202 protein-coding genes, 2 tRNA genes, 1 other RNA gene and 2 other annotated features (1 of these 207 running past the window's edge) are annotated in these 230,686 nt (G+C 52.7%); of the genes, 27 read left to right on the top strand and 178 right to left on the bottom strand.

What is annotated here, in order from left to right; all coding sequences use genetic code 11:
- The 3 genes in view from CBW46_RS02120 to CBW46_RS02130 are tightly spaced (each overlapping or abutting the next) and all read right to left on the bottom strand, a layout consistent with a single transcriptional unit that may run on beyond the window.
- Positions 1-138, bottom strand: partial view of a YhjD family protein gene (locus tag CBW46_RS02120; protein ID WP_089198363.1) — the 5' end (the start) only. It extends 345 nt beyond the left edge of the window; only the first 138 of its 483 coding nucleotides appear in the window; it begins with the start codon at positions 136-138; its stop codon lies off the left edge, out of view.
- Positions 135-1,391, bottom strand: coding sequence for a DNA polymerase IV (locus tag CBW46_RS02125; RefSeq protein WP_089198364.1), 1,257 nt, complete (start codon positions 1,389-1,391; stop codon positions 135-137). Before CBW46_RS02125 ends, CBW46_RS02120 begins: the two co-directional genes overlap by 4 nt.
- Positions 1,388-1,597, bottom strand: a complete 210-nt coding sequence (locus CBW46_RS02130; RefSeq protein ID WP_089198365.1) for a hypothetical protein — start codon at positions 1,595-1,597, stop codon at positions 1,388-1,390. Before CBW46_RS02130 ends, CBW46_RS02125 begins: the two co-directional genes overlap by 4 nt.
- A gap of 173 nt (positions 1,598-1,770) precedes the next feature.
- On the opposite strand from CBW46_RS02130, the gene CBW46_RS02135 reads away from it, so the two are divergent.
- Positions 1,771-2,067 carry a hypothetical protein gene (locus tag CBW46_RS02135; RefSeq protein ID WP_089198366.1) on the top strand — a complete coding sequence of 99 codons (297 nt, stop codon included), beginning with the start codon at positions 1,771-1,773 and terminating at the stop codon, positions 2,065-2,067.
- Positions 2,068-2,305: 238 nt separating this feature from the next.
- Here CBW46_RS02135 and CBW46_RS21595 read toward each other — a convergent pair whose 3' ends face one another.
- Positions 2,306-2,392 (bottom strand): putative holin-like toxin, encoded by an 87-nt coding sequence (locus CBW46_RS21595; protein WP_279386451.1) that lies wholly within the window; start codon positions 2,390-2,392, stop codon positions 2,306-2,308.
- A 297-nt stretch (positions 2,393-2,689) separates the two neighbouring features.
- Positions 2,690-2,899 (bottom strand): hypothetical protein, encoded by a 210-nt coding sequence (locus CBW46_RS02140; RefSeq protein WP_089198367.1) that lies wholly within the window; start codon positions 2,897-2,899, stop codon positions 2,690-2,692.
- Between the two features lie 218 nt (positions 2,900-3,117).
- Here CBW46_RS02140 and CBW46_RS02145 point away from each other — a divergent pair, with 218 nt between their 5' ends.
- A complete protein-coding gene (locus CBW46_RS02145) occupies positions 3,118-3,627 on the top strand; it encodes a hypothetical protein (RefSeq protein ID WP_089198368.1) in 510 nt (169 codons plus the stop codon).
- Between the two features lie 80 nt (positions 3,628-3,707).
- On the opposite strand, the gene CBW46_RS02150 is transcribed toward CBW46_RS02145, so the two are convergent.
- Positions 3,708-3,914, bottom strand: a complete 207-nt coding sequence (locus CBW46_RS02150) for a DUF1657 domain-containing protein (protein ID WP_089198657.1) — start codon at positions 3,912-3,914, stop codon at positions 3,708-3,710.
- 266 nt (positions 3,915-4,180) lie between these two features.
- Here CBW46_RS02150 and CBW46_RS02155 point away from each other — a divergent pair, with 266 nt between their 5' ends.
- Positions 4,181-4,759: a YitT family protein gene (locus tag CBW46_RS02155; protein ID WP_089198369.1), complete on the top strand. Its 579-nt coding sequence runs from the start codon at positions 4,181-4,183 to the stop codon at positions 4,757-4,759.
- Positions 4,760-4,780: 21 nt separating this feature from the next.
- Here CBW46_RS02155 and CBW46_RS21150 read toward each other — a convergent pair whose 3' ends face one another.
- The 6 genes from CBW46_RS21150 to CBW46_RS02180 all read right to left on the bottom strand — a co-directional run bounded on the left by CBW46_RS21150 (position 4,781) and on the right by CBW46_RS02180 (position 7,893).
- Positions 4,781-4,942 (bottom strand): hypothetical protein, encoded by a 162-nt coding sequence (locus tag CBW46_RS21150; RefSeq protein ID WP_165842173.1) that lies wholly within the window; start codon positions 4,940-4,942, stop codon positions 4,781-4,783.
- Between the two features lie 53 nt (positions 4,943-4,995).
- The gene (locus tag CBW46_RS02160; RefSeq protein WP_341538159.1) at positions 4,996-5,784 is read right to left on the bottom strand and encodes a nucleotidyltransferase domain-containing protein; all 789 of its coding nucleotides are present in this window, start codon (positions 5,782-5,784) and stop codon (positions 4,996-4,998) included.
- Between the two features lie 55 nt (positions 5,785-5,839).
- Positions 5,840-6,100 carry a hypothetical protein gene (locus tag CBW46_RS02165; RefSeq protein WP_089198370.1) on the bottom strand — a complete coding sequence of 87 codons (261 nt, stop codon included), beginning with the start codon at positions 6,098-6,100 and terminating at the stop codon, positions 5,840-5,842.
- Between the two features lie 40 nt (positions 6,101-6,140).
- Positions 6,141-6,335, bottom strand: a complete 195-nt coding sequence (locus CBW46_RS02170; RefSeq protein ID WP_089198371.1) for a hypothetical protein — start codon at positions 6,333-6,335, stop codon at positions 6,141-6,143.
- 125 nt (positions 6,336-6,460) lie between these two features.
- Complete coding sequence (locus CBW46_RS21600) at positions 6,461-6,664, bottom strand: hypothetical protein (protein WP_089198372.1); 204 nt, start codon at positions 6,662-6,664, stop codon at positions 6,461-6,463.
- Between the two features lie 80 nt (positions 6,665-6,744).
- Positions 6,745-7,893, bottom strand: coding sequence for an acyltransferase (locus tag CBW46_RS02180; protein WP_089198373.1), 1,149 nt, complete (start codon positions 7,891-7,893; stop codon positions 6,745-6,747).
- Positions 7,894-8,212: 319 nt separating this feature from the next.
- Here CBW46_RS02180 and CBW46_RS02185 point away from each other — a divergent pair, with 319 nt between their 5' ends.
- Together CBW46_RS02185 and CBW46_RS02190 are read left to right on the top strand one after the other, a co-directional pair.
- On the top strand, positions 8,213-8,911 hold the full coding sequence (locus CBW46_RS02185) for a pirin family protein (protein WP_089198374.1): 699 nt from the start codon (positions 8,213-8,215) through the stop codon (positions 8,909-8,911).
- Between the two features lie 35 nt (positions 8,912-8,946).
- On the top strand, positions 8,947-9,279 hold the full coding sequence (locus CBW46_RS02190; protein WP_089198375.1) for a hypothetical protein: 333 nt from the start codon (positions 8,947-8,949) through the stop codon (positions 9,277-9,279).
- 707 nt (positions 9,280-9,986) lie between these two features.
- On the opposite strand, the gene CBW46_RS02195 is transcribed toward CBW46_RS02190, so the two are convergent.
- From CBW46_RS02195 to leuC, 14 genes are all read right to left on the bottom strand, one after another.
- Positions 9,987-10,060 (bottom strand) — tRNA-Ile (locus CBW46_RS02195).
- Between the two features lie 10 nt (positions 10,061-10,070).
- Positions 10,071-10,147 (bottom strand) — tRNA-Met (locus CBW46_RS02200).
- Between the two features lie 356 nt (positions 10,148-10,503).
- Complete coding sequence (locus tag CBW46_RS02205) at positions 10,504-11,778, bottom strand: efflux RND transporter periplasmic adaptor subunit (RefSeq protein WP_089198376.1); 1,275 nt, start codon at positions 11,776-11,778, stop codon at positions 10,504-10,506.
- A 35-nt stretch (positions 11,779-11,813) separates the two neighbouring features.
- Positions 11,814-14,933, bottom strand: coding sequence for an efflux RND transporter permease subunit (locus tag CBW46_RS02210; RefSeq protein ID WP_089198659.1), 3,120 nt, complete (start codon positions 14,931-14,933; stop codon positions 11,814-11,816).
- 408 nt (positions 14,934-15,341) lie between these two features.
- A complete protein-coding gene (locus tag CBW46_RS02215) occupies positions 15,342-17,570 on the bottom strand; it encodes a hypothetical protein (RefSeq protein ID WP_089198377.1) in 2,229 nt (742 codons plus the stop codon).
- A gap of 101 nt (positions 17,571-17,671) precedes the next feature.
- Positions 17,672-19,150: an extracellular solute-binding protein gene (locus CBW46_RS02220; RefSeq protein WP_089198378.1), complete on the bottom strand. Its 1,479-nt coding sequence runs from the start codon at positions 19,148-19,150 to the stop codon at positions 17,672-17,674.
- Positions 19,151-19,213: 63 nt separating this feature from the next.
- Entirely contained in the window at positions 19,214-20,089 is an 876-nt protein-coding gene (locus tag CBW46_RS02225) for an ABC transporter ATP-binding protein (protein WP_089198379.1), read from the bottom strand.
- Positions 20,090-20,092: 3 nt separating this feature from the next.
- Positions 20,093-23,056 (bottom strand): ABC transporter permease, encoded by a 2,964-nt coding sequence (locus tag CBW46_RS02230; protein ID WP_207802221.1) that lies wholly within the window; start codon positions 23,054-23,056, stop codon positions 20,093-20,095.
- Complete coding sequence (locus CBW46_RS02235) at positions 23,056-24,156, bottom strand: efflux RND transporter periplasmic adaptor subunit (protein ID WP_165842174.1); 1,101 nt, start codon at positions 24,154-24,156, stop codon at positions 23,056-23,058. The genes CBW46_RS02230 and CBW46_RS02235 overlap by 1 nt, the downstream gene beginning before the upstream one ends.
- Positions 24,116-25,048 (bottom strand): ABC transporter ATP-binding protein, encoded by a 933-nt coding sequence (locus CBW46_RS02240; RefSeq protein WP_243633134.1) that lies wholly within the window; start codon positions 25,046-25,048, stop codon positions 24,116-24,118. Before CBW46_RS02240 ends, CBW46_RS02235 begins: the two co-directional genes overlap by 41 nt.
- Positions 25,049-25,309: 261 nt before the next feature.
- Positions 25,310-25,987, bottom strand: a complete 678-nt coding sequence (locus tag CBW46_RS02245; protein WP_089198380.1) for a DnaD domain protein — start codon at positions 25,985-25,987, stop codon at positions 25,310-25,312.
- A 144-nt stretch (positions 25,988-26,131) separates the two neighbouring features.
- Positions 26,132-26,863 (bottom strand): ZIP family metal transporter, encoded by a 732-nt coding sequence (locus CBW46_RS02250; protein WP_089198381.1) that lies wholly within the window; start codon positions 26,861-26,863, stop codon positions 26,132-26,134.
- A gap of 385 nt (positions 26,864-27,248) precedes the next feature.
- Positions 27,249-27,848 (bottom strand): 3-isopropylmalate dehydratase small subunit, encoded by a 600-nt coding sequence (leuD, locus tag CBW46_RS02255; RefSeq protein WP_089198382.1) that lies wholly within the window; start codon positions 27,846-27,848, stop codon positions 27,249-27,251.
- A gap of 32 nt (positions 27,849-27,880) precedes the next feature.
- On the bottom strand, positions 27,881-29,299 hold the full coding sequence (gene leuC / locus CBW46_RS02260) for a 3-isopropylmalate dehydratase large subunit (RefSeq protein WP_089198383.1): 1,419 nt from the start codon (positions 29,297-29,299) through the stop codon (positions 27,881-27,883).
- A gap of 209 nt (positions 29,300-29,508) precedes the next feature.
- On the opposite strand from leuC, the gene CBW46_RS02265 reads away from it, so the two are divergent.
- Positions 29,509-30,423: a LysR family transcriptional regulator gene (locus CBW46_RS02265; protein WP_089198384.1), complete on the top strand. Its 915-nt coding sequence runs from the start codon at positions 29,509-29,511 to the stop codon at positions 30,421-30,423.
- A 185-nt stretch (positions 30,424-30,608) separates the two neighbouring features.
- Here CBW46_RS02265 and CBW46_RS02270 read toward each other — a convergent pair whose 3' ends face one another.
- Positions 30,609-31,406 carry a carbon-nitrogen family hydrolase gene (locus tag CBW46_RS02270; RefSeq protein WP_089198663.1) on the bottom strand — a complete coding sequence of 266 codons (798 nt, stop codon included), beginning with the start codon at positions 31,404-31,406 and terminating at the stop codon, positions 30,609-30,611.
- A 65-nt stretch (positions 31,407-31,471) separates the two neighbouring features.
- Positions 31,472-32,275, bottom strand: coding sequence for a class I SAM-dependent methyltransferase (locus CBW46_RS02275; protein WP_243633135.1), 804 nt, complete (start codon positions 32,273-32,275; stop codon positions 31,472-31,474).
- Between the two features lie 200 nt (positions 32,276-32,475).
- Between CBW46_RS02275 and CBW46_RS02280 the strand changes: the two genes are divergently transcribed.
- From CBW46_RS02280 to mtnB, 7 genes are all read left to right on the top strand, one after another.
- The gene (locus CBW46_RS02280; protein WP_089198385.1) at positions 32,476-33,678 is read left to right on the top strand and encodes a pyridoxal phosphate-dependent aminotransferase; all 1,203 of its coding nucleotides are present in this window, start codon (positions 32,476-32,478) and stop codon (positions 33,676-33,678) included.
- A 461-nt stretch (positions 33,679-34,139) separates the two neighbouring features.
- Positions 34,140-35,255, top strand: coding sequence for a glutamate 5-kinase (gene proB / locus CBW46_RS02285; RefSeq protein ID WP_089198386.1), 1,116 nt, complete (start codon positions 34,140-34,142; stop codon positions 35,253-35,255).
- A 162-nt stretch (positions 35,256-35,417) separates the two neighbouring features.
- Positions 35,418-36,695 (top strand): glutamate-5-semialdehyde dehydrogenase, encoded by a 1,278-nt coding sequence (locus CBW46_RS02290; RefSeq protein ID WP_089198387.1) that lies wholly within the window; start codon positions 35,418-35,420, stop codon positions 36,693-36,695.
- Between the two features lie 25 nt (positions 36,696-36,720).
- On the top strand, positions 36,721-37,587 hold the full coding sequence (gene proC, locus CBW46_RS02295; RefSeq protein WP_089198388.1) for a pyrroline-5-carboxylate reductase: 867 nt from the start codon (positions 36,721-36,723) through the stop codon (positions 37,585-37,587).
- Between the two features lie 44 nt (positions 37,588-37,631).
- The gene (locus CBW46_RS02300) at positions 37,632-38,963 is read left to right on the top strand and encodes a 2,3-diketo-5-methylthiopentyl-1-phosphate enolase (protein WP_089198389.1); all 1,332 of its coding nucleotides are present in this window, start codon (positions 37,632-37,634) and stop codon (positions 38,961-38,963) included.
- Positions 38,960-39,622 carry a 2-hydroxy-3-keto-5-methylthiopentenyl-1-phosphate phosphatase gene (locus tag CBW46_RS02305; protein WP_089198390.1) on the top strand — a complete coding sequence of 221 codons (663 nt, stop codon included), beginning with the start codon at positions 38,960-38,962 and terminating at the stop codon, positions 39,620-39,622. The genes CBW46_RS02300 and CBW46_RS02305 overlap by 4 nt, the downstream gene beginning before the upstream one ends.
- Positions 39,619-40,260: a methylthioribulose 1-phosphate dehydratase gene (gene mtnB, locus CBW46_RS02310; RefSeq protein ID WP_165842175.1), complete on the top strand. Its 642-nt coding sequence runs from the start codon at positions 39,619-39,621 to the stop codon at positions 40,258-40,260. The genes CBW46_RS02305 and mtnB overlap by 4 nt, the downstream gene beginning before the upstream one ends.
- Positions 40,261-40,478: 218 nt before the next feature.
- Here mtnB and helD read toward each other — a convergent pair whose 3' ends face one another.
- The 8 genes from helD to pyrR form a co-directional block, all read right to left on the bottom strand.
- Positions 40,479-42,833, bottom strand: coding sequence for an RNA polymerase recycling motor HelD (helD, locus tag CBW46_RS02315; RefSeq protein WP_089198392.1), 2,355 nt, complete (start codon positions 42,831-42,833; stop codon positions 40,479-40,481).
- Positions 42,834-43,160: 327 nt separating this feature from the next.
- Positions 43,161-43,817 carry an orotate phosphoribosyltransferase gene (pyrE, locus tag CBW46_RS02320; RefSeq protein WP_089198393.1) on the bottom strand — a complete coding sequence of 219 codons (657 nt, stop codon included), beginning with the start codon at positions 43,815-43,817 and terminating at the stop codon, positions 43,161-43,163.
- Positions 43,818-43,892: 75 nt separating this feature from the next.
- Positions 43,893-44,630, bottom strand: coding sequence for an orotidine-5'-phosphate decarboxylase (gene pyrF / locus CBW46_RS02325; RefSeq protein ID WP_089198394.1), 738 nt, complete (start codon positions 44,628-44,630; stop codon positions 43,893-43,895).
- 119 nt (positions 44,631-44,749) lie between these two features.
- The gene (gene carB / locus CBW46_RS02330; RefSeq protein ID WP_089198395.1) at positions 44,750-47,965 is read right to left on the bottom strand and encodes a carbamoyl-phosphate synthase large subunit; all 3,216 of its coding nucleotides are present in this window, start codon (positions 47,963-47,965) and stop codon (positions 44,750-44,752) included.
- Positions 47,952-49,136 (bottom strand): glutamine-hydrolyzing carbamoyl-phosphate synthase small subunit, encoded by a 1,185-nt coding sequence (gene carA, locus CBW46_RS02335; protein WP_089198396.1) that lies wholly within the window; start codon positions 49,134-49,136, stop codon positions 47,952-47,954. Before carA ends, carB begins: the two co-directional genes overlap by 14 nt.
- Positions 49,137-49,338: 202 nt before the next feature.
- Positions 49,339-50,646: a dihydroorotase gene (locus CBW46_RS02340; protein ID WP_089198397.1), complete on the bottom strand. Its 1,308-nt coding sequence runs from the start codon at positions 50,644-50,646 to the stop codon at positions 49,339-49,341.
- A 39-nt stretch (positions 50,647-50,685) separates the two neighbouring features.
- On the bottom strand, positions 50,686-51,594 hold the full coding sequence (locus CBW46_RS02345; RefSeq protein ID WP_089198398.1) for an aspartate carbamoyltransferase catalytic subunit: 909 nt from the start codon (positions 51,592-51,594) through the stop codon (positions 50,686-50,688).
- Entirely contained in the window at positions 51,591-52,130 is a 540-nt protein-coding gene (pyrR, locus tag CBW46_RS02350; RefSeq protein WP_089198664.1) for a bifunctional pyr operon transcriptional regulator/uracil phosphoribosyltransferase PyrR, read from the bottom strand. The genes CBW46_RS02345 and pyrR overlap by 4 nt, the downstream gene beginning before the upstream one ends.
- Before the next feature lie 398 nt (positions 52,131-52,528).
- Here pyrR and dapD point away from each other — a divergent pair, with 398 nt between their 5' ends.
- On the top strand, positions 52,529-53,239 hold the full coding sequence (gene dapD, locus CBW46_RS02355) for a 2,3,4,5-tetrahydropyridine-2,6-dicarboxylate N-acetyltransferase (RefSeq protein WP_089198399.1): 711 nt from the start codon (positions 52,529-52,531) through the stop codon (positions 53,237-53,239).
- A 96-nt stretch (positions 53,240-53,335) separates the two neighbouring features.
- Positions 53,336-54,490, top strand: coding sequence for an N-acetyldiaminopimelate deacetylase (locus CBW46_RS02360; RefSeq protein WP_089198400.1), 1,155 nt, complete (start codon positions 53,336-53,338; stop codon positions 54,488-54,490).
- Positions 54,491-54,797: 307 nt separating this feature from the next.
- Here CBW46_RS02360 and CBW46_RS02365 read toward each other — a convergent pair whose 3' ends face one another.
- From CBW46_RS02365 to lspA, 3 genes are read right to left on the bottom strand one after another with little or no spacing between them, the layout of a single operon-like run.
- Positions 54,798-55,952, bottom strand: a complete 1,155-nt coding sequence (locus CBW46_RS02365; protein WP_089198401.1) for an aminotransferase A — start codon at positions 55,950-55,952, stop codon at positions 54,798-54,800.
- 13 nt (positions 55,953-55,965) lie between these two features.
- Entirely contained in the window at positions 55,966-56,910 is a 945-nt protein-coding gene (locus CBW46_RS02370) for an RluA family pseudouridine synthase (RefSeq protein ID WP_089198402.1), read from the bottom strand.
- Positions 56,903-57,403, bottom strand: a complete 501-nt coding sequence (gene lspA, locus CBW46_RS02375; RefSeq protein WP_089198403.1) for a signal peptidase II — start codon at positions 57,401-57,403, stop codon at positions 56,903-56,905. The genes CBW46_RS02370 and lspA overlap by 8 nt, the downstream gene beginning before the upstream one ends.
- 152 nt (positions 57,404-57,555) lie before the next feature.
- Between lspA and CBW46_RS02380 the strand changes: the two genes are divergently transcribed.
- Positions 57,556-58,314, top strand: a complete 759-nt coding sequence (locus CBW46_RS02380; protein ID WP_089198404.1) for a TraR/DksA C4-type zinc finger protein — start codon at positions 57,556-57,558, stop codon at positions 58,312-58,314.
- Positions 58,315-58,613: 299 nt separating this feature from the next.
- On the opposite strand, the gene ileS is transcribed toward CBW46_RS02380, so the two are convergent.
- From ileS to CBW46_RS02545, 33 genes are all read right to left on the bottom strand, one after another.
- Entirely contained in the window at positions 58,614-61,388 is a 2,775-nt protein-coding gene (gene ileS, locus CBW46_RS02385) for an isoleucine--tRNA ligase (protein ID WP_089198405.1), read from the bottom strand.
- A 52-nt stretch (positions 61,389-61,440) separates the two neighbouring features.
- Positions 61,441-61,695, bottom strand: a binding site (T-box leader).
- Between the two features lie 80 nt (positions 61,696-61,775).
- On the bottom strand, positions 61,776-62,255 hold the full coding sequence (locus tag CBW46_RS02390; protein WP_089198406.1) for a DivIVA domain-containing protein: 480 nt from the start codon (positions 62,253-62,255) through the stop codon (positions 61,776-61,778).
- Between the two features lie 115 nt (positions 62,256-62,370).
- A complete protein-coding gene (locus CBW46_RS02395; protein ID WP_089198407.1) occupies positions 62,371-63,153 on the bottom strand; it encodes a YlmH family RNA-binding protein in 783 nt (260 codons plus the stop codon).
- 5 nt (positions 63,154-63,158) lie between these two features.
- A complete protein-coding gene (locus CBW46_RS02400; RefSeq protein WP_424445774.1) occupies positions 63,159-63,428 on the bottom strand; it encodes a YggT family protein in 270 nt (89 codons plus the stop codon).
- Positions 63,429-63,464: 36 nt separating this feature from the next.
- The gene (locus CBW46_RS02405) at positions 63,465-63,887 is read right to left on the bottom strand and encodes a cell division protein SepF (protein WP_089198409.1); all 423 of its coding nucleotides are present in this window, start codon (positions 63,885-63,887) and stop codon (positions 63,465-63,467) included.
- Between the two features lie 33 nt (positions 63,888-63,920).
- Positions 63,921-64,604 carry a YggS family pyridoxal phosphate-dependent enzyme gene (locus CBW46_RS02410; protein WP_089198410.1) on the bottom strand — a complete coding sequence of 228 codons (684 nt, stop codon included), beginning with the start codon at positions 64,602-64,604 and terminating at the stop codon, positions 63,921-63,923.
- Between the two features lie 15 nt (positions 64,605-64,619).
- Positions 64,620-65,474: a peptidoglycan editing factor PgeF gene (gene pgeF / locus CBW46_RS02415; protein ID WP_089198411.1), complete on the bottom strand. Its 855-nt coding sequence runs from the start codon at positions 65,472-65,474 to the stop codon at positions 64,620-64,622.
- A gap of 147 nt (positions 65,475-65,621) precedes the next feature.
- Positions 65,622-65,921, bottom strand: coding sequence for a YlmC/YmxH family sporulation protein (locus CBW46_RS02420; RefSeq protein ID WP_089198412.1), 300 nt, complete (start codon positions 65,919-65,921; stop codon positions 65,622-65,624).
- A 189-nt stretch (positions 65,922-66,110) separates the two neighbouring features.
- Positions 66,111-66,893 carry an RNA polymerase sporulation sigma factor SigG gene (gene sigG, locus CBW46_RS02425; RefSeq protein WP_089198413.1) on the bottom strand — a complete coding sequence of 261 codons (783 nt, stop codon included), beginning with the start codon at positions 66,891-66,893 and terminating at the stop codon, positions 66,111-66,113.
- Positions 66,894-67,060: 167 nt separating this feature from the next.
- Positions 67,061-67,783: an RNA polymerase sporulation sigma factor SigE gene (sigE, locus tag CBW46_RS02430; RefSeq protein WP_089198414.1), complete on the bottom strand. Its 723-nt coding sequence runs from the start codon at positions 67,781-67,783 to the stop codon at positions 67,061-67,063.
- Positions 67,784-67,848: 65 nt separating this feature from the next.
- Entirely contained in the window at positions 67,849-68,766 is a 918-nt protein-coding gene (spoIIGA, locus tag CBW46_RS02435) for a sigma-E processing peptidase SpoIIGA (protein WP_089198415.1), read from the bottom strand.
- A gap of 227 nt (positions 68,767-68,993) precedes the next feature.
- The gene (ftsZ, locus tag CBW46_RS02440; protein ID WP_089198416.1) at positions 68,994-70,115 is read right to left on the bottom strand and encodes a cell division protein FtsZ; all 1,122 of its coding nucleotides are present in this window, start codon (positions 70,113-70,115) and stop codon (positions 68,994-68,996) included.
- Positions 70,116-70,155: 40 nt separating this feature from the next.
- Positions 70,156-71,409: a cell division protein FtsA gene (gene ftsA, locus CBW46_RS02445; RefSeq protein WP_089198417.1), complete on the bottom strand. Its 1,254-nt coding sequence runs from the start codon at positions 71,407-71,409 to the stop codon at positions 70,156-70,158.
- A 186-nt stretch (positions 71,410-71,595) separates the two neighbouring features.
- Positions 71,596-72,543, bottom strand: coding sequence for a cell division protein FtsQ/DivIB (locus CBW46_RS02450; protein ID WP_089198418.1), 948 nt, complete (start codon positions 72,541-72,543; stop codon positions 71,596-71,598).
- Between the two features lie 225 nt (positions 72,544-72,768).
- The gene (gene murA, locus CBW46_RS02455; RefSeq protein WP_089198419.1) at positions 72,769-74,037 is read right to left on the bottom strand and encodes a UDP-N-acetylglucosamine 1-carboxyvinyltransferase; all 1,269 of its coding nucleotides are present in this window, start codon (positions 74,035-74,037) and stop codon (positions 72,769-72,771) included.
- A gap of 15 nt (positions 74,038-74,052) precedes the next feature.
- Positions 74,053-74,958, bottom strand: coding sequence for a UDP-N-acetylmuramate dehydrogenase (gene murB / locus CBW46_RS02460; RefSeq protein ID WP_089198420.1), 906 nt, complete (start codon positions 74,956-74,958; stop codon positions 74,053-74,055).
- Positions 74,959-75,187: 229 nt separating this feature from the next.
- Positions 75,188-76,252, bottom strand: a complete 1,065-nt coding sequence (locus CBW46_RS02465; RefSeq protein WP_089198421.1) for an undecaprenyldiphospho-muramoylpentapeptide beta-N-acetylglucosaminyltransferase — start codon at positions 76,250-76,252, stop codon at positions 75,188-75,190.
- A gap of 38 nt (positions 76,253-76,290) precedes the next feature.
- Positions 76,291-77,388 carry a stage V sporulation protein E gene (gene spoVE / locus CBW46_RS02470; RefSeq protein ID WP_089198422.1) on the bottom strand — a complete coding sequence of 366 codons (1,098 nt, stop codon included), beginning with the start codon at positions 77,386-77,388 and terminating at the stop codon, positions 76,291-76,293.
- Positions 77,389-77,442: 54 nt separating this feature from the next.
- Positions 77,443-78,867 (bottom strand): UDP-N-acetylmuramoyl-L-alanine--D-glutamate ligase, encoded by a 1,425-nt coding sequence (gene murD / locus CBW46_RS02475; RefSeq protein ID WP_089198423.1) that lies wholly within the window; start codon positions 78,865-78,867, stop codon positions 77,443-77,445.
- 3 nt (positions 78,868-78,870) lie between these two features.
- On the bottom strand, positions 78,871-79,833 hold the full coding sequence (gene mraY, locus CBW46_RS02480) for a phospho-N-acetylmuramoyl-pentapeptide-transferase (RefSeq protein WP_089198424.1): 963 nt from the start codon (positions 79,831-79,833) through the stop codon (positions 78,871-78,873).
- A gap of 149 nt (positions 79,834-79,982) precedes the next feature.
- Positions 79,983-81,386 (bottom strand): UDP-N-acetylmuramoyl-tripeptide--D-alanyl-D-alanine ligase, encoded by a 1,404-nt coding sequence (locus tag CBW46_RS02485; protein ID WP_089198425.1) that lies wholly within the window; start codon positions 81,384-81,386, stop codon positions 79,983-79,985.
- A complete protein-coding gene (locus tag CBW46_RS02490) occupies positions 81,379-82,872 on the bottom strand; it encodes a UDP-N-acetylmuramoyl-L-alanyl-D-glutamate--2,6-diaminopimelate ligase (RefSeq protein WP_089198426.1) in 1,494 nt (497 codons plus the stop codon). The genes CBW46_RS02485 and CBW46_RS02490 overlap by 8 nt, the downstream gene beginning before the upstream one ends.
- Before the next feature lie 83 nt (positions 82,873-82,955).
- A complete protein-coding gene (locus CBW46_RS02495) occupies positions 82,956-84,911 on the bottom strand; it encodes a stage V sporulation protein D (protein WP_089198427.1) in 1,956 nt (651 codons plus the stop codon).
- 125 nt (positions 84,912-85,036) lie between these two features.
- Positions 85,037-87,373, bottom strand: coding sequence for a peptidoglycan D,D-transpeptidase FtsI family protein (locus tag CBW46_RS02500; protein ID WP_089198428.1), 2,337 nt, complete (start codon positions 87,371-87,373; stop codon positions 85,037-85,039).
- A 33-nt stretch (positions 87,374-87,406) separates the two neighbouring features.
- Positions 87,407-87,826: a cell division protein FtsL gene (ftsL, locus tag CBW46_RS02505; RefSeq protein WP_089198429.1), complete on the bottom strand. Its 420-nt coding sequence runs from the start codon at positions 87,824-87,826 to the stop codon at positions 87,407-87,409.
- 72 nt (positions 87,827-87,898) lie between these two features.
- Positions 87,899-88,849 carry a 16S rRNA (cytosine(1402)-N(4))-methyltransferase RsmH gene (rsmH, locus tag CBW46_RS02510; RefSeq protein ID WP_089198430.1) on the bottom strand — a complete coding sequence of 317 codons (951 nt, stop codon included), beginning with the start codon at positions 88,847-88,849 and terminating at the stop codon, positions 87,899-87,901.
- Positions 88,850-88,879: 30 nt separating this feature from the next.
- Positions 88,880-89,317, bottom strand: coding sequence for a division/cell wall cluster transcriptional repressor MraZ (mraZ, locus tag CBW46_RS02515; RefSeq protein ID WP_089198431.1), 438 nt, complete (start codon positions 89,315-89,317; stop codon positions 88,880-88,882).
- Between the two features lie 134 nt (positions 89,318-89,451).
- Positions 89,452-90,507 carry a DUF4349 domain-containing protein gene (locus tag CBW46_RS02520; protein WP_165842176.1) on the bottom strand — a complete coding sequence of 352 codons (1,056 nt, stop codon included), beginning with the start codon at positions 90,505-90,507 and terminating at the stop codon, positions 89,452-89,454.
- 248 nt (positions 90,508-90,755) lie between these two features.
- The gene (locus CBW46_RS02525; RefSeq protein WP_089198433.1) at positions 90,756-92,018 is read right to left on the bottom strand and encodes an adenosylhomocysteinase; all 1,263 of its coding nucleotides are present in this window, start codon (positions 92,016-92,018) and stop codon (positions 90,756-90,758) included.
- Positions 92,019-92,065: 47 nt separating this feature from the next.
- The gene (gene bshC, locus CBW46_RS02530; RefSeq protein ID WP_243633136.1) at positions 92,066-93,847 is read right to left on the bottom strand and encodes a bacillithiol biosynthesis cysteine-adding enzyme BshC; all 1,782 of its coding nucleotides are present in this window, start codon (positions 93,845-93,847) and stop codon (positions 92,066-92,068) included.
- 47 nt (positions 93,848-93,894) lie between these two features.
- The gene (locus tag CBW46_RS02535) at positions 93,895-94,290 is read right to left on the bottom strand and encodes a DUF3397 domain-containing protein (RefSeq protein WP_089198434.1); all 396 of its coding nucleotides are present in this window, start codon (positions 94,288-94,290) and stop codon (positions 93,895-93,897) included.
- Between the two features lie 15 nt (positions 94,291-94,305).
- Positions 94,306-95,319 (bottom strand): ketopantoate reductase family protein, encoded by a 1,014-nt coding sequence (locus CBW46_RS02540; protein WP_089198435.1) that lies wholly within the window; start codon positions 95,317-95,319, stop codon positions 94,306-94,308.
- Between the two features lie 126 nt (positions 95,320-95,445).
- Positions 95,446-96,093 carry an RsfA family transcriptional regulator gene (locus CBW46_RS02545; protein WP_089198436.1) on the bottom strand — a complete coding sequence of 216 codons (648 nt, stop codon included), beginning with the start codon at positions 96,091-96,093 and terminating at the stop codon, positions 95,446-95,448.
- 365 nt (positions 96,094-96,458) lie between these two features.
- Here CBW46_RS02545 and CBW46_RS02550 point away from each other — a divergent pair, with 365 nt between their 5' ends.
- A complete protein-coding gene (locus CBW46_RS02550; protein WP_089198437.1) occupies positions 96,459-96,689 on the top strand; it encodes a DUF2626 domain-containing protein in 231 nt (76 codons plus the stop codon).
- A 38-nt stretch (positions 96,690-96,727) separates the two neighbouring features.
- Here the strand turns inward: CBW46_RS02550 and CBW46_RS02555 are convergent, their stop codons facing one another.
- On the bottom strand, positions 96,728-97,837 hold the full coding sequence (locus CBW46_RS02555; protein ID WP_243633137.1) for a class I SAM-dependent methyltransferase: 1,110 nt from the start codon (positions 97,835-97,837) through the stop codon (positions 96,728-96,730).
- Positions 97,838-98,000: 163 nt separating this feature from the next.
- On the opposite strand from CBW46_RS02555, the gene CBW46_RS02560 reads away from it, so the two are divergent.
- The 3 genes from CBW46_RS02560 to CBW46_RS02570 all read left to right on the top strand — a co-directional run bounded on the left by CBW46_RS02560 (position 98,001) and on the right by CBW46_RS02570 (position 100,814).
- A complete protein-coding gene (locus tag CBW46_RS02560; RefSeq protein ID WP_089198438.1) occupies positions 98,001-98,975 on the top strand; it encodes a hypothetical protein in 975 nt (324 codons plus the stop codon).
- Between the two features lie 153 nt (positions 98,976-99,128).
- Positions 99,129-100,232 carry a hypothetical protein gene (locus CBW46_RS02565; protein WP_133253920.1) on the top strand — a complete coding sequence of 368 codons (1,104 nt, stop codon included), beginning with the start codon at positions 99,129-99,131 and terminating at the stop codon, positions 100,230-100,232.
- 84 nt (positions 100,233-100,316) lie between these two features.
- On the top strand, positions 100,317-100,814 hold the full coding sequence (locus tag CBW46_RS02570) for a hypothetical protein (protein ID WP_089198440.1): 498 nt from the start codon (positions 100,317-100,319) through the stop codon (positions 100,812-100,814).
- A gap of 177 nt (positions 100,815-100,991) precedes the next feature.
- Here CBW46_RS02570 and CBW46_RS02575 read toward each other — a convergent pair whose 3' ends face one another.
- On the bottom strand, positions 100,992-102,323 hold the full coding sequence (locus CBW46_RS02575) for a PhoH family protein (RefSeq protein ID WP_089198441.1): 1,332 nt from the start codon (positions 102,321-102,323) through the stop codon (positions 100,992-100,994).
- 100 nt (positions 102,324-102,423) lie between these two features.
- Here CBW46_RS02575 and CBW46_RS02580 point away from each other — a divergent pair, with 100 nt between their 5' ends.
- The gene (locus CBW46_RS02580) at positions 102,424-102,975 is read left to right on the top strand and encodes a YhcN/YlaJ family sporulation lipoprotein (RefSeq protein WP_089198442.1); all 552 of its coding nucleotides are present in this window, start codon (positions 102,424-102,426) and stop codon (positions 102,973-102,975) included.
- A gap of 41 nt (positions 102,976-103,016) precedes the next feature.
- Here the strand turns inward: CBW46_RS02580 and CBW46_RS02585 are convergent, their stop codons facing one another.
- The 13 genes from CBW46_RS02585 to CBW46_RS02645 form a co-directional block, all read right to left on the bottom strand.
- Positions 103,017-103,469 (bottom strand): pyridoxamine 5'-phosphate oxidase family protein, encoded by a 453-nt coding sequence (locus CBW46_RS02585; protein ID WP_089198443.1) that lies wholly within the window; start codon positions 103,467-103,469, stop codon positions 103,017-103,019.
- A 198-nt stretch (positions 103,470-103,667) separates the two neighbouring features.
- A complete protein-coding gene (locus CBW46_RS02590; protein ID WP_089198444.1) occupies positions 103,668-103,943 on the bottom strand; it encodes a hypothetical protein in 276 nt (91 codons plus the stop codon).
- A 1-nt stretch (position 103,944) separates the two neighbouring features.
- Entirely contained in the window at positions 103,945-104,403 is a 459-nt protein-coding gene (locus CBW46_RS02595; RefSeq protein WP_089198445.1) for a hypothetical protein, read from the bottom strand.
- Positions 104,404-104,422: 19 nt separating this feature from the next.
- Positions 104,423-104,695: a YlaH-like family protein gene (locus CBW46_RS02600; protein WP_089198446.1), complete on the bottom strand. Its 273-nt coding sequence runs from the start codon at positions 104,693-104,695 to the stop codon at positions 104,423-104,425.
- A gap of 111 nt (positions 104,696-104,806) precedes the next feature.
- Entirely contained in the window at positions 104,807-106,651 is a 1,845-nt protein-coding gene (gene typA, locus CBW46_RS02605; protein ID WP_089198667.1) for a translational GTPase TypA, read from the bottom strand.
- 196 nt (positions 106,652-106,847) lie between these two features.
- A complete protein-coding gene (locus CBW46_RS02610; protein WP_089198447.1) occupies positions 106,848-107,516 on the bottom strand; it encodes a TerC family protein in 669 nt (222 codons plus the stop codon).
- A 111-nt stretch (positions 107,517-107,627) separates the two neighbouring features.
- Positions 107,628-108,830: a tRNA uracil 4-sulfurtransferase ThiI gene (thiI, locus tag CBW46_RS02615; protein ID WP_207802222.1), complete on the bottom strand. Its 1,203-nt coding sequence runs from the start codon at positions 108,828-108,830 to the stop codon at positions 107,628-107,630.
- 26 nt (positions 108,831-108,856) lie between these two features.
- Positions 108,857-110,026 (bottom strand): cysteine desulfurase family protein, encoded by a 1,170-nt coding sequence (locus CBW46_RS02620; protein ID WP_089198448.1) that lies wholly within the window; start codon positions 110,024-110,026, stop codon positions 108,857-108,859.
- A gap of 81 nt (positions 110,027-110,107) precedes the next feature.
- Entirely contained in the window at positions 110,108-110,815 is a 708-nt protein-coding gene (locus CBW46_RS02625; protein ID WP_089198449.1) for a lytic transglycosylase domain-containing protein, read from the bottom strand.
- 194 nt (positions 110,816-111,009) lie between these two features.
- On the bottom strand, positions 111,010-111,417 hold the full coding sequence (locus tag CBW46_RS02630) for a DUF308 domain-containing protein (RefSeq protein WP_089198450.1): 408 nt from the start codon (positions 111,415-111,417) through the stop codon (positions 111,010-111,012).
- A 25-nt stretch (positions 111,418-111,442) separates the two neighbouring features.
- Positions 111,443-111,652 (bottom strand): DUF1540 domain-containing protein, encoded by a 210-nt coding sequence (locus CBW46_RS02635; RefSeq protein WP_089198451.1) that lies wholly within the window; start codon positions 111,650-111,652, stop codon positions 111,443-111,445.
- 46 nt (positions 111,653-111,698) lie between these two features.
- Positions 111,699-112,835, bottom strand: a complete 1,137-nt coding sequence (locus CBW46_RS02640; RefSeq protein ID WP_089198452.1) for a glycoside hydrolase family 15 protein — start codon at positions 112,833-112,835, stop codon at positions 111,699-111,701.
- Between the two features lie 83 nt (positions 112,836-112,918).
- On the bottom strand, positions 112,919-113,419 hold the full coding sequence (locus CBW46_RS02645; protein ID WP_089198453.1) for a YpuI family protein: 501 nt from the start codon (positions 113,417-113,419) through the stop codon (positions 112,919-112,921).
- A gap of 191 nt (positions 113,420-113,610) precedes the next feature.
- On the opposite strand from CBW46_RS02645, the gene CBW46_RS02650 reads away from it, so the two are divergent.
- Positions 113,611-115,503 (top strand): S8 family peptidase, encoded by a 1,893-nt coding sequence (locus tag CBW46_RS02650; RefSeq protein ID WP_089198454.1) that lies wholly within the window; start codon positions 113,611-113,613, stop codon positions 115,501-115,503.
- 195 nt (positions 115,504-115,698) lie between these two features.
- Here CBW46_RS02650 and rnpB read toward each other — a convergent pair.
- The 23 genes from rnpB to CBW46_RS02770 all read right to left on the bottom strand — a co-directional run bounded on the left by rnpB (position 115,699) and on the right by CBW46_RS02770 (position 135,965).
- Positions 115,699-116,109: RNase P RNA component class A (gene rnpB / locus CBW46_RS02655), an RNA gene on the bottom strand.
- A 176-nt stretch (positions 116,110-116,285) separates the two neighbouring features.
- Positions 116,286-117,401, bottom strand: coding sequence for a Nif3-like dinuclear metal center hexameric protein (locus tag CBW46_RS02660; protein ID WP_089198455.1), 1,116 nt, complete (start codon positions 117,399-117,401; stop codon positions 116,286-116,288).
- On the bottom strand, positions 117,368-118,138 hold the full coding sequence (locus CBW46_RS02665; protein WP_089198669.1) for a tRNA (adenine(22)-N(1))-methyltransferase: 771 nt from the start codon (positions 118,136-118,138) through the stop codon (positions 117,368-117,370). Before CBW46_RS02665 ends, CBW46_RS02660 begins: the two co-directional genes overlap by 34 nt.
- A gap of 644 nt (positions 118,139-118,782) precedes the next feature.
- Positions 118,783-119,904 (bottom strand): RNA polymerase sigma factor RpoD, encoded by a 1,122-nt coding sequence (rpoD, locus tag CBW46_RS02675; RefSeq protein WP_089198456.1) that lies wholly within the window; start codon positions 119,902-119,904, stop codon positions 118,783-118,785.
- 46 nt (positions 119,905-119,950) lie between these two features.
- The gene (gene dnaG, locus CBW46_RS02680; RefSeq protein WP_089198457.1) at positions 119,951-121,783 is read right to left on the bottom strand and encodes a DNA primase; all 1,833 of its coding nucleotides are present in this window, start codon (positions 121,781-121,783) and stop codon (positions 119,951-119,953) included.
- 40 nt (positions 121,784-121,823) lie between these two features.
- Positions 121,824-122,285, bottom strand: a complete 462-nt coding sequence (locus CBW46_RS02685; RefSeq protein ID WP_089198458.1) for a YaiI/YqxD family protein — start codon at positions 122,283-122,285, stop codon at positions 121,824-121,826.
- 91 nt (positions 122,286-122,376) lie between these two features.
- A complete protein-coding gene (locus CBW46_RS02690; protein WP_089198459.1) occupies positions 122,377-123,189 on the bottom strand; it encodes a pyruvate, water dikinase regulatory protein in 813 nt (270 codons plus the stop codon).
- 248 nt (positions 123,190-123,437) lie between these two features.
- Positions 123,438-124,184: a DNA repair protein RecO gene (gene recO, locus CBW46_RS02695; protein WP_089198460.1), complete on the bottom strand. Its 747-nt coding sequence runs from the start codon at positions 124,182-124,184 to the stop codon at positions 123,438-123,440.
- A gap of 29 nt (positions 124,185-124,213) precedes the next feature.
- Positions 124,214-124,351 (bottom strand): YqzL family protein, encoded by a 138-nt coding sequence (locus CBW46_RS02700; protein ID WP_089198461.1) that lies wholly within the window; start codon positions 124,349-124,351, stop codon positions 124,214-124,216.
- Positions 124,352-124,468: 117 nt separating this feature from the next.
- On the bottom strand, positions 124,469-125,380 hold the full coding sequence (gene era, locus CBW46_RS02705; protein ID WP_089198462.1) for a GTPase Era: 912 nt from the start codon (positions 125,378-125,380) through the stop codon (positions 124,469-124,471).
- Between the two features lies 1 nt (position 125,381).
- On the bottom strand, positions 125,382-125,795 hold the full coding sequence (locus tag CBW46_RS02710; RefSeq protein WP_089198463.1) for a cytidine deaminase: 414 nt from the start codon (positions 125,793-125,795) through the stop codon (positions 125,382-125,384).
- A 20-nt stretch (positions 125,796-125,815) separates the two neighbouring features.
- Positions 125,816-126,517: a diacylglycerol kinase family protein gene (locus tag CBW46_RS02715; RefSeq protein WP_089198464.1), complete on the bottom strand. Its 702-nt coding sequence runs from the start codon at positions 126,515-126,517 to the stop codon at positions 125,816-125,818.
- On the bottom strand, positions 126,514-127,086 hold the full coding sequence (gene ybeY, locus CBW46_RS02720) for an rRNA maturation RNase YbeY (protein WP_089198465.1): 573 nt from the start codon (positions 127,084-127,086) through the stop codon (positions 126,514-126,516). The genes CBW46_RS02715 and ybeY overlap by 4 nt, the downstream gene beginning before the upstream one ends.
- A complete protein-coding gene (locus CBW46_RS02725; protein ID WP_089198466.1) occupies positions 127,083-129,341 on the bottom strand; it encodes an HD family phosphohydrolase in 2,259 nt (752 codons plus the stop codon). The genes ybeY and CBW46_RS02725 overlap by 4 nt, the downstream gene beginning before the upstream one ends.
- Before the next feature lie 26 nt (positions 129,342-129,367).
- Complete coding sequence (locus CBW46_RS02730; protein ID WP_089198467.1) at positions 129,368-130,333, bottom strand: PhoH family protein; 966 nt, start codon at positions 130,331-130,333, stop codon at positions 129,368-129,370.
- Between the two features lie 27 nt (positions 130,334-130,360).
- Positions 130,361-131,569, bottom strand: coding sequence for a sporulation protein YqfD (yqfD, locus tag CBW46_RS02735; RefSeq protein ID WP_089198468.1), 1,209 nt, complete (start codon positions 131,567-131,569; stop codon positions 130,361-130,363).
- Positions 131,570-131,585: 16 nt separating this feature from the next.
- Complete coding sequence (yqfC, locus tag CBW46_RS02740) at positions 131,586-131,864, bottom strand: sporulation protein YqfC (RefSeq protein ID WP_089198469.1); 279 nt, start codon at positions 131,862-131,864, stop codon at positions 131,586-131,588.
- Between the two features lie 278 nt (positions 131,865-132,142).
- The gene (locus tag CBW46_RS02745; RefSeq protein WP_089198470.1) at positions 132,143-132,703 is read right to left on the bottom strand and encodes a hypothetical protein; all 561 of its coding nucleotides are present in this window, start codon (positions 132,701-132,703) and stop codon (positions 132,143-132,145) included.
- A 39-nt stretch (positions 132,704-132,742) separates the two neighbouring features.
- On the bottom strand, positions 132,743-133,735 hold the full coding sequence (gene floA, locus CBW46_RS02750; RefSeq protein ID WP_089198471.1) for a flotillin-like protein FloA: 993 nt from the start codon (positions 133,733-133,735) through the stop codon (positions 132,743-132,745).
- Between the two features lie 132 nt (positions 133,736-133,867).
- On the bottom strand, positions 133,868-134,710 hold the full coding sequence (locus tag CBW46_RS02755) for an NfeD family protein (protein ID WP_089198472.1): 843 nt from the start codon (positions 134,708-134,710) through the stop codon (positions 133,868-133,870).
- A gap of 172 nt (positions 134,711-134,882) precedes the next feature.
- Complete coding sequence (locus CBW46_RS02760; protein WP_089198473.1) at positions 134,883-135,326, bottom strand: GatB/YqeY domain-containing protein; 444 nt, start codon at positions 135,324-135,326, stop codon at positions 134,883-134,885.
- Between the two features lie 12 nt (positions 135,327-135,338).
- Entirely contained in the window at positions 135,339-135,512 is a 174-nt protein-coding gene (gene rpsU, locus CBW46_RS02765; protein ID WP_010491812.1) for a 30S ribosomal protein S21, read from the bottom strand.
- A 108-nt stretch (positions 135,513-135,620) separates the two neighbouring features.
- Complete coding sequence (locus CBW46_RS02770) at positions 135,621-135,965, bottom strand: histidine triad nucleotide-binding protein (protein ID WP_089198474.1); 345 nt, start codon at positions 135,963-135,965, stop codon at positions 135,621-135,623.
- A 262-nt stretch (positions 135,966-136,227) separates the two neighbouring features.
- Between CBW46_RS02770 and CBW46_RS02775 the strand changes: the two genes are divergently transcribed.
- On the top strand, positions 136,228-137,547 hold the full coding sequence (locus CBW46_RS02775) for an FAD-dependent oxidoreductase (protein WP_089198475.1): 1,320 nt from the start codon (positions 136,228-136,230) through the stop codon (positions 137,545-137,547).
- On the opposite strand, the gene CBW46_RS02780 is transcribed toward CBW46_RS02775, so the two are convergent.
- The 27 genes from CBW46_RS02780 to gpr all read right to left on the bottom strand — a co-directional run bounded on the left by CBW46_RS02780 (position 137,527) and on the right by gpr (position 176,444).
- Positions 137,527-139,728, bottom strand: coding sequence for a stalk domain-containing protein (locus tag CBW46_RS02780; RefSeq protein ID WP_089198476.1), 2,202 nt, complete (start codon positions 139,726-139,728; stop codon positions 137,527-137,529). The genes CBW46_RS02775 and CBW46_RS02780 overlap by 21 nt on opposite strands.
- A 441-nt stretch (positions 139,729-140,169) precedes the next feature.
- Complete coding sequence (locus CBW46_RS02785) at positions 140,170-143,688, bottom strand: AAA family ATPase (RefSeq protein WP_165842177.1); 3,519 nt, start codon at positions 143,686-143,688, stop codon at positions 140,170-140,172.
- 276 nt (positions 143,689-143,964) lie between these two features.
- Positions 143,965-145,134 carry a metallophosphoesterase family protein gene (locus CBW46_RS02790; RefSeq protein ID WP_089198478.1) on the bottom strand — a complete coding sequence of 390 codons (1,170 nt, stop codon included), beginning with the start codon at positions 145,132-145,134 and terminating at the stop codon, positions 143,965-143,967.
- Positions 145,135-145,172: 38 nt separating this feature from the next.
- Complete coding sequence (gene addA / locus CBW46_RS02795) at positions 145,173-149,288, bottom strand: helicase-exonuclease AddAB subunit AddA (protein ID WP_089198479.1); 4,116 nt, start codon at positions 149,286-149,288, stop codon at positions 145,173-145,175.
- A complete protein-coding gene (gene addB, locus CBW46_RS02800; protein ID WP_089198480.1) occupies positions 149,269-153,171 on the bottom strand; it encodes a helicase-exonuclease AddAB subunit AddB in 3,903 nt (1,300 codons plus the stop codon). The genes addA and addB overlap by 20 nt, the downstream gene beginning before the upstream one ends.
- A gap of 287 nt (positions 153,172-153,458) precedes the next feature.
- A complete protein-coding gene (locus CBW46_RS02805) occupies positions 153,459-154,052 on the bottom strand; it encodes a nitroreductase family protein (RefSeq protein WP_089198481.1) in 594 nt (197 codons plus the stop codon).
- A gap of 321 nt (positions 154,053-154,373) precedes the next feature.
- A complete protein-coding gene (locus CBW46_RS02810; protein WP_089198482.1) occupies positions 154,374-155,804 on the bottom strand; it encodes a class I SAM-dependent rRNA methyltransferase in 1,431 nt (476 codons plus the stop codon).
- 71 nt (positions 155,805-155,875) lie between these two features.
- Positions 155,876-156,577 carry a deoxyribose-phosphate aldolase gene (gene deoC / locus CBW46_RS02815; protein WP_089198483.1) on the bottom strand — a complete coding sequence of 234 codons (702 nt, stop codon included), beginning with the start codon at positions 156,575-156,577 and terminating at the stop codon, positions 155,876-155,878.
- Complete coding sequence (locus CBW46_RS02820) at positions 156,578-157,006, bottom strand: NUDIX hydrolase (RefSeq protein ID WP_089198484.1); 429 nt, start codon at positions 157,004-157,006, stop codon at positions 156,578-156,580.
- A gap of 118 nt (positions 157,007-157,124) precedes the next feature.
- Entirely contained in the window at positions 157,125-158,471 is a 1,347-nt protein-coding gene (gene mtaB / locus CBW46_RS02825; RefSeq protein WP_089198485.1) for a tRNA (N(6)-L-threonylcarbamoyladenosine(37)-C(2))-methylthiotransferase MtaB, read from the bottom strand.
- Positions 158,472-158,477: 6 nt separating this feature from the next.
- Positions 158,478-159,290: a 16S rRNA (uracil(1498)-N(3))-methyltransferase gene (locus tag CBW46_RS02830; protein WP_089198486.1), complete on the bottom strand. Its 813-nt coding sequence runs from the start codon at positions 159,288-159,290 to the stop codon at positions 158,478-158,480.
- Between the two features lie 123 nt (positions 159,291-159,413).
- Complete coding sequence (locus CBW46_RS02835) at positions 159,414-160,091, bottom strand: site-2 protease family protein (protein WP_089198487.1); 678 nt, start codon at positions 160,089-160,091, stop codon at positions 159,414-159,416.
- Positions 160,092-160,097: 6 nt separating this feature from the next.
- Positions 160,098-161,087 carry a 50S ribosomal protein L11 methyltransferase gene (gene prmA, locus CBW46_RS02840; RefSeq protein WP_089198488.1) on the bottom strand — a complete coding sequence of 330 codons (990 nt, stop codon included), beginning with the start codon at positions 161,085-161,087 and terminating at the stop codon, positions 160,098-160,100.
- A gap of 643 nt (positions 161,088-161,730) precedes the next feature.
- Complete coding sequence (locus CBW46_RS21155; protein ID WP_165842178.1) at positions 161,731-161,874, bottom strand: hypothetical protein; 144 nt, start codon at positions 161,872-161,874, stop codon at positions 161,731-161,733.
- Positions 161,874-162,266 carry a hypothetical protein gene (locus CBW46_RS02850; RefSeq protein ID WP_207802223.1) on the bottom strand — a complete coding sequence of 131 codons (393 nt, stop codon included), beginning with the start codon at positions 162,264-162,266 and terminating at the stop codon, positions 161,874-161,876. The genes CBW46_RS21155 and CBW46_RS02850 overlap by 1 nt, the downstream gene beginning before the upstream one ends.
- Before the next feature lie 37 nt (positions 162,267-162,303).
- Complete coding sequence (locus CBW46_RS02855; protein WP_111361053.1) at positions 162,304-162,462, bottom strand: YfhD family protein; 159 nt, start codon at positions 162,460-162,462, stop codon at positions 162,304-162,306.
- Between the two features lie 156 nt (positions 162,463-162,618).
- A complete protein-coding gene (gene dnaJ, locus CBW46_RS02860) occupies positions 162,619-163,743 on the bottom strand; it encodes a molecular chaperone DnaJ (protein ID WP_089198490.1) in 1,125 nt (374 codons plus the stop codon).
- A gap of 95 nt (positions 163,744-163,838) precedes the next feature.
- Positions 163,839-165,680 carry a molecular chaperone DnaK gene (gene dnaK / locus CBW46_RS02865; protein ID WP_089198491.1) on the bottom strand — a complete coding sequence of 614 codons (1,842 nt, stop codon included), beginning with the start codon at positions 165,678-165,680 and terminating at the stop codon, positions 163,839-163,841.
- A 142-nt stretch (positions 165,681-165,822) separates the two neighbouring features.
- Positions 165,823-166,395, bottom strand: coding sequence for a nucleotide exchange factor GrpE (gene grpE / locus CBW46_RS02870; protein WP_089198492.1), 573 nt, complete (start codon positions 166,393-166,395; stop codon positions 165,823-165,825).
- 155 nt (positions 166,396-166,550) lie between these two features.
- On the bottom strand, positions 166,551-168,092 hold the full coding sequence (locus CBW46_RS02875) for a TCP-1/cpn60 chaperonin family protein (protein ID WP_089198493.1): 1,542 nt from the start codon (positions 168,090-168,092) through the stop codon (positions 166,551-166,553).
- Positions 168,089-169,114, bottom strand: a complete 1,026-nt coding sequence (hrcA, locus tag CBW46_RS02880) for a heat-inducible transcriptional repressor HrcA (RefSeq protein WP_089198494.1) — start codon at positions 169,112-169,114, stop codon at positions 168,089-168,091. Before hrcA ends, CBW46_RS02875 begins: the two co-directional genes overlap by 4 nt.
- 352 nt (positions 169,115-169,466) lie before the next feature.
- Positions 169,467-169,928 (bottom strand): N-acetyltransferase, encoded by a 462-nt coding sequence (locus CBW46_RS02885; protein ID WP_089198495.1) that lies wholly within the window; start codon positions 169,926-169,928, stop codon positions 169,467-169,469.
- Positions 169,929-170,013: 85 nt separating this feature from the next.
- Complete coding sequence (hemW, locus tag CBW46_RS02890) at positions 170,014-171,177, bottom strand: radical SAM family heme chaperone HemW (protein ID WP_089198671.1); 1,164 nt, start codon at positions 171,175-171,177, stop codon at positions 170,014-170,016.
- A 92-nt stretch (positions 171,178-171,269) separates the two neighbouring features.
- Complete coding sequence (gene lepA / locus CBW46_RS02895; RefSeq protein WP_089198496.1) at positions 171,270-173,081, bottom strand: translation elongation factor 4; 1,812 nt, start codon at positions 173,079-173,081, stop codon at positions 171,270-171,272.
- A 261-nt stretch (positions 173,082-173,342) separates the two neighbouring features.
- Entirely contained in the window at positions 173,343-173,735 is a 393-nt protein-coding gene (locus CBW46_RS02900) for a DUF3679 domain-containing protein (protein ID WP_089198497.1), read from the bottom strand.
- Between the two features lie 29 nt (positions 173,736-173,764).
- Entirely contained in the window at positions 173,765-175,174 is a 1,410-nt protein-coding gene (gene spoIIP / locus CBW46_RS02905; RefSeq protein ID WP_089198498.1) for a stage II sporulation protein P, read from the bottom strand.
- Positions 175,175-175,451: 277 nt separating this feature from the next.
- On the bottom strand, positions 175,452-176,444 hold the full coding sequence (gene gpr, locus CBW46_RS02910) for a GPR endopeptidase (RefSeq protein ID WP_089198499.1): 993 nt from the start codon (positions 176,442-176,444) through the stop codon (positions 175,452-175,454).
- A 192-nt stretch (positions 176,445-176,636) separates the two neighbouring features.
- Between gpr and rpsT the strand changes: the two genes are divergently transcribed.
- A complete protein-coding gene (gene rpsT, locus CBW46_RS02915; protein WP_089198500.1) occupies positions 176,637-176,909 on the top strand; it encodes a 30S ribosomal protein S20 in 273 nt (90 codons plus the stop codon).
- 79 nt (positions 176,910-176,988) lie between these two features.
- Here the strand turns inward: rpsT and holA are convergent, their stop codons facing one another.
- The 4 genes from holA to CBW46_RS02935 form a co-directional block, all read right to left on the bottom strand.
- Positions 176,989-178,008 carry a DNA polymerase III subunit delta gene (gene holA, locus CBW46_RS02920; RefSeq protein ID WP_089198501.1) on the bottom strand — a complete coding sequence of 340 codons (1,020 nt, stop codon included), beginning with the start codon at positions 178,006-178,008 and terminating at the stop codon, positions 176,989-176,991.
- Positions 178,009-178,264: 256 nt separating this feature from the next.
- Positions 178,265-179,608 carry a zf-HC2 domain-containing protein gene (locus CBW46_RS02925; protein WP_089198502.1) on the bottom strand — a complete coding sequence of 448 codons (1,344 nt, stop codon included), beginning with the start codon at positions 179,606-179,608 and terminating at the stop codon, positions 178,265-178,267.
- Between the two features lie 99 nt (positions 179,609-179,707).
- On the bottom strand, positions 179,708-180,265 hold the full coding sequence (locus CBW46_RS02930; RefSeq protein WP_089198503.1) for an RNA polymerase sigma factor: 558 nt from the start codon (positions 180,263-180,265) through the stop codon (positions 179,708-179,710).
- A 219-nt stretch (positions 180,266-180,484) separates the two neighbouring features.
- Positions 180,485-181,387, bottom strand: coding sequence for an EamA family transporter (locus CBW46_RS02935; RefSeq protein WP_089198504.1), 903 nt, complete (start codon positions 181,385-181,387; stop codon positions 180,485-180,487).
- Positions 181,388-181,715: 328 nt separating this feature from the next.
- Here CBW46_RS02935 and CBW46_RS02940 point away from each other — a divergent pair, with 328 nt between their 5' ends.
- Positions 181,716-183,245: an extracellular solute-binding protein gene (locus CBW46_RS02940; RefSeq protein WP_089198505.1), complete on the top strand. Its 1,530-nt coding sequence runs from the start codon at positions 181,716-181,718 to the stop codon at positions 183,243-183,245.
- Between the two features lie 246 nt (positions 183,246-183,491).
- Here the strand turns inward: CBW46_RS02940 and CBW46_RS02945 are convergent, their stop codons facing one another.
- The 13 genes from CBW46_RS02945 to CBW46_RS03005 form a co-directional block, all read right to left on the bottom strand.
- Positions 183,492-184,535 (bottom strand): phosphotransferase, encoded by a 1,044-nt coding sequence (locus tag CBW46_RS02945; protein WP_089198506.1) that lies wholly within the window; start codon positions 184,533-184,535, stop codon positions 183,492-183,494.
- A gap of 48 nt (positions 184,536-184,583) precedes the next feature.
- Positions 184,584-185,744 (bottom strand): iron-containing alcohol dehydrogenase, encoded by a 1,161-nt coding sequence (locus CBW46_RS02950; protein ID WP_089198507.1) that lies wholly within the window; start codon positions 185,742-185,744, stop codon positions 184,584-184,586.
- A complete protein-coding gene (locus CBW46_RS02955) occupies positions 185,744-186,997 on the bottom strand; it encodes a nickel pincer cofactor-dependent isomerase, group 22 (RefSeq protein WP_089198508.1) in 1,254 nt (417 codons plus the stop codon). The genes CBW46_RS02950 and CBW46_RS02955 overlap by 1 nt, the downstream gene beginning before the upstream one ends.
- Entirely contained in the window at positions 186,984-187,937 is a 954-nt protein-coding gene (locus CBW46_RS02960; RefSeq protein ID WP_089198509.1) for a 3-hydroxyacyl-CoA dehydrogenase family protein, read from the bottom strand. Before CBW46_RS02960 ends, CBW46_RS02955 begins: the two co-directional genes overlap by 14 nt.
- Before the next feature lie 69 nt (positions 187,938-188,006).
- Positions 188,007-188,765 carry an SDR family NAD(P)-dependent oxidoreductase gene (locus CBW46_RS02965; protein ID WP_089198510.1) on the bottom strand — a complete coding sequence of 253 codons (759 nt, stop codon included), beginning with the start codon at positions 188,763-188,765 and terminating at the stop codon, positions 188,007-188,009.
- A 207-nt stretch (positions 188,766-188,972) separates the two neighbouring features.
- Positions 188,973-190,154, bottom strand: coding sequence for an iron-containing alcohol dehydrogenase (locus tag CBW46_RS02970; protein ID WP_089198511.1), 1,182 nt, complete (start codon positions 190,152-190,154; stop codon positions 188,973-188,975).
- Between the two features lie 11 nt (positions 190,155-190,165).
- Positions 190,166-191,596: an aldehyde dehydrogenase family protein gene (locus tag CBW46_RS02975; protein WP_207802224.1), complete on the bottom strand. Its 1,431-nt coding sequence runs from the start codon at positions 191,594-191,596 to the stop codon at positions 190,166-190,168.
- Between the two features lie 15 nt (positions 191,597-191,611).
- Entirely contained in the window at positions 191,612-192,316 is a 705-nt protein-coding gene (locus CBW46_RS02980; RefSeq protein WP_089198513.1) for an ABC transporter ATP-binding protein, read from the bottom strand.
- Entirely contained in the window at positions 192,309-193,031 is a 723-nt protein-coding gene (locus tag CBW46_RS02985) for an ABC transporter ATP-binding protein (RefSeq protein ID WP_089198514.1), read from the bottom strand. Before CBW46_RS02985 ends, CBW46_RS02980 begins: the two co-directional genes overlap by 8 nt.
- Positions 193,009-194,058 (bottom strand): branched-chain amino acid ABC transporter permease, encoded by a 1,050-nt coding sequence (locus CBW46_RS02990; protein WP_089198515.1) that lies wholly within the window; start codon positions 194,056-194,058, stop codon positions 193,009-193,011. The genes CBW46_RS02985 and CBW46_RS02990 overlap by 23 nt, the downstream gene beginning before the upstream one ends.
- Positions 194,059-194,072: 14 nt before the next feature.
- A complete protein-coding gene (locus tag CBW46_RS02995) occupies positions 194,073-194,948 on the bottom strand; it encodes a branched-chain amino acid ABC transporter permease (protein ID WP_089198516.1) in 876 nt (291 codons plus the stop codon).
- 94 nt (positions 194,949-195,042) lie between these two features.
- On the bottom strand, positions 195,043-196,338 hold the full coding sequence (locus CBW46_RS03000) for an ABC transporter substrate-binding protein (RefSeq protein WP_089198517.1): 1,296 nt from the start codon (positions 196,336-196,338) through the stop codon (positions 195,043-195,045).
- Positions 196,339-196,735: 397 nt separating this feature from the next.
- On the bottom strand, positions 196,736-197,734 hold the full coding sequence (locus tag CBW46_RS03005) for a LacI family DNA-binding transcriptional regulator (protein ID WP_089198518.1): 999 nt from the start codon (positions 197,732-197,734) through the stop codon (positions 196,736-196,738).
- A 170-nt stretch (positions 197,735-197,904) separates the two neighbouring features.
- Between CBW46_RS03005 and CBW46_RS22000 the strand changes: the two genes are divergently transcribed.
- Positions 197,905-198,030 carry a hypothetical protein gene (locus CBW46_RS22000; RefSeq protein WP_279386448.1) on the top strand — a complete coding sequence of 42 codons (126 nt, stop codon included), beginning with the start codon at positions 197,905-197,907 and terminating at the stop codon, positions 198,028-198,030.
- Between the two features lie 461 nt (positions 198,031-198,491).
- Here the strand turns inward: CBW46_RS22000 and CBW46_RS03010 are convergent, their stop codons facing one another.
- The 4 genes from CBW46_RS03010 to CBW46_RS21605 all read right to left on the bottom strand — a co-directional run bounded on the left by CBW46_RS03010 (position 198,492) and on the right by CBW46_RS21605 (position 204,011).
- Positions 198,492-201,116, bottom strand: a complete 2,625-nt coding sequence (locus CBW46_RS03010) for a DNA internalization-related competence protein ComEC/Rec2 (protein WP_424445809.1) — start codon at positions 201,114-201,116, stop codon at positions 198,492-198,494.
- Positions 201,117-201,263: 147 nt separating this feature from the next.
- Positions 201,264-201,776 (bottom strand): deoxycytidylate deaminase, encoded by a 513-nt coding sequence (locus tag CBW46_RS03015; RefSeq protein ID WP_089198520.1) that lies wholly within the window; start codon positions 201,774-201,776, stop codon positions 201,264-201,266.
- Positions 201,777-201,787: 11 nt separating this feature from the next.
- Entirely contained in the window at positions 201,788-203,080 is a 1,293-nt protein-coding gene (locus CBW46_RS03020; RefSeq protein ID WP_089198521.1) for a homocysteine synthase, read from the bottom strand.
- A gap of 91 nt (positions 203,081-203,171) precedes the next feature.
- Complete coding sequence (locus CBW46_RS21605; protein ID WP_243633138.1) at positions 203,172-204,011, bottom strand: ComEA family DNA-binding protein; 840 nt, start codon at positions 204,009-204,011, stop codon at positions 203,172-203,174.
- Between the two features lie 124 nt (positions 204,012-204,135).
- Between CBW46_RS21605 and comER the strand changes: the two genes are divergently transcribed.
- The gene (gene comER / locus CBW46_RS03030) at positions 204,136-204,975 is read left to right on the top strand and encodes a late competence protein ComER (RefSeq protein ID WP_089198522.1); all 840 of its coding nucleotides are present in this window, start codon (positions 204,136-204,138) and stop codon (positions 204,973-204,975) included.
- Positions 204,976-205,142: 167 nt separating this feature from the next.
- Here the strand turns inward: comER and leuS are convergent, their stop codons facing one another.
- From leuS to CBW46_RS03130, 20 genes are all read right to left on the bottom strand, one after another.
- Positions 205,143-207,593 (bottom strand): leucine--tRNA ligase, encoded by a 2,451-nt coding sequence (leuS, locus tag CBW46_RS03035; RefSeq protein ID WP_089198523.1) that lies wholly within the window; start codon positions 207,591-207,593, stop codon positions 205,143-205,145.
- A 79-nt stretch (positions 207,594-207,672) separates the two neighbouring features.
- Positions 207,673-207,922 (bottom strand) — a binding site (T-box leader).
- Positions 207,923-208,160: 238 nt separating this feature from the next.
- The gene (locus tag CBW46_RS03040) at positions 208,161-208,952 is read right to left on the bottom strand and encodes a class I SAM-dependent DNA methyltransferase (protein WP_089198673.1); all 792 of its coding nucleotides are present in this window, start codon (positions 208,950-208,952) and stop codon (positions 208,161-208,163) included.
- Positions 208,953-209,066: 114 nt separating this feature from the next.
- The gene (locus tag CBW46_RS03045; protein WP_089198524.1) at positions 209,067-209,960 is read right to left on the bottom strand and encodes a CvfB family protein; all 894 of its coding nucleotides are present in this window, start codon (positions 209,958-209,960) and stop codon (positions 209,067-209,069) included.
- The gene (rsfS, locus tag CBW46_RS03050; protein ID WP_089198525.1) at positions 209,957-210,304 is read right to left on the bottom strand and encodes a ribosome silencing factor; all 348 of its coding nucleotides are present in this window, start codon (positions 210,302-210,304) and stop codon (positions 209,957-209,959) included. The genes CBW46_RS03045 and rsfS overlap by 4 nt, the downstream gene beginning before the upstream one ends.
- Positions 210,305-210,335: 31 nt before the next feature.
- Entirely contained in the window at positions 210,336-210,914 is a 579-nt protein-coding gene (gene yqeK, locus CBW46_RS03055; protein WP_089198526.1) for a bis(5'-nucleosyl)-tetraphosphatase (symmetrical) YqeK, read from the bottom strand.
- Positions 210,904-211,491: a nicotinate-nucleotide adenylyltransferase gene (locus tag CBW46_RS03060; RefSeq protein ID WP_089198674.1), complete on the bottom strand. Its 588-nt coding sequence runs from the start codon at positions 211,489-211,491 to the stop codon at positions 210,904-210,906. Before CBW46_RS03060 ends, yqeK begins: the two co-directional genes overlap by 11 nt.
- A gap of 34 nt (positions 211,492-211,525) precedes the next feature.
- A complete protein-coding gene (gene yhbY / locus CBW46_RS03065; protein ID WP_089198527.1) occupies positions 211,526-211,816 on the bottom strand; it encodes a ribosome assembly RNA-binding protein YhbY in 291 nt (96 codons plus the stop codon).
- A 131-nt stretch (positions 211,817-211,947) separates the two neighbouring features.
- Complete coding sequence (locus CBW46_RS03070; protein ID WP_089198528.1) at positions 211,948-212,805, bottom strand: shikimate dehydrogenase; 858 nt, start codon at positions 212,803-212,805, stop codon at positions 211,948-211,950.
- Positions 212,806-212,831: 26 nt separating this feature from the next.
- Positions 212,832-213,953, bottom strand: coding sequence for a ribosome biogenesis GTPase YqeH (yqeH, locus tag CBW46_RS03075; protein ID WP_089198529.1), 1,122 nt, complete (start codon positions 213,951-213,953; stop codon positions 212,832-212,834).
- 7 nt (positions 213,954-213,960) lie between these two features.
- Entirely contained in the window at positions 213,961-214,458 is a 498-nt protein-coding gene (locus CBW46_RS03080; protein WP_089198675.1) for a YqeG family HAD IIIA-type phosphatase, read from the bottom strand.
- A 104-nt stretch (positions 214,459-214,562) separates the two neighbouring features.
- Positions 214,563-216,797, bottom strand: a complete 2,235-nt coding sequence (locus tag CBW46_RS03085; RefSeq protein WP_089198530.1) for a transglutaminase TgpA family protein — start codon at positions 216,795-216,797, stop codon at positions 214,563-214,565.
- A complete protein-coding gene (locus CBW46_RS03090) occupies positions 216,794-218,041 on the bottom strand; it encodes a DUF58 domain-containing protein (protein WP_089198531.1) in 1,248 nt (415 codons plus the stop codon). Before CBW46_RS03090 ends, CBW46_RS03085 begins: the two co-directional genes overlap by 4 nt.
- A gap of 2 nt (positions 218,042-218,043) precedes the next feature.
- On the bottom strand, positions 218,044-219,003 hold the full coding sequence (locus CBW46_RS03095; RefSeq protein ID WP_089198532.1) for an AAA family ATPase: 960 nt from the start codon (positions 219,001-219,003) through the stop codon (positions 218,044-218,046).
- Positions 219,004-219,232: 229 nt separating this feature from the next.
- Positions 219,233-219,583, bottom strand: coding sequence for a stage V sporulation protein AE (gene spoVAE, locus CBW46_RS03100; RefSeq protein WP_089198676.1), 351 nt, complete (start codon positions 219,581-219,583; stop codon positions 219,233-219,235).
- Between the two features lie 15 nt (positions 219,584-219,598).
- Positions 219,599-220,612, bottom strand: a complete 1,014-nt coding sequence (spoVAD, locus tag CBW46_RS03105) for a stage V sporulation protein AD (RefSeq protein WP_089198533.1) — start codon at positions 220,610-220,612, stop codon at positions 219,599-219,601.
- A gap of 4 nt (positions 220,613-220,616) precedes the next feature.
- The gene (gene spoVAC, locus CBW46_RS03110; RefSeq protein ID WP_089198534.1) at positions 220,617-221,096 is read right to left on the bottom strand and encodes a stage V sporulation protein AC; all 480 of its coding nucleotides are present in this window, start codon (positions 221,094-221,096) and stop codon (positions 220,617-220,619) included.
- Positions 221,097-221,115: 19 nt separating this feature from the next.
- Entirely contained in the window at positions 221,116-221,973 is an 858-nt protein-coding gene (locus tag CBW46_RS03115; RefSeq protein ID WP_341538160.1) for a DUF421 domain-containing protein, read from the bottom strand.
- 753 nt (positions 221,974-222,726) lie between these two features.
- Complete coding sequence (locus tag CBW46_RS03120) at positions 222,727-225,174, bottom strand: RCC1 domain-containing protein (RefSeq protein ID WP_089198535.1); 2,448 nt, start codon at positions 225,172-225,174, stop codon at positions 222,727-222,729.
- Positions 225,175-225,195: 21 nt separating this feature from the next.
- A complete protein-coding gene (locus CBW46_RS03125) occupies positions 225,196-228,360 on the bottom strand; it encodes an efflux RND transporter permease subunit (protein WP_089198536.1) in 3,165 nt (1,054 codons plus the stop codon).
- Positions 228,357-230,384, bottom strand: a complete 2,028-nt coding sequence (locus CBW46_RS03130; protein ID WP_089198537.1) for an efflux RND transporter periplasmic adaptor subunit — start codon at positions 230,382-230,384, stop codon at positions 228,357-228,359. Before CBW46_RS03130 ends, CBW46_RS03125 begins: the two co-directional genes overlap by 4 nt.
- Between the last annotated feature and the right edge of the window lie 302 nt (positions 230,385-230,686).

Genomic DNA, 230,686 nt, shown 5'->3' on the forward strand with positions numbered 1-230,686 from the left:
CAGTTCCTCTTTCGTGGGCACCTCGGCTCTCTTAATCTCTGTCGGCGCATTTCTGCGCTCCAGCAGCGCCTCGCGATGCTCGGGAAGCATCATCCTGCTCGACTCCCAACGCCCGTTGCCGGCCAATTTCTTGCTCATTTGTAATGACCCCCAATCTTCGCTGTTCTGTCTCGTGCTTGCCCTGAGTCCATTAGTGATGATGCCCGCAAGATGGCGGCTCCGCCGAAGCGGTTCTTGATCTGATCGGTGGCCCGCTCTAGGCCGCGGATTTTTTCCCTGTTGTTGAAAAAGGTCAACTGATATTGCTTGTGGCTCGTGAGCCCGGACAGCGTCACACTCAGCCGGCGGACCGGCAGGCCATCCCAATGGCGCCGGAACAATGTTCTCACCGCCGAGTGAACTTCCTGCGTGATGTTGGTCGGATCGGGCAGCGTCATCTGTCTGTGAAAGCCCGTCGGCCGGTCAAAATCGGCCCCGCCTACCCCCACCGAAATAACCCGCCCCATGTAGCCTTTCGCCCGGCTGCGCCGGCACACTTCCTCACACAGCTCCAACAGGACGACCTCAATGTCGGTCTGCTTGCCGAAGTCATAAGGGAGCGTCATGCCGTGCCCGATAGCCTTTTGTGTATCGTGTGTTCCCGGTGTGACCGGCGACGGATCAATCCCGTTGGCAGTCTGCCAGAACAGTTCCGCCTGAATGTCGCTGTTCTTGCCCATCCGTGCACGCATCATGGCTTTCAGCTTAGGCAGCGGCGTTTGCGCAAGCTCCCCGATGGTATGAATGCCCATACGCAAAAAATGGTTGGTCATCCGTCCAGCCACCCCGTACATTTTGCTGATCGGCAGGGGCCACAGATGTTCCGCCACCTCCGACTGGGGCAGTGTAAAAATACCGTCGGGCTGTTTTTTAGCGAAGTTGTCACAAGCCGTCTTGGCCAGGATTTTGGTGTCGGCGATACCGACCCGGGACCATACGCCGGTCGCCAGCATGATTTTGGCTTGGATCTGCTGCGCAATTTGTACCGGTGATCCGAAATAGGATACAGACTTCGTCACGTCCAGAAATTGTTCGTCGATGCTGAACGGTTCGACTAAATCGGTGAACGATTCATAGATTTCTGTGATCATGAGTGACACTCGGATGTAGGTTTGCATGCGTGGGCGTACCACGACAAGCTCGGGGCACTTGCCCAGCGCCTCGCCGAGCGTTTCCGCCGTAGTGACGCCGCGTTGTTTGGCGATGGGACACGCCGCGAGGATGATGCCCGATCGCCGCGCCGGATCACCGGCCACTGCAACCGGCTGATCGGCGTACTCCGGGTGAGCGGCTTTTTCCACGCTGGCGTAAAACGATTGGCAATCTGCCAGCATAATGACACGGTCGTTCATACCGACGACTTCTTCTCAGCGAGCGAGACTGCCAGAATGTTGGCAATCGAAAAAATCCGCGGCTTGCCCTGAGAAAAACAATGCGCCCGAATATAATTTCCTTTGACTGAATGAATCTGTATAAAACGGTGCGTTATTGTGCCATGGCGGTCTATATACATGATCTCCACGGTGTGACCGATGTAACGCTCCAGCTTATGTGCCATTCTGAACACCCCACCCATTGATTTTTTATCGCAGGCGTCTTATGTTCCGTGCCTCTCGCTGTGAATAGCCTAGCAGGCGGGTATTTGCTTTTCAAAAACAAGAACACCTGTTCTGTTAATTATACTCAGAATACCGAACATATATTCGTTAATCAAGTGGTTTTTTTTGCAAAATGGGAAAGAAAATAAATCACCTGCATATACTTCAGGGGGAACAGAAAGCGGAGGAGATTCCGGTGGCACCGGCTGATACATACTGTGAAAGGGCGACAAAAACATCCTGCTGCGAATGGCACGCGGGCGTCCTGTCCTCGCGCGCACGGCATAGCGCCACGGCACAGCGCTACGGCAACGGCACGGCGGCGGCAGAGCGCCCGCACGGCGGCACGGCACGGCGGCACGGCGCAACAGCACGGGCAGAGCAGCATGGCACAGCGCAGGGCGCAGCGTACGGCGCTAGTCGCAGGTGAGCTGCGAGCGTTGAGCTGTGTGATGTTCACTTGGGGCCGTCGCTTCACCGCTGTGCAGTACGCCTGTGCGCATTGCGGCCGGTGCGCAGCCAGCGGGTGTAATGCCCAGCGAACGAAGGCCCGTCCTTCCAGCGCACAGAAAAAAGAGCCAGATCACAATTTCGACCTGACCCGTACGGCGGCTTGTATGGCGGGTTTTGCTTAGTATGGTTTCAAACCAAAACTAATGCGAAACAGACTATTTCCTCTTATCAATGTAAGTTAACAATGTGAGTATAAACAACCCAAATGCAAACATGATTGAAAGAGCTTGAAATACATCCATGGTATAGCCTCCACCTTTCCAGTGAGGTCACCGCCATGTACAAGTCGTTAATGTTACGATAATATAAATTGGATAAATATGGAAGTGCATATTGCACTATATAGACATCAGTGTGCATCCTACAAATTGTGATACGGGAGCGGCGTGATTCGTCCTGTTTCGCGATTTTCTTCCAGACAGATTGCGATTCGCCTGCCCATATGGTATGTGAACACAAAATAGAACCACGCCGGCGTAGTGCCAATAGCCCATTTTTCACGGAATCACCGCGCAAATGAGCAGAAATTTTGCCTACAATTAATTGAAATGTTCCTGGGCAAATTGCCCGATCAGTTCGAGCAGAACTCGCCGTGACACCTGATTTTCCATGACCTCGCGATTTTGTTCCACCTGCCGGATGAATTTCTGCAATTGTTCCCTTGTTAAAACTTCAGCGAGGTTGATGTCGTGGTCTGATTTTAACAGATGGGTTAACGCGATAAAGGTGATCAGCTGCTTTTGATCCATAGGTGTGCTCCTTACCATCATAAAAATTGTATAACTGCGACAGCCAACGCATACCCTGCTCGCAGCATATGCTCGACCGCAACGCAAGCGGTAGCACTGCGGATAACGGTGTGACAAACGCACGGCGGCTCATGCAGGCGAGCTCATCATGCCGGATAAAACCTATTTATATGGCCATCATAAACATAAAATGAATCCGCACGCAAGGGAGAATTTGTATGATAAGCAACAGGGAAATCAAAGGACAAATTGACGAACTAACGGAACAAAATCAACAGTTGACTCAGCAGCTGCAGCAAATTCAAGAGTTGCTCCAACAAAAAAACGGCCAGAGCCAAAATCAACGCAGCCAACCGGCGCAGAGCCCTCTAACCGAAAGCGACACACCGCAAAGCCAGAGCGCGCAGCCAGTCCACAGTGGTCAAAGCCAAAGCACCCAAGCCCAGACTGCCCAAGCCCAGAAGCAGAGCCAAACCGGCAAGCAGCAGCAAAGCGTTAAGAGCGACAAGCAAATCGCCGATATCGCCAATGAGTTTTTGCAGCTCAGAGGCTTGACAAGCAGTCTGGAGCAGAAGATGCAGCAATACACCTCACGCCATACCAAACACACAAACTTATCCGAGGAAGATGTGGTTAACCTGGTTCTAAGCATGATGAACGGTATGATTGACTGGACGATCGAGCTTGTATCCCGGCAGAGCGGTCAAAGCCGTCAGGGACAACTGTAGTAGTGCACGGTTCAGCTCACCGCGCCCTCACAACAGCCATGGTCAACGATTGACGTGTCATGGCTGTGTTTCTGTTTTTGCTAATAGCTCTTATACTCGGGCTCTTCGTTCTCCAACTGCCGTACACGGCCTTCCACCTGCTGCACGATTTGCTCGGTCGTACGCGCCGCATCTTCAAACAGCTTCTTCGCCTCTTCATCCTCCGTGTTCAGCGCAAACTGTTCCAAGCTCGCCTGTGCGCTCTTCAAAGAAGCTACACACATTTTCACTTCAGTTGCAACCGTCATGCTTCTCACCCCTTTTTTTTGCATTTTTAACCGTTTGAAAAGAGCGCCACAGTGAATAATCTTTAATGTGGAGATCGTCGGTTGCATTGGAGGATTTTCACCATGCGAACCCCCTGGTAGTTGGGAGTGTGCTCATCAGAAGAGTGTGCCGCCAGACTAGTCACCGTAATACACAGCGTCAAGCCGCTGTTCACCCGCTAGACAGATGGGATTGTTTCGTTGGCACACGCATATAATCAGACATGCCTGTGTAGGAGCTGATTTGTATGCTGTCGGTACGAAAAATAGCGGCGATTATATTTGGAAGCTTGATGATATCCATAGGCATCAACTTTTTCCTGATGCCGTTCAAGGTCTTGGACGGCGGAGTCATTGGCCTCGCATTGATCATCAACTACTTATTCGGCGTGCAGGTGGGACTCGTTATGTTCCTGTGCAGCATTCCGATCTTTGTGGTGGCATGGCTCTATGACCCCACCATACTATATAACAGCCTGGTAGGGTTGATGGTATCGTCCCTGTTCATCGATTTAATGGTACCGTTTCACTTTTATTTTATGTACTATATCGAACTATCACCGTTCAGCAGCGCCGCGCTGGGGGGATTTATCGTTGGTACTGGAATCGGCGTGATGCTGCGGTATGAGACTAGCACCGGGGGCACGGACCTGCTTGCTCAGCATTTATCAAAGACAGTGTCAGTCAATGTCGGCATAGTCATTTTTATCATCGATGGCATCATTATTTCGCTTGGCGGACTACTGATCTCAGCAGAAACGTTCCTGCTCTCCATTATCACAATTACCGCAGGTGGGATGGCAACCAGTCTTTGCACGCTGAAGTAAACCACCACCTGCTTAGCACATCTATTCGTTGTTAGGCGTAATCTCTCTATTATCAGTGATTTTGGTTTGCTGTTCTTGTTCTGAAAACCGCGTGTCATGGGCGGTCGAGGCGCCTTCAATTACATCGTCTACCTCTGCGGTGTAATCCAGATTTCTCATGCCTTCCTGTGTTTCCTTGTCCATAAATCATGCTCCTTTCGCTGAGATATGGATATTTTCCACAGCTGGTTTCGAATTTATACCTCTTTTCCCCAAGCCAGTACCAGATGCTTTCTGTAAAGGCGGTCCAACTCGTCTGTGTGGTCTTGCTGCTCCACTGCAACAGAATTGGCATACTCCGTCAGTTCAACCAGCTGTTCGGTGACAAAGGCATGGATAGCATCGTTTCGGCTGTTGAGCTCCGTCTCCACTCCGCTTTTTTTGCTGTTAATGAGCTCGTACACTTCACGCCGAACATCGGACGATGACGGCAGGAGATGGTCAACCAATACCTCAAACACGATTGGCGGGCTAACATGTTGCTTCTGTATCCACAAACAGGAGAGCAGCGGCCGCAGCACGTTAAAGTACTTTTTAAGGTTCGCCTGTTCTCCATGGCGGAGACTGTCAAAGTTCCTTTTCGCCATACTTAGATAATGGTGCATGCAAGCTTTCGGTGAGAATATGTCGGGCTTCAAAGCGAGCATTTCGGCTCTAAAGCCATGATTATCATGATAGATGATACCGGACTCCAACCATTCCAAGAGAGGCGGATTGGACTTTCTGAACAGTTTGAGAGCCTTCCGGATATCCCATCCATACATATCGAGCAGGCCGTCGATCGGAACTTCAATAACATCCCTTTTGTCATCGATAGACAAGTACCATTCCGGCGGGTGGATGTACACAAACCTAACATCATAGTCGCTATGCTCGGACGCAACGCCCCAAGCCCGGCTGCCCGATTCCACGGCGAACAATATTTTGACATGGTGTCCGGCTTCAACTTCCTCTAACCTTTGCAAAATCAATGTTTCCATCTGCATTGTGGATGAGCCCCTTCTCCCTCTTGCCTCCGACTGTTCCATTGCGATCGGCCGTTCATTCCCGCAGGGCATCCCGCAGCTTGCTCGACATGCTGTGCTCGTCCTTTGCGTAATACAAATTGCGCAGCCGTGTGATCTCTTGCTTTAGCCTCGCATTCTCCGTCTGCAGCGTGCTGAGCTGCTCACGCTCCTCCGTCGCCCGCTCAGCTATGTCAATGCAATTCAGCAGCTCCGGCCGCGCATAGCCTGCAGCCTGAAACAGCCGGTGCAGCTCACTGCGCAGAGATTCATAGTCAGGTATTGTTGTATCTGGCATTACTATCCTCCTATTCTGAAGCCGTTGTCTGGAACGCCCATCATTTCTCTTTTCTGGAGCTCCAGTCGATCGAGTTGTCGCGCGTTCTGGGAGCATTGATGCCTTCGTTTCGCAGCATTTGCTGCAAATCCGCAATCGTCTGGTCGAGCAGCTGTCCCCTATGCTTTGAAAACAAACGCCGACGCTCTCTCATTAAGACGTCTAAAATTAATTGTTTTTGTTTGTGGTTAAACATGCTTGATCCCCGTCCTTTGGTGGGTAGCTATGCAAATTTTACCACATCGCCTCCCATCCCTCCACCCGTACGCAAAAGGTCCGGCACGCGGCCGGACCTAGTAGCTGCACTGCTGCGCAGGCGGCTTATGTGTAAGCTTTCCCCCGCGTTAGTATACAAGGAACACCGTTGCCAACAGCGCCAGGTTGTGACATTTTTGCCAAATATCGCATCCCGCGCTCGCATTTGCGGCACCGGGCACACACATCCGAGGTGACCACCTTCATGATAAAACGATGTCTATCCCCAGCTGCCGCCGGAGTATTCTTCTTCACTTTTTTGCCGCTCATCCCGTTCACCTCAAGCCTCATTGGTTACTGCATACTATGTTGCTTGAAGTGATTTGGCTACAGCGGCTCATCGCCGCGTGCTAGACAGCCCGCTTCAGCGGTGCGGGGGCGGCGGCCAGCAGCCGGCCTATCGGCACACGTCCGAGCAGGACGGTCAACACAACAGACAGTAGGGCGCAGATTGCAAATGCTGTGATAGTTCTATACGAAACGTTCCACCCAGCCAGAGCAATATCTGTGATATCGGTGGCGACGTCCAGTATCAGTGCATGTGCGAGATAGGCTCCGTAGGAATAATGGCCCAGCAATGTAAGCCATCGCTTGAAGCGGGCGCCTGCGTTGCGATGTATCGCGATCGCCGCGATGCTCATCCCTATCACCGACAACATCAGGAACACGGCCATGAAAGGCTGCAGCAGCAGCGTACGGTTGAATTGTATGTGTAGTCCTGTGTCCGTGCGGAAGCTCATGATCACGGTATAAAGCAGGCAGCAGCCAAATGCAGCATACAAGCTGATCCAGAGTCCCCGCCAGTTCATTATCCTCTCTCGCCATTCCTGTACATAAGATCCCGCGGCCGCACCCATAATAAAATAAATATAGAAATAAAAAGCGTTCCGATCCGCATACTCTGTGAAAAGCGGCGTCAGCACAGGAACGTCCAGCTTAGCGGCGGCGTCTGCAATCGTCCCGACTTGTTGGGTCAGCAGTACATAGCACACGGCAAACAGCATAAAGACGGCGGTCAACTGCCGCGGCGTGAGAGTACGTCGAATATACAGAACCAGTCTCTGTATCCAAGGGAACAGCAAATACAGCTGAATCACCATCGCGACATACCACAGATGGTAAGACGCCGTACCGGTCACCCAATACTTTACAATTTCTTTCGTTTCCGACCACAGTGTGGCGTTGGACTGTACAGCGATGAGCGCATACACCAAAGACCATACCAGATACGGCAGTACAATGTCCTTGCACCGCTTCCATAGAAAAGTCTTGTAAGGTACCGTATCCCGATAATTATAAAAAAGAACAAGTCCGGTGATGAATATAAACACAGGCACCGCAAATTTGGCTGCAATCAGGAAAACCGCAAGCAGTACGCCGTCCTCCAGCCGGGCCTCCGGCAAATACGCATAATGTCCGATCGCATGCTGCAGGACCACCGCCGCAAAGGCGAGCCCTCTTAAATATTGTATCTCCTCAATCCTGGCCTTTTTGGCCATACCCCCTGCTCCTCTCTCTCTAACCCCACCTTAAAAACAGCGCGCCCTCCCCATAGTTTTGTATTTCATCTTATCGGATATCGACTGTGCATACAACTACAGAACGATGATACACAGGCCGATGTCACATTCAGACCACTGCTGTATGCCGGCGCATAATCACGGCGAGCGCCACTATCACCGCACCGTCACCCGCAATTAATTCAGCAGCGAGACCACGATGGGCCTCCGCATCTCGCCCGTCCGTTCATTGATATCGCAGCACTGCTCCGCTATATTAAAGGTAGCAAGATTTTGGATACTGAGGAGTGAGCTTGTTATGATTCGCATTTATCCCGCTTCTTCCCGGTTTTCGGCTGATCACGGTTGGCTTAAGAGCAACTTCAGCTTTTCATTCGGCGAATATTATGATCCGGACAACACCCAATTCGGACCTCTGCGCGTGTTTAACGACGATGTAATCGCAGGAAACCGCGGCTTTGGCGCGCACCCACACCGTGAGATGGAGATTGTATCCATTGTTTTAGCGGGCGAGTTGAAGCATCAGGATAGCATCGGACGCACTGCCGTCACAGGCTTCGGCGGCGTTCAGCGCATGTCAGCCGGCACAGGCATAATTCATTCAGAAGTGAATCCAGGCGAAGACGAAGTTGCGCTGCTACAAATCTGGTTTGAGCCCAATGAGCGCCAACTGGAGCCGTCATACGAAACTACCTCGTACGATCCGCAGCAGATGGTCAACCGGTTGCTGCCCATTGTGTCCAATCAATCCGGACCGAACGTCGCCCATATTCACCAGGACTTGACGATTTACTTGTCCCGGCTGGACGCAGGGCGATCGCTGGCGTTCACGCAGGAGCCTGGCCGGAGAATCTATCTGTTCGTAATTGACGGAGAGATCGCGGTGCAGGGCCAGCATCGTCTGACGTGCCGTGACAGCGCCCGCATCACAGAAACACCTATGATTGACATCGAAAGCATTAAGGACACAATGTGCCTGCTGATTGATTTACCCTGAAGTGTGTTGGAGTATGTGCGAAAGGAGAGCGGAGTATGACACCGGACTTAGAAGTGCACTTATACATTAAACATGCTGTGGGCAGCCGGATGCTGTTCGATGTCTCCGGTGCGAACAAGCCGTTCAAATTGGAGCAAACGGGCGGCGGCTGGACGCTTACCATCCACGATGTGGATCCGACCACAGTGGAACTGCTGCGGCACAACCTGCGGGAACTGAACATCTTCTACTTCGAAGAGCAGGCCGGGCATGCTGCTGTTAAGAGCTGGCTGTATGACAAGGATTGTCCGGCAATCGAGTATGATGACGCACGTCGTTGCGTCATTCGTGGTGATACCAAGATGGATTATACCAACGACAGCGTGTAACGGCAGCGCCTGCTGCTGTACAGCGTAACAGGGGGCGTGCCCGTTCAGGCGAGGGGCTGTCCTAAGCCTTAATTCTGAACGGATTCAACTAAAAAGCTCCCTCCCCGTCCGTAGTAATATGCTTCACCGGCCATCGAGCAGCAGTGACAAGCGTGTATCTCTGCCTATGCCAGCTGACTCAGGCGCCACCATTATCTCGGTGCACCTGGACCTCTGGCTGCGCGAACGCGGTGCAGTGGCGGTCGCCCACTGCTGCGTGAAGCAGCCGCCGCGCCAGCATGCCGAGGTAAAAAATAAAGCAGTTGCCCGGTCGTTCCCGGCAACTGCTTGTACATGCTAGCCTATTCTTTCTAACCGCTAATTCTGTGTATCCGCTAAAAAAAGCGATCTCCGATTTGCAGCTTAATCGCACCTTCACCCCAAAGAAACATTAGCAATGAAATGTTCAACAAAACGCACCACAGTAACTCAAGATAACTCAACTCAGGAATCAACATATCGGTCCACTCCACACAATTTAATTACCACCTTAAACATAGTGTGTGCTCATGTTGGCTGCAGTCTAAGTTGAATACCCCTGGCTCACGAGGGGAATAATTAGTCTGACGCATATGACATATAATACGATAATTGGGAAAATTTGTCGAGTGTTATTTCCATTTTTGATAAACAAAAAAAACCTTGAAAATAATCAAGGTTTCCTCATATGGGCCCTGAGGGACTCGAACCCCCGACCAATCGGTTATGAGCCGACCGCTCTAACCAACTGAGCTAAGGGCCCATGAAAGACTTGGTTGCGGGGGCAGGATTTGAACCTGCGGCCTTCGGGTTATGAGCCCGACGAGCTACCGGGCTGCTCCACCCCGCGTTGTTGACCTCTCATAGCGACGTTCTTCATTGTACAACATACGAAAAAGAAAAGTCAAGAAAAAATTTTACTGAAAATTAGACTAGGTAACGCACGCCAAAACGCCCCTTTTTTGATCGGAACACCTGCACCTCTTGCGGACATTCGTAGCCGTATATCCACCAATCTTCCTCCATACGCTTAGCGAGGCAGCCTGCCTGAAATTTGCTTTCATATAGCTTCACCCAATAGATCCAGCGCACTGCAATGGTCACCCCCGTTCCAAGAGCACTTGTAAATATTATTGCTATATTTTTTACAATGCATAGCATAACCAAAAATGGGCCGGCTTATTTGAAATGCAGGAAGCCGGCCCGTTACGGACGGACCGGCTTGCCATTTCTATGCGCTAGCTGCACTTTTTCTTTGTCTGTCAGCTGGTTCTGCCCGGAGACGATGAGCTGCTCTCCCTCACTGATGCCCGACCGTACTTCCTGGACCGTTTCGTTCAGACGACCCAGTTCCACTTTACGTTTTTCCGCAGTATCTCCCGCCAGAATGAAGACGAAGGTGTCGCCGGCTTCGCGAACCACGCTAAGCGTGGGGACAGTGAGCACTATCTCATCCTGTTCCTCAGTGAGCAGCACCTGCACCTTGGTACCCGGTTTAAGCTTTGTGTCCGGATTAGGCACTGACAGCTCCAGCGAGTAGGACTTGGTTTGCGCGCTCATTACGTCGGCCAAGTAGCTCACGGCGCCGTTCATTTTCTCCGGGCTGCCAGGCACATAGAAGCTCAGCTCGTTCTTGCCTCGGATCAGCGCTGCGGCAGCCTCCGTCAACTCAGCTTTGATTTTAATCGGATCTAACTGCTGCACTTGCCCGGCTCTGAAGCCGGCGGACAAACTCATCCCGACTTCCACGGGCAACTCAGTCAGCACCCCGCTGACAGGAGCCTTGAGCTCCATATTTTCCAATGAGCGATTCGCTTCTCGAACACTTAGATTCGAGGATTCCAACTGGGTCTCCAGTTGGGATAGAGAATTCGTCGTTTCTACCGTGTTCAGCTTGTTTTTGGCACTGTCGAGATCCAATTGGAGATTGTTGAATTGCGTTTCCGCCTGGTCCAGCTGCGCTTTCGTGATCAGGCCCAAGTCGTAATCATTACGCGCCTTGCTGTAGCTTTTCTCTGCATCCCTGAGCGCTGTCTCCGCTTTGGTCGCGGCATGCTGCAAATCAGTTTTGGTATTGGCCAAGTCTTCCTTCGCCTTGGTCAGCTGCTGCTGGGCGCTGCGCACACTAAGCACGCCTTTTTGTTTCTGCAGCTCCACGTCGGTAGGGTCCAACTTGACAATGGTCTCGCCCTGTTGCACCATGTCGCCGCGCTTTTTATAAATTTGCTGAACATCGCCGCTTGTTTTCGTCACAATATCCATTTGAATGGAGGAAGCGACATCGGCGACCTGCTCTAGAGGTTCAGCGATCTTCTGCTTTTGGACGGCGGCGACTTTCACCTGCTTCAATGGCGCCTCTGCCGCAGCCGTCTCGGGCGGTGCGGCAGGCTGGGTGCAGCCCGCCGCCAGAATAGCGCTAAGCATGGCGATGCCTACGATTTTCGTGCTCTGTTTAACGGTGCGTATGATGGGAAGTTTCATTTGCCGATTCTCCTTTGTCCATGTGGTTCGATCCATCAATGAATAATTGGCGACGCAGGCGCCGGCGGATCAGCGGCCGTTTGCGGCTTTTTCCTTCTGAATACACGCGCCAATCTGTTTTTCATTTTATCGATCAATTCATATACAATCGGCACGATGACGAGCGTAAGCAACGTAGACGTAGTAAGGCCGCCTATAACAACTACCGCCAAGCCTTTGGAAATGAGCGTCCCTTTGGACAGTCCCAATCCGAGTGGCAAAAGCGCGAGAATGGTTGCACCTGCTGTCATGATGATCGGCCGCAGACGGGTTAAGCTCGCCTCCACCAGAGCGTCCCGAACGCCGTATCCGCCCTCGCGCAGCTGCTGCACGCGATCGACCAGCACGATCGCGTTGGTCACGACAACCCCAATCAGCATTAGGAAGCCTATCAATGACGTGATGTTGACTGATTCGTTCGTTATAAGCAATCCAAGTAAACCGCCTATAGCAGCAAGCGGCAGAGAAAACAGGATCGCAAACGGTGCGCTTCCGTTGCCAAACGCTAACACCATGACGAGGTAGACGATAAAAATGGACGCGCCCATAGCAACAAACATTTGTGAGAAGCTCTCCTGCATGTCATCGGCGACCCCTTTCACCTCCGTACGAACATCGCTGGGAAGAGAGACGGTTCTGAGTGCCGCCGTTACTTTGGCTGTAACGCCCCCTTTATCCGGACTATCGATTTTGGCATTCACTTTCACAATTTGCTCTTGTGATTCGCGGCTGATCGCAACCGGTGCGTCAACCTGGATGACCTTGGCCACCTCGTTCAAGTTGACAGTCAAGCCCGTACTTGTCTCGATCGGCAGACGGCCGAGCTGGTCGAGTGAATCTTTAAAAGAGTCGTCAAGCATGATTTTGGTCTTAAAAGTGGTGTTGTCAAACTTCAAGTCTCCAATGCTCTCTTCAGCGAGCCAGTTGCGTACCGTGTCGGCGATCTGCGCCGAAGATAAGCCGTACAAGCGGGCCTTATTTTGATCCACATTAATTTCAACTTCGTTCTTTGACTCGCTCAGCGTATCTTTAATCTCCGTTAACTCAGGAAATTCCTGCATTTTGTTTTTGATTAATTCGGCAGCTGCTTTCAGGCTGTTGAGATCATCCCCTGTTAAAGCATAAGAGAAGTCCGTGCCCGAAGAAGGCGGCCCGCCGCCGGCAAGCACCATGCCGTTCACTTCGGAGCCTTTAGGCAGCGTGTACAGAATCTTTTCCTTGAAATCCTTCACCACCTGCTTCGCATCCGATGCTTGGGACGCTGCAGCGAAAAAGATACTGCGATAAGGAATGCGGTCGTCTCCATTGTTATAGCCTATTAACGATTCAACGTAGTCAAACGTAGGCTGACCGGCAGCGTCCTTCGACTCAGCCATGACACCTTCTATTTCGCGCACCTTGGCATTCATAGCCTCGATGGTCGTTTCGCGCGGCATTTTGATAGTGAATTGCATTTGCTTATCCGCGGAGCTTTCCGGCATAAAGGAGGTGGACAGGAACGGCACGGTACCGACAATCGCCGCTATAAATAAGATAAAAGCGAGCAGCAGCGTTTTTTTACCGTTATTCAGTGCCCAAATCAAAACCTTTTTATATGCGAGAGAAAACTTGCCTAATGCATTGGCCTCGTCATGCGTCGTAACTTTTCCTTTCATCACCATCATCTTGGCGAGCATGGGAATGACGGTTAAAGCCACAAGCAGGGAGGACAGCAGCGCTACCGACAGTGTGACCGCGAACGGGCGGAATACTTCTCCCAACACGCCGCTGACAAAGGCAATCGGGCCGAATACGCCGACGGTTGTAATGGTCGAAGAGGTGATGGCCGAAGCGACCTGTGCCGTAGCCATCCGTATCACCGACTCGTTGCGTTCCTGCGCCTTTTCCAATTGACTGCAGATGTTTTCGATGACCACGATACTGTCATCCACCACACGTCCGACGGCAATCGCCATGCCCCCGAGTGTCATAATGTTTAATGAAATCCCCAGCGGGCCCATAAACAGCAGTGTAACTAAGATGGATAATGGAATTGAGACCAAAACGATCACGGTCATACGAACATTTCTTAAGAACAATAAAATCATAACGGATGCCAAAATTGCACCGAGTGCACCTTCCTGCACCATACCATGAATAGAATTTTTGATATCTACCGCGCTGTTATAAATGGTGTGGAACACGATATTCGGATACTCCGCCTTCCACGACGCCATCATCCGATCGGCCTCGTCTGCAAATTCAACCGCGTTGGCGCTCTTGGTTTTGAACAAATGTACTCCGATCGCCGGCTGTCCGTTCAAACGGGAGAAGAACGTGGCCTCCGTGATCGCTTCGACCTTAGCAATCTGCTTTAGCAGCAGTGTGTCTCCCGTGTTGGTCGTTATTTTCATATTTTCGAGATTGTACACAGTGTTCAAATCGCTTTTCACTCGAACCATTTGGGAGTTGCCGTTAAAATCAACGGTGCCTGCGGGGCTAGTTAGAAGAGCGGATTTGATTGCATTTGATACTTGGGATGGGGACAAGCCGTAGTTACCCAGCGCGTTGGCGTCCAGCTTCATTGTGAGTGCTGCTTCCTGGTTGCCGATGGAGTCGACATGATCCATTCCGTTGATGGACTCAAACCCGGGGAGAATGACATCCTTGTACACTTTATCCAGATCCTGTTGACTCATGCCGTTAGTGCCGTATACGGACAAATAGTACACCGGTTCGGACGCGAAGCCGAAAGTTTGCACCTTTGGCTTTTCAGCGCTCTGCGGCAGGCGCACATTGGAGATCAAGCTTTCAATGTCCTGTTTTACATCCTCAGGCTCTTTATCCTGCTCCAGCTCGATGACGATGGTAGAAAAATTATCGCTGGAGGTTGATGTCAGGTTTTTTATCCCGTCCATGCTGGCGACAGCCTTTTCCAATGGTTCAGTTATGTCGTCTAGCACATCCTTGGGCGGTGCCGTGTACTGCGTGTTGATGACTACTACCGGGAATGTAATGTCAGGGAAGCTTTCCACTTTAAGCGTAGTTGCCGTATACAGGCCTCCGCCCAGCAGTAGCATTATGCTAATGATAACCGCAGTGATATTTTTCATTGAGAATTCCGTCAACTTATTCATCTCTTTTTTCTGCTCCCTCCGCAGCATTCGCTGGCTCATATCTTAGACGAAATTTTCGCATTTCTCCCTTCACCCATTTCATTCGTATCCAACAGCAATTGCTGCTCTCCGCTGAGCCCATGCAACAGCAGATAAGTAAGGAATTCTTCGCACCAACGGGCTGAAACCATCGGTCGCTCACGCCCTGTTTCAGGCAGGCAAATGAAGCTTGAGATGATCTCATAGAGCTCGCCTTGTTGTGTTAGTTCTCATCGTTAAGATTGTTGTTAACGCTAATAACATAGTGTTTTTTGAAAAATGTGTCAACTCTACCATAGCAAATTTAACCAAAGTTTTAGAATACATCAACAAAAAGCCATCCTGCGGCATGCTTGCATGATCGGCAGGACGGCTCGGCACAATGTACAATTAGTCGGTCGTGCTAAACCAATCGATCTTTTTCGACGCCAGCAATTTCTTCTGGCCTTGGAACGAATCGTAGATGCTCACTTTGTACGTCTTTAGGGTTTCCATGTTGAAGATAAGATCCTGATCGCTTTCGATGAGCTTGACCGCGACGTGTTTGCCTAACCTCAGCTTATTTATATTCTCATCGGACTGCACATCCGATTCCGTTGCATCCGGAGCCTCAAAATCTTTGAAGTCAAACTCGCGGGTGAATGATTTGTTGCCCATCTCATCCTCAAACCCTATCACCAGTTTACGCCCCTCCATGTTCGCTTCCGAGAAGAGCTGCTTCTTCAACTCATAGTCGAACGTAAGCTTAAGCTGGTCCTTGCTCAACCAAGTATTGATACGATTGATGGAAATTGAGTATGGCAGCAGGTCAACGTCAAGCAAATTATCCTTCACCGTAGTATCCTCGGCAGGCAGCCAGAAAGCCGCAGCATTGACGTAAGCGTCCGGTTTGTCCTCGGCACCCGTATATCTATCCTCCGTTACGGCCTCGCCAATCATGACATTCATGTTGGTCGTCGGCAGTCCCTTGGGCAACGTGGTTGACAGGAACAGCAGGGCGGTAGCATCCGGGCTGACCTTATTTTTGATTTCCGCGATTGTGGCAGGATACACCGTGCCGTCAGGAGCTTTCAACTGAGCCACCAGCTTCGACACGTCGCTGAAACGTTGCTCCAAATTCGTGGCATCCATTTGCACCGTGAAAATATCCACCGTGTCACCCGGATAGGTAGTCACACTGCGGACGCTGTAGCTCGCATTGCGGCCCAGGCTGGATACCTTGTAAATTTCGCCGACATTCATGTAAGGAATACCCAGCAGTTCGGAGCTTTGTGCAAATTCCAGCAGCTCCTCCGTTTCATCTTCGCCTGTCTTCTCCTCCAGCACGAGTTTAACGGTAGAAAATTGATAAGTGTACGGCATTTTTCCGACGAACTGGAAGCTGGCCTCGGCTCCCTTAGCCAGCCCTATCGTCTTATCGGTTTTGATCAGCTGCGCTTCCACTTTCACCGCGTCATCCAGCATATAGTATCCGGTTAATTCCGGGATAGGCAGCGCCTCGGAGCCTTTGTTAATCAAGGTGATATTGGCGTTCAGTATGTCCTGATCTTCGAAGGGTACGCGTTGGAACGAGTTCAGGCGGGCTGTGTAAGTGCCGTCCTCGTTGGAGAAGTTGTGCTCCACACCGGTAGCAACTTCCCCCAAATCTGATAACGCCGGAAGCTGAAAATATGCGATCGGTATATTGATCTTGGGCTCAGCAGCTTCCTGTACGATAATGAGCTGCCAGCCTTCCGTACTGACGGTGACGGGCACCGAACCGGACAGTTCAATCTCTTCGTTAACCTGCGGATTAATGACCAACTCCTTATCCTTTTTGGCGTCCAACGGATACATATAACCTTCATTTGTACGAAGCAGGTATTGATAGGCGGGCACAGCCGCAGCACGGTTACCAACGTTCTCCATGTTCAGCACCACGGTCGGTGAATAGTTTTCGTCATTTTTGGTCGTGAACACCTTCTTCACCGACGTTTTCACCTCGGTGCCGACCATATCAATGACATGGGAATCATTCGCCGGCGTCACAATCGTATAGTCAGCCGGTACGGCGACCTCGCCGATCTTGCGTTCAAAATTAGGTTGGCTGAAATCCCATTCGATGAATTCAAACACCAGATCAGTTAGCTCTGTCGTTCCATTGACCGATGCGTAGAAGTTAATATCTTCTACCGATTTCGCCGTGATTTTGTTCTTTTCCTGGTCCTGAGGCATCAGTCTGACCGTGATTTCATTGCCCGATTTCGTTCGCAAACGAACCCAGTAGTCAATGAATAGCAAGTCAGTGCTGCTTTCGTTACGGACGCTCACGGTGAATGTGACGGTTTTCCCTTTTTGCTCTGCCAGCATCGTTACATTTTTCAATTCAAAGTAGCTGTCGCCATTTACCTTCACCTGTCCCAGAGCCGGTCCGGTGCCAATGGTCAACGCATCCGATGGTCGAGCGCCGTCATCCGGCGGCTCCGTAGTCGGCGGAGGGGTGACGGGCGTCGACGGTGTCGGAGGGCTTGCAGGCGGGGTGGCGGGCACACTGCCGGCAGCAAAGGCCGGTACTACACTGCTCCACGTCAACGCGGCGGCCAACAGCACAACGCAGGGTGCATTCTTTTTCATGTTCATTGGTATCGTTCTCCTCCTAGAGTTTCGCCGTATATCGCACAATTTACGTTTAACCATTCGATGTGGGCGCCTTGCCGGTGCCGCATGTATTTAACACCGCATTAGTTCACAGGCATTGTGCTTGCGCCGCCCATCGGCCCATTTGGATTGTCCTTCATCTGCTGCAGCATCGCATCGCCATCGGTCTGCCATTTCTTCAGAGCCTCGCGCACTCCAATCTTACCCTGGGCGGCTTCGTTAAACAGATTGCGGCCGATATCATGAACCATGTGAATGTTGTGATTCTGACGGTATACTTTGCTGTCCGGCTGCGGTGCAGGCATGAGCGTAGTGAAAGCCTCCATGTGGAATTCCGCGCCATCTTTCGGTTTCATATACTTTTTGCGCGTAACGATATTATAAGAGCTGCTTGACTTTAACCGAGCCCAATCCTCGCCGTTGATGAATTGAATAAACTTCCACGCATCCTCCACATTTTGCGCTTTCGAATTGATGCCCATTATTCCGTTCATGTAGAGGGAGCCGCCGACGTCCGGAGCTTCCGGATGCACAGGTACAGTGACTACGTCCCAGTCGATGGGCGTAAAGTTATTGTAGCTTGCGGCATTCTTGTTCGCATTGATGATTTGGCTGATTTCACCGTAATTGATAATGGCCATAGCTACACGGCTTGATAAAAAGTCATTATCCGGGAAAGGCTCGGCATTCGCTCCGTCCTGATTCATGAAACGCTGTTTCATGCTCGCAGGGTCCTGCTGTTCGGGCGTCACCTTGTCTTGCTTGAGCTGCAGCATCGTTTGCCACACTTTTTCCCACTGCTCCGAGTCTACGGTGAGCTTATCTGCGGTGTCGTTAAACATACGGAGCTCCAAAGGAGCCGAGTACATTTGAGTGGCGTAAAACAGGTCTCCCATTGCGTGGGTAGAGAACGAGAACCCGTATTGGCGGTCCGCCCCTTCTCCTTTGGATAAGCGTCTCGCGAGATCAAATGTTTCTTCCCAGGTCATTTTATCCTTCGGATACGGTACGCCGGCCTCATCAAACATTTTTTTATTATAGATAAGGGCCGAAGAGTTAAAAGTCGGCGATAGCGCATACAGGCTTCCGTTTCCAAGCTTCTTCAGACCCTCCATAACGGCAGGCGCCATATCGGAGGTGTCGAATTTGTCCTTAGTAATCATCGGATCCAATTGGGTGAGCATATTTCCCTCGATCAATTCGCCGAGCTGTTCATAGTTCGCCATCACGACGTCGGGCGGATTCGCACCCTGCATCACTTCCTTCAGCTTTTCCATTGGGTCGATCGGCTTGGCGTCCGGGCTCGGACGACCATAGCGGAAGCTGTCATCGCCCGTGGGAATCATTTCCAGTTTGATCTTGGGATTAGCATACTCGAACACTTCGGTAAACTGCTGGCGAAAATACTCGAAGTCATCGCCATAGCCGAAGCTGGTTGCGATGCGCAGCACCCTTTGCGTGTCACCGTCCCCGCTATCCGTCTTGGTGCAGGCTGCAAGCAAAGGCACCGTCAAGCTCGCGCAAACGGACAACATCATCGTTCTCTTTACCCAAGTTTTCATGCGTCATTCCTCCAAAATTGTTTTTTTGATTTCACTTTTTGTTTCGGTGAACAAATAACTGTATTAAGCAAGCGACTTGGGCGAACGGATGATAATTTTCTCCCCATCGAACTCCATCGACGCCTTACTGTCAATTTTCAGCGCCTGTAAATAGGCTTTTGGAATTTGCAGCCGGCCAGCTCTGTCCAGCACAACATACTCCTCATGTGCATCATGCATCGTAGAGCCGGCCATTCCGGGACCGGTTTCATCCAAATTCGGATTGCGCTTAATAAATTCTGTGCTGGTCATGCCGTCGCGAATGGCGACGACACGGTCGACCTTGCTGGCAAGGGTCATGTCATGTGTGACGATCACGATCGTGACCCCCAGCTCACGGTTCAGTCTGCGGAAGATATCCATTATCATATCTGACGTCTTCGTATCGACCGAACCTGTCGGCTCGTCAGCGAGCAGCAGCGAAGGCCGGTTAGCCAAAGATATCGCGATAGCGACACGCTGCTGCTCACCGCCTGAGAGCTGCTGCAGCTTGTTCCCCATCCGTTCCTTCAGGCCGACCCATTCGAGCAGCTGCTTCGCGTAGGCCCGGTCATACTGCCCGCTCAGCATCATCGGCATTTCCACATTTTCAACAGCGGTCAGATAAGGAACCAAATTGCGCGCGTTATTCTGCCAAATGAAACCGACAGTGTTCCGCTTATACTTCACCAGCTCCTCGTCGGTAATTTTAAGCAAATTCCATTCGCCCACCTGCACCTGCCCGGCGGACGGCCGGTCGAGCCCGCCCAGTATGTTCAGAAGTGTCGACTTACCGCTCCCGCTGTTACCGATAATAGCCATCATTTCCCCGCTCTCCACCGAAATGTTGAGCCCTTTTAACGCCACCACTTCGATATCGTCGGTCTTGTAAATTTTCACGAGCTCCTCGCATGATATCATCGCCTACTTCTCCTCCCCGAGCTTGACCGCCTGATGCACCCGCAGTCTTCGAATGTGAAGGAACAACAAGCCCGCACCGGTAATCATCATGAAGGCAACCACGATATAGAGCTGATCAGTATCCCTTGCATGAAATATCACCCGGAACGGCGGCACCTGTGTCTTAACGTTCTCTGCCGTCTGCAGGAACGGCAAGAATAAATAGCTGGTCAGCTTGCCGATACCGATGCCAAGCGCGATGGATAGCCCAGCGGTGAACCCTTGTTCAAGCAGGAGCATCCCTGTCAGCTGTTTGCGGGAGAGTCCCATGGCACGAAGCACACCGAACTGTACGACGCGGCTCGAAAGATTGAAGAACCAGTACAGAATGTACCCGATGAGCGAGACCAGGACCGACACCAGAAATCCGAGACTTAAAATACCGAACACACCGCCCCGTGCCGGGTGCTTCTTCTGGATGATCAGCTCGTTGCGTACGTCTTTCACACCGGCGATTTCAATCTGCCTGTCGGCCAGCGCCTCCATGATAGGCGCCACCTTCGCTCCGGCCTCCATCTTCAGCCACACCTCGTAAGGCGTGACCGGCGCTTGATCATAAACGTATTCGAGATTGGCGATGAAAAACGGGATCTCATCCGGATACTGGCTGGGCCAATACGGTACAGTAGCGACGACGACAAATTCAACCATCTGCTGCTGCACGGCAATGCTTATCAGATCCCCCTCTTTCACGTGGTTCTTCTCAGCGAACGAGGAAGGCACGATAACCGCCTGCTCATACGTCCCCAGCAGATTCAGATATTGATAGGGATGAACCTTGAATAAATCATTGCGGAACCAGGCGACTTTCGCAAAATCCACATTATCTATCCCCATGAGCATGCCTTGACCGACCGACTTACCGGACACAACCACATTTGCCTTTGTCCGAAGTACGCGGGCAGCGTGATCCACGCCCTGCAATTCGCGGTACAGCTCAAAAGGGGGTTCGATATACCGCAGCTTCGGCGGCGGATCGTCCATGCCCGCTCCGGGTGCACCCGGTGTGCCTCCCTGCTGGCCGGCACCGGAGCCGCCGTTATTGTTCGTGCCGGTAGACTGACCGCCTTGGGCGCCGCCTTGTGGTTCACCGCCGGCGCCCGCTGTCCCACCGTTCTGCCCACCGCTCTGTCCGCCGGCTTGATCCTGCGGCAATGCGTCGGATACGCCCTCCCATACGGTCTGCAGCACTACGTCCGTCCCGTAGGCATAAAGCGTCCGGTCAGTAGAGTTCAAATCGATCGTGCGTGCGGCGGAGGAATTGTACACCCCTAGACCCAGCGTTAAGATAAGCAGCAGCATAAGCGGATAATAAGATTGCGCAGAGCGTGACAGCTGTGTCAGAGTTAGATACACCGGCACCGGTAGAAAACGTTTGCCCAACCAGTTCCACAAACGCAACAGCCACGGAAAAATCCGCAAAAAGAACAATCCCAGAGAGATGATCGACAACGCCGGAACGAAAAACAGCAGCGGATGAACCTGCAACTGGTCCGTAGTCAAGCCGGTTTGCGCCGACAACAACTGGCGTTGGTCAAATAAATAGTAGCCGTAAGCGACGACTCCGATCAGCACGACATCCAAAAACCATTTTTGCCAAAATGGTGAGCGGTCCGAGCGGGCCAGCTTTTGCTTGTAACTCACGATCGACGCACGGGCAAACACGATCGCCGGGATAACACTGGCCAGCGTGGCGATGAGCACGGCGGCAACGCCGTACGTGAGAGCTTCCATCGACACACCAACGGGGACGGATTGCCGGTCCACAAAGGTGAGAAACCCGCTGGACGAGCCGATGCTCTTAGCCATAAACCAGCCCAGCATCGGGCCAACGATCAAGGCGGTACATCCTAGAATCAGACCTTCCAACAGATAGATCCCAATAATCTGCTTCGTGCTTGCTCCACGGCTGCGCAGTACCGCAATGACGCTGCGCTGCCGGTCCAGCGACTGGCGGGCATTCATCACAATATAGTAGAACACCATTGCAATCATGGGAGCCGCCAACGTAAACAGCAATATCTGCAGCTGCAGACTTTGCGTTCTGAACTCTTGCAAAATCGGAATGAATGACACGTCAACACGCGTGTTTTTCAACTGTTGAAATAAAGTAATGTCAAGCCGTTCCAGCTTGTTTTCAAGCGGCGACAGTTGGCTGGTTTGAATGTTGCGCAGATCGAAAGCATAGTACCAGTTGCCCAAATTCAGCGGGATTCTCTTCTCGTTCAAAATATAAGTGTTGAAGCCGCGCTCGCTCATGAACAGCGCGTTAACTAAGCCTTCCATACCCTGAAACCAGTAGGGATCCCCGTCATTCTTGGGTGCCACAGTGCCTGTGATCTTGATCTTCAGTGGAGCAATACCAAAGCCTCCGCTGATTGGATAATTGAACACATCGCCAACATGAATATCATTTCGGTACATGGCTTCTTCCAAAATGACTGCCTCAACGATGCCATTTTGCACCTGATCGGAATACCAATCACCCTGTTTAAGCTCCACCTGATCTTTGAGTCCGCTTTCCGACATCAACGCCATTTGTCTCTTTTTGCTCGGATCGACTTTCACCGTATCGTCGGGAATGAGCTGGCTCGCACGAATCGAGTAGCTTCTCACAAACGCCTGATATGGAAACGCTATGTCCTTAGGCAGTTCGTCTGTTATGTATTGATCGACGTCTGTGAGGGCACTCAAATCGGCTCTGTCGCTGCCTGCAGCCTGATAACGGATCAGCACCGAGCCGGCCGGCAGCCCGCCAGTTTTCTCTTGCAGCGATTTGGTCACTACCCGCTTGAGTGACCCATCCGCATACATCGGGATGCTGGTTGTAAATGCGACAGCCATAATCAAGCCGAGCAAGGAGCTTAAGGTGAGCCAGCGGGTATTCCACATTTTGCGAAATAAAAAACGAAGCATCGGCACAGACATCAGCGGCCCACTACTTTCTGTCCCGGCGTAAGCCCTGCGATGATTTCCACATCCGTAGCGGTCTGCTGGCCTATTTCGACGTCGATCTCTTTCTTATTTCCCTGCTCATCTACTACTTGAACGTAGTTCCGGCCCGCATACGAGCGCAACGCTGCCAAAGGAATAGTAACCGCATTCTCTTTGCGCTGAGTGATGACGGACACGCTCAGCGGTGTTCCACGATTCAATCCCTGCGGGAACTCATCGAGTGCTACCACCAAATAATTCTCGATGGTGTCGATCGGTTTCGACCCGCTGCCATTGTCGCCATCCGGCATGCCGCTGTTGTCCTCTTCTTTCGGCATAGGGAGCTGTACCACTTTCCCCTTATGCTGTCCCGCAGCATTGATATCCACCATGGCCTCCATGCCGACCGCGACCTTTTTCACATCATCCGCATTAAGACTCGCTACTACGGTCAGCTGCGACAAATCGGCAATCGTCGCCACAGCTTCATAAGCTTCCGCGGTGTCTCCTTTTTTAAGATAGACCGACACGATCGTGCCGGCATAAGGCGCGGTTAGCTTCGCTTTGGCAATCGTATTTTCGAGCTTGTTGAACTCTTCACGCTTCAGCTCGAAATCGATCTTTGCTTTCTCCAACGCCTCCACGCTCATTTCGTCGGCCTTTCGCAGCGTTTCGATCATCGTCAGTTCCTCACTGCGCGCCTGGAGCCGCTTGGACCTCAGTTCGCTCTCCTGCTCGGACACGTCGAGTTCGGCGATGACCTGGCCCTGCTCTACTTGGTCTCCGCTCTTGACATGTAAGCTCTTAATTCGGCGGTTGGCCTCGTCCGTAAAATACAAATCCTCTTCCTTCGTCGCCATGAGCTTGCCGGAGCCGCGGACCCTGGTTTCCAATGTTTGCGTCTTCACCTCATACTCGGGCTTCTTGGATAGTTTCGGCGGTGTGATCGCGGGCAGGATTTCTTCCTCCTCCTCTTTCGGCAGCAAGGAACACCCGGCGCTCACAGCCAGAGTTGCAGCCATGCATATAAGCAGCAGAGGCTTAGCCATCCGTTTATGTATTGATAAATTTCCCATCCACCATTTCAAACACATGGTCGGCTACCTCCATAATTGTCGGATCATGCGTGGTCATACAAATTGTCACCTGCTCGGTTTGAATGATATCCCTGAACACCGCCATTACCTGTGCGCCCATTTGCGAATCAAGCTCCGCCGTGGGTTCGTCAGCGAGCAGCAAGTGCGGTCTGTGAGCAATCGCCTTTGCGATAGCAACACGCTGCTGCTCTCCCCCTGACAGCTCGAACGGGCGATGATGCATCCGCTTTGCGAGCCCCACCAGATCCAGGCAGTGTGTCGCCCGCCGCTTCCATTCGGAGCGCGGCACGTTTGCCATTCGCAGTGCCAGTTCGACATTTTCCCATGCAGACAGCAGCGGCATTAAAGCGAATGACTGAAAAATAAAACCGAGTTGCCTACGTCTTATTTGTGTGCGCTGGTCGTCGCTGCATCGGTGAAAAGGATGACCCATGAAAGAGATCTCTCCTTGATCAGGCTGGTCGAGCCCTCCTATCAAATTAAGCAGCGTTGTTTTGCCCGAGCCCGATCGCCCCTTGAGCATTACCAGCTGCATCGGATACAGCGACATATCAATTCCCTTCAGTACATGCAGCTGCTCGCCTCCCACGGCGAACGAGCGCTGTACGCCGGTCACCGTGAGCAGCGGCTGCGTGTCGTCGATGACACGCGGTGCGAACACAGATGCGCTCGAGGTCACGTTTCCGCTGATGTCAGAGACCTCTGCATCCGCCGGTTGAACCGGCTCGTCTTGCGGCGATTGAGTTTGCTCCGCCACTGTCCCGTCTATGTTGCCGCCCCCAGCGGATGAGACAGGCTGTTCATTTGATGCTGACATGTCCTGCCCACCATTTGTCGATTGTATGTCGGCAGCCTTCGTTCTCGAGCTTGGACGAAGCCAACCTAGCATTTCTAAAGCCTCCTGTCATGTTTGTGATTAGTTCTGCATCGCTACCAACTACGATAATTGCAATATACAGACGATACAAAGGTGGTAAAAGTTACAAAAAATACTAAGGAATTTAAAATGTTTTCCATGTTTCACAAATAAGCCTACTGGGTAGGGGGGTATGACGCTATTTGCCCAGAGCAAACCGCACAGTGCATCGACAGAAAAAAGGACCGGTCTCCTCGGGAGATCCGGTCCGTATGAACTTTTCGTTTATTGAAATTAACGCATGGAGCGGAACTTTTGCGAATGTTCCTTAGCTTGCTCCACCGTTGTAATTCGATTGCGGCTCCACTCGAGCAAAATCCGGTCTATGTATCGGAAATGGACTTTTCCCGCAAACACCGCTTCCTTCAATCCGGCTAGAATGAGCTCCTCCGGGTACTTGTCTTTGTCCAGCCATCCTGTAATAGATTCGAGCTCCATCGGCGTAAGCGGGCGGCCAAACTCTTTTTCGAAAATACTGAAAATATCCTTGCGTACGGCAGGGGGCTCTAGCGTGCGCTGCTCCCTGGTTGAATCACTCTGCTCATCATACCAGCAGCCCGCCAACCGTTCCATCAGCGGATCGAAGTTATATTTCTCATACTGAATTCCGCTGTTGGCGTCCACCGCCTCATCTATCGAGATGAGTCCTGCCTTGAGCAGCTTTTGCAGTGCAGTAATCACCTGCTCGGGCGGGACGGACATGCGTCTTTGCAATTGCTCCAATGTCGGAAAATCGGTTCGCTCCTTGTCGATCCAAGCCATTACGTGAATCAGCAACATGACTTCGACTTCAGTGAGCTTAAGCTGACGGTAATATTTCAGCAAGAGATACGGAATTTCTATGCTGCCTGTCTTCCATCCGGCCAGGAAGGCTGCCTGCGCGCTGGCCCGTTGATCATCAGTTCGTTTCATGCTAACACCTCTTTTGCGCCAAAATTCATAATACACACTGCTAGCGCGCAATATCATATTATACAACAAGGCACGGATGAATAAGAAATCAACACTAGGGTAAATACTGTTCGTTTATCCAGTCTATTCTGGCCGAAACCGGCATTATTCGAAAATACAGCTGATATAGACCATCACCAGTAATCCGACAATGAACGAATAGGTAGAAGATCTTTCAAAACCATGCCCGTGGCTTTCAGGAATCAGTTCCTTATACACGATAAACATCATTGCACCTGCAGCAAATGCCAACCCATAACCGACCAGCGGTTGAATATAACTGGCAGCAAAAAATCCAGCCGCCGCCGATATCACTTCCATCAGCCCGGTTAGGGTAACAATGAGAAATGACTTTAATTTGCTTACTTGTGAATTAAGAAGAAACACGGCCAGCACAAGCCCTTCAGGCATATTCTGAGCGCCGATCGAAATAGCGACCATGGGGCCGAGGCCTTCATTTTGGCTGGCATAACTGAATCCTGTGCTCAAACCCTCGGGAATGTTATGAATAAACAAGGCGATGATCACAAGCAAGGATTGGGAATCAAAATGAGTTACCGCAGCATCATCTTCTACATGAAGATGTGAAATGTTTTTTTCCAGCAGGTCTAAAGTTACAATGCCGAGCAGCAGTCCGATAGTTAAAGCAATGATGCCTGACTCTTCAATTGCTTGAGGCATCAAGCCAAAGGTGGATGCGGAAATCATAATGCCCGCCGTGAAAGCGATGAGCACGTCCTTCCACTTCTCGGACAGTCTTCTGACAAACAAAAGTGGGACGGCACCCAACACGGTTGCCATTGCAGAAATAAAGCTCCCAATTAACGCTGTCTCCATATGTACCCCCTGCCGTTTCTTCATCTCATTATATCAAAACCGATGGTGCAGTGTTAGGAGCTCCCAGACAGCCGGCTGCTTCCTCCCGTGCGCCTTACAATTCTATGCGCCAGCCCAGAAAAGGTTCGAACAAAATGGGGCAGACGTTCGGACGGTACACTTATGTGGACATGCTACTTCAAATTTATCACACACGTATGCTGGCACACTACATCTTATTTTTGCCGCGCTGCAGCCTCTGCGGAGGAACTCACTATTCCCGTATAACCCCAAAACTGCCGGGCTCAAACCGCCAGTGGTTTTCAATCACGGCAGGACGGCTCGATGCGCACAAAAAAAACCGCCGGGAGCACTCCCAGCGGTTTGTGCAGTATCGTAGTTATTGTTACGCCAGCCGAGCAGCGTGCGCAGCTTCGTATGCGGCGATTTTGTCTTCGTGCTGCAGTGTCAGCCCGATATCGTCCAAACCTTGCAACAGGAATTGGCGGCGGTGTTCATCCAGATCAAAGTCAATGCTCACACCCTGCTCATCAGTGATCTTCTTGTTTTCCAAGTCGACGGTCAGCTTGTAGCCCTCCTGCTTGGCGGTGCGCTGGAACAGTTCTTCAACCTGCTCTTCGCTCAGCTTGATCGGCAGAATGCCGTTTTTGAAACAGTTGTTATAGAAGATATCAGCGTAGGAAGGTGCAATAATGACTCTGAAGCCATAGTCCTGAATCGCCCAAGGTGCATGTTCGCGGGAGGAGCCGCAGCCAAAGTTCGCACGGGAAATCAGTACCGACGCCCCTTGGTAGCGCGCCTGATTCAAAGAAAAATCTGGAATCACACTGCCTTGGTTGTCAAACCGCCATTCAAAGAACAGGAATTGGCCGAATCCGGTCCGTTCGATCCGTTTCAAAAATTGCTTAGGAATGATTGCATCTGTATCTACGTTAACGCGGTCCACCGGACCCACCAGGCCGGTATGCTTTTTAAAAGCTTCCATTGTCGTTCGTCTCCTCACACAAGTAAAATAATTTACGCTTCCTGCTTCACTTTGAATTTCCAGTCACGCACGTCAACGAAGCGTCCTTCGATGGCAGCTGCAGCCGCCATAGCCGGGGATACCAAATGGGTGCGGCCATCACGTCCCTGACGTCCTTCAAAGTTACGGTTGGACGTCGATGCGCAGCGTTGTCCGGGCTTCAGTACGTCCGGATTCATCGCTAAGCACATGCTGCATCCGGCATCGCGCCACTCAAAGCCGGCTTCGATAAAGATTTTATCCAAGCCCTCTTTCTCCGCTTGCATTTTAACTCGTCCTGAGCCTGGTACAACGATAGCGGTCAAACTTGGGGAAACCTTGTAGCCTTGAGCTACTGCAGCAGCAGCACGCAGGTCTTCGATCCGACCGTTGGTACAGGAACCGATAAACACATAATCCACGGTCAGGTCCGTCATTGGAGTGCCTGGTGTTAAGCCCATGTATTCCAGCGCCTTCTCGGCGGCTTTTCTTTCGTTCTCCGTTGCGAAGCTCTTGGGATCCGGTACGGCAGACGATACATCGGTACCCATGCCAGGACTTGTTCCCCAGGTGACTTGCGGGATCAGGCTGTCGGCGTCAAATTCAACCACTCGATCGTACTGTGCGCCGGGATCGGTAGTGAGCTGTCTCCACTCGGCCACCGCTTGATCAAACGCTGCACCCTGCGGCACATATTGGCGTCCGCGCAGATACTCGAACGTTGTTTCATCCGGAGCGATCAGTCCTGCTCTTGCACCGGCTTCAATGGACATGTTACACACGGTCATGCGCTCTTCCATAGACAAGCCGCGGATGGCTTCACCGGTGTATTCGATAACGTAGCCTGTTGCAAAATCAGTGCCATATTTCGCAATCACACCCAGAATCAAATCCTTTGCTGTTACTCCCGGCTTGAGCTTGCCGTTGATGCGCACTTCCAATGTTTTTGCTTTGGATTGCTGCAAGCATTGAGTTGCCAGTACATGCTCAACCTCGCTTGTTCCGATACCAAACGCCAACGCGCCGAAAGCTCCATGCGTCGAAGTATGGCTGTCCCCGCAAACAATGGTTTTGCCCGGATGAGTCAAACCGAGTTCAGGTCCCATAACGTGCACAACGCCTTGATCGATGTTGTCGAGATCGAACAATGCCACGCCGAAATCCTTACAGTTTTGGGATAGAGTATCGATTTGCTGCTTAGAGATTGGGTCCGAAATGTTAAAACGATCCTTCGTCGGAACGTTATGGTCCATTGTGGCAAACGTGAGATCCGCACGGCGCACCCTGCGGCCGCTCAAACGCAAACCTTCAAACGCCTGCGGTGACGTTACTTCGTGCACCAGATGCAGGTCGATGTAAATGATGCTCGGCTTACCTTCCTCCTGATTAATAACATGATTCTCCCAGATCTTTTCAAACATAGTTTTTGCCATCAGTTTCACCTCATCATCATGAATACGAATCAATCCAATTGACTTATGGGACTATACTAGCATTTCTTTATTCATTGATCCAAGATATAATATCTATAAGCTTCATAGGTAATTGTTATAATCATTCTTCAAAACTAAATTTTATCGGTAGACGCGCAAGCAATCATATTCGCACCCGATTACCCTTTTATTACAAGGAGAATACTCCCATGGAATTGAGACAACTTCAGTACGCTTTACAGATCGCAGCAGATAAAAATTTTTCAAGAGCAGCGGAAAAACTGCACATCGCTCAACCATCCCTCAGTCAACAGCTGTCCAAGCTTGAAAAAGAGATCGGCGTGCTGCTGTTCCAGCGGACGACCAATTCGGTGGAAGTCACGCATGCCGGCGCACTGTTTGTCGAGAAAGCGCAAGCGATTCTTGACATGGTGGAGCAGCTGAAACGCGAAATGGACGATATTTCTCAGATGCGCAAAGGTAAATTGGTCGTCGGCAGTCTGCCGATCACCGGCTCCCATGTGCTGCCGATGGTGCTGCCGATCTTTCAGGAGCGGTATCCGGAGATTGAGATTATGCTCGTCGAGGAAACATCCGCCAATCTGGAGCACATGACGGCCAACGGGCAGGTGGACATTTCACTGTTGTCGCTGCCGCTGCAGGATGAATCATTAACCTATACGCCGCTTATCGAGGAGGAGATCATCCTAGCCGTCCCGCCCCAGCACCGGTTAGCCCACAAAGCACTGGGCGCCGGAGACCAACCGCTCAACTCGGTTGAGCTGGCAGAGCTTCGGAGCGAGCCCTTCATCACGTTGAAAAAGGGGCAGGGCTTCCGGCAAATCACCATTCAGCTCTGCCAAACCGCCGGCTTCACCCCAACTATAGTGTTTGAAAGCAGCAATATCGAAACTGTACAATCGCTTGTCGCCGCAGGCATGGGCATCGCTTTGATCCCCAATATGATATCGCGCGGCGGCTGCAGCCATATGGCTCCACGTTATTTATCCCTAGTGCACAGGCCGACACGCACCTTGGTCATAGCCTACCGGAAGGGGCGTTACCTGTCCAAGGCCGCTGAGGCATTCATGACCTCGTTCCGTGAGGTTGTACAGAAGCAATAAACCAACACGGCAGCCGCTCCGCGTGGAGGACTGCCGCTAAGTTCATTCGTCGTATGTGCCGTATCGCTCAGTCATATGTGTGACACTGCGGCCGGGGTACAGCGTTCATCCGGTGGGACCGCGCTAACACGGTGGTATCGTTTGATGTTCACGCAGATGTGTGCTACGATGCCGCTGCCGCTAGCCTAATACAACGCTGGACGGCGGTCCTCAAAAATCGTAATCCGGCTGCGCACCTCACTCACGAGCCCCAAGTCAATCTCCGCCCGAACGATTTGTTCGGTCTCCCCAGCTTCGGCAAGCACTTCTCCCCACGGATCGATAACCATGGAATGACCGAAAAACTCGGTAGTGCCGCTCACGCCAACCCGATTACAAGACACAACGAACATCTGATTCTCGATCGCCCGGGCCATCAGCAATGTCCGCCAATGATGCAGCCTTGGGTTAGGCCATTCCGCAGGCACGAACATAATTTGCGCGCCGCCCAGCGCCAGCTTCCGCGACAGCTCGGGAAAACGGATGTCGTAGCAGATCATCATGCCTGCCTCCACTCCGTCGAGCTCAAGCTGCCCCAATCGGTCGCCTTCCTTCAAATATTTCTCCTCGTCCATGAGCCGAAATAAGTGGATTTTAGAATAGTCCGCCGTGCGCTTGCCTTCCCGGTCATAGGCGTAGATCGTGTTGTACACGTCCTGCCCTTTCTTCTCCGCGATGGAACCTCCAATCAGATTTACCCTGTGCTCTCGGCTAAAGGAAGAAAGCAGCGCATGCGTCCGACCGCCTTCCACATCGGCCAGCTCCTGTATACGGTCCAGGGAATAGCCGGTATTCCACATCTCCGGCAACAGGATGACGTCGGGCTTCTTCTCCTGGCTCACGGCCTCACCCAACAATGTCTGCAGTTTGGCAAAATTGCGCTCCGGCTCTCCTATAGCAATATCCATCTGTATAAGTGCCACGTTCCATTTCGTTTCCGCCAAGCGATCCACCCGACCTTTTTCCCTGAATTGTTTTTCTACCATCATAGTCGAAGCCGGTTCGCAGTTCAATGCTTTTTGGCTATCCACACGGTCCAGCGGTCCTGCTCGTATAGCGGCTCATCGTCCGCGCAACCGGTTCTCTGCTGAATGTAGCCCGCTAGCTCTTCCATCTCCGTATCGCACAGTTCATGCAGTAAAGAGCGCCCTGTCCGCGCCAGCAAATCTATACGGAAATCTGCAAAGGATGTGTACCGTTTACGTGTCTCCCACAGATAGAAACGCTGCACATGGTTGAAGCCCGCTTCCCTTAATGCAGCTTCCACCGATTCAGCGCTATGTCTGCGCCGTATCTCTATGTCTGTTAATTGAGGAAACTTTTCGAAAAAGTGCCCCCGCAAGTGCTCCTTGCCGCCTGGCAGTAGACAGTCATCCGGTGTCCGGTCCTGAACGATCAGCGTGCCGTCCTGCTTGAGCACCCGGCGGGCTTCCCGAAAACAATCAGCCAACTCGGTTGCTGAAAGATGATGGATCAGCGCTCGTTCCAATATCACGTCAGCAGTTTCGCCGGAAAGTTCTGTAGCTACTGCACTGCCCAGCGCGAACGAAATAGTCGGTACGCCTGCACAGTGCTGCGCAGCTGCATTCAACATGGCTCGAGAGAAATCGACCCCTTTCACCTGCCCGGCTTGCAGTTGAGCCAGCGCTTTCGTGTAGATGCCCCCTCCACAGCCAATATCGGCGACTGTCGCCCCTTTGATGCGAACTTGTGCGGTGATGAAGTTTTCCCAACGACGATCTGCTTCCCGGCCTGCATACGTACTTGTGATTCGCTTCAGCGTGAAAATCAAATGCCATATGGTAACAGCCACCTTTCACACAGAGATTTCACTTGGTAAAACTGTTTTTTATAGAATAAAACTCAGCACCACCATTTTACCATATTCATGCAAAATAGAAAGTGGTAATTCCCATCTTGTATACAGTAATTATCGTTTCGTGTTACCATTATTTTTAGTTTCTTTGGGGGTACAACCCCCTTTTGCATCTTAACATGGAGTGTGACTTATAGATGAGTTCTGCTTTTCCCCGAATTTCCAAGTTTCCGATTGAACCTGCCGAGCGTATGCAGGAGCTGCCTACACAATTTTTTGCGACGCTGGTTCGTAAAGCAAACGAGCAAATCGCAGCAGGTTACGATGTGATCAACTTGGGACAGGGTAATCCGGATCAGCCGACACCGCCCCACGTCGTGAGAACACTGCAGGAGGCGGCGGCAAATCCGCTGTACCATCGTTATCCGCCATTTAACGGCTTCATGTTTCTCAAACAAGCAATCGCCGAACGCTATAAGCAAGACTATAATGTAGATTTGGACCCGGAGAGTGAAGTCGCGATTCTTTTCGGCGGAAAAACCGGGCTCGTCGAGATCAGCCAATGTCTGTTGAACCCCGGCGACGTATGTTTGGTGCCCGATCCGGGCTATCCGGACTATTGGTCCGGTGTTGCCTTGTCCGGTGCGCGGATGGCGATGATGCCGTTGCGTGAAGACAATGCCTTTTTGCCTGATTACAGTGCTCTGTCAGCCGACGATTTGAGCAAGGCCAAGCTGATGTTTATCAACTATCCGAATAATCCGACCGGTGCGGCGGCCCCCGCTTCATTTTATGAAGAAACGGTACGTTTCGCCGAAAAACACGGTGTTGTCGTTGCGAGCGATTTTGCGTACGGTGCGCTCGGCTTTGACGGCGAGAAGCCGGTGAGCTTCCTGCAGCAGCCGGGTGCGAAGGAAGTGGGCGTGGAGTTTTATACATTGTCCAAGACATATAACATGGCGGGATGGCGTGTAGGCTTCGCCTTAGGCAACTCCGAAGTGATCCGGCTCATCAATCTGATCCAGGACCACTACTACTGCAGCTTGTTCGGTGGCATTCAGGCAGCAGCCGCCGTTGCGCTCACGGGACCGCAAGACTCGGTTGCAGAGCTGCTCGCCATGTATCAGAGCCGCAGAGATACGTTGTATACCGCTCTTGATCACATCGGCTGGCAGGCGAAGCGTTCACAAGGCTCATTCTTCACTTGGCTGCCGGTGCCCAAAGGTTACACTTCGGCGTCGCTCGCTGATCTGCTGTTGGAGCAGGCCAAAATAGTCGTCGCTCCAGGTATAGGGTTCGGCGAACACGGCGAAGGCTATGTCCGCCTGGGATTGCTAACACCGGAAGAGCGGCTGCTGAAAGCAGTCGACCGGATAGCCAAATTGAACTTATTCAATTGACGCGAGGCTCACGCATAGCAAATACACGGCTCGACTGTATCAGGCGAGCCGGGCTGCAGAGACTGCTCTCAAAGCGGACAAGCCCTTCAGCCGCATGGAGATGCGGCGGCTTTATTCTGTTCTGTTTGGCCCCGCTCAAGCCTTTACAAGCGAGCCGGCTGCATGCTATGCTAATGAAAAACACAAACGTTATGATGGGACTAGTAAGAAACCCCTCCGCGTTCAGAGAGTAAATTCCATGGCTGCAAGAATTTACCGCGAAAGATTTCCGAACCCGCCCCGGAACGGCCAGTGCAGAGCTGGACGGCTGCCTTGCTGTTACCAAAGGCCATTTAAGTTGGATGATTTGTTCATCAATTAAGGTGGTACCGCGGAAGTTAAAGCTTTCGTCCTTAGAGGACGCGGGCTTTTTTTGCTTTATGCACAAATGACTCGCTGGAAAAGAAAGAAGTGAAACTACGATGCAGCAGACGATTGTTGTCAAAATAGGAAGCAGTTCGCTCACCTCCGACGAGGGAGGGCTAAACCGCGGTAAAATACTCTTTTTCGCCTCGGAGCTCGCCAGACTCCACCGTCACGGTTGGCATGTGCTGTTGGTGACATCCGGTGCTGTAGCAGCCGGATTTAGGGAGATGGGCTACGCCAACCGTCCAAAAAATGTGCATGAAAAGCAGGCCGCAGCCTCGGTCGGCCAAGCTCTGTTGATGCAGGCATATCACGAGGCTTTTGCTGCTCATCAGGTCGGTGTCGCACAGATCCTGCTGACTCGCTCTGACTTCTCCAACCGCAAACGAATCCATAACGCATCCATGACCATTGAAGAGCTCATGCGTCACAGCATCATCCCTATCATCAACGAAAACGACACGGTTGCCGTCGATGAACTGAAGTTCGGCGACAATGATACGCTCTCCGCTCTGGTTGCCAACCTGGTCCGTGCACGGCATCTGGTGATCATCACGGATACCGACGGTTTATACACGGAAGATCCGCGCAAAAACGTCAATGCCAAACGCATCGACCGCGTGGTGGAAATCGACGAAGCGATGTACCGCATGGCAGGCGGCTCCGGCTCGTCGGTGGGCACCGGCGGTATGCGCTCAAAAATCGAGGCAGCGCGCATTGCGATGCGTGGAGGCGTTCCCGTCTTTGTGGGCAGGGTGAGCGAACCAGGCGATCTGAATCTGGCTGTGGAAGGCGTTGGCAAAGGTACCTACTTCGACACAAGCGAGCACAACCTTCCTATGAAAAAGCAGTGGCTGGGGTTCCATTCACTGCCCCAGGGCCGGATCACGGTAGACCTGGGCGCCGAAGCCGCGCTAGTGGAAGGCGGCAGAAGCCTGCTGCCCGCTGGCGTGAAAGTGGTGGAAGGCGAGTTTCATCCCGGTGATGTCGTCGAGGTTATTAATGAACATGAGCAAGTGATCGGCCGCGGCGTTGTGAATTATACACCGTGGCAGCTGCAGGCCGTTGCGGGTCTGAGCACGGATGAAGTGCAGAAACGGATCGATGTGCACCGGATCGAGGTCATCCACCGAGACGAATGGATTACCCTCGCCGCTCCGAAGCACGCTTAAGCTCCTGTCAGGCTGACAGCACCCCAATTTGTCATCTGCGCAACCAGCTCGTATGAATGAAAGATTGTCAGTGCGCCAGGTGTCACTCTGTGCACTATCTATGCCAATTGTCACTCTATGTACTATCTAATATGAAGCAATTTAACAAAGGAGGATGACTACATGACATTAGAGCCACAGTCTGCAGCCAATCAGAGCGAAGTCGTGAAAAAGGCAACTTTAGCGAAGCAAGCGGCTCCGCGTTTGGCTGCGCTAACTACCGAGCAAAAGAACCGGGCACTCCAGATCATGGCGGACGCGCTCATCACGGAAACGCCATCGATCATAAGGGCGAATGGCGAGGATCTGCAGCGCGGCAAAGATAACGGCATCAGCCAATCTCTGCTCGACCGGCTGGCTTTGAACGAACAGCGGGTAAGCGCAATGGCCGAAGGGCTGCGCCAAGTGGTAGAGCTTCCGGACCCGATTGGCGATACGCTGGAGGAGTTCACCCGTCCCAATGAGCTGCACATTCGCAAAGTGAGGGTTCCTCTCGGGGTAATAGGCATGATTTATGAGGCTCGCCCGAATGTGACCGTAGATGCCGCAGGCCTATGCCTGAAAACGGGGAATGCGGTGGTGCTGCGCGGCGGTTCATCCGCTCTCTCCTCCAATACGCGTATTGTGGAGGTTTTGCATGATGCGTTATCCCGCTCCGAGGTGCCGGTCGACGCGATACAGCTTATCACAGACCCAGACCGTGCTTCGGTTGACGAGATGCTCAAGCTCAATGGACTGCTCGACGTGCTGATCCCCCGGGGAGGCCATTCGTTGATACAGAATGTAGTGCGAAATGCCAGTGTGCCTGTGATTGAGACCGGCGCCGGAATTTGCCATACTTATATTGACGAATCGGCGGTGTACGAAATGGCGCTGCAAATCGCCATCAATGCCAAAGTGCAGCGGCCGTCCGTTTGTAACTCCATGGAGACGTTACTCCTGCATGACAGCTTCGCCGCACGCTATCTGCCATCCCTGGCCGATCAATTCTCAGGGCTTTATGTCGAGCTGCGCGGCTGCCCGAAGGCCCGTCAATTCGTGCCCGTGATCAAAGAAGCGACTGCCGAAGATTGGGACACGGAATACAATGATTATATTCTCAACGTACGTATCGTGGACAGCCTGGACGAAGCGCTCGCACACATCCGGCAGCACAGCACAATGCATTCGGAATGTATCGTGACGGAGGATGCAGTTCACGCCGCCCGCTTTTTGCAGGAGGTTGACGCTGCCGCTGTTTATCACAACGCGTCCACACGCTTTACCGACGGATTTGAGTTCGGCTTCGGCGCAGAAATCGGCATCAGTACCCAAAAACTCCATGCGCGCGGCCCGATGGGTCTGCCTGCGTTAACGTCTACCAAATACTGTGTCAGCGGAAACGGTCAAATTCGCACCTAACTCAAAAAGGGGTTTTGAAGAAACTATGCCTTTATCTTTATCTAACGCAATGATTACTTTCGTGGGCGCAGGTTCCATGGCCGAAGCGATTATCCGCGGCTTGACGTCTCAGGGGCAAGGAGACCCGGCACGCATCACCGTGCTGAACAGGCAGGACAGGTCCCGCCTTAACGCTTTGCAGCAGACTTACGGCGTGAGTTATGCGGTCGAGCCGGCTGACAAGGACGGTGCCATCGCACAGGCTGATGTTGTTGTGGCGGCGTTTAAGCCAAAGGATGCCATCGAAGGCATTACCGCGCTGCGCCCGCTTCTCCGCCGTTCGCAGCTGCTAATCTCCGTTATCGCCGGTCTGTCCACATCTACTATTCAGTCGATTTTGCACACAACAGACCAGCCGATCGTGAGAACGATGCCGAACACATCCAGCTCCATCGGGCTGGGGGCTACCGGGCTCTCCTTCACTGCCGCCGTATCTGAGGAGCAGCGGCAGCTGGCGGTGGATATGTTTTCGTCCGCCGGCATCGTTACAGTGGTCGAGGAAGCACAGCTGGACATCGTGACCGGCGTGTCGGGCAGCGGTCCCGCTTACATTTACTATATGATGGAAGCTATGATCGAGGGAGGCATACGAGGCGGACTATCGCCGGAGGCTGCAAAACAGCTCACGGTGCAGACCGTGCTTGGCGCAGCGAAAATGGTTGAATTGACCGGAGAAGAGCCGTCCCAGCTTCGCCGCAAGGTAACGTCCCCGAACGGTACTACCCAAGCTGCACTTGAAACTCTGCAGAGTCACGACTTCTCCGCCGCAGTAACCAAGGCTGTGCTGCGTGCCGCTGAAAGAGCGGGCGAACTCGGTCAAGCGATCAGTACGCAAGCTTCGTCGCAAAAATAAACAGCAGCGCCAATATTTCAAACAGAGAGCTGGGTGAACAAAGCATGAATTCATACTGTGTGGCTACATACCGCTGCTTTGACGAAAAAGCGGATTTTAACAAAAAAGCGCTCGGCATTGCAGTCGGTCTTACCGTAGGAAGCTGGACCGATCTGCCGGAGGCAAAAAAGGCCGCGATGGAACGCCATCTCGGTCAGGTCATCAGTGTAAGCGTACATGAGCCCGACGGACCGGGGGAAACCGCTGCAGACCGTTATGCCGATATCGAAATCGCATATCCTGACGTGAATTTCAGCCGGGACATTCCTGCCCTACTCGTCACCGTGTTCGGGAAGCTGTCGATGGACGGACGGATCAAATTAATCGACCTTTCCTTCTCTGAAGATTTTCTGTCCGGCTTCCCCGGGCCGAAGTTTGGGATGCAGGGCGTACGTGAGCTCCTTGGTGTGCACGACCGGCCTCTGTTAATGAGCATTTTCAAATCGGTCATCGGGCATGATCTTTCCACACTGCGCGAGCAATTTTATTTGCAGGCCGCGGGCGGCGTCGACCTGATTAAGGACGATGAAATTTTATTTGAAAATCGACTCACCCCAATCGAACGACGGGTAGAGGCGTGCATGCAGGCTGCAGAGCAAGCCAAGCGCAAGACCGGGCAAAAGCTGCTGTATGCCGTGAACTTGACAGGCCCCACGTTCAATTTGTTGGATCAAGCCAGAAAGGCGATCGCAAGCGGGGCTAACGCCCTGCTGTTCAACGTGCTGGCGTATGGCTTCGACGTGCTAAGCGAGCTCAGCCGCCACCCCGATATTACAGTGCCGATCATGGCACATCCCGCGTTGGCCGGCGCGTATTATCCGTCCCCGTATCACGGCATTGCGGCTAACGTGCTGCTGGGTAAGCTGATGCGGCTGGCTGGTGCGGACCTGGTGCTGTTTCCTTCGCCTTATGGCTCTGTCGTTATGCCGCTCGCAGAAAATATGGCGATCAAGCACGCGCTGCTTACCGAGCAAGCGGAAGACTATCGCTTCAGCGGCACGGGAGCTGACTCAGATAACGCAGTATCCAAGCCAGCGGGCGCATCGGCAGGAGCCGATGGCAAGCGCAGTACTTTGACACTCCAAACCAGTTTCCCGGTGCCTTCCGCAGGCATTCATCCGGGGATCGTTCCACTGATCGTCAAGGATTTCGGTGAGCAGGTAGTGGTTAATGCCGGCGGCGGCATTCATGGTCATCCGATGGGCACGATTGCAGGGGGCCGCGCCTTCCGTCAGGCTATCGCCGCGTGCCAAGCTGGCATCCCGCTGCAGCAATACGCCGCTCAAGGCCATGCGGAGCTGCAGGCAGCTATCGACACTTGGGGGATTAAGCAATGACAAGCAAGAAAGTCATATTCTGTGATTTTGACGGCACTATTACGGTGAACGACAACATTGTGGCGATCATGCAACATTTTCAACCTCCCGGCTGGGACACGCTGGTCGATCAAATTGTCTCGAAACAAATCTCGATCAGCGAGGGCGTTGGTCGCATGTTCGCGCTGCTGCCTACGGCTCGCAAGAAAGAGATCGTGGACTACGCAATCAACAATGTAACAATAAGAGAGGGATTCCCTGATCTGTTAGCGTACTGCAAGCAGCAAGGGATTGAATTTTTGGTCACTAGCGGAGGCATAGATTTCTTCGTCTATCCGGTGCTGTCGGCATTCCCTATTCCCAGACAAAATATTTACTGTAACGGCAGTAATTTTGGCGGCAGCCATATCGAGATTTTGTGGCCGCATGCTTGTGACGACCAATGCGATAACGAGTGTGGCATGTGCAAAACAACCATCATCCGGCGCTATGACAACGAAACGTACGAGCGAATTTTAATCGGTGACAGTGTTACGGATTTTGCAGGCGCAAAGCTCGTGGATACCGTGTTTGCCAGATCTCATTTGATCGATTTGTGCGAAGAACTAAAGCTAAATTATTACCCGTTCGAGGACTTCCATGAAGTTGTGGCCCGACTAAAGGAGCTGGACAAATCATGAATAATGCAGTGCGCTTGGAAGAGAAGCAGCAGGCGTTCGCCGAACTGCGGGAGGTCAAGACAACCCTCGCAGCCAAAGGATGGTTCCCCGCGACCAGCGGCAACCTCTCCATTCGTGTCGGAGATTTCACGCCCGAACAGTTCACCTTCGCCATTACGGCGAGCGGAAAAGACAAATCTGTCAACACTCCGTCCGACTTTCTGCTGGTAGACGGCCATGGACAGCCTGCGGAGAAGACGGACTTAAAACCGTCCGCAGAGACACTGATCCACTGCGAGATTTACCGCGCTACCGGCTGCGGTGCAATTTTTCACGTACATACGGTGTTTAATAATTTGGTGTCCGAGCTGTTCTGGGACCGCAAATCGATTCCTGTGGACGGCGTCGAACTAATCAAGGGCTTCAATATATGGGAAGAGGAAGCTACAATTGAAGTCCCTATCCTGCCGAATTATGCGGATATTTCGCGGATAGCCGTACTGGTCAAAGACGTTATTCTGCCTCGTGTCCCCGGCATTATGCTGCGGAAGCACGGGATCTACGCATGGGGCGCAAATGCATTCGAAGCCAAACGCCACCTGGAGGCATTCGAATTTCTATTCGAATATGTGTACCGGTTGGAACTGCTGAAAAAGTAAAAACAAAACAGCACAATACACCCCTCTGAGTGGGCGCGTACGATTATCACGCCAGATGTCAGAGGGGCGTTTTTTATTTGCGATGTGAGTGTGCGGCAACCTTTGACGCTCAGCGTACACGGGCATCCTATTTCATTGCCAGGCCGCGCGGCTCACTCACCAAGGGGCACTCCACCTCGCGCCGAGTCCTATTAAACAGCACCCAGACCCTAGTAGAATCACACCATCAGGGATTCCACTTTATAAGTATCGGCAGGCTGTGTCGTGATAAAGACGCTCGGCTCGCCCACCGAATAGATGTGTAGAAGATGCATCGCACGTGTGCACGCGGTGTAAAACAGCTTCCGCTCCTGCTCACGGCTGTACCGCTCATTCGAACCGTTGTAGATGATAACCGCGTCAAATTCAACGCCTTTTGCCAAATACGCTGGGAGCACCAACGTACCTTTTTCAAAAGACGGTGTATGCTTTGTAACCAATCCCAGCCGCACGCGTTGGCTTAACGCCTCGTATGCCTCGGCACTCTCTGCCGCCGTTTGACAAATCACGGCAATCGAGTCATAGCCTTCCGTGCGCAAAGCTGTGATATCTGCCACTATTTTATCGTGTAGTGCCTTGTGATCCGCCACCGCAATGACCATAGGCTGTTCACCCGATCGATTGAATGGAACTATCTCCTCACCGCCAGGCACCATACCCTGGCTGAATTTCACGATTTCCCGAGTAGACCGGTAACTGCGGGTAAGGCGGATAAATTCAGTGTGATCAGGACCGTACAGCGCAGCAATCGGGTCATAATCGCTGAGAGCTGAAGCATGAGCGTAGATCGACTGATTTAAATCACCCAGCGCCGTCATCCGGCTCCGTGGAAATAGACGTTTGAGAAATTCCAACTGAAACGGCGAATAATCTTGTGCTTCATCTACAATCACATGCCTTACGGAGGTGTTCGTTTGAAAGCCGAGCAATAGCTCTTGCAAATACAGGTAAGGAGTCGCATCCTCATACGCCAACTCCCCCCTGTCCAAACGCTCTAACGTCTGCCGGCATATCTCATGCCAGCGCTGAGGGGCGTCCTCCGCCACACCATTGAATATCCGTTCATCCGTGAACAATTGACGGTACAGGCTATACACATCGACAAAACGGAGGTTTTTCACCCGTGTTCGCAGAGGTTTTAATTTCTCCTGCAGCACCATCCGAGCGAGTATGTCCCTTTCTAGATGAAAATCATCGAACGTCTCGTCTTTATCCTTCTGAATTCGCCGCAGCTTGTTATGGGCACGAAGATAATCTTCCGCATCCAGCAGCTCTATCTCTTCCTCCACCCAAGCCTCACGCCGCTGGCTTTTCTCGTAAGCCCGAATTTCTTCCAGCAGCCAATCCTTCATCAGCACCAACCGGTTACGCAAGCGAACGGAGGCATCGAATGAATAAAATTTATCCCTCATTTGCTCCGATGTCACGATGCTCCCGCCGCGAAAACGCACTGGTGTAAACAGCATTCCTTCCCGTTCCAGCAAATCCTTGTACGTGCGTATCGCCAATAAATAATCTGCGGAGGATTTGTAGCGTATACCGCTCAATCTCACTTGATAACCAGGCTCGTCGGCCGCCGTGAGCACATACTCCATCTGATTGAAAGGATCTTCCACCTCGAACCGCCGGCCAAGCCGCCTTTCCAGATACTCTTGGAACGTCGTTTGCTGCATGTTCTCTTCACCGAGCTCGGGCAGTACGGTAGCGACATAGCTGTTAAACATCGGATTCGGCGAAAAAAGCACCATTTGATCGGCCTGCAGCGTCTCCCGGTATTTATATAGCAGATAGGCGACCCGTTGCAAAGCCGCAGACGTTTTTCCGCTGCCCGCGGCGCCCTGCACAATCAGCATCCGACTGCGGTCGTTACGGATAATCTGATTTTGCTCCTTTTGGATAGTGGCCACGATACTTCTCATTTGTGAATCGGAGGAGCGGCTCAGCACCTGCTGCAGCAGCTCATCCCCGATCGTGACACCAGTGTCGAACATAAAGCGGATATCGCCGTCCCGGATCGCAAACTGCCTTTTCAGCAGCATTTCACCGCTCACTTCACCCGATGGCGTCTCAAACGCCGCATCTCCCGGTGAGTAATCGTAGTACAAACTGGATATCGGAGCACGCCAATCGTACACCAAATAATCGTTTTGCTCCTCGTCCAAAAAGGAAGCGATGCCCAAGTAAATATGCTCGACCTTCTGTTGACCATTCTCCCGGAAATCAATGCGCCCAAAATAAGGCGACTGCTTCAGCCGTCTGAACTTACTCAGGGCGGACGCGGTATTGCGGTAACTGCGCTCACGCTCGGACAGAACTTCGGCCTGCTGCTTCATGCTTCTGTAGGTCTCCGCCAAATCATCATGCGTGCCCAGATTGACGGTAACATCGTCCCAGAAATGACGCCGAATGTCGACGACATCGGTTTTCACCGCACCGACTTCGGCTTCCAGACGTTCAATCCGTTCACCGATTTGCCCGGTTACCAAATGTACGCGCTGCTGTTCCTCAATCCAATCGGTCTCCTGAATGCTCATACGATCGCCTCGCTTTGCATAAGTATGTAAAGTGGAACTGTTCATAAATATTGAAAAAGGTTGACAACTGTCAATTTAAGTGCTAGAATTATAATGTATTTATTATGTCCGTTTTACTTACAAAATGTAAACAAATCATTATTATTTTAACAATGTGGGCTTCCCTTTTCAAGAGGGAAGCCTTTTTTGCGTGCTATCATGTGTTTACCACTAAACGCCGTTATAATAAAAACCTTAGCTGAGTGAATTCTCACGCTAAGGTTTGGGCTGCGCACTGCAGGCAACAAAGCCTGAGTAAGTGAGCAAGCGTCCATCGGCTAGTATTTTTTATTTCCCATACTCGCTTGGATTTATTCTCCACGCTTGCAAAGCTGTAAGATCCTGCTGCTGAATGCTGCCTTGTTTTAATGCCACATCCAATAATACGGTATAGTTGGTCAGTGTTTCAAATGGAATACCGGCCTCACCGAACGCGCTGGCCGCTGTTTCAAATTGATAAGAGAATATCCCTAACACGCATAGTGCTTGTGCGCCTGCGCTGTTCACAGCTTGCGCCACCTTGAGCGAGCTGCCGCCGGTGGAGATGAGATCCTCGATGACGACCGTTTTTTGACCTGCGTGAATCGTGCCTTCGATCAGGTTCTCCTTGCCGTGACCCTTTGCTTTATCGCGCACGTATACCATCGGCAGGTTGAGCTTTTGCGCCACCCAAGCTGCGTGAGGTATACCTCCGGTGGCCGCGCCTGCGATCACTTCGGTGTCGGGGAAATTAGCTCTGATCACAGAGACGAAGCCGTCAGCGATGAGTTCCCGGATTTCCGGGTAAGAAATGGTTAGCCGATTATCGCAATATATTGGAGATTTTAAACCGGAAGTCCAGGTAAAGGGCTGCTGCGGCCGCAACGCTACAGCCTTAATACGCAGCAGAGCTGAGGCGATCTGTTCAGCGAGCTCTGCGTTGCTTTGTATAGTTTTGGTAGTCATTGGAGCGATCTCCTTTATCATCGATATTCCTTATTATTGGTAGTTGAAAAAATGGGTGGGCGTGCCGATGCCTGTTTATCGAACAGCCGCGATAATATGTTCCAAAGCAGCGCGCGGATCCTTCGACGCGGTAATGGGCCGACCGATAACGATATAGTCAGTGCCCTGTCTGAATGCCTGCTCAGGGGTCATCACGCGGGATTGGTCTCCTGCAGCTGCGCCGGCCGGCCGAATGCCCGGAGTAACCGTCACAAAGCTCGAACCACAGGCTAGTTTAATCAGCGGCACCTCGTGCGCAGACGCCACGACGCCGTGCAGCCCCGCCTCTCCGGCCAGTTTCGCGTAGCGGATGACCGCACGCTCCACAGTGCCTGCGATACCGATCTCGTCATTCATCACCGACTGGCTTGTGCTTGTCAGCTGTGTTACCGCAATCACTACCGGGGATGTGCCACCGCTCGCTCCTCCTCCACCGGAGCGTCCCTTATCCACCCCTTCCAACGCCGCTTCCATCATCGTTTTGCCGCCTGCTGCATGCACGTTAAACATATCCACGCCAAGCCTTGTGATGCTTTCCGCACCGCCTTTTACGGTGTTGGGAATATCATGCATTTTTAGATCGAGGAACACTTTGTAGCCCTGCTGCTTGAGATCAAGCACAAACTGCGGACCCGCGCTGTAAAATAGCTGCATGCCCACCTTCAGATAACACGGGATGCCGCGCAGCCCCTCTATCAACGAGCGTGCCTCGTCAGCTTGAGCGTAATCCAAAGCCACCATAATACGTTGAGCTGCGTTTTGGGGCACTGGCATATGTTAAAGAAGCCTCCTTATCAAGTGATTAGAAAAGCATCGTCACGCAGCCTAATCAGAAGATTAGCACAGCGTTGCCCTGATGCATTGGGCTGCTGTGCTAACTCATTGACACACTTTTATGCGTGATGTGCAGGCATTGCCCTCGATTGAAAATTAATCGATTCAAGCATATGCCACAGTGCACGTACAGTATCCAAAGACGTCATACATACGACACCATTCTCCACTGCTTCACGCCGTATGCGGAAGCCGTCGCGTTCCGGCGTTTTGCCTTTAGTTAATGTATTGACGACAAAGTGCGCTTCGCCGTTGCGGATTAAATCAAGAATGTTGGGCGATCCTTCGCTCAGTTTATTTACAGTAGTGACAACCAGCCCGGCATCTTCCAAAGCTTTTGCCGTTCCGCCGGTAGCGACAATCTTGTATCCAAGCTTATAAAAGCCGGTGAGGATCTCAATCGCTTCCTCTTTGTCCTTGTCAGCCACCGTAGCAATGATGGAGCCTGTCGGCGGTATTTTCATACCGGAACCGATTAAGCCTTTATACAGCGCTTTGGCGAAGCTGTGATCGCGTCCCATAACTTCCCCGGTGGATTTCATTTCCGGTCCGAGCGTTGTGTCTACCCGGCGCAGTTTGGCGAAAGAGAACACCGGTACTTTTACGGATACATATTCATCCTCCGGCCACAGCCCCGTTTCATATCCCATTTCGGCCAGCTTTTCGCCCATAATCACCCGGGTAGCTACGTTCGCCATAGGAATTTTGGTGACCTTGCTCAAGAACGGAACTGTTCGGGAAGAACGTGGATTTACCTCTATGACATAGGCTTGGTCTTGGTAGATAACGAACTGGATGTTAACGAGACCGACGACTTGCAGCCCCTGTGCAATTTTGGTCGTGATATCGATAATTTGCTGCTTGATTTTATCAGAGATCGTCTGAGGCGGATAGACGGCGATAGAGTCACCGGAATGCACGCCTGCCCGTTCAACATGCTCCATAATACCAGGAATCAACACAGTCTCTTTATCGCAGATCGCATCGACTTCTACTTCTTTTCCGAGCATGTAACGGTCGATCAGAACCGGATACTCCGGATTGATTTTGACTGCGTACTCCATGTAACTCAGCAGTTCCTGGTCGGAGTACACAATTTCCATAGCCCGGCCGCCAAGCACGTAAGAAGGCCGAACCAGAACAGGATAACCGAACTTCGCGGCCATGCCTACCGCCTGATCAACCGATGTAACGGTGCCTCCCGGCGGTTGAGCTACATTCAAGCCACGCAGCAGCGCCTCGAATTTTTTGCGGTCTTCTGCTGCATCGATATTTTCCAGATCAGTTCCAAGGATACGCACACCGGCCTTGGCGAGCGGCGCCGCCAGATTGATTGCCGTTTGCCCGCCGAATTGGACAATGACGCCGATCGGCTTCTCACGTTCGATGATATTCATCACATCCTCGAAGAATAATGGCTCAAAGTACAACCGGTCCGAGGTGTTAAAATCAGTGGATACTGTTTCAGGGTTGTTGTTGATGATGACTGCCTCATACCCAGCTGCTTGAATGGCCCATACAGCGTGCACGGTGGAGTAATCGAATTCAATTCCCTGTCCGATACGAATCGGACCGGAGCCCAGCACGACCACCTTCTCCTTGCCTGTTTCCTTCACTTCATCTTCGGTCTCGTAAGTGGAGTAGTAGTACGGCGTGGTCGCTTCAAACTCAGCTGCACAAGTGTCGACCATCTTGTAGACAGGCCGCAGACCGAGGCCTAAGCGATAAGCGCGAATTTCGGCTTCGTTCGTCAAGTTCAACCCGGCGTCGGCTCCGCTGCGAATTTCGGCGATGGCACGATCGGTAAAGCCTTTGCGCTTCGCTTCACGCAGCAGTTCCTCCGTCAATTCAGGCTGCTTGAGCTGCTCCTCAAACTGAATCAACCCTTCCAGCTTATGCAGGAACCACCAGTCGACTTTGGTCAAATCTTGTACCCGCTGCAGTTCGTAGCCCCTGCGGAACGCCTCGGCGATTAGAAACATCCGCTCATCGTCAGGTTTTTCCAGGCGGAAATCGAGCGTTTGTTCATCTAACAGGTCCGTTTCTTTCAAGTAAAGGCGGTGCACGCCGATCTCCAAGGAACGAACAGCCTTGTGAATGGATTCCTCAAACGTCCGGCCGATTGCCATCACTTCGCCCGTTGCTTTCATCTGTGTGCCAAGCTTGCGATTGGCTGCGGCAAATTTATCGAAAGGCCAGCGTGGAATTTTCGACACGATATAATCCAGCGTTGGCTCGAAGCATGCGTAGGTTTGGCCCGTCACCGGGTTGATAATTTCGTCCAATGTGTAACCAATCGCGATCTTGGCAGCCATTTTCGCGATCGGATAACCGGTTGCTTTCGACGCCAGCGCGGATGAACGGCTGACACGTGGATTCACTTCAATGACATAGTATTGATAGCTGAACGGATCAAGCGCGAACTGGACGTTACAGCCGCCTTCGATGTTCAATGCGCGGATAATTTTCAGCGATGCCGAACGAAGCATCTGGTATTCGCGGTCGGACAAAGTCTGGCTTGGCGCCACAACGATACTGTCTCCGGTATGTACGCCCACCGGATCGAAGTTCTCCATGTTGCAGACAACGATACAGTTGTCGTTCGCGTCACGCATAACCTCATATTCTACTTCTTTCATACCGGCGATGCTCTTCTCAATCAAGCATTGGCTGATAGGGCTGTAACGAATGCCGGAGGCCACCGTCTCGAGCAACTCTTCCTCGTTAGCGCAAATGCCGCCGCCTGTACCGCCTAGCGTGTAGGCAGGACGAACGATGATCGGATAGCCGATGTCGTTCGCAAAATCGACCGCTGCCTGGACGGTTGTCACGATGGTGCTGTCCGGCACCGGCTGTTCGAGCTCCCGCATCAGTTCACGGAACAGATCGCGATCCTCCGCTTTTTCAATCGCGGTTAGCTGTGTTCCAAGGAGCTTCACATTCTCTCGTTCCAGTACACCGGCACGCGCCAACTCCACAGCCATGTTGAGGCCTGTCTGACCTCCCAAAGTCGGCAGAAGGCCATCCGGACGTTCCTGACGTATAATTTGCGTCACAAAATCCAATGTAATAGGCTCTATATACACCTTATCCGCCATGTTGGTATCTGTCATGATCGTGGCGGGGTTACTGTTGATCAGAATAACCTCCATGCCTTCTTCTTTTAGCGCCTGGCATGCTTGTGTGCCTGCATAGTCAAATTCGGCGGCTTGCCCGATGACGATGGGACCCGAGCCGATAACCAATATTTTTTTGAGACTTTTATTTTTTGGCATACTGAAGCTCCCCTCTCCCTGCAGAAGGCGTAACGGCCGCTTGACCTGCAAATTTGAACGCCGCAGATATTTGCGCCTGTCTCGGCGGCTGCGGATGGTCCTGTTTGAACTGATGGATTAATTCAATGAAGTCGTCGAATAAATAACTGGAATCAAAAGGACCAGGTGCGGCTTCCGGATGATACTGCACCGAAAAAGCGGCATACTGCTTGTGCTTCAAGCCTTCAATCGTACCGTCATTGTTGTTGATATGAGTCACTTCGAGCTCCGTACCGGCAATCGATTCCTCTTTCACCGTATAGCCATGGTTTTGCGAAGTAATGTAACAGCGGTTAGTCTGCAAATCTTTGACCGGATGGTTGCCGCCGCGGTGGCCGAATTTTAGCTTCTCCGTGTCAGCACCGCTGGCCAAGGCGAACAGCTGGTGGCCAAGGCAGATGCCGAACATCGGAAACTCGCCGAGCAGCTCCTTCACCGTATTTACTGCATGCGGCACATCCTTGGGATCCCCCGGCCCGTTTGACAGAAGAATACCGTCCGGCGAGATACGGCGTATTTGTGCGGCTGATGTATCATGAGGCACGACAATCACGTCACAGCCGCGCTTAGTGAGATCGCGCACTATGCCACTTTTTGAACCGAAATCCAATACAACAACGCGCTCTTTGGTGCCGGGGCAGTGAAACACGCTTTTCGTTGACACATTCGGTACCTGGTCCGTCATAAGCGGCGTGCCTGTCATGCGCTCCATCAATTCTGCCACAGATTCGTTCGATGTGGTCAATATGCCCTTCATGACACCATGATGGCGGATGCGGCGTGTCAGCATTCGGGTGTCGATTTCGCTGATTCCGATGATTCCATATTCTTTCAGCAGGTTGTCAATGGAATACTGCGCTCGCCAGTTGCTTGGCACCTCTTCGTGCCGCCGCACGACAAAGCCATGGATAAAAGGACAAATCGATTCAAAATCATCCCTGGTGATGCCATAGTTTCCGATCAGCGGATAAGTCATAGTAACAATTTGCCCGCAGTACGAAGGGTCGGACAGAACTTCCTGGTAGCCTGTGATCCCTGTATTAAAGACGACTTCGCCTACCGAGGCGCCCTCACTTCCGAACGCTTTCCCGGTGAACAACGTGCCGTCTTCCAATAACAATCTTGCCTGCATCCGTCTCAACTCCTTGTCGAAAATAACGTGTCAGCCCTCAGCCGTGCTGGGCTCGTATGAAAAAAAGTTATCTATGAAAATCATGCGCGAGACGTGCTGTGAATCTGTCCATTAGTGAATCAATCAATCAGTGGCATCGACGTATCTTGCAGCAGCTTAAGAGCAGCTTCCTCCAATCCGGCGCACATACCGCGATAAAAAATTAGATGATTGCTTGTTGTTCATGCTCCGACCATACCAGGTTCCCGCCTACTATCGTATGCACAGGCCAGCCTTTCAGGTTCCAGCCGGTGAATGGGGTATTCCGCCCTTTGGAAGCGAATACTGCAGGGTTGACTGTCTTTTCCGTCTCCAAATCAATAATGGTAACGTCAGCTTCCTTCCCCACCGCAAGCGTACCGTAATCGAGCCCAAACACCTTAGCCGGCAGCGCGGTCATCCGCTCAACCAAGAATTGAAGCGTCCACTGTCCCGTCGCAACAAACTTGGTATATAGCAGAGGGAACGCCGTTTCGAAGCCGACGATGCCGAATGGAGCGAGATCCACACCTTTTGCTTTTTCCTCTGCGCTGTGAGGGGCGTGATCAGTCACAATGATATCGATCGTGCCGTCCTGCAGTCCCTCGATGCAAGCTTGCACATCTCTCGGGGTGCGCAGCGGAGGGTTCATTTTCCAGTTAGCGTCGTCCAAGCCGGGGATGTCTTCATCCGACAGCAGCAGATGATGCGGACACACCTCTGCGGTGACCTTTATGCCAAACTGCTTGGCGTGGCGGATGAGTCTCACCGATTGCTCCGTGCTTACGTGACAAACGTGGTAATGTACACCCGTTGCTTCAGCCAGCAGCACATCGCGGCCGACATGGATCGCTTCAGATTCGTTCGGAATCCCCTTAAGCCCATGCCTGCGTGTGAACTCGCCTTCGCTTGCCCAAGCGCCTTCCACCAGCGTATTGTCCTCGCAGTGCGCGATAATCGGTAAGCCAATGGCTGCGGCTTTAGACATCGCATCCTTCATCATTTGCGCGCTTTGTACGCCCACGCCGTCATCAGTGAATCCGATCGCGCCTGCCAGCTTCAATGCCTCGAAGTCAGTCAATTCTCGCCCAAGTTCGTTCTTTGTGATGCATCCGTACGGAAGGACGCGCACAACACCCTCTGCTGCAGCCTTGTCCAACACATGCTTGACGGTATCCACCGTATCGATGACCGGGCGCGTGTTAGGCATGCAGGCGATGGTGGTGAAGCCGCCGCGGGCCGCGGAACGTGTTCCGGTAGCAATCGTTTCCTTATGTTCATAGCCAGGCTCACGCAGGTGGACGTGCATGTCGATCAAGCCTGGGGTGACAAGCCTGCCTGCTGCGTCGATCACCTGATGTCCCGCCGTGTCGGGCATGCCGTCCCCGGCATCCACAATCTTTGCAATGACATTGCCTTCCAACAAAATATGCTGTTTCGCCAACTCATTGTCTGCGGCAACCGTGTTTGCGTTAACTATCCAGATTCCCATAATGGCCTCCCCCATGTTTCGCTTTTGCAGCTACAGCCTTTAGCTCAATGCCCGCTCCATCACTGCCATCCGGATCGGTACACCGTGGCTCATCTGCTCGAAAATTTTCGACCGGCTTGATTCCACCAGCTCACTGTCAATTTCCACATCACGGTTCACCGGGGCCGGATGCATGATGATCGCGTGCGGCGCCATTGCCTGAGCGCGCTCTACGGTCAAACCGTAAGCGGCGCGGTATTCGGCGGCCGTTTTGAACACCTTCTGCTCGTGCCGTTCGAGCTGCACTCGCAGCATCATCACGACATCGGCCTGGATGGCCTCGTCCATGGTGACGTAAGGCGCGTGCGCGGCGAGCTCAGCCGCCTGCATGCTGGGCGGCGCACAAAAGCTGACGTTCGCGCCAAGCGTCTGCAGCGCCCATAGATTGGAGCGCGCCACCCGGCTATGCTGAATGTCTCCGATAATCGAGACACTCAATCCACGCAGCTCACCGAACCGCTTGCGCATCGTATACAGATCGAGCAGCGCCTGCGTAGGATGCTCGTTGTTGCCGTCCCCGGCGTTGATCAGCGGCACTTTGATGTTGCGAGCGATCTCCGGCAGAAGCCCGTTGGGCTTCATCCGAATGACGCCGGCATCAATCCCCATAGACTCCAGCGTGCGTACCGTGTCGTAGATCGATTCCCCCTTTTCCACACTCGATACCGCCGCGGCAAAGTTCAACACCTGCGCGCCAAGCCGCTTCTCGGCAACCTCGAACGAAAACCTCGTCCTGGTGCTGTTTTCAAAAAACATATTGGCTACGAACCGGCCTTGCAGATGATTCGACAGCTTGACGGGATACTGCTCCCAGTAGGCCGCTCTGTCCAATATGGATGTGATTTCTTGGGCACTCATTCCTCTAGTACCTAGCAGATGCTGCCCCGATGCAACATTCAGCGGTGTCATCCGTTCAGCCTCCTCTGCTGCGAAATCACTACTTGATCGGTGCCGTCGACCTCGCTGAGCAACACCTCGATCGTTTCCAACCGGGATGTCGGTATGTTTTTGCCAACATAATCAGGCCGGATCGGCAGCTCCCGGTGCCCTCGGTCTACCAGCACCGCGAGCTGTATCATCTTCGGTCTGCCGAGATCCATCAGTGCATCCATCGCCGCTCTAACGGTTCTGCCCGTAAAGAGAACATCATCGAACAAAATGAGCTTTTTGTTCTGAATGTCCATGCCGGCGGACTTAGAAGCTTCAACCTGCTCTACCGCCTGCTCCTGCTTACCGGAGCGGTCATCACGGTATCGGGTGACATCTATCTCCCCCACTGGGGCAGGGACATTCTCAATCTCCATGATCATCTCAGCGATCCGGTTTGCGAGATAAATGCCCCTGGTGCGAATCCCAATGAGCATGCAATTTTCAAAACCTTTGTTCTTTTCCAAAATTTCATGTGCGATTCGGGTTAATGCTCGCCGCATGCCCGTAGCGTCCATAAGCACGTGTTCGTGCGGATCTGATGCCTGCACCAAGGTCTCCGACCTCCTGCTTTCTGAGTAGATAAACAAAAAACCTTGCACTTATGGCAAGGTTCACGGACATACTGAGAGTATCGGATACGGCTAAACTGAGCCCCTTATACACTCGTAGTGTAGACCCCTATCCGTCACTCTCATTCGTTCACCTTGCCAGCCTCTCTGGACTGTATTTAAAGGTGCTATTCGGTTACGAGCATTATCCCATGTTCGACAAGAGTTGTCAATAGACTGTGTCGACAATGGGCACGGCTAACATTGCTAGAAGAAAGCTTTTGTGCTATAAAGAAAAAGGAACATTCACCGCCCACCGTATGACCGGTGTCCGGTTAATTTACATAAGGAGTTGGAAGCTTAGCATGGCTGAGATGAATACGGAAGAAATAATTAATTTTATTAAAACCAGCACCAAGAAAACACCGGTGAAAGTATATGTTAAAGGCGATTTGGAGGGTATCGATTTCGGGTCCTCTATCCAATCTTTTATCTCGGGAAAAAGTGGAGTTATATTCGGTGAATGGTCGGATGTTCAGCGCGTTTTGGATGAGAACAAAGCCCGCGTTGAGGACTATGTCGTGGAAAACGATCGCCGTAACTCGGCCATCCCTCTGCTTGACTTGAAAAATATTAATGCGAGGATAGAGCCGGGCGCCATTATCCGTGATAAAGTATCAATTGGCGACAATGCGATTGTTATGATGGGTGCTTCCATCAACATCGGCGCTTCCATCGGCCCGGGAACAATGATCGATATGAACGTGGTTGTAGGCGGCCGCGCGCAAATCGGAAGTATGTGCCATATCGGTGCAGGCTCGGTGGTTGCCGGAGTAATCGAGCCGCCTTCAGCGCAGCCGGTTGTCATCGAAGATGACGTGCTGGTTGGTGCCAACGCGGTTATTCTGGAAGGCGTTCGGATAGGCAAAGGCGCGGTTGTCGCAGCCGGTGCCGTCGTGACGCAAGACGTGGCTGAGTACACCGTGGTCGCAGGCGCTCCAGCCCGCGTCATCAAAAACGTGGACGCGAAGACCAAGTCGAAAACAGAAATTATGATGGACCTTCGCACTCTGTAAGGTGTGTGGTCGGGGCTCGGCGCATGTCGCCGGGCCTTTACTTATTTTGGCACCGCGTTACTAATAATAGATAATTATGAAAGGAGCTGACTCTTCATGTCTGCCACCGTAACCGGAAATACTTCCAATCCAAGCGCCTTTGTGGCAATTCGCAGGGAACTTCATCAAATTCCAGAGCCAGGCTTTGCCGAGTTCAAAACACAGCAGCTTCTGCTGAAATATATCCACTCCCTGCCCCAGGGTCGGGTCGAGATTCGCACTTGGCGCACCGGGATCATAGTCAACGTACGAGGCACATCCCCAACCCGGCGGTTCGGCTACCGCGCCGATATGGATGGGCTCCCGATTACGGAAGATACCAGCTATGAATTCCGCTCCGTACACGAAGGCTACATGCATGCCTGCGGACACGACGTGCATATGTCCATCGGGCTAGGAGTGTTAACCCATTTCGTCGAGCATCCCATTAAGGATGATATCACGTTTATTTTTCAACCTGCCGAGGAAGGTCCAGGCGGTGCACAGCCAATGCTGGCCGCTGAAGAGCTGCAGGATTGGCTGCCTGATCAGATGTTGGCTCTGCACATCGCGCCTGAATATCCGGTGGGTACAATCGCCACCAAGCCGGGAATTTTATTCGCGAACACATCCGAATTATTTATTGATTTAACCGGTAAAGGAGGGCACGCTGCGTTCCCGCATTTAGCCAACGACATGGTGGTCGCCGCCTGTCAGCTCGTATCACAGCTGCAAACCGTTGTCTCCCGAAATGTGAACCCACTGGATTCTGCCGTCATAACCATCGGCAAAATAGACGGCGGTACAAAACAGAACATTATCGCCGAAAAAGCGCGGCTGGAGGGCACGATACGGACGCTGTCCGCCGACACGATGACGCTGGTGAAATCGCGGATCGAGTCGCTGACCGCAGGCATCGAAACGGCGTATCATTGCCGCACTCACATTGATTATGGAGCAAATTACCGCCAAGTGTACAATCATGAACAGATAACACGCGAATTTATGGACTGGGTGCGGGAAACTGACACAGTCACACTCATCGAATGCTCTGAGGCGATGACCGGTGAGGATTTCGGCTACTTCCTCGAACACATCCCCGGATTCATGTTCTGGCTTGGCGTCGATACACCGTATGGTCTGCACCATGCAAAAATCGAGCCGAACGAGCAAGCCATAGATTATGCGATTGATGTAATCGCCCGCTACATCACCTGGAAATCCGATCGCTAACCGGCCGTTGATCACTGCCACCCCCTCACAACCTGCTGCGAGGGGATTTTTGCTATGAAAAAAAAGGCGGGCGCTGATGCATGGACAATGAAACTGAGCGCCGCCTGGTATGGCAACATGCAAGGCTGCACAGCTTGCTAGCGGATGAATGCCAGCCGCGGCCGTGGCGCGGGTGGCCGACGATAAGCGACGGGCGGCATTAAGCATCTGTGTTGTGCGGTCGGAGGCCGTCAATCAGCGGTGTCACATAGCCATAACAAAAGCCCCTTCCCATCTGAGAGGATGGAACAGGAGCCCACTGTGATTGTTATAAGTTCTTGATGAATTTTTCTAGTCGGTCGGTCGCCTTTTCAAGCACGTCCATACCGTAAGCGTACGAGATCCGAATGTAACCCTCTCCATAACTCGAAAACGCATCGCCAGGCACTACGGCCACCCGCTGTTCGTCCAAAAGCCTCATCGCAAATTCCATCGAGGACATTTTAAAACGGTCAATGGACGGGAATAAATAAAACGCACCTTCCGGTTTTTCCAATGCAAAGCCCATCTGTGTGAGGCGATCATATACGTAATCCCGGCGTTGCACGTAGGCCTCCTTCATAGGCAGCGCGTCATCGACGCCATTAGTCAGCGCCTCCAATGCGGCGTATTGGCTTATAGAGCTCGCACAGGTCACATTATATTGATGCACCTTCAACATATGCTGTGAGATCGATTCGTCCGCGTACGTAAAGCCGATGCGCCAGCCGGTCATTGCATGGGATTTGGATAACCCGTTGATCACTATCGTTTTTTCGCGCATTCCGGGATATGCTGCAATAGAGATATGAGGTTGGTCGTAAATAAGTTCACTGTAGATCTCATCGGAAATGACGAAAATTGATTTGTTCTCCAGCAATTTAGCTATATCCGCCAGCTCTTGTTCGCCCAACACGCGCCCCGTGGGATTAGACGGGTAGCATAGAATGATACACCGGGTGCGGTCCGTGATATGCGGCTCAAGCAGATCCGCGGTCAATTTGAAGCCGTTGGCGCGAGTATCCACATACACCGGGGTGCCCCCGCACAGCCTTATGATCGGCTCGTACCCCGGATAGATAGGACCGGGTAAAATGACCTCGGATCCTTCTTCCAGGATAGTGCGCAGCGTGATATCAAGAGCTTCACTCGCCCCAACGGTGACAATCACCTCTGTGTCCGGCCGATAGCGCAAACCATATTTGCTGCTCACGTAGTTGGCTGCCGCTTCACGCAACTCGAGCATGCCGGCGTTAGGCGTGTAGGTTGTCTTCTGCTCGTCGATAGCGGCGTGAGCAGCCTTCATAATGTGGTCGGGAGTTGGAAAATCCGGCTGACCGATGGTGAGCGTGAGCGCATCCTTGTAAGTGCTCACCAGATTGGATATTTTCCGAATCCCTGATATTTGAATGTCATTGACCCTCGGGTTGATCAAATGTTCCATACCGCATCCGTCCTTATCGATTTTTTAGCACGTGCAGCAAATGTTGCATGTCTTCCGGTAAAGCGGCCTCAAACTCTAACTGCTCGCCCGTACGCGGATGAGTGAAACCGAGCACGGCCGCGTGCAGCGCCTGTCCATCCATCGTGATGCTTTTGCTTCGCGCAGGGCCATACGCCGGGTCGCCGGCCAACGGATGACCGATGAACTTCATGTGCACCCGGATTTGGTGCGTCCTGCCGGTTTCCAGCTTCAGTTCCAACAACGTATAATCTCCATACCGGTCCAATACAACGAAATGGGTCACTGCGTGTTTGCTGTTTCGCTCCGTTACCGTATACAGCTTCCGATCCTGGGGATCGCGCCCGATCGGGGCATCCACAGTCCCATTGTCGTGTGCGACATTACCATGCACTACCGCCAGGTATTTCCGATTTACCGTATGTTGTTTCAGCTGTTCGGACAATGACGCATGTGCTGTGTCGTTTTTAGCCGCCATTAACAGACCAGATGTGTCTTTGTCGATGCGATGAACGATGCCGGGGCGCATGACACCATTGATTCCGGATAAATCCTTGCAGTGGTACAGCAGCGCGTTCACCAAGGTGCCGGCATAATGCCCCGGGGCGGGATGAACGACCATCCTCCGCGGCTTATTGACGACAATGACATCGGCGTCCTCATAGACCACATCAAGTTGAATCGGTTCCGGCTGCACATGGAGTTCCTCCGGTTCCGGCACCGTTAACTCCAGCTTATCCCCTTCGGCAAGCTTGTAGTTGGGCTTCACCGCCGCACCGTTCACGGTGAGATTCCCGTCCTTAATCCACTGCTGCACCTGTGTGCGGGAGACATCCTCCTCCAAGGTGTCTGTGATGAATTTGTCGATCCGCTCTCCGCGGTCTTCTGTTTCCACTGCCCACTCCCAGCTGCTCATATTCTCCTCAGTTGAATCAGACATTGACTGTGCCTCTCTTCTCGTTTCTCCAACTGCTGAACGTATCCAAGAATATCAAAATCACTCCGACCACAATAGCAGCATCCGCTATGTTAAAAATCGGGTAAGTATAATCGACGGCCGTGCCAAACCAGTCGAACTGAAAACGGAACTGCAAAAAGTCCACTACCTCGCCGAACAAAACACGATCAATGAAATTACCCAGTGCGCCGCCGAGAAGCAAGCTTAACGCGAAGGGAAGCAGTCTGCGGCCTTCCTGCACCATCTTTTTCAAGTACCAGATCAGCCCGACGACAACTGCGATGGTGATCACGATAAAAAACGCACGCTGATTTTGCAGGATCCCGAATGCCGCGCCCCGGTTCCTATGCGACGTGATTTGAAAAAACTCCCCGATAACCGGAATCGACTCTCCCAACTGCATCCGGTTGACGATGATCCACTTGGTTGCCTGATCCAGCAGCAGTACGATAAAAGCATAGATATAATATCTCAACCCATCAACTCCTTATCCGCCCGTTGCTGCGGCGGTTTTTTGCCATGTGGCGCGGCCCCACGCCGGTTAAAGTTACACTTTCAGCCATTGATAAAAAACGCTTGTTCCGTGAAAAATAGGAGCACTGTAATGCAAAAGGAGGCGAGCCTGCCGTGACAGATCACCCAAGCCATCTCAGCGCGGATCAGATCAATAAGCTTAAGGCCACATTAAAAGAAGAGCGTAATTGGCTGGAGGAACATCTTTATGTCAGAGACGAGTTCGGTCTTGGCGAAGCATTCAGAGTCCAAAACAACGAGTTATCCTCATGGGACAATCATCCTGCGGACTTCGCGACCGAGCTATTCGAACGAGAAAAAGAACTCGGCTTAGTGGATGCCGCCGAAAGGCACCTAACAGATATCAGAGCCGCCATGGAGCGTATGCAGAAAGGCAAGTACGGCCTGTGCGACACGTGCGGCAAGCCTATTCCGTATGAGCGGCTGCAGGCCATACCCACCACCATATATTGCTACGAGCATGTACCGAATCCACATATCTCCATCCGCCGGCCCGTGGAGGAACAGGTGATGAACCCGCCTTACGGCAAAATGGACCTGGACGATGTGCCGGAAGCCACATATTTTGACGGAGAAGACACCTGGCAAATCCTGGCCAGCTACGGTTCGTCGTCATCCCCAGCTATGACGGGTGATCCCAACGTGCAGAGCGATTATATAGATATTGAACCGGACTCCGATGAAAATGTAGGCTTTGTCGAGAACTATGAGAATTTTGTCGCAACCGATATTTACGGACAAAACGTCTTCGTCGTACGCGGCAGAGGTTATCGCAATTACATGCATCAAGGCTGGGGCGAGCGGCTGCTGGAACCCGATGTGTACGAAGAAGCGGACGACGACGGCATCTAAGATGAGTTGCGCGATGAATGACGGATGTAGCCCGGCAAACGCAGCACGCTAGCCCCGGCTGGGCGCCTGATCACAGGTTCGCTCGTGCATGCCGCGTGGCGGGACAGTGATAAGGAGCTGCTGCCCGTGGGCGTCATCGCGCTTCACCCGACTGAGTCTGGTGACTAGCCCCACGCGCGTTAGCGACGGCCCGGTGCCGCTGCTGCTCTCCGGTTGTGGGTGCCCGTTCGTATATGTAGACACAAGTACCGGCGGCGGAAGATCACTTCTTCTTTGCCGCCGGATTCTGTCATAACGTATTATGCTTCAGCATTCACTTTCCGTTTGATAACATGCGCACAGCGATTGCATAGAGTTGGATGCTCAGGATCCTGGCCAACTTCCGGAGTGACAATCCAGCAGCGTTCACATTTTTCCCCTTCCGCCACCTTCACCAGCACCGCTAATCCCTTGCTTTGTTTAGCCTCCGCCGGCACACTCTCGCCCGGCTGATGAACTTCAACGGCAGAGACGATGAATAATTGATCCAGCTGATCGAATGCTTGCAGCAGCTCAGCAGTTTCAGTATCGGGATACAGATGCAACGCCGCTCCGAGGGAATTGCCGATAATTTTCTCCTTCCGCGCTTCCTCCAACGCTCTAAGCACATCATCGCGAAGCGAGATAAATTGAGCCCACTTGCGTTCTAGTCCTTCATTGAACAAAGAGCTGTCGGTAGCCGGCATTTCACTCAATTGTACGCTGTCGAGCGAGGTCGCCGGGATATACCTCCACATTTCATCAGCGGTATGCGGCAGGATAGGCGCAATCAATTTAGTTATTACCGTTAGCGCATCATATAATACGGTCTGCGCTGCCTTTCTGCCCGGATCATTCGGCGCACTGGCGTATAGTCTATCCTTGATGATGTCCAGATAGAACGAGCTCAGCTCCACCGCACAGAAATGATGGATCGATTGATACACGACATGGAACTCGAGGTCGTCGTACGCCTTGATCACACGGTCGTTCATCCGGTTTAACTGGATCAACGCGAAACGGTCCAGCTCATTCATATCAGCAGCGCGCACACGGTCCGTGGATGGATCGTAGTCGTACAAATTACCAAGCAGAAAACGCAGAGTGTTGCGAATTTTCCGGTAAACTTCGGTGATCTGTGTCAAAATTTTATCCGAAATCCGCACGTCTGATTGATAGTCCACTGAGGATACCCACAGACGCAAAATGTCAGCGCCCAGCTTATCGGAAACTTTGTTCGGATCCACTGTGTTGCCAAGCGATTTGGACATTTTCCGGCCCTCGCCGTCCAATGTAAATCCATGGCTCAAGATCCCTTTGTACGGCGCTTGGCCGCGTACTGCCACGCCCGTGATGAGCGAGGAGTTGAACCACCCGCGGTATTGGTCGGAGCCTTCCAAATACAAGTCAGCAGGCCATTGCAGGTCCTCACGTGCCTCCAAAACGCCCATGTGGCTCGAACCGGAGTCGAACCAGACGTCCATAATGTCAGTTTCCTTGCGGAAGTGGTCATGCCCACATTTTGGACAGGTGGTGCCTTCAGGCAGCAACTCCTCCTCATCCTTCTGGAACCAGGCGTTAGAGCCTTCCTGTTCGAAAATTTGCGCGACATGCTCGATGGTGTCTTGGTTAACGATCGGTTCATTACAGCTTCTGCAGTAGAAGATCGGAATTGGAACGCCCCACACACGCTGGCGGGAAATACACCAATCTCCACGATCGGCAATCATGTTATGCAAACGAGTTTCGCCCCAGCTTGGCGTCCATTTCAGTCGCTTGATCTCATCGAGCATGTCTTGGCGAAACTTATCGACAGACGCAAACCACTGTTCGGTCGCCCGGTAAATGACAGGCTTTTTTGTGCGCCAGTCATGCGGATACTGATGCTGAATTGTAGTCATGTGGAGCAGATGACCGGATTCTTGCAGCATTTCTGTCACCAATTTGCCGCCTTTTTCATAGAACATCCCTTCGAAGCCGGGCGCCTCCGCAGTAAAATGCCCTCGATCGTCCACGGGGCACAGAACGCCCAGATCATACCGTTGTCCGACGATAAAGTCATCTTCACCGTGTCCCGGAGCTGTGTGAACACAGCCGGTACCAGCATCCAACGTGACATGCTCACCAACCATTACGAGCGATGTGCGGTCGTAGAACGGATGTTGACAAAGCACGTGCTCCAGCTCGCTGCCCTTGATCAGCGACAGCACCTCAACATCCTTCCAGCCGATCTCTTTGGATGCCGCCTCCAACAGACCATGGGCAAGCACATATTTCTTGCCGTCAACCTGTACCAGCGCGTAGTCGAACTCGGGATGAACGCTGATCCCGAGGTTAGCGGGCAGGGTCCAAGGCGTTGTCGTCCAGATCACGATGGACGCGTCTTCTGGCAGCTTGCCCTTGCCGTCTTTCACTTGAAACGCTACATAGATCGACGTGGACGTTTTATCCTTGTATTCAATTTCCGCTTCCGCCAGCGCACTCTCCGAGGATGGAGACCAATACACCGGCTTCAGCCCTTTGTAGATGTAGCCCTTGTTCACCATCTCGCCGAATACCCGAATTTGCTGGGCCTCGTACTTCGGTTCGAGCGTAATGTAAGGATTTTTCCAATCGCCACGCACGCCGAGGCGCTGGAATTGACTTTTCTGCTTTTCTACCCACTGCAGTGCGTAATCTTTGCAGTATTCGCGGAATTCGGCTACGCTCATCTTTTTGCGTTCTACTTTGCCCCCATTGGCAATCGCTTGTTCGATGGGCAGTCCGTGTGTATCCCAACCAGGGACGTAAGGTGCATCATAGCCCTGCATTGTCTTAAAGCGGACAATGATGTCCTTGATGACCTTATTCATCGCATGACCGATATGGATATCTCCGTTCGCATATGGCGGCCCATCATGCAGTATAAATTTCGGCTTGCCGCTGCGGCTTGCCTGTACCTTGGCGTAAATATCGATCTCATCCCAGTGCTGCTGCATTTTCGGTTCAGCCTGAGGCAGATTTCCGCGCATCGGAAATTCCGTTTGCAGCAGGTTCAATGTTTTGCCGTAATCCATCACTGCATCATCTCCTTATTTTATCTGCAAAAACAAAAAAACCTCACATCCCAAAAGGGACGAGAAGTCTCGCGGTACCACCCTGATTAAGGCTGACGGCACGGTCAATCGCATGTCATACGTACATTGATCTCCGGCGTGCATGCCTTCACTCATTGATCTGTAACGGGATCAGCCGATCTGCTCTACTTGATTTCAAGAGACGCTCATGGGTGATTTTCCTGTGCTGCAGCGGCCGGGCTCCCACCGAATCCCCGACTCGCTGACGCTGCGTACGCAAAGTACTCTTCCCAATCATCGCTTTAACCTATAGTTTATTAATAATTAAGTATACCCAAAATAACGTCCTAAGTCAACACCGTGCCACAATGAACTGCTTCAGAAAAATCAAACCTGCTCGAGCTCCATCCGCTCCAGTGAATTCCAGTCCTCTTTACCCAGAAGCTCCAATTGAGCTTCCAGCAAGGTGCGGAAGCGTGTCCGGTAGATCGAGGCCTGTTTTTTCAGTTCTTCTATTTCCACAGCGATTTTGCGGGATTTGGCTAACGACTCGTTGATAATGCGGTCTGCGTTTTTTTCAGCTTCTTTCAAGATCAACTGTGCTTCTTTCTTAGAGTTCGTCTTCACCTCATCGGCGGCTTCCTGAGCGACAATAATAGTCTTGCTCAAGGTCTCTTCGATATTGGCAAAATGATCAAGCCGCTCCTGTATCGTGGTCAATTGGGCTTGCAAATCCTTATTTTCTCGAATCAGCGCTTCGTAATCCTTGATAACCAAATCCAAAAACTCATTGACCTGATCCTCATCATAGCCCCGAAAGGAACGACTGAATTCTTTGTTATGTATGTCTAGCGGTGTTAAAGGCATTGCTGCACCTCCTGATTATTATAAAACCCCTACATCAAAGAACGACAAAGATGCGTAATGCTATATTCGACAGCACCCTGCATTTTCCTGCATTGAAAAAGCAAAAAATCGGCAGTCATGTATATTTGCCGATTTTCACACGGATCCTGCCTTTTTTGGTCATCTCCCCTGCATCCAACACTTTGAAACGGCCGAAGCCTTGCAGAGACACGATATCCCCTGCACGCAGTGGTTTGCTGGGATCCTCTTCCTGCTTCCAGTTCACCTTGCACCTGCCCGCCTTGATCGGAACCAACACTTTTGCACGGCTCAGATGATACACATCGCCGGCGATACCATCCAACCTCATGGACGCAACCGACAGGCTCATTTCCTCCAGCTTGATGTCTGCGGTGCGTAGCTGAGTAAGCGGCAGCTGCTCCGTTATGACGTGGACCCGGTGCACCTGCTGCAGGTGCAATCTCATGTAATCCGCCACTTCCGCAGCCACCAGGAAATGGCAGCCCTCATCCGTGACGTGAATATCGCCGATTTTCTCACGTTTCATACCAAGCGCCAGAATCGCTCCCATGTAATCCCCATGGTCCAACTCCTTCAGCTTATCGTCCAATGAAGTGACTGCAATCAGCGCAATCCCCATATCTTCCTCGTCTAATACACGGTAGTCCGGCGCGATCAGGGCGCGTTTCCGTTCCGCGTCCTTATGCCCGCCTGCCCAACGGATCTGCACGTCCGCTGTTCTATTTACCAGTGTGGTTAAGATAAAAGCCTGCCGCGGATCCAAAAAGTCGGTTAGCTTCATCTGATGGTGTTCAGCACGTTCGACCCATTCCGCAGCCTTATCCACAAACCGGTGTTCATCGGGATGAAAATGAGAGTATATATTGTCTGCGTTCACCCAAATCACCTGATAATGAAACTGAGTAGTGTCATAATTCCCATACGCACAAAGTGAAGCGCAATCAACGCCACGATGGGCGAGATATCAATCATACCTCCGATAGGCGGAATGAATCGACGAAAGATGGATAAATACGGCTCACACAGCTTGCCCAAGATTTCACCGATAAAGCTTTCTCTTGCACTCGGCAACCAGGAGAGCAGCACATAAGCGATTAACATGTAGTAATATACATCGAACAGCGTATCGACGTAACCATAAATAGAATACAAGCCCAAACTGTTCACCTCAATTAATTGTGTGGTAGTCTAGCCCTCGTGATGCAGTATTTCCGAGATAGACCCGTGAATTTCTACCGTATCCGGCGTGCACAGAAAAATGTTGGGCCCAATCTTGGAAATGGAGCCGTTGAGAGCATATACCGTACCGCTCAAAAAGTCAACGATGCGAGTGGCTTGATCCGGCCGAACCAAGTGCAAATTCACGACGATCGGTCGACGCGAACGCAAATGATCCGCTATTTCCTGGGTATCCTCATACGATTTAGGCTCGTTTAACACGACTCTGACATTTTTCTGTGAATGGATACTGACGATATTCCCTTTACTCTTACGCTGCTCCACCGGATTGGTTTCAACATCCTCGCTCTGCTCGACGACCCGCTCGCGTTCAACCACTTCCTCTTCCTCTTGAATGCCGATGAAGTTCATAAACTTATTCATCATTCCCATATGGTTCTCCCTCCTAAGTGGATGAGTGTAGTCTTATTCCTTGCCGACCAGAGTGGATCCGAGCCGAACCCACGTGGCCCCCTCCTCGACAGCTACCTCGAAATCATTCGACATGCCCATCGATAAATGCGGTATTTCATACCCTAGTACCCGCTCCCTGTTCAGCTCATCGCGGAGCCTGCGCAGTTCCCGAAACACAGGTCTGGTCGCTTCGGGTTCGGCTTCATACGGAGCCATTGTCATTAAGCCTACGATCCGGATATTGTGCATAGATGCGAGCTGCTCCACAAACGACGGTAGTTCTTGCGGGCTCATACCGAACTTGGTCTCCTCACCGGATACATTTAGTTGGATGAAGCAAGCCGGTTGAATACCCAGAGACGCTGCCTTCTTGTCAATTTCTTTGGCCAGGGACAGTCTGTCCAATGAATGTATGTAGGCGAATTTACCTATAACATCCTTCACTTTGTTCGTTTGAAGATGGCCGATAAAATGCCAAATCGCCTGCTCCGAATACGCTTCCCACTTCGGCCGTGCGTCCTGCCAGCGATTCTCGCCGATGTGGCGCAAGCCGTGCTGCAGGACCCGCCCGGTGGTTTCGAGGGAGACATATTTCGTCACAGCAATTATTTGCACGTCTTCCCGGTTTCGGCCGGCTCGGGCGCATGCTTTTGAAATTTTGTCTTCGATAGACTGTATATTATGCGTCAATTGCAAAGCGAAATGTCACCTCTATTCATACAAACCGATCCAAGCCGCCATTCTTCCTGTTTTCCCGCCTTCCTTGCGGTGCGAAAAAAACAGATCGGTGCGACAGCTTGTACACAAACTACTTATTTCGATATTGGTCGGCACAATTCCTGCTTTTATCATAATTTGTCGATTTAATTGTTGCAAGCTCAACTTATATTTACCGTTCGGCAAGGTTTGGTACACGGGTAGGCTCTGTGTCTGGTCGTTGCCTATGCTCAGGGCAAGCATCGTCTCGCTGACACGTGAAATAACGGTATCGTCGACCTCATAACAGCAGGACTGAATCGACGGTCCGATGGCAGCGTACAGCTGGTTTGCTTGAGTGCCATAAGCAACTGACATCGCTTCGACCGTCGTTTTGGCGATCTGCAGAACCGTGCCTTTCCATCCTGCGTGGGCCAGCCCGACCGCCCTATGCACAGGGTCATAAAAATACAACGGCACGCAGTCGGCAAACATCACGTGCAAAAACACGCCGGGCTCGTTCGTAATAAACGCATCTTTGGACTGCAGAGCACTCTGTCTGGAATCAACACCTGCTCCCGCATGCTGCTTGGTTACGATCTGTACTTCATTACCGTGCACCTGTTCTCCGTAAGTGCATGCATCCAGCCCGATCTGCAGCGCCTCAGCCAATCGTGCGCGGTTCGCCACCACCGCAGGCGGTGCATCGCCCACGTGAAGCCCGCAATTGAGACTGTCAAAGGGATACTCACTGACTCCGCCTCGGCGCGAAGTGAATCCGACGGTGAGGCCCGCATCGCGGCCCCTCCAGCTCTTGATATACAGCAGCTCGCTTCCGTTCCGTTCAGTTTGCAGCACAAACGGTTCCATTCACGCGTACTCCTTTCACATCGTTTCCCACGATGAATCCACTTTCCAACAGTATACATGATGTGAGCGAATACGGCATCCCCCTAGCATTTGTACCACAGCCTCGTTTGCATGCGATATTTTTGTTTACTCGTCGCAATGCAGTTTTCAGCCCCGGTATTGCCGGTTATATTCGTGAACTGCCTCAGTCTCATCCTGCTGACGAAAACTTCGCACTTCATCGATTTTGACTAACACAACATCCATGCCGATCTTCACGATATGGCTCCAAGGAATAATCACATCCGCGGCGTTGCCGAACAGGCCGAACAAACGGTTCCCGTTCGGAACGACAATCGATTCGATCTTCCCGTTGCGCAGGTCGAGTTCCAGATCGCTGATTTGGCCTAATTTTTTACCATCCACAATATTGATTACGTCTTTGGTTTGAAAATCTGATATTTTCACGCTGTACCACCACGTATTCTTATGGAATCGTTCGCACTGCTACTTCTATATGTATGTTGAAGCCGGGCGAAATGTCCATCTTGACAAGAAAAACTTCTGATGCACCGTGATGTCTGCAATGAAACATAAACAGACCTGCGGACGTGGTGGCAGCCGCGGGTCTGGTGTATTTTCGTATGGAGGTGATCGTTAATTTTTAACGTGCTTCTGCATTTGTAAAATAGCTGATTTTTCCAACCGGGATACTTGGGCTTGCGAAATACCTATCTCGTCCGCAACTTCCATTTGTGTTTTTCCATCGAAAAAACGCATGGATAAAATCATTTTTTCCCTGTCATTGAGCTTGCGCATCGCTTCCCGCAGGGCAATGCCTTCTATCCATGAAACATCCTTGTTGCGGTCGTCGCTGATCTGATCCATCACATATATCGGGTCACCGCCGTCATGGTAAATCGGTTCGAACAAAGAGACGGGATCCTGGATCGCATCCAATGCAAACACAACGTCTTCCTTCGGCACATTTAGCGCTTCGGAGATTTCATAAATCGTCGGCTCCCGCGAATTCTGGTTGGTCAGGCTGTCCCGCACCTGCAGTGCTTTGTAGGCTATATCTCTCAGCGAGCGTGAAACACGAATGGGGTTATTGTCACGCAAATAGCGGCGAATCTCTCCAATGATCATCGGCACCGCATAAGTCGAAAATTTAACATTTTGTCCCAAATCAAAATTATCAATTGCCTTCATTAGTCCAATGCAGCCGACTTGAAACAGGTCATCGACAAACTCGCCGCGGTTATTGAATCGCTGAATCACGCTTAAAACCAGACGTAAGTTGCCATTGACTAACTTCTCTCTCGCCGACCGTTCATTGTTAGTTTGCAGCTGGACAAATAATTCACGCATTTCCACGTTAGTAAGAACAGGAAGCTTCGCCGTATCCACACCACAAATCTCGACTTTGTTTCGGGTCACTCTGACTACCTCCCAAGGAGAAACATTAATGTTAATTATCTCCTCGGCAAGCTTTTTTATGCGTACGATCCGGACAGCCGGCGGGTGTACCACCAGCGGCGGCAGGAGCAAATCCAGTCGTTGCAATAAAGGATTCGCTTACATTATTTCAGAAAAATTTTTTCGCTTTACACCATTTTATTGAACTCTTTTCGCAGCCTTTTGATGATGCGTTTTTCCAAACGGGAAATGTAGGATTGTGAAATGCCAAGCATATCGGCAACGTCCTTCTGGGTCTTTTCTTCACCATCGTGCAGCCCAAAACGCAGCTCCATGATCGTCCGCTCCCGTTCTGACAGCTTATCCAACGCCTTATGCAGCAGCTTCCGGTCAACCTGTTCTTCGATGTTGCGGTAAATGGTATCATTTTCTGTGCCGAGCACGTCGGATAGAAGCAGCTCATTGCCATCCCAATCTATATTTAACGGTTCATCGAAAGACACTTCGGTGCGGATTTTGCTGTTGCGGCGAAGGTACATCAATATTTCGTTCTCGATACAGCGGGATGCGTAAGTGGCCAGCTTGATCTTCTTCTCTGGATCGAACGTATTCACGGCCTTAATCAGCCCAATCGCCCCGATCGAAACCAAATCTTCTATGTTGATGCCTGTGTTTTCGAATTTTCGCGCAATATAAACAACCAGACGCAGGTTTCTTTCGATCAGCATGGCCCGTATAGCCGTATCCCCAGTGGTGAGCTTTCCAAGCAAATATTCTTCCTCTTCGCGGGTCAGTGGAGGAGGTAGCGCTTCACTTCCACCGATATAGTAGATTTCCTCCCCTTTGAGTCCAAAAAACATCAGAAGACGGAAATAGTAAATTTGCAGAATCAGCTTCCACTTCACGAGCATTGTCGTTCCTCCTATACGTATTGGTTTCTCTGCGCTGTTGTCATGAGTTTCTTTGATCGCAATTGCTATCCCTGCAGCAAACTCGGATGAATTATCGCTTGATAAGCGTTATCACTGCTTAATTTGCCTCCGTCGAGCCCGATCAGCACCTTCGCAGCTTCATATTGTTTATCGTTGTGTGTGATAATGACACGATCCGGTTTAATTGCTAGCATGAATTGCGTGGAGCGGTTGACGCCGCGAAAAGGCACCAGACGCAGCCGATCCTGCCATTGAAATTCGCCATCCCCCACCGTGCTTAGGATTTGATCAACTTGCGACTCGGCAATAAGCCTTTTCCACGTATGCGGGATGTTATCCTCCCATTGGGACAGCTCCATCACCATGACCGGTGTTCTGGTGAGCGGATCGTAGAGTTGGTTCCCCGTGTCAATCAGACCGGAGCAGCTGGCAGCAAAGGCGTCAATGTGCACATCCACTTGAGCAATATACGAGGCCATATCTGCCTGCCGTTCAGCCGATTGATGCACACGCCGATATAGCCAAACCGCAAACAACAGCATGACAAAAACAAACAGCAGTCCGATATGCAGCTCGTGCCGGACGCCGCCGGATTGCGTGAACAGAATTCCGTTCATCACATCACTCGACGACATCCACAAGTAATGCACACCCAGTATCGAACCCGCAGCCGCGAAATTGACGATATAAAACGCACCGACATTTCTTAAAAAATACTGCAGCCCTCCGAACCCGAAAGCTATCAACAGCATACCTACCGACAACAGAAATTTCACACCGAACGTGAATAAAAAAGACAATGGTGGAAAAAACATAAAGATAACATATCCGCCCCCGACACAAGCGGAACATATGACCCGCCACCAACGAAATTGCAGCTTGCGTGCCTTGGCGGTAGTCCACAGCAGCGCACCGTCGATGAGCACATTCACGAGGAAAATGATATCTGCGTAAACTATCATCTTCCACTTCCCTCCATGGAGCTCGCAGGCGTTGTTTTGGCCTTTCCTCAAGCTGCAGCCACATTCGCGAATGAGACAAGTATATATGAAGCGTCTTTCAAAGTCTGTCTAAACTTGCCGATTGTTTGTCACTAGTTTTGTCAGATGGTGGTGGCCGCGCGGCAGCAAACAAATACCCAACCGGGCCATGTTCTCCGATTGGGTATTATTAATTTGTATTGAGTTGGTTACTTGTCCAAGCTGTTTTTGCCGCGGTTGCGTAAAAATGTCGGGATGTCCAGTTGGTCGCCGGATGGTTGTCCCCCGAACGGACGCAAGTTATTGACGCGGTTGTCAGTGGATTCGGTCGACTGGGATAACCCCGCCGGCTTGCGTGCAGGCTGCTGAGCTTGAGCCTTATGCTCGAAGCCTGTGGCTATAACCGTCACCTTAATTTCATCCTTAAACGACTCATCTATTACGGCACCGAAAATCATATTGACTTCGAGATCCGACGCGGAAGCCACAATATCGGCCGCTTCATTAACTTCATACAGCGACAAATTGGCGCCGCCTGTGATGTTCATCAATACACCGCGTGCTCCATCGATAGACGTTTCTAGCAGCGGACTTTGGATAGCCTTTTTGGCCGCTTCCGCCGCACGGTTTTCGCCCGTTGCTTCGCCGATCCCCATCAATGCAGAGCCGCGCTCGGTCATAATTGTCTTGACGTCTGCGAAGTCCAAGTTAATCAGTCCGGGAACCGCAATCAAATCGGAAATCCCCTGTACGCCCTGGCGAAGAACATTGTCCGCCTCACGGAATGCCTCAAGCATCGGAGTTTTCTTATCCACAATTTCTAACAATCGATCGTTTGGAATCACAATAAGCGTATCCACTTTTTCCTTTAGTGCCGTTATCCCCTGCTCCGCTTGAGAAGCGCGCTTGCGACCCTCGAATGTGAAAGGGCGCGTTACTACGCCGACCGTCAACGCTCCGCATTCCTTAGCGATCTCAGCGATAACCGGCGCTGCACCCGTTCCGGTACCGCCGCCCATGCCCGCTGTAACAAACACCATGTCCGCGCCCTTTAGCGTGTTCAAAATCAGTTCTCTCGATTCTTCAGCCGCCTTTTTTCCCACTTCCGGGTTCGCACCTGCCCCTAAACCGCGAGTCAGCTTGTCGCCAATCTGCAATTTTTGGTCCGCTTTCGATGTATGAAGAGCTTGCGCATCCGTGTTCACGGTAATAAACTCTACGCCTCTCACTCCGTTTTCAATCATTCGGTTCACCGCGTTACTGCCGCCACCGCCGCAGCCGATCACCTTGATTTTGGCCAGATGATCCAAGTCCATATCAAATTCAAACATAGCCTTCTTGTTCCCCCTCATTGAGCTTCGTAAGTCAGGATTAAATAAATTCGCTTAACCAATTTTTAAAACGTTCCATGACCGAAGGTTTCTGTTCGCCGTTGGGTGCTGGCGGCTTTTTGTTCACAGCCGCTTTCTTGTTAGCACTGGTCGTTTGTTTTGAAGATTTCAAGTATTTGTAAGCGTATTGAATGATACCTACTCCGCTTGTAAAAGAGGGATCGCGTACGCCAATGAAATCTGGAACTGCGATGCGCACGGACGTGGCGAGCATCTGCTGAGCCACTGCCAGCATTCCGGGCATGGACACCGTGCCGCCGGTTAGAACATACCCGCCTGGCAGTTCACTATAGCCCAGCCGCTGCACTTCCGCGCGGATGAGATGAAAAATTTCCTGTACGCGCGGCTCGACAATATTCGCCAAATCGACCTGAGAAAATTCCTTATCCACGTTACTCCCAATTCGATTCACTTTGAATACTTGGTCCGCTGCGGCGTGTTCTATTTCGGCACAGCCGAATTTCAGCTTGATTTTTTCAGCGATATCCAACTGCGTGCGAAGACCGATAGAAATATCGTTGGTGATGTACTCGCCGCCGATGGGTAAAGTGGACGTCGCCACCAAATTGTTTTGTTCAAAAATAGCAATCGTGGTTTGACCGGCGCCGATGTCTACCAGAACGGTACCAATCGCCTTCTCGTCCTTGGACAAAGACAGGTGCCCTGCCGCCAGTGACATTAAAATAAGCCCTGACACTTTGACTCCTGCTTTCTCAACCACACGAAGCAAATTATGTATGGCTGTTTTCGCACCGGTGATGATGGTGGCTTCCACCTCTAGCCGGACTCCTATCATACTGCGCGGATCATGGATTTCATCCAAGCCGTCTACCAAATATTGGTTCGGGACAACGCCGATAATCTCTCGCTCCGGGGCTAACGGAATAACCTTGGCCGCCTGAATGACGCGCTCGATGTCCTCATCCCCGATTTCACGATCTTCGTTCGATACTGCTACTACGCCATGGCTGGATTGCAAAGCGATGTGGTTCCCGGAAATACCGACGTAAACCTCTGCTATTTGTATACCGACCATGCGCTCCGCATGATCGATAGCATTGCGGATAGATTGAACGGTTTGATCGATATCTACAATAGCACCCTTACGAATGCCTTCCGAGTCGGCAGATCCAACCCCTATTATATTAATGGCGCCGTTTACGACTTCCCCAATAATAGCACGAACTTTGGATGTACCGATGTCCAAACTAACAATGATGTCATTGCTGCTCAACCCTTGGCACCTCCTGCGACTTAAAATAGATATATGTGCTTAAAAAATAATAAAAGCTTTTCTACATATTCAACGCGATTAGGAATTTCCCTCTTTTTTTGAAAAGTTTTTTCATCTTATTAGACAAATTGCGCATAGCACAACAATTCTATCATTAATTTATAAGATTGAGTAGGGCTCGGTTGATTAATCTCCCTGGTGGGCATCTGTTGATGCTGCATTTTCGTCAGCAGCGGGCGGCTTTGTCGTTTCGCGTGTCGTCTCCTCACTCGAGTGTTGATCGCTCGATCCGGCGGAGGCCCCTTTCGGCTGCTGATACGTGTTGTCATCCTGCACTGCAGTCTCCTGCGAGCCGGAGTCCGCATCGGTAGTCTGCGGCTGCTCCACTGCAAACGGAGCGTGCGTGTCCGCTTCCAAAAGCGTCAATACGCCGGTGTTGATCTTCTTTTCCTTCAGATTTGCAATGTAAGAGTCCAGGTATTTCAGCTTGTCCGGCAAATAACCAATTGTGGTTATCACTTCAAACTGAGAGCGTGTGTACAGTTTAATCCTGTCAGGATACGACTCAGAGGGATCCGGTTTAATCTCAGATACGTCGGAGAACTGCACTGAGGGGATGGAGCCCAAAGTCTTGCACAATTCAGCTTTTAAATTCTCGCTGCCCGACCAACCGGACAAAATGGGTTTGTCCAGGATAAAATTCATTTGCTCCGTGACGGCCATTACGCTGCCGTCGGCCAGTATCGCCTCCGGCTGGTTGTTTTCGCCGAATTGATAGGCGACTTTAGGAAACTCCTTCACCTTAACGCGAATGACTCCGGGAAAATGCTTGGTGACCTCAGCCGACTCTATCATTGGCAGGGTCTGCACTTGATTCTCGATCGTAGACGAAGAGACGGAGAAAAAATGATCCCCAGGTTTGACCGCGGCAGCTTGTCCGATCGTCTCGGCTGTCAACAATTCCTGGCCTTGGATTTCTATACTTGAAATTTTGCTGAAGGAGGATTGAAAAAATAGCACACACAGCAATGTGATAAAGAACAAAAATAAAAATGCCAGTAATTTCTTATTTGCGCGGCTGGGCGTCTTCGGCTTGGACTTGGGTATGACGGGCAATCTTTCTTCTGCTCGCAAGGTTGTCCCTCCTAACAGTTTCTGCGAGAACAAAAACTATTTTGTGAGCGTAGGGCTCGGCTGTCTGTCGGAAGCCTCCTTCACCAGCGTACGCTGCACTGGTCGAAGGACCCTGCTTCGTGGGCTATGTAAACCGCTGATTCCCCCTTTTCTGAAAGAGGGATTTTTCAGCGGCAATAATCATAATCATAAAAGAGGTATAAGTTCTTCAATCTACTAACAAACTCATTCGGTAGGCACAGGCATGGTGCGTTGAATATTGGCTCCCAAGTGGTTCAGCATGGCCTCAATGCGGTCGTAGCCGCGATCGATATGATGAATTTGTTCAATTACGGTCGTGCCTTGAGCGGCTAATCCCGCGATTACCATCGCTGCTCCCGCCCGCAGATCAGTGGCCTCCACCGTCGCCCCATACAATCTTGGCACTCCCCGGATGAATGCCGAGTTCAAGTCAACTCGAATGTCCGCTCCCATACGGCACAGCTCGTCGACATGCTTGAATCTGCCCTCAAACACAGTTTCCTTCACAATACTCAAACCGTCGGAGAGAGAGAGGAGCACCATGATCTGTGATTGCAAATCGGTGGGAAAGGCCGGGTGCGGAGAAGTTACGATACGGTCGACGCATTTGGGACGACCCATCGAGCTCACGTTTATTATATCACCGTCAATTGTAATTTGAACACCCGCGCGCTTCAGAACGTGAATGGCGGAAGTTAAATGCGCTGCACATACATTTTCCAATGTTACGTTACCCCGGGTCGCGGCCGCCGCAATCATCATTGTGCCGGCCACTATACGGTCGGGAATAATCCGGTAAGTACATGGAGTTAATTCCGATACGCCTTCAATGGTAATCGTATCAGTTCCCGCTCCAATGATTTTGGCACCCATCGTGTTCAAAAAATTTTGCAGATCCTGAATTTCAGGCTCTCTGGCGGCGTTGGAGATGGTTGTCATACCTTCTGCCATGGCAGCGGCCATCATAATATTCTCTGTGGCCCCCACGCTGGGAAAATCGAGTACGATTTCGGCTCCCTGCAACTGCTTGGCCGTGCAAATTATTGTGTTGCCGGACTCCGTGATACTAGCCCCCAAGGCGGAGAGCCCTTTCAGATGTAAATCTACCTTTCTCTCACCGATGGCGCATCCGCCCGGCTGATAGACTTGAACATTGCCGAAACGGGCGAGCAGCGGGCCCATCAAAAAAATGGAAGATCTCATTTGACTCATTTGGCTTTCCGGAATATGGTACGAATTCGCCGTCGACGTATCGACAGTGACCGTGCCTTCCGAGTGCTCGGTCTGGCAGCCCAGCGCGTTCAGTATATTTTGCATGACCTGGATGTCTGACAGATTGGGCACGTTATGAATCCGCACTGTGCCTTCAGCCATCATTGCCGCCGCCATTATGGGCAGCGCAGCATTTTTCGCACCATGAATCCTGATGGCTCCCGATAGAGGTCTCCCACCTTCGATAACCAACTTTTCCAAAGTCCCACCTCCGATTTACCGCTCCCCCACCACCAATACTTCAGGAACCAGCTTCACGCCCCGAGATGCCATGACGCTGCGCTGTACTTGCTCGATGAGGGTGAGCACGTCGTTAGCTGACGCTTGCCCGGTGTTGACGATGAAATTGGCGTGCAGCTGCGAAACTTCCGCGCCGCCGACCCTGAGCCCTTTCAGTCCCGCCTCTTCAATGAGCTTGGCTGCAAATGTCCCTTCCGGGTTGCGGAACACGCTTCCTGCGCAAGGCAATGGTAGAGGCTGCGTACGCAATCGTCGGTCCTTGTACGCTGCCATCGCTCCGGCGATTTCCTTGCGGTCGCCGAACTGAAGCTGGAACACCGCTTCGGTCACTATGCCAGGCTTTTTTTGTAAAAGGGAGTGCCTGTAGGCATATTCAAAATCGGCTTGCTTTAACGTCGCCAACTCTCCTGTCGGGAGCAGCACTTCAGCACTTATGAGTATGCGTGACACATCAGACCCGTGAGCTCCAGCGTTCATGTAGACGGCGCCTCCCACCGTTCCCGGTATACCTCCCGCGAACTCCAACCCGGTCAACCCTGCCTTGCCTGCCATGGCGGAAAGTTTAATGAATGAGTAAGCACCTCCGACATAGACCACATCGCCTTGAAATCGGAGCGTCTCGAGACCCGGTCCCAGCTTAAACACCGCACCGCGTATCCCTTTGTCTGAGACAAGAACATTGGAACCGCGTCCCAGAACCGTCCATGGCACATGATGTTGACCGAGCAGTTCGACTGCGTCAACCAGCTGTTCTTTGGTTTGCGGGATTATCAGCACATCGGCCGGTCCCCCGATTTTCCAAGTGGTATGAGGCGCAAGCGGTTCGTTCAAGTGAAATTCACCGAATTCGCCGCTTTGCAATTTTGTAATGACCTGTTGCATGGGAAACCTCCTTCACAGAACCTTCGGGCCTCCTATCCCGGCGCACAGCCGGAACCGGAGTAGCGCAGTGCTTGCCTCATTAAGGGAATAGAGTCTTCTATCACACCCTTGCGGAAGCCGCCTGCAGCTTTGTCGAGTGTCTGTCACGGTTATAGTGTAGTTTATGTGAAATCGGATAGAGTGTGACAAACGCCTATTAGTTTCTCCGACCGGTTATCGTGTCGCAGGACTATGAACTGCATTGCTGCACCAGTTGTATAATGGTGTCTACGGCGTTAGTTTGTTCGGCGAGACGCATTTGGCTTGTCATCTGTTGTCTGTTGTCGTAAACAGTGAGAGCACCCTGTGTCAAGTTGTCAGCATTGAGATTCTCTTCATGGAGGACCTGTGCGTAACCGAGTTTTTCGAACGAAGCAGCGTTCAGCAGCTGATCGCCCCGGCTGGCTTGTCTTGTAAGCGGTATGAGAAGCATCGGTTTACCCAACGCTAAAAATTCGAATATGGAGGTCGCCCCGGCGCGGGATATGACAATGTCGGTCATAGCCAGTATATCCGCCAGCTCGTCATTAACGTATTCAAACTGCTTGTAACCGCGCCGAGGGGCTAAGGATTTGTCAATCTGTCCTTTGCCGCAGATATGTACGATCTGGAACCTTTCCAATAAGATATCAAGCGACTCGCGCACAGCGGCATTGATCTTTTGGGCGCCCAAACTGCCCCCCATGATCAGCAGGACCGGCTTTTGTTGGTGAAAATCGCAAAGAGCGTACCCCCGTCTCGGTTCGCCCCGCAGAATGTGCTCACGTATCGGTAAACCCGTGCATACGCCTTTGTTACCCTTAATATAATGCAGTGACTCTGGAAAATTCACGCAGATTTTGGTCACGAACGGAATGGAGATCCTGTTCGCCAGCCCCGGGGATATATCGGATTCATGGCTGATGACCGGGATACGATGTAACCAACTGGCCAGTATGACCGGCACGGTGACGAAGCCGCCTTTAGAGAACACGATGGCGGGCTTGATCCGCCGAAGAAGCATGTATGCCTCGCCGATACCTTTGACTACTTTAAACGGATCTTTGAAATTTTTCAGATCGAAATATCTGCGCAGCTTGCCGGATGAAATATGATGAAACGGAATGTTCGCATGCTCGATGATTTCCCGTTCGATGCCTTCCCTGGAGCCGATATACTCCACGTCCCAGCCCTGTTGCTTCAGCTTAGAAATGATGGCGAGATTGGGTGTAACATGGCCTGCCGAACCGCCTCCGGTAAAGACGATCTTTTTCAAATTATCACCTCCGGTGCAACCGCACGCTTCAGGTGACGTCACCTCGCGTAGCGGGATATGTTTAACAGGATGCCGATGGAAGTCAGCATTAACGTTAAGGATGATCCTCCGGCGCTTATCAACGGAAGTGTAATACCGGTCACCGGGAACATGCCAATGACAACCCCGATGTTAATTACTACTTGAACGGCGATCATACCGACAATGCCGGTGGCGAGAAGGCTGCCGAAAGTATCCGGAGCCGTAATCGCCGTGCGCAGCCCTCGCCACACCAGCAGCATAAACAGAATAAGGACGAACGAGCCGCCGATGAAACCCAGCTCCTCAGCGATGATGGAGAAGATGAAATCAGTTTGCGGTTCGGGCAAATAGCTGTATTTTTGCCTGCTCATGCCGAGCCCGAGTCCCACGAGCCCGCCCGGCCCGATCGCATACAGCGACTGAATCGCCTGATAGCCGGCGCCAAGCGGATCCTGCCAGGGGTCAAGGAATGCGGTGATCCTTTTGAGCCGGTAAGGAGCTGCGATAATCAACCCGACAAAACCCGCCAGGCCGAACAAGCCCAGATAGGATAAATGCGACAGGCGTGCGCCGGCAGTGTAAATGATGAGAAGAGACGCACCGACAAGCACAGCGCCCGTCCCTAAATCCGGCTGCAGCATGATCATGCCGAACGCCACTCCCACTAAAGCCAGCGGTGGAATCAGACCTTGAGTAAACAGCGTAATTTTATTTTGTTGCTCGGAAAGCATTTTAGATAGAAAGAGAATCATACCGATTTTCATAAATTCGGACGGCTGAATTCCGAACGAGCCTATACCGAGCCAACTACGCGCTCCGCCCCGGACCACGCCAATGCCCGGAATCAGCACGGCCACCAACAATATGAAGCATACAATCAATCCAATCTTCGAATACCTCTTCCAAATCCAATAATCCACGTTCATTGTGAAAAACATGGCGACTACACCGAGTACGGCAAACAAAAGCTGCCTTTTCAAATAATAGTACCAATCGCCAAACTCATGGAACGCGAGCACCGCACTGGCGCTGTACACCATGACCACACCCAGAGTCAACAGCCCCAATGTACATGCCAATATTGTTACATCCGGCGCAGAACGTGCTTTCACCATACATGCCACCTCAACCTCAAAAAGTGATGGTGGGTGGGCTTGTATGCCCCCCTTTTACAGGTTATGCACGGACTGCTTAAACATGCTTCCCCTCACCTCATAAGAAGGGAACATATCCCAGCTGGCGCACGCCGGTGAGAGCAGTATCACATCTCCGTCCTTGGCCATAGCCACCGCTTCGCGCACAGCCTGGTCCACCACATCCTGCACATCGTTAGCAGTATCGACGGTTTTCACACGGCTCATGCCTGCCAGCTTGGCGATGTGCGTTATTTTCTCTTTGGTTTGGCCGATCGCAACGAGACCCTTGACCCGCTCCTTAAACACTGGGAGCAGTTCCGAATAGTCCGCGCCCCGATCGAGACCGCCGGCTATCAAGATGATGTCCCGTTCCTCAAACGACTCGATTGTTTTGATCGTGGCTGTGGCATTGGTTGCCTTTGAGTTGTTGTAAAACACGACACCGTTCTTTGTGGCTACGTGCTCGAGCCGATGTTCGACCCCCCGGAAATCGCGCAGCACTTGAGCTATCATTGGTATCGGTACTCCAAGGGTGATTGCCGTGGATGCCGCCGCAAGGGCATTCTCCACGTTAAAGGTTCCGGGAATGCCTAGCTCTGATACGGCGAGAATATTATGTAAGACACCCCGTCGATCGCCATATACGAGGGACCGCTCAGCCGCAGGCACGTCGTGATTCGCGTAGGAAGGCAGCACATACAAGCCAAACGAGAGCTCCTCCTGTATGGAGAATGGCAGCACGGAAGACTTAACCTGCGCCGCAATTCGGCGGCAGACGGGATCGTCCCAATTCAATACAGCGGTGTCGTCCGCAGTTTGGTTGGCAAATAGTTTTGCTTTTGACTCAATGTAGTCATCCATAGTGCCATGGTAGTCCAAATGAGTTTCGTATAAATTAAGCAAGCACGCGATGCGTGGCCGGAATGCGCCCGTTCCCTTTAGTTGAAAACTGCTGAGCTCAGCCACCAGCATATTGTCCGGCTGAGCCTCAAGCGCCGCTTCGGTTAATGCACGGCCGATATTTCCGGCAACGATGGGCTTCAATCCGCCCGCCTCCAGCATCAAGCCGATCCACGTGGTCGTTGTGGTTTTACCGTTCGAACCGGTGATGCCGATGATCGGTGCTTGACATACAAGGTAGGCGACCTCCACCTCGGTCACCACCTCGATCTGAAGCTCCGCCGCACGTTGGATGGGCTCAATCGCATATGGAATCCCCGGATTTTTCACGACCAACTGCACGCGTTCATCGATTAAATCAGACGGATGGCCGCCGCAAATAACAGAAATACCCAGAGCCGTTAATTCTTCGGCCTCAGGGCATAAGTGCAGCTCCTTTTTATCATTTACGGTGACTATGGCGCCGAATTCGTGAAATAATTTCGCGACGGCAACGCCGCTGCGGGCCAAGCCGAGTATGACTACATGCTGGCCGCGGTAAAATTGGGGGTGGTTCATCTGCTATAACACCTCGTTTATATAAAGTCCGATTCCGGCGAGCACAATGCCTGTTGCCCAAAACGTGATAACAACACGCCATTCGGACCAACCGACCAGTTCAAAGTGATGATGAATCGGGCTCATTTTGAACACTCGTTTTCCTCTTGTTTTAAAGGATATGACCTGAATCATGACGGACAGCACTTCTACAACAAACACGCCGCCGATCAAGATCAGTAAAATTTCAGCCTTCGTCAAAATGGCCACCAGTGCCAAGCCCCCGCCAATTCCGAGTGACCCGGTATCGCCCATAAATACCTTTGCCGGGTGCGCGTTGAACACGAGAAAACCAAGCACGGCGCCAACCATTGCAGCTGAGAAAATGGCTACATCCGGCTCCGTCGAATTGAGCGCGACAATAGCGTAAGCGCCGAACGCGACAGCGCTCGTGCCCGCCAACAAGCCGTCGAGGCCATCGGTAAAGTTGACGGCGTTGGACGTGCCAAGCATCATGATGACGACGAACGGGTAATAAAACCAACCCAAAGGGATTGTGTAATCGATAAAGGGGATACGCACATCCGTGCTGTGTCCGATTTTGGCCAGAAGCAAGCAGACGATGATTGACACAATCAACTGCCCCAGCAGTTTTTGCTTCGCAGTCAAACCGAGCGAGCGCTTGAGCAGGATTTTGATGTAATCATCCAGAAAGCCAACCAATCCATAGCCGAGCGCAGCCACCAGAAGAATGACCATCTCCATGCTCCTGTCGGCGAATCTGAGAACAGCCAGAGCCAACGCGAACAGAATGATGGTTCCACCCATCGTCGGCGTACCGGCTTTCTTCAGGTGGCCCTGGGGGCCGTCGGTACGAATTTGTTGACCGAATTTCAATCTTCTTAAAAGCGGTATAAATAATGGCCCCATGATGAGAGCGAGCAGGAATGCCGCACCCATAGTAATCATGACCACGCTAAAATCCACGGTTGTGTCCCCCTACCAACTTTCCGGCCGGAAAGTTACTTTCAAAAACATTATTCTAAACTCCAGTTACCGGGCAAGTGCGCATACTTTTGGCGACAAGTTAGCCTTGCCAGGAAAGTTCTTATCTCTTGCTATCTGCAAAGAATTTACTAGGACTGCTGAAGCAATGTCACGACCTGTTCCAGCTTCATACCGCGAGAGCCTTTCACCAGTACAATATCCTCCGGAGACAGCCAGCCCGCGAGCGCGTGAGCAAGGGCGGTTTTATCTTCACATACCTGTACGCTGTCGCGCGGATACACTTTGGCTGCTTCTGCTGCCAGCTCGCGTGACAACGGTCCAAAAACATAAATCCGATCAATCTGCTGCGGATCAAGCATTCGGCCGATATCGCGGTGAAACTCGGATTCTTGTTCGCCCAGTTCCAGCATATCCCCGAGCACGGCGACTTTCCGCTTATAGCCCGGTAGTTCCGCTAAAAGATTGAGCGCTGCTCGCATAGATGCCGGACTGGCGTTATAGGCGTCATTGAGTATAGTAAGACCCGAGCGTGCCTTTACCAGCTCTATGCGCATGCTTGTCATGACACTTTCCCTAAGCCCCTTCGCAATCTCGGCGCCGGCAATTCCGAAATGAACGCCGACCACGATGGCCGCGAGTGCGTTAATCACGTTATGAGAGCCAAGCAGCGGAATATAAAATTCAACTTCGGACAGTTGGTTTAGGGTGAAATGTGTGCCGGCAGCATCCATTCTCGCTTCCGTCGGGAACCAATCATTGCCCGGTTGAGCGCCGAATCTGATGCGATGATAGCGGGTCGCCGATATGGCACCGGGCCGTTCCCATTCGGGCAGCACTTGTTCAATGAGCGGCTCGTCGCCGTTGTACACCAATGTGCCGTCCTGCTTAAGCCCCGCCAAAATTTCTGTCTTGGCCCGCGCTATTTCATCCCGGGTGCCAAGCTGCAGTAAATGCGCTTCTCCGATGTTAGTAATTACGACGATCTCAGGCTGCGCGAGCTCGGATAGCAACCGGATTTCGCCACGTCCGCTCATGCCCATTTCAAGCACGGCAATCTCGGTGTCTTCATCTAACTCCAACAGAGTTAAAGGAAGGCCGATGTGGTTATTATAATTGCCGAACGTTTTGTGCATCTTATAAGAAGTGTTCAACACGGCAGCAGTTAAATCCTTCGTGGTTGTTTTACCATTGCTTCCAGTTATGCCCACCACCCGCACATGCAACTGCTCACGGTAAGCTTTCGCCAGCTCTTGGAGTGCGGTCAGAGTGTCTTCCACAAATATTAGCGGAACACCCCGGGGTGGATTCGTATGATCTCTCTGCCACAAAGACGCGGCGGCACCCTTCGCCATGGCCTGCTCAACAAACTCATGGCCGTCAAAAGAGTCTCCGATGAGAGGTACATATAAATTGCCGGGTTCAATGGTGCGCGTGTCTTTGGATACTCCGTGGATGATAACATCGGCATTAGCACCGAGCGAGATCGTCCCTCCAGCCATGGCAGCCACTTCGGCGTAGGTTCGTTTAATCACGGTATCGTCCCCTTATTGCTTCCTTAGCCACGACGCGGTCATCGAAATCATGCTTCACACCCATGATCTCCTGATACGTTTCGTGCCCTTTGCCCGCTATCAATACTACATCCTTCGGCGATGCTTCGGCAATCGCTTTTTGAATGGCGGCTCTACGGTCAACGATTAACTGATACCGATCCCGCGGCACGCCGGCCGCGATAATGCCGGGCTCGATATCTGCCAAAATGGCCGCAGGATCCTCCGACCGCGGGTTATCCGACGTCACAAACAGCAGGTCGCTGAATCGCGATGTCACTTCCCCCATTACCGGCCGTTTCGCCCGATCTCTGTCCCCTCCGCAACCAAACACGCAAAGAATGCGCCCTTCGCAGAACTGGCGTATCGTCGCTAACGCATTTTCCAGTCCGTCGGGGGTATGCGCATAATCTACGAGTACGAGAAACTCCTGTCCCGCCTGTACGACCTCCATACGCCCGTCGACGGTCTGTATCTCTTCCAGACTCGATCTGATCGCTTCCAGGGATATACCCTCGAGCAGCGCAGCGGTGACCGCGGCCAACGCATTGTATACGTTGAATTTGCCAATCAGCTTCGTGCGGAATTCCAATGTCCCTGCGAACGTCACACAGCGAAATTCGGTGCCGTGCGAGGTCATCCGGATCGCCTCCGCCCGCACATCCGCTTCGTTATCAATGCCGTAAGTCACCACCTGAGCGGCAGTCATCCCGGCAAAGTCATCCGAGGCGGCATCATCGGCGTTGAGCACGGCATATCGCCGCTCATCGGCGATTGCCGAATATTCGTTGCCGAGCCGGGAGAACAGCAGTCCTTTGGCTGCTTTATAGCGTTCCATCGTGCCATGGTAATCCAAGTGATCCTGCGTCAGATTTGTAAAAACGCCGGTGCGATAACGGCAGCCGTTGACACGGCCTAGATCAAGACCGTGGGAAGACACTTCCATAATACAATAGTCTACTTTATTGTCCGCCATCCGTCGGAGTATTCTCTGTAATTCCAGCGCTTCCTGGGTATTTGTGGCGCTGTTAGGTATACGCTCAGATCCTATTTTTATTTCAATGTTTCCCATAACGCCCGTAGCAAAGCCTTGATCGCTTACTATTTTTTCAAGCAAGTAGGTGGTTGTCGTTTTTCCGTTAGTGCCCGTAATGCCGATTAGTTTCAGCTCACGGCTCGGGTACCCGTAAAAATGAGTGGATATGACAGCCATGGCGAACCGCGAATCCTTCACCACAAGCTGAGGCACATCCGCCTCCACTTCATGCTCGACCACCAACGCCACCGCGCCCCGCTGCACGGCTGTAGCTGCAAATAAATGTCCGTCGACCGTTAGCCCGGGGATGCAGATGAACAGATCGCCCGCCTGCACCTTTCGGGAATCGGTTTGTATACCGGAAAATGGCGTCTTTCCATCACCTATAATGCGGCTGACCGCAAGCTGGGAAGCCAGTTCTTTTAGCTGCATGGGTTCCCCTCCGTTTTTTACACATGGTATCTATTATGGACAAAAAAAACGCCGCTGAAAAGCCCATTTTTATACCGTTGAGATTAATTACCAGTCGGCGGCTGCGGGGGGACACTGTTTGGGTCGCTATCCGACAAGTACACACGGATGGTTGCACCTCGCTCGATGCGCGTACCTGCTTTGGGCACCTGATTCACTACGTACTTGCCGGCCCCCGATTTCGCCAGCAAAAAATTGGAATTTAGATCTTCATAAATATCTGTGACGCTCATGCCCACTAAGCTAGGCACCTCGACCACCGGCGTATCGCCGTACACATACTTCTTGTTCAGCTGGTCCTGCCGCGGAGGCACCTTCATGTATCGCAGCGCCTCTTCCATAATGTTCTTCACGAGCGGCGCCGCGATCAAGCCGCCGAATTGGAGGCCTTTCGGATTGTCGACAGCAGCGTACACTACAACCTTCGGATCATCGGCCGGCGCAAAGCCGATAAACGACACAATGTGCTCATTCGCTGAGTATCGGCCGTTGATAACCTTTTGCGCGGTACCTGTTTTACCTCCCACACGATAACCGTCAATGAAAGCATTACGGCCGGTGCCGTTAGCGACGACGCTCTCCAGCGTCTCCCTCACCTGCTTTGACGTCTCCTCTGAGATAACTTGACGCACCATCTCCGGTTTAACAGCCTCCGCCATGTCCCCGGTCACTGGATTATACCAAGCCCGCGCCACATGCGGTCTATAGAGCTTACCGCCGTTAATCGCGGCTGATACGGCTGTGATTTGTTGAATCGGCGTCACCGACACGCCCTGTCCGAACGATGTCGTGGCCAGTTCAACCGGCCCTACGCGGGACAGTTTGAACAAGATCCCGTTCTCTTCGCCGCCCAAATCTATGCCGGTTTTTTTACCGAAGCCAAAATTATGAATATACTCGAATAATTTCTCCTTGCCGAGCTTCTGGCCCATGACTACAAAACCCGGGTTGCAGGAATTTTCGACCACTTGAAGGAATGTCTCGCTGCCATGACCGCCTCTTTTCCAGCAGCGCAGACGGGCGCCAGCAACCTGAATAAAACCCGGGTCACTGAACGGATCGGTGAGATTCACCTTTTTCTCCTGTAATGCAGCGGCCAAAGTAATGATTTTGAAGGTGGAACCAGGCTCATATGTCATCCAAATAGGAAGATTGCGGTTGAATGTCTCCTTGGGAAAATCGCGGAAATTGCCGGGATCATAGCCTGGCCGTGCACCCATTGCTAATATCTCGCCGTTGTTCGGATCCATCATTATACCGATGGCATGATTGGCTTGATATTTCACCATTGTCTGGTCGAGCTCCCGTTCCAATGCCGATTGCAGATGGCTGTCGATGGTTAACTGCAAATTCATCCCGTCCATCGGCTGGACATAAGCATCGGATGAGCCCGGCATCTGGCGGCCTGCGGCATCCGACAAAAAAGAAATGCTGCCGTTCAATCCCGTGAGCTGTTTGTCGTACTTCAATTCTATGCCCGTCAAGCCTTGATTATCAATGCCGGTGAATCCAAGAATATGAGCGGCCAAGCTGCCGAATGGATAGCTGCGCTTGTTATCCTCAGCCACAACAATACCGGGCAGATTCAGCGCACGGATTTCTTGGGCTTTCTCCTGCGTAATCTTTCGTCCGCCCGGTTGTATGCGAATGATCAGCTGGCGTTTTGTAATCTGCTGGTACACAGTCTCCGCCGGCACCTGCAGTGCTTTACCAAGCTGGGCCGCCGTTGATTGGGCATCTTTGACTTGTGCCGGAATAGCCATAACCGTCGGTGAGCTGACATTATAAGCAAGCCTGACGCCGTTACGGTCCAAAATTTCTCCGCGCTTCGCTGCAAAAGGAATGTTGCGCCGCCATGAATTCTCCGCTTTTTCCGATAATTCAGGCCCTAGCCATATCTGCACATAACCAAGCCGCACGATCAATGCGAGGAACAGAATGGTTCCTACAATCAGTGCGGCGAATAGTCGACGACGAACCGTTACATTTGATGCCCTCATGGCCGTTTCCCCCTCCCGGTGGTCTGGGAGTCTGTCCGACGCAGGCGGCTCCCTGTTGCACGGACAAACTCATAGATAGTTTCACATCCAGATTATTCGGGACAAACAGGGGTTAGAACAAGCCGTCACTCCGATGGGATATCTTTTTCGGTTTCCTGTTGATCTGCAGGCTGCTTTTCCGTATTCTGTTCCGTCGTGTTGTCGGACTCGGCAGACGCAGCGGATGGCGTGTTCTTTTCCGCCGTGCTGCCGGTCCCGGTGGAAGCAGCGGACGGCGGTGACTGTATGAACTCATTGTAGGGTTTCAATTCCAGCGTCAGCTGCCTATCTTCCCCGGTGCCGCTCACCGACTGGGAGGCGACATAGCCTTCGCCGACGGACTGACATTTCAGCTTCATAAATGAGCAGACTTCCAAGGCATCCCGCAGTGATTTTCCCGTCAAATTCGGGATGGCCAGGTCGCCGCCTTCCTGCAGCACTACATATATTCGTTCGGCACTGCCGATTTGAGTACCCGGCGCCGGTGTTTGGCTGACCACCTCGGAACCTTTGCCAACGGTTTCCACTGTCAGCCCGTACTTGCTCATTGTGCTTTTTGCTTGCTCTACTGTGTGACCGGTCAAATCAGGCATCGTCGGCACCGTTTCTGCAGCGGCAGCTTCCGTTTGCTGGGAGGAGTAAGGCACCCCCATATAACGCAGTGCTTGTGACACGATCTCCTTGAATGCCGGCGCGGCGACGTTGCTTCCCTCATGCCAATCACCGCCCAAGTCGGGCTCATCGGCAATGACGGTAACCAAGATTCGCGGGTCCTCCACGGGAGCAAACCCGATGAACGAAATCACCCATTTGCCCTCAGCATAGCCTTTACCACCGGGATCAACCTTGTTCGCCGTTCCCGTTTTACCCGCCACGCGATACCCGTCAATATATGCATTTTTACCGGTGCCGATCTCTTTGTCACTTACAACCTGCTCCAAGTATTCGCTCACCTGGCGTGCAGTTGACTCTGACACGACCTGGCGTACCGCCTTGGGTTCGAAAGACTCTATCACTTGCTTCGTTTTGCTATCATAGATTTCCTTCACCACATGCGGCCACATCAGCTTGCCACCGTTAGCAATCGCCGCGTAAGCAGCCGTTTGTTGTATAGCGGTGACTGTTAAGCCTTGGCCATACGTTGCGGTGGCGAACTCAGACGGATACCTCATTGGTATCATACCGGCGACCTCACCCGGCAAGTCGATGCCGGTCTTTGCTCCGAAACCGAATTTGTCTATATACTCTTTCAATTTTTCTTGTCCCAATGTCTCATAGCCCAGCTTGACAAAAGCAACGTTACTGGACCGCTTCAAGCCATCCAAGTATGAAATCTGGCCCCAGCCAGATGTCTTCCAGTCATGCAGTCTGCGCCCTGGCACCTGAATAGAACCGGATTGATAGCGCGCATTCGGATTGAACACACCCTCCTCCACAGCCGCGGCCAGGGTGACCAGCTTAAACGTCGAACCCGGCTCGTATTGCGAAGCCACTCCGTTGTTGATAAAATCGGCTTGACTTTTGGTTTCCCAATACCGGTTGGGATTGAAATTCGGCATGCTTGCCAGCCCCAATATTTCCATTGTTTTGGGATCCACGGCAATAGCCGTTAAGCTTTTCGGATGATACTTCTCATTCACCTTTTCCAAGGCACTTTCAATGTAGTATTGGATGTTTTTATCAATGGTTAATTTCACGCTGTTGCCGTCCACAGCCGGCTGATAATTTACTTTACCACCAGGAAGCTGCACACCGTAGCGATCTTTTTCGTAGCTGAGCTTGCCCGGCGTACCGCTCAAATAGGAGTTGAATTTCGTCTCGAGCCCCATGACGGGCTTCCCCTCTTTATTGCTGAAGCCTAACACGTGTGCAGCCATATCGTTGTTAGGATAAAACCTTTTTTGGTCTCGCTGCAGTATGATGCCCACATTTTGCAAGCCGGTCAACTTTTTTAACTCTTCTGCAAACGCACGCACCTGCTCAGCCACCTCTGCGTCAATTTTCCAGCCCTCGTTGTGGATCTCCACCTGCGGATAGGGCGTGCCGTTTTTTCTTGTGGCATTCAAACGGGTCCGTATTTTTTCCTCCAAGGCAGCGAGCTCCGCCGGATCATCGGATGTTTTGATAATCGCAGCCAAGCCTTTGACCACCTGATTCTCAAGATTTTTCTTTTTGATTGTTTCGGGCACCAAGGCGATCGTGAAGGCAGGAGCATCCTCCGCTAAAACCTTATTGTTGCGGTCCACCACAGAGCCGCGAACGGGCTCAAGCACCTCTTCTTCTTCCCAGCGTAGCTGGGCCTCAGACAGCAGGCCCGCGCCCTGAACAACCTGCACCCAATATAACCGGCCGACTAATGCAACAAAAAGGAGGGTGAATACCCCCCCTAGTAAAAGCGATCTGAGCTTGGCTTTTTTGTTCATAATTGTTCCTCTCTCCCTCAGATAATTGCGAAGTTAATCCGCTTTTGTCTGTTGGTCCGCGGCAGCACTCATCGGGGCGTCGACTTTCGCAGGCACTTTACTGATCTGCTTGTCATCCGCCGGCACCATACCGAATTTCAGCGCCTCCTGCTTCAACCGGTCGGGAACGGAAAGCGACTCTATTTTGTGCTTCAAAACACTGTTTTCCGCCTGAAGCTGTTGTATATCTTGCTCGATCTTCAAAACTTTAGTGTTCATTTCATAAATTTGGGCATATCGCCAAATGATGACGCTTGCCACAACCACGCAAACAAGCACTGTGAACAAATACAGCAGCTTTTCTTGCACCGGAAGTGATTTATTGCGCTGAACGGCCTTTTTTGTTTCCTTGACCGTTACCTTCTGCCCGGTTTTTTGCTCAGCAGCCAGGCTACCATGTATGTAAGCAGGCATCTTTGGTTCCCCCTTTATACAGATGAGTTCTGCATTGAATGAGTTCTGGCATCTGAAGCTTATGTTTAAAAGTTACAGCTTTTCAGCGATTCTCAGTTTTGCCGATCTAGCCCGCGGGTTCGCTTGCAGTTCTTCCTCTCCCGCTTCAATCGGCTTGCGGTTCACGAGTTTCACCACACCTTTGCTTTGGCACACACACATCGGGAGATCAGGCGGACACGTGCAGCGTTCAACATACTTGGCGAACGTTTGTTTACATATCCGATCCTCTAATGAATGAAATGTGATCACCGCAGCTCTGCCTCCGGGAGCCAAACACCGAATGGTTTGTTCGAGCGCTTCTGCAAACACGCCTAATTCATCATTGACCGCGATGCGAAGCGCTTGAAAGCTTCTTTTGGCCGGATGCGGCCCGCTGCGGCGTGCGGCGGCAGGTATGCTTTCCTTAATCAGCTCAACCAGTTGTGCTGTCGACTCAATGCTGCCCTTGGCGCGGGCTGCGGCAATATTCGCGGCAATACGCCGTGCAAATTTCTCTTCACCGTATTCAAACAATATTTTAGCGATCTCTTGCTCGCTCCAATTGTTTACAATGTCTCTCGCCGTCAGTTCAGCGGAACGGTCCATCCGCATGTCAAGCTCCGCATCCTGGTTATAGCTGAATCCCCGCTCAGCTTCATCCAGCTGCGGCGACGAGACGCCAAGATCGAATAAAACCCCATCGACTTGCGGCCGTCCATCACGCATTGCCCTAGGCTCCAAGCGGAGCTGCTCCTCCAGATGCCGAAAATTACTGCGTACCAGCTTAACCCTGTCCATATATGGGGCGAGTCTGGTGCGTGCATGCTCCAAAGCCGCGTCATCCTGATCAAATGCAATCAATAAACCATGCTCGTTTAATTTTGAGGCAATGCGCGAGCTGTGGCCTGCGCCTCCCAACGTACAATCCACATAAACGCCATCCGGCTTGATGTTCAAGCCTACGATAGCTTCTTCCATTAACACCGTCACGTGATGAAACATGCGCCATCCTCCTGTATCCATGTCGCGCCACTATAAGTCAAAGTCGAAATCGACAAGCTTCTCGGCGATCTCGTTGAACGATTCCTCCGATTGTTGGAAATAGTTTTCCCACATTGGCTTGCTCCAAATCTCTACCCGATTAGAAACGCCGAGGACGATGCAGTCTTTTTCCAATTTTGCATAATCGATGAGGTTGTTCGGCAAATTTATTCTGCCTTGCTTGTCCAGCTCGCACTCCGTCGCCCCGGAAAAAAAGAACCGGGTAAACGCCCGCGCATCAGACTTCATCAGCGGCAGCGCCTTGAGCTTCTGCTCCAGCACTGTCCATTCCTGCAGCGGATAAACAAACAAACACTGGTCTAAGCCGCGGGTGACAATGAAGGTGGATCCCAGAGATTCACGGAACTTAGCCGGCACAATCATACGCCCTTTGTCGTCGATGCTGTGCTGGTACTCGCCCATGAACATAGAACCCTTCACCCCTTTCCACCACTTTACCCCACTTTCCACCACTTGTACAGGTTAAATTCTCCACAAAAAAGAAAAATCCTGCTGTAGATCGCAGGATTCACACACAATATTTTTTCAATTTTTAGCCGCTGTCAATCTGCATTTTTTGACAGATTAGCGTCGGATTCGCTATTTTCCGCCGCTAATTTTTGACGAATTTCGACGAGTTTGCGCTGTTTGTTTCGACGCAGCAGCCACAGTGGAACGCCGATCACCGCAACCACGAGCGCAATCGGCAGTATCGCAGCCAGAGCGACCACAATCCATTGGAAAACCAGCATCATCACCGCCGCACTGCCGTTCAACGCGTCCGCTGCACGTTGAAACAAGGGTCCCCTGTCCTCAGCGTTTATTACGGCCGCGGAGCCCAACCTCTGCGTGACACGAACCTCGATGGTCGAATAAGCGACGTTCTGCTCCAGATATCGTATCCGTCCTTTCAGCCGTTCAATCTCCTCCTGCACCTTGCCGAGCTCATTCGAAAACGCCAACAGCTCATCGGTTTTCGACGCTTTCTCCATGAATGAGATCAGTCTGGCCTCCACCACCTGCTTAGCTGTCAACCTGGCGGACAAATCGACATACTCTTCCGACACATCCTGTCCCTCCATGCTTTTCTTGGCGGAAGGATGGATTTGCTCCAGTTGGGCGAGAAGAGAGCTGAAGCCAGCCGCTGGCACTTTGAGCACGAAGCTGCCGCTGTTTTCAGCGGCGGATTCATTTTCGTTGAACTGAAGCACATAACCGCCGGATCGACTGACAACCTCCTGGATCTGCGCCTGCGTCTCCTCGTAGTTCTCCACCTGCAAAGTTACGTGCGCTTTGTAGATGATTTTTCTGCTAATCGCGTCCGCCGCATTCGTGCCATTGAAGCTGTCCGCAGCCTGCGATGCCGTGTCCGCTCTGCCTTCAGACGGCGCTTCCGCGGCGGAGCCTGTTGGCGCTGTGCCCGCTGCGATGTCCGGCGCCGGCACGGCGGTATTGGCCGCTTTGTCGCTGGACGGTGCGCTCAGCTGGTCAACGCTTTGAGAATTGGCTGCATCCTCACTGCTGGACGACGCTCCGCATCCGGATACAAGGACTGCTATAACCCCGAGCATGGCCGCCCGCTTCGAATGATTCCCCCATGCCAACCATCTGTATTTCATTAGCAACCCCCTCATCCCTTTCATGCTCATCCCCCTTTTTATATGAAGTGCCGAGCGGCATGTGTGCACAGCCAAACCGCGCTACACCTTAAACGAGGCGGCAAGTGGGATTGTTGCATAAAATTGGAAAGAACAAAACAGCTGCAGCCCTAGCAAAAAAATAACCCGCCCTGTGTTGGAACGCAGGGGGGGTTATCTGTCACTCGCACTACCTGAACCATCAAATACGCTACATGATAGCTAGTCGATTAATGCTCTGTCCAGCTGTCCAAATACGCTTGTTGTTCACTGCTCAGCTTATCGATGGAAACTCCGAGGGATTCCAGCTTAAAGCGGGCTACCTGCTCATCAAGCTCATACGGAACGTTAACGACTTTCTTGCCGATCGCCTGATAATTGTCGTTTACATATTTCAGAGACATTGCCTGTAATGCAAAGGTCATATCCATAATTTCCGCCGGATGGCCGTCTCCAGCAGCCAAGTTCACCAAACGCCCTTCCGCGATCAAATAGAACTTACGCCCATCCTTTAGTTGATATTCTTCGATGTTGCGGCGAACTGTTCGTTTTGAAACGGAGAGCGCATCAAGCTCCGGCTTGTTAACCTCCACATCGAAGTGACCTGCGTTGGATAAAATCGCGCCGTCCTTCATCACCTCATAATGTTCACCGCGAATCACATCTCTGTTGCCTGTCACAGTAACGAAGAAATCGCCGACCTTGGCCGCTTCGGTCATAGACATCACGGCAAAGCCGTCCATGTATGCTTCCACGCCTTTGATCGCGTCAACTTCTGTCACGACGACATTCGCACCGAGGCCTTTTGCACGCATTGCTACACCTTTGCCGCACCAACCGTAACCGCATACGACCACCGTTTTACCGGCCACAACCAGGTTCGTGGTCCGGTTAATGCCATCCCACACGGATTGACCTGTGCCATAACGGTTATCGAATAAATATTTACAAAAAGCATCATTCACAGCCATCATCGGGAACTGAAGCTGAGCCTCTTTTTCCATCGCCTTGAGCCGAAGAATACCGGTGGTTGTCTCTTCCGCGCCACCCCGGACATTTTTTAGCAGGTCCTTGCGCTCCGAATGGAGTATGGATACCAGGTCCCCACCGTCATCGATGATCAGATCAGGTTCGGTTTCCAGCGTCTTGATCAGCAGATCCTTATATTCCTCAGGCTCTGGGTTGTATTTGGCGAATACGGTTATTCCGTCCTCTACCAATGCGGCACACACATCGTCCTGAGTAGACAGCGGATTACTGCCGCAAATCGCCACTTGTGCGCCGCCGGCCTGCACTACTTTCGCCAAGTACGCTGTTTTCGCCTCCAAGTGCAAGGAGATGGCCACCTTCAGCCCCTTGAAAGGCTGCTCCTTTTCAAACTGCTCCCGGATATGATTCAGTACCGGCATATGCGCGTTTACCCAACCGATCTTCAAATGCCCTTCCGGCGCTAACGAGATATCTTTGATAATGCTGCGCTCCTGTGTGTTCATGACAGTCCTCCCATAAATTCATATTTAGAAAACAAAGATTGCATTGTTCACAGATAACAAATTTTATGCTGACCGTCCGGTTCCAGACCGGCTTCCAGCAGCTCATTCAGCCAACCGGAACCATACTTATTTAAGTAATGAATAATGTTGTACACTCGCTCCTGCGGCTTACCCAACGGCAGCACCGACGCACTGATCCGTTGAAATTGACGCAGAGCGGCGTCAAACTGAGTCCGTACGGCGTCTTGTGCCTTATTCTCAAGAAAATCAATCTGTTCCAAAATTTTGGCCATGTTGGTTTCGCCGAGCTTGCCGAGCCCAGGATTAATTCCAGCTGTGATTTCAATCAACGGCTGATAGCTGGCTTTGAACTGCTGCTTCACCTGCGCAAACCGTTCCTCCAGCTGGAGCGTATCCTGCTTGCGAAGCCACTCCTGCTGCTTCTCATCCAGCCGATGCAGTACATCATCCAACGTAAGGTCGTATTTGTGCATGTTCTTTTGCACGGTGCCCTCCAACAGGGTGAACTCGAGCCGGGGGATGATGATCGGCATTTGCATGCCAAGGTGATGGAATGCGCCTTTGGATAACGCCCAATACGCAATCTCACCGGGTCCAAGCACCGTTCCCAGCACCGGAAACAGGTACTCCTGCATTAACGGCCGGGTCATCACGTTGTTGCTCAACCGTTCCGGCGCGGTCTCGGCCCAGGCAAGCAGTTGCTCCCGCGCGAAAGCACGTTCCTTCTTCCGGTCCGTAAAATCTTGTGACGCTTCGTCTGCATAGAGCAAAACCCGCTCATCGTCGTCGATAACAAACAAGTTCGCGCTGTTCGCCTGAGCCTCCACCTGCGGCTTGTAGCCAAGCGTTACCACCTGTGCGGTGCTGCGATGCACCGCGTCGTTGATAGGCGCATAGTGCTCGAGCAGCTCACGGAACATCGGCGATTCCAATCTTCGAAGCGCCGGATCGTCTGAATTAACCAGCACAAGCCCGTGCGATCCGAACAATTTGGCCATGATTTTGGCAAACAAATCAACCAAGGTGATCGATTGCTCCGCAAACGCACGAAGCGAGCTCATTAAATCATCTTTGAACTCAGTCGGAATCAGCGATTGATCCAACTCATTCAAAGCCGCTTCCCACTGCTCTTGCGGAATAGACAAGTTGCTGACCGAACTGCGTTTGCCGGTAGGGTGTTCGATCTTGATTTTGCTGACCTGCATATCCTGCGATAAATACTGGATATGATTGACCTCATCGAAGTCATGGTCCTCTCCGGCTATCCAGAACACCGGCACCACGGGTCTGCCCAGTCGTTCCGCAGCGAGCTTAGCGGTCTGAATCAAAGTAATGGCCTTGTATATGACGAGCGTCTGCCCTGTGAACAAGCCAGCCTGCTGACCCCCTACGACACACAGGGTGCGTTCGTCCTTGAGCAAATTCACTGCGCGCATAGCTTCCGGAGCGTTGCCCGCTCTCTCGTTGAAGCGCTTCAGCACACACGCCAGCCCCGCCCGGTCCGCAGACAGCTGCCGTTCCCGGTCAAGCTGCTCCGCCCGTTCTTGCCACGATGACGAGGTCCATGGGTTGTAGTCATACAGGGCTGCCACCCTGTCGAAATGGCGAAGATAATCCTCGGTCAAAGGCTGGCTGGATTTCCAGTGAATCGATTCAACTTTTACCACAACAGCCGCCTCGCTTTTTTTTCTAAGATAAGTATCTTTTTGATTGTACACATCTTCCATGGAATCGTCAAAAAGAAGAAACCTGCCAAGATGGGCTCCTTCCCGCTCAATATCTTCGTTTCTCGCCGATGTGCTCCACATACAGCACGCAGGCTCTCGCAGCTGCTTGTATGGGAGACATGGTTCCCTCAGCCGGTGAGCATATTTTTTCCGATTCCGATGCAGATCAGCACTAAATAGCACGCCGAGAGCACAACAAATCCCAATCTCGATAGCGTGCGTACAATTTTGAGCAGATTAATTTTCCCCTTGATACGGTTTTGCAGATTGCCCAGCAGTCCTCCCGCGATCAAAAAAAGGAGCACGACCGCCCACAGGCCGAAGCTCGTGCCAAACAGCTCGCGTGTGATGACCGACACTGATCCGATCAAGAACAATGTGGTGACATCGATCGCAGCGTGGGTCGCTTTCCTCTTGTTGCGGGTGAACCAGTAAGTGATGCCCCACGCTGCAAAAAATGCAACAAACGGTACTAACGCCAAAAAAGTATAGACAGTTTGAAGCAGTGTAAAAAATCCGTTCACAGCCGAACACCTGCTTTACGTTATATTCATCCACTGCTGTTCTATGGAGCGGAGCAAATGATACATAGCCGCATGCGTGGGCATCGCGATGCCAGCCTGCTCTGCCTCGCGCAGTAGACCGCCTGTTATGGCATCCACTTCGGTAGGTCTGTGCAGCAGCACATCCTGCAGCATCGATGAGCGGTTGCCCGCCGTGCGCTCGCACACGAGAAGCACCTGCTGCCAAAGATCCGGCGCCAGCTCGATGCCGAGCTTGTCGGCCAAGGTGACAGCTTCATAGTATAAAGAGCGCATCAGTATGAGGGCATCCGGGAGCTGCGGCAGCTGCCCATTATGTATTTGCAGCACGGCGGTTAGAGGATTAATGATCGCATTTATAAGCAATTTATTCCAAACTTTGCTAATGATGTTGTTCGACAAAGACGTACTGAATCCTGCATCGCTGAGCACGTTTACGAATTTTTTTGTCAAACTGTGGTCACTTCTCCCAGCGAAATCTGGCTCTGCAGCGGCGCTGCCGACCCAAGTCATACCTCTGCCGGTGTGAGCGACATGCCGCGGCGACTTCACCATTGCTCCTTCCGTGGTAACGGCCAACAATATCTGTCGGGCGGGGATTACCTTCCTCAGTACATCCAAATGGCCGACGCCGTTTTGAAAGCAAATCAGCCTGGAGTCAGCCCCCAGCTGAGCCACGATGCCATGTGCGAGCTTATCCGTGATCGCGGTTTGTTTTACCGTCAAGAGGATGAAATCCGGGCTGCCCGGCCTAGCACGGCCACCCAGACCGTCAGCTAACGTCTGTTCAAATGTCAATACTTCAGGAAACTCCACGGTCTCCCCAGCTGTGCCCGATCTCGGCTCCATGCTCGCGTTCTCCGCCGCCGCGGTCAATTGCAGGCCTTGTTCGCGGAGGAGTCGAGCTTGCTGCTCCGTGCGCGTTATGATTTCTACCTTGGCGGCAGTCCGGCACAGATAAGCGGCGGTCAACATCCCAAGAGCCCCCGCTCCAATCACTCTAATAAGCATCCCCTGTTCTCCTCCAACGTTGTCTCACGGTGCGATTTATACTGCAGACGCTGTCAATAAATGTATCATAGCAGACAGACACGCCAATAAGAAAGCCCCACAGGCTCCAAGCCTGCAGGGCATCTCTCAATCTATTCTTTCTAGGTTTCCGTTGGCATCCATTTTGAAACGGGGCTTGCTCTCATCCTCTTCCTCAGCCAGAAAAGCAAGCTTGCGGGCCCGGTCCATAATTTGAATGAGCGCTTTGTAATCATCATTTACCACGCGGTAATCCGTTTCAACTTCGTTGACCTGCTTGCTCAAAATATCATTTTCCGCGCGCAGCCGGTCCAATTCATCCTGTTTCTCGCTGATTTCCTTTTCCAACTGCCGGATGTGGCGGGACATGTCATAATAATTGCTTTTCCACTGCCGGAGAAAGCGAATCACCGCGTCAATCGAAATTGCCTCCTCCGAGACGGGTTCACCCGGTTTGATCGTGTCCCCTGTCTCCAACACAGCGACACTCCCCGACACTGCGGCAAATGCGGAATGCTTTTTTTGTTGATTACGCTTCTGACGCTGGGCTTTGGCAATTTGAATCGCAGCCTCATACTTTTTTCTCACAAAACTATTCCAGCGGAAGCCACAGGCCGCCGCGGTTCTGCCTATTTTTTCTCCAACTTCCTCAAATGCGGACAGCTGCGTGCTGCCTTCTCGGATATGACGCAGGGTCACCTCCGCCAAAATCAAATCATCTTCATCGCTCCAAGCGTCCTGTCTGATGGCTGTCATACAAAAGCAGTCCTCCTAACCCATGGGGTTTTCAATCGAATCGTCGCTCATCCATTCATCTATTGAAAGTGAGACATGGAAAGTTGCGTTACATTATCTCTATGCCCATAATAGAGTTCATAGAATCGTTTTCTACTATTTTGTATATCCATATTTGCGCCAACTCATACATGCTATAGCAGACATTGAGCGGGGCCATGCCCGAACATAGGACACCGGCTTAGAGCAAATTTTCCGCGAGCAAACGGCTGGCAGGCATCTGCAAAATGTTGTAAAATCGTCACCGTTTCGACGTTTACACTATATGCCAGAGCAGGTATAATGTTCAGTAGTAAAGTAGCGCAGGCAGAGAGGGGGTTCGCACTATGGATCGCATGTTTCGCGTTCTTGGCTTTTGGACGCTTGTAATCGGATTAATGGCATTAGCCGGTGAAATGGTGCCGATGGCGATGCTCTTTTTTGCCCAGACAGCCATCTTCGTACTGTTAGGATACTTAAAATTGTCCGAACGTACCTACATACTGCTTTTTTGGGGGTACATGATTCTCTCGTTTACAGGGTTTACGTATTGGTCTTTTTTCAAAATGTCAGTGTAACGGGTATAACGAAAAAAGGTGAGCGGCGTCGATGCCGTTCACCTTTTTATTTGGATTAACACCTTAAACAACTCGCTCATCTGATCGCTCAGCAGAAGCTGCCGGATCGCCCGGTTGCGCCGTGCAGCAGGGCTGAATGGATCCTGAGACAACGTGTCCTGCAGCTTCTGCAATAATCCATTGTGTACGAGAAATTGCTTCTGGGTGAGGAATTCGGACGGCTGCAGCCCAACGGCTAAGCCGGCTCGGATCAAGTCGGTAAAATTCACGTGAGACGTAATGTCCTGGGATCCTGGCTCAAAGTAAGGATCGTCGTGTGCGAGATGCCGGCGATAACAGATTAGCGTTCCGTTCATCCGATGCGGCGCGATCAACTCGTCCGCCCGATCACCGTAGTCGATCGTCACCACCTGGCCGCGTGCTATCGCGTTGCCAATCCGCCGGAGCCATGCATCGGCCGCCAGGTTCACCTCAAGCTGTTGGCCTTCCATGACATCCAGGCTCAGTCTGCGCACATACTCCTGCAGCGGACCGGAAGGGATGGGCATGAGCCTCTCGCTGAAGCACTTGTCTGCATCATTCCATTGCACCCATATTTCAAGCAGCTGGCCCTTTTCGAATTGCACGCGATGCACCGGAAACGCATCAAGCAGCTCGTTGGAGAGCACAATCACATTTTCCCATGGCCCCTGCTGCAGCCAGTCCTGCTCCGTGAGCCAGGACACCCGATTGAGATGGCCAGCGAAACTGCGGCGCTGGTGTGTTCGATGGTACACGCTTGTCTCCACAGAAATAAACGAGAGACGCCGATACACAGCGGGGTGCTCGCTCTTCATTTGGTCCAGCAGCTGCCGGGCCATATCGCCTGTTCCCCCGCCCCATTCAACCACCGTGACAGGTTCGTCCGACCCGAACGTATCCGCTTGATTTACCACATAATCAGCCAACACCTCGCCCAGCAGACCGCCAATGGCGGAGCTGGTGTAATAATCACCGCTGCGGCCTATCTTTTCCTTGGCATTCATATAATAGCCGTATTCCGGATGGTATAAGCACTGCTCCATATAGTTCTCAAAAGAAATGCATTGTTCGGGGCTTTGCCGGATCAACCGGCGAATAATTGGCGTTAACATCTGTTCGCTGCGCACTGATTGATTCTCCCGCTTCCTCAGGCAAAATTTTATCGCTCGGGGCAGCCGCGGTCAGGAAGTGCCTGCTATCTATTCACTGGAGACAAAAGACTGCCATTGCCGCTATAATAGATTAGACATAAATCAATCCACAACCGCACCCGGAAGGAGCCGAATTATTTTGTTATCAGCAAGAAACCGTAGAATTTCCGCATCTCTGCTTCTGCCTCTGGCCTTGTTCCTGTTTCTTGCCGGCTGCACCGATCACGACCAAGCAAAGCAAGACCTGCTGCAGGCCGTGGCGAAACAGGAAGAGGTGAAAAGCTATAAGTTCAGCGGATCGCTCGAGCTGAATGCCGACACTTCATTACTAGGACAAGCCAGTCCTATGACTACCGCCCTGTTCGCAATGATAAAAGAGAGCAAAATCGATTACAGCGGCGTAAGCTCGCTTGAGGCGTCCCGGATGGAATCGGACCTAAAAGTAACGCCCAAAGGGGCGGATTCCGTGGACATGCCAGTACTTATTAAAGATAACAAATTGTTTTTTCATATGCCAGCGTTAAATCAACAAGATGAGTACATGGTACTGCCGGTTCAATTTGCCGGCGACGCCGCATCAGATTCACCCGGCGGTGCGGAGCGGCTGAAGAACACCGGCCGCCTGACCGCCGCGTTCAATCAGCAGCTGCTGAGCGGAATTGATGCAAAATGGCTGCAGCCGTCTAAAGACCCGGTCACACTCTCGGACGGCACAACTGGGAAACGGATCACAGTGGAAATCAACAGCAGAAACGAGCAGGCGTTCGCAGAGCATTGGCAAAAAACGGTTCCCGGCTTCATTGAGCTGTTGAAGACTCACGGCTTGGCGTCGGATGCTGCACTTGCAGCGTGGCAGTCGGCTTTGCAGCAAATCCAATTTAAAGCTCCTACGACAATTGACCTGACCATCGACAGCCAAGGCTACGTTCGCGAACAAAAATGGAACCTCCACTTCACAAGCGGTGCAAGCACCAATAAGAATCAGCTGGTTTGGACTCAGTCATTGGCGGAAATTAACCAAGCCCCGGCGTTCACACGGGATACCCCTGAAAAGCAAAAATCAATAGATGAACTGCTCAAGCTGGCCAGGCCCACTTCACCGGCTAAACCTTGACAAAGCGGCTTCTCCTGGCGGACAAGCGGGCTTGCCCCCACTCTGATACTTCTCCCTCATGAGAAGTATTTTTTTGTTATTTTTCTCATAGAGTTGTGATAATCTTGTTGTGAATCAACACAAATGGGAATTATTTTTAACCAGGAGGAACCTATGTCGATGAGACCCCTCTCCCGCACCGCCTGTCTCATCCTTTGCTGTTGCATCGGCTTCATCCCATGTCGTATCGCCGCGGCCGAGAACAGTGATCAGACGAAATCTCTGCTGCAGAAAAGCCTGACCATCTACGAGGTGGATCAGGAGCTGATACGTATCTCCGGGCAGGAGACGGCTTTGATGCGGCGGTTGGCGGACACGGAGCAGCAGCTGGCCCAGCAACAACACCTTCTCGCACAAGCCAAAGAGCACGCAGACAAAGTGCTGCGGGCCTATTACATGGGAGACCGGGACTCGCTGTGGATGCTGCTATTCTCCACATCCTCATTCTCAGATGCACTCACCGCCTTCGACTACCTGCAGATGATTGTGAGGAATGACCACATTGCGCTGCAGCGCCACACGGCCAGCCAACAACAGCTTCAGGAGCTGACCGCGTCATTGTCCGCGTCACATATGCAATTGCAGAACACGAAAGAACGCTATATCGCGCACAGGCAGCAGCTTGTCACCCTGCAAAAGCAAGTGGATGAACAATTGGATAGCGAGCCGGACGCACAAGAGGTACTGCTGCAAATGGCTGATCTCACTTTACTTTGGCGGGAAAAAGGTGTCCCTTTATTCAACACATATTTCAATGCATTGGCTCACGCAATGACTCAGCTCCCCGAACTTATCTCAGACACAGAAAGCGCACAAGGCAATCATCTGATCATAAATGGCTTCGAGTACACATTCCAAATTACCGATGAACAGTTAAACACGTTTTTGCGTACCAAGAACCCGTTGTTTCGCAACATGACCTTCCGTTTCACCGACACTCATGTGATCACGGGCGGCACCCATGACGGTATGGATTTGATGGTCAAAGGCAAGTATGAGTTAGCAGACGACGAAGCGCTTTCAGGCAAAAGCTATGTGCGCTTCGCCGTCGAACAGCTGCAGTTTAACGGCTATGATCTGCCTGCTTCAACCATCGCGGCTATGGCGAAAGATTTCGATCTGGGCATCTATCCGCACAAGCTGGCCTCTTTTCTCATTGTCACAGGCATACGAATGGAAGAGGGAAAATTGAGTCTTATGCTGAAGCTAGCTCTGTAGTTTGCCGCACGCATGCCCGGCATGATACGATCGCGGAGTAACAGGTATCGACACCATATTACCTTTTCTGGAGGGTGCGCCCATATGCGGATAGAACACAAATATGCACTGTTGATGGACATGCCGGAGGACAAACGTCCCGGTTTTTACGCCCAAGTCGTGAAAGCGTTGGCGAACAAGGCTCCTCTCTTCGACCGTGATAAGGAAATGCTGATTTTTAGCAGTCCAACGGAGCGGGAAGCGGCTTATGCCGTTATGGAGCAGTACAAGATCCCATTCGAAACTATGAATCTGCTCATGCTGCCGGATGGTGCGAACCTCAGGCCTCCGTTTAGCGATTTCGGCTTTGTCAGCCGTTCGGAGCACGCTTACATAGATAGTGAATCGGTGTACGTGTTCAGCCTGCACAGCGAGCGAGCAGATGCAGAACCGTCCCAAGCGCTGGCACAACTCGAGGAGCATCTGCTTGCTTCTTACGGCCACGATGAAACAGACTATTATGTCACCGATGCGCCCTCTGATGAATTGGTGCACCGGATAGCTCAGGCCTACCGGTGTGAAGCGCGACACGCGGCCGGCTGAACCGGCGCGACAGACAGCCCATCTGAGAGGGGCCTACCATGTGGTGAACAGGCCGCAGCCGGAATAGCCATATTGTGCGTGTTTTGGTGATCGCCTTGACCCGCTATTTGTCAGCAAATGCAAAAAAAATCGCAGTGTGGGGTATTGTCTCTCCCCCGTCCACTGCGATTTTTCGTGTTACAGTAAATCTGCTGCAAGCTGCGCCAGATGAGAGCGCTCCCCGCGTTCCAAGGTGATATGGCCGCTGATGCTCTGATCCTTGAAGCGTTCAACCACGTATGTTAAACCATTGCTGGACGCATCCAGATACGGATGGTCAATCTGCTCGGGATCACCCAACAGGACGATCTTACTCCCTTCTCCGACGCGTGAAACAATAGTCTTGATCTCATGCTTGGAAAGGTTCTGAGCCTCATCGATGATGATGAATTGTCCCGGAATGGAGCGGCCCCGTATATAAGTTAGCGCTTCTACCTGTATGCTTCCGAGACCGGCCAAAATTTTATCGATATCTCCGCTTTTTTTGGTATCGAACAGGAATTCGAGATTATCATAGATCGGCTGCATCCAAGGACGAAGCTTCTCTTCTTTTTCGCCGGGTAAGTAACCGATATCTTTCCCCATAGGCACGACCGGCCGTGCTATCAAGAGCTTTTTATACTTGCGTTCATCCTCCACCTTCATTAGGCCCGAGGCCAGCGTGAGCAACGTTTTCCCCGTCCCGGCCTTACCCGTCAAGGTCACAATCGGAATTTCGTCGTTCAGGAGTAGTTCAAGCGCCATACGCTGCTGCGCGTTGCGCGCCCCAATACCCCATATAGGATCGTTGCTGAGGAACAACGGCTCGAGCTTTCTGCCTGTAGCGTCGACCTTGAGCAGTGCTGATTTCGAAGTCCCCATCTCATCCTTCAATATCACAAACTCATGCGGATGCAGAGGATAACTCAATTGCAGCGAGTTCACACTCAACAAGCGGTAGGTGTAAAATTCATCGATCACTCCCGGATGTACGTGTATCGTTAGATAGCCCATGTACATATCAGGCATGTTCACTATCCGGTCAGTTAAATAGTCCTGCGCAGTCACGCCGAGCACATCGGCCTTAATCCGAACCAGGGTATCTTTGCTGACCATGATCACCGGCCGGCACGTCTCCTTCTCTTGCTGCTCCATATGATAATTCAGCGCTACTGCGAGTATGCGGTTGTCATTGGTCACTTCGGCAAACGCATCCTGCAATTTGGCAAAGCTGCGGTGGTTCAATTCTACTTTCAATCTGCCTCCTCCAGGCAGCTCAATGCCTTCAAACAGCCTACCGCCGCTGCGCAGCCCGTCCAGCATCCGCGAGAACTGTCTGGCGTTACGCCCGATTTCATCCGCATTGCGCTTCTTACTGTCGATCTCCTCCAATACAATGGCAGGTATAACTACTTCATTATCCTCAAAAGCATATATTGCATTCGGATCCTGCAAAAGCACATTGGTGTCCAGAACAAAAATTTTTTTCATACCATTCCCTCCCAGATCGGCGTTTGGTTCTCGTACATAGGAATTGCTAGCAAGGACAAACTAACCAAAACAATTAAGGGATAGAAAGGAACGATGATCAATGAGAATATTTATCTACTGTATCCTGATGCTGTCCATGCTGGCAGGCTGCAACGCCGATACCCCAGATGAAGGAGCTACTCCCTCGCCGGAAGATTCGAACGGACAAGTGCAGGTTCAACAGACGGCACCTGGGCAAGAGGAAAATGAGGAAGAGGACGCCCAAGCCCTTGCTGAACGCTTGGAGCAAATCGCGACTACCGTGCCTCAGGTGGAGAGCGCGAACTGCGTAGTGTTTGGAAAAACCGCGGTGGTCGGACTCGACCTGCCTGCAGACATGGATCGCACCCAGGTAGGATCGACGAAACTTGCGGTAGCTGAAGCATTAAGAAAAGACCGTCACGGCGTCAATGCATTAGTGACCGCAGATATGGACTTAGCGGAAAGAATACGCCAGATCAGCGAAGATGTCGGAAATGGAGCGGCGGTCGGTGGATTTGCCGATGAGATGGCACAAATCATCGGGCGGATCATGCCGCAATATCCAAATGACGTTACGCCGATTCCTCCTCCGGATGAGACGAAGCCGGATGTACCACGGCAGGATCTGTAGACGGCACATATGGAGAAAAAAGCCTAGAAGCATAAACGCATCTAGGCTTTTTTCATTGCAGCGAAAACTTGCGTATCCAGCTTTTCCGCTGCACGCTTATCATACGTTTTTTCATATTCAGGCGCGATGCTGATTCGTGCACCATAGAACATGGCATCCCGAACGACCGAAATGTCGATATCGAAGCAAGCGAGTTTGAAAGGCACTTCTTCCAGAGCTTCGATCACCAGTCGGCCGCTGCCGTAAATGGCATGCACGGATCCAGCACCGATGAATGTCAAATTCACTTGGGGATTTTGCTTAATGTTGTTCACTATACGGGAACGCTGGTCCACCGCAAAGCGGATTGTCCCCGGATCCTTCGCGTATACCCAGGAGATCGCATTCATATTAGGCGCTCCGGATTCGAAGTCTATCGTGCTGAGCAGTGCGAACGATTCCTTTTGTAATGCTGCGAACAGCTGCTCCGGCAGTGCTGTGATAATTTCTGCCATCGTAACCCCTCCTGCGACGTTTACTTTGTAAAAAATGATGTAGCGACAACTATAGTATAACACAGGTACAACCCGCCAACCACCGACAGCGGTGGAAGTGCGTCCCCCAAGTGCAGGCCGGTAGAAGCGGTATACCCTTTTAAAACACTCCTTTCAAGGGTTAGTTACTCTATTGTATTTCTCTGCCGCACACTTATGTCATCCATTGTTGTACTTAGGATTTGAGTTGATATCCTCGAGCAGCTGCTCGGCCGCTTCTTTATCGAAGCGCAATTGTTTTTGCTCGCCGTCCACTTTATAGTCGATGTATACCGTCGCTCGATCCGCATGTGTCTCAATACTGCTGACCGCATGGTCTTCTCTCAGTATCTCCTCAAAAAACAGCCTTGTATCTTCAGCCGCTCGGTCATCCGTTCTCGCTTCCGCCACTATCTTAATTTGCAGCCAGTTGAATAGCGCATCCTCCAGCCTCACGTTACGTCTCCTCCCGCAGCAGTGCGATGTAATGACCACTTTTCACCCATTCGCTCATCCTGTTCAACCATTGCCGTTCGACATTCGCCTGTGGATCGTGATCCAGCTTGCGCGCAGCCGCTGCGAGCCATTCCACCATGTCTTTCGCCTCGGGAAGGCGATTGAAGTAGTTCTCCGCACAGTGCGAGAGCTCCAGCCCTCCTACCCCGAAGCCGATCGCGGCACCGTTGTCCAGACGGAAAGGAAGTGCTTCCACGCCACAAACCATTTCCGCTTCTTCACTCAGCAGCAGATTAGCTTTGAATGCCACTAACATCCTAGGATGCAGCGATTTAATTAACGTAAGAAACCGTTCTCCCGCTTCCGCAGGAACCAGCTCGAACCGGTCCGCGAGCAGCGTCACCGTGTGCTCCGCATCGTCCGTGCGCACCGCTGTTAGCCAAAGACTGCTTTCACTCATCAGGTACACCTCGCACAAATCATTGCTTTTTGTTCATACGATCCTGGACAAAGTAACGGATTTTGACCATCAGCATCAACGCCACTGCCACAGCGAGACTCGGCACGATCGGCAGTCCCCACATTTGAAACATTAGAAGCATGAGTGAACCGCCGCCTAGTAATATGTAGATGATAGCTTCTTTTAAAACAGGTAGTCTTCGGGTTTTGAATACTTTGTTGTAAACATATGTAATTAGAACGTAAATCATCACATAAGCGATATATGGGTGTGCTTGAAGCCATGCAGTCATCTGTGCAAATACCTCCTTTCTCTAGTGAGAGGATTGGACTGGTTGCATCAGTTTAAGGCTTGTTGTAAAAAGAAAGCTCTGAAATCAATCAGAGCTTCCCATGGTTCAATCTTAAGCGTTCGCTTCCGCCATTTTGCGGTGTTTTTCCGCGCGCTCACGCTCGCTCTTATTTAGGATCTTCTTGCGCAAACGAATGGACTTCGGCGTAATCTCACAGTATTCGTCATCATTCAAATACTCCAATGCCTGCTCTAACGAGTAGATTCGCGGTGTTTTCATTTTGACTGTCTCATCTTTACCGGCAGAACGGATGTTGGTCAATTGTTTCTCTTTGCAGATGTTCACAACGATATCGTTATCCCGTGTGTGCTCGCCTACGATCATACCCTCGTACACTTCCGTGCCCGGCTCCAAGAACAGGATTCCACGGTCTTCGACGGACAGCATGCCGTACAGTGTGGAAGCGCCCGCCTCGCTCGATACGAGCACGCCCTGGTGACGGCCGCCTACATTGGAGCCCTGATATGGCCCATAGCTGTCGAACGCGTGGTTCATCACTCCATATCCGCGTGTCAGCGTCAAGAAGTGCGTGCGGTAGCCGATTAAGCCGCGGGCAGGAATAAGGAACTCCAAGCGGACATTGCCGCCGTTATTAATCATGTTGACCATTTCCGCTTTACGCGTACCAAGGCTTTCCATGACCGCACCCATACTTTCTTCCGGCAGGTCGATAATGAGGCGCTCCAACGGCTCCATTTTTTGTCCGTCGATTTCCTTGATGATAACTTCAGGTTTGGACACCTGCAGCTCAAAGCCTTCCCGGCGCATATTTTCGATAAGAATGCCCAGATGCAGCTCGCCGCGGCCAGATACGATAAACGCGTCAGGGCTGTCGGTTTCATCGACACGCAAGCTTACATCAGTTTCCAGCTCTTTAAACAGACGTTCACGCAACTTGCGGGATGTAACCCACTTGCCTTCACGTCCCGCGAACGGGCTGTTGTTGACCAAAAACGTCATCTGCAACGTTGGCTCATCGATTTTAAGTACAGGCAGTGCTTCCGGATGTGCCGGGTCAGCCAGTGTTTCACCGATGTTAATGTCCTTAATGCCGGAAATCGCAACAATGTCGCCAGCGCCTGCAGCGTCGATCTCAACGCGTTTCAAGCCTTGGAAGCCGAACAGTTTTTCAATGCGCGATTGCTTTGTCGCACCCTCACGGTTGATTACTGCGATGGGCTGACCCGTTTTAACGACACCACGGTTCACGCGGCCGATCGCAATACGTCCCAAGTACTCATTGTAATCCATTAAAGTGACCAAAAATTGCAGCGGCTCGTCAACACTTTCTGTCGGCGCCGGAATATGCTCGATCACCGTGTCGTAGATAGCCTGCATGTTGGTTTCCTGCTTTTCAGGCTCCGGAGACATGCTGGAGGTACCCATCAGCGCTGATGCGTAAACGACCGGGAAGTCAAGCTGATCATCATTGGCGCCAAGCTCGATGAACAAGTCCAGTACCTCGTCAACCACCTCTGCCGGACGGGCGTTCGGACGGTCAATCTTGTTAACAACGACGATTGGAGTCAAATTTTGCTCCAATGCCTTACGCAGCACAAATTTGGTTTGCGGCATTGTGCCTTCGAATGCGTCGACGACCAACAGCACACCGTCAACCATCTTCATAATGCGCTCCACCTCGCCGCCGAAGTCGGCATGGCCCGGTGTGTCCACAATGTTAATCAAATAATCTTTATAGTTGATCGCCGTATTTTTGGCCAGGATGGTAATGCCGCGCTCCCTTTCAAGATCATTGGAGTCCATGGCACGCTCCTGCACGGCCTCGTGCTCGCGGAATGTTCCTGCCTGCTGCAGCAACTTGTCCACCAGTGTAGTTTTACCGTGGTCAACGTGAGCGATAATTGCGATATTGCGAATTTTATCTCTTGAATGCATGGTTTTCACTTACCTCTCCTTGTTAGACTCTCCGGCACCTGTGCACCAGGAAATTCCGGGGTCCGTTCATAAAACAAGCGCCGGACATAAGCGCCGACGCTTGACATTTATGATTATTATACGTGAAAACTGCACAAAACGCAAGGCAAAACGACAAGTTATGGTACTGAATTCCGGTGGCTTTGCAAATGTAAACCTATGGATGTCTCGTTCTCGGACCGCTGCTGATTTTCTTCAACAGACCGGCGGCGATTACGATAACGCTTGCGACCACGGGAACAATCCAGTGAGGCACATCGGACAGCAGCATATCCGCTACGACTGCATCCTTGACCAACATTTCGCCCGCCGTGTAACCCAAGATTGCCGCGCCCAGATAAACGAGGATGGGGAACTTATTTAGCAAGCCCATCACGGCCGTGCTGCCCCAAATAATAATCGGAACGCTCAACCCGATCCCAAGGATAATTACCGTCAAATTGTTATCGGCCTTCGCCGCGATCGCCAGCACGTTGTCCAAACTCATAACAAAATCGGCTACGATAATCGTCCAAACCGCCTTGCCGAGCGTAGCCGCTTCTTTGACATGGGAATGCCCCTCTTCGTCAGTGAGAAGTTTGATCGCGATCCACATGAGCAAAAGTGATCCTGCGGCTTGGATATAAGGCACGGTTAAAATGTAAACAGCTATAACGGTCAGAATCAAACGCAGCGCAATGGCACCGAACGCCCCCCACCAAATGGCTTGTCTCCGCTGATGCAGCGGCAAATTTTTGCTGGCCAACGCAATCACCACGGCGTTATCCCCACTTAATACGATATTGATCAACATGATCTGAAGAAACAGGAGCAACCATTCCAACATAATACAAACCCTCCCAAATTGTCGATTGACAATAAGGCTGTCCGGTCCACCCGAACACAGAGAGTATACGGCGCTGCAGTGAGATGCTGGAGAAAACGCTCGTCCTGCTGATTAAAAAAAGTTTGTGAATAGCTGCTCCCCTTCCGCCTTTATCCATAAGCTCTCGGTTTGCCTCACTGCCTCATTCAATTCTTCGTCGAGCCAATCCATGCTGCGCTCTATTTTTTCGACTACACGCAGATTTGGATTCGTGCTCGGTGACGGCGGTAAAAATAAAGTGCAGCAATCCTCGTGAGGCAAAATGGAGATCTTAAACGTGTCGATCGACTCGGCAATCCGAATGATCTGCTGCTTCTCCATACAGATTAGCGGCTGAAGCACCGGCAACTCGACGGCTCGTCCGATTACGTTCATGCTGCTCAAGGTCTGGCTGGCCACCTGGCCCAGACTTTCACCTGTCACAATCGCGGAAGCGTTATGTGCCTCCGCCAGCTTCTCCGTGATGCGAAACATGGCGCGCCGCAGCAGCGTGATCAGCAGATTATCTCGGTAGGCCTGATGAATTTTGGTCTGCACGCCCGTGAAAGGGACCATGTGGAGCTTGATATCGCCTGCATACGGCGTGAGCTTGGCCAACAGGTCCTTCACTTTCTGTTGGGATCGTTCACTGGTATAGGGATAGCTGTGAAAATGTACCGCCTCGAGCTGCACGCCCTGCCTCATCGCCAAAAATCCCGCTACCGGACTATCAATGCCTCCTGACAGCATTAGCATGGCTTTGCCGTTCGAGCCAAGCGGGAATCCGCCGGCTCCCTCGACGACCTGCGAAAAAATCAAAGCCCTTTCCTCTCGCAACTCGATTTTAACCTCGATGTCCGGACGGCTCACATCCACTTTAAGCCCCGGGATGGCCCGCAGCACATGGCCGCCAACTAGTTGGTTCATCTCTTGAGAATCATGCGGAAAGCTCTTGTTCACCCGGCGAACAGACACTTTGAAGGTATGCGGGGCGGTCTGCGCTGACTGCACAGCCTGCACCGCTGCGGTGCGGATGGAGTCGACATCCAATGGCGCGGTGTATGCCGGACTAAACGAGCTTAGTCCGAGCACCTTCTTAAGCCTGTCTGCGATTGCGGCATACGGCTCCCCATTTAAACGGAGGTAAACCCTTCCGTATTCCTTCGAAAGGCTGACAGTGGGGAACGGTTGCATCACTCTGACCACCTGGTCGAAAATCGTTTTCTCAAACCGGTGGCGGTTTTTTCCTTTCAACGTCAGTTCACCGAAGCGGAGAACGATCACATCTGGTTTCATTATATTCGGGCTCATCGCGTTTTATCCTACCTCCGTCTTATATGATCAATGATTGAGGGCTTCAGCTCGTCCACTATCCGCTTCAGCGTCCTGCTGAACAACTCCGCCTCTTGCGTGGTCTGTTCCAGCGAAAAGCTTATGCGTATCCCGCTGACGGCTCGAGCATCGTCATACCCCATAGCTTTGAGCACCCTGCTTGGGTCGACGGCTTTCGAAGAGCACGCCGATCGCACCGATACATATATGTCTCGTTGTTCCAAAGCATGTACCAGCACCTCCGACTTCATGCCCGGAAACGAAAAATGTACAATGTGCGGCGCCATGTCGGCAGCGTTTATCGAACCGCTTAGAGTCAGCTCCGGAATCGCTTGAATCCCTTGGACAAACTGTTCACGCAATCGGCTCGTATGCCCATAAAATTGCGGTTGGCGATCCATTGCCATACGCACCGCTTTCGCCATCCCCACGATTGCGGGCACATTCTCCGTACCGGAACGTACGCCGTACTCCTGGCCCCCGCCCCACATCAAGGGCGTGAGCTCCAATCCGCGGCGGCGATACAGAAACCCCACGCCTCTCGGCCCGCGGAGCTTGTGGGCTGAGCCGGTCAACAGGTCGATCCTCCACGGCGCAAGTGACAGCGGCAGCTTGCCGACAGCTTGGACGGCATCCACATGAAATATCGCTTTTGAGTCTTTCCGCCTTAACAGCTCGCCGATACGCTCAATGGGCTGTATGCGCCCCATCTCATTATTGACTGCCATAACACTGAGAAGGATGGTATTCTTGTCCAGGGCTTGTTCCAGTGCGTCCAGTTCTACCTGACCAGATGAGTCGACCGGCAAGTAGGTTACCCGATAGCCTTGCCGTTCAAGCGCACCAAACGTCTCATATACCGATGCATGTTCAATCTCGGTGGTTATGACGTGGTTGCCCCGGTGACGGAATTGCCGAGCAGCTCCCAGGATGGCGGCGTTGTTGCTCTCCGTACCACCGGAAGTGAAAATGATTTCTTCCGACTGGCAGCCCAAGCTGCCCGCGATAACGGCTCGCGCTTGTCCAACCAGCCGCTCGGCGTCCACGCCCAGCCGATGCAGAGATGAGGGATTACCGAAATGCCTCTTCATGACTTCCGCCATAGTATCCACCACCTCATCGTAAGGAGGTGCCGTTGATGCGTAGTCCAAATACAACATGGTTTCAGCTCCTTCAAAAAAAATAAGACCTGCACAGCTCCTGATTGCAAGCTGATGCCAGATCTCGGGTTTTCTATGTGATCATGCTTCATATTCACGTTGCAGCCTTGTTACCTTCGTGACATAGTTCTGTGTTTGCCTCGGCAGTAGGTGCATGTTGGCCGCCAGGTCGCTATCATTAGCTATGCCTAGCCGATGCAATCGGCCGGGACCAGCATTATAAGCAGCCAATGCCGTGGCCTGATTACCGTTATACTTGCTGAGCAGATCGGATAGATACCGGGTACCGCCTTCAATGTTCTGCACAGGATCGAACGGATTAGTCACGCCCAAGCTGCGGCTGGTTTGGTCCATGAGCTGCATCAGCCCCTTCGCTCCTGCACTGGAAACCGCGTTGGTGTTGAATGAGGACTCGGCGTCGATGACCGCCTGCACTAGGCTGGGCTTAACAGCGTGCCGGTTGCTGGCGTCCAAGATGACCGGGTCCAGCTCGACGGCCTTACCGGTGAGGCTGCGCGGAGCAGCGCCGGCGGGCGGCGGGTTTGTGTTCGCGAAAGTCAAACCGGGATGTGCGGTTGCCGGTTTTAGTGGAGGTACCGCGTTCGTCGGCGCCGCGTCGGCACCCAACGTCCCGGCTTCCACACTTTGCGCCAATATAGTATTTAATAAGTCCGAAAAATCAGAATCAGCCTGGGCTGCACTGGCAGCGCCGCCGGCGATCTGATCCATCTGACTTAGCATCTGCAAGTGCAGCAGTTCCTTGATTGTCCGTGGATCTATCTTGTTCAATCCAAACGCTCCCCATACACGTTATCCACATATTGTACACTGTTTTTTTTGTGTCTTCCAGCATTTTTTCTGCTCATAACAAAAAAACAGACCCGCGCGGGTCCGTCCGAGCTGTGAGAAACGCCAAAGTGACACCAAGAAAGAGGCAGTCTTCTCACAAGTTCGACAACCTCGCGGGTCTGCGCTGCGTGTGATCAGGCATATAACGGGACTAGCAAGAAATACCCTCCGATAGAGATAAGACTGAGAATAACAGACCACGCGCCAAGAGCTCTATTCCCTTGGAAATAACTGATGATGCCGAGTACCAGCGCCACTGCCCCGAAAAGCATAGGAAAAACAAACAAAGATAATATGGCCAACACTAACGCGGTATATGCCAAACCTCTGCCTCGAGGCAGATCAGCGGCATTTGATTCCGCTTGTCGCGTGCGATTAGTAACGTCCCTCACATCCACCGGGGCATTGGCAGGAACAGTGGGCGTCACCTCCGCAGCATATTCTTCCTGGTGATTACGGCCGGTTTCTGGGTGCTGCTCCAGTGAAAGTCGGCCGGTCTGGCCGGGTGCGGTTCCTTGCGGCCGCTGCTCCTGATCGCTCATGGGCGAGCCTCCTTACTTATCCGGATCACGATTTTCTTGGTGTAAATGTGTGGCAGCAGGTATTGCTGGAGCTGGTGGCTGCGTCCTTATGGCCGTGCATGTCCTCTACGGCGAACTCGGTGTCATAATTCGCTCTGGCATGCTGATCCACATCGATAATAATCGCCGTCGCGGCACAGTTGTTGCCTTCTGCCCAGTACTGGCAATTGGCGACACTGCATTTCACCTCTGTCATCCTCATCACCCCTGTATCAATTTGCCCGGTGAAGCGGCCTCCTATGCTAGCCGTGCAGCTGGGAATTCAGCACCAGAAACATAGCATGAGACCACAGCAAAGGCGTTGCCGGAGGCCCCCAATTTTGTAACCAACGTTCATAGAGCTGAGAATCCATCTGCGTGTGAGGGACTTGTTCCGGAAGCCTCCCTAACGAATCGGCCTGCTCCATCACCCATGCCAGCGCTAGCCTTGCCTCGTCCATGGCACCTGTGCGCAGTGATGTCCAGCCGTACCACGCGGCCAGCAGCGTCCATTCGCCGCCGCCGTAATATTCGTCTGACAAATAGCGCCGTAACCCGCCATCGGACGACTTCAAGTCCTGCTGTATCCGCGCGATCGTGGCCGCCATTGCGGGATGATCGGCAGACAGCAGATTGAACGGCTCACACAGCCACAGCAGGCTGCCGTCGACGCCGTCGAAAGCGATTTCGTATCGCTCGTCGTTGGACGTTGGGCGAATACTTTTCACTATATGTCCGCCAGTCGGATGTACCGCATAATCCAAAATAAATTCGCGGATCGCTGAGCAGATTTCACCCAGCCGCCCATCAGCTATCAGCGGCTGTATCGATGACAGGCCGCCATAAATGGATGCCAGCGTTGAAGGATGCACCTGTTCGCCGCGCTCTTCCCAGCAATCAAAGTTCGGTCTTTGCCAAAATGCGCAGAGGTAACGAACGATCAAGTCAACACTCTCCCGGTATAAGTCGGGCAAAGCAGTCATACGCAAGGTGCGGCAATGCTCGGCCACGGCCCACAGCCAGACGCCATAGCCGTCCAGCTGAAACTGCCCCCATGCGGAATCCGCATCGTCCCGGCCGTCCAGCTGGTAACGCGTGTGTAAAAACTCATGCTGCTCAATCCATTCCCCTCGCTCGTGTTTGTCTAGAAGCTTATTCACACGCTCACGCTGCCTGAGCAGCAGCCCGTTGACCCACCGATGAAACTTGTCCGCGCTATCGGTCTCACCGGTAATATCCATCGAGTAAGCGATAAAGCTGCCGTCACGCAGCCAACTGTATGCGTAATGACTGAACAGCGGACAAGCCGCATAGCCGCCGCTCGGATGCTGGTTCATCTTAATCAGCGACTTACTGACGGCTACCAGTTGAGCCCTAGCAAATGCATCATTAGTCATCATGATCTCCCTCCTTAGACAAAAAGAGATGCCGAGGCACCTCTTGTTCACGATTGTACGATTTAATTTGTATCAGTCCGATTTAACTACACTCGTTCTCCTTGCATCCTTTTTTGAGTGATATAGTCGGTTTCATAGTATGTAAGATCCTCGCGTATTGTCTCGAAGATTTTTGATAGCTGAATTGTCAAATCACGCACTTCACGGGTGGGCTTTTTGCGGAAACGAATCGCATCTTGCCCGGTGTAGGCGTATCGGCCGTCTTCGGAATAGCACTCGTTTTTCGGGTAGAAGAAGCTGTTAACGCTCGTGTGATACACCTCATACAACACCTTTTCCGCATAATCGACATTGAATGTCGGCCGACGCAAGCAGATTCCCAGTTTTTCGTAAGCAACTTCGCTGAACACGAGCAGGTGTCGGGTGTCTGCTAAAAATCCTTTGTAGAACTCTTCCGTTTCAGGATTGGCATCGGGATTTAACTGCTGAAGGGAATGAGAATTCAAAAAAGCTTCCATTTTCTCGATTGCTTCACGTAACTTAGTTTTAGTCGATTCACAAACATCTTTCACATTCGCTACAGTCATCGTCTAGACCTCCTATAATCAGAAACCACGCATTGTGTAGTAATTTCTATTATTTATCCTACCACAAAATGTGGTGAAAAGTCATACGAATATTCGCGCAGAGCATCCGCGCAGGAGATGTTTACCGGTAGTAAGAAAAATCTAGATGGGGACGCTAATTGTATTAATTTTAATCAAAAGGAGTTAGTGCGATGTGGAAGTACGCTTTGTCGTTTATCCTGGTGCTCGGACTGGGAGCGGTTATCTTCACAGGTGATGGCGACAACGACCCGCAGCCCGCGCCTCTGTCGCCCGACGCTGAAATGCAAATGAAGCATGCAACAATGCAGCAGGACATGCGCGTGACGGGCGAACTGTGTCGGCAGCAGTGCAGTCTCGAGCTTCAAAGAGTGCTTCGCGAACAAGGTCAAGCGTCCTCCGACGGCAAGTTGAAAGGTTTAAAAATGCTCCAGGTCTCGCATCCTCACATGGAGCAGCTGATCTGGTCGTCCGCGGGTGAGGCACTGGATCGCGGTATCAACGTCGGCGAGCTGGACGAATCTACGCGTAAGCTGGCGATGCCTGAACTGCAAAAAGCAAAACAAGCCGCAGACCAAGGACAGGTATACCAGTCGGCCCCGCTCCAAAGTAACGGCACGACCTACTTCGTCGTAGGGGTGCCCTCAGAGAACCGGGATGCCGCTATGCTCGGAGTGGTGAAACAAAGTATAGTCGACAGCGTGAAGGATCAGGAACTGCGACACTTGCGCTTAGTGACTTTTCCTGAGGACGATCGTTACAAAATCGAAGCCGTGGACTCGGCAACGCTGCAGGAGCGCCATGTGCGGCACCCGGAGCATAATCAGGGAGCAAGCCATTACCATGTGAATCAGGTGGTCGTGCGCTTCCAGAACGATCCGAGCAGTGCGGATTTGAGCAGAATACAATCAGACATCGGATCTACTCATCCTTATCAAAAGCTGGGATATACGTATGTGTTTGAATCCGACCGAATGGCAGCCGGTGATCTGATGAATTATTTTCAAAGGTGGAACGCTGTTTACACCGAGCCGCATTATCTGTACTTGCCGAATGATACCACTGAGGACGCCGGCTCGGACGATATTCATGTGGCTGATCCCGCAAGATCTCTCATCACTCCCAACGATGCGCTGTATAGACGGTATCAGTGGAATCTCCCTTTGATCGACACGGAACGCGGCTGGGGAGTGAGTAGAGGCTCACGTAACGTCACCGTTGCCGTAGTTGACACCGGTATAGATTTAAACCATTCGGATTTGACACCTCAGCTGGTTAGCGGAATGAACGTGGTCAACACGAGTACCCCCCCTTATGATGACGTAGGGCACGGCACCCATGTCGCGGGAGTGATCGGCGCCTTGGTGAACAATAATCTCGGCGTGGCCGGAATGAGCTGGTACAACAACATCATGCCGGTGAAGGTGTTGGCGGCGAACGGGGCCGGCACCACATATGCGGTGGCACAAGGCATCATATGGGCAACCGACCATGGTGCGGACGTGATCAACCTTAGTCTCGGCAACTACGCTGAATCGAACTTCCTGCACGACGCCATCCGCTATGCATATGATCATGATGTAGTGCTTGTTGCAGCCAGCGGCAACGATAATACCGATCGTCCCGGCTATCCGGCCGCGTATCCTGAGGTGCTCGCGGTCGCAGCCACTGACGCACAGAGGAATAAGGCGTCCTTCTCGAACTATGGAGACTATATTGACGTGGCAGCGCCGGGCGTCACCATCGCCAGCACATATCCCAACAATCAATATGCAGCTCTGTCCGGCACGTCCATGGCGAGTCCCCACGTAGCGGCGCTCGCGGGACTCATCCGCTCCGTGAACCCTTCGCTCAGCAATGAGGAGGTGATGGACATCATGCGCAACACGGCGCAAGATGTCGGTCTGCAGGGTAGAGACCACTATTTCGGTTATGGCTTGGTCGATGTGGAGGCTGCGCTCAGAAGCGCGGCAGGAACCGACCCGGTCACGCCTAGAGAGCAGCCGGAGGATTACACTTGGCTGCAGCGGCTGTGGGATCTGCTTCAAGGCAGATTTGCCCAATAGAGCATCAACTTATACTCAGTTGCCGATGAAGCCGGCAATTGTCGCAGATAACAAAAGAGCCTCAAGACATCACGGCGTCTTGAGGCTGTTTTAATGCGCTCGGCATCACGTCTTAAGCCCACTGCAAGGCTTGATTGCAGCGGCGCGTGCCGAAAAAGCAAAAAAACCGCCATAATGGCGGTTTTTCATCGGTTATCGGAAAGCTTGCTCATAAGCCGGGTTCTGTACTTCCAGTGGTCATAACGGGCACCACCCTCCCACCATTGAAGCGACAATCATCTATCTAGGCCAAACATTGCTGCTTGGCTCCAGCGACCAACCCGAACGCGTCCCGGGCCGAGACTGTCTCCGAGGAGACGTGCGTTCCATTAGGCCTTGCACCAGATGGGGTTTACCAGGAAATATGTCACCATATCTCCTCGTGGTCTCTTACACCACGGTTCCACCCTTGCCTGTGCGCGAGAAGCGAATCTCACGCCATCGGCGGTCCATTTCTGTGGCACTAGCCTTCAGCTCGCGCTGACTGGACGTTATCCAGCATCATTGCCCTGTGGAGCCCGGACTTTCCTCTCGTGATTTCTCACCAGCGATTGTCTGTCAAGCTTTCCTTGTCTAAGCTACAGTATACAAGTTTTACGCATAAAACACAAGGTGTTTATACTGCCATTTCTGCCAATGTACATGCAGGCGGCAACGGATCTCGCGCACCGCTATTGTACGTACGGGTATGGGGCCATTGACAGGGCTTAATCCCATACTTACATTATACACGCCCACACTGGCTACATAAAGCGAAACGGTTCGGTAGTTATTTCCGAAGCCAGCACTTTCGTATCCGACTTCTTCTCAGTGAGCCTCCGCTGCAAGTAGTCTGCTACGCCCTGCTTCATTATCTTCTCTACATTATGCCCCGGGTCGATAAGAGCAACACCGGCTGCCTGAGCATCTAGTGCCGTGTGATAGTCGATGTCTCCTGTGATGAGCACGTCGGCACCCGCGAACATAGCATGACGCAAATAACGGCTGCCGGAACCGCCAAGCACCGCTACCTTATGCACCACGCGCGTAGCGTCTCCGACGACTCTCAACGAAGGCACATCGTAGGCTATTTTTACCTGTTCCGCCAACTGATCCAGTGTGATCGGCTCTGGCAGCCTGCCAACGCGGCCTAAACCGAACGTCCTGCCCTTCAAGTCGAGCTGATATAGATCATACGCTACTTCTTCGTACGGGTGCGCCTTGAGCATCGCTTGAATGACTTTACGCTCCACGCTTTGGGGCACGATCGTTTCAAAGCGCACCTCGGCAACCTGTTCCAACCGGCCTGGTGCACCGATGAACGGATTGCTGCCCTCCTCCGGCTTGAACGTTCCCGTTCCATCAATATTGAAGCTGCAGTGGCTGTATTGAGCGATGTGTCCCGCTCCCGCTTGAAACACGGCGTCTCGTACCCGTTCCAAGTGCTGCTGTGGCACAAATACGACCAGCTTTTTCAACTTGTCCGTATGGCCTTCCTCCAGTGGTCCGGTGACCGTTATACCCAGTGCTGCAGCCATCATATCGTTCACGCCGCCATCCGCAACATCCAGATTGGTGTGAGCTATGTAGACAGCTATGCCGTTCTTAATCAGTTTCTCATACAGCCGGCCTGCCGGTGTGTCTGTTTGCAGGTGGGTGAGCGGACGGAAAATAATCGCATGATGCGCAATAATCAGATTTGTGCCGGCTCGGATTGCTTCATCCACCACTTCCTCCGTTACATCGAGGGCGACCAGCACGGCGCTGATTTCTTTCCCGAGAGAACCGAGCTGCAGTCCGATCTTGTCATCTGGCACAGCGTAATGCTTCGGTGCCAGCTCTTCCATCAGTTGGATGATGCTTTGTCCTTTTGCAAACAAGCCATTACCTCCCTGATTGTCCTAATCTCGCGCTCTAGCTCTTGTTCCTTTCGCCTGGATTCCTCAGCTTGCGACAAGCTTAAGCGAGCGCGTATCTTTTCAAGTTTGTCCAGCTCGTGCTGCCACTTCATAAACCATACGTCAGATGGCTCTTGCAGCAGGTGTGGCCCAAACTTCAGCAATTCCTCGCGGTCCACGGTCACAGTGTCCGACAGCACTCGCGCTGCGTACAACTGATCGTTCGTGATGTCAGCCCTATCCGGAGGCGCGGCACACAAAATTTCATAAATTTTGCTGTCCTCCTCTAGAATACGTTCATCCACCAGCACCCAGCCGTGAGCCAGCAGCCAAGACCGAACGTTATATTCTCCCACATTTGGCTGAAGTACCAACCGTGTGACTCCCGCGAGTTTATCTGTGCCTGCCTCTAATATCGACGTGATCAGCGCACCGCCCATTCCCGCAATGGTGATCACGTCCACTTCATGCGGGCTGATGACGGCTAAGCCGTCCCCGAGCCGCACGTCTATCGGCGAGCCCAGCTGCGCGTCTTTCACTTGCTTGGCGGCCGCCTCATACGGCCCGGCATTAACTTCCCCGGCCACTGCCTTCGTGATACGGCCCTGTCGGGCGAGATACGTGGGCAGCAGCGCGTGGTCTGATCCAATGTCTGCCAGCTTACTTCCTGGCGGAACCATTTCCGCTATCATTTCCAATCGTCGTGACAATCGTAACATTAGGCCGCCACACACTCCATTTTTTTTCTGTAAAAATAATACGCCAGCTATAATCAACATTTTAACAAGCAGCATCATCTGTACCAAGTGCAGGCCACACTGCTCGGCATACAGCATACCATATAATTACGGCACCAACCAAACGATACAGCTTAAGATCTGTGCTCTAACGGGTTCTCGCGTCCGCTGCAAGCGGCCGGCAGTAAAAAGCAAATAAGAAAACAGCCGACATACCCATTTGCATTGGTAAATCAAAAGCGGTAAAATTAAGAACAGCAAAAGAGATTAGTGCGATTGTAGCGAAAATAATCATCCATATCTTCCAATTACTGCCGCTTATCGCGCGCGGTGATACGCCAAGCCACCCCCTTGGTGCCTGCGGCTGAGCAACATATTCCATATAAATATTGAATAAAAATCGCAGTGATGCTCGGTCACCGACCTGCTAGTGCGCCAATGTTCAATTTCCTTAATAATTATTTTTCGATTCTCATCCATTGCGGCTGCGCCACCTCTTTGACCATGGATTCGAAACAGCTAGCGCCGGTTTCGCCGCACCGTGATTCCATCTTCTTTTATCGGCCGTATATGTGTAAAAAATTTAGACCCCGCCGCGAAGTGCAGCAGGGCCAATGGACGGAATTCTATTCTAGAAAATCTTTCAACCGCTTACTGCGGCTTGGATGTCTCAGCTTGCGAAGAGCTTTGGCTTCGATTTGACGAATCCGTTCACGCGTAACGCCGAACACTTTTCCTACTTCCTCTAGCGTACGGGTACGCCCGTCGTCCAATCCGAAGCGCAGACGCAGCACGTTCTCCTCACGCTCTGTGAGTGTATCGAGCACGTCCTCCAATTGTTCCTTTAAGAGCTCATACGCAGCAGCATCCGCGGGAGCAAGAGCTTCTTGATCTTCTATAAAATCGCCCAAGTGCGAATCATCTTCCTCACCGATCGGCGTCTCCAATGAAACAGGCTCCTGCGCAATTTTCATAATTTCACGCACTTTATCAGTGCTTAAATCCATTTCTTTCGCGATCTCTTCCGGTGTTGGCTCGCGCCCCAGCTCCTGCAGCAGCTGCCGGGACACACGGATCAACTTGTTGATCGTCTCCACCATATGTACCGGTATGCGAATGGTTCTGGCTTGGTCCGCTATCGCACGGGTGATGGCCTGGCGAATCCACCAAGTGGCGTACGTACTGAATTTGTAGCCTTTGGTGTGGTCGAATTTTTCAACCGCTTTAATCAGTCCCATATTTCCCTCTTGGATTAAATCCAAAAATAGCATTCCGCGTCCGACATAACGTTTGGCGATGCTCACAACCAGACGAAGATTCGCTTCCGCCAAACGGCGCTTGGCCTCTTCGTCGCCGAGTTCGATTCTTTTGGCCAAATCAACTTCATCCTCAGCTGAGAGCAGAGGGACCCGGCCTATTTCCTTCAAATACATGCGCACCGGATCATTAATTTTGATGCCCGGCGGAAGCGAAATATCATCTTCGAAATGAAATTCATCATTTTCGCGGCCTGCGGGATTCATTTCATCGTTATCTTCATCCGACTCGTTGCCTACATCAATTCCAAGCTCGGACAGATGCTCAAAAAACTCATCGATCTGGTCGGGATCCTGGTCAAAAGGAGCCAACTTCTCCATGATGTCTTTGTAGGTTAAAGCGGAACGCTTCTTTCCTTGCTCAATGAGCTGTTCCTTTACCTGTTCCAACGTCAACTCTGTCTCTATTTCCGTGTGTTGATCGTTCGCCATTTGCCAACTCCCTCCTCCCTAGCTGTCATCCTCTTCAACACGCGGTTCAAGAAGATTTTAACTGCTTTTCTAGGGAAATAATCTCACTGCCTATGTGTGCGGCCCGAATAATGTCCCCTGAACGTTCTGCTCGAATCATTTCTTCTCTTTTTTGCTGTATAAGCTGCTGCTGTGGATATTTCTTTATCTCTTTAATACAATCGTCCACAACTTGGTGATTCACCCCATGAGAATTTCCCATCATCGCAATTGAACTGGCCAAACGTTCCAACTGTTCTTCCTGAAGCATGGCGATGAAGCTGCTTGCGTTCGGCTCATATCCCTGAGCGAAGTACGCGTATAAATGAGCAGCCAGCGCCGCGTGCGCATCAACGTTGAACTGATCCCCCAAATGCTCCTCCACATACCGCGTCATCTCAGGATCATACATCATGATAGCTAACAGCTGTCGCTCCGCGTTGTGATAGGCTTTCAATAGGGAAGGAGTCCGTACCCGAGGTGTTGCATCATTCATAACATTATTCCACGCTTTTGCTTTATTATCCCCAAACCTATTGTTTTTTTCAGATTGGAGTCTGATTTCATTCAGGTTTTGCAGCGTGACTTCATAAGAATAATGAAATTCCTGAGCCAGTTCCTTTGCATAATGCTCTCTTTCCACCGGTGACGGTACGTCAGCGATCAGTTTCAGAGCGTTTTGAATGTAGCGGAGTTTATCCCCATCCTCTTGCAGTTTATAATTTTTGCGAATATAAAGAAGTTTATATTTGATCGATGGTACGGCGGTTTCAATCACTTCCCGTACAAATCGTTCAGAACCGTTATTAGTAATATAATCATCAGGATCTTGGGAATTCGGGATGATTGCGATCTTGACGACGCAGCCCGCCTGCTCGAGGATCGGGATGCTCTTGTATGCCGCTGTTTGCCCCGCCGAGTCACCGTCATAAACCACGATAACTTCATCGGCTTGCTTTCGGATCCCTTCCGCATGCTCTGCTGTGAGCGCTGTGCCCATGGTCGCGACTCCGTTAGTGATGCCGGCTGCCCAAGCCTTAATTACGTCCATATAACCTTCGAACAGCACCAATTGCCGTAACTTGCGGATCTGCGGCCGAGCAAGATGCATATTGTAGAGGCTCCTGCTTTTGTAAAAGAGCATCGTCTCCGGACTGTTCAAATATTTCGGTTGTTTGTCCCCCATCGCCCTGCCGCCAAACGCAATCAGCCTCCCCTTCCAGTCATGTATCGGGAAGATGATCCTTTCGCGAAATTTATCGAAGAAGCCTTGTCCGTCTTGGCGAACCGAAAGGAGACCGCCTTGTTCCATTAACGGTAAAGGAAATTGCCGCCTTTCATAGAGTTGGGTCAAAGTCTCCCATTGCGGCGGAGCGTAGCCGATACCAAACGTGTCGATGAGCTTGTCGCTCAGCCCCCGCGCTCGCAAATACTGCATCGCTTCTTTGCCTTGCTCGGTGTTCTTCAAAATGTATTGATACAGTTTCCCGGCGAGCTCATAAGCCTCGAACAGCTTCGCTTTCTCCGGATTATGCTGCGAGCCTGTATCCGCCGATGAATCAATGCGGATGTCTAAGCCGGCCTCCTGAGCCATGTGTCTAATCGCTTCCGGGTAGGAATAGCCTTCGATCGCCATTAAAAACTGAATGATGCCGCCGCCGGCGTTGCAACCGAAACAATGATAAATTTGTTTTTCAGGTGTGACCGTAAAGGACGGCGTTTTCTCCGAATGAAAAGGACACAGCCCTTTCATATAATGTCCCTGTTTGCTTAAATGGACATAGCGGCCAACCACATCCACTATATCATGATGCTTAAGGACCGCTCCGATGACTTCGTCGGGAATGCGTCCGTTACTCATCCTAACCACCTTCAATCAAATTAACACGTAATATTATTCGCTACCGCTCCAAATTATCCTGCAAGCGGCGTAAAACTTTTGTCAAAGATTGTAGAAATGCGAGACGATCTTCATCGGTGAAGGCGCGCGGCCCTTTGGTATGCTTGCCGGCGCGGCGCTGCCGTGCCTGATCATGCCGGCGCGCGAGCAAGAAATCGATCGTGCCGTCTGTGTATTGCTCTCCCCGATTGGATATGGCGATCGCACGCTTACCAAGTGCGAGGGCGGCCAGACCGAAGTCCTGTGTGATCAATACGTCCCCGGGCGCGATATGATTCACAATGTATAAATCTACCGATTGATCGGAGCTGTCGACTTGAATCATTTGCACGCGTTCCATTGGGGTCAAGCGATGATCGAAAGATGCCACCATAATTACATCGACATCAAATTGTCGGGCTGCCAGTGCGATTTCCTGCTTCACCGGGCAGGCGTCGGCATCCACGATAATTTTGTGCGGCATTCAGACCACCGTTCTCCTCCTGAAGTATCACCGTAATATTATATACGATGAACAAACAAAAAATCCTGCTGCACATGGTAAAAAAGCAGTTCTACTTTCCGCGGTACCAGTCTATGATCAGACTCGCCGTCTCCTCCACCGCCTTGTTCGAGACATCGATTACCGTGCAGCCAATGCGCTTCATGATGCGGTCTGCGTATTCGAGTTCCATATTAATCCGCTCGACATTAGCATACATGGCGGTTTCGGGCAACCCCAGCATCTTCAGCCGCTCGGATCGGATCATATTAAGCTTATCAGGCGTAATTCGCAAGCCGATGATTTTCTTGTTAGACACGCTGAATAATTGTTCGGGCGGCTGGATTTCCGGCACCAGCGGTACATTCGCGACCTTGAACTTTTTGTGAGCCAAATACATCGACAGTGGAGTCTTGGACGTTCTGGAGACGCCGACCAATACGATATCAGCTTGCAGCACCCCCGTGAAATCTCTGCCATCGTCATACTTCACGGCGAACTCAATCGCCTCGACCTTTTTGAAGTAATCCTCATCCAACGGATGGATCATGCCTGGTTGATGCCTCGACTGCTGCTGCAATCGTTGTTCAAGCGTCCCAAGAATCGGCCCCATTAGATCAATGTGTGTCAGCTGGTGCCGTACCGCTTGTTCAATCAAGTAGTCGCGCAGCTCCGGAATCACCAGTGTAAAAACAATGATGCCGTCGCGTTCCTTGGCAGTTCGGATTAATTTATCAATGCCCGCTCGATCTTCCAAGAAAGGGACGATGCGCAGCTCCACTTGCTGCGGGTAGAATTGTACCACGGCTGCTTTCACGACCGCCTCGCCTGTTTCACCCGCCGAATCGGAAGCAACGTAAACGACGGGATTACCCCGGACCTCCATAGACGCACCTGCTTTCACTGGTTGATATGTCTGCCGCCGGCTCGGCAGCGTCCGGAACACGCAGCGGCCACGCGTGAGCTTCAGTATAGATGTTAGACGTGTAAATCCTGCAGCCATCCTTCAAAAAAATATCCCGTCATTAAGCCTGATGCGAGACTTAAGACGAGAGATCGTCTTTTTTGTTAATATAATATATTATCAAAATCCAAGAATGATGTCAAAGTATGCTTTGAATATATGAAAATGAATCAAACGCCGTATTTATCCATTTGTTCGAGAAAGTTCCGGGATTTCATCGGGATACCCACGTGGGTGTCGAAATACGACCGCATAAGCTGTTTCAGCGCATCTTTCGTTTCAGCTTTAACGTTGATCTGTCCGAGTCTGCGAATGTCCATTCGGGCAAATAAACGAATCAAGTTCAGCATTCCGGGCGAGAGATCACTTGCGTCAGCATCCTTGCCCCGGCAGCGCCCGCACACCACACCGCCCATGCCTGAACTGAACGCGATGATCGCGCTGTCCGCACCGCAGGACACGCAATGCTGCAGCTCAGGCTGGTAGCCGGCCTGCATCCAAATTTTCATTTCGTATATATGAGTGACAATTTGCATGTCCTTGTCCTCAGCCAGAGCCTGCAAGGCAGCGGCCAGCTGCTCGTATAAAAAAGCGTGAGCCTCCTGATCTCCGAGCAAGCGGTCTGTCAGCTCCGCTATGTATGCGGCATAGGCCGATTTATGCAAATCCTCGCGTATACGGTAATTGGATTCTATGATTTCAGCATGATTAAGAGTGCCCAGCTGCCCTGATTTGAAAAACAAGTAGTCGCCGCAGGTGAATAACTGGGCAACCGAAGAGTAGCGGCTTTTCACTTTTTTGGCGCCTCTTACGATCACGGCAATCTTTCCGATCTCGCGGGTAAACAAGGTAATAATTTTATTGCCTTCCCCATAATCCATAGTACGGATTACGATTCCTTGTACTCGGTACTGCATGGTCGGTTCCCCCAAGCCTAATTGTAAGGCTATTGTACCACACTCTCGTCCTCGGAATCCTCTTCGTCCGCCGAATCCTCAACGTTGGGATCGGTTATCTGTTTATACAGCAGATAAGCATCTACGTCGCCGGTCATTGTAAAATACTGCCACGAAAAGTTTCTCATGTGTATCTGACCCCTCTCCAAACAGCGTGTGTGGACTGTTGATAGAATTAGGATGATACGAAACCGGGGGAAGTATGCTAAGCAATAAGTGGGACACATAATCCCGGCGATAAGGATTTACTCCTCACGGAAACCCAAGTCGCGCAGTACTCTTTCTTGATTACGCCAATCTTTTTTCACTTTCACCCACAGCTCCAGAAACGTCTTCGACCCGAGCAAGGTCTCTATATCACGGCGGGCTTGCTGACCGACTTCTTTTAACAAAGCGCCCTTCTTCCCGATGATAATTCCTTTCTGCGAATCCCGTTCCACGTAGATGATCGCTGAGATGTGAACGACGCCGTTATCCGCGACCTTCATGTCTTCTATAGCGACCGCGATGGAATGTGGAATCTCTTCCCGTGTCAGGTGCAGGATCTTCTCCCGTATCAGTTCGGCTATAACAAATTGCTCAGGATGGTCTGTCACTTGATCGGCAGGATAATATTGCGGACCTTCGGGCAAATACTTGACTACTTGCTCCAGCAGCGTATTCACGTTGTTTCCTTGCATCGCGGAAATAGGCACGATTTCGGCAAAATCATACAGATCCTTATAAGCGGTAATAACCTGCAAGATTTGTTCCGGCTGGACCTGATCGATCTTGTTCATGACGAGGATAACCGGCGTCTTTACTTTTTTCAAGTTTTCAATGATAAAGCGGTCTCCGCCGCCAAGCCCTTCCACCACGTCGATCAGAAAAAGAATCGCATCCACCTCACCCAAAGTGCCCTGGGCAACTTTCATCATGTAATCGCCCAGTTTGGACGTCGGCTTATGAATGCCTGGTGTGTCCAGGAATACGATCTGCGCGTCATCTGTGGTGTAGACCCCATGAATCTTGTTTCGTGTGGTCTGGGGTTTATCCGACATGATGGCTATTTTCTGGCCGACCACGTGGTTCATCAGCGTCGATTTCCCAACGTTCGGCCGGCCGATGATGGCTACAAAGCCTGATTTAAAAGATTTTTTATGCTCAGATCCTGTCATGTCAGCGTTGTCCTCCATTAAGCTCGTGGCTAGTAAATGCGCCCGGGAGCAGTGCGGCGACAGTGGTCTCGGTGATGGCACCCTGCATGTTTGCTAGATAGACAGGCATCTCCGGTGAGCACAGCTCGATCATCACCTGCCGGCATATGCCGCATGGAGTAATCGGCTGCTCGGTGTCGCCCACTACAGCCATGGCGGTAAAAGATTTGGGCGCCGCCCCGTCAGCGATAGCCCGGTGCATCGCAGTGCGCTCCGCACAGTGAGTGGGACCGTACGCTGCATTTTCAACATTGCAGCCGAGATACACGGTGCCGTCGGCTCCCAGCAGCGCACTGCCCACCTTGAACTTAGAGTAGGGAACGTATGCCCTCTCCCGTACGTCTTTGGCCAGAGCTACGAGTTTTAGTGTATCCATAAATGAATCCGCTCCCTCTATTATATTTTCACCAAATGATAAGCTAACACGGCGACAAAACTGCCAATAAGCGATCCCGTGACGAGCGCCGGAAACGCGCGGCTGCTTTTGTCGTACAGTACAACCATGAGTAGTAAAGCTAGAGAATAAGCTAGCAGTGCAATAAATGTTATCGTAACATAGCAAGTGATGAAGGTGGCAACCGCAAAGGCGAGCGCAGTGAGCAGGCTCGGGCGCGCCTTCTGGCTCCGGTGGGAAAACCGCGTCTCGACAACAATCACGGTAAGTATAACCAAGCATAACAATATCCACACCATCGCCGCAGAAAACGATTGCCCCTGCGTCGACCTCGCAAACGTGAACAAGCTATCAATCGGTTCATAAAAAACGATCATGCCAACGATAGCTGCAAAAGCCGCAGACACCAGAACGGAGGCTGCGGCAACATCCTTGGCTATTTTGGCCAGCGGATGGCGGTCCGGCATGGCAAGATCAACGGTCTTCTCGATAGCCGTGTTAATCAACTCGGTCACAATCATGAGCGTCACCGACATTAGTATAAACAAAATTTCCAGCTTCGGCAGATGGAAGTACAACGCGAGAATAAGTACGGCAAAAGCGGCGAAGAAATGAAATTTCATGTTGCGCTGCGTGGATAAGGCGTACTTCACTCCCTCATAAGCGAACCGAAAACTTCTATGCCACTTCACCTTGGGTTTCATCTTAACAGACCCGCTTGCTGCAAAATTTGCTCCTGCTTCGCAAACATAGCTTTTTCGGAGTCCTCATCCTGATGGTCGTAGCCTATCAAATGCAAAAAGCCATGCACGAACAAAAATCCAAGCTCACGCTCAATGGAATGGCCATACTCTTCACTCTGAGCGATGGCGCGGGGCACTGAAATAATGATGTCACCCAAGGGTTCTTCGTATCCGCCCTCTTCTTCCTCATCATCTTCGATGCCGTCGGCCCCAGCATCGCCGTGCAGACGGTCTACATCGCCCAACTGTCCGTCATGTACGAAATCGTCCTCATCGAAGATGATCTCAAGCTCATCCTCCCCGATCTCCTGCATTGCAAAAGATAGTACATCGGTCGGCCGGTCGATCCCCCTGTATTCTTTGTTGAGACGGTGAATCTCTTTGTCATCCACGAAAGTGAGCGCCACCTCGCCGTCACGGATTTGCTCCATATCGCCGGCCAGCTGAAGCAGCTCGTTGAGTTTGGCGACAAATTCGTCGGATATTTCAAAAGCATTCTGTTCGTTATTCCATTCCAAATGTAAGCTCATCGCATTAACTCCTTTGTTTCGGGCTTAGTGACGGCTGCTGGGCTTTGCCCCGGCAGATCAGTGGGATATTCGATTCTCGAATGGAAAATGCCGAGCAATGACTCTTTCAGCGTCTTGGCGATTTGATCCAGCTCTTTCACAGTCAGGTCGCATTCGTTAAACTGCCCGTCATCCAGCCGTCCCTTGATGATCTTGCGCACCATCGAATCAATCTGCTCCAGAGTAGGACTGCGCAGCGATCTCACTGCTGCTTCCACGCAATCCGCTATACCGACGACCGCAGCCTCCTTGGACTGAGCGATCGGACCCGGGTAGCGAAAATCCGCTTCTTCCACTTTATCTTGCCCGTCAGCATCCGCATTTTTTACCGCTTTGTGATAAAAATATTGCAGCAGTGTAGTGCCATGGTGCTGCTCGGCAATATCGCGGATGGGCTTCGGAATATTGTACTCCTTGAGCATCTCCACACCGTCTCGGGCATGTGCGATTATGATCGACTTGCTGAGCTCAGGATCCATCCTGTCATGAGGATTCTCCATGTTGTTTTGGTTTTCGATGAAATACACCGGACGCTTCGTCTTTCCGATATCATGATAATAGGCGCCCACACGGCACAGCAAGCCATTGGCTCCGATCGCTTCCGCCGCGGCTTCAGCGAGATTTCCCACCATAATACTGTGGTGATACGTTCCCGGTGTTTCCGTCAGCAGCTTACGAAGCAGGGGATGATTCGGATTCGACAGCTCCACCAGCTTCAAGGGCGAGAGAATGCCGAAAGCGACTTCAAAAAATGGCAATAGCCCGATCACGAACACCGCTGTCAGAAGGCCGCCCCCGACCGTGAAGCATAAAGCAAATACCAAATTCCTGCTACTTTCATGATCCTCGATAAGAAGCAGTGCTGCCGCGATGACCATGCCAGCAAGCGAAACCATCATGCCAGCTTTCAGAATCGAAGAACGCTGGCTTGCCCGCTGAATGGAAAATATGGCAGCAAAGGAGATCGCCAAAGTGAATATACCATACCGAAAATCAAACAGTTGTAAGTGATCGGTATTGAAGATGACGCTAGCCAGCACCGCGATCAACACGGCAGCGATAAATGCGATCTGTGAATTAAGCAGTATCGCGATTAGCATCGCTCCCATGGCGGTTGGGGCCAGTAGTCCGATGTACGGGTAATCCAGGTTTTGCAATAATGAGAAGAGCTGCATGCCCAATATAGTGATGATCAAAATAAGAGCAAGCATCAATAGATTAGAATTGTTCAATGCCATGGCATTCTCGCGATGCCGAACGAACATGTACACGAGAAGACTGAACATGGCGACCAGCATAAGCAGCCCGAGCCGCGGCAATAGACTTGTTTCGTCCTGCAGCATCTCCAGGCTGCGCAAGCGCTCGTAGATGTCCTCAGTAATCGGTTCGCCCTCTTTGACCAGAACATCATTTTTGTTCACCAAAACGGGCTTTACATCGTCACGCGCATGCCCCTTCGCTTCTTCCGTGGCCTTCTGGTCCAGAAATTTATTCGGCGTGATCGCAGCTCTGACCAGCTCCTGCACGATCTCTCTCGCAGCGCTCTTGGTCAACGTCGAGCTGTTCACCAGCTCCGCCACTTTGGCCCGCGCCGTTTGAGCATCCATAATCTGTTCATTCATCAGCCGGTTGACGATCTCGACGGCGACCGGCTCCATTTCGGTTAAATCTTCTTTGGACAGGCGCGGCATTTTATAATAGGTTTCTTCCGGAATTCGGTACTGCTGCTGATTCACCTGCTGCTGCGTCTCTTCCAGCAATGCCGTACTGTATTGCCCGCTGTCTCTGTAGGTCTGGACGAGTTGCTGTGCATGCTGCTGGGTTTGCTCCGGAATCACTTTTTTGAAAATATTGACTTTATCGCCCAGAGTCACTTCCGCGTCCCCGTTAATCTGCTGAAGCTTCTGAAAAATCGATTCGACCAGAAGGTCGTTTTTCAGTGGGACGATCTGGTATACCGGCTGGACGCGCTGTGCAGCCTCCTCCTTGGCTTGCTCGGTGGCGACCGCGTTCTCGATGGCGCGAGGTGCCAATATATCCTTTTCGGCGACTCCCCCGATCTGAATATCGTACGTCTGAGGAATCACTTTGCCGGTCAGCGCCACATAAAACACCGAAGTAAGCACAAAAAACAGAAGAAAGCGCACTAAGGCGCTGTATTTCCATCCGGCTAACTGACTTTGGAGCTGATTCTGCACGGAAATCTGGTTTTTCATATCGAAAGGTCAACCCTTTCTTGAGCCTATTTTTCCTGTTCCTGGTGGTAAGCCGTTATGATTTTTTGCACCAAGGAGTGTCTGACCACGTCGGCCTCAGAAAACTCGATAAACCCGATCTCGTCGATCTCCTTCAGTATGCGCCGGGCTTCAACTAAGCCCGAATTTTTGCCGCGCGGGAGATCGATTTGCGTCACGTCACCGGTGATAACCATTTTTGAACCAAACCCTAGCCGGGTTAAGAACATTTTCATCTGCTCCGGTGTCGTGTTCTGTGCTTCGTCCAGAATGATAAAGGAATCGTCCAGCGTTCTGCCCCTCATGTATGCGAGCGGAGCGATCTCGATTAGACCCCGCTCCAGCGATTTCAGCACCTGCTCGGGCCCCAGGACGTCGTTAAGAGCATCATACAATGGCCGCAGATAAGGGTCAACTTTTTCCTGCAGATCCCCGGGCAGAAAGCCCAAGCTTTCACCTGCTTCGACGGCAGGCCGGGTCAACACGATACGCTTCACTTTGCCTTCCTTCAATGCGGCCACCGCTAGTACCACGGCAATGTACGTTTTCCCGGTTCCTGCGGGGCCGATGCCAAACACAACATCTTTCTGTTTGATTGTCGAGACGTATTGCTTCTGACCAATCGTTTTGACGCGAATGGGCTTGCCTTTATGTGTAACCGCGATATCACCTTTAAAAAGCTCCAAGAGCTGGTCAGCTTTTAACTGCTTCGCCAGCTCGATGGCGTACGCAACGTCGCGTTCGCTTAAAATGTAATTGTTTCTCACCAGCTCCAACAGCACCTCAAAAAGCTGCTGCATCGACTGCAGTGTCGCCGGGTCGCCCTGAATGACAATCTCTTCTTCGCGAGACCGGATTTTAGTGTCGGTATGCTGCTCAATTAGATGCAGAAACTTGTCCTGCGGACCGAACAGAGCAAGTCCTTCGGATGTGTTGTTGAGAGCTATTTTTACAAAGTTCGAATTATCAGTCAACAGGCCTCTTCTCCTTCAAGCAATGCATTATGGTGTAGGTGCAGGTGTCGGTATAGTGGGTACGATAGGCTGCTCCAATGCCAGTGATTCTTCCACTTCTAAAAGTACTTCCATATAAACTGTACCATTCTCCGTCTTTTCATGCAAAATTTTTTCACTCACCACGCGCGCATTGTCGCCGGCCGCTTGAAGGATCTCCGACTTCGCCCGCTCCAAGCCATGCATGCGCGCTTCAGCGAGCTCGACAGGCTGCTCCATTGTGCCAACCTCCATGACTCGTTCGTTCAGCCAACCGATCGGCAGTACATAGTCTTTCCACTGAAGCGTTTTTCGCTCAGGTATCGTCTCATAGTGTGTGAAAGGCAGCTTGCCATATCCTGTCAGCTGCAGACCGCGTCCGCCAAGTACCAAATAGGAGCGTTTTTTCACTTCTCCGGTATACACGTTATATTTTCGCACAAGAGGAACCTCGACCTTTGGCGTGTACCAAACGAGCCCCTTGACTTCCCCCTTAGCGACCACTGTTTGTTCATTTAGTTCATCACCCAGAATGCCGGAAATAAGGATGTCCCCTTTTCGGACATACGTGTTCGGTTTAACGAGAGGACGCCCCTTTTCCGTAAAAATCGAGGTGATCATCGCATTTTTGGAAGATATCAAATGTCTGGGGCTCAGCAGCGGCTGCTGCTCGGGCAACACGGCCTCCACTACCTTAATCACTACGTGTGTGCCTTGTACCTCCACACCGACCCATGCGGCATTAGGCAGTTTGCTTAAAAGCTTCTTGGAAAGGGTGTCGGAGTTCTGCAGCCTGAATTTCCACTGCAGCGTGTACACTCCCTCCTGCCGTGCTGCTTGCAAAATATCGTCGGTGCTAATCGATTCATTGCCGACAACACGCACTTGCCATACAACGGAGGACAGCACGTATAAGCCGATAACAAAGCCAATGACGCCTAGCACGAACAGCTTTCTCTGCTCAAGCTTGGTCAAAATGAAGGGAAAGCCTACACGTTTGAGTACATGCATCCGACAGCCTGTCTCTTTTAACAGCGGACGAAGCCGGAAAAAGTCACTCAGCGGCATGTACATCTCTGCGCGATCTTCCGCACGAAAGCGAATATCCCAAACGGATATCCGTTTTTCGACCAGCCGGTTAACCAGCCGCTCCAGTCGTCGGCCGCGAATCTCAAGCAGGACATACCCGCGGAGTGATAACAGAATGGTAGATTTCACTTCAAGGACACCCTCTTCACGGTATAAATTTGACCTCGGCAATGACCCCTTCAATAAACACTTCTTCCGTCAAAATAGCCCGGATAACAAGCTGTTTACCAACAACCTCCAGCTTGCCCTTGGATAAGGCCAGGAGCAGCCGCTCACTCGAGAAATGCAGCACGCCCCGGTGATTCTCGATGTAAAGCTGTACATTCCCGATCAGCGTCATGCGGGGCAGATCCGTCACTACGTCTTGGGGGAGGTCCAGCATCTTCGCGGTGAACTGGTTGAATTTCCGAGTAAGGCTGCGCATTTTTCCCCTCCTACAAGTTTTTGTGACGACTGAAACTGCTTCACACACCAGATACCGAATCTCCTGCGCAGAACTGTGCGAGCAACGGCAAACGCACAATATCGCTTGGTTCCATCGTCCCACTGTTTCTGCCAATATTGATTGCTCAACATAGGGAAACAATGCAGGAGTGGGCTATTTACACTGTATGCGTGCATATAAGGTTTTATGAAGCACATGACAAAAAGCACCGGTTCCAACTCAAGTTGGTGCCGGTGCTTCAAACATCGTGGGAATTGTTACTTTCGAAGGTGCCTTTTAGATTTGGGAGGCCCCAATATTTCCGCCCACAGGACACCCTGAGCCAACCGCTCGGAATCGAGCGCACTCTGTAGGCCGGCACTGCGGCCGGCACTGCGGCCGGACTCGCCTAAGAGGTAACGACTGCGCTGCGGATCGGCTGGCGGCGGAGTTTGTACTTCAGTGGACTGCCAAAAGTCGCGTTCACTTAATTCTCCTTCGCTGTGCCCCGCAGTGGCTTGGGCAACGGCCTGTGGCGCACCCCTCGATGCCCCCTGTGCGGCGGCCGCCTCGCTGCTATCTCGCCGCAACTGAGCCCCAGCGGTGTGTGACGCCTCGCCTGATGCCGCCGCTGCGGGCTTTGTGGTGGTCACGGTCGGAGCCGCGGTTGGACGGCCCCAACCTGCGCCGCCACCGCCAAACGGCGGCATCCCCGCTTTGGGTGTAGACTTCTGCGCCTTGTCGCCGTCAGATTTGAACTGCTTCACCAGGCCGCTCAGGAGAAAATACAGAAGAATCGCGAAATACCAATTTTTCAGAAAAAATTCGATGACATCCATCGGTGAGCGCACCCCCTTTCACAGGTACGAGTGGAAGCGTTAAGTCTGATCGCTACTGTTGCCGTTATCGTTCATCTTGCCCAGCGTGGAGCGCATCTGAGTGTCAGCGTCGATGTTTTTCATATTCATATAATCCATTACACCCAATTGACCGCCACGCAGCGCTTCAGCCATTGCCAGAGGAACTTGTGATTCGGATTCAACCACTTTAGCCTTCATCTCCACCACGCGCGCCTTCATCTCCTGTTCCTGTGCAACAGCCATCGCTCGGCGCTCTTCAGCTTTCGCTTGCGCGATCCGCTTATCCGCTTCCGCCTGCTCCGTTTGCAAGTGTGCTCCGATGTTTTTGCCGACGTCTACGTCTGCGATATCGATGGATAAGATTTCAAACGCGGTGCCCGCATCCAAGCCTTTGTCTAACACGGTGCGTGAGATTTTATCCGGATTCTCCAGAACGTCTTTGTGTGCATCGGCCGAACCTACCGTCGTAACGATCCCTTCTCCTACCCGCGCAATAATTGTTTCTTCGCCGGCGCCGCCGACCAAACGTTCGATGTTGGCACGCACGGTCACACGCGCCACAACCTTTACTTCGATACCGTTTTTCGCCACAGCCGAGACAATAGGTGTTTCAATTACCCGCGGATTTACGCTCATCTGAACAGCTTGCAGCACATCGCGTCCGGCGAGATCGATAGCTGCGGCACGCTCGAACGGCAGCGGAATATTTGCCCGATGGGCGGCGATTAACGCGTTGACCACACGATCCACATTACCGCCGGCCAGAAAATGGCTTTCCAGCTGATTGATAGAAATATCAATCCCTGCTTTGGTAGCCTTAATCATCGGATTGACAATACGGCTTGGAATAACGCGCCGCAATCTCATCGCGACAAGTGTGATAATTCCGATACGCACCCCCGAAGCGAGAGCGGAAATCCAGAGCATAATAGGAACAAAGCTTAAAAAGACCGAAATAGCGATAATGATAACAGCAGCCATTAATAACATATAAACAATAGACGAATCCATGCTTGAAACCATCCTCCCCATAGAGTTTTGCCGGGCGTGAGCCCGTGCGATGTTCTAAATGATCGCCACATTAAGCGGGGCATTGCTTCCACATGTGCTGCAAGCAAGGCAGCGGCTTGCCGCCAAGGCAGATTAGTGGAGCAGCTCGTGTGCTTCTCGCACAACGATGCGCGAGCCTTCCACCTGGACGACCACAACCTGTTTGTTGACCGGAATGAATTCGCCGGATGTGACGACATCCACCCGTTCATCCCCTATAACGATGGTGCCTGCCGGACGTAGAGGCGTGATAGACAATCCCGATTTGCCCAGAAGATCAGTGCGCGAGGTGGATGAGATGAATCCCTGCTCTGTGCTCAGTTTCTCACGCAGAATGAATCGATTCCAGACTCCGTGGCGGTGAAAATACTTGATCGCAATCGCAACCACCACCGCGGCCAACCCGGACGCCACCGCTAGGTTCAATGCGGCTTCCTTGGTATCGTTTGCAGCCAAAACAACACCGCTCAACAGGCTGGCGATGCCCAACACACCTAAAATGCCGAAGCTCGGAACAAAAATTTCAATAAACAGCAGTACAACGCCTATCACAAAAAGTACGATCTCTTCCACCCCTGCGAAGCCAGCGATATAATTGCCGAAAAAGTATAGGCCGAAGCCTAATAATCCTAAAATACCGGGCACACCGAAGCCTGGCATTAGCAGTTCAATGGTAACGCCGGCAATCCCGATAAACAAAAGCAGCGTGGCCACCCAGTGCTGAGTGATAAATCTTGCAAAAGCTTCCGCCGGTGTCGGTGCAATGTGCAGTACCGGATGATTTTCCCCGCCGATGAAGCGGATGACATCACTTGTGTCCTTGGCCGCAACTTCCCCATAATCATTGGCCAGGTCGGCTGTGAACGGAAGCAGAAGGGCGAATAGACAAAGAACGGTCATGAAAAGCAGCAGCGAAAAGCGCTTTGCATCGCCCATCAGGCATTCCCCCTCTCTTAGCGCTGTTTTTCCAGTCTTCTTACATTATTACGTTAAGGATAGCCGATTCGATTCACACTTGCAAAAAAACTCCATTTTTCAGCAAATTTCATGAGATTTTGACAAAAAAAGAAGAGCACTCCCCCCTATGGAGGAATGCCCTTCGAGTTAGTTACACTAATAATTGTTGAACGGTTTGATTGACAATTCTGCCATCCGCCCGTCCTTTTACCTTAGGCATTAAAGCACCCATGACTTTTCCCATATCCGCTTTTGAAGAAGCACCCACTTCTTGGATGGTCTGCTGTACAATGGCTTTTACTTCTTCCTCAGATAACTGCTGCGGCAAGTACTCCATCAGAATCTCAATTTCTGCCTTTACGGTTTCGGCCAGATCTTCGCGACCGGCCTTTTCAAATTCTTGGAGGGAATCTTTGCGCTGTTTGATCTCGCGACTAAGAATGTCAAGTACTTCTTGGTCATCTAAGGTTTTACGCTGGTCTATTTCAATATTCTTAATAGCAGCACGAACCATACGGATTACGGAGAGTTTAAACTTGTCTTGACTCTTCATCGCAAGTTTCATATCTTCGTTTAATCTCTCGCCTAAGCTCATCGATTAAGCCTCCTAGAACTTTCTCTTACGAGCAGCCTCTGACTTCTTCTTGCGCTTTACGCTAGGCTTCTCATAATGCTTGCGTTTCTTAACCTCCGCTAGCACACCATCTTTCGCGATGGAGCGCTTAAAGCGACGAAGGGCAGCATCTATAGTTTCATTTTTGCGAACTCGAGTTTCTGACACCAGTTTTCCCTCCCTCCGAACAGACCGTCCAAGACGAAAAAAAGCAATTCATCAAACTCCATTATATTGCAAAAGCAAAGTAGGTGTCAACCTAGAAACGACCGTATTTTAATTCGTTTTCGCCCAACCCAATTTCTCACCGGCCAGAAGATGATAATGTATGTGATAAACCGCCTGACCCGCGTCTCTGCCGCAGTTATTCACCAGCCTATAACCGCTCTCTGCCACGCCTTCTTGTTTGGCGATGTGCTGAGCGGCGCGATGGATTTCCGCAATCAACCCCCAATCGTCTCCGTCTACCGCATTCATGCTTTCAATGTGTTTTTTGGGAATGATCAGAATATGTACGGGCGCGATCGGCTCGATATCTCGAAAAGCCAGCACATGCTCGTTTTCGTATACCTTCTTCGCAGGGACGGTACCCTCCACGATTTTGCAAAAAATACAATCCAAGTGTGGCTCCCCCCTTATCAACCATATTTTGAAAACGATATGTATATCATATCGAAATCGGATATAAAAATCCAGTCGTCTCGCCCCGCCTGCCAGCACATTGTTTTTTGCCGTGGAAATTGATCCGCCAACAGATAGACCAATGCTCTGATTCAAGTTATAATTAGCTATGTTAACGTTTTCTATCCACTGTTTTCCCTTCTTTACACAACAAATGTTACGGATTCAGCGCGGTTGCTGACAGCACGAAGGAGGAGCAAAAATGAAAGTAGCCATTATCGGAGGCGGTCTGGCCGGATTGACGGCGGCTGCGTATTTATCGAAAGACCCTACGGTCGAAGGGGTGCTGTTCGAACGAAGTCCACAGTTGGGGGGTCGCGCATTCACTTACGAAAAAGCTGGGTTCACCCTAAACTACGGCGCACATGCAGTGTATGGGATCGACCGGCACGAAATAACCGTCATGGAACGAGAACTGGGATTAACATTTCATTCGAAGCAGGTGGATAAGCGCCAGGTGATGTATGCGAAGCACGATCAATTGACGCCCGCGCCACTGGATTTCGTCAATCTGATGCGGACCGAGCTGCTAAATCCGCGGCAAAAAGTGCGTTTCGTAGGGGAAATCACCGCTATCATCGCTCACATCCACAACATTAAAAATTACAGCACACTGGGTGAATATTTGGCGCAGTCCAACGCCGATGAAGACGTGAAAGAGCTGTGGGAGCATTTGGTTTGTTCGAATTTTTTTATCACGCCGGAGGAAGCGCGCAAAGTGCCCGGTCCGGTCATCAGCGAATATTATCATAACCTGTTTTTGTCCAACCGTCCGGTTAATTACATTCTCGGCAGTTGGGCTGTTATTACCAACCAGCTGCGCGAAAAGATCGACCTATCGGGCCGTTGGGAGCTCGCACTGCAGGAAGCGGTGGAATCTGTCAATTATGCGGAGCGGCAGTTTGTCCTAAAGACGAAACACCGTGAGCTTCGTTTTGATCGTGTGGTGTTTGCAATGCCCGTGCAGCAGATTGGGAAGCTGTTAAAGGGATCGCCCTGGGAGCCATTCATGGTACCATATGAGAGCAACACCGCCACAGAGGTTATGGTATATGACATCGGCTTAAAACGTGTCGTAGCACGCCCTTTCAGCTATATTAGCGATATGGATAACAAATTGTTCATCAGCGATGTTTCAGCTACGGATCACACGCTGGTTCCCGAGGGCGGACAGCTGCTGCAAGGTATCGCCTACTTAAGTGACGGCTTCGCGGACGAGGAAGAACGCAAAGCGTATCTGGACAGTAAAACGAAGCAAATGGAAGCGCTGTTCGACCACTATTATCCAGGTTGGCGGGAAGAGACGGCGGTGAAGCGCGTGTCCAAAAAAGCAATGGTTGCAAGCGTAAAAAACATCGCCACCAACCGGCTGCTGCCAACCCGGATCGACCACGTGCCGTTTTATTTTTGCGGTGACGGCTGCGTGGGTAAAGGAGAATTGGCGGAGCGCGCTTTTTCCAGCGCCCGTCAGGTGGCTAAAGCAATATTGGAAGACATGAAATTAAGCTGCGTTGGAAACTAGGGAGAAAATGAAAGAGGCCACAGCCTGAAAGCTTCTATGTGTGATAGCATACACTGTTTTCCATTCGATAAGCCCGCCCGATTCCGGGGAATCGGGCTCTTGGGCGTCATTAAGAGCTTCATCAAGCTGCTGCATCAGGAAGCCTCGCTCTTCGGTCGGAGCGGACGGATCGGCAGCAGTCGAGTGTTGTGCTGGCGGCAGCGCAGCGGAGCCTACGGTGCTTCGCCCGGACGTTGCGATCTGTACCGTTCTGGATGCCGCATGCCATTTCAGGTTACCGTCAAATGCCTCACCGATGAAACGGACTGGCGCCAACGTGAAACCGTTGATCAGCTGTGCAGGAACGTCCAGCGCAACAGGTTCGCCGTTCTTCATCGCTGTGCGTTTGCCTATGCTCACGGACACGGTGGTGTCACCCTTGCGGCCTGTGGCCGTTTGGGTCGCAGCATCCCATGTCACTTCTGCCCCCATCGATTCGAAAATCGCTCGAAGCGGCGCCAGCGTACTGCCGTTGCGGATAACAGGCGGCTGTTCATAGTGCTGCCGCTGTCCATCCATAATCACGCTGACCTGTGACGACAACGGATAACTTTTAGACGCCACCTTGTCACCGGCCCTGTTATACACGTCCAGTGTCAATGTAGAACCCTCAGGCACCTCGCCCGCCTCCAGCACAAATCCGAATGGAGGATTCGTCTGCGACTCAATCAGCTCGCCGTTGATGAAGTAGTTGATTTTCCCAATGTAGATATCCGGTATTTTCACCCAAGGCGTTATTTTTGTCTGAGATGCGAATGTATTGCTCGTGCCCATAGAGAGCGGAACATGGCCGATTCCGTCAGCAGGCTTTGCTCCCTGCTCCACCTTTGTCAAGTAATAAGGCCGAGCGATCATATTGGTATAAAGACTTTTCATGGATGGATTGGCTGCAAGCGAATAATTGTTCCTCGACTCGCGGTCTTTTAAGTCCACATTAAAGTAAGTGATAGCTTTCAGCCGAGGATATTTCACCGGCATAATCTCATACAGCCGATGCAGGTTCAGCAAGCCGTAAGCCGTGAAAGATTCATTAGGAATGTGGGCATAGTGCGACACGGCGGTCTCACTGATCATGAGAGGTTTGCGGGCGGAATATGTTTTGTACAAATAATCCAGCCGTTCTATCGGGCTTGTCGCCTGCATGCTGCCCTGCGCGGGATCGCCGTTCTCATAGGGCTCCGTATACATGCTCACCCCAACCCAATCTACATAGTCGTCACCGGGATAATACGCATCCATGGAATACGCTGGGACGTCCCCGGGGCTCCAGACCATCGCCACATTCGGTGCTTCCTCAGCCATCACTCTATGGACCAGACGGAACTTTTCAATATATTTCTGAGGATCCCCGTGCCATTTGACCCAATTTCCGTTCATCTCGCTCGCATACCGCAGGAAAATTGGAATACCCGACGCCTTGGCCGCGCGTGCCCATTCTCTCAAGTGAGCGTCATCCTGCACGGCATCCAGACCTTCACCGGGCTCCCAGCCGATCTGCAAAGCTGCGCCCGCCTGTTTCGCTCTGACCGCATATTGCTTGGGAAAAGGATGACCGTAGGGCGAATAGGCGAGGTATATCGCGTGGTTTTTGCCGTATAAAGAAGCTGATTTGGTAAAGTTGTTTCCCATGGCAGGGTCCTGCTCGGAATACATACCGATGTACATTCCGTATTCAGGTTCCAACTTAGCCAGCTTGCCGTCAGGCGGCGCCGCCTGCCTCTGCAGCATGGCCTGATCCGCAGTAAACATATAAACATCTACAATGGTCCGGATTTGTTCAGCCCGCTGCAGATCGACAGCTCCCCAGTCCTTGCCTGCTTTTAGCCAATATTCGTTTTCCAGCTCATAGTACTTGATGGCATTCTCGTAATCCTTGATTCCGTCAAAATACTGATTGAGCCTGCCGCAGAACAGCGCGGCATTTTGCCAGTCTCCAGCTGACGTGTAATGCTGCACGAGAAACTGCCAGTGCGGCACAGCCTGTCCCGGATTTCCCCGTTTGACAGCGGCATCCGCCGCTTTCCAGCGATCCCATATCGGGTCCGCCAGAGCCGCGGGAGCCCCGGTCAGCACGCCTGCCGCAACAGCTAGTGCCATCAGACCTTTGATGCACCTGGCTCGAAGCTGCTGAAACATGGTCATGGTCCGTGCACCCCCTTATGTATTTCTAGTTTCCGACAGTATGCCAACGCTAGCCTGCGAGAGTTCCCGCCTCACAGTGCCGCGATTGGCCGGCCAAACCGTTTGCCATCTGGGACATATTACCCGCCCCGTCCATGTCTATACACAGCAGGCACGGATTATTACTGAACCTTAGGCAGCGAAGTAGGTGCCAGGCAGCCGATTCCGACCACCTCCATGCAGCACGCCCGTGACATCGCAGCAGGCAAATGGATGTATGGTTGAATCAGATCGCGCGCAATGCAACGTGTGCTGGACAGTGGTGTGCGTTGCAGGTTTCACGCGCTGCGAAAAGGCGTGCCTCGCAGCTTACGGGCTTGAACAGGCGTGCCTCGCGGCTTACGGAGTGGAACAGGCGAGCGCTGCAGCTCACACGGGCTGCCAGAGGCCTGCGTTGTGCAATCACAATGTTTCGAGCGAAAGTGTGCTGCCGCGACCGCCAGGCTCAGGCGGCTGCACTACCAATCTGCGTGGAAGGCGCGCGCGCAGCTCCGGCACATGGCTGATGACGCCCACGGTGAGCTTGTCCAAATGCAGCTTCTCCAACGCCACGATTACGGTCTCCAGCAGATCCTGATCCAACGTGCCGAATCCCTCGTCCAAAAAGAAAAATTCAAGCGGATACTGCCCCTTCAGCTGAATTTGCGCAGATAAGGCGAGCGCAAGTGAAAGTGAAGTGAGAAACGTTTCCCCGCCGGACAATGATGCCACGGGCCTTTTAACACCACCATTGGCATCGTCCCGCACAATAAAACCACCCGTTGAGTCGACCTCGATAGCATATTTTTGCCGGGTGAGCTGTCCGAGCCGCTCCGACGCTGCCCGGCTCACCTGGTTCAATTGTTCCTCGGCAAGGAATTCCACGAATGCATTCCCCCTGAGCACCGACTGCAGCTTGCTGAGCAGCGTTAGCTCCGCCTGCTTAGCGGTTCGTTTGGACTCGAGCTCGCTCCACCGCGCATGCTTGGCTTGCAGCGACTCCCAGTCCCGCTCCGCCTTGGCCTGGGTTTGCAGAGCGATTTCGTCCTGCCGCTTGCATTCAGCAAGGTCCGCTTCCAGCGCCGTCCATTCTTCCTCAGTGACGGACCGGCTGGCCAAGTGCTCAGTCAGCTGCCGCTCTTCGGATTGCAGCTGATGCTCTGTCCTGCCGTACTCTTCAACTTCCGCCACAGCGGCGGCTTTCTGTTCGTCATCGAGAATGGCGGCTTGCACCTCTTCGGGCTTTGCGAAGCCGAGCAAAGCAGCATGCTCCAACCATTCCGACTCGGCTGTTTGCGCCTGCTCCGCCGCGTCATCAACCGCCCTGGCTGCCGCAGCATCCGCTTGGGCTGCTGCATGCATTGTAATCTGCGCAGCTTCCAGCTCTTGTTTCGCTTGATCAGCCGTGATTTTGAGCCCGTCGAGCCGGCGTTTGGCCGCTCCCAGCTGTTCTTGCACAGACTGGTCGCCAGCCCACTCATTCAAACGCGCGGCTTTTTCCGTCACCTGCTGCTGCAGGTTTTTGAGCTCCGTTTCAAGCTGCACGGAAGTCCGGTCCAACGCGCTTGATTGCTCCTGCAAGCCCGCTATCAAGCTCTGCTTGTCATCCAGATAGGTGACACTCTTTTCGAGACGCTGTCGCAGCTCCTCTGTCTTTTTCTCCTGCAACCGGACCTGCTCGACCGCAGCTTCCACCGTATCAAAAGAAAGCCCGTCGAAGCGGCCGTTCCAGTCTGTAATTTGTTCCGCCAACGATTCGGCGCTGCGCGCCGCCCGTGATTGGGCCGTCTCGATCAACGTGCTTAATGTTCGCCGTTGTGCTTGTTTTTCCGCTGACAGACGTTCGATGGCACTTCGCTCCTGAAGAAGCAGCTGCAGCTGCTGCTGCAGCTGCTGTATTTGTGCCTGCGCTTGCTGTAAACCATGTGCCGCTTCTGCAAGCATCTGCTCGAGCTGCTGTTCCGTCTCCGCCAAATCAGCCGCGGACTCCGGGAGCAGTTCCTGGAGCGGCCTCTCCGGAGCATCCGCTTGCCGCGCGGGCTGCAGGTGCGCGTTCACGCCTTGGTGGGTTGTGACCGTTACCTGCTCCCATTCCTGCAGTGCCGCCGCGACCTCGGCCAAATGTTCGTTAGCCAGCAGCTGCGGCAGTAATGGCTGGCACTGCTGTACCGCGCCGCTCAGCGTAACAAGCAGCTGGCTAGCAGAGAGCAGCTTCTGACCGGCCGTCGTCTGCATTCGCTCCAACCGGGAAGTGTCTGCAGCTGCCGGTACTGCGCCCACCGGCGCCTCTGGCACTGCAAACGGCTGCGGGTGCTGTGTGGCGCCGCACACAAGACAGGCCTCCCCGCTCACCAGATGAGCAGCCAATTCCGCCGCCATCGTATGAAGTTCGGCGTCCTTGCTATGCTGCTTTCTCTGAGCAATCGCCAGCGACACCATATGTAAAATGTGCTGCAGCATGCCTTCGCTGCGCACCGCAGCCTGATGCACGGCAGATGCCGCCTGCAGCCACTCGCCCAGCCCAGCCGCCCACTGCCGTTCCTGCTGCCGCGCGGCTTCGACGTCGAAGTTCAGCGTATCCAGTTCTTGCTGCAGCCGCTGCAGTTCCGTCTGCTGCTCCGCCAGCTGGCGGCGGAGCTGCTCGATTGCGCGCTTTTCCTGCAGCGCCTCGTGCAGCCGTTCCCTTGCCTCGCTGCGTACCTCCGTCCGCTGCAGCTCCTCCTTCAGCTCCGCCTGCAGCTGCAGCGCCTTATCGCGCAGACCACGCTCGAGCAGCTGCCGCTCCCGCGCGGCCTGCAGCGCGCTCGCTGCCTGCGCCTCCCGCGCTGCCAGCTCGCCGAGCTGCTCCCGCTGCTGCGCCAGCTCGTCCGCGAGCGCCAGCGCCTGCTGCAGCTTGTCGAGCCGCAGCAGCAGCGGCGCCTCCTGCGCCGCCAGCGCATCGCGGGCGGCCGCGTGCGCGGCGCTCGCCCGCTCGAGCGCGGCTTGCGCTTGCGAGCGCGCATCGGCGGCGCCTGCGGCGGCGTCGCGCTCGCGCGTGAGCCTCGCGGCGGCTAGCCCTCGGCGCCGCGCGTACGGGTGCGCGCGCTCCGCGTGCGCGGCCCGCGTGAGCCGCGCCTTCAGCGCGTGCACGTGCGGCGCGCGAGCGGCGTGCTCCGCGAGGTGGCGCTGCACGCGAGCGAGAGCCTGCTGCAGCTCGCGCACACGGCGCAGCTCGGCTGCGCGGGCCTCACGCGCGATGAGCTGCTCGCGCAGCTGCTGCGCAGCTCGAGCCGCGGCGCGCAGCGCCTCGGCGGCGGCGTCGAGCGCCTGCTGCGAAGCATCGCCCAGGCCCTGCTGCTCTGCGGCCAGCTCCTTGATCGCAGCATCAGTCGCCTTGAAGCGCGCTGCCGTTTTGGCGCTCAACTGATCGCCGTATGGCTCCAAATGAAACAGACGCTGCAGCATCTGTCGGCGCTCGCTTCCTTTTAACGCCAGAAATTCAGCGAATTTGCCCTGTGGCAGCACTACAGCTCGGGTAAAGTCCTGCATCGACAAACCCAGAATATCATGCACCCTCTGGTTGACTTCACCTGCCTTGTCCGCGAGAACAATGGTTTCACCGTCCTGATAACGGATGAGCCGGCTCACCGTGTTATTCACCGACACCTCTCCGCCACGTTTGAATTGACGGTCCACACGGTAACGCACAGCACCTTCCGCCTGCCCCAACTCAAATGTAAAAGACACGGATAACGTCTGCTCCGCATGGTTCATGATGCCCTGCGTGCCGTTTGCAGCCCGTTCCACCTTACCGAAGAGCGCCAAAGTCATCGCATCCAAAATTGAAGATTTCCCGCTGCCGGTCGGCCCAAAGATCCCGAAAACGCCGGCGTCGCATAATGCTGTGAAATCAATTTCCTGTGGTGCGCGGTAGCTCTGCAGTCCGGCAATGTTTAAGTACATCGGTCTCATCCGATCAGTCCTTTCTTGTTCATCGCATGCTGCATCGTCCGACGATCACAATGTTGTGCCAACGCTGGCACATATTGTGCCAAACCTTGCGGCTTTGTCTGGCACGCAATTACGGTGACACCAGCCGTTAGCCCAGAGTGTCCCGCGACTGTAACTCTCCTGGTTAAACTCCCAACGAGCGCTTATATGCCTTCATCCTGACCAGCTCAGCTTATGTATCGTCGAAGCATCCCACTCAACACCGAGCGCCAGATGAGTGCACACCGATCAGACATGGGATGTCTCCAGCTCCAGCAGCTCCATAAATAATTGTACGAGCTCCGTCTCCGGTTCCGCTCCTCCTGTCTGACGCGCGTAATAACGGCGGAACAGCTCATCCATCGGCATGCTGCGCATGGATGCTTCCGCAGCTGCCGCAGCCTCCATTTCCGGGTAGATCGGACGTATATTCACTATGCCGTCATGCGCCTTACGAAGCGTGTGAATTTGCTCCATTGACATCGATTCCGTCATATGGATCTCCAAATCTATCCAGGCGTTTTTATCCCTGCCCTCGTCCAGCCATAGATGTACTCGAGACAGCCCATCGGCTGCTTTCCAACGGGTCAGCGGTCTGCCGCTGGTCAAGAATACCTCCTCCAGCTGGGCGTCGGCACCGGGTTGAACATCAATCACCGTCACAGACTTTGCCTGCCCCGCTTCGGAAAAGCTGTAAGCCAGCGGTGATCCGCTGTAACGCATAAGCGACGCGGCCTTTATATTCTGCGGCCTGTGTAAATGTCCCAGCGCCACATACTGCGCGCCCATAGCTAGCGCCGAAGTATCTACCGTGTAAGCGCCACCCACCTGGATTGGCCGCTCAGACTCGCTTTCTGCGCCGCCGAGCACGTAAATGTGACTCATGATCAAGTTCACCGTATCCGGGCCAAAATGCCGGGCCTGCTGACTGACAATATATTTGACTTTCTCCGAGTACGCTGCGCGCAGCGTTTCCTCCTGAGCATCATCGGATAGCAATTCTTTTAACCGTGATTCCGACGGATACGGCAGAGCGAACAAACGGGCTTGTTCCCCTGTCCGTGCGATATGAATGAGCTCGCTATCATCTTCCGGCAGCCCCTTCAGCATGACGCCCAGCTTCTGCGCCAATGGTGCAGCGGCGGCTAGACGGTCCGGGTGATCATGGTTGCCCGCTATGACCGCCACTGGGCGAGATCCGTTGTCCGCCAAGTGAGACAGTGCATCGTAGAATAATTGCTCAGCCGCCGCAGGGGGATTGACCGAATCGTACACATCTCCTGCCACGAGCACCAAATCGATTTGCTGATCGCGGACGAGATGCGTGAGCTCTTCCACAAACGCCTCCTGCTCGGCCAATCGGCTTCTGCCTTCCAGCGTGCGGCCGAAATGCCAATCAGCGGTGTGTAATATACGCATGAGATTCACTTCCTTTCATTAGCAATTCTTTCCTCTACTTACAGCTCCAACACATGCGCACCGTCAAACAAAAACAAATATTTGCCTACTATCGGTCGCTTCCAGATGTGCTCCACCGCACGAGCGTACAAATCAAGCTGCAGCCGGTATTTCTCCCGAATCGCTGCGAGAGCTGCGGCGCCCCCACCCCGCAGATGATCGGTTTTATAATCCAGGAGCACCATACCCTGTTCTTCCTCAAAAATACAGTCGATTACGCCCTGCAGCAAAATGGTTTCATCAGAGGTCATTGGATCCGTATCATTGTAAACTTCATGTGCAGGCAGCCCATAGCTGAAGGGCATCTCCCGATAGACCTGTGGAGAACGAAGCAGCCGCCGGCCCAGATCAGTTTGGAAAAAGGTGACAATAACATCCGGGTCCACGACTTCGCTCTGTGCCTGCGTGAGAAGCTCGCGATGCACCATATCCGCCAAAGTCTCCCGTACGTTTTCCGCAGACGGTGCGCGGTTCATCTGCATATGCTGCATGACGGAATGGAACACCGTCCCGCGTTCAGCGGCATTCAGCTTGGACTGTTCCATAAAACGCGGACGCCGGGCAATAGCTGGCCGAAACTCACTGCCTGTCCCATCAGTAGGGTGAGGCGCGTCAGATAGCTGTTCAAGCAGCTTGTGATGCTCCGATAACCTCTTCAGCTCGGTCACCGATGTTTTGGAAAGGAGGGTGGAAGCCTGCGCGCCGGGGTAACGCCAAGAAAGCTTGTTCCACGTTTGCGTCTCCCAGTACCGTCCATTGTCCACAGGTGCGAGACTGAATACGGCATTTTGCTGCTCCGTGTCAATCTCGCTGGCTGCCGCCACCTGCGCCATACCTGCGAATACTTCGGGCCGTGCCAACCTCACTTCCCAGCGAGACTTCTCTCCAGAGAGCACATCCGGGACCCGTCGAGGTGCGCCCGCCAGCTCCCTCAGCATTTCTGCATCGGGATGGCGCAGCAGGGCCGGACCTATCCAGTCGATATAACTGCGGGCCTTTGCCAACGCCTCGTCTGGCAGCAGCCTAGCCTCATGCTCGAGATAACGCGACCAGCTGTGCAGCAGCTTGTCTACTTCCTTGACTGTCGCAAGCAGATACAGTTTTTCTCTCGCTCGTGTTAGCGCCACATACAATACACGCATTTCCTCGGCCAGCATCTCCATCCGGGCCTTTCTTCTAATCACCAGCCACGGCAGTGTGGGATAACTGATTCTCGCTTCCATGTCTATAAATTTCGGACCGAAGCCTAAATCCTTATGCACCATAAATGTTTCTGTCAAATCCCTTTGGTTAAAACGCTTCGCTAGCCCGGCTGCGAACACAACCGGAAATTCCAGACCCTTGCTTTTGTGTATGGACATGATGCGCACCACATCTTCCTGCTCACCCAGCGCGCGGGCGGTCCCGAGGTCGCCTCCGCTATCCTTCATCCGCTCCACAAACCGGAGAAAGCGGAACAGCCCCCTGAAAGACGTTGCTTCATACTGGCGGGCGCGGTCGTACAACGCGCGTAAATTCGCTTGTCGCTGCTGGCCGCCGGGCAACCCGCCCACAAAATCGTAAAAGCCCGTAACCCGGTAGATGTTCCAAATCAGATCGGCAAGCGCGCCCTGCTGAGCCTCTTGACGCCAAGCGTGCAGCTGCCGAAGAAAACGCTGCAGCTTATTACTTAGCATGAGATCCGCAGAATTGCCGCTGTCAGACGCTGTGCCGCTCGCCTTGGAATCATCTGTACGCTCAAGCCAAGCAGGCAGAAGCAAGCCCGAAGCATGATGGGAAGTCCGCCAGGCGTCCTGCGTGAAAGCTGCCAAACCTTGCGTTCCGCTGGACCGCAACTCTTCGGATACATCTTCTACCGTCTGCGTTCCGTCGGGGCGCGAGGGTTCGGATGCAGCCTCAGCCCCCTGTGCGCGAGAGGACCGCGATTCCTCGGCGAAGTGTGCGGCGTCCGTCTCAGCCGCACGAGCGTACGCACACACTGCGTCATAGAAAGTGCCGTGACCGCCGGCAATACGGATTTGCGCCAGCTCCTCCGTAGAGAGCTGCACGATAGGAGAACGCAGTACAGAGGCGAGTGGAATATCCTGAAACGGGTTGTCAATGATTTGCAGCAATGACAGCAGCACTTCCACCTCGGTCGCTGAGAAATAGCCCGTGCTCAGCTCAGCGTAAGCAGGAATGCCCTGCGCGCGCAGTTCCTCAATCAGCACCGGCGACCACTGCTGCGTGGCACGCAAAAGAATGACCATGTCACGATACGTAATATCTCGCTGTCCGCCCGACGTTTTATCGTATACCTGAAAGACAGGCCCTCCGTCCCGACCGAGCAGCTTACCGATTTGCGCAGCAATCATGCGCGCCTCCAGCTGTGCCGTCTCCAATTCTATTGCTTCATTCACCGGATCGCTGCCTCCCGGCTGCCCAGTGTCTTCACTGTCGGTGCCGCTCTCGCTGTACTCTAGGACTTGTTTGCCGTCTCGGGCGGGGTCCGCATCCGTACGGTCTATGAGAAGCAGCTCAACCGAGTCCGTGCCGTTGGCGGTAGCGTCCCATGCCGGATAACATTTAGCACCGTATGCGAGCTTCGCCCGCTCATCATATTCAATCTCGGCCACGGTTTCACCCATCAGCTGATGGAAAATGTAGTTCACGCCGTCAACTACTGACGTCCGGCTGCGGAAATTTTGCGCCAGGTCTATCCGCTGGCCCGGGATGGAACCCTCGCTCAGGTAGCTTCTGTACTTTTCCATAAACAAACCCGGCTCCGCCAATCGAAACCTATAAATACTTTGCTTCACGTCCCCTACCATGAACCGGTTGCCGGGCGCCTCACGGGCGATCAGCGCCACGATCGCTTCCTGAACCCGATTCGTATCCTGATACTCATCAAGCAGTACTTCAACGTAGTGCTCCCGATATTGCACCGCCACCGGTGAACGCCTGATATCACCAGTCTGCTCGTCCTGCTCCGACAGTATTTGCAAACAGAAATGCTCCAGATCACTGAAGTCGACGATACCTTTAGATTTTTTCGCTTCTTGATATCGTCTGCCGAATTCAATGACCAGCTCGACCAAGGACTGCATCAGAGGGGCGAGCACCCGCAATTCCTCATCGTATTGTTCAGGCGAGCGCGCAAACAATTCCTCGGCCACTGCGTTAAGCTGGTCTTTAGCGCTGTTCCGCAACTCCTTGACTTGCTCCTGCAGCGCTTTATCATATTGGTCGCCTTTGCAGGCTTTTAATTTACCGAAGGACACGCCCCGGAAGGCGTCATACAGGCGCCCCCACGAATGTCGGGCTGCTTCTTGCAGGTCAGCAACAGCCGCCAGATCCTCGCGCAGATTGTATAAATACGGCTCCGGTCCCGACGGGAGTTCAGCGATAGCCACCGCTTCCTTCAATGCTGCAGCGATGGCTTGCAGTTCCAGCTGCACCGATGCCACAAGGCTGGGCAGCCACGGATTGTCGCTTTGAGGCTGGCGGTCGAACATCGCTGCCGTCTGCCTAAGCCACGCCGCCGGCTGAGGATGGCTGCGCGAATCGTCATACAGCCGCTGTACCAGCCGATACAGGGCGTCGTCGCTTTTCTCCCCGCCGAACCACTCTACCAGGCGCCAAAAATCACTATCCTCTGACGCTTCGCCGTATTGTTCCTCGAACAGCTCTTCAATCAGATCCTGGCGCATCAGCTCGCTCTCCGTTTCATTGGCTATGCGAAAGCCGGGGTCCAAGCCGATACGCTGGTAATGGGTTTGGATGACCTCCAGGCAGAAGGAGTGCAGCGTCGTGATGGAAGCTCGTCCGATGAGTGCAAGCTGTCTGCGAAGGTGATCTGAGTCAGGATTTCGCTCCAATGCTTTCTCCAATGCCTCGCTTATCCGGTGCCGCATTTCTGCAGCAGCGGCATTCGTGAACGTAGCGACCAGCAGCCGGTCAACGTCAACCGGCTGCTGCTCATCGGAGATCCGCCGGATAATTCGTTCGACTAACACCGCCGTTTTGCCCGAGCCGGCTGCGGCCGCCACCAGCATATCATGGCCGTTGATGGCAATAGCGTCCCATTGATGATCAGTCCATGTGGTTCCCTCCGGCTTAGCTATCTTCTTGATCATCCTTTGTACCCCCTGCCTCCAAGTTCGTCTGCTTCTCCTCATCCTCGGACAGGACCGCGTTTGGCGCCCCGTCTGGCGAGTTGTTGCCGGTCGAGTCCGCCCGTTCTATCGCTGTGATGCCAGAAGCCGTGTCTGCTGCCGTGCCTTCCGGCAGGGCGTCTTCTTTCGACGTCGGGAGAACCTGCATTTCCGCCATCTTATTCATCTGCATGTCCATTGTGATCTGCGATGGCTCCCGCCCGGCTGCAACCTCCATAGCCGCCGCCCGGCGGATCCAGCCGCCTCGCTTCGGCGAACGCAGCGGCATGCCCGGCTCGAATTCATCCGATGCCACTCGTTCCTTGATCAGTTCAAGTGCACGATCCTTGCCCATCGGCTTGAGCACTTTAAACTCATTGGCTTCGAATTGCGTATCGAATTGACATACCGATTTGTACGCACAAAACGTGCAAGCCGCTTCCGTCCCCATGCGATACGGTTCGATCTCCACATGACCACCGGTCATGGACGAACCTATGCCTTTGATTGTACGCCGTACATAATCGCGCAGTATATCCCACTGTCCGTCATCGGCTACCGATGAGTTCTTATAAAAGCTTCCGTCGGCCTTCATCGCGACCGGAATGAACTGTGAATGCCCGCTGGCATCGCCAAGCGCGCCATCCATCAAGCGCGCGGTCTCCGCATCGGCACGAACCAATCCGCGCATTTTAAACTTTTTACGCAGCTCCGCGTCCGCCTGCTCGGCACTAATGCGGTTCTTCAGCTGCAGCAGCGGATTGTGGACATGGAAATACAGAACTCCCGCAGGCTGTGCCTCCGTGCCAAGCCACGCTTTGGAGTGAGTCAGAATTACATCCAAGTACGTCAACATCTGCAGCGACAGGCCGTAGAACACTTCCGCCAAATGCAGCGCCGTGGCGCTGGATTTATAGTCGATGACGCGTAAAAGCGTCCCCTGCTCCGTATCCGCGCGGTCAACCCGGTCAATCCGGCCACGCACATCCAGCCGCACTCCGTTATCCAGCCAATAGGACAGAGGGGGAATCGGCTGTCCGGCGCCGAACCCGATCTCCAGGCCAATAGGTTCAAATTGACCGCGCCGGGCATGCTCCCCCAGTATCATAGCCGCCCGACCGATAACCTGCTTTAGCTTTCGCGCTATGTAATGGTGGCGCTTCGAGCTAAACAATATTTCGCTCTGCAGCCGAGGCGCCAACCGGTCGACCACTTGGCCAGCAATGGTCAGGCACTCCTCAGCCGTCAGACGGGCCCACTGTCCTGGCTGGACGGATACCTCACTTGCGAACATGCTCAAAGCGGCGTGAAACAGCTGTCCGATATCCGGCGCTTCCAAGCGGTAAATACGACGCTCCTTGAGCCGCAGGCCGTGGGAAACAAACTGTGAAAAGGGGCAGGCCACAAATCGCTCCATCCGTGAGACGCTCGTCAGCACATGCTCGCCATACAGACGGCGGCTTGTCTCCAAACTAAGCGGTACGGCCTCATTTGTGTATCTGAGCGACCGCATCAATGCTTCCAGCCTTTTACCCCAGCCCGGCTGACGCACAAACCAATTGTACGCGGCCCACCAGACGTCGGAGATGGGCTCACCCTTGAGCCATTGCTTCAGCTGTACGAGCAACAGCGACATGGTTTTGGCCGGATGCTCTACATAATCCAATTGCTCGCTGAGACTCATTGCCGCTGTCGGTTCAGAAAGCAGCAGCCGTTCCTTGACAAAAGGAAACATGCGCTTCATGTGCCGTATTACTTCGGATGGAAGCAGCGACTTCCCCTCCTCATCCGCAAGAGGGTAGCTCAACCAAAGACACACCGAAGGAGTGCAGAACGCGTTGTAAACCAAGAACACCTCGTCCAGCAGCCTCCTGCGGCTTCCTTCAGCCATAGGCATTCCACGGTCTGTCAGTACGTCCCTCTCCCGCTCCGACAGAACACTGTCCTCCTTCAATCTCGCAGGAATCACGCCCTCGTTCACACCCAGCACAAACACATGCTTCACGCTGCCGGTCCGTGTGCGGTCCATACTGCCGATGAGCACTTGATCCAGCGAAGGCGGCACCAATCCGAGCCGGATGCTTTCCATCCCGGCTTCCATCAGCCCGGCAAACGTCTCGGATGACACATCTTCTTCCCCCATAAGGTCGACCAGCTGATCCAACATATCCATAAGACGGTCCCAAACCTGGGCGTGCTCCCTCGCTTTTTCTGGATTTCCTGCTTGAATCGCTTGCTGGCTCAAGCCTTCGAGCCGCTCGGGTACGTTAAGATCGGTGAACAGTTGATAGATTGCTTCTACCCGTCCCTGCACGTGCTTTGCACACTTCATCCGGTTTTGGAAGGCCAACAGCGGCTCGACCACCCGCCTGCGGCAGGCATTGATTTTATGTAAGAACGCCTCTTCCGACTTGTTCATCTCGCTGTCAGGCTGCTCCAGGCTCGAGCGCAGCGAATATGTCCACGGCTCACCGTCATACCAACGCGCTCCGTGAATGCCAAATGCAAGCACGTAATTTTCAAGCCGGTCCATAGCATGACGATCCAGCCGGTCAGGGTTGTCGCCATCGTGCACGGGCAGAAAGAAATCTGTTTTCACACAGCGAAACACCGCGTCATACTTCCAATAATGAAGAATGACATCCAAGGCAGAACGGACGAATTCGACCAACGGGTGGTGCATGACACTTCTTTTCCGGTCGAAAAAGTGAGGGATGCCGAAATCCGCTAATGTGGCAGCCAACAGGTCTCCGTACCCCTCGGTGTTCCGCACGGAGATTGCAATATCACGGTACCGAACGCCGCCTTCACGGACGAGCTTTAAAATATCACGTGCCGCCCCCTCCACCTCGGCTCTTCGGTTTACTGCTGCTGACAGCCGAACGCCAGTTTCCGCCGACGAAGGATTGCCGTCTGGCTTGGCCGCAGCTGCCCCCCCGCCATACGGCTTTTTCAGCCGGTGCTCGAATGTTCCCTCCATATAAGCCAGCATCGGGCTGTTTTGAAATCTCACAGGAGGCTGCGAAGCCAAAATGATCGTCTTCTCAACCGGTATCTGCAGCTCGTCAAATCGTGCCCGAAGCTGAAGCATTGTCCGTGCCGGCAGATGAAACAAATCCAGTTCATGCAGTGTGTCCCCAGGCCGGTACTCTCTGTTCAGAGTGAGAGTCATCGTAAGATTGCTGCATGAGCCAGCCAGCACTTCGACGACTGCAAGCTCTTGAGGTGTAAACCCATGGAACCCATCGATCCAGCACTCCGCTCCGCGCACATAATTCGATTCCGGCAACTGCGCAGCCAATAGCGTGAGATAATCCTCGCCGTCTAAATAGGCTTTGGATAGCTCAGTTTCGAACGCACCGTACAACAGCTCAAGATCATGCAGCTTGTCCGACAATGACGTGGATGTCGGCCCTTCGAACAGCGTGTTGGCAGCAAAATCGGTGAGTCCGTCGGCAGTAATACAGTAGCGCTTAAATTCCGTGAACAACTCGGTGATTTTTTCGATAAACCCGATTTGTTCCGCAGACGTATGAAATACTTTCAGCCGATCGCGGTTCTTATGTAATATCTTGTAAAGCAGCAGCACTTTCCCGGTTGCATCGATCGGCAAACGGGCGGTGCCGCCTACCTCCTGCATAATACGCCATGCCAACCTGTGAAAGCTCAACACCTGTGCACGCAGCGTGCCACGAAGCTCCGGGGATGACACTAAGGCGTGCTCGGCTAGAGAGGTAGCCTGCTCAGGCACCAGCAAAATGAGCGGCCGTCCGATGGGGGCTTCGGTCAGCTTCTCTTTGATGTTCCGCAGACAATATTCGCTTTTGCCGCTGCCGGCTCTTCCCAATACAAATTTGATGGCCAAGTTGAGTTCCTCCCGCGCGTTGTGATCCAGCGAACCACAATCCGATTAAAAAAGATGGTTGTCACACTATTATAGCACATTGGAGGAACGTATGTTTGTTCCTTTACGCGTCACCGTAAAATCCATTGGTTTTGTTTGCACATCCGATTTGTCCTCCTTTGAGCTGCAGCTATATGGAAGACGGGGGCGGGATCATGTTTGTATCATCATCAGCAGCAGCATAACAAAGAGCCTGCGATGTCTCCCCAATAGGAGGACGCAGGCTCCGCATGCACCAGTGCGTATGATTATGTTGTCAACCATACGGTTTTGTCGGAAATGGGCTGCCGCCGGCCGGCGTGAGGCTCCGCCACGGGATAGCCGATGTAAACAAGGCCGACCAGATGTTCCGATTCAGTTAGACCAAACGCCCGCTTCATACGGGGATGATAAGCAGGCTCCCCTGTGCGCCATATGGCCCCTAAGCCCATGCTATGGGCGGCCAGAAGCATATTTTGCACCGCCGCATGTGCTGCCGCTAATTCCTCAATCTCTTTTACTTTCTCCGCCTTGGATGGAGATGCTGCCACAGCGATCACGAGGGGCGCGCGAAACGCTTTGCTCTCCTGCTTCTTGCGCAGCGTCTCCACCTCTTCAGCGGGCAAGCCCTGCGCCCCGGCCGCCGCAATGTCGGAGTAAGCGTCGGCCAGCACTTGACGCCCGGCACCCGTCATGACAAAGAACCGCCAAGGCTCGGTGCCATGGTGGCTTGGCGCCCAGGATGCCGCTTCCAGAAGCTTTTCTATCTGCTCCCGGCCGATTGGGTCCGACTTTACTTTCCCCACACTGCGTCTGCCGCGAATAGCCTCCCACACATTTATATCATTGAATTCCGGTTGCATTAACGGCCACCCACCTTCTGTCGCGTTTTTGTTCTGTCCATAATATTCCCACAACGGTGAGAATCATTATCAATAACATTATAAAATTCAAACGTCACTCATTTCAACCCTGAATGCGAAGCCTGCCCGGCCCCGAACAGCCAAGGGCTGCGAAATTCGCTATGGCAGCGAACGATAAAACACCATTTTTCCCGGCATGGCGCACATGGCCATCGAGCCTCCACACAGCGAAAGAGGGCGTCCACAGGATCTCCTCAGATCTTGGAACAACCTCTGCTAAATCAAGAAATATGACACACGACTGTGGCACGATGGCGCTGTTTACTTGCTGCGTACTTCAAAGACGGCAAACTTCAAGTAATGCCCTTCGTCCACACCCAATATCCGGGGATGATCCTTGCCGGCTCCGCGGAACTCAATCAGGCGCAGCGTTTTTTTAGCATCCATTGCCGCCGCATGAATGGTTTCCAAAAACACATCCGGTTTCATATGGTATGAGCAGCTCGCGGTCACAAGATAACCGCCCTCGTTGACCAGCTTCATTCCATGCAGATTGATATCTTTATAGCCGCGGCACGCGCCTTCCACCGCGCTTCTGGTTTTGGCGAATGCAGGCGGGTCGAGAATGACGACATCCCATGTCCGGCTTTTCGCCTGTATGGGCTTGGAAGTATCGATCTTTTTCACATCCGCCTGCGAACGCTCCTGCCGAACATCCAATGCTTTCACTTGTTCGCGCAAATATTCAAACGCATCGGCTACGACAAATTCCACGCGATCCTCGAAGCCGTTCAGCTTCACATTGGTGCGTGCACTTTCGATCGCATGCTCGGAGATATCGAGACACGTCACCTTCTTCGCACCATATTTGCATGCGTGCAATGTGAAACTGCCTGTATGCGAAAAGCATTCCAGCACGGTCGCACCGTCCCAATACGGGAATGTGACGATTTTTCCGTTGGCGTTGACGGGCACCCGGTACGTTTGCTCCTGGCCCTCCGGTACCGCGACCACCGCTCCAGTGGACGAATCGCTAGTGCCGGAGATTTGCTCTGTCAACTCGGCCACGGTTTGCAGCTCGATTCCGCTCCGTTTACCCCACCCGAGCATCAACGGCTCTATCGCCGCACGGTTTTCACGCTGATCGAAGAAATATCCGGTTTTTTGGCCTTCCGTGATGTCGATCTGCAGCCTCAAACCGTTCTCCACAATTTCCACGTGCCGCGCGCATTCTCCGTGAAGCACTCCCTTGCGCTGCTCCAGGCCTTCCAGCTCGCGCACCGCGACATCACTGCGCTCATAAATGCCTTTTGGCTCCATCACTTCGGCCAGTGCAGAAACTATCGCATCACGCACCCGGTCCATGCCGAACGTGAGCAGCTGCACCACAAGCACATCCTCGAAACGGTCAACAATCAATCCCGGCAGGAAGTCTGCTTCTCCATAGACGAGCCTGTATGAACGGGCGCCGGACAAAAAACGTTCACGGTGTTCCAAGCAGCGCCGAAATCGTTCGACGAAAAACTCATGTGTCATTTCCTGGATTGGCTCATAGGCCACTACCCTCACTGTGATCTGAGAGGCAGGATTCCAGTAACCTGTTGCAAGATACTGCCCCAGGTGGTTATACACAGGCACCAGTTGGCCTGCCACAAGCTCGCCCTCGGTGCGTTCAAGCTCCGATTTATAAATCCAGGGATGTCCCGCCTCCACCCTTTTTTTCCTCTTTTTGTTCAAATAGACTGCAGCCATGCGATGCCTCCTGTGTTGTGACAAAAATAACCCTCCCCACAGCATCTGCGAGGAAGGGTTAAGCTTTCTTTTTAATAAGACGCATTATCCTTGAGCCCGTTCATAAGCGCGACACCGGAGCTGGTTCCCAATCGGGTAGCCCCCGCCTGGATCATTTGCACCGCTGTCTCGAGATCGCGCACACCACCGGACGCTTTTACCCCGATGTCAGCAGACACGTTGGCCCGCATCAGACGGATATCTTCCACGTTTGCACCGCCCGGTCCAAAGCCTGTAGAGGTTTTAACGTAGTGTGCTCCAGCTTCCTCCGACAATCGGCAGGCGGCAATTTTCTGTTCTTCATTCAGAAAGCCCGTTTCAAAAATAACCTTAACGATCGCCTGGTCTTCCACCGCATCCACGACGGCTTTAATATCCTCACGGACAGCTGCATAGTTACCCTCTAGCAGGCGTCCGATCTGAAGCACCATATCGATTTCGTTCGCGCCCGCTTCAGCCGCTCTGGCAGCCTCATACGCTTTCACCTTAATATCAGTCGCGCCTAACGGAAAACCGCATACGGCGCTGATGCGCACTGGGGTGCCGGCAAGTGCTTCTTTGCAAAATGTGACCCACACTCCGTTGACACACACACTGTAAAATTTGTGCTGGATCGCCTCATCACACAGTTTCTGTATTGCTTGTGCGGTGGCGTCCGCTTTGAGCAGCGTGTGGTCAATATAAGACGGGATTTGCTTCAGATCCACTGAAATACCACTGTTGGTCTCACTCATTCAATTCACCTCGTACCCTAGAGATTGTAGTGCTGTTAGCAGCACCGTGTCGTTATTGCCATATCCGGCCTGCTTTTGCTGATGCCACGCCTCCAACGGGTCAAGCCATTCCACACCGCGGATCTCCTCGATCTGGGCTTGCAGCTGCCCACCTGTGGCTTCAACCAAAAAATAATATACCTCTTTGTCAATTGTACCGACGCCCGGTAATGCATACTGATAACTGATTTGCTTGAGCGGAGCCACTATGGTCCCCACGATACCCGTCTCCTCCAAGATCTCCCGTAACGCTGTCTCCTCAACGGTTTCTCCGGGCTCCATTTTTCCTTTGGGCAGCGTGATTTTACCGTAGCGGTCTTGGATCATCTGCACCTGCAGCGCATTCCCATGTTTGCGGAATACGACGCCGCCTGCGGAAATCTCCTTCATGCCGGCCACCCTCTCCTATGTAAAATCAGCGAACAACGATGGCTAACGTTTCCCCACGTGCCAGACAGAATAAGGACTTCACCTTGCCTAAGGGATGAAATCCTTGATCCCGCGATCGTTACACAATCACAGCCTTCGGTGTCGTTATCGCAGGCTCCCGTAAGAGATGGCCGCGGGACTCATTGACGCCGGCTTGCGTCACCTTGATCCGGCACACACTGCCAATCAGATCCTCGCCGCCCTTGAACACAAGCTGTAAGTAGTTGTCTGAGTAGCCCATCATAAGCCCTCTGTCCGGTTCTCCTTTATGAGCCCGCTCTGGAATCACCTCGAGCACCTGTCCCACGTACTTCTGCGCGTAGGTCAGCTGCATCCGCTCTGACAAATCGATCAACTCGTGTACGCGGCTATTTTTCACTTCCTCGTCCACTTGATCCTCCATTCGCGCGGCCGGTGTTCCGGTACGTTTGGAGTAAGGGAACACGTGCATTTCCGAGAACTGCATTTGCTCCATGAAGCGATAGCCGTTGCGGAACATTTCCTCCGTTTCACCAGGGAAACCAACGATGACGTCCGTTGTGATCGCGACGCCAGGCATGATCTTGTGGATCTGTTCGATCTTTCTGCCATAATCGGCGGTTGTATATTTACGGCGCATTCTCGCCAGCACACCGTCGTCACCGGCCTGCAGCGGAATATGCAGGTGGCGGCACATTTTATCAGATCCCTCCAGCGCCTCCAACACTTCCTCTGTAATTTGGCTCGCCTCGATAGAGCTTATCCGAACCCGTTTCAAACCGTCCACCTTATCCAAGTCCCAAAGCAGCTTTGCGAGGCTGTAGTTTTCCATATCTTCCCCGTAGCCGCCGGTGTGAATACCTGTCAGTACGATTTCCTGATAACCTGCGTCCACCAGCATCCGAGCTTGCTTAAGCACGCTTTGGGGCTCCCTGCTGCGCATCAAGCCGCGTGACCAGGGAATAATGCAAAAGGTGCAGAAGTTGTTGCAGCCCTCTTGGATTTTTAAAAATGCGCGTGTGCGGTCGGCAAAATCAGGCACGTCCAGTTCTTCGAACTGCCGGGTTTTCATAATATTGCGCACCGCGTTAATCGGCTGCCTCTCCTGCTGCAGCTGCTGAATGTAAGGAATGATTTTGTCCCGGTCCTGTGTGCCGATGACAAGATCAACGCCGGGGATCGCCAATATTTCGGCAGGCGAGGTTTGTGCATAGCAGCCGGTGACCGCAACAATCGCTTCAGGATTGCGGCGGACCGCACGGCGGATCATTTGCCGGCTTTTTTTATCGCCTGTGTTCGTTACCGTGCATGTATTAATGACGTACACGTCTGCAGTCGATTCAAAATCGACCTGCTCGAAGCCGTCGTGCTTGAACAGCTGCCAGATCGCTTCCGTGTCATAAAAATTTACTTTACAGCCTAATGTATGAAACGCTACTGTTGGCATCTTGTGTTATCCTCCCATCTCGCCGGATTCATACATAATACAAGTGAGACCGACCATCGCGGCCGTCTCCGTGCGTAATATTCGGCGACCTAAACTGACGGAACGGCATCCCGCCTCTTCCGCCTCCTCTATTTCGTGCTCGCTGAAGCCCCCTTCGGGTCCGACAATGAGCATCAGCGTGGCTTTTTGCTTACTGTGATCGCTTGCCGCCAGAGACTCCGCTACAACTGCGCCTGCCTTATCTTTCCTGTGCACGGACAAAGCAGCGCGAATTTGCTCTCTCAGCTCCAAGCCATTCTCCTTCTCATAGCAGATCCAGGCCGCATCCGCCTGTGACGACAGCTGCAGCAGCTGCTTCCATGTCAACGGTGCGTCTACCTCAGGAATCCGGTTTCGGTGGGCCTGCTCGGCCGCTTCCTTGGCGATTCTCTGCCATCGTTCGAGCCGTTTGACCTCTTTTTTAGCATCCAGCTGCACCACCGTTCTGTCAGATATGAATGGAACGAAGCGGGCGGCCCCGATCTCAGTGCCTTTTTGGATCACCAGCTCCATTTTATCGCCTTTGGGCAGGCTTTGCGCGATCCACACCTCGACAGCCGGCTCATGGTTCATCGCAAGCCTCTCAACGATATCCGCGCTAACCTTATCCTTCGCAAGCTCCGTAATCCGCACCAACGCCTCACGGCTCACGCCATCGCTGACAATCACTTCGTCCCCGGGCTTGGCCCGCATAACCCGAATCAGATGATGCGCATCCTCGCCGGCGATGACAACAGCGGAATCCGCAAAAAGTTCGGGCTCAATAAAGTAACGCTGCATGTGTCATCTACCTTCTGTTTTACCATATTATCAAAAATACCAGCCTACATCATACTATGAAATCCGCTAAAAAGCTATAATGGCAGCATTCCGCACGGGAGCGTTAATTCATATGAAGTCCTGTTACAACGCACCGAAAATTGCGCGTACCAACGCATCGAACCAGTTGAAAATCGGCCATTTGAGCGCGAAAATGGGGCCCAACGTGACACTTCTGATAGGAGGTATAAAGAACATTAATAAGATTGCATAAAACAGCCACTGTTCGTGTGCTTTGAGCTTGGCCGCCGCTCGACGCGGCAGCACCTCTTCGAGGATCCGGTAGCCGTCCAGCGGCGGAAAAGGAATAAGATTCAGAATAAATAAAAATATGTTGAGCTCAATCATGTTTCTCGAAAACAGTTCGACGGCTTCCCGACCGCCGGGAGAGATGCTGTCCAAAGCTTGCAGCTGCAGCAGCGCATGAAAGATGAGAAGGCTCACAAATCCCAGCAGCAGGTTGCTGAACGGTCCGGCAAACGAGACGATAATGCTCATCAGACGCGGTTTCCGAAAATAAGAGCGATTGACCAGGATAGGCTTGGCCCATCCGATCCCTATGATCAGGAAGAATATCATTCCGACCCAATCAATGTGCACTCTCGGGTTTAATGTCAGCCTCCCCATGGAGCGGGCCGTCGGGTCACCGAACTGGTCCGCGAAATAAGCATGAGCAAACTCGTGAAGCGCGAAAGAAATCATCAGCACCACGAACACAAAGGGCAGTTCCGCCAACGGATACGCCAAAAAAGAACTCATCATGCCCTCCTAATGTTTGCGGGCGACGATGACGACCCAATCCTGTTCCTCATACTGCCCGGTCACTGAGAAACCGACAGCCGCGAGAGCCTGCTCGACATCTTGTTGCTTGCTTTTAATGACGCCGGACACAACATAAGTGCCGCCCGGCTCCAGCACGTCATACACGTCCTGGACAAACAGTAAAATAATTTCGGCCAAAATGTTAGCCACTACCACTTGAACGGGGAGCCGCACCCCTAACGGCACTTCCGCGGCCGCCTCGCTGCGACCGTCGGTCTGCTCTTGCAGCACTTGCAGCAGATCGCTATGCTTCACCGTGATCTGATTTTGCAGACCGTTTAAGCGGGCGTTTTCCTGTGCGCTTGAAACTGCCACCGGATCCAGATCAAGCGCCAGCACACGCTTGGCGCCCAGCTTCGCCGCAGCGATCGCCAACACGCCCGAGCCTGTCCCGACATCAATGACGTCGTCGCCCGGCTTAACTACACCTTCCAGCGTGCGCAAGCAGAGCGCAGTCGTGGCATGCGTGCCTGTTCCGAAAGCCATTCCCGGATCAAGTTCAATGATGAGCTCATCGGCCGCTGGCGTGTATTCCTCCCAAGTCGGTTTGATTGTCAAACGTTCCGACACGCGCAGAGGCTTAAAATACTGCTTCCAAGCGTTCGCCCAATCTTCATCGTCCACGTCTTGCAATTCGAATGTCGGATTGCCCGTATCGATATCGAATTCGGCTAGCTGTTCCACCGACTGCGTTAAACTCTTTAACACCTCGTCCATGTCGGTACCCTCGGAAAAATAGCCTTTAATGACCGCTCGCCCTTCCGGAATATCGTTCAAAGGCAGTTCATACCATTGCCCGAGAGAGGTGTCCCGCTGCTTGTTTAATGTACCGGATTCCTCAATGGACACTCCGCCGGCTCCCAGTTCATGTATGAAATTTGAAATCATCTCAATGGCTTCTTCTGTTGTATGTACCGTTACCTCATGCCAACGCATAGTTCCATCCTCCTGACCTGCAGTCACAGCTGCACATGATTCCCAGTATACTATACTTGGACGTACCCGGTAAAATCGGGGCGTCGGACTAACGTGCGATGACCTCGGCTTAATTCCGCGGATTTGTGCACCGCGATCGACAGCAGCGCTGGCCATGGAGGAATGCTGCATGCCCAGGCCCGGCCGATCTGCTGCAGTGCGATAGTTGAACCAATACGACGCATTGCAGGGTCCGGAGCAATTCCCGGCCGGCGCCAAAACAGCCGCTCGTCGGCAAGTTGCGCGATGCACTCCCGAGCGGCCAGCACCTGCCCATCCCGCATCTGGATTCGCAGCGCGCAAGGGTCGGTCTTGCCTGTCGGGAGACTGGATCAAACGCAGATGAAGGCGGACTCCTGTAGAGTTGCGGCTTGCTTTTTGGCCACTCTCGGACGCTGTGGCGCCATGTGAATTCGCTGCGCACCAGTGGTGCCACGTGCTGCCGCGTGGCCGCCGCACATGAAACGCAGTGAAGCCGGACTCCTGTGGAGTTCCGGCTTGATTTAGTGCGCCGTTGGCCGCCGCAGCACTTGGTACGGTCGCCGAATGCTGTCGGACGTGTGCACAGGTCCTAAAGTATCCGCCGCCGTTCCCGCGTGACGGCTCATGGTTTTTTGATGCGTGTTCTCAGCTTCGCCTTGATGTAGCTGCTGTGAGCCTCCGCGGCTGCGATCGGACATTCCCGTGAGATGCAGCGCTTGATACCGCCCGCCATTGAGATATAACTGGAATCCGGCGCAGGAGCCATTAGGCGCGCCCCCCAGCCTCGTGCACCACACGGAGCGCGTGCTCATAATTGCGCTCGTCGACGACGGCCGTCAACAATATGTTCCGTCGATCGGTGCCGTCAAAGTCGCCCATGTAGTCTTCAGGTTGCCCAGCGCTAAGCCCGCTGGCGTCTACGCTGGCTGCAGCCAAGATGCGGTCGTTCTTCGACAGCGTCTCCGCCGTCAGCGTGAGATACGACAAGCTGCGAAAATCCCCGGTGAGCGGATTGATTGTTTCCGAAACACCGTCGCCACGAAATTCTCCAATCCGGTCCACGGAGACACCAGCTGCCCGCAAGGCTTTCAACTTGGGTACCACACTGCGGGCTTGTTCAGGAGAATGAAAATAAGCCAATATACTTCTCTCAGCCATCTGCACTGCCCCTCTTTTCTCTGGCGATTATCGACGATCAAGTTCGCTGCTGGCGTGCATCCGCCGCGTGCGCCCGTTCCACCGCCTCGACGTCGTCGGGCCCGGCAAACTTCGAGTCGTATTCCACATCCTCGTTCTTTGCGATCGGCAGACGTTCACGCAGCGGCTGGGGCTGCTGCTGATTGGTCATGATCATCCCTCGCTTCCTGCGTGTGATGGTATAAGCAAATGAAGTGCTGTTTTAGTGTCCGCACTTTGGCGGAGAATATGCAAAAAACACGCCAAACGGCGGTGCCGTCGGGCGTGTTCGCGATGAGACACGGCATGGTCACATGTCGGGCGTGTTTAAGTTTTAATCCCCTAATATAGCCTTTTTCATACGTTCAAATATCGTCTGCTGCTGCTCATGTGTGTGCTCGCCGGTCTGACGTGCGATTTCACGCAGCAGCTCCTTTTGTTCGTCGGTCAAATTCGTTGGAGTGACCACTACGACCTTGACATGCTGATCGCCTTGACCGTAACCGCGCAGCCGGGGAACGCCTTTGCCTTTCAAACGGAAGTAGGTGTCCGTTTGTGTGCCTGGCGGTATTTTCAGCTTCACCTTCTCCGTAAGCGTCGGTATTTCGATTTCATCGCCGAGGGCCGCTTGGGTAAACGTAAGTGGAACCTCGCAGTAGATGTCATCTCCCTCACGTTCGAAGAAGTCATGCGGCTTCACGCGAATCACTACGTACAGATCGCCGGATGGTCCCCCGCGCGTGCCGGCTTCACCTTCCCCGGAAACGCGAAGCTGCGCGCCTTCATCTACTCCTGCGGGAATGTTCAGGTGAATCTTGCGCTGCTTCTTCACTTTCCCCGCGCCGTGGCACGTGCCGCACTTTTCTTTAATCGTTACCCCTTGACCGTTACATGCGGAGCATACACGGCGGTTAACGATGCGGCCGAATGCCGTGTTCTGTACCACCTCTTGCTGCCCGCTGCCGCGGCATACGGAACAAGTGTCCGGCTTCGTCCCCGGCTTCGCGCCGTTACCATGACAGGTGTCGCATGTTTCGGTCCGCGGGATATTAATATCCATTTCTTTGCCAAAAACGGCTTCTTTAAAATCCAGGGTGAGTGTGTACTGAAGATCGTTTCCCCGTTGAGGAGCGTTTGGGTTGCGACGCTGGCCGGCGCCACCGAAGAACATGTCGAATAAATCTCCGAAGCCGCCTCCGAAATCAGCGCCGCCAAAACCGCCGCCACCCATGCCTTGATTTGGATCCACATGTCCAAACCGATCATACTGGGATTTCTTCTGCTCGTCGCTCAACACATCGTAAGCTTCTTTTGCTTCTTTGAACTTTTGTTCGGCATCGGAAGCCTTGTTCACGTCCGGGTGATATTGGCGGGCTAACTTGCGGTACGCCTTTTTAATGTCATCCTGTGACGCGCTTTTGTCGACCCCGAGCACTTCATAGTAATCGCGCTTGCTCATTATCCCACTCCCATTCTTAAGAACACAAAGGGAAAGCCAAAGCCGGACTGGCGGCTTTGACCTTGCATCCAACCTATGCTTTTTTACACTATGCCTTAGTCGTTCTTTTTGTCGTCAACAACCTCGAAGTCGGCGTCAACCACATTGTCCTTTTTCGCGGCACCTTCCGCGCCGGCCGCACCCGCATCACCTGCTTGCGCCTGCTGGGCTTGATCATACAGCTTCACGGACAGCTGTTGGATGATTTGGGTCAACTCTTCAGTCGCAGCTTTAATTTCATCCAGGTTGTCGCCTTCCAGCGCTGTTTTCACCTTTTCTTTCGCCGCGTTGGCTTTGTCGACTTCGCCCTGATCTACTTTGTCGCCGAGATCCTTGATCGTCTTGTCAACGGAATAAACAAGCTGGTCCGCGTTATTGCGGGCTTCAACAAGCTCTTTGCGCTTACGGTCCTCGTCAGCGTGGGCTTCCGCATCCTTCATCATACGCTCGACTTCGTCATCGGACAAACCGCTTGAGGACGTGATCGTAATTTTTTGGCTCTTGCCTGTGCCTTTGTCTGTGGCATTAACGTTCACGATACCGTTCGCATCAATATCGAATGTAACTTCGATCTGCGGGATGCCGCGCGGAGCCGGAGGGATATCGCCCAACATGAAGCGGCCCAACGTTTTGTTGTCGTTCGCCATCGCTCGTTCACCCTGCAATACATGGATTTCCACGCTTGGCTGATTGTCGGCATAGGTCGTGAACACTTGAGATTTGGTTGTAGGAATCGTTGTATTGCGCTCGATCATCTTCGTGAAGACGCCGCCTGCGGTTTCGATACCCAGAGACAACGGAGTTACGTCCAGCAATACGACGTCCTTCACATCACCGGTAAGCACGCCCGCTTGCACTGCCGCGCCAAGAGCAACCACTTCATCAGGGTTGACGCCTTTGTGCGGCTCTTTGCCGATCAAACGTTTTACAGCTTCTTGCACCGCAGGAATCCGAGTGGAACCGCCGACCAGCACAACTTTGTCGATTTGATCCGGAGTAAGTCCCGCATCACTCAGCGCCTGGCGTGCAGGGCCCATTGTTCTTTCAACCAGCATGGCAGACAGGTCCTCGAATTTCGCGCGAGTGAGGTTGACTTCCAAGTGCTGAGGCACTCCATCTACCACTGTGATGAACGGCAGCGACACGGTAGTTGTCAACACGCCGGACAGCTCTTTTTTCGCCTTCTCGGCAGCATCCTTCAAGCGTTGTACGGCTGCTTTGTCTTTGCTTAAATCGATACCTTGCTCTTTCTTGAATTCAGCTACCAAGTAATCGATAATGACCTGGTCAAAGTCGTCGCCGCCCAAACGGTTGTCACCGCTGGTAGCTTTAACTTCGAAGAAACCGTCGCCCAGCTCGAGAATGGATACGTCAAATGTTCCTCCGCCCAAGTCGTATACCAGGATCGTTTGGTCTTCGGATTTCTCCATACCGTATGCCAATGCAGCCGCAGTCGGTTCGTTGACGATACGAAGCACTTCTAAACCGGCAATTTTACCGGCATCCTTAGTTGCCTGACGCTGACTGTCGTTAAAGTAAGCAGGAACCGTGATAACCGCCTGAGTTACTTTGCTGCCCAGGTACGCTTCTGCGTCGGCTTTCAGTTTCTGCAAAATGATAGCCGAAATCTCTTGCGGTGTGTACTCTGTGCTTTCGATGGTTTCTTTGTGGTTCGTTCCCATGTGGCGCTTAATAGAAATAACAGTGCGATCCGGATTGGTGATCGCTTGACGCTTCGCCGTTTCACCGACGACACGCTCTCCGTCCTTTTTGAAACCTACTACGGATGGTGTAGTGCGGTTTCCTTCGGCGTTGGGGATGACTACCGCCTCGCCGCCTTCCATGACGGCAACGCAAGAGTTCGTGGTGCCTAAGTCAATTCCGATTACTTTACTCATCGTTGTTAAAGCCTCCTTGATTTTTTGAGCGTACTTTATCATCTATCTTTCATTCATCGCAAGAGAAATACCGTCATATAAGGCCGGTGCCGGGCCGAACATGCCTACCCTCGGCTGTGCAAACAGCACTAGTGCGGCCTACTCACGAGCTCACTTTTACCATCGCAGGGCGAATCACTTTATCTTTCAACAAATATCCCTTTTGGATTTCCTCCACCACGATGCCCTCGTCATATTCTTCGGATTCTACCTGCATGATAGCCTGATGAAATTCCGGATTAAACGGCTGGCCAATGGTATCCATAGCTTTTAAGCCTTCGTTCGCCAAGGCGTGCTCGAGCTGACGGAATATCATGTCCACACCTTTAAGCAGGGCCTCATAATCCTTACCCTCTTTGCCCGCGCTCAAAGCGCGCTCCATGTTGTCCACCACAGGCAAGAGCTGCTCTATCACCTGTAACGAGGCATACTTTGCAAGCTCCTCTTTCTCTTGTCGGGTTCTTCTTCTAAAGTTGTCGAAATCAGCCTGCGCACGCAAGTAGCGTTGGTAATTCTCCTCCGACTCCTTGCGCACCTTGTCAAGCTCCGACTCTATCTGCTGAGCAGGCTCGGAAGCCCCATTCTCCGGGTTGTCGACGCCCTCGGTATATGCAGCATCGACCGTTTCTTTCTCCGCCGATTGGGAGTCAGCCTGGTTGTTTTGTTCAGCACTCATTGTCTGTCACCTCCTTGTTCCGAATACGCGCACACTCTCTCTGCCAGGATGTAAGGTTCTGTCTAATGCTGGCAGCCCTACACCACTTTACCTATTATCACCAGCGGATTCAAGCCTCGCGGTACGGCCACTGTGTTACGCTGACCGACCAAGGGCTAGTCCTCCGACCGGGGCTGTCTCATTTTGATCACCGTGTGAATGCGGAGTACCGCGGCTGCCACCTCTCCCGCAGCCTGCAGCGCGTGCAGCTTAACCTGCGCGGGATCGACCACACCGTGCTCGAGCATATCCGTCAGAGCCCCGTTGTCGCAATCTATGCCCAGCGAGTCGGAACCCGCAGCGATCTGCGCCGCTTTCACTTCCTCGACCTTTTCCAGCGGATTATAACCGGCATTCACCACGATCTGCGCCAGCGGCTTGCGAAGCGCTTGCGCCACCGCCGCGATGCCGAACCCTTCCATGCCTTGCACCGTCTCCCGGTGGCGGTCCAGATCGTAGGCCGCGGCCATCTCAGCCGACCCGCCGCCGGGCAAGCATCCGCCGCGCAGCGCCGCCTGCACCGCCGAGGCTGCATCTTTCGCAATACGCAGCCGCTCCCCGACGACCTCGCTGGTGCTGGCGCCGACGACAATCGTCACCTGCGCGCGGCCTTTGCCTTCGGCCATGCGCACGCATTCCAGCCGCTCGTCGTACGACACGCGCCCTGCGAAGCCGAGATAGCCGCCCAGCTCGGCGGCCGGCTTATACAGCCCGCTGCGGCGGATCGGCCGCGAGCCGGTGTATTCGCATATGCGTCTCATGTCGCTCCGAGGAAGCCGCTGAACCACCATGATTCCATGGTCGGTGCAAAACTGCTCCGCCTCGGCATTCACGCCGCGATCCGCAATGACGAGCCCTACTTGCAGTTCTACGAGCTTCGCTAACGATCTGCGAAACTGTTCCTTGAGCTGCATCTGCTTCTGAAAGCCGGCTTCAGTCATCAACGCTTCTTCGTCGATTGTTTCCGGCTCGAACGCGTCTTGAAAAACAAGCACTTTCGCCGCATCCGGCGGAAAATCAAGCTGCGCATTCACCGGCTTCTTCTGAATCAGCAGTCCCGGCCACACCTCACTTGCCGCGCGACTGTGCGAGATCACCGCATCCGCAAAGCGAAAGCTGTCTTCCTGCAGCTTGTGGATCCCAAGCCTCTTGGCCGCCTCCAGGATAAGGTCCGCCAGGTCCGCGTGCTCACGCCCGGCGATGAAGCCTATGCGGTAGAGCAGCGGGTCGTTCAGGCCTTGGATTTGGCGGCTGCGCTCGGATAAGGAGGCGAGCGCTAGCGCGACGCCTTTCTGTATCCCTTTCACAACCTTAGCTACGGGCACTCCGCGAGTTACTTGTGCGACACCTTCGGAGACCAGCGCTCCGGCAAGCACCGTTGCGGTTGTCGTGCCGTCTCCCACCTGCTGCTGCTGGGAACGGGCCACCTCAATAAGCAGACGGGCGGCCGGATGGGTGACATCCATTTTCTCCAAAATCGTCACACCATCATTAGTTATAACGACTTCCCCCTGCGCTCCTACAAGCATCGTATCCAAACCTTTAGGCCCAAGCGTCCCCTCGACGGCGGAGCAGATCGCCCGAATAGCGCCTGCATTGTTCAGCAAAGTGGCGTAAGTGTCATCTCCTTCGGGTGACGCGGGCTTCATCGTATTCATTTATACCATCGCTCCATCACCAGCGTCATATCGTTGGACAAGTGATTCAATAGGCTAATGACCTTGCTGTAATCCATACGCGTAGGCCCGAGAATGCCGATCGTGCCCAAATGCTTGCCCTCCATCATATAGGATGCGGTAATCAGACTGCAGTCGTTGATCGCGGCAACTGAATTTTCTCTTCCGATGCGAACTTGAATGCCGGACGATGCACCAGAGAACAGCTTTGCCAACGCGGGTGTTTCCGCCAGCAGATCGAGAATGCTTTTGACCTTCTCCATATCCTGAAACTCCGGCTGTGTCAGCATGTTGGTCATGCCGCCCAAGAAAATCCTGTCTTCCTCGCCCTGTTCAACGATACCGTCCAGCATCGTTAGAATTTCTTCATAGCGCGACACGAAGCTCCGCATCTCTTCGCCAATTTCGGTGTACAGCTTAGATTTAAAATGCAGCAAAGGCACATTGCTCAGCCGGGTGTTAAGTAGGTTTACAACCTTCTCTATCTCCGACATGGGAATGCCCTCAGGGATCGTGACGGTTTTATTTTCTACTTGCCCTGTATTGGTAACGACAATCGCTACGGCGGTTTGTTCGTTCAGCGGCACGATCTGCATATGGCGCAATGTAGTGCTGAACATTTCCGGGCCGATAACTATGGATGTATAGCTGGTAAGATCTGAAAGAATCATCGCAACCTGCTGAATTACCCGCTCCATCTCCTGCATTTTCCCGGCGAAAAACTGCTTCAACACGTTCACTTCGTTCGGCTGTAAGCCTCCGAAGGTCACGAGATGATCCACGTAGTACCGGTATCCTTTGTGAGACGGTATTCGACCTGCTGACGTATGCGGCTGTTCCAGGTATCCCAACTCTTCCAAATCGGACATTTCGTTTCGAATGGTAGCCGGGCTAAACCCCACATTGCCGCGCTTGGATATGCTACGGGAGCCTACGGGCTCCGCAGAGCGAATATAATCGTCCACGATGGCAGCCAATATTTGCCGTTGGCGCTCGGTTAACATGTGCATGCCCCCATTCTGACTGTTGCCCACAAACAGCCGGTGTCGGCTGGATATGGTTTTCTTAAGGTGCCAATTGTTGTTGTCCTTCGTCTTGCTGTATCGTTCGTCGTCGCTCGTATGCCAACCGCAGCTGAGCTAAGTGCACACCGGCTGACTGCGGCTTATGTAGTTTCCGCGAAACTTATCAAGCCTGGGGTGCCTCAACCAGCGAGCGTGATCTTAGAATTGGCTCATAGATGCAGCACACAGCGACAAAATTATCACATCTTTTGCTTTTCCAGTCGTTAGCACTCCTGTATGATGAGTGCTAAATCATAAGATAAAAATAACAGACCCGAAGGTCTGTGTCAAGTCAATCCACCCGCTTCAACACTGCGGTTTCGTCGCAGCAGTTCTGCTTTTTGCAGTGTATGCAGTCTCGCCAAACCTTCTCCGGAAAAATCTCTTTGGGCACGACCGTAAAACCGTTTCGCTCGAAAAATTTGACCTCATACGTCAGCGCCATCACTTTGGGGATATCCTGCTTTTTGGCCTCGGCCAACAGGAAGTCCACCAGTGCGTTACCGATTCCCTGACCCTTGTAGCCGGGTGTCACGCCGAGAGAACGAATCTCCACCAAGTCCTGTCCAAGACGGGTTAACGATCCGCAGCCCACCAGGCGGTCCTCAATCACAGCCACCACAAACGTATCTATTTGAGCTTCCAACGTATCACGGGAACGCGGAAGCATAATCCCCTGCGCGGCATAACCTTGAATGATCTCATATAACGTATCGATGTCCTGCCCGGTTGCCTTTCTGCACGCAACTGCCATAGAAAACCCACCATTCCATGTCATAAATTCGATCGTATGAATAAATATACATCATTTCGTATAAAAAATTCAATACAAAATTCATCTAATTCGACACTGGACTTAAAAACTCTCCGAACACGTCATTGCCGAGCAGCACTCCCTGTTCCGTCAAACTGTAACCGTCCGCTGTGCGCTGCAATAATCCCTTATCCAGGAGCTTCAACAGGACACTGCCGAATACGGTTTCCAGCTCCACGCCGAACTGCTTGTGGAAATCGGATCGTTTGACGCCGTTCAGCAGCCTTAGACCTACCATCATGAAATCCTCCATCGCTTCCCTTTCGCTGATCTCATATTGCTCCAACAAAGGAAGCCCAGCACGGGTAGCATCTATATATGGTTGCACGCCCTTGATGTTGACATGCCTTTGTCCATACATATAACCGTGTGCGCCCGCACCTAATCCATAATAGCTGCGATTCAGCCAATACATGCTGTTGTGGCGGCTTTCAAAGCCCGGTTTGGCGAAGTTGCTGATCTCGTATTGATCATATCCCGCAGCCTTCAACCGTTTCATTATAAGAAGAAACATGTCAAGCTCATCGTCCTCATCCGGAAGCGGCAGCTGGTTCTTCTGATACAATGTGTGAAAGAGCGTGTTTTCCTCTACCTTCAGGCTGTAGATGGAGTAATGCGGCAGCCCGAGAGCCAGAGCTTTATCAAGCGTGTCGTTCATCATCTCCACCGTCTGGTTGGGAAGACCAAACATCAGATCAATGGACATATTATCAAACCCAACACTCTTTGCGTTGTCAATGCTGCGGTACACGTCATCCGTGTTATGAATCCGTCCAATACCAGCCAACAAGGAGTTATCGAATGACTGCACCCCAAAGCTGATTCGGTTGACCCCGCCTTTCTTCATCGCCAGCAGCTTTTCCTTGTCCGTGGTGCCAGGGTTGGCCTCCATCGAGAATTCCAAGTCAGCCGCGGTCAGCGGGAAATACGTGCGCACGCGCTGCAAAAAACTGGCCATCTGATCCGGCAGCAGTACGGTTGGGGTGCCTCCGCCTACGAAGATGGTTTTGATCTGTCCCGGGGGCGCCAGCCGGGCCGTGTGCTCCATCTCTCTTTCCAGTGCATCCAAGTAGTCCATCACGGGCTGACCTTTTAATACATAGGAGTTGAAATCGCAATAGTGGCATTTGTTTGTGCAGAACGGAATATGGATATAGACCGCTTCCGGTGTTTCCTGACGGTGAATCATCATCTAAATCCCTCCTTCGATCCCTGACGTGAAAAGCAGGTGCGTCATCTTACGCACCTGCCTTTCTGTAGGGCATTTCCCATCCATTGTATCTATTCGTCCAATTTCAACACGGCCATGAAAGCTTCTTGAGGCACCTCGACGCTGCCGACCTGCTTCATCCGCTTCTTACCTTCCTTCTGCTTCTCCAACAGCTTCCGCTTCCGGGAGATATCACCGCCGTAGCATTTAGCCAATACGTTCTTGCGCATCGCCTTTACCGTCTCTCGCGCTACGATTTTCTGACCGATGGCAGCTTGGATCGGCACCTCGAACATTTGCCGCGGGATTAAATCTTTCAATTTCTCGCATATGATCCGTCCGCGGTTATATGCGCGATCCCGGTGTACGATGAAGGACAAAGCATCCACCTGCTCGCCGTTAAGCAGAATATCCATCCTCACCAAATTCGACCGTCTGTAACCGGAAAGCTCATAATCAAACGAAGCGTATCCTTTTGTGCTCGATTTCAACTGATCAAAGAAATCATAGACGATTTCCGATAACGGAATATCGTATGTCAAAGTGACCCGGTTGGTGTCTAGATATTCCATGTTGACAAATTCGCCGCGCTTGCCCTGGCACAGCTCCATAATCGCCCCGACAAAGTCGTTCGGCACGATAATAGAAGCTTTTACGTAAGGCTCCTCAACGAAATCGATTTTTCCCGGCTCCGGGAACAGAGAAGGATTCTCGATGTCCATCGCCTCACCGTTTGTCTGTGTCACACGGAATATTACGCTCGGCGCGGTTGTAATGAGATCGATATTGAACTCGCGTTCAATCCGCTCCTGGATGACGTCCATGTGAAGCAAGCCCAAGAATCCGCAGCGGAATCCGAAACCTAGTGCGGTGGACGTCTCCGGTTCAAAGCTCAGTGACGCATCGTTCAACTGCAGCTTCTCCAGCGCTTCGCGCAGATCGTTATAATCACTTGAATCGATTGGATACAAGCCGCAGAATACCATCGGGTTGATCTTACGGTAACCCGGCAGCGGCTCACGTGCCGGATTCTTCGCGTCGGTGACGGTGTCCCCGACACGTGTGTCGCCTACGGTCCTCACTCCGGCGACGATGAAGCCGACGTCGCCAATATCTAGCGAGTCTACAATCGACATCCGCGGCTTGAATGCGCCGACTTCAATCACGTCGAACACTTTATCGGTAGCCATGAACTTGATCTTTGAGCCGGCCCGGATGGAACCGTCGATTACCCGGACATACACGATAACGCCCTTATACGGGTCGTAATGGGAGTCAAAGATGAGCGCCTTTAGCGGCTTGTCCGGATCACCCGACGGAGCCGGTACCTTTTGGACCACTTGCTCCAGAATCTCCTTGATGCCGATCCCCGCCTTTGCGGAGGCTAACACCGCATCGGTGGCATCGAGCCCGATGACGTCTTCAATCTCCTGTTTTACCCGGTCGGGATCCGCGCTCGGCAAATCGATTTTGTTGACGACCGGCAGTATTTCCAGATCATTGTCGAGCGCCAGATACACGTTGGCCAACGTTTGCGCCTCGATACCTTGCGCGGCGTCGACCACAAGCAGCGCACCTTCGCAAGCTGCCAAGCTGCGGGACACCTCATAAGTGAAGTCGACATGTCCAGGTGTATCAATCAAGTTCAAAATGTATTCTTCACCGTCATCGGCACGGTAGTTTAAGCGCACAGCCTGCAGCTTGATTGTAATGCCGCGTTCCCGCTCCAGATCCATTTGGTCCAGCACCTGATCCTGCATCTCGCGTGAAGATAATGCGCCCGTGTATTCCAATATGCGGTCGGCCAGCGTCGATTTCCCGTGGTCGATGTGAGCAATAATTGAGAAATTTCTAATCTTCTTTTGTCTGGCTTGTATATCCATGCGCGCTGACCCTCACTAACCTGCAAATTTACAATACTTCTAATTATAACAGTTGTGCGGATGCGCATCAATGCATTTGCAGCACAGCAGTGTTGCGGGTGACATCGAGCCGCAGTGCAGAGATGTGCGGGGCTATTGCTACAGCAGTGCAGAGGGTGTGGGCCATCAATGCAGGAGTGCAGAGGGGTGCGGGGCAAGCGCATTTTTAGCGTACGCTGCTCAGGACTCAGCCAAGCAAGCGGTCAACACCGGTGCACGCGGTCAACTCGTTATGGCTTCGAACAAAGAGACAAACAATTGGATACCATGATGTGCCACGATTTGCAGCAGCTCCCCTGTTTTATTGCCGATGTGCGCCACACCTGTAGTCTCGGTCACTTCACCCCTGGGTTCCGCCTTTGTTTCCTCCTGCCGCTTGGCCTTTGCTTCCGCCTCTGCCCCGGCCTTGCCGCCGGTCTGAAAGAATCCGGCTTCGTTGTCCGCTGACGGACGGTAAGGCTGCGGCCAGAGGCCCGCCTCGGCTGGCGCCCCGCCGGCCTTATCTATCGGCCCTTGGATGCGCTCGACGCCCCGCGTGGCCAAGTCCACTCCGAAAAAGATACAAAATCCCATGGCAAGCAGCAGCAACAGCAGCCGAACATAGAATTTATTCATCTTTCCGCCCTCCCATTGCCGTAAGGCGCTCAGTTTTGCTTCGTGCCGGCCTGGTTGTCAGCAGATTTGTCCGCGGACTTGTCCGTGGATTTGTCGGCAGGTACGTCTGCGGGCTTGTCCGTGGATTTGATGGCAGGTACGTCTGCGGGTTTGTCCGTAGGTTTGTCTGCAGACTTGTCCGCAGATGAGTCCGCAGGCTCGCTCGCAGGCGCAGGCTGCGCATCTACTTTTTGCGCGTTCAAGACCACTTCCGCGATCGCTTGAGCCAGCACATCGGCGGTGCGGTAGCACTCTTCGAGGGAATTATCCACGCCGCCCACCTCGATCAATACGCTGTTGGACGAGAAATTTTGGTTATAGACGCCGTTACCCTCGCCCGCTTTGGCAAAAGTGCCTTTGGACAAACCCGGGTATTTTCGCTCCAGTGCCTGATGGATCTCCGATGCGAACTGCTCATTCTCTTTCCACCCGGCATTTTTCCCTCCGATGATAAAATAAACTTGCGCGTAATCCTTGCCGCCGATGGTGACCGTGGTCTTTTGCCGTCTCTGTGAGTCCCTATGTATGTCAAAATAAAACTTTAAATCAGGGTGAGAGGCTGACGCCTCCTGCAGTGTTTTATGAGAGTATTTATAAGAATAAGCATAATAGAAGTTTTTCTCGATCGCCGGATAATTTCTATCGGAGTGAACGGCCCCGATTCCCTCTTTTTCGAGCCTCTGCGCCAGTCGCAGGCCGACCTGGGTCACGTTGGTTTTGGGATGGTAAGCCTTATCCGGGTCCTTTACGCCCGGCAGCTCCGGCAGATACGATTCCTGATTATGAGTCTGATAGATAAAAGCTACGTTTTTTCCAGCCGTTTTGGGAGGATTGGCGGTCGCTGCCGGGGGATCCGGCACCACTTCGCCCGTCTCACCGGTCTCCGGCGGCGCAGTCGGATTTGCGGTAATCGAGCCCTCTCCACCCTCGCCGTTTTTCGGAATCACGTCACCTTTCGGGCCGTAATCTTCAGGCGCATCGTCTCCGGTCGAACTGCTCTTGCGCAGCACCACGGAACGGTCGTAAGCCAGACCAGGAAGCTCTCTAGCAATGAACGTTTTCGGTTCCTTCCAACTCAAATCTGTCAGTAGAGTGAACAAAAAACCGGACACATTCGACTGCGAGAACGTAAAGCTCTGGCGGTCCGTCTCCATATGCGGCAGCTCCATTCCCAGCATGTCCATAAAAAACTGGCTAGATACCGTCGAAGCCATCGTCTTCATTGACGAACTTGGCGCCATATCACTCATTCTGGATTGCATATAACCAAGAAGTCCTAGTGCGACAAAAAATAGTATGCAGCCCGTTATCAAAGCCGATATCACCCGAAAGTAGATGCCCAGTTCCTGTCCCATTTTTCGGTATTTGCTTACATCCAAAGTGACCGCTGTCCATTTCATTCGTCATTCCTCCTAAAAAGCATTTCCACCAGCGTGAAGCTTCTATGAAGCTATCAGCAATGCTGCGCGTGCATTGACACTGCTCTGCGACGGCGCGCCCAACGTTCTAGTAACAAATCTATGAGCGGATGCTAGAAGATAGAACCGAAATTTCGCAGCAAGGTGGTGCGTGAGAGAATGCGGCCTAGCTTGGCGTTCGGTGAAGAATGACCGGCAAAGAAAAAAGCGATAGAAATGCGCTCCGCTCGGGCTGCGTCATTTTACCGCCTTTTGATGTTTAATGTGTATAAGCCGACACGTTGCTGGCATCTATCGCCTCATGCAGTCCGGCATTCAACCCGCTGGCGATGATGTTGGCGATGTCTTCGATAAACTCGTCGACTTCCTTCGGCGTGACCAGCAGGTCATGTCCAAGCGGTCCCAGCACTTCTCGCACCAGCTGTAACCGTTCCTGCTCCTGCATATTGGCCAGCATCCCGAGTATTTGCCCAGTATGTGCGGTTTCGCGTTGAAATTGAGCATGCATGAGATCAAACGCGCTATTTACAATAGTCGAAGCATACACCACTGTAGGCACCCCGATCGCGATAACCGGAACTCCCAACGTATCAATAGTGAGCCCCTTCCGTTTATTCCCGATACCAGAGCCCGGATGTATGCCTGTGTCCGCAATTTGGATAGTGGTGTTAACGCGTTCCAGCGACCGCGAGGCCAATGCATCGATGGCAATCACCAGATCCGGCCTTGATTTTTCCACAATCCCATGCACAATTTCACTGGTCTCGATTCCCGTGATCCCAAGCACTCCAGGAGCCACCGCACTCACTGGGCGATAGCCTTGCCGCACATTGCCGGGCATTAGCTCGAAGTAATGGCGGGTGACCGTTACATTTTCCACCACCATAGGTCCCAGCGCGTCCGGAGTCACATTCCAGTTGCCCAAGCCGATTAGGAGCACTTTTGCCATTGGATGGATATTGAGCTTTGCCAAGAACGCCTCGAACTCACTCGCAAACACCGTAGCAACCCGATTCTGCAGTTTGCTGTCCTTATTCCGCAGAGCAGGAACCTCAAGGGTAATGTAATGGCCCGGGAGCTTGCCGAGCGCACGGGAGCCTTCCTGTGACGTTATGTCGATTTTGCTGACCCGTATGCCGCCCAGATCTTGTACTGATGTCTGTACGCCTGGAATTGCCTGGCCCGACGGGGACGCTAGATTATGAGCTTCCACAGCTAAATCGGTCCGCACGGAAAAAGCGGTTAAATCCATCGTTTTATTCTCCTTTCCGCATAACCCTGCCCCTGTAGTGTGTGAAAAAGCCCCAGCCGTTATGCAAAGTATGTCAGATTCGGCCGCCGGCATTCTATTGCAATTTAATATGGGGCGTGTTAGAATATCTAGAGTTGTCATCAGAAACAATGGAACGTTTTTTATGCAAGTCGTATTAGGAGGTGAACGTCAATGCCAAACATTAAATCTGCTATCAAAAGAGTAAAAGTAAGTGAAAAGCGCCGTTTGAACAACGCATCACACAAATCCGCTCTTCGTACTGCTGTCAAGACTTTCGAAACTGCTGCAACCGGCACGAATGTGGAGACTGCAAAAGCAGCCTTGATCGCTGCCAGCAAGAAATTGGACAAAGCAGCTAGCAAAGGCTTAATCCATAAAAATGCCGCTGCCCGCAAAAAATCCCGCTTAGCGAAAAAGCTGAACGAGCTTTCCGCTCAGGCGTAAATAACGTAACAACGAAAAAACCGATTCCTGAGGGAATCGGTTTTTTTCGTGCTGGCGGGTACCGCGCTTGGCTCTGCACTTAAGCCACAAGGCGCAAGAGAAACATTTCCAAGCCAAGCGCTTTATCGATTTTGCCGCTCTTCATTTGGTAATCCAGGTCGGCCAGCTGCTGCAGCAGCAGCGCGAGCCGCTTCAGCTCAAACCGGCTGGCCTGACCCGCCGCAATTTTCACCGCATAAGGATGCAGCCCGAGCTGAGAGGCCATCTGCTGCTGTGAATAACCCTGCTGCTGCAGGTCCTTGACTTGAAATATGATGCGGAATTGTCTCGCGATAAGTGCGACAATCTTGATGGGCTCTTCCTTGCGGCGCAGCAGCTCGGCAAGCATGGTGAACGCCTTGTCCAACTGGAGCTGAACCACATGCTCGATCAGTATGAATATGTTTTGCTCGACAGACCTGGTCACCAGCTGATCCAGTGCATCGGCGTCAATAGTTCCACCGCGCCCTGCGAAAAGCGCGCATTTTGCCAATTCGCTGGAGAGCGCCTGCAAGCTCGTCCCGGTGTACAAAATAAACTGCTCCACCACGCCCGGAGCAAAAGAGAAGCCCGCCCTGTTCGCTTCCCGTGTAACCCACTGTGTTAGCTGTTCTGCGGACAATGCCGCACAAGGGACAAGAGAGTCGGCCTGTTTAAGCGACTTGACCAATTTTTTGCGCTCGTCCAGCTTGTCCGCATTCACCGTCAGCACCACTACCGAAAAATCGGTTGGTGCCTTGATATACTCCGCCAGCCTGTCCACATTATGCTGCATCTTGGCGCTGTCCTTGGCGCCTGTCAAAAACAGCGCGTTGGAAGCGATCACCAGCTTGCGCGGAACCATGAAAGGCAGGGTTTCCGCCTCCTCAACCACCGTCTCGATCGGAGTTTCGGCCAGATCATAGCGTGAGACGGCAAAGGCTTTATGTTCGGGATCTATTAATGCATCGGTCAGCTTCTGGATCAATTCCTGGACCAAGTAGGACTCCGTCCCATAACACACATACACGGGAGCGAACGTGCCCTGCTGGATCTGCTTAATCGCTGATTTGTAATCCATATCCTCACCCGTCTTTTCCATCACGTCTATCGTAAATTAAGATATTATAGCAACAACAAAGGGATCACGTCAAAACCTGCCGGTTAAGAAGCGATCCCTCCGCGAAACCCCATCTATATAAACACTCGGAGGGAGGCTCTAGAAACCTTCTTCCGTGTGGTCATACGACGAAACTCGCTGTAACACACACACCCTTTATCTGCTGTTATCATACGCTGAAACGGTCCGTGGTGTGACACCGCGAAAGCGGCGAAATTTATTTTTTACGTTCTTTTTGTGCTTCTGCGTCGATTACATATGCCACCGTGCCGGCTTCACCGCTAATCTCATAGGTGAGCTCATAACCGTCCCAAGCTTTCAGAGCTATGGTTTCCGCTGCGCCCGCTTTATTCTGCGAAGTAAAAATCGTATTGCCGTCCTTATCAGCTATCGTTACCGTCCCTTCACCGGTGATTGACGCGGTGTACTTGCCGTCGGACGACGCTTTGGCAGCCGTAGTTCTCGCAAATCCCTGCGCCCCGACAATCATCGGGTCAGGCCGTGGGGCGGCTGGGCTATCCGGTTCAGGTGTCGTCTCAGGCACCGGCTCGTTCTGTGTACGCTCCTGTCCAGGCTGCTGCTCCGCAGGCGGCGCAGTAGGCGTCTGTGCCGGGGCGCCTCCATCCGGCACCATAAAGATGCCTGCCGGCTGCTCCGGTTGTGCAGGCTCAGCTGGCTGCACCTGCCCCGCCCGAGGCTGCTCTGGTTGCACCGCAGAGCTCTGGTTCGACTGGCCATTCGCAGCGGGCGGGTGCACAGGCGCGTTAGCTGTAGGCTCGCTCTGTTTGCCGTGTGCCGTTCCGCCGCTCTGCGGCGGGGAGGCGGGCGCATTTCCAGTCTTGCCATCCGCATTGCTTCCTGTGTTGTCAGCCTGCGACTGAGCGCGGGAATTATCGTACAGCGGCTCGAAATTCTCCAGTCCGCTGTTCGGCTGTTCCGCGTCCCCGTCGCCGCCGTTCACGCCGGAACCGTCACCCTGACCGGATTGCTCGGTGTCCGTGCGATCGGCGGAATTGGCGGCTGAGCTGCCAGCCATATCCTGACCAGACCGCTCGCTGCCGCCGGCAGCCCTCTCTGGCTGAGCCGGTTGCGGCATCAGCAGCTGCTCCGCTTCATTGTGCAAAGTCTGCTGCTGCTGATCGACAATGAAGAACCCGAGCACCAGACCCGCGGCAACAACACCGCCAATGATGCGGCCGGAGAAAAGCCCGCGCATCCGCCTGCGCTTGTCGGATAATTCGTCAGCGGCCGCATGGGCACGCTGCGACCTGCTCAGCGGCGTGTGTAAGCTGGCGGCCATCTGATCGCCGGCCAGCACATCCTCGACCGCCGCACCTTGATCGAGCTGCTGCAGCTTAGGCATGATGGCGTCCACCAAGCTGTATGCAGGCTTCACTTTAGGCAGCTGCTCGAGTTCCTGCGACAGAGCCACCAGCCGCCGGAACAGCTCCGTACAGTCCGGACAATTCTGCAAGTGGCCGAGCATTTGCTTATATTCTATTTCTTCGAGATCCTGATCGAGGTATCTCTGCATCAGTTCGATCACCTCTTGGCACATCATCTCCGCACACTACCTTTCTTCTTGATTCGCAACTGATACATTACAACAAGAATGAATCCGTGAGTGAAATCCCCCAAAACGCCGATGATGTCACGCTGCCTATCCTCGCATTGCATCACTTTGGGTCTTGTTATAATCGTGCAGAAACGTTTGTAATTGCTGCCTGGCCCTAAACAAATATGATTTTACCGTGTTGATGGGCAGATCCAACGACTCGGCGATTTCGTTGTAAGAGAAATCCTGCAAGTAGCGCAGTACAACCACCGACCTGTGATGTTCCGGCAGCTTATCAATTGCCTCTCGAATATCTTGGGCAATGTAGGCGGACATGACCTCATCTTCCACAGTTTTACTTGCAGTGAAGTTTAACTCATGCTGTTCGATCGAAACTGTCGGCTTCGACCGTCGGAATTTATCGATACACAAATTGGTCACTATCCGCTGAACCCAGGTTTTGAATTGAGCTTTCTCTTCATAGGAATTGATTTTTGTATAAACGCGCATTAACGCTTCCTGTGAGGCATCCATGGCGTCCTGCTCATTGCCCAGAATGTAATAAGCAGTGCGGTACACATGGTTTTCTATCTCACGCAGTAGGGTAATTAGAGCGTCGCGATCGCCCGACTGGGCAGCCTTTATCAGTTCCGGCGCTACCACTGGGATCCCCCTCTCTTGCAACCTTATAAACGCGGTTTCCGCCCGAAATGTTGCAATTTCCATTTTGGCTCTATTAAGAATATCAAATTTTCAATAGAAGGTATATAAGGGATAAGCTGCACCACAACAAAAAAGGCTTTCCCATGCGCGATGAGAAAAGCCGAAAGCGTCCGAGACGCGAAAGATCTATTATGCCTTCACAAAATCTAACAACTTCTTTTAAACCGAATATTCGCTTGCGCGTGAAGCCGGTCTTCTTTCCGACATGCCAACGCCGGCCAGTATGATGATGATGCCAACCCACTGCATCGCACCCGTCGGTTCTTGCAGCAAAAGTGCCGAGCACACGATCACTACCGGAAGTTCCACGGAGCCCAGCACCGATGCGAGTCCCGTCTCTATGGATGGCGCACCTTTGGCGTACAGATAGGGTGGCAGAATCATACCGAATACACTGAGCAGAATAGCCCAGAACCACAAACCCTCGGCCATTGCCCCGTTCCACAGAAACACGGGAGGCATCAAGCTCAACACGGCTGCCGCCGCTCCCGTCACCATCCATGTGCTGCGAGTCAGCGGCTGCAAATGAATGGCGACCCGCCCGCTGACCCATATGAAAGTCGTGTAGCAGCAGGCCGCCAGAAGCCCCAATACCACGCCTTGCACGCTCACCCGCTCCATCGAACCTGCCAATATACCGGAGGCAAGAACGGTACCGGCCATAACCAGTGCCATAGCTCCCCACTGATATCCTGTCGGAGCTCGCCTATCCGCCGCCCACCCGAGCAGCACGCCCATCCAAGTAAATTGGAACAGCAGGAGTACCGCGATGGAAGCATCGAGCACTTGTAATGAAAGATAATAGAAATATCCCGTTAGTCCGGTGAAAGCGCCGCTAACAAGTAATTTTATAATGTCACTCCACGTAATGCCCTTCATCGAGCGTAGTTGAAACAGGCTCAGCAGCCACAGTGTTACCGCACCGAACAGCACTTGGCTCCCGGTGATCTCCGCCGGTGTAAAGCCGTTTCTGTATCCAAGCTTGACGAACGTCGACAGCACGCCATAAGACGCTGCCCCCAACAATATCAACCAGATCGCTTTCCATCGGTTTGTTTTCATAAGCGGTTCCTTTTACGATTATTTCCCTCGCCCACCCGTGAAGCGCTCACTCAAGAGTGCTCACACAAGAACAAAATATAGCAGATGACCCGCGGTTATTCAAGAGTCACATTATATGTTGAAGGGGCTGTGCCGGATGAGACGTCCAGAGAGCTGCATAAGGTAACGGAGCCCGCCGAGATTGCAAAAATTTTTTCAGAACTTTAACTAAAATGGTTGAAAGCGCATACATTAGTACAAAACGCTGTTTTGCGTCAGCCGGTGCAGCTGTATCGTTGCATTGATGCAGCCCGGTGGCACAGTAAATTGAACTAGAGGGGGACTCAAAATGAAGCACACACGTTTACTCGCAGCACTAGGCTCCATCGCATTGGTCACTGGAGTGGTCGCTGCATGTGGAGGAGATGACGCCGCGCAGCCTACGGACACCAACGCTCCAGGCTCAGCTGATAACGCTCCGTTGGAAATTTCATTTGTGGTGCCGCAGGTGGGCGACATTCCCGCCAAAGACAATGTGATTGAAAAAGAAATCGAAAAATACACGAACACCACGCTGGAATTCCAATGGGTGCCGAGCTCTACTTATGACGAGAAAATCAACGTGATGATTGCAAGCGGCGATCTGCCGAAGATCATGCGCGTGAACTATGTTCCCACCGTTATTAATGCAGCGCAAAACGGCATGTTCTGGGATATTGGACCTTACCTGAAGGAGTATAAAAACCTTGCTGCCCAAAATGCGCAATACTACGAAAATATCAAAATCGATGGCAAGCTGTATGGTATCCCGCTGTACCGTGAGATTGGGCGGTCGGCGTTAATTTACCGCAAGGATTGGTTCGACGCGGCAGGCCTCAAACCCCCGAAAACATTGGATGATTACTACAATATCGCCAAGGGGATCGCCACAAGTGATCCGGATAAGAACGGGAAAAACGACACCTACGGCTTCATGCTTGATAAAAAGTATAACGACGGCTCCACCGCGAGCAATGTCGTCACGCGGCTTGCGGTAACCCAGGGCGGAGTGAACAAGTGGGGTGTTGACTCGAACGGAAAGATCACGGCGGAATTCATGACGCCGCAGTATATGGATGTATTGAAGCTGTTCCGTCGCCTGTATGCGGAAAAATTAATCAACCAGGACTTCCCTGCGCTGGAAGGTCAAGAGGCCGACAAAAAATTCGAGTCGGGCCAAGCGGCTATGAAAGTGAACGGTCTCGCCACAAACGCGGCGAATATATTTGACCGCATGGTGAAAACCCTCCCTACCGCCCAGCTGGATACCACCCATTGGGAAGGACCACAGGGATTCCGCATCGCCGCACAAAACGGCAACAACGGCTTTCATGTCTTCCCTAAGGCAACAGTGAAAACCGAAGATGAACTGAAACGCTTGTTGAAGTTTATGGATCAGCTGCTGGATGAGAAAATGTCGACTTTGCAAAAGCGCGGCATTGAAGGTGTTCACCATAAGAAGGTAGAGGATGGCATGGTGCAGTGGATTGACTTGACCGCTTTCAACCGTGAGGTCAAGCCGTACCGTGACGACCTGTTGAATTTTGAAACGTATAACGTACCGCCGCTGAAGGATTCCCCGCTCGCTATGAAAGGCTACAAAATGGAACCGGAAGGTCTGAATTACGCAGTCCATAACCCTGTGTTAAACTTGTCCTCCCAAACGTTCTCCGAGCGGGGCAAGGAGTTAGAGCTAATGATCAGCGATGCCGGAACCAACTACATCGTGGGAAAAATCGACGACGCAGGCTGGCAGGCGGCGGTGGACAATTGGCGGAAAGCAGGCGGCGACCTGATGATCAAAGAATATGAAGCAGCGTATGCCAAGCACAAAAAATAAGTTTTAATGCAGGATATTCATTCGCAAAATTTCGAATAAAGACGCAGCTACCCCGCAGCTAAGCGAGCTGCGGGGTAGTTGTGCTGCTGTTGTTTGCTTCGCGTGAAGAAATGAACTGCCTTTTCTTGTGCCGGGTGTAACCGTGGACAGCGGCACGCGGCCAGTCCATCACAGTGAAACGCCGTGCCGGTATCGTCCTTTCGATTAAACAGCTGGTTGCGTGAACAGAGGCCGGCTGGTTGGAGCTCAGCTGCGGTGACCTGTAGCCCATGAGTCCAACCATTTGATCATTTTCATGCGGGCATTCCATGTCTTGCGCAAAATGTTGAATAAGGCTGTACGTCTACCCAGCCGCATCTGCTCAACGGTCAGCCATGCCTCCCGCGGCAGCCGGCACAAGGATGAAATGATAAGACGCTCTTCTGCCGTAAATGGACGGTGTTTCTCGTAGCCCGAAAGAAACGCCTGGATGTATGGTGTCGAAAAATGGGTGACATTACTCAATGTTTTGGCGATTTCATAGTATCTCGAGCCTTGCCTAACTAATTCCCAGTCAATTAGATACAGTTCCCCAGAGCGGACAATAACGTTCGGTCTGGTTACATCTCCATGTATGAGTACGGGCTTCTCCATTCGCAGATTCCGCTGAACGGACGATAGCCGCAGGGTTTGCCATGCCTCTTCAGCCAGCGCCAAGCAGCGTTCTTCCTTCTTCCTAACCCACCGGCCGAAATCGTTGTTCTGACTCCGCATGGAACGCAGGTGACGGGCAAACATGCCGTGGTGCCGCTGCAGCCGTTTGATTTCCAGCGCGGTAAATGCCGACTGAGCAGAGCAGCGCCGCCGTGAAACGCGGTGCAGTTGCGCCAACACCTCGCCGAGCTTTTCATAGTCCTGCTCGCTGCCCATTGCAGAACCTTCCAGCCACTCCGTTATATAATAGAGCCGACCGTGTGTCTCCGCTGCATGCCGGCCTTTGATCGTCAAGCGCCACTCCGGCAAATGATTGAAGTTAGCCCGCTGCAGCCAGGTATTGTGGGCATATACCCGGTTTAGGCGGGCTCTCGGACCGCGGAAGGCTTTTAGGAAAAACACTCCTTTGTCCGTCAGCACCCGGTAGCCGGCTATCTTTTTGTAATGGGAAGAGCAAGGGAGTATTTCATTAGCGCGCAGACCATACTGCATCAAAATAGCATTCAGCTGCCTCATCTTTGCAGTGTCGATTTTAACCGGCCCCCTTTTGTCTGTCATGCGATGCCGGTCGGACATCTGTTGATGAAGTGTATGCATGCTCGCCTAACTGGGTGCTTATTTACGCGCTTTTTTACCTTTCAGCGATTACCCCTCCAGCGCTCTTTGGTAAATATTCCGGATATCGTCAATGTTCAGTGCTTTAGGACTACGGTTCAACAGCCTGGTTTGCTTGATGGCGTCATCAGCCAGTGAGTCGATGTCTTGTGCTTTAATGCCGTACGCGCTGAGCGACGACGGAATGCCGACATCACGGGTTAAATCGCGAATAGCTTGCAGTGCAGAGAGCGCATTGTCTCTGGTTGACGCAGTCTTAGTACCCACGCCCATAGCGAACGCAACTTTTTCCATTTTATCAATGCACGCCGGTAATATGAATTCGTATACATACGGGAGCATCAACGCGTTCGATTCTCCATGCGAGATATGGAACAATCCCCCCAACGGGTAGGCAAGCCCATGAACGCCGGCAGTGCCCGCATTGAAAAAGGCGAGTCCGGCGATCGTGCTGCCCCACGCCATAGCCCTCCTCGCTTCCTTGTCATGACCTTGCCACACCGCTTTGCGGATATTTTTAGCGATCAGCGTGACGGCCTCTAACGCCAGAGTGTCCGTCAGCGTCGACGATTGGATCGATGTGTATGCTTCCAATGCATGCGTGAAAGCGTCAACGCCCGTGGCGGCAGTGACACGAGCGGGCACACTGTATGTAAATTCCGGATCTATAATAGCCGCATCGGCCAACAGAAAGTGATGAGTGATAACATCCTTCGACGACTCCAGCGTGAACACGGCGATATCCGTTACCTCAGACCCCGTGCCGGCGGTGGTGGGAATTAAAATTTTGGGAAGCCCTTTATGTTCTAATTTTTTCGTGCCGGTCAGATTCAAATAATCGCTGATCTTTCCATCATGTAAAGCGAGCACAGCTGCGGCCTTCGCCATATCCAGCGCGCTCCCCCCGCCTGCGGCGATGACGAGCTGCGCTTTTGACGCCCTCACCGCTTCCACCGCTGCATCGCCTGCGGACAACGGCGGCTCAGGAACGATATTGTCATAGATGGAGTACTGAATGTGCTGCTCCGTAAGCACATGTTCGATCCGTTTAATAGCACCGGATGTGACCAAAAACGGATCCGCAAAGACGATCACCCTGTCTACTCCAAGTGCTGCGCATTCATCACTTATCTTCTGAATGCTGCCTTCGCCGAAATGTATCTTTATGGGAGAAATAAATGTATTCATCATTACCACCCCGTTGTCAGGTTATCGTGAGCATCGAACTTCATTTCCTCCGCCTTACCGAGGATTTCAATGCTTGCATCGCGTTGCAGATCCGACAATACCGCATCAGATACAGACAACTGTTCCAAGTGCAATGTATTCGCGATGTGCACGATCCTCGCGTCTTCGCTGCTTACGCCCCAATTGGACCTTAGGGCTGCGGCAATCGCCAACCGGTCATTATCCAACACGATCGGCACGGCGGCGCGGGTCAAAAATGTGCTTGTGATCACATTCTCATTCATTGTTGGGAAGTCTACTTTGTCGAACAATCTGCGGGTGGTCAAATCCGCTAGCCCGATGCCGAGAGCGTTGCCGTGTGATGCTTCGCTCAAGTCACGCGCCAGGATGTATTTGATCCGGGGAGCGGCCGGTTCCTGTACGCCCGGAATGCGTATCCGGCCTATAATATTCGTATCCATCCCGGTGCCGCTGTAGTTCTTGCCGATCTCATCCACTATTAAGAAATCTATGTCCTCCGCCGGAAGCTTCGGCATAAGGGCTGCCGACTGCTTCAGCAGCTGCTGTTCGCGTATCTCGATGAGGTGCGGCGGAATCGACTCCATAATCGCGGTCCGTTCCAACGCATTTTCAACCAAGCCGATGCCGCATATAATTTTCCCGCTCCGCAGCACAACCCTGGCGGCTTGCGGCATTACGTCGCGGATACCGTGAATGCCGTATGTATGAAGCATCAATGCTTGCTTGTGCTTGCCCAAACCAATCGTCGCCATTTTCATGATTCCGCTTTCAATATTAGACTTGAAATCGGTATGCAGCTTAATCCTGTTGATAAGAATGACTCCATCAGACTCAAAAGCATGCCGATCCATATACACCGGAATGCCATCATCCGTTGCACCGATCTCTGCCACTTCCATTGAAGATATGATGGGCGCTTGGCAGTATGCTTCCGTTATGCCAAGGGAATGCAGCACCTCTATCTGCCCTTCAGCGGTGGCGCCGCCATGGCTCCCCATACTCGGCACGATAAAAGGCCTGCCGCCAAGCTTTTTGACCTCGTCGCAGACGCTTTTGGTGATTTCGGCGATGTTCGCTACACCACGGCTGCCGGCTGTAACCGCGATGCGCATCCCCGGCTGAATCACGCCGCTCATATGCGTGCGTGCAAATTCACTTGCTACGGCACCCGCGATATCGGTGATACTTGGTCCCGTGAATTTTTGCCGGATTCTCGTCATCTTAGGTAGTTTCATTGGATCGCTTCCTTTTGTCCTTTTTCAACCATGCAATCAATTCTTGCTCCCGTTCTTGGTTCATGCGCTGGGACAACTCTGGGGTCCACTGATAAAACCCTTGACCGTTTTTTTGCCCATAGCGGCCGTTTTCCACATGCTCACGCATCTGCGCCAGCGAACCGGAATGCGTACTCAAGTCGGGAAACAAATAGGTGGAGATGGAATCGAACACGTCGAGTCCGCCCATGTCGGCGGTCATAAACGGACCCGTGACGGCAAGCCGCCGCCCGATGCTGTACCGCACGGCTGCATCAATGTCCTCCACGCTCGCAACCCCCATTTCCGCTATATACTGCGCCTCACGAAATAGCGCATACTGCAGCCGGTTGACGATCGATCCGAGCACATCCTTTTTCAGTTCGACCGGCTTCTTGTTCATAGATTGCAGCAATGACATTGACCGTTCAACTGCCCTGTTGGATGTCTCCTCCCCGCGGACAACCTCGACGAGAGGAATGAGGTGAGCCGGGTTCCAAAAGTGCGTCACAAGGATTCGGTGCTTATGTGTCGCTTGCCTGCCGATGTCTGTTGGACTCAAGCCTGAAGTGTTGCTGGCCAAAACTACGTCCTCCCCACACATACGATCCAGCTTTTCATACCACTGCTGCTTAAGCGCTAATTGTTCCGGTATGGCTTCTATTACAAAAGTTGCTGACGACACGCAATGTTCAAGTGAAACGGTAAATGCAATACGACCCGCGATCGCGGCCCGCTCGTCAGGAGTTACCAGTCCGTTGCTTTCCAGAATGGTCAACTTCTCCTGTACGCCGGCTGTGGCCCTGCTGATATCCTGCGAATCTACAGACCATACTTTGACCGACAGGCCCGCCCACGCTGCCGTCAGAGCAATAGAATGACCCATCAGGCCGGCGCCAATCACGGATAACTGTTCATGCATTAGGAAATCACTCCCACCCGTTGGTATCTGTGCACAATCGCATTTGGCTCATGATGCGTCGCAAACGCGTCAAACCGCGGTCCAGCCACCGTCTACACGGATAGTCTCCCCTGTGACGGAATTAGCGAGATCCGAAGCCAAGTAAAGCACAGCACCGGTGACATCCCGTGCGCTGGCCATCCGGCCGATGGGGATACGGCGCATTACATCCTCCAAAAACACCTGATCCTTGAACATCTGAGCTGTGAGCTCTGTTTCGATGAACGTAGGGGCTACCGCGTTGACGAGCACTCCATCGTGCGCCCATTCCACGGCGAGGGCCTTGGTCAACTGCACCACGCCGCCTTTGCTGGAGCAGTACGCTGCACGTTTGAAGTAACCCACGAATGCCATTTGTGATGCGATGTTAATGATTTTGCCGCCGCCTTGACGAATCATAACCTCACCCGCACGCTGACAGGCAAAGAATGTGCCTTTCAGATTGGTGTTTAACACGGTGTCCCAATCCTGTTCGGTAACTTCGAGCGTGGGCTTGGCAATATTGGTCCCGGCGTTATTGACCAGCACATCGATTCGGTCGAATCTATCGACGACCGCATCTATCATTTGCCGAATTTCGCTAACTTTTTGCATATCGCATGTAATGGCAAGGCTGCCGGGCGCACGGCTCTTTATCTCATTCCAGGTCTGGCTCAACGCTTGTGAGTCTCTCCCCGTGATGACCACTTCCGAGCCTAATGACGCCATCGACAGTGCTATATCCTTGCCGATGCCTTTGCTGCCGCCTGTTACCACTACCACTTTTCCCTTTAAGCTGTCAAAATTCATTCTGCCACCCTCCCAGATAGAGTGAACAATTTTTCAATGGTATACGCCAATAAGCATTCGCTAAAATGACACTACGGGCTGGCACGCCAGCATTCGGCTGACGAAGGAGCAATCAGTGCGAAGCCGAAAGCCTGTCAAGGCAGGCGACGCTGCCGCCTTGAGAGATGGCACTCCAGGCTTCAGCGAGGGTGCACAACGTCATGCGCGCTAAACGATTGCGGCGTGACTGCCATCGTAAGCAGCGCGGTATATAGCTTCAATTTCCTTGACCGTCAGCCAGCGCGGATTGTTATTTAACAGCCGGTCGATTTTGCCGGCCTCTTCCGCCAACAGGGCAATGTCGGCGGCCGTGACTCCCACGTCACTAAGCGTTGCAGGAATGCCCACGTCCTGTGACAGCTTCGCCATGGCTTGCACCGCTTTCTCTGCTGCGTCACGCAAAGACAGTCCATCCGTATTTTCGCCCAGCGCGTTCGCCACATTAGCAAATTTCGTTAAATTGGCGATGACGTTATACTTCATCACATAGGGCAGCAATAATGAATTGGCCACTCCATGGGGGACTTTGAATTTGCCTCCGAGCGGATAAGCCAGCGCGTGTACCGCCCCCACTCCGGCGTTGCCAAGGGAGATTCCCGCCATCAGGCTGCCCATGGCCATATCTTCCCGAGCGGCGATGTTGTTACCGCTGTACACAGCAGATCGCAGCGACCTTGAAATCAATTGAATCGCGTGCAGCGCAACGCCGTCCGTTAACTCCGTCGCCCGTCCGGCTGTGTACGATTCCACCGCGTGGACCAACGCATCCATGCCCGTAGCGGCGGTCACCTTCGGCGGCACGGAAACGGTCAGCTCGGCATCGACAATCGCAACATCCGGCAGCAGATGAGGGCTAACTATGCCCTTCTTCACATCGTCCTTAGCATCCGTAAAAATCGCGTTATAGGTCACCTCGGAGCCGGTGCCGGCGGTTGTGGGGATCAATATGAACGGAATGCCTTTATTTCGTACCTTGTCAATCCCGATCAGTTCCCGCACGTCGCCGGGATTGGTCAACATGATCGCGAGCGCTTTGGTAACATCGAGCGCACTTCCTCCACCCAGGCCGATTAATACGTCGTAATCTCGTCCCGCGATGGAGCGGGCAATCCGCTCAACATTCTCAAACGGCGGCTCGGGCACAACCTCATCTATCACGTCCACTGTGATGCCTTGGGCTTCCAACGGACGGGTTACTCTCGCGGTCAAGCCGGTTGCGTTCAACACCTTGTCGGTTACGACGAGCGCTTGTCGGGCTCCCAACTTAACCGCCTCGCCCCCGACCTGCTGCACAGACCCGATCCCTGTTATTATTACGCCCGGTGTGCGGAATGTAGAAGATACACGCATATTGGCTCCCCCTAATATAAGCGAATTCCGATGAACTTGGTTTCCGTCATATCTTCGATCGCATATTTGACGCCTTCTTTGCCAACGCCGCTCATCTTAACGCCGCCGTATGGAATGTGATCTGTACGGAACGTGGAGACGTCGTTAATCCAGACACCGCCGGTTTCGAGCATATCGGCCACCCGGAACGCCCGGTTTATGTCGGTTGTGAACAGGCCTGCTTGTAAGCCGTAGTCGGAATCGTTGGCTGCGGCTACTGCTTCTGCCTCGGAATCAAACGGAATGACCGTAATCAGCGGCGCGAATACTTCCTGGCACACGACCTTCATATCATGCTTGGTGTCAGCTAATACCGTTGGGGAAATGATATTGCCGTTTCTTTCTCCGCCTGTCAAAATCGTCGCTCCCTGATCGGCTGCTTCGCGAATCCATTCCTCTGCTCTCGACGCAGCCTGCTCGGAAATCATAGGTCCGATATCGGTAGTTTCTAAAGCCGGATCGCCTGCCCGCAGCGCGGCAACTTTCGGAACGAGCAGTTCGAGCACCTGCGCATAAACGTCCCTCTGAACATAAACCCGCTGCACTGAGATGCAGGCTTGCCCCGAGAATGCGAAGCCGCCTCTGACAATACTCGCGACAGCAAGCTCCAGATTGGCATCGTTGAGAACGATGTTCGGAGAGTTCGAGCCGAGCTCTAGCGTGACCTTGCGCGGACCGGCCATGTCTTTGATTTTCCAGCCGACCGGTCCGCTGCCGGTAAAGGTGACTTTTTTGACCAACGGATGCGTCACCAGCGGCTCTACCAGATCAACTCCAGTGCCGTTCACAACATTGAGCGCCCCTTTGGGAAAGCCTGCCTCTTCGAGCAGTTTCGCCAACTTCATAGCGGAAAGCGGTGTTTTTTCCGCCGGCTTCAGCACCACCGTGCAGCCTGCGGCAAAGGCGGTAGCTACTTTGTGCAGCACGAGGTTAAGCGGAAAATTGAACGGTGTGATCGCAGCCACAACGCCGATCGGATAGCGTTTTGCGAAACCAATCCGGTTTTCCCCGCCGGCAGCGCTGTCCACTTTGATCAGTTCGCCATTGTTTGCCTTAGCCTCCTCTGACGTAAAGCGAAGCAGCTGAACAGCGCGCCCTACCTCTGCTTGCGCATCGCGTATGGGCTTGCCCGCTTCACCTACCAGCACTGTGGCGAAGTCTTCCAACTGCGCCTCAAGGCGATCCGCTGATCTCCGAAGAATCTCAGAGCGCTGGTGGGCTGGCATGGTTTTCATCGTTTCGTGGAACACGCGGTGCGCGGTTTCAACGGCCCGCTCCACATCCTCACGCGAGCCATATTCGACAACCCCGACAACCTCACCGTTATAAGGGCTTCTAATGTCATGAGCCTGGCGACCGCCGCCAAGCACCTCCACGCCGTTAATTAGTGATCCTATACGCATAATTTCATTCTCCTCCTACATCCCCAAAAAGGCTTTCTTTACGTGATCGTGATTTAACAATTCTTCGCCCGTACCCTCAAGGCTGATCCCGCCGTTTTCCAGCACATAGCACCGGTCAACGATTTGCAGCGTCTGCTTCACGTTTTGCTCGACCAGCATTATGGTAATTCCCTGGCTGCTAATCTGCTTGATCAGATTAAACAGAGTTTGCACCAATAAAGGCGACAACCCCAGTGACGGTTCATCAAACATCAGCAGTTTGGGTCTGCTCATCAATGCTCGGCCGATAGCCGCCATCTGCTGTTCCCCGCCCGATAGTGTTTTGGCAATTTGTTTCTTTCTCTCCTTTAAGCGCGGAAGCAGCCGGTACACTTGCTCCAATGTCTCATGCCGATGCTGCTTAGCCTCTCTGTGCGTGGACCCGATCAGCAGATTCTCTTCCACACTCATCAACGGAAACAGCTTTCTGCCCTCAGGTACTTGCACAATGCCAAGCGGCACCCGAGCGTGAGCCTCTAACCCGGTCAAATCATCGCCCAAAAACTGTATAGTCCCGCTGGTCAGCTTGCGCAGTCCGGATATCGCGTTTATGGCGGTTGATTTCCCTGCCCCGTTGGAACCGACAATACTGACGATTTCTCCATCGTGCACCTCCAAGTTAACGCCTGCTAAAGCTTGCATGCCGCCATAATGAACACTAAGATTTTTTACTTTAAGCATGATGATCGTCCCCCAGATAAGCAGATATAACCTGTGGATTCTGTGTTACCTCATGCGGTGTGCCTTCGGCAATCGGTTCGCCGTAATTGATCACCAGAACGCGGTCGCACAGTGCCATCACCGCCCTCATAACATGTTCGATCATCACGATGGTCACGCCTGCGCTGCGAATAGATTTAATCAGCTCTACTGCTTCATCGACTTCACTGGGTGTAAGACCGGCCAGCACCTCGTCCAGGAGCAGAAGCTTTGGCTGGGTGGCGAGTGCCTTCGCCACCTCCAGGCGTTTTCGGTCGACGATGGTTAGGTTTTTGGCCAATACATCTTTCCGGCTCTCTAATCCGACCATTGCGACCACTTGTTCGGCCCGCCGGAGCGCCTCGCTGCGGCTGTTGGTTCTCGCAAAGGCGCCAACCGCTACGTTGTACAAAACGGTCCGGGAGCCGAATGGCTTCACGATCTGAAACGTGCGGCCAATCCCCTCGTGACACAGCTGATGCGGTGGTTTGCCCACGATGTTTTTACCATAAAACATGATTTGTCCGGAATCCGGCTTAATGTAGCCCGAGATTTGATTGAACAGCGTCGATTTCCCCGCCCCGTTAGGGCCGATCACCCCGTATATCTGTCCGTCTGTGACAGTCACCGACAAATTTTTGGTTACCGTTAATCCGCCGAAGCTTTTGTTTAAATCAGTTATTTGGAGTACTGCCATCGTGCTTCCTCCTCTCGCCGGAGCCGATTGCCACTGTCTTTTTTGACGAGAGCGCTGGAGCAAGCCGCGTGAAGAAAAAATGCTGCAAAGGACCAACGATCCCTTTCGGACAAAACAGAATGACGCAGGTGACAATGACCCCATAAATGATCAGATGCAGGCCGGGTATGCCATCCCCCAGGTAAACTCTGGAAACCTCGCCCACGGTGCCCAGCAAAATCGCGCCTATAAACGGTCCGAATACGGTGCCGATGCCGCCGACAATAGCATTAAAAACCATTTGAGTTGACATTTCCGGACCTGCCACCGTATCCGGCTGCAGGATCCCCATCAGCTGTCCGAAGAATGTGCCGCCGATTGCGGTAAAAAATCCGCTGATCGCCGCCGCATACAGCTTCACTCGTGAGGTGCTGATGCCAAGTGCTTTGGCCGCTTCCTCATCTTCACGTATGGCGGTGAGATAGAAACCAAGCTTCGAGCGCTCAATGTACCATGAAACGAACAAAACAACCGCCGTCAAGACAAGGATAATATAATAATAAGGCACGCTGGTAAGGAATTGAAAGCTAGCGAAACCGCCGTCCATTTGCAGCGGTATAATCAACCCTTCCAAAGAGCCCAACTCAATGGGGCCGATTCTTGGCACCGATTTCAAAATGGTCAGCAGCCCACCGGAAAACGCGACCGTTGCGATAGCGAAATATGCACCCTTAAAACGGAACGTGGGTATCCCGATCAACACGGACACTGCCGCCACAACAATACCCCCGATAATCATTCCCACCCATGGAGTCAAGCCCAAATTCATAAATAAAAGGGTCGAAATGTAGCCGCCCAACGCCATAAACGCGGCATGACCGAACGATAGCTGACCGGCGAATCCGCCGACTATATTCCAGCTCGTCGCAAGATAGGCGTGCAGCAGAATAAACACGCAGCTTTTCAGCAGATAATCGTCATCTCCGATTAACAGCGGCACCGAGGCGAGCAGGAGCCCAAGGACGCCGAGAGGCACAAATTTTCTCATTATTATCACTCCTCTTACCAATCGTGTGGAGAACCGAATAACCCGGATGGGCGGATGGTTAAAAATATGAGAAAACCAAACAGTACAAATGCCGGAGCCAACGTCTGAGCCACGAACACCGTTGCTACGGATTCGACAACGCCGATCAGAAGCCCTCCGATGAGGGCACCGGGGATGCTCCCCAGTCCACCAAGTACGACGGTGACAAAAGCCGTAGTCCCAAATAAGCCGCCGATAGTCGGATACAGCTGATTGAAAGGCAGTAGAGCTACCCCCGCTGTACCCAGCAAAGCCATCCCGAGGCCAAATGCGATGTTGAAGGTTCTGCCCACATTGATCCCCATTAGCTTCGCCGCGCTGCGATCCTGTCCGACGGCACGAATTTGGCGGCCGATTTCCGTTTTATTCATAACGAGATAAAAAATAATCGTCACGATGATGCAAAGTACGAAGGCGTAAATGCGCGAGAGGCCTTCATGGATGCCAAAGAAGGACACGGTTGCGTCGGAAAAGGAGGTTTTGATGGTACGATAATCTCCCCCTACAGATGCCAATATCCCGTTCTCAAGAGCTATCGATACCGCCGCCGTCAGAAGCAGAGCGCCTACAGGCTCTCGTACATCCGCTTCCTTGTTCAGCACGGGCTGTACCAAAAAATGATTGCACGCGTAGCCGATCACGAACATGGCGGGCACCACGATGATCAGCGATATGTATGGGTGCAGTCCAAGGGTGGTCACGCCGAAATATGATAGGAACATAGCGATCATCAAAAAGGTGCCATGTCCAAAATTAATGACTTTCATAATGCCGAAGATGAGCGTCAAACCTAACGCTATGAGCCCGTAAACCGAACCCATCAGAATGCCGTGCACGATCGCTTGACTCATGGTCCAGTCCTCCTTGTGAAGCTCGGATAACAGAGAAGCGGGAGCCTCCCCCGCGCCAGCGAGCAGGTCGTATGTCCACCCCCTTGGGGGCTAATTATTCCGGCTTGTAAGGGAATACCATTTGAGATCCTTGCCGAGCGTCGGCCGCCGGCCAGACGGTGACACGCTCCACCTTGCCGTTTACCTTTTGGAATTGAGCCATGACCAGACTTGGGTCGGGCAGCGTATTTTGTTCGTTGAAGTGGATCTTTTTCGTATAAATTTGCGTCGGACCACTTGCGATGTTGGTTTCTTTCAGCGCCTTACGGAGTGCCTCCGTGTCTGTCGACTTCGCTCTCTCCAACGCATCGGCTATCGTGTATATGGCCGCATATTCCTTTATTTGTTCACCGCTTGGATGTCCTCCGAACTTCTGCACGAACGCTTGATCCAACTCTTTCGACCCAGGTCGGCTAACATCAGGCTCCCACGCGGAAATATCAAACCAGTTCAGCGCGTCCTCCCCGGCGTTTTTTAAGAATTGCACATCTGCTGTTCCACCGGAAGTAGCGATGAATGCCTTCGGCGTCACTTTCTGCTGTTTAAAGGCCTTCGCCAGCAGCGTGCCGTCCTGCACATAAGAGACCATGAGAATCACGTCTGGGTTGGCGCCGTTGACTTTGTTCGCTACAGGCGTCAGATCCGTCGCCTTGCGGTCGTACGCCTCGTCGAGAATGATCTGGTAGCCGGCTTTCGGCAGATCCTCCTTCCAATATTTTGCCACCCCTTGTCCCCATGAACTATTCTCGTACACGAGCGCTGCCGTTTTGATGTCGGTTCCCTTGGCTTTAAGATCATTCATGAAGTTGATTTGCGACGTGACGCGCATTTTGGATGTATCTGCGATCCGGAATACGTTCTTGAAGCCGCGTGTCGTGATCACATCGTCAGAAGGAACGCCGGCGAACCAGATCTTGTTTTTCTTTTCGGCTTCCTGAGAGGCGGGCAATGTCATGCCAGACTGATAAGCGCCGGTGAGCAGGGTGACCTTCTCCTTATCAATTAGCCGTACTGTTTCCGATACCGCCGCCTGCTGGTTGCCTTGGCTGTCTCCAATAACGAGCTCGAGTTTGGCGCCGCCCAGAGATTTGATGCCTCCTTTTGCGTTAATTTCGTCCACGGCATATTGAATCGCTTGTTTGCTTTGGTTTCCGAGCGGCGCAGCATCTCCCGTTATCGGCAAAATGACTCCGATCTTTACCGCACCATTCACGGCGCCACCGCCGCTGGAACCGCCAGCGCCGCCAGTGACGTGAGCTGCGCCTCCGTCTGCCCCGCTGCTGCCGCCGCCACAGGCCGCTATGCCAAAAGCAAGAACCGCACTCATGATGCTTAAAGACACTTTTCTCATACGAAGACCCCCTAAAGGATTTATAAGTTTCGCGCCTGGTGAAGGCGATTGAAACCGCTTTAAAGAATACGTATTCAAAAAATACCGTATATATGTAGATGAAACAACGCAGCATGAAATTTATCAGGTGAAACGTTTATGCTATTCAATATCACTTTGATTCGACGCGAATGCCGATGGCATTACTTTCTGCTTTGAACGCCTATGCCGACTGGTACGTGGTATGGAGGAATGAAAATCGTCGTGATGTAAACGCTTTTAAGAATACGTATTCAATCAGTAGGATCTTGTCGGTTGAACCCATGCCGCAACCAGACCCGATACAGTGAAAAAGCAGCCGCCTGCCCGCTGTTACACGTGCACATCTGAGGCGGCGATATTATCCGCCACACCAGCTTTAGCTGCGGGCTTTACAAGTGGTGCTGCGGACGACTAACTCCGGCATCAGTACGATCTGCTTGGGCGTGGATGTGCTTTCCCTGCCCTCGATCATATCGATGAGGCTTTCCACTGCCATCACACCCATCGCAGATTTTTCATGTCCCACGCTGGTTAGCTTGATTGCGCGATGTGACGCCAATTTGATATTGTCAATGCCGGCCAAGCTAACTTGCTCGGGAATCTTGAGCCCGATGGATAACAAAGCATTCATACACAGCAGTGCAATCGAGTCATTGGCACATAAGATCGCCGTCGCAGGCTTCGGCCCGTTCATTATTTTCCATACTGCCTTGGCGGCCTCAACCTCCGGTTGATCCAAAAAATAGACTAGGTCGGCATCCACACTGTTGCCGCTGTTAAGCACCGCTTGAGTGAAGCCATGGTACCGTTCTTTGAAGGTTGAAATATTACCGCTCTTGGAAATATAGGCAATGCGGGTATGCCCCAGATCCAGCAAGTGCCGTGCTACAAGCCCCCCGGCGAGCACATTGTCCATGACCACGTAGTTGCCGCCCGTCTGCAGTTTGCGGTTAAACAGCATATAAGGCACGCCTGACAACTGCAGATCTTCAAATACCGGATCGTCAAGCTTGAGCGACGACAAAAGAATTCCGTCGACCGAGCTGTCGATCGCAGTTTCCAGCCACGTGGACGTGAGCTTCTCATCGAAGCTGACGGTAATGTTATACCCTTTTTGGCTCGCATGCTGGATAATGGAGTCGATAGTTTCCGCATAAAAAGGGTTTAACACAGACCCTGACACCAAAGCAATCGTCTTCGTGCTCTTGGTCACCAGACTTCTGGCTATCAAATTAGGCCGGTAATTCAATTCTTCGATTGCCCTGAGCACTTTCTCTCTGGTCTTGGGCTTGACTCCCGCTGCGCCATTTAACACACGGGAAACGGTTGTTTGCGATACTCCAGCTCTTCTCGCTACATCTTTGGATGACGTCATATTTTTCTACCCCGGAAATACGTATTCGATAAATGCTGTTGTGTCATGGGCCTGCACTAAAGAGTGCTTGGCACATGAAAATGAATACGCATTCATTCAACCAAAGTATATTTTAAATTCACCGTCCTGTCTACCATTATATTGAAGTTGCCGCAGGAAGAAAACGCGACATGTCAGGTGACGACAGGCGTTTGGTGCGGCACGCATCGTGCCAAGAAATACGGATGGCCGGCGTAGGTGCAGCAGCTCAGCGGCTGTGGAGTTACCAGCTTGTGACCGCCCAGTTGGGCACGTGAAAGGCGGTGGCGAACAACCATGCACACGGGAACATTGCAACCGAGCCGCTCATGCAAGGGCGCCGTAGCTCAGGTCATGGGCTAGGCGGGACTAGCAGCGTGGCAAGAAGTAGGAGACGCCGGTATGTTTGGTCATACCGAGGGACCTATGCATTACCAAGCAACACAGCCGCCGCCGAGACAGGCGAACCCGCCATCCGGCTGGGGCTGGCGAACACACGCGGAGTGGCACACTTTCCCACAGAGGTCCGAGCTTGTGTCCAAACAGGCCGAGACAGGCGAACCCGCCATCCGGCTCGGGCTGGCGAACACACGGAGTGCACACTTTCGCACAGAGGTGCGAGCTGGTGTCCAACAGGCCGATGGCAGGCGAACCCGCCATCTGGCTCGGGCTGGCGAACACACGCGGAGTGACACACTTTCGCACAAGAGGTCCGAGTTTGTTGTCCCCCAGCGGATGACTAGCCGAGCGGCTGGGTGGGTCTATCCGACAGTTTGGTACGTATGCGAATTGTACCGTCCCGTATCCGCATCTGAACCTCCCCATGCAGATCGGTACGCAAAACTTCCATTTCCCGCTGCTCCAAGCGATCCACCACCTGAGGGCTCGGATGCCCATACGTATTGTGTGCCCCAACTGACATGACCGCAACGCTCGGCCGCCAGAAGTCCAGCCATTGCGCGCTTGAAGACGTTTTGCTGCCATGGTGAGCCACCTTCAGCACATCCACCTGCCGCTGCTGAGTCTGCGTCTGCTCTCGCTGCGCTGCTGCGGGCTGACTGGCCTGGGCAGCAGCCTTCGGCTGGGCTTCATCGTTCGCAAGCGCATGTATTATGCTTGCTTCAGCGGCTTGATCTATGTCGCCAGTAAACAGAAACCGCGTTCCCAACATTTCCATCAGGAAAACAACCGATGCCTCGTTCTGCTCCTGTTCCGACCGCAGCGCTCCCGTGGGATCCGCCTGCTGCGGATGCAGTATATGCAAGGTCGTGTGCCGGTCTGCCACCAGCGTGTCACCGGCGAACGCTTTGACCAATTTCACCTGTTTATCCAGTGCGGTTTGAAACAATTGCTCTACACGGGCACCCGGCTTAAAAGTACCGTTAAAGACTAGATGTTTGACCGGTATTTGTTCTAGCACAGCCTGGAGCCCTCCGATATGGTCCGTGTCTTGATGGGTAACAATCATGTAATCAATTGTCTGCACCCCGCGCTTCTTCAGCAGCGGCACCAGAAGCTTACGCCCGACCTCATACGGATCCCTGCGCTGCTTCCATTCGTCACCCGGTTTGCGAAAGGTCAACGTACCGCCACCGTCTATCAAGATCACACTTTCACTCTGCGGGCTTCGGATTAAGACGCTGTCCCCCTGCCCTACGTCAATGAAGTCGACCCGACCGTCGTGCTGCCACAGATTCTCAGACGTATAACCGTACCCTAGCAGGATCAGCAGCACCAGTACCGACATAGGGGCCCGCACTTGCAGCCATACTGCCCGCCAGCGCTCAATCTGGGGATTAATGCGTGCCGGCAGATTGAGCATCGGCCCCGCTGTGCCTTTCCTCTGTGCCTGCGACCGCAGCAGCCCCCAGACGATGGCTGTGCAGACCAAATAGTAGGCAATCATCCACTCTATGCCGGGGCTTGGCCAAATCGTTTGGAATATCCCCCAACCGCTGGTCACTTCGACCAACGCAAAAATCCAACTATTCAGCTCTGCAATCAGCCACGCGAGTGCCTTTCCTGCAGGGATGTACACTAGACCGACAATCAGAGCGGCGGTGCCAGCAGGCATTGTCACTAGGCTGAACACGGGCACCAGGCATAAATTAGCTGCCAGCGATAGAAGTGAGAATTGGTTGAAGTAATAAATCGACACCGGAAAGGACACACATTGCGCAACAAGTGTGATGGACAAAGCGTTTTTCCACGTTTGGGATCGCAGCGGGAGCAGCTTATTGACTGCAGGGACACCCAAAATCAATCCAATCGTCACTAAGAAGGAAAGTTGAAAACTTACGTCCATCAAGTAATATGGCTCCCAAATCAGCATCACCAAGCCCACCAACAGCACAGTATGCAGCCCATCCTTCAAAATGTGGCGGTATGCGGCATAGAGCGCAATTATCGCCATCAGCCCAGCCCGCACAATCGACGGAGATGCCCCTGTCACCGCGATATAAACAGGCAGTAGTGCCATGGCCGTGACCAAATAAGTTTCCCGCGTAAAACCAAACCTTCGCATGAGCCACAGCAAGCATGCCAGAAATATCGCCACATTTAAGCCCGACACAGCCAAAATATGAGTCAGTCCGAGTTGCGAAAACCGTTGAAACTGCGCGGGGTCCATATCGTCCGTGAGTCCGATCAGCATGCTTTGCATGAAACCGGCCTGCTCCTGTGGAAAAATCGACGCGATGCCGTCGGCAAGAAACGCGCGAAACCGATCGTTCCAACGCAACACGTCGAGCAAGCTCCATGCCTGGGAAGACAGCGGCTCGACGTTGTTTATACCTTTCACGGCGAATTGCCAGTGGATGTGCTGCAGACGCAAATAATTGCGGTAATCGAACCCGCCGAAATTGCGCGCCGTCTCCGGCTGCTTCAACACTCCTGTCAGTCGTAGCCGATCCGCTCGCTGCCAATTGAACGCTGCAGCCTGCTCCGCCTCGGTCAGCAGCTTCACAGATACAGCTAACAGCTCACCGTCGTGGTTATCGGATCGGAAAGTAAAAGCCGCTTTATCGCCGTCCACCTCGACCCTCGTGGTAATAACGCCTTCCACCACAGTAGTGTTATTTGCCGCATTTGCCGCTCCAGAAGCTGCGAACGCGTTGAGGATGAGTTTAGTTTGATTATTCGCGTCATATTCCTTGAAATAGCACGCTGCAATCAGCATGACAAGCAGCCCACAAGTGTAGGCTTTGCCCGGTATGTTTAGCATCCACACCAGAACAGCGCCTATCCCGGCGATAAGGGCAACGTACAAAGATAGCCAATTCCACTCATACGAGTAAGCCAACGCGTACCCTGCAGCCCATAACAGCGCAAACGTCACCACCGGCCTACGAGTCACGGGTCCCATTCACTCCTTTCTGGGTTCATAGACAACAGAAAAGAACCTCCTGCCGCTGAAGAGCGGCAAGAGGTTCTTCCTCTTGCGATACAAAGCTTCGCTTGTTAATGTTCCGGATTTCTCGGTAACGGCCTAGTGACCGTGCATTCGCAGTGCTTAATGCTGCGCTGCCGACAGCGTGCCTGCCGGGGGCTCATACGAGTCCAGATGTCTGATAATAATTCCTTTTAGCTCCATCAACGTTGCCACTTTCTCGCTGTCCTTAGGATAAGGTCGATGATAGACAATTTCCGAGATCCCGCTGTTAGCGAGCATGTTGGCGCATGTCCAGCACGGCTGGTCTGTCACATAAACTATGGAGTGCTCGCGATCCTTAGGATCCGTAAACAGAAGCAGGTTCTGCTCGGCGTGGATCGTGCGGATGCAGCGCTGCTTCTTCACTACCTGCAAAGCGCCCTCTCGTTCGTCCAGCTCATATTCCTCCACCAGCATACATCCTGCTTCGGAGCAATCCGGCACACCCATTGGCGCTCCGTTATAGGCCGCTCCCAACAGTTTTTTACCTTGCACCAGCACCGCCCCGACATGTCGGCGATTGCAGCGTGAACGGGTGGACGCCATGTAGGCCATATCCAGGAAGTACGTGTCCCAATCTTTGCGGGTCGTCATAGCGAGCTCGACTACTTCTGGCTGGCTTCGATCGCCTGATTCAAGTCAAAGAGTATGTCTTCGATCGACTCGGTACCTATGGACAAGCGTATCATACCGGGACTAACGCCCGCCGCCTGCTGTTCCTGCTCGTTCAATTGTTGATGCGTCGTGCTTGCCGGATGGATGATCAGAGACTTCGAATCGCCGACATTAGCTAAGTGGGAGAATAACTTCACGTTATTGATCACCTTGCGGCCGGCCTCCATGCCGCCTTTGATGCCAAATGTCATGATGGCACCCGCGCCCTTCGGCAGATATTTTTGGGCAAGCTCATACGAAGCATGGCTTGGCAGGCCGGCGTAGCTCACCCACTCCACAGCCTCGTGGGCTTCCAGGAACTGCGCCACACTCAGAGCGTTGGAGCTGTGACGTTCCATACGCAGATGAAGTGTCTCCAAACCCTGCAGGAGCTGGAATGAGTTAAATGGCGAGATGGAAGCTCCCATGTCGCGGAGAAGCTGTACTCTTGCCTTGATGATATACGCAATCGGACCAACCGCATCTGTGTAAACCACACCATGATAGCTTGGGTCCGGTTCTGTCAAACCAGGGAATTTGCCGCTTGCCTTCCAGTCGAATGTTCCGCCGTCGACAATCACGCCACCGATCGAAGTTCCGTGACCGCCAATGAACTTGGTCGCCGAATGAACGACGATATCCGCACCATGTTCGATCGGTCTGCACAGATAAGGGCTTGGGAACGTGTTATCCACGATCAACGGAATACCGTGTTCATGAGCGATCGCTGCCACCGCCGCGACGTCGAGTACATCCCCTTTCGGGTTTCCGATGGTTTCGGCGTACAACGCCTTGGTCTTATCGGTAATTGCTTTGCGGAAATTTTCAGGATCGGACGGATCAACGAACGCTACTTTAATTCCGAGCTTAGGCAGCGTGGTCGAAAACAGATTATAGGTACCGCCATACAAGCTGGCTGCCGAAACAACCTCATCCCCCGCACCGGCGATATTTAACAGCGAATATGTTATCGCCGCCTGACCGGACGCGGTCGCTAGTGCTGCCGGAGCGCCTTCCAACGCTGCAACCCTTTTCTCGAAAACGTCTGTTGTAGGGTTCATCAACCGGGTATAGATGTTGCCGAATTCTTTCAGTGCAAATAAATTAGCGGCATGATCCGTATCACGGAAGCCGTATGAGGTTGTTTGGTACAAAGGCACAGCCCGAGACATGGTGGTCGGGTCGATTTCTTGGCCCGCGTGCACAGCCAACGTTTCAAGTCCTAGTTTACGTTCTTCAGACATGGAAATAAATTCCTCCCTAATATAGAAAAAATGAATAATGGCTATATCTTATATATTTTCGCACATTCATAATGAAAACGGAAGTGCCGGATCAGTTTTTCGCGTCAAGCGTAAGATATGGTTTCATTTTAGCCAAAACTTTGTCACCGATTCCTTTCACCTCCAACAGCTGCTCAACCGAATGAAACTGCCCGCCGACCTGCTCGCGGTAGGCTATGATTGCGTTAGCTTTGCTCTCGCCGATGCCGGGAAGGTCCATCAGCTGCTGCATCGTGGCAGTGTTTAGCGGTATCTTTCCGCCAGCTTCCTCCGGCTTCCCACTGCCCGCGGCTGTAGAAGCCGGGCCCTGGCCCGCTGGATTTGCTGATTCGGGTGCAGCAGGTGCCCCACCGGGTATCGTGGTGGCCATAGCAGATGCCGCGGGGCCAGATGCGGAGTCGGAGGCAGACGAAGCGCCGGCCGCCGACCGGCCGCCGGGCGCAGTGTGGCCCGCGGATGCAGCACCTGCCGGCGCAGAATCGGCAGCAGCTCGCGATAGCTGTGCTTCCGCCGGTAGAGCTTGTTGTGACGCTGCGGACTGTTGCGGCGCTGCCGCCTGCTGGCTGTCGCCGGTGGGCGTCGTCTCTGCCCCCGGTGACGGATTGTCCTCTGCCGGTTCAGCCTGCCGCCGTGCCGCTTCAGGATCGCCGCTCCGTACGGACTCGCCGTGCTCTGCAGAGCTTCTCAGAGCATCGCTGCCCGACTGTCCCGCCTTTTGTGCAGCCTGCTCCTGCAGCAGCCGCCTCATTTCGAGATCGGCCGATCTCCATTCGGATGCAGCCTCCGTGGTGCGGTCCCACACGCTGTATCCGAGCCAACCGCCGACCAGAAGCACCGCACACACGCTATGCAAAGCACCCCTTGCGCCCAGACCTCGCACGAAATTTAACATAATTCTCCCTCCGTTCAATTAGTGAACTCAAACATACATGCACTGTTTTGCAGAAAAAAGTACATAATCCCGTTGCGGTACTCATAGCTATTAAGAAGGAATTTATTCACAGGGAGGGATAGCCATGAGAGTTGGATTTATCGGCACGGGAAGCATGGGCAGTATCCTCATCGAAGCATTTATCCAATCCGGAGCGCTTAGCCCGGATGACTTAATTGTGACGAACCGTACCATAGCTAAAGCGGAACGACTGGCGGCGACTTATCCAGGGCTACTGGTGGTCAAGTCCAATGCAGATGTTATCCGGGATAGTGAAATTATTTTTATATGCGTGAAGCCTGCTGAATATAAATCTGTCGTCGACGATATACAGGGCGGGATCGATGCGGCGCAGATCATTGTATCCATCACGAGTCCCGTGTTAATTCAACATTTGGAAGCGCTGCTGCCTTGCAAAATTGCCAAAATCATACCGAGCATCACAAACTTTGTCTTAAGTGGCGCGACCTTGTGCGTTTATAGTGACCGGATGGCGGACGAGGATATCGAGCGGCTCGAAAACCTGCTTTCCCACATTAGCGCACCGATCAGGATTTCTGAGGAACACACACGTATTTCGTCCGATCTCACCAGCTGCGGGCCAGCTTTTTTGGCATTTTTCATTCAGAAATTCGTGGACGCCGCCGTAGAAAAAACCGGTATATCTGAAGAGCAGGCCACCCAATTAGCGAGCGAAATGGTACTCGGAACGGGAAAACTGCTGACGACCGGAGGATTTAATCCCGCCGCCTTGCAAAAGCGAGTCGCCGTGCCGGGAGGTATCACAGAGACAGCACTCCGCATAATGCAAAAAGAGCTGTGCGGATTGTTTAACAACCTGATCCACACAACTCATGCCAAATACGAAGAAGATTTGGAAAAGGTGTCATCACGGTTTTTCGATGCAAAAGGTCAAATAACGTGATGCTTTCACGTCTTTTCCTATGAACCGCGCTGCAGCTGCCGCAGAGCGGTTATTTGTTAGAAGCAAGCCATTAAGATTACTCACGGTCACAGCCGAGTTCCAGATGCATAGCTGCTCCCCACTTATGTTGCTTTTTCCCGGGACAGCGAGACGCAGCCGATGTTACATTAACCGACAACAATGTTGACCAGCTTGCCTTTTACCGCAATCACCTTGCGTACGCTTTTCCCGGCCATCGCTTCCTTCACTTTATCCATGCCCATGGCGAGCTCTTGCAGCGCGGCTTCATCAGCGTCCTTGGCCACCATCGCCCGTTCTACAATTTTACCGTTCACCTGTATGACGATTTCGACCTCATTGTCCACAGTCCAAGCCTCGCCGTAGACCGGCCATGGCTCATAGGTTATGGTTTCATTATGCCCGAGCTTCTGCCACAACTCCTCGGCAATATGTGGAGCGATTGGCGACAGCATCTGCACAAAATGCTCGACAGCCTGCTTTGGCAGCTTATCCGTTTTGTATGCTTCATTGATAAAGATCATCAACTGGCTGATCGCCGTGTTAAAGCGCAGCGCATCGAAATCCTCTGTCACTTTCTTGATGGTGCGGTGCCATGTGCGCTTGAACGTATCGCTGCCCGCTGTCTCGTCGGTGCTAACTTTGGCGCTCAATTGCCCGTCTTCGCCAACGAACAACCGCCAAATCCGGTTCAAGAAGCGGAACGCTCCCTCAACGCCGTTCACATTCCAAGGCTTTGTGGCCTCCAGCGGCCCCATGAACATTTCATACATACGCAGTGTATCTCCGCCATATTCGTTCACGATCACATCCGGATTTATAACGTTACCGCGCGATTTACTCATTTTTTCGTTGTTTTCACCGAGAATCATCCCTTGGTTCACCAGCTTATGGAACGGCTCTTTGGTGTCTACCACACCGAGATCGTACAATACCTTGTGCCAGAATCGGGCATAGAGCAGGTGAAGTACGGCATGCTCAGCCCCTCCGATATATAGATCGACCGGCAGCCACCGCTGCTGAAGCTCCTTGGAGCACAACTCTTCACTATTGTCAGGATTGATAAAGCGCAGGTAGTACCAGCAGCTGCCCGCCCACTGCGGCATCGTATTGGTTTCGCGGCGTGCTTTCATACCGGTTTCCGGGTCAACGGTTTCCACCCATTCCTTTACGTTAGCCAAAGGCGATTCACCTGTGCCTGACGGCGCGATATGATCCACATCCGGCAGCAGCAAAGGCAGTTGGTCCTCGGGTACGGTTTTCATCGTCCCGTCTTCCAGATGCAAAATCGGAATCGGTTCACCCCAATAGCGCTGACGGCTGAACAGCCAGTCACGCAGACGGTAGGTGACTTTCCCGTGGCCCTTGCCGTTCGCTTCCAGCCATTCGATCATCGCCGCAATAGCTTGCTCATTGTTCATTCCGTTGAGCCGTTCAGAATTAATATGCGCACCGTCACCGGCATACGCTTCCTTCGTGACGTCTCCTCCCTGCACGACCTCGACGATCGGCAGGTTGAACTTCTGTGCAAACTCCCAGTCCCGCTGGTCATGTGCAGGCACGGCCATGATCGCGCCAGTGCCGTAACCGGCCAATACATAATCTGCGACCCAAATCGGAGTTCTTGCTCCGTTGACCGGGTTAATTGCATAGGCTCCGGTGAAAACGCCGGTCTTATCCTTCGCCAGGTCCGTCCGTTCCAGATCGCTCTTGCGTGCGGCCTTCTCCTGATATTCCTTGACCGCGCCCGCCTGTTCGGCGGTGGTGATACGTTCGACAAGTTCATGCTCAGGCGCGATAACGCAGTATGTCGCTCCAAACAGCGTATCCGGCCGGGTGGTGAACACTTTCAGGCTCGCACCCTCCATGCCCTCGATTGGAAATTCCACTTCAGCGCCCTTGGATTTGCCGATCCAGTTACGCTGCATATCCTTGATCGATTCGGCCCAATCCACCTCTTCTAAATCGTCCAATAGCCGATCCGCATACGCGGTGATGCGGAGCATCCATTGGCGCATCGGCTTACGGATAACCGGATGCCCTCCGCGTTCGCTGACCCCGTCGATAACTTCCTCATTGGCCAGCACTGTGCCCAACGCTGGACACCAGTTGACCGGTGCCTCATCCACATAGGCAAGACCTCGCTTGTACAATTGGATGAAAATCCATTGAGTCCATTTGTAATATTCAGGATCCGTTGTGCTGATTTCCCGATCCCAGTCGTAAGAGAAGCCGAGCGACTTAATCTGACGCCGAAAATTGTCAATGTTTTTGAATGTAATATCTCTCGGGTGCTGTCCTGTGTCGAGCGCGTGCTGTTCCGCAGGCAGCCCGAACGCGTCCCAGCCCATGGGATGCAGCACGTCGTAGCCGCGCATTCTTTTGTAGCGCGAAACGATATCCGTTGCAGTGTAACCCTCCGGATGACCTACGTGCAGACCTGCACCGGACGGATACGGGAACATATCCAAGGCATAAAACTTCGGCTTGCTCTCGTCGTTCAACACCTTAAATGTTTTATGTTTATCCCAATAGGCCTGCCATTTCGGTTCAACAACCTGCGGATTGTATCCCTGTTGCTCTTTTGCTTCCTCTGTCATTTCATAGTGCCTCCTTCATCGTGAGCAGTGCTAGTGCCTCGCTGCAAAAATAAAAAAGCCTCTCATCGCTAGCGCAACGGCTAGGGACGAGAGGCATGCTTCCCGTGGTACCACCCTAGTTAACAGCGGGTATGCTTTACCCGTGTTCACTCTTCCCCTTAACGCGGGGGCTACGATCAGGCTAAAGCCATGCGGATTACGTTTCTGCTATGACTGTCACCCTCTGGCTCCAAGATGAGTTCGCTCTCCCTAATGTACCAGCTCGCACCGAATCGCTGGCTCTCTGAACAATAGGCACAGGAGTTACTACTTCTTTTCACTGCCGTTGGCCATGATATAAAGCGATTATATGTAAAAAGAGGCAGCCATGTCAAGTCTCCGCCCCGACCATACCGATTAAGCCGAGCATAAAATGGAAAAACTGTGAGTACAGCAGACCTGCGAGCTGAAACTAAAAGGTTGGAGGTGAACCGACTTGAGAGGAATCGTGAATGGTATGGCGTTGTCCCTACCGCTTTGGGGAATCATCCTAAGCACTGCGCGTCTGTTGACCAGGCTGTGATCGGGCTACTTTCGTGCAACGAAAAAAGCCCGTTCCGTCATCTCTGTGACAGAACTCCACGTGAAGTCAGCATAGCAGTCGACCTCGCTGAAGCCTGCAGTTCGAAGCTGCGCTTCAACCCATTCCACCGGATACGCACGTTGGCTTTGAAACTCCTCGACTCTCCGGAACCGTTCTGCTCCCGAGCCTGTGCTCTCCGGTGCATCCTTTGTTTCTTTTACAAATATAGTTAACGCATGCTCGATTTCACAACGCTCGGCATCCAATTCACTGGTCCAAATATACGCGATATCATCGTCATTCAGAAAAAACGGCTGCTCTTTCGCATAAGTTCTCAGCTGATGGGGCGTATGCATGTCAAACACGAACAGGCCCTTCTCCTCCAACCCTCGGTAAGCTTGGACAAAGGCCTGTATTACCTCGTCCTCCTCCAGCAAATAGTTGAAGCAGTCGCACAAAGAAATCACCGCGTCAACAGGCTCGATCAAATTCCAGTCCCGCAAATCCTGCTGCAGCCAAGTCACGCTGCCGGTACTTGGAAAAGGCTCAGTGCGCCCCGCTTCCACCGATTTCCTCTGAGCGACGGCCAGCATATTTTCGGACGAGTCAATTCCAAACACCTCATAGCCTTGCCGCGCGAGCGGAATCGCTATGCTGCCCGTGCCGCAGCCCAAGTCGGCGATCGTCTTCGGTTTACCGTAACGTTCCCAGCACTCACGGAGAAACCCGAGCCATGCATCGTAGGGCATATCCTCCATCAGGCGGTCGTAGTGGTAAGCAAATAATTCATAAGCCAAGCCGTTCAGCATCCTTTTCAGTGAAATAAGAAAACCGGCCTCCTCACCCGCTTCGCTGTGCGCCTTCAACGCATAGCCTGCCATAAGCGAGGACTGCAGCCGGCACGCCTAAGACTATTGTCCGTCATCTCTTTCTTGCGTCAGGTGAGTCCAGCTTCCCTTCTGGTAAACCAAACCTGCCTTCATCAACTTTCCGAGAGCCCGCTTAAATGCAGATTTGCTAATCTGAAACCGCGAGTTGATGACATCCGCGGGAGTCTCATCGGAATATGGCATAGCACCGTTCGGGCGGTCCTTCAGCGCCTTGAGAATTCGTTCCGCATCCTCGTCGCGGCCGATTTGTTTGGGTGGACGCATCGTACAGTTGACATTGCCGTCCTCGCGTACAAAACTGATTCTAACGTCGACGGCTTCCCCCAGGCGGAGCAGGCGCGTACGCTCCGATGGATGAATCATGCCGATCACACCGAAGCCTACCACACCGCCTTCGCAAACTACAAAGGTACCCTTCTGCAAAGGTTTGTATACTCTCGCCCGTACCTCTTTGTTTTTCCAGGAAGCCGGAGCGTCAAAACACAGCGGTCGCAGCTCCTGTTCTCCTGCCAGCTGCGCGAGCAGCCGCCCTTGACGGTCATGCGACAGCGTCACGAACACCTTGTCGCCCACCACCGGCCGAAGCTCGGACAGCTCGGGGAGCTCTTTGAACGGCAGCAGCAAGTTACGGCCTAATCCCATTTCCAAAAAACAGCCGAATCTACGGTGAATGTCCACCACTTCGAGCAGCGCAACTTCACCTAACGTGATAAGCGGCTTCCGCATGGTGGCAGCCAATCGGTCCTCGGTGTCATAGAACAAAAAGACCTCAACCTCATCGCCGATCTCGATCTCACCGACAATTTCACTGTAATGCAGAAGCACTTCCTGCCGTCCGTCCGACACGTAATACCCGTTCGGCGAAACCTCCCTGACCACTTCCAGCGGGATCATGTTTCCCGCTACCAAGCTCATACCCGTTCCACTACTTTCGCATCCGTCCAAAGACGTTCGATGTTATAAAATTCCCGGTCATCACGATGGAATACATGAACGACAACATCGCCGAGGTCGACGAGCACCCAACGCGCCGTGTCCATACCTTCCAAACCGCGCATTTGAACGCCCCGTTCCTCCGCCCGCTTACGGACCTCCGTTGCGATGGCCTGCACCTGCGTCTCAGAGTTCCCATGGCAAATAATGAAATAATCAGCTATCAGGGAAACGCCCTGCAAGTTCAGGGTGACCACGTTCATCGCCTTTTTGTCCTCAGCCGCGTCAACTGCCAGGGCCATCAATTCATCCGGGGTTACACTCATTCAATTTCCTCCTTCAAGGCAAGTATAATATTTAAAATTGCTGTGTTTGATTTAATTCCTCGATTAAACTGTTTCGGGTTAAGATTGTGAGCGGGTACACTTTTTTACCCTTCTCAAGTAAGAATAGAATCGTACCGTCAAATGCTTTCAGCAATGCTTTCTCTACACTATGTTCGGCGATTTCGCGGATATTATGCACCCCCGGAAAGTCGCGTCCCGGCTCGATATAATCGGCCAAACAGATGATTTTCTCCAGCTTTGTCATGCCTGGTCTGCCCGTGGTGTGATAACGTATTGCGTGCAGCACGTTCTCGTCGTCCACGCCGTAATCCCGCTGTGCGACCACCGCTCCTGCGTGCGCGTGCCACAGCTCCTTGTCATAGTCGAGCAGATCTGCCGGCAAATTGTATTCGCGAATGATATCCCGTTGATCGTTCACCGGCCAATATTTCACGACATCGTGCAGGATGGCAGCAGTGTAAGCTTTGTCCTCCGGCCCGCCAAATCTGCGAGACAGCGCGACCGCCGCTTCCATCACACCCAGGCTGTGCTCCCAACGTTTGCTGGGCATTTGTGTCTTCACTGCGTCGATTAATTGTTTATGATCCATATAATCCGTTCACCTCGATATAAGCATGCACATCATCGGGAACCATATGCCGGATGGATCTGCCTTCCGACTTGCGCTGCCGGATGTTGGTGGACGACAGCTCAATCAGCGGCATGGGCGCCAAGGTAACGGCTGCACGGATTGCCTCAGGCAGCTGTTCGAGATCCAGGACGTAACCCGGGCGCTGCAAACCGACGAAGGAGATGAGGTGCACCAATTCTTCGATTTTATACCATTTGGGCAGATATTCCACCATATCGGCGCCGATAATATAACAAAAATGAATGCTTGGATGATGTTCTCTCAGGTCGTGCACTGTGTCAAATGTGAAAGAAACGCCGCCTTTCCGCAACTCCATATCAAATGGTCGAAAATGCGGCTGATGCCGCACCGCACGGCAGATCATGTCCCATCTTTGCTCCGGACTGGCTATGGGCGCGTGCGGCTTATGCGGCGGAATGTTCGTAGGCAGGAACCATACTTCGCCCAACTCCGCCTGCTCATATGCGCACTGTGCCGCAATCAAGTGGCCAATATGGATCGGATCAAAGGTGCCGCCCATGATTCCAACCTTCATCGTCGCACCCCACTTGTCATCGATTTTCGCCGCTTCAGGGCAGCTCAATAGTTTTACGCTCGCGGGACTCCTTATAAAGCACGATGACTCTGCCTATAACTTGGACGAGCTCTGCACCCGCGCCCTCAGCCAGCTGGCGGCCGACGTCATTGCGGTCCTCGCCGCTGTTGTTCAGTACGGTTACTTTGATCAATTCGCGCACTTCGAGGGCTTCCTCAATGTGACGAATCAAATTGTCATTCACGCCGCCCTTGCCGACTTGAAAAATCGGATTCAAATGATGGGCTTGCGCACGTAAAAATCTTTTTTGTCTGCCTGTGAGCATGTGGTTTGTCCTCTATTCTGATGAATGATGTGCAATGACTTGATGAAAAGATTAGATCTGTTGTCGCGGCGCCTTACCCTCAGCTCCTTCGAGCATGCAAAAAGCCTGAAGACAACACGAAAACACGAGGCCTAGCCGTTAAATGAGGCAAGCACAACGTCGCGCATAGCAGCGGTAGGCGCGGGAGCGCCGGTCCAATATTCAAAAGCGTACGCCCCTTGATATATAAACATGCCCAGACCGCTGTGTATTGTCGCACCGCGCGCTTCGGACTCACGTAAAAATCTGGTAACCAAAGGATTATAAATCAGATCGCTTATGACCATCGTATCACGTACGAGCGAGGTGTCCATAGGTACCTCGCCGACATTAGGATGCATGCCCAGAGATGTGTTATTCACGATCAACGCGGCCTCTGCGGCGACCTCGGCGACGTCAGTCAGCCCAAGACCGGTGGCACCGGTAAACCCGGCCATCGTCTGTGCCAGTTCTTCCGCTTTCTCGCGGGTGCGGTTGGCAAAATAAATATGGGCGACGCCCTCCTTGGCAAGCGCGTAGCCCACTCCCCTCGCCGCACCGCCGGCGCCAATCATCAGCACCTTCTTGCCGCCCAGTTCGATCCCCGTCTCCTCTTTCAGGGAACGGACATAACCGATGCCATCTGTATTGTGCCCAATCAACCGGCCGTTTTCATTCACGATCGTGTTTACCGCCCCTATCGCACGGGCGCCTTCGTCGATCTCATCCAGATAATCCATGACCTCCACTTTATGTGGAATGGTGACGTTCACGCCGCGAAAATGGAGCGCGCGTACCGCGTCAACCGCCGCCTTTAACTTGCCTGGCTGGATATGAAACGCAGCATAAGCAGCGTTAATCCCGGCCACCTCAAAGGCGCGGTTCAGCATGATCGGAGATTTGGAATGGCGGATCGGATCGCCAAACACCCCGAACATGATCGTGCTGCTGTCCAGCCTGTACTTCCCCATCTTTCTCTGCTCCCCCATCGCTCCGTTCAAATAAGTGATTCCCGAACGGCTATCTTTACGCCTTTGGGCGCGTGAATCATAAGATCCGCGCCGGCCACGCTGTTCACTTTCACCCAGCCCAAACCTGATATCGATACGTCATATTGTTTTCCTTTGGGAATACGCATCGGGTGTTTCGTCCACTTGGGGAGGAGCTCCAGATCTTCGCGGCTGGGCGGGGACAACAATTCACCCTTGTGCTCCTCATACAGCTCGTCAGCGCGCTCGAGCTTTGTCCGGTGGGCGGTAATGGCGTTGGACACATAAAATGTGAACGACTGCCGCTCGCCCTGCACAAAATCAAATCTGACCAAGCTGCCGAAAAATACGGTTTGCCGTTCATTCAACTGAAACACAAGCGGTTTGACCGGCCTGTCCGGCATCAGCTTACTCAGATCCCGCTTGCTCACCAGCTCAGTCAAACGATGATGGTACACAATTCCCGGTGTGTCGATGATAAAGCTGCCGTCGTCCAAAGGAATCTTCACAATATCGAGCGTCGTGCCGGGATACTGTGACGTGGTCAGCTCCGCCTCGAGATCGCTGTAGTCCCGAATCAACCGATTGATGAGAGTGGATTTACCGACGTTGGTAGCCCCGACTACATAGATATCGCGGCCGTTTCGGTAGGCGTCAAGCACTTGAAGCACACGTTCAAAGCCTATATTTTGCTTCGCGGAGCACAGCACGACTTCAACAGCCTTTAAGCCGAACTCCTTAGCTTGCCTTTGAACCCAATTCACTATTTTATTGAAGTTGGTCACTTTAGGCAGCAAATCTATTTTGTTCACGCAGAGCACAACCGGATTATCGCCCGCGAAGCGGGGCAAGCCGCTGATCAAGCTCCCCTCGAAATCAAAGATGTCAACGATATTAACGACGAGTGACTTGGTTTGCCCGACCTGGTGCAGCAGTTTGAGGAAATCGTCATGATTCAAGGTGATTCCGGAAGCTTCGTTATAATTTTTTATTCGAAAACAGCGTTGGCAGATGACCGGCGAGCGATTCAACGCCTGTGAAGGCACGTAGCCCAATTTGTCCTTCGCTTCGGTTTGCAGCCTTACGCCGCAGCCCGCACAGCTGATGTGTTCAGAATGTGGTTCTGTCATGTTGTACCTACCTTTTCATCCAAGTTAAAGCGACTTTCTCCAGTGAGCGGTTGATTACTTTTGTGAAAAAACCTTCATCCGCCCGTGCGATCGGGAGTACGAGAATGGTGTACAGTCCCATGCGGTTGCCACCGAGAACATCGGTCATCATTTGATCACCTATCACCACGGTTTGCATCGGCGCCAGCTGCATCAGGGCCAAAGCTTTACGGAAAGCCGCAGTGGTCGGCTTTCTGGCCCGATAAATGAACGGCAACAACAGCGGCTCCGCAAACTTGGTCACCCGCGGTTTATTGTTGTTGGACACAATCACGACCTGAAATCCCAGCTGTCCTACCACCTTCAGCCATTCGAGCAGCTCGGGCGTGGCGAGCGGGGCCTTGGCTCCGACCAAAGTATTGTCAAGATCGGTAATGATCCCGCGTATACCTTGTTCCCAAAGCGCGTGTAGATCAATGTCATAAATCGTGTTCACCTGCAAGCGCGGCAGCAGCTTAGTTATCAAAGAATTCACCTCGAAAGACGTGCTTTTATACGTCAAACTATACCATATCCGGCCTTTTTGTTGCAAAAAAAGACGCTTGACAGAGCCTGTCAAGCAGGACAGTACTAAAACTGGGATCGCAGTTTCTCCACCAGCTTTGCGGTATTGCGCCAATCCTCTTCCGTAATCTCGGCCTGGCTGTATTTCGCTTTCTCAAAGATGGAGAGCACATGCTCCAAATCCGCCGTCAACCACTTGCTTTGCTTGGTCCATCTGGCAACGGCTTCACGCATGGTCTCGTGCTCCATCCGCACGTAGCCTTTTCCCCGGCATATACGCAGCATACGTTCGCATTCGATAATTACCTTTTGCTTGAGCAGCGACGCGCGCCGGCGTTCCATCCGCTCACGTATCAGCTCAACAACCTCAAACCTCCAGCTCAAGAAGGCCGCGAGAGCCGCGAACAACACGGTGACGCCTGCTGCACGTGCCACCGTGCTGCCGGACTCATCCGTCACCGGCATCTCAGCGGCGGTTTCAGGAGCACTTGGCGTCGCCTCCGTCTGGGCGATGGATTCTTCCTGCATCGGTGCGCGAGGCAGTGAAAAACCCGAAGTGGGCTCAAATGGTATCCATCCCCATCCGTTGAAGTACACTTCCACCCAAGAGTGGGCATCCGCGTTTCGGACAGTGTACACCCCGGCGGCGTCCGGATCGATGATGTCCCCATGATCGAAAGCGGCGGCATCCTCCTTTTGCGCCGACGAGCCCGATGCGTACCCCTTCACCCACCGGGCGGGCAATCCATTGGCACGAGCAAGCACCGCCATAGCCGTGGAGTAATAATCACAGTACCCTTCACCGATCTCAAATAGAAACCGATCGACAAAATCACGGCTTTTTCCTTTGCTTAGATCGGGTTTATTGGTGTACGGGTAATTGTCGCGCAAAAATTGTTCGATCGCTTTCGCTTTGTCATAAGGGTTGGCTGACGTCTGCGTGATTTCCAGCGCCAACTGCCGCACCCGCGCCGGAGTGCTGTCCGGCAGCTGCAGATATTGAGCGAATTCAGCTCTGTTTGGCGGTACGAACGGAGCCTTGCGTAAACCTGCTTCATCGATGATAGGCAGTTGAGAGACGAGTGTGTACGACTTGGGATAAGCTGCCGCCCGATGCGAGATCACACGCAGCTCGGATTGTGCCGGAGCCCAGAACAGTGACTCAAACCCGTTTGTACCGCCGTTCAGATCCACTACCTTCTGGGCGTTCATTGCGGCAAATAGTACCGGATACTTCTCGTTCGAGAGCAATGTGACGGTCTGTCGTACCTCCATTGTTTTCAATTGGCTTCCGGACGTCTGGGGATCCGATGGCAGCACCGCGTTCGCTCGCACGCGTGTGACTGTGGGCCGCTTATCGCTGTCGCTGGGTTCCCAGCCTTTGCCGTTGTACAATGCTCTCGTTTCGCCGCGCCAGTAGCTGCGGTACGAAGTGTCAACCGTCATAATCGGCGTGTAATCGAACTCAAAGCTTCCTCCGAGCGCCGAGTCATTGCGGCTGTAGCCGGATGAAGCATCGGTGAATGCGGAGGGTGCGGCAATTTCGATGCCTTTACCCGTTGTGAAATTGACATGCTCTCCGCGGAGATTCCGCCACGCGGTGTAAGGATCGGTGAGCACCGGATTGACCTCCGGCATGACAGCTCCGATGGACAATGTCAGGCAGATAAGAGATATGACCGGCAGGGCAATCGATGCGGGATAATCGGACAAGGACCGCCATGCCGCCGGTGCTTTTTTTCGAAGCTGCTGGAAGTGGACCAATATGAGCAAAAATAGGCCGCAGCCTACGGTGACAGCCACCTGGGGCCACAAGTACACCTGAGAAAATGAATCCCGAATGCACATAGCTAGCACGCTGACGATCATCAACGAATAGATACGCCATTTTTTCGCAACCCACCAGACAACGAAAAAATAAACGATCCACACGGAAAAGCTGAACCATAAGTACGGTGTGAGCTGATACATATTATGAAATAATTGCGATGAAAAAAAACTCGTCAAGGTTATATCATCTATGACGTGATGTGCGATCAGCACACGTGCATTAATCCCGATGATGGCGATTAGATGAAGCACGCCGCGAATTAGCCAATGTACGCGAAGGAGATACTCAAGTACGATTGTCGCAAGCAAAGTAAGCTCAACGATAAGAACTGTCTCCGGCAGCCACACCCCGTCTTCTTTGGCAATCCAGAGCACAAATTGAAGCAGTACCACACCCGCCAGTAAGGCGCTCATCCGCTGCGACCAATCCCGCCACAGCCATCCGCTCCACCATGCAATCGTTTGTCTCATCCGCTGCGACCTCCCAACACCGCGGGCAGCTCCTGCAGCGACGAAACGGCATACCCGCTGACGCCCATCGATTGCAGCTGCCTCAGCCATCTATCCTTATCCGCAGCACCGGCGCACAACCAGAGGTGACACGGATTCAGCTGGAGCTGCCTCAGCCAGCTGAATATAGGAATGATCTGCTCTCCATGCCGAGGGGTGATGATGGCGATGAAGCTGCCCGGCACCAAATTGTGGACCTTTTCCCGCAGCACCTGCCTCAGGCTGTACTCACCATCAACTTCTACCTGAATAAAATGCTGTTGTACCGCTTTATGCTGATTTTGTCCCGGACGCGGTTCTAAATACACATCATCGGCACCCGTGGATACCAGACCGAGGGCCAGGCCATGAGTGGAGCCGTATTGGAACAACGAGGCCGCGACTGATACCGCCAGCTCGAATTGCTCCAAATCACTGTACGCTGCGATTTGGCGATCAAGTACTAAAAAGGTTTTCGGTAATGACTCTCTTTCGAACTCCTTGGACTTCCAAGTACCGGTCTTCGCGGTCGCGTTCCAATGAATCCGAGACAGCCGGTCGCCGTACATATACTCGCGCACGCCGTTGATTTGAGTTGTTTCTCTCACGGCCCTCGTCGTCGTCGAATGGTGGTTGGTGCCTTTCATCATCTGATGGAATTGCTGCCACTCTCGAATCGGGACGATTTGCGGCAGCACAACGATGCGGTGAGGCAGCTGCAGAGTCCCCCGGTGCTCGAACAAGCCGAATATATCCTCCGTCAAACATTCCGTTGTGCCGAATGCGTATGCACCCCTTCGCAGCGGGGGCGTGCGGTACTGCCACTCGCCGCGGCGTCGCCAGTCCGGTATGATCATGGATTCGAAGCTCAGCTCTTTGCCGTTGCGATGGAATAATCGGTCCTTGACAAATATATAAGGCATCGGCCAAATGCCGGGTATTTGCAGCTTGATCGTGACGCCGACTGTACTGCCTGCCTCCAACATACTGCCGGGCTCCGTGTTATGCAACTGACGTGATCCCTGTGTCCGCTTGATGCCGCTCCATTGGCCAAGCAGCAAGTAGATGCTGAGCACGAACACAATCACGAACAGCATGAGAGCAAGCTTCCCGCCCTGAAAAAGCAAGAACCCGAGGCTGCCCAAGAAGCTGCCCAAAACCGCCCAAAACTGCTTGCTCATTTTCGGCACGTGCGTCAACGTTTGTACCACCGTGTCCTTCAGCATACTCACTTCTCCAGCCGTACGGGCACACGGACCTGCTGGAAAACGGATTGCAGAACGGACGGCACGGTTCCACCATCCATCCGCGCCTCAGCCTGCAGTATAATGCGATGCCCCAGAACGAAAGGGGCCAGGAATTTGATATCGTCGGGGATCACGAAGTCGCGCTCCTGAAGCAGCGCATAAGCTTTGGCCGCCTGCACCAGCGCTAACGTAGCGCGTGGACTGGCACCGAGATAAATCGACGGATGCTCCCGGGTTTGCCTGCAAATAGCTACCGCATAACCGGCCACCGCATTCTCCAAATGCACTTCTTTGGCGCGCTGCTGCAGCCGCACGATATGATCCACGTCCGCCACCGGTTCGAGTTGATCCAGCGGATGGGTCACGCTCTGGGAAACGATCAGCCTGGTTTCAGTCGCTTCGTCCGGATAGCCCATGCTGAACTTCATCATGAAGCGGTCCAGCTGAGCTTCGGGCAGCATGTAAGTTCCTTCGAAATCAATCGGATTTTGCGTGGCAAGCATCAAAAACGGTGTGGGCAAATCATGCGTATTGCCGTCCACTGTAATATGGCGTTCTTCCATCGCTTCCAGCAGTGCGGATTGCGTCTTGGTAGTGGCGCGGTTAATTTCATCCGCCAGCAAAATGTTCGTCATGATCGGACCCGGGCGAAAAATGAATACCTCATCTCTGGGGTGATATATGGAAACGCCTGTGATATCTGTTGGGAGTAGATCAGGATTGCACTGTATGCGGCGGAACTGCCCTCGTATTGATTTCGCCAGCGATTTGATCAGCACGGTTTTACCGGTGCCGGGAACATCTTCGAGCAGCACGTGACCGCCTGCGATCATGGCTGTAAGCAGAAGCTTGATTTCGTCCGATTTACCGAGGATACAAGATTCCAAATTCGCCTGAATGCGCTTAAGTATTTGTACATCTTCATTAAGTATGGCCTCCATATTCCTGATCCTCCTTGTGCTATGAGTAGTGAAGCATATAGGACTCCGCTTTTTCTATTCTACAGGATTGAAAAAACTGCGTATACAAGCAAAAATAATGAATTTCTTTGTGCGGACACACATGGACCCATCTGTTTGGCAGTTGAAAAAACTCCGGAGCATGCAGCCCCGGAGCGCGAGAAAACTGTCTGTTATCATAAGACGCTGAAAAATAGAAAATGTTACCGACTCAACCGCGCGGCCTGCATATCAACGCCGCCAAGAAGGAGAAAATGATGGCCGAGGAGATCCCTGCGCTTGTGATCTCGAGAATGCCTGTAATGATGCCGATCGGCCCATACAAGTGCAGCTCCTGCAGCGCGCCATGGACGAGGGCATTACCAAAGTTCGTGATCGGCACAGTGGCGCCCGCCCCAGCGAACTTAACAAGCGGATCATACAGTCCCAGCCCGTCGACGATGGCGCCCACGACCACCAGCGTAGACATTGTGTGTGCCGGAGTCATTCTGCCGATATCCATCATCAATTGCCCGATAACGCAGATCGCTCCGCCAACGACAAAAGCCCAAACAAACTGCATCAAGACGTCAACCATCTAGCTTACCCCGCTTTCTATTGCAACTGCATGGGCGATGCATGGGATGCTCTCTCCCTGCTGATATGTCAAAGGTGAAAGAAGTGCTCCCGTACCGACTATGAGAACCTTGTTTAATTCACCCTTCTTTATTCTGCGCATGATATGACCGTATGTGACCACCGCGGAGCAGGCACAGCCACTGGCGCCCGACGCCACAGGCTGTTTGTCCCTGTCGTAAATCATCAGACCGCAATCAGAATACGTCGTTTGCTCTATCGGCACTTTATTCTGCGCCAGGAGTTCTTTTGCTATATCTACGCCCACTTTGGACAGATCTCCGGTGAGGATTAGATCGTAATAGCCCGGCTCCCGTTGGAAGTCCCTGAAATGTGCCTGCATTGTATCCACCGCAGCGGGAGCCATTGCGGCACCCATGTTGAACGGGTCTTTCAAGCCCATATCCGTGACGCGACCTATTGTGGCTCCCGTCACCACAGGACCTTCACCGGAGTTGGCCACCACAGCAGCACCTGCCCCTGTTACAGTATATTGCGCCGAAGGCGGCTTCTGCGCGCCATATTCGGTCGGATAGCGGTACTGTTTTTCGGATGAGGAGTTGTGGCTGCACGTGCCTGCCATCGCACGGTTAGCGTTGCCGGCGTCAATCATCATCGCCGCGATGGCAAGACTCTCCATAGCGGTAGAGCAGGCGCCGAACACGCCGAGATACGGAATCGCCAACGTGCGTAAGGCAAACGTATTGCTTATGATCTGATTCATCAAGTCCCCGCCGATGTAAAAGTCGATGTCCTCCTTCGTTAGACCGGCTTTTCTAATGGCCATTTCCGCGGCTTCTTCCATGAGACGGCGTTCGGATTTCTCCCAGGTGTCCTCTTTAATTTTCGTATCGCCGTGCACTAGGTCGAAATCGTTGACCAACGGCCCTTTGCCTTCTTCCGGACCCACCACCGTGCCCGTGGATATAATTACCGGCTTGCTGGGAAACGCCCAGCTTTGATGACCTTGCAGCATCGTGCTAGCCTCCTCTCACGGCATCTACAATTACATGCGCGAGTGCTACGAAAAATGCCGCCACGGTGCCGAACACAATCACCGAACCAGCCAATTTAAACATCATTGAGCCCACTCCAAGTACGAGGCCCTCGCTGCGGTATTCAAGTGCGGCGGAACACATGGAGTTGGCGAACCCTGTCACCGGCACGGCAGTGCCGGCCCCCGCCCATTGGGCGATCTTATCGTACACACCTATGGAAGTGAGTACCACGGCAATGAACACCATTACCGCTACGGTTGGGCTGGCTGCTTTGACCTCCGTGAATCCGTAATAGCGAACGAAAAATTCCGTTATAGCTTGACCGATCGTGCAAATCAAGCCGCCGACTAAGAACGCGATGATGCAGTTTCTCACAAGCGGTCGGCGGGGCTCGTTTTTCTTGGCAAGAGCTTGATATTGCTGCTGAGCGGGTGTCAATTTTTGCTTGGCCTTTGTCGCCATTTTTGTGATCTTCCTTCCCTTATTGTTTTAAGAACGGTGTCAGCTTTTGCACTTGTTTTTCCAGAAGCTCCGCGTTCCGTTGATACATTGCGGCTGCCCCCCGATGGCGGGTGGATAGCCCGAATATCGTCATATCCGCTTCGCACTTTTTTAATGTTGCCAAAAGCAGCTTTTTCTCGTCGCTCACTGGCACTGTTATTTTGTCATCGTACAGGTCGACATGAAGTTGTCCCGCGGCATCAACTTGACCGATGAACACATTGTCGTGGGTAACGCCTATTTTCTCCAACTCGGCGTTTAACCATGCGCGTGAGTGCCCGAGCTCGGCCAGCCGCTCGTCCAGCACTTTGCCGTCGACAATCACTTCGTGCGTTTGACGTGAGGCGGGAACCTTCATGCCAAGATGTTTGGGCGTCAGCGGTTGATTTTCACTCTTTAGCAGAACGTTCAGATCGCCGCTCGCCTCTAATATGGCAAATTCCACATCGGCCAGATTAAACACGTTCTTTTTACGCAGCTCTTCCATGAGCTCATGCGAGTTATATCGTTCCTTCTGCAAATTGGCCTCCAGCACTTTGCCGTCCCGGATAACCACGCTGCCCGTTCCATCCAGCCATCGGCGCAGCTTGATGTTTCTAAGCGTTACATACTCCATCGCCAGCGGCACCGTAAACCAGACCAACAGTGCCACCACCCCATACATGTAGGGGGCCTCCACATCCGTGGAAATAAAGCCGGCCAGCTCCCCCAGCGTGATGCCAGTTATGTATTCGAAAAATGTGAGCTGTGAAATTTGCTTTTTGCCGAGTATGCGGGTGAGTATGAACAACATGAAAACAGCGCTCAGTGATCTGATGACTATCTCTACCCAGCCCAACCTGATTCACTCCTCCCAGCCATTTTGACGCAACGTTTAAATTATTTGCCAAAGCAGCCGCAGTTATAAAATGTGAAGAAAGCAAGTTTTACCAAACGTGATTGCTCTGCTCACCGCTCGCGAGACTTGGCCCGCAGAACTTCGTTCATCCAAAAAAAAACCTTGCCGCAGCCGATTGACATTCGTCTGCACAAGGCTAAAAGGTCCGGATAGTTCGTATAACGCTCACAGGCACAAAACCAGCAATACAATCAATAAGATGAAAAGCACAAGCGCGGTTATAGCCCATGTCCACTTATCCATACAAAGTCGCTCCCATCTGCGTGGTTAGTATGACGTGCACTATGTTATGCGTGCAGGTTGGTCCTGGTATGTGCGGCTGCCTGCGGAAATTGAATACCAAGGAAACGATTTCGCTGCGCGTGCGCACGATGTCTGCAGTCAGCCGCCCCGCGGAAGCTGTTCTCCGTGGTTCTGGTACGGGTGTGCATCGGCCAGCCCAGTGTAACAAAGAAAAAACGCCGCCTGCGCGAGCAGACGACGTGTTTGTATGATCCAGTGGCGGCCCCTGGGAAGCCCTTTGTGCTTCCGTCCTAATAAGCGTACGGCAGTGTGCCGCCACTGTTTGACGTTAGCCAGCGCTCGATAACAGTACGGCCCGGCGCTCGGCTGGCTGTATGTTCGGGGGCAAAATCACCGCTGCCAAGCCCCCTGCACGGATGCCCTTTCCGCTCGACTATTTGCAGCGCAAATTCATCCGTCACGGCAACTGCCTGCCATGTTTGTCTCCAACCAGCGGCCGACCGTGTGGCCGAACGAGCGCGCCCATCCGGTCACAGCTGCCGGAACGGCACGGTTCTTGAAATTGCCGTCACCGAGCTGGCCGGCCATATTTGCGCCCCATGTCCATACGGTGCCGTCCGCCGAAACGGCGGCGGAGTGGCCGCCCCCGGCGGCGATGAACGACACGAAGTGGACGGCTTGTGCCCAAACCGGTCTCCGGCGGTTCGTCGTGCTGGCATCGCCGAGCTGCCCATAGGCGTTGTACCCCCATGCCCATACCGTGCCGTCCGATGTGACTGCCAACGAGTGATAACTCCCAGCCGCTATCGCGGTGGCGTCTTGGATGTCCAGCACTTTGACCGGCTCCAGTCGATTCGACGTGGAATCGTTACCCAACTGCCCGAAAGCATTGTAGCCCCAAGCCAACACGGCGCCATCTGCGGTGAGCGCGAGCGAATGATTTTTGCCGGCGGCAATAGCCTTTACCGTACCTGTTCCTGTCAGCTGAATCACTTCGCGCCGCATTGCAGTAGTGCCGTCCCCAAGCTGGCCGTTGGTATTATCACCCCACGACCAGACGCTGCCGTCAGCAGCCAAGGCGAGCGCATGGTTATAGCCTGCGGCGATGGCTGTAATACGGCTTAAGCCGGGAATCTGCACTGGAATGTTGCTGGAGGTTGACGTTCGGTCGGCAAATTGTCCGAACGAATTGTCCCCGACAGCCCATACCGTACCGTCTTTTCTCAAGGCGATGGTAAACAGGCTGCCGCCGGCAATATCGGTCACATCGGTGAGCAGCGGTGCCGCACCCGGCAGATTTCTGTCCGACGCAGTGGTGTCCCCTAACTGTCCGCGCAAATTATAGCCCCAGCTCCAAACCGTGCCGTCAGCTTTCAGCACCACGGCGTGAGAGGTACCGGCTGTGACAGAGGCAACTTCATCCAGCCCACTGACAGCCGCCGGTGTATTTTTCACGCTGCCCGTACCAAGGCCAAGCTGCCCAAACACGTTCTCTCCCCACGACCACAGTTTGTTATTTTTCCAAAGCAGATTGAAGGCTTCTCCGGACGCGAGCGGATTGCTCCGCAGAACGGTTGTGAAGCTTCCACCGCCGACGACCGGGTCCGGGGGTGTCACAAGCATCTTAAATCTCGGCACAATGACCGGCAGTATCCGATTGGTGGCGGAACCGTCCCCCAACTGCCCGAGGACGCTGTTACCCCAAGTCCACAAGGTGCCATCCGCAGTAATTGCCATAGAATGAAAATGACCGGTACCGATCAATGCGACGTCGCGTATTCCCTCAATTCGGGTGTTCACGGTGCTGTTGTCGTAATGGCTTAAGCCCAGCTGGCCATAATTGTTTAACCCCCAGGAGACCAAGGTGCGGTCTTTCAGTATGACGATCGCATGGGAGTGTCCCAGTACGATATTCTCTGCATCCACCACGCCCACGGCTTGCGCAGGAATCGGGCGGTCGGTCTCATTTCCGTTCGCGAGCTGGCCCGAGCTGTTATACCCCCACGTCCACACAGTGCCGTCCTCTTTGATAACGGCCGAAAAGTTGCTGCCGGCGGCAATGACCTTAGTATTGTAGGTGTAGTCAATCAGTGTCGGATAACTGGTCTGGCTTTCGGTGACAGGCTCGCCAAGCTGGCCGTAGGTGTTGTCTCCCCAGGCCAAAACGTAATTGTCCTCGTTGATGGCGAGCACATGATTGCCGCCCGACGCGATAGCCTTCACCCCCGTAGGATAGTCCAATTGCACGGGCTTGAGCTTATCCAAGTGAGCTTTGTCGCCCAGCTGTCCCTTAGCATTGTCGCCCCAGGTTACGAGCGTACCGTCGCGCTTGAGGGCAACCGAATGATTATTGCCTGCTGCGATAGCTGCAACGTTGCTCAGCTGCTCTATTTGGAAGGGAGTGCCGCGAGCCTCGGTGGTCCCGTCGCCCAGCTGGCCTTCGTTATTTTGCCCCCATGCCCAAACCGTGCCGTCTTTGCGAAGGGCGAGAGTGTGGTTCATGCCGGCAGCTACCGCTGTTATGTCGAACAGCTCTTTGACTTGCGTGGGAGCGTAACGGTACACATTAGGGTCTGTGCCCAGCTTCCCGTGCAAGCCGTCGCCCCATGTCCACACCGTGCCGTCGTTTTTCACCGCTACCGTGTGGCCTAACCCTCCCGTCACTTGCGCGTATCCCAACGCCGCTTTGAACGCACCTGTTGAGGCACCGGAAGCGGCCGACTCGGTGTCGGCGGTTTCCTGAGCCGCGGAGGCCGGCACAAGGCTGGCCGCGGCCGCGCGGTCTGCAATGGGAAGTATCAGCAAGAAAAGTACCACTGCGACAAGTGCCGCGCCGCCCCGACGGTAAACCTGCTGCCACTTTTTACTATTGTTGTGCTGAAAACAAGTGCCAACCATGCTAATACATCCCCGCCTTCGTCATTTATTGATGCTTTGCTGCCGTGCTCCATGGTTCCGCGGCAGGGCCGGCGGCGTGTGACGCCTCCATTTGCTTCGCAGTGTATCCTTCCATCCGTCCATTAACGTATACACGACAGGGACGAGCACCAACGTAATCAGCGTGGAAGTGGTCAATCCGAATGCCACCACGGTCGCCATTGACGCTTGCGCCGCCGCACCTTCGCCAAAACCTACCACCAAAGGTATCATTGCGAGCACGGTGGTCCCTGTCGTCATGAGAATCGGCCGCAAACGCACCCTTCCAGCCTCCATTAACGCATCATGCAAACTGCAGCCCTTTGTTCGCAATTGATTTGTGTAATCGATGAGTACAATTGCGTTGTTCACGACGATACCGACCAGCATGATCATCCCCATGATAGAGTTCATATTGATGGTGCGATTCGTCAGGTACAGTCCCAGAATCGCCCCGATAAAGGTTGGAGGCAGGGAGAACATGATGATAAACGGCCCGTATAACGATTCGAATTGGCTCGCCATAACCATATACACGAGGACTACCGACAAACCTAGCATAAGGTACAAGCTGTTGAATGTGTCGTTGGAGCTGTTCTGCGACCCCAGCGTAATGGCATAGCCATCGGGCGGTTGGATCGTTGCGAGCCGATCCTCCACCAGCTTCGACACGTCGCCCGCGGGGGCTCCGGATACGGCTGCCTGCACGGTAGCCACGCGTTCCTGATCGATATGACGAATCTGGGCGGGGCCAAAGCCCGGCTCAACCTTCGCCACTGCGTACAGCGGAATCTGAGCGCCTGAGTTTGATGTGATAACTATTTGATTCAAGTTTTCCAGATTATTGGTAAATTCCGACGGATACTTCACCAGGACCGATATCTGCGTGTCGCCCGTCTTAAAGTTAGTCGCCACGGAGCCTTGATACGCGGTGCGCAGGGAGGTCATGATTTCTCGCACGGAAATGCCGTAGTATGCCGCAGCTTCACGATCGATCGTCATATCAAATTGCGGAATGCTGCGCTCCAGCGTGTTCTGTACGTTTCTTAGCGACGGAATCGCGCGCAGTTCTTCTGCTACCATGTCACCCAGCTTTCTCAACACCGACATATCCGGTCCGCTCAGGTTTACCTGAATATCGCCGCCTCCTCCTCCCCCGCCGCCCAAACCCGGCATGCGAATGGATGAACGGCTGTTAACGGAAATTTGCGCTCCCGGATTGCCGTTGGTCATGGTGCGAATCTGTTCCACGATCTGCTCTGTCTTCAGTTCCCTTTGTCCGAGCGGCTTCAACATAACGGAAATGCTGGCCGAGTTTGTCGCCGCGCTTTGATAAGCTCCTCCGCCCCCGCCGCCTACTGTTGTGAAAATGGACTCAATGTCCGGCATATCCTTAATCAAGCCTTCCACTTTAGACGCTAGCGCGTTGGTGTTTTCAAATTTGGTTCCCTGCGCCAAGCTGATATTTATGTTGATTTGGCCTTCATCTGTTCTGGGAGTTATCTCGGTGCCCACCGAGCCCGCCAAAAATACACTGCCAACCAGCAGTGCAGCCGTGATCGCAACCACGGTCGCCCGGTGCGCGAGCGACCACCTGAGGATAGCGCCGTACCTGTTGGTCATACGCTGCATGCCCCTGCCGAACCAGACTGCAGGGTTGTAGGACTTACCTGTGGGCAGTGCCTCTTGGTGCCCTTTTTTCAGCAGCTTGGCTGCTAACATGGGAACGAGCGTGATCGCTGCGAATAAGGCGGCGACATGTGAAAAGCTGACGGTAAGCGCCATGGGCACAAAGAAGTTTTTAATTAAGCCGTCGATAAATAGCGTCGGGGCAAAAACGGCGATCTGCGCTAATGCCGACGCCAATACCGCCGTGCCCACCTCTGCTGTCCCCTGTTTGGCCGCTTCTACAGGGGACAGGCCCTCCTCTTTTTTCCTATAAATGCTTTCCAGAACAACAACGGCAAAATCGACTAGTGAGCCCAAGCCCAACGCTAGTCCGCCGAGCGTGATCGTATTCATGGTTTGATCCGAGAAGAACATCATACTGAATGTGCTGACCACTGAAATCGGGATGACCACGCCTATGATCAATGTGGCTCGCACGCTGTTCAAGAACAGCATGAGAATGATGACGGAAAATATGGCGCCAAGCAGAGTGTGCTCGATCACTGTGTGGATAGAGCCTTTGATATATTTCGATGTATCGTTCAATATGTCCATCTTCACGCCATCCGGAAAATCTTTTTGTATATCGTCCATCATTGTCCGAATGCTGTCCGCCACCGCAACCGTATTGCCATCGGACTGCTTCTGCACTGAAATGCCTACGCTCTGCTCGCCATTGCGTCTGGATTCAAATGTCACATCCTGATAGGTATCGATGATTTTCCCTAATTCACCAATGGGTATGGTTTGCCCGCGGGCCAGATTGACTCTCACCTGCGCAATCTCAGCAGTCGATTTAAACTCTCCCTTGATACTTAACGGTACGAGCTGATTGCCTTTATATACAAGACCGGCATCCATCGACTGGTTGTCATTGCTTAACGCTGACGTCACCTGATTAGACGTGAGTCCGTATTGAGTGAGCTTATTCTGGTCCAACAGCAGCTGAATCTGCCGTACACGGCCGCCGGTGACATTGACGGAAGCGACCCCGTTAGCGCGCTGGACCGCCGGGCTGACCACGTTGTCCGCGAGATCCCGCAGAGCCGTCAGCTCCACATCAGTGCCATACAGCGCTAAGCTCATGATCGGCTGGCTGTTAGGATCCGCGCGTGACACAACAGGAGCCTCCGCATCATCCGGAAGCTGCCGGCTGACCCGATCTAGCCGGTCCCGCATTGTAAGCGTAGCCTCGCTGATATCCGTACCGAAATTGAACTGTACGGTGACATTGCTCGAACCCGTTCGGGAGTTCGATGTCACGGACGAGACATTGGCTATGGTAGCCATCGACGCCTCCACCCGCTTGGTCACCTGATTTTCAACCTGCTCTGGGGAGGCGCCCGGCCAACTGACACTGACGTTCGCCGTTGGAATTTCCATGTTCGGATACAGGTCCACCGGAAGCAAAGGAGCTGCAATGGAACCGAGGATCACCAAACCGATCATCAGCATAAATATTGTGATCGGGCGGTTCACTGAAAAATTGGCGAAATTCACCAGCCTCCACCTGCTCTCGGTGACTCACTCACGGCCCCGCTGCCTGAGGCACCCGGCCTGTCCGCCGGCGCTCCGTCATCTTTCGCCTTTCGAGGCCGAAGCTCGCCCTGTGGCTGTTCGCCCGGTCTGTTATTTGCCGCGGGCGCGCCTTGGCCGGGAGCCTCGCGGTCCTGGGGTTTGCGCCCGTTCTGCGGTGTCTCCTGCCCCGGCTGAACCACCTGCACGGCTGCTTTATCCGACAACAGCTCCTGGCCTGCTACGACGAGCTCGTCACCTTCGGACAAGCCGCTCGTGATCTCAAACAGGGAGCTTGTCAACGTACCGACCTTGACCGCGACCCTTTTAGCCCGGCCGTCTTGTACAACAAACACAGCGTTGCCGCTGGGCTGGCTCAGGACAGCGTCAGCGGGGACCATAATGGCCGTGCGGCCTTCGGCTTTCAAGCTACAGGTGGCAAACATACCCGGCAGTAGTTCCTTCTGCTCGTCGTTCACTGTAATGTCAACGCCGTAGGCCTTGGTCACTTCATCCATAGTGGGACGGATTGCCGACACAACACCATCGAACGTCTTGTCCAAAGTCGGAACGTTAACCTTCATCTCCATTCCGATTTTGATTTTCCCGATATTCGCCTCCGATATGTTGACCGTTGCCTGGGTTCGCTCTAATGCCGCCACTGACAAAATATTAGACTGCGCGCCGGCGTTCTGCCCGACAGGTGTGTTAATCGAAGTGACAACGCCATCGACGGGGGACGACAGTACGCCATGCTGCAGATCCTCGACGAGCAATCGCAAATTCGTTTGTGCCTGATTGAACTGAGCGGTGCTAACGGCCACCGCGTCAGTCGATTTCGCCGCCACCAGAGCTTGCTCCTGCTGCTCAAGCTGCGCTGTAGAAACGTTCATGCTGAGCTGCCGGTTCGTTTCCGCGTTTGCCAGCGCCAGCTCATCTTTGGACAGCGTCTGCCGGCTCGTCTCAAGCGTGGCGAGGAGCGTGTTCTGCGCATTAGCCAATGTGGTCGTGTCGCGGTTCAGCTGCTCCTGCGCAATCTGGACGGATTGCGAGTTTTGTGCCGCTGTGAGATCGCTCTCTGCTTTCAACAATGCACCGGTCGCCGACGTCAGGGCGCTTGGCGTGGTCTGCTGAACTTGATCCAGTTCCAACTGGGCCTGCTGCAGACGTTGTTGGGCCGCATCTTTGTCCGCTGAGCTGCCGTTCTCGCGTGCGTTCGCATAGTTGATAATGGCCTGCTGGAGCTCGAGCCGCAATGATTCGATGGCATTGCTGGAGTTAGCCTCCGACGTTTGCAGTGCATCCTGTTGTATGTTCAGTGCGTTCTGCGCGTTACTCAAATTAATCGTATATGTATTCAGTGCGTTGTTCAGGTTTTGCTGCGAGATTGCGACGGATTGTTTCGCGGAAGCGATAGCATTTTGCTGATCAGTGACCGCTTTATTGTAATTCGCTTGCGAGATAGCCAGCTGTTGTTTGGCCGCCTCTACGGAGTTCTGCTGCTCGGCAATGGCCTTATCCAGGTTAGCCCGCTGTGTCGCCAGCTGTTTTTCGGCGTTAGCGACGCTGTTGGCCTGTTCATTGGTTGTCCGCTGCAGCTGCGCCGCACTAACGGCCAAAGCGCTCTCGGATTGGGCAACCTGCTGTTCGAGTTCACTGGTGTCTATTTTCGCCAGCGGCTGACCCGTCGTCACCCTGTCTCCGGGCTTCACCATCAGCTCCATCACCCGGCCCGCCACCCGAGATGAAACGTTGGTTGCGTACGGCGGTGTGATCGCGCCGGTGAACACCTGGCCGCCGCCCACCTCCTGCAGTTTAACGATCTGAGTCTCCACAGGAAACTGCCTCGCGGCACCCGCCCCCTGCCGCCCGGTTCCGCCCGGCTGCGCTGCTCCCCCCTCGCCGCCTGACCCGGTGAGCAAAGTCGTGCCGAGCACAGAGACCAGTGCACACACTGCGACAGCCGTAATTATCCATTTCTTAGATACATTTTGGATCCACCTGATCATTCCATACCTCCATCTAGTACTCAGTCCGGTCCGGACAATCAATCGCCAATGCGCAAGCGGTACACTGAACTTAGCGCACAGTGATGATAAAACTGTGATAAAAATGTAAAAAAAGTGTGAAAACCACTTGTGAAATGGTTCTTAGGCATCAAATATTTTTAGAAGCAGACACAAAAAGGACTCCTTCCGGGAGTCCTGAGTAGGCGAGTCAAAGTGCAGCATGGGCAATTTTTGCAAACTAGCGTATACGGCCGCATTCAACCACCTGATGCTTGGTTCGCAGCCGGATCATGGCAAAGGGT

Origin of the sequence: Paenibacillus xerothermodurans, assembly GCF_002220865.2 — a bacterium.
GTDB lineage: Bacteria > Bacillota > Bacilli > Paenibacillales > NBRC-103111 > Paenibacillus_S > Paenibacillus_S xerothermodurans.

Excerpts from the sequence above, each read along its gene's own strand:
- CBW46_RS03015 (WP_089198520.1), bottom strand. The coding sequence starts at position 201,776 with ATGACGACCCGCAAAGATTGGGACACGTACTTCCTGGATATGGCCTAC.
- deoC (WP_089198483.1), bottom strand. The coding sequence starts at position 156,577 with ATGAGTGAGACCAACAGTGGTATTTCAGTGGATCTGAAGCAAATCCCG.
- CBW46_RS02775 (WP_089198475.1), top strand. The coding sequence starts at position 136,228 with ATGAAAGTAGCCATTATCGGAGGCGGTCTGGCCGGATTGACGGCGGCT.
- CBW46_RS02925 (WP_089198502.1), bottom strand. The coding sequence starts at position 179,608 with ATGATGTGCCAAGAGGTGATCGAACTGATGCAGAGATACCTCGATCAG.
- spoVE (WP_089198422.1), bottom strand. The coding sequence starts at position 77,388 with ATGGTGAAAGCACGTTCTGCGCCGGATGTAACAATATTGGCATGTACA.
- rsmH (WP_089198430.1), bottom strand. The coding sequence starts at position 88,849 with ATGTTTCATCACGTGACGGTGTTAATGGAAGAAGCTATCGTAGGCTTG.
- CBW46_RS02390 (WP_089198406.1), bottom strand. The coding sequence starts at position 62,255 with ATGCCTTTAACACCGCTAGACATACATAACAAAGAATTCAGTCGTTCC.
- CBW46_RS02990 (WP_089198515.1), bottom strand. The coding sequence starts at position 194,058 with ATGAGAAAATTTGTGCCTCTCGGCGTCCTTGGGCTCCTGCTCGCCTCG.
- CBW46_RS02545 (WP_089198436.1), bottom strand. The coding sequence starts at position 96,093 with ATGACAGCCATCAGACAGGACGCTTGGAGCGATGAAGATGATTTGATT.
- CBW46_RS02165 (WP_089198370.1), bottom strand. The coding sequence starts at position 6,100 with ATGCCAGATACAACAATACCTGACTATGAATCTCTGCGCAGTGAGCTG.
- CBW46_RS02305 (WP_089198390.1), top strand. The coding sequence starts at position 38,960 with ATGACAAGCAAGAAAGTCATATTCTGTGATTTTGACGGCACTATTACG.
- CBW46_RS02885 (WP_089198495.1), bottom strand. The coding sequence starts at position 169,928 with ATGGCAGTTGCGTGCAGAAAGGCAACCGGGCAGGACATCGATACGTTA.
- bshC (WP_243633136.1), bottom strand. The coding sequence starts at position 93,847 with ATGTGGAGCACATCGGCGAGAAACGAAGATATTGAGCGGGAAGGAGCC.
- yhbY (WP_089198527.1), bottom strand. The coding sequence starts at position 211,816 with ATGCTCACAGGCAGACAAAAAAGATTTTTACGTGCGCAAGCCCATCAT.
- CBW46_RS02970 (WP_089198511.1), bottom strand. The coding sequence starts at position 190,154 with ATGCGTGTATCTTCTACATTCCGCACACCGGGCGTAATAATAACAGGG.
- CBW46_RS02940 (WP_089198505.1), top strand. The coding sequence starts at position 181,716 with ATGAAGCACACACGTTTACTCGCAGCACTAGGCTCCATCGCATTGGTC.
- CBW46_RS02820 (WP_089198484.1), bottom strand. The coding sequence starts at position 157,006 with ATGAAGGAGATTTCCGCAGGCGGCGTCGTATTCCGCAAACATGGGAAT.
- rpsT (WP_089198500.1), top strand. The coding sequence starts at position 176,637 with ATGCCAAACATTAAATCTGCTATCAAAAGAGTAAAAGTAAGTGAAAAG.
- CBW46_RS02985 (WP_089198514.1), bottom strand. The coding sequence starts at position 193,031 with ATGGCAGTACTCCAAATAACTGATTTAAACAAAAGCTTCGGCGGATTA.
- CBW46_RS02345 (WP_089198398.1), bottom strand. The coding sequence starts at position 51,594 with ATGACACCGCTGAATGTTGCATCGGGGCAGCATCTGCTAGGTACTAGA.
- carB (WP_089198395.1), bottom strand. The coding sequence starts at position 47,965 with ATGCCAAAAAATAAAAGTCTCAAAAAAATATTGGTTATCGGCTCGGGT.
- CBW46_RS02980 (WP_089198513.1), bottom strand. The coding sequence starts at position 192,316 with ATGCTTAAAGTAAAAAATCTTAGTGTTCATTATGGCGGCATGCAAGCT.
- CBW46_RS02150 (WP_089198657.1), bottom strand. The coding sequence starts at position 3,914 with ATGACGGTTGCAACTGAAGTGAAAATGTGTGTAGCTTCTTTGAAGAGC.
- spoVAD (WP_089198533.1), bottom strand. The coding sequence starts at position 220,612 with ATGCTGCAAGGTCATCAAAGCTGGGCGTTTCCCAGCAAGCCGGTAATT.
- CBW46_RS03000 (WP_089198517.1), bottom strand. The coding sequence starts at position 196,338 with ATGAGAAAAGTGTCTTTAAGCATCATGAGTGCGGTTCTTGCTTTTGGC.
- CBW46_RS02265 (WP_089198384.1), top strand. The coding sequence starts at position 29,509 with ATGGAATTGAGACAACTTCAGTACGCTTTACAGATCGCAGCAGATAAA.
- dnaK (WP_089198491.1), bottom strand. The coding sequence starts at position 165,680 with ATGAGTAAAGTAATCGGAATTGACTTAGGCACCACGAACTCTTGCGTT.
- CBW46_RS02635 (WP_089198451.1), bottom strand. The coding sequence starts at position 111,652 with ATGACAGAGGTGAAATGCAGTGTCGCCAATTGCCAGTACTGGGCAGAA.
- dnaG (WP_089198457.1), bottom strand. The coding sequence starts at position 121,783 with ATGAGTAACGGACGCATTCCCGACGAAGTCATCGGAGCGGTCCTTAAG.
- floA (WP_089198471.1), bottom strand. The coding sequence starts at position 133,735 with ATGGATTCGTCTATTGTTTATATGTTATTAATGGCTGCTGTTATCATT.
- CBW46_RS02365 (WP_089198401.1), bottom strand. The coding sequence starts at position 55,952 with ATGGAACATTTGATCAACCCGAGGGTCAATGACATTCAAATATCAGGG.
- CBW46_RS02290 (WP_089198387.1), top strand. The coding sequence starts at position 35,418 with ATGACATTAGAGCCACAGTCTGCAGCCAATCAGAGCGAAGTCGTGAAA.
- CBW46_RS03130 (WP_089198537.1), bottom strand. The coding sequence starts at position 230,384 with ATGATCAGGTGGATCCAAAATGTATCTAAGAAATGGATAATTACGGCT.
- CBW46_RS02550 (WP_089198437.1), top strand. The coding sequence starts at position 96,459 with ATGGATCGCATGTTTCGCGTTCTTGGCTTTTGGACGCTTGTAATCGGA.
- CBW46_RS02240 (WP_243633134.1), bottom strand. The coding sequence starts at position 25,048 with ATGCTAGGTTGGCTTCGTCCAAGCTCGAGAACGAAGGCTGCCGACATA.
- murD (WP_089198423.1), bottom strand. The coding sequence starts at position 78,867 with ATGAACCACCCCCAATTTTACCGCGGCCAGCATGTAGTCATACTCGGC.
- CBW46_RS03085 (WP_089198530.1), bottom strand. The coding sequence starts at position 216,797 with ATGAGACAAACGATTGCATGGTGGAGCGGATGGCTGTGGCGGGATTGG.
- CBW46_RS02835 (WP_089198487.1), bottom strand. The coding sequence starts at position 160,091 with ATGATGAGTTCTTTTTTGGCGTATCCGTTGGCGGAACTGCCCTTTGTG.
- CBW46_RS02755 (WP_089198472.1), bottom strand. The coding sequence starts at position 134,710 with ATGGGCGATGCAAAGCGCTTTTCGCTGCTGCTTTTCATGACCGTTCTT.
- CBW46_RS02600 (WP_089198446.1), bottom strand. The coding sequence starts at position 104,695 with ATGACTGCATGGCTTCAAGCACACCCATATATCGCTTATGTGATGATT.
- CBW46_RS02570 (WP_089198440.1), top strand. The coding sequence starts at position 100,317 with ATGCGGATAGAACACAAATATGCACTGTTGATGGACATGCCGGAGGAC.
- CBW46_RS02935 (WP_089198504.1), bottom strand. The coding sequence starts at position 181,387 with ATGAAAACAAACCGATGGAAAGCGATCTGGTTGATATTGTTGGGGGCA.
- leuD (WP_089198382.1), bottom strand. The coding sequence starts at position 27,848 with ATGGAAGCTTTTAAAAAGCATACCGGCCTGGTGGGTCCGGTGGACCGC.
- rsfS (WP_089198525.1), bottom strand. The coding sequence starts at position 210,304 with ATGAGTGTAACCCCGGATGAATTGATGGCCCTGGCAGTTGACGCGGCT.
- era (WP_089198462.1), bottom strand. The coding sequence starts at position 125,380 with ATGACAGGATCTGAGCATAAAAAATCTTTTAAATCAGGCTTTGTAGCC.
- CBW46_RS02645 (WP_089198453.1), bottom strand. The coding sequence starts at position 113,419 with ATGACTGTAGCGAATGTGAAAGATGTTTGTGAATCGACTAAAACTAAG.
- CBW46_RS02190 (WP_089198375.1), top strand. The coding sequence starts at position 8,947 with ATGACACCGGACTTAGAAGTGCACTTATACATTAAACATGCTGTGGGC.
- CBW46_RS02170 (WP_089198371.1), bottom strand. The coding sequence starts at position 6,335 with ATGTTTAACCACAAACAAAAACAATTAATTTTAGACGTCTTAATGAGA.
- CBW46_RS02155 (WP_089198369.1), top strand. The coding sequence starts at position 4,181 with ATGCTGTCGGTACGAAAAATAGCGGCGATTATATTTGGAAGCTTGATG.
- CBW46_RS21155 (WP_165842178.1), bottom strand. The coding sequence starts at position 161,874 with ATGGCTCCTGCGCCGGATTCCAGTTATATCTCAATGGCGGGCGGTATC.
- typA (WP_089198667.1), bottom strand. The coding sequence starts at position 106,651 with ATGCATTCAAGAGATAAAATTCGCAATATCGCAATTATCGCTCACGTT.
- rpoD (WP_089198456.1), bottom strand. The coding sequence starts at position 119,904 with ATGGCGAACGATCAACACACGGAAATAGAGACAGAGTTGACGTTGGAA.
- CBW46_RS02280 (WP_089198385.1), top strand. The coding sequence starts at position 32,476 with ATGAGTTCTGCTTTTCCCCGAATTTCCAAGTTTCCGATTGAACCTGCC.
- CBW46_RS02975 (WP_207802224.1), bottom strand. The coding sequence starts at position 191,596 with ATGCGTATAGGATCACTAATTAACGGCGTGGAGGTGCTTGGCGGCGGT.
- CBW46_RS02875 (WP_089198493.1), bottom strand. The coding sequence starts at position 168,092 with ATGAATACGATGAAGCCCGCGTCACCCGAAGGAGATGACACTTACGCC.
- CBW46_RS02790 (WP_089198478.1), bottom strand. The coding sequence starts at position 145,134 with ATGCGTATATTACACACCGCTGATTGGCATTTCGGCCGCACGCTGGAA.
- proC (WP_089198388.1), top strand. The coding sequence starts at position 36,721 with ATGCCTTTATCTTTATCTAACGCAATGATTACTTTCGTGGGCGCAGGT.
- spoIIGA (WP_089198415.1), bottom strand. The coding sequence starts at position 68,766 with ATGATAGTTTACGCAGATATCATTTTCCTCGTGAATGTGCTCATCGAC.
- ftsZ (WP_089198416.1), bottom strand. The coding sequence starts at position 70,115 with ATGTTTGAATTTGATATGGACTTGGATCATCTGGCCAAAATCAAGGTG.
- CBW46_RS02300 (WP_089198389.1), top strand. The coding sequence starts at position 37,632 with ATGAATTCATACTGTGTGGCTACATACCGCTGCTTTGACGAAAAAGCG.
- dapD (WP_089198399.1), top strand. The coding sequence starts at position 52,529 with ATGGCTGAGATGAATACGGAAGAAATAATTAATTTTATTAAAACCAGC.
- CBW46_RS02230 (WP_207802221.1), bottom strand. The coding sequence starts at position 23,056 with ATGTCTGTGCCGATGCTTCGTTTTTTATTTCGCAAAATGTGGAATACC.
- mraZ (WP_089198431.1), bottom strand. The coding sequence starts at position 89,317 with ATGTTCATGGGCGAGTACCAGCACAGCATCGACGACAAAGGGCGTATG.
- CBW46_RS21595 (WP_279386451.1), bottom strand. The coding sequence starts at position 2,392 with ATGGATGTATTTCAAGCTCTTTCAATCATGTTTGCATTTGGGTTGTTT.
- CBW46_RS02495 (WP_089198427.1), bottom strand. The coding sequence starts at position 84,911 with ATGAGGGCATCAAATGTAACGGTTCGTCGTCGACTATTCGCCGCACTG.
- CBW46_RS02140 (WP_089198367.1), bottom strand. The coding sequence starts at position 2,899 with ATGGATCAAAAGCAGCTGATCACCTTTATCGCGTTAACCCATCTGTTA.
- CBW46_RS02780 (WP_089198476.1), bottom strand. The coding sequence starts at position 139,728 with ATGACCATGTTTCAGCAGCTTCGAGCCAGGTGCATCAAAGGTCTGATG.
- CBW46_RS02690 (WP_089198459.1), bottom strand. The coding sequence starts at position 123,189 with ATGGAGGTCCGGGGTAATCCCGTCGTTTACGTTGCTTCCGATTCGGCG.
- CBW46_RS02225 (WP_089198379.1), bottom strand. The coding sequence starts at position 20,089 with ATGATATCATGCGAGGAGCTCGTGAAAATTTACAAGACCGACGATATC.
- CBW46_RS02700 (WP_089198461.1), bottom strand. The coding sequence starts at position 124,351 with ATGAGAAACTTTTCGTGGCAGTATTTTACAATGACCGGCGACGTAGAT.
- CBW46_RS02125 (WP_089198364.1), bottom strand. The coding sequence starts at position 1,391 with ATGAACGACCGTGTCATTATGCTGGCAGATTGCCAATCGTTTTACGCC.
- CBW46_RS02900 (WP_089198497.1), bottom strand. The coding sequence starts at position 173,735 with ATGAATAAATTCTATGTTCGGCTGCTGTTGCTGCTGCTTGCCATGGGA.
- CBW46_RS02650 (WP_089198454.1), top strand. The coding sequence starts at position 113,611 with ATGTGGAAGTACGCTTTGTCGTTTATCCTGGTGCTCGGACTGGGAGCG.
- hrcA (WP_089198494.1), bottom strand. The coding sequence starts at position 169,114 with ATGTTAACCGAGCGCCAACGGCAAATATTGGCTGCCATCGTGGACGAT.
- lepA (WP_089198496.1), bottom strand. The coding sequence starts at position 173,081 with ATGGATATACAAGCCAGACAAAAGAAGATTAGAAATTTCTCAATTATT.
- CBW46_RS02595 (WP_089198445.1), bottom strand. The coding sequence starts at position 104,403 with ATGAGTGAAAGCAGTCTTTGGCTAACAGCGGTGCGCACGGACGATGCG.
- CBW46_RS02960 (WP_089198509.1), bottom strand. The coding sequence starts at position 187,937 with ATGCATGAACAGTTATCCGTGATTGGCGCCGGCCTGATGGGTCATTCT.
- CBW46_RS02180 (WP_089198373.1), bottom strand. The coding sequence starts at position 7,893 with ATGGCCAAAAAGGCCAGGATTGAGGAGATACAATATTTAAGAGGGCTC.
- carA (WP_089198396.1), bottom strand. The coding sequence starts at position 49,136 with ATGCAGGCAAGATTGTTATTGGAAGACGGCACGTTGTTCACCGGGAAA.
- gpr (WP_089198499.1), bottom strand. The coding sequence starts at position 176,444 with ATGGATTTAACCGCTTTTTCCGTGCGGACCGATTTAGCTGTGGAAGCT.
- yqeK (WP_089198526.1), bottom strand. The coding sequence starts at position 210,914 with ATGGATCATAAACAATTAATCGACGCAGTGAAGACACAAATGCCCAGC.
- CBW46_RS21605 (WP_243633138.1), bottom strand. The coding sequence starts at position 204,011 with ATGTTAAATTTCGTGCGAGGTCTGGGCGCAAGGGGTGCTTTGCATAGC.
- hemW (WP_089198671.1), bottom strand. The coding sequence starts at position 171,177 with ATGATTCACCGTCAGGAAACACCGGAAGCGGTCTATATCCATATTCCG.
- CBW46_RS03010 (WP_424445809.1), bottom strand. The coding sequence starts at position 201,116 with ATGGGACCCGTGACTCGTAGGCCGGTGGTGACGTTTGCGCTGTTATGG.
- CBW46_RS02630 (WP_089198450.1), bottom strand. The coding sequence starts at position 111,417 with ATGAGCGATCAGGAGCAGCGGCCGCAAGGAACCGCACCCGGCCAGACC.
- CBW46_RS02965 (WP_089198510.1), bottom strand. The coding sequence starts at position 188,765 with ATGAATTTTGACAGCTTAAAGGGAAAAGTGGTAGTGGTAACAGGCGGC.
- comER (WP_089198522.1), top strand. The coding sequence starts at position 204,136 with ATGAGAGTTGGATTTATCGGCACGGGAAGCATGGGCAGTATCCTCATC.
- CBW46_RS02145 (WP_089198368.1), top strand. The coding sequence starts at position 3,118 with ATGATAAGCAACAGGGAAATCAAAGGACAAATTGACGAACTAACGGAA.
- CBW46_RS02805 (WP_089198481.1), bottom strand. The coding sequence starts at position 154,052 with ATGCAACCGGAATTCAATGATATAAATGTGTGGGAGGCTATTCGCGGC.
- CBW46_RS02610 (WP_089198447.1), bottom strand. The coding sequence starts at position 107,516 with ATGTTGGAATGGTTGCTCCTGTTTCTTCAGATCATGTTGATCAATATC.
- ybeY (WP_089198465.1), bottom strand. The coding sequence starts at position 127,086 with ATGAGCTTACATTTGGAATGGAATAACGAACAGAATGCTTTTGAAATA.
- yqfC (WP_089198469.1), bottom strand. The coding sequence starts at position 131,864 with ATGCGCAGCCTTACTCGGAAATTCAACCAGTTCACCGCGAAGATGCTG.
- leuS (WP_089198523.1), bottom strand. The coding sequence starts at position 207,593 with ATGACAGAGGAAGCAAAAGAGCAACAGGGATACAATCCGCAGGTTGTT.
- CBW46_RS03090 (WP_089198531.1), bottom strand. The coding sequence starts at position 218,041 with ATGCTGAAGGACACGGTGGTACAAACGTTGACGCACGTGCCGAAAATG.
- CBW46_RS02665 (WP_089198669.1), bottom strand. The coding sequence starts at position 118,138 with ATGTTACGATTGTCACGACGATTGGAAATGATAGCGGAAATGGTTCCG.
- CBW46_RS02580 (WP_089198442.1), top strand. The coding sequence starts at position 102,424 with ATGAGAATATTTATCTACTGTATCCTGATGCTGTCCATGCTGGCAGGC.
- CBW46_RS02250 (WP_089198381.1), bottom strand. The coding sequence starts at position 26,863 with ATGGAGACAGCGTTAATTGGGAGCTTTATTTCTGCAATGGCAACCGTG.
- CBW46_RS03095 (WP_089198532.1), bottom strand. The coding sequence starts at position 219,003 with ATGGAGGCCATACTTAATGAAGATGTACAAATACTTAAGCGCATTCAG.
- thiI (WP_207802222.1), bottom strand. The coding sequence starts at position 108,830 with ATGAAACCAGATGTGATCGTTCTCCGCTTCGGTGAACTGACGTTGAAA.
- CBW46_RS02540 (WP_089198435.1), bottom strand. The coding sequence starts at position 95,319 with ATGCTTATTAGAGTGATTGGAGCGGGGGCTCTTGGGATGTTGACCGCC.
- CBW46_RS02945 (WP_089198506.1), bottom strand. The coding sequence starts at position 184,535 with ATGCATACACTTCATCAACAGATGTCCGACCGGCATCGCATGACAGAC.
- pyrE (WP_089198393.1), bottom strand. The coding sequence starts at position 43,817 with ATGACTACCAAAACTATACAAAGCAACGCAGAGCTCGCTGAACAGATC.
- sigE (WP_089198414.1), bottom strand. The coding sequence starts at position 67,783 with ATGCTCGTGAAGTGGAAGCTGATTCTGCAAATTTACTATTTCCGTCTT.
- CBW46_RS22000 (WP_279386448.1), top strand. The coding sequence starts at position 197,905 with ATGTCAGGTGACGACAGGCGTTTGGTGCGGCACGCATCGTGCCAAGAA.
- holA (WP_089198501.1), bottom strand. The coding sequence starts at position 178,008 with ATGGATTACAAATCAGCGATTAAGCAGATCCAGCAGGGCACGTTCGCT.
- dnaJ (WP_089198490.1), bottom strand. The coding sequence starts at position 163,743 with ATGAGCAAGCGCGATTACTATGAAGTGCTCGGGGTCGACAAAAGCGCG.
- CBW46_RS02585 (WP_089198443.1), bottom strand. The coding sequence starts at position 103,469 with ATGGCAGAAATTATCACAGCACTGCCGGAGCAGCTGTTCGCAGCATTA.
- CBW46_RS02215 (WP_089198377.1), bottom strand. The coding sequence starts at position 17,570 with ATGAACATGAAAAAGAATGCACCCTGCGTTGTGCTGTTGGCCGCCGCG.
- grpE (WP_089198492.1), bottom strand. The coding sequence starts at position 166,395 with ATGAGTGCTGAACAAAACAACCAGGCTGACTCCCAATCGGCGGAGAAA.
- spoVAC (WP_089198534.1), bottom strand. The coding sequence starts at position 221,096 with ATGGCGACAAAGGCCAAGCAAAAATTGACACCCGCTCAGCAGCAATAT.
- CBW46_RS02955 (WP_089198508.1), bottom strand. The coding sequence starts at position 186,997 with ATGAAACTACCTAAGATGACGAGAATCCGGCAAAAATTCACGGGACCA.
- ileS (WP_089198405.1), bottom strand. The coding sequence starts at position 61,388 with ATGGATTACGGCAAAACATTGAACCTGCTGCAAACGGAATTTCCGATG.
- CBW46_RS02785 (WP_165842177.1), bottom strand. The coding sequence starts at position 143,688 with ATGTACTTAAACATTGCCGGACTGCAGAGCTACCGCGCACCACAGGAA.
- CBW46_RS02160 (WP_341538159.1), bottom strand. The coding sequence starts at position 5,784 with ATGCAGATGGAAACATTGATTTTGCAAAGGTTAGAGGAAGTTGAAGCC.
- CBW46_RS02855 (WP_111361053.1), bottom strand. The coding sequence starts at position 162,462 with ATGATCATGACCAATCAGCAGCAGCCCCAGCCGCTGCGTGAACGTCTG.
- CBW46_RS03020 (WP_089198521.1), bottom strand. The coding sequence starts at position 203,080 with ATGTCTGAAGAACGTAAACTAGGACTTGAAACGTTGGCTGTGCACGCG.
- CBW46_RS21600 (WP_089198372.1), bottom strand. The coding sequence starts at position 6,664 with ATGAGCGGCAAAAAAGTGAAGAAGAATACTCCGGCGGCAGCTGGGGAT.
- mtnB (WP_165842175.1), top strand. The coding sequence starts at position 39,619 with ATGAATAATGCAGTGCGCTTGGAAGAGAAGCAGCAGGCGTTCGCCGAA.
- CBW46_RS02220 (WP_089198378.1), bottom strand. The coding sequence starts at position 19,150 with ATGAAAACTTGGGTAAAGAGAACGATGATGTTGTCCGTTTGCGCGAGC.
- CBW46_RS02185 (WP_089198374.1), top strand. The coding sequence starts at position 8,213 with ATGATTCGCATTTATCCCGCTTCTTCCCGGTTTTCGGCTGATCACGGT.
- CBW46_RS02370 (WP_089198402.1), bottom strand. The coding sequence starts at position 56,910 with ATGTCTGATTCAACTGAGGAGAATATGAGCAGCTGGGAGTGGGCAGTG.
- CBW46_RS03045 (WP_089198524.1), bottom strand. The coding sequence starts at position 209,960 with ATGAGCTTGGTAGCGGGAAACATGATCCCGCTGGAAGTGGTCAGGGAG.
- yqeH (WP_089198529.1), bottom strand. The coding sequence starts at position 213,953 with ATGACAGAACCACATTCTGAACACATCAGCTGTGCGGGCTGCGGCGTA.
- CBW46_RS02685 (WP_089198458.1), bottom strand. The coding sequence starts at position 122,285 with ATGCCGCACAAAATTATCGTGGATGCCGACGCCTGCCCGGTGAAGCAG.
- CBW46_RS02810 (WP_089198482.1), bottom strand. The coding sequence starts at position 155,804 with ATGGCTGCAGTCTATTTGAACAAAAAGAGGAAAAAAAGGGTGGAGGCG.
- CBW46_RS02235 (WP_165842174.1), bottom strand. The coding sequence starts at position 24,156 with ATGTGTTTGAAATGGTGGATGGGAAATTTATCAATACATAAACGGATG.
- recO (WP_089198460.1), bottom strand. The coding sequence starts at position 124,184 with ATGCAGTACCGAGTACAAGGAATCGTAATCCGTACTATGGATTATGGG.
- CBW46_RS02500 (WP_089198428.1), bottom strand. The coding sequence starts at position 87,373 with ATGAACAAAAAAGCCAAGCTCAGATCGCTTTTACTAGGGGGGGTATTC.
- CBW46_RS02745 (WP_089198470.1), bottom strand. The coding sequence starts at position 132,703 with ATGGATGTCATCGAATTTTTTCTGAAAAATTGGTATTTCGCGATTCTT.
- helD (WP_089198392.1), bottom strand. The coding sequence starts at position 42,833 with ATGAGCATTCAGGAGACCGATTGGATTGAGGAACAGCAGCGCGTACAT.
- proB (WP_089198386.1), top strand. The coding sequence starts at position 34,140 with ATGCAGCAGACGATTGTTGTCAAAATAGGAAGCAGTTCGCTCACCTCC.
- CBW46_RS03060 (WP_089198674.1), bottom strand. The coding sequence starts at position 211,491 with ATGAAGGTTGGAATCATGGGCGGCACCTTTGATCCGATCCATATTGGC.
- CBW46_RS02950 (WP_089198507.1), bottom strand. The coding sequence starts at position 185,744 with ATGATGAATACATTTATTTCTCCCATAAAGATACATTTCGGCGAAGGC.
- CBW46_RS02130 (WP_089198365.1), bottom strand. The coding sequence starts at position 1,597 with ATGGCACATAAGCTGGAGCGTTACATCGGTCACACCGTGGAGATCATG.
- CBW46_RS02135 (WP_089198366.1), top strand. The coding sequence starts at position 1,771 with ATGGGAAAGAAAATAAATCACCTGCATATACTTCAGGGGGAACAGAAA.
- spoVAE (WP_089198676.1), bottom strand. The coding sequence starts at position 219,583 with ATGCAGTTTGTTTGGGCTTTTGTCGTTGGCGGAGCGATCTGCGTTATC.
- pgeF (WP_089198411.1), bottom strand. The coding sequence starts at position 65,474 with ATGGAACCGTTTGTGCTGCAAACTGAACGGAACGGAAGCGAGCTGCTG.
- CBW46_RS02710 (WP_089198463.1), bottom strand. The coding sequence starts at position 125,795 with ATGGATACACTAAAACTCGTAGCTCTGGCCAAAGACGTACGGGAGAGG.
- CBW46_RS02995 (WP_089198516.1), bottom strand. The coding sequence starts at position 194,948 with ATGAGTCAAGCGATCGTGCACGGCATTCTGATGGGTTCGGTTTACGGG.
- spoIIP (WP_089198498.1), bottom strand. The coding sequence starts at position 175,174 with ATGAAATGGACAGCGGTCACTTTGGATGTAAGCAAATACCGAAAAATG.
- CBW46_RS02210 (WP_089198659.1), bottom strand. The coding sequence starts at position 14,933 with ATGAATAAGTTGACGGAATTCTCAATGAAAAATATCACTGCGGTTATC.
- CBW46_RS02520 (WP_165842176.1), bottom strand. The coding sequence starts at position 90,507 with ATGAAATACAGATGGTTGGCATGGGGGAATCATTCGAAGCGGGCGGCC.
- leuC (WP_089198383.1), bottom strand. The coding sequence starts at position 29,299 with ATGGCAAAAACTATGTTTGAAAAGATCTGGGAGAATCATGTTATTAAT.
- CBW46_RS02640 (WP_089198452.1), bottom strand. The coding sequence starts at position 112,835 with ATGATGACTAATGATGCATTTGCTAGGGCTCAACTGGTAGCCGTCAGT.
- CBW46_RS02575 (WP_089198441.1), bottom strand. The coding sequence starts at position 102,323 with ATGAAAAAAATTTTTGTTCTGGACACCAATGTGCTTTTGCAGGATCCG.
- prmA (WP_089198488.1), bottom strand. The coding sequence starts at position 161,087 with ATGCGTTGGCATGAGGTAACGGTACATACAACAGAAGAAGCCATTGAG.
- CBW46_RS03070 (WP_089198528.1), bottom strand. The coding sequence starts at position 212,805 with ATGGGGAAGTACAGGCTGGACAGCAGCACGATCATGTTCGGGGTGTTT.
- CBW46_RS02760 (WP_089198473.1), bottom strand. The coding sequence starts at position 135,326 with ATGAGCTTAGGCGAGAGATTAAACGAAGATATGAAACTTGCGATGAAG.
- CBW46_RS02565 (WP_133253920.1), top strand. The coding sequence starts at position 99,129 with ATGTCGATGAGACCCCTCTCCCGCACCGCCTGTCTCATCCTTTGCTGT.
- CBW46_RS02360 (WP_089198400.1), top strand. The coding sequence starts at position 53,336 with ATGTCTGCCACCGTAACCGGAAATACTTCCAATCCAAGCGCCTTTGTG.
- ftsL (WP_089198429.1), bottom strand. The coding sequence starts at position 87,826 with ATGCCTGCTTACATACATGGTAGCCTGGCTGCTGAGCAAAAAACCGGG.
- CBW46_RS03120 (WP_089198535.1), bottom strand. The coding sequence starts at position 225,174 with ATGGTTGGCACTTGTTTTCAGCACAACAATAGTAAAAAGTGGCAGCAG.
- CBW46_RS02205 (WP_089198376.1), bottom strand. The coding sequence starts at position 11,778 with ATGAAACTTCCCATCATACGCACCGTTAAACAGAGCACGAAAATCGTA.
- CBW46_RS02850 (WP_207802223.1), bottom strand. The coding sequence starts at position 162,266 with ATGGCTGAGAGAAGTATATTGGCTTATTTTCATTCTCCTGAACAAGCC.
- CBW46_RS02340 (WP_089198397.1), bottom strand. The coding sequence starts at position 50,646 with ATGGGAATCTGGATAGTTAACGCAAACACGGTTGCCGCAGACAATGAG.
- murB (WP_089198420.1), bottom strand. The coding sequence starts at position 74,958 with ATGCAACAGGTCATTACAAAATTGCAAAGCGGCGAATTCGGTGAATTT.
- CBW46_RS02490 (WP_089198426.1), bottom strand. The coding sequence starts at position 82,872 with ATGCAGCTAAAAGAACTGGCTTCCCAGCTTGCGGTCAGCCGCATTATA.
- addA (WP_089198479.1), bottom strand. The coding sequence starts at position 149,288 with ATGATCAAGAAGATAGCTAAGCCGGAGGGAACCACATGGACTGATCAT.
- CBW46_RS02725 (WP_089198466.1), bottom strand. The coding sequence starts at position 129,341 with ATGAAAAACCAGATTTCCGTGCAGAATCAGCTCCAAAGTCAGTTAGCC.
- pyrF (WP_089198394.1), bottom strand. The coding sequence starts at position 44,630 with ATGCCAGTGCCCCAAAACGCAGCTCAACGTATTATGGTGGCTTTGGAT.
- CBW46_RS21150 (WP_165842173.1), bottom strand. The coding sequence starts at position 4,942 with ATGGACAAGGAAACACAGGAAGGCATGAGAAATCTGGATTACACCGCA.
- mtaB (WP_089198485.1), bottom strand. The coding sequence starts at position 158,471 with ATGCCAACAGTAGCGTTTCATACATTAGGCTGTAAAGTAAATTTTTAT.
- CBW46_RS02525 (WP_089198433.1), bottom strand. The coding sequence starts at position 92,018 with ATGAACACACAGGAGCGCAGCATTATCAAAGATATCTCGTTAGCGCCG.
- CBW46_RS02620 (WP_089198448.1), bottom strand. The coding sequence starts at position 110,026 with ATGTTGTATTTGGACTACGCATCAACGGCACCTCCTTACGATGAGGTG.
- CBW46_RS02405 (WP_089198409.1), bottom strand. The coding sequence starts at position 63,887 with ATGGGAATGATGAATAAGTTTATGAACTTCATCGGCATTCAAGAGGAA.
- CBW46_RS02245 (WP_089198380.1), bottom strand. The coding sequence starts at position 25,987 with ATGAAACGAACTGATGATCAACGGGCCAGCGCGCAGGCAGCCTTCCTG.
- CBW46_RS02715 (WP_089198464.1), bottom strand. The coding sequence starts at position 126,517 with ATGAAACCCAAGGTGAAGTGGCATAGAAGTTTTCGGTTCGCTTATGAG.
- CBW46_RS03005 (WP_089198518.1), bottom strand. The coding sequence starts at position 197,734 with ATGACGTCATCCAAAGATGTAGCGAGAAGAGCTGGAGTATCGCAAACA.
- CBW46_RS02830 (WP_089198486.1), bottom strand. The coding sequence starts at position 159,290 with ATGCAGCGTTACTTTATTGAGCCCGAACTTTTTGCGGATTCCGCTGTT.
- pyrR (WP_089198664.1), bottom strand. The coding sequence starts at position 52,130 with ATGGACGCTACGGGCATGCGGCGAGCATTAACCCGAATCGCACATGAA.